The organism is Pseudomonas sp. LBUM1678, from assembly GCF_059695575.1.
This window is the reverse complement of record NZ_CP166775.1, coordinates 1,603,080-1,833,765: the sequence shown is the minus strand read 5'-3', so window position 1 is coordinate 1,833,765 and position 230,686 is coordinate 1,603,080. Positions and strand designations below refer to the sequence as shown.

Genomic DNA, 230,686 nt, shown 5'->3' with positions numbered 1-230,686 from the left:
GCTGGCAGGCCAGCTCCCACAGAGTCAAAGCAACGCCAAAAAAAAATGCCCCGATCTCTCGACCGGGGCATTTTTCGTTTAACGCACTTACACAGACAACCTCGAAGCCTTAGTGAGAAACCGCCCCACTCGCCCCCAGACCGGTCTGCGAACGAACAAACTGCGGGAAGAACAGCGCCCGCTCATTAGCGCCAGCCGCGGACTTGTCAGTGATCGAGAAGAACCAGATCCCGATAAACGCAATAGCCATCGAGAACAGCGCCGGGTACTCATACGGGAAGATAGCCTTCTCGTGATGCAGGATCTGCACCCAAATGGTTGGCCCAAGCACCATCAAACCAACCGCACTCACCAGACCCAACCAGCCACCGATCATCGCACCACGAGTGGTCAGCTTCTTCCAGTACATGGAAAGCAGCAGCACCGGGAAGTTACAGCTCGCCGCGATGGAGAACGCCAGGCCCACCATGAACGCGATGTTCTGGCTTTCGAACAGAATGCCAAGACCGATCGCCAGCACCGCCAAAGCGATGGTAGTGATTTTCGAGACACGTATCTCGTCCTTCTCGTTGGCCTTGCCTTTCTTGATCACGCTGGCATACAGGTCGTGAGACACCGCCGAAGCACCGGCAAGGGTCAAACCGGCAACCACTGCCAGAATGGTCGCGAACGCTACCGCCGAGATGAAGCCCAGGAAAATACTGCCACCCACCGCGTTGGCCAGGTGCACCGCCGCCATGTTGTTACCGCCCAACAGCGCGCCAGCCGCATCTTTAAAGGCCGGATTGGTGCTGACCAGCAGGATCGCGCCGAAGCCGATGATGAAGGTCAGGATGTAGAAGTAGCCAATGAAACCGGTTGCATACAGCACGCTCTTGCGAGCTTCCTTCGCGTCACTCACAGTGAAGAAGCGCATCAGAATGTGCGGCAGGCCTGCGGTACCAAACATCAGTGCCAGGCCGAGGGAGAACGCGGAAACCGGATCTTTCACCAGACCGCCCGGGCTCATGATTGCTTCGCCTTTGGCGTGAACCTTGATCGCCTCGGAGAAAAGCGTGTTGAAGTCAAAGTTGACGTGCTTCATCACCATCAGCGCCATGAATGAGGCACCGGACAGCAACAGCACTGCCTTGATGATCTGCACCCAAGTGGTCGCCAGCATGCCGCCGAACAGCACGTACATGCACATCAGGACGCCGACCAGGATCACCGCTACGTGGTAATCCAGACCGAACAGCAACTGGATCAGCTTGCCGGCCCCGACCATTTGCGCGATCAGGTAGAACGCCACCACCACCAGCGAACCGCAAGCGGACAGCGAGCGAATCTGGGTTTGCCCAAGGCGGTAGGACGCCACGTCGGCAAAGGTGTACTTACCCAGGTTACGCAGGCGCTCGGCGATCAGGAACAGAATGATCGGCCAGCCCACCAGGAAGCCGATCGAGTAGATCAGGCCATCGTAGCCGGAAGTGAACACCAGGGCGGAAATACCCAGGAAGGACGCCGCGGACATGTAGTCACCGGCAATCGCCAGACCATTCTGGAAACCGGTGATCTTGCCGCCGGCCGCATAGTAGTCGGCCGCCGAGTTATTTTTCTTGGAGGCCCAGTAGGTGATATACAAAGTCGCGCCGACGAAAGCCACGAACATCAGAATCGCGGCAACGTTCAGCGGTTGTTTCTGAACGGCGCCGGTCAGGGCTTCAGCCGCCCAGGCACCCGGTGCGAATGCTGCAACACTCAATAAAGCCAATAGACGCCGGATCATTGCTGAGCCTCCTTGAGAATCAGATTGTTCAGGTCGTCGAATTCGCCATTGGCGCGTCGCACGTAGATTGCAGTCAGGACAAAAGCCGAAAGAATCAGCCCGACACCAATCGGTATCCCCCAGGTAATCGAAGATTCAGGGCTGATTTTCGCCCCCAGAATATGCGGCCCGTAAGCAATCAAAAGGATGAATCCGGAGTAAAGCCCAAGCATGATCGCTGAAAGAATCCAGGCGAACTTTTCTCGCTTACTAACCAGCTCCTTGAAGCGCGGGCTGTTTTGAATCGAGAGGTAAATGCTGTCGTTCATTGTTTTTATCCTCGCAGCACAGATTAAAGTTGGAACGTTATCCACTCTATGCGGCTGCGGAACAGGTTCCAGACGACCTTAGTATTAGAACGACATGACAGAATCGCCATTTTTCAGCATCCACTAAACATTGTGGGAGCAGGGGAAAAGCAAAAGGCCCCTTGGCAAATATGCCAAGGGGCCTTTGAGGGGTGCTGACTAGAGCCGTCAGCTCAAATCATTTGATCCAGTCTGCAACGCGTTCCGGGTGTTTGGCCACCCAGTCCTTGGCAGCGGTTTCAGGCTTGGCGCCATCTTGAATCGCCAACATGACTTCGCCGATTTCGTCTTTCGACGCCCACTGGAAGTTCTTCAGGAACTTGGCCACTTCCGGTGCTTTGGTTGCCAGTTCTTTGCTACCGATGTTGTTCACAGTTTCAGCCGCGCCATAAACGCCTTTCGGGTCGTCCAGGAAGCGCAGTTTCCACTTGGCGAACATCCAGTGCGGCACCCAACCGGTTACAGCAATGGATTCGTTCTTCTTCTCGGCACGGGTCAGCTCGGCAATCATGCCGGCGCCGGAACTGGCCTTGAGTTGATAGCCGGTCAGATCGTAATCCTTGATCGCCTGTTCGGACTTGAGCATTACACCCGAACCGGCGTCGATGCCGACGATGCGCTTCTTGAAGGTGTCGTCAGTTTTCAGATCGTCAATGGTTTTGGCCTTGACGTACTCCGGCACGATCAAGCCGATTTTTGCATCCTTGAAGTTCGGACCGTAATCGACGACTTGATCCTTGTTCTTGGTCCAGTATTCGCCGTGGGTCACCGGCAGCCAGGCGGACAACATGGCGTCGAGTTTGCCGGTGGCCACACCCTGCCACATGATCCCGGTGGCGACGGCTTGCAGTTTCACGTCATAACCCAGCTTCTGCTTGATCACTTCGGCGGCCACATGCGTGGTCGCGACGCTGTCGGACCAACCGTCAACGTAACCGATGCTCAGGGTTTTGCTCTCGGCATTGGCCATAGTGGAGCCAATCGCAAGCACCAGAGCGGCACCTGCGCCTAAAAGTCGTCGCATCTTCATCGTTACTTCCCCGAAAGTGCTGCGCTCGACGGGTGCCGAGTCGCGTCAACGTATTGTTATGGTGCACAGCGCCCCCATCACGCCCACCGCAAACTCGTTCGAACATCAGCGTGATTTATCTATGAGAGCACTGATGCGTCGATAATCAACCTGACGCCAACCGGAACCTGTGCTGTCAGCGACCTCAAGGCATCGAGAAACGACATCAGAACGCCATTAATCACGACCATCTCGGATGCGCCGGCCGATCCGCCCGAACTTTGCATGTCAAAATCATGCAAGGCCCCTAGCGCGGGGCAAATGCAGGTAACATGCGCGCCTTTGCTCCCAGACGGCCTGACCATGCCCGCGACATCCCGCTTTCCTTTTCTGGCTTATCTCTTCGCGTGTCTGCTGGGGCTGTTTGCCCTTGGCGGCTTCTGGTACGGCATCGGCAAACCGGTGATTTTGCCGGACGTCGCGAGTGCGACGCACAAGCTGCAATGTGCCTCCTACACCCCGTTCGACAAGGACCAGTCACCGTACGACGTGCCGTTCAAGTTGCGCCCCGAGCGCATGGACGCTGACCTCGCGCTGCTGGCCAAAAGCTTCGATTGCATCCGCACCTATTCCATGACCGGCCTCGAGGCGGTGCCCGCTCTGGCGCGCAAGCATGGTCTGAAGTTGATGATCGGCGCCTGGGTCAATAGCAACCCGGTGGACACCGAGAAAGAAGTCGACCTGCTGATCGCCTCGGCGAACGCCAATGCGGACGTGGTGACCTCGGTGATCGTCGGCAACGAAACACTTTTGCGCAAGGAAGTGACGGGCGCGCAGCTGGCGAAGCTGATCAACAAAGTCAAAAGCCAGGTCAAGCAGCCGGTCACTTACGCGGATGTCTGGGAGTTTTGGCTCAAGCACCCGGAAATCGCCCCGGCGGTGGATTTCCTGACCATCCATTTGCTGCCGTACTGGGAAGACGATCCCTCGAACATCGACGCGGCGCTGCAGCATGTGGCTGAAGTGCGTCAGGTGTTTGGCAACAAATTCGCACCTAAAGACGTGGTGATTGGCGAAACCGGCTGGCCCAGTGAAGGCCGTCAGCGCGAAACCGCCCTGCCGAGCCGAGTCAATGAAGCCAAGTTCATCCGTGGTTTTGTCATCATGGCCGAGCAGCAAGGCTGGCATTACAACCTGATCGAGGCCTTCGACCAGCCATGGAAACGCGCCAGCGAAGGTGCGGTCGGCGGTTACTGGGGGCTGTTCGATGCCGATCGTCAGGACAAAGGCGTGCTGGCCGGCCCTGTGTCGAACGTGCCGTACTGGTCGCAGTGGCTGGCTGTTGGCGGTTTGATCTTCCTTGGTACGCTGTTCCTTGGCGGGCGTGTACGCACCACGCGTGCTGCCTTGGTGTTGCCGCTGCTCGGCGCGCTGGCAGCTTGCTCGATTGGCGCCTGGGGCGATCTGGCGCGTGTCACCACGCGTTTTGCCAGTGAATGGTTGTGGGTGGCGTTGCTGACGGGTTTGAACCTGTTGGTGCTGGCCCATGCAGCACTGACCCTGAGCGCCCGAACTGGCTGGCGTGAGCGGGCGTTCAATGCACTGGAACGTCGAGCGGGCTGGCTGGTCGCAGCGGCAGGTTTTGCGGCGGCGGTGATGATGCTGGAACTGGTGTTCGATCCACGCTATCGCAGCTTCCCGAGTGTCGCGTTCATCCTGCCGGCGCTGGTTTACCTGTGCCGTCCGGTGAACGTGCCGCGCCGTGAAATCGCCCTGCTGACCTTCATCATCGGCGCCGGCATTGCGCCGCAGCTGTATCAAGAAGGGTTGCAGAACCAGCAGGCCTGGGGTTGGGCGCTGGTGAGTGTGTTGATGGCGGCGGCGTTGTGGCGCTGTTTGCGGGTTCGCAAGGGCTGATCTTCAGCGCCCCTACCGGCCTCATCGCGAGCAGGCTCGCTCCCACAATGGATTTTCGGCGAGCACAGATCTTGTGTACGACAGAAATCAACTGTGGGAGTGAGCCTGCTCGCGATGACTGACTGTCAGGCGCTACGAGACGCCCGGACCAGACGCAAAGCGGCAATCACCACCGCAAACACCGCCAACGTCGTGTTGTACAACGCCAGCGCCGGAAACCCGAACGCCAGCGCCAGCACCGCCAGCCACCACCCGGCCCGGCCCGGCACGACAAAACCGATGATCGCGGCGGCCAATGCGGCGAAACCCAACACCTTGAAGTGAATCATCAAGCCCAGGTTCGAACGAATCTGGCATTCCCAGCGGCTCGCCTCGTCCACGCAGAGGCCAACCCACTGCGCATCCTCCATAAATCCATAACGCGCGCCATAACTGGCGGCCAGCCATAACGGCAGCAGAACGAGTAGCAGAATCACGGGAAGACGGCGGGACATGAAGCACTCCAATAAACGAAAACGGCGGCCAGCTTAATCCCCCGACAGCGGTAAGCAAACGCGCTTAACAGATAACTGGTCACGAAATAGCTGCAAAGTGTATCGTCCAGCTACTATTGATCCGAAATTAGCCTGATTGGTGCCGCAGCATGGCACTTTGGCGCAAACCCCGTGGTCATAGCCTGCGAACTTCATTCGGCACCTTCCTCTAAGGGATCTAGTCATGCTCCGTTCCTTGCGCTTCGCCGCCCTGTTTGGCGGCCTTATTTTGAGTGCGTCCGCACTGGCGGTCGATATCGACGCCGCCAGTTATGGCTACCCCTTGACCAACCCGTTCGAGGCGACCATCGCCACGACTCCGCCGGATCTGCGTCCGGAGTTGCCGCTGGACGACGACATCGATCAGCAGACACGCAGCGTGACTCTGCGCCCGGAGCGTGCATTCGAACTGCCGGACAACTTCTGGCCGGTAAAAAAGCTGACTTACCGCATTGCCACGCAGGACAAGGCAGCCCCGCTGATCTTCCTGATCGCCGGCACCGGCGCGCGTTATGACAGCAGCCACAACGAGTACCTGAAAAAGCTCTACTACAAGGCCGGCTATCACGTGGTGCAACTGTCGTCGCCCACCAGTTTCGACTTCATGAGCGCGGCGTCACGCTTTGCCACACCGGGCATTACCAAGGAAGACGCCGAAGACATGTACCGGGTGATGCAGGCCGTGCGGGCGCAAAACCCGAACGTCGACGTTACCGATTACTACCTGACCGGTTACAGCCTGGGCGCGCTGGACGCAGCATTCGTCGCGCACCTGGACGAAACCCGCCGCAGCTTCAACTTCAAGAAAGTCTTGCTGCTCAACCCGCCGGTCAACCTTTACACCTCGATCACCAACCTGGACAAGTTGGTCCAGACCGAGGTCAAGGGCATCAACAACAGCACCACTTTCTATGAACTGGTGCTCAACAAACTGACCCGCTACTTCCAGCAAAAAGGCTACATCGACCTCAACGATGCTCTGCTCTACGACTTCCAGCAGTCCAAGCAGCACCTGACCAACGAACAGATGGCCATGCTGATCGGCACCTCGTTCCGCTTCTCGGCGGCCGACATTGCCTTCACCTCGGACCTGATCAACCGTCGTGGCCTGATCACCCCGCCGAAAACCCCGATCACCGAAGGCACCAGCCTCACGCCGTACCTCAAGCGTGCGCTGCAGTGCGACTTCGACTGCTACATCACCGAACAAGTGATCCCGATGTGGCGTGCACGAACCGATGGCGGGAGCCTGCTGCAACTGATCGATCAGGCCAGCCTGTATGCCTTGAAGGATTACCTGCATGACAGCCCGAAAATCGCTGTCATGCACAACGCCGACGACGTGATCCTCGGCCCGGGTGACCTCGGCTTCCTGCGCAAGACCTTCGGCGATCGTTTGACCGTTTATCCACTGGGCGGCCATTGCGGCAACCTTAATTACCGCGTCAACAGCGACGCCATGCTGGAGTTCTTCCGTGGCTAAATACCTCCTGCTTATCGCAGCGTTACTCTGTGCAGGCGTCGCCAATGCCGACAACAGCAAAGCCAACGCACCGGTTGTTATCGACAGTGACGGCTTCAAAGAGCCGCTGAGCAAGCTCAAGTTCAACCCGGGGCTGGATCAGCGCGAGTTCGAACGCTCCACGCTCAATGCGCTGAACGTCTACGACCCGCTGGAAGAGTGGAACCGCCGGGTTTATCACTTCAACTATCGCTTCGACCAATGGGTGTTCCTGCCGGTGGTCGACGGTTATCGCTACATCACCCCGAGTTTCCTGCGCACCGGCGTCAGCAACTTCTTCAATAACATCGGCGATGTGCCGAACCTGATGAACAGCCTGCTGCAGTTCAAAGGCAAGCGTTCGATGGAAACCACCGCGCGCCTGCTGCTCAACACCACCGTCGGCATCGCCGGCCTATGGGACCCGGCCACCGCCATGGGCCTGCCACGTCAGGCCGAAGACTTCGGTCAGACTCTCGGCTTCTACGGTGTGCCGGGCGGCGCCTATTTCGTGCTGCCGATCCTTGGCCCTTCGAACATCCGCGACACCGGCGGCCTGGTGGTGGACTTCAGCGCCGAATCGGCGATCAACTTCCTGAACGTCTCGGAAGTCAGCTCCAACCATCCTGAGGTCTGGGTCCTGCGCGGCGTCGACAAGCGCTACCAGAACAGCTTCCGCTACGGTCAGCTGAACTCGCCGTTCGAGTACGAGAAAGTGCGTTACGTATATACCGAATCGCGCAAGTTGCAGATCGCCGAGTAATTCCATCGGCAACAAAAAAGGCCATTCGATGCAGATCGAATGGCCTTTTTAATGATTATTTTTCAAACACTACAAACTACTGTGGGAGCGAGCCTGCTCGCGATAAGGTCATAACATTCAACATCAATGTTACCTGTTATACCGCTATCGCGAGCAGGCTCGCTCCCACATTTTTGGATAGTGCCTGGCTCTAGCCTTTCAGCGCCTTGTAGATCTTGCTGACCAACATCACACCGGCCAGCACAACGGCACCGGCCACAATCCCCGCCACCGCATTCAGCAACGTCGGCACGATAAACCCGGCACCGCCCGCCCCCGCACTCACGCTTTCAATCCAGTGATGAACCACCGGCACGCCATGGGTCAGAATCCCGCCGCCCACCAGGAACATCGCCGCAGTCCCGATCACCGACAGGCTTTTCATCATGTACGGCGCTGCGCGCAAAATCCCGCCGCCAATGCTTTTCGCCATCTGACCGGGCTTCTGGGTCAGCCACAGGCCGAGATCATCAAGTTTGACGATGCCCGCCACCAGGCCATAGACGCCGACGGTCATGACGATGGCGATGCCGGACAGCACGATGACCTGCTGGGTCAACGGCGCATCCGCCACGGTGCCAAGGGTGATGGCGATGATTTCCGCCGACAGAATGAAGTCGGTGCGGATGGCGCCTTTGATCTTGTCTTTCTCGAACGCCACCAGATCAACCGCCGGATCGGCCACGGCCTCGACCAGTTCAGCATGTTCGGTCTGGTCTTCAGCCTTGCTGTGCAGGAATTTGTGGGCGAGTTTCTCGAAACCTTCAAAGCACAGATACGCGCCGCCGATCATCAACAACGGCGTGACCAGCCAGGGAATGAATGCACTGATGGCCAGGGCTGACGGCACCAGGATCAGCTTGTTGAGAAACGAGCCCTTGGCCACCGCCCATACGACCGGGATTTCCCGCTCGGCACGCACACCGGAAACCTGTTGGGCATTGAGCGCCAGATCGTCGCCGAGCACGCCGGCGGTCTTCTTGGCGGCCATCTTGGTCATCAACGCCACATCGTCGAGTACCGCGGCAATGTCGTCGATCAGCAACAGCAAACTGCTTCCTGCCATGAATCAGGTTTCCTTCTTGAATGAATGCCGCGCAGCATAGCGCGGCCGAGCGCCGCACGGGGCATTCTTGAGCGCCGCGCGAGCCCGGTGCTACCATGCGCAACCGCCAGAACAGGCAAGGAACCCCCTGGTTTATGAGCACTATCCGCGAGCGCAACAAAGAACTGATCCTGCGTGCCGCCAGTGAAGAATTTGCGGACAAGGGCTTCGCTGCGACCAAAACCAGTGACATCGCAGCCAAGGCGGGACTGCCCAAGCCCAACGTGTACTACTACTTCAAATCCAAGGAAAACCTCTACCGCGAGGTCCTGGAAAGCATCATCGAGCCCATCTTGCAGGCCTCGACGCCGTTCAACGCCGACGGTGTGCCCAGCGAAGTGCTGAGCGGCTACATTCGCTCGAAAATCCGCATCTCCCGCGACTTGCCCTTCGCCTCCAAAGTGTTCGCCAGCGAAATCATGCACGGCGCCCCGCACCTGAGCGCCGACCTGGTCGAACAGCTCAACGGCCAGGCCAAGCACAACATCGACTGCATCCAGACCTGGATCGACCGCGGGCAAATCGCCCCGATTGATCCTAACCACCTGATGTTCAGCATCTGGGCCGCGACCCAGACGTATGCCGACTTTGACTGGCAGATCACTGCCATCACTGGCAAGGCCAAGCTGGATGAAGAGGATTACGAAGCGGCGGCGCAGACGATAATTCGGTTGGTGCTTAAGGGGTGTGAGCCGGACAGGTAGACCGCGGTGCCCTATCGCCAGCAGGCTGGCTCCCACAGTGGATCTCTGACATTCAGACAATCCACCTGTGGGAGCCAGCCTGCTGGCGATGGGGGCAGCTCGGTTTTGGATCAAACCCAGATAGCATCCCACAGTGGATAGTCACCAAGCCGCCCGACCAACCCGGCCCGCAACGGGTTGGCCACAACATACCGGGCAACCTTTACCAAGTCCTCTTCACGACGCAGCGCTCGATCATGAAAACCTCGCTGCCAAAGACTGGCCCTACGGCCGGCAGACAGATTCACTGCCTTGGTACTCAAAGACTTGGTCCTTTGCATCAGTCCGCCCAGCGAACCCTGCTGCAATTCGATCAACCAATGAAAATGATCCGGCATGACGACCCAGGCCAGTGAGTTTGCACAACCCTGGTCCTGCGCAGCGCGAAATTGCGAGACGACTAATCTGCCCAAGGTAAAGTCCTTGAAAACAGGCTCTCGGTCGAGTGTGTTTGTTGTTAAGAGATAGATGCGGTTCTGTTCGGTACAACGGCCGATGCGCAAGCGATTTGAAGCGGGTAGATCAGGCATTCCTTTGCCCCTTGCATGATTAATTCATCTGGAAGGCTAGACCTGATATCACCCAAGGGCGGGGCAGACATTTAGCTGGATGTGTCTGGTAGTCCGTCATCGCTAGCAGGCTAGCTCCCACACTGGATCTCTGTGAACACAAAATTCGCGCTCGACAAACATCCCCTGTGGGAGCCAGCCTGCTGGCGATAGCGGTAGATCAATCACCCATTGATCAAGCACTCACCCCCGCATCCGCCCGCAACCCCACCGCCTCAATCGCACTGATCGCACACTGCTCGTCAACATCCGACAGATCCCCGCTGATCCCCACCGCCCCCAGCACGTTGCCGTCCTGATCCCGAATCAACACACCGCCCGGTGCCGGCACGACGCTGCCCTGCCCCAGGCTGTTTAACGCAGCGAAGAAGGCCGGGCGTTGTTGGGCGTCCAGTGCCAACAGGCGTGAACCCTTGCCGAGGGCGATGGCGCCCCAGGCTTTGCCGATGGCGACCTGCGGGCGCAGCAGGCTGGCGCCGTCTTCGCGTTGCAGGGTAATCAGGTGCCCGCCGGCATCCAGGACCGCGATGGTCAGTGGAGCCGCAGAGATTGCACGCCCTGCGGTAATGGCCTGATTGATCAGGTTGACTGCAACTTTCAAGGTTAAAGCGCTCATGGTGCCGTCCTCATTTTGTTATAGGGAAAGCGGAGGGACTGCGCGCTTGCGCCGCAGTCCGATGCAACAAATAGAACACAATGAGTTATTTTTTTGTATACAATAATTCTCGAAAAGCGCCACATGCGACGAAAAGCCACAGCAGCACGGGCTTCCGACGAATGAAACAGTCGCTTGAGAAAATGGATTGACCTGCGCCGTCCGCCGTGAATACACTCTGCGCAAAGCCACTTGTATACAATTACAAAACGTAAGAGGCACAAAACAATGAGCAAAATGAGAGCAATCGAAGCCGCCGTTCTGGTGATGCGCCGCGAAGGGGTTGATACCGCTTTTGGCATCCCGGGCGCCGCGATCAACCCGCTGTACAACGCCTTGCAGAAGGTCGGTGGCATCGATCACGTCCTCGCGCGCCACGTTGAAGGTGCCTCGCACATGGCCGAGGGCTACACCCGCACCAAGGCCGGCAACATCGGCGTGTGCATCGGCACTTCCGGCCCGGCCGGTACCGACATGGTCACCGGGCTCTACAGCGCCTCGGCCGACTCGATCCCGATTCTGTGCATCACCGGGCAAGCCCCCCGCGCCCGTATGCACAAGGAAGACTTCCAGGCCGTCGACATCACCACCATCGTCAAGCCAGTGACCAAGTGGGCAACCACCGTCATGGAGCCGGGCCAGGTGCCGTATGCGTTCCAGAAAGCCTTCTACGAAATGCGCTCCGGCCGCCCAGGCCCAGTGCTGATCGACCTGCCGTTCGACGTGCAGATGGCCGAAATCGAATTCGACATCGACGCCTACGAGCCACTGCCGCTGGCCAAGCCAACCGCTAACCGCGTGCAAATCGAGAAGGCCCTGGCCATGCTCGATCAGGCCGAGCGCCCGCTGCTGGTGGCCGGTGGTGGCATCATCAATGCCGACGCCAGCGAGTTGCTGGTGGAGTTTGCCGAGTTGACCGGTATTCCGGTGATCCCGACCCTGATGGGCTGGGGCACAATCCCGGACGACCACCCGCTGATGGTCGGCATGGTGGGCTTGCAGACGTCGCACCGTTACGGCAACGCCACCCTGCTGAAGTCCGACGTGGTATTGGGCGTCGGTAACCGTTGGGCCAACCGTCACACCGGTTCGATCGATGTGTACACCGAAGGCCGCAAGTTCATTCACGTCGACATCGAGCCGACTCAAATCGGCCGCGTATTCAACCCGGACCTGGGCATCGTCTCCGACGCCGCTGCCGCGCTGACCGTGTTCATCGAAGTCGCTCGCGAATGGCAAGCCGCCGGCAAGCTGAAAAACCGCAGCGCCTGGCTGCAAGACTGCCAGCAGCGCAAGGCCAGCCTGCAGCGCAAGACTCACTTCGACAATGTGCCGGTCAAGCCGCAACGGGTTTACGAAGAGATGAACCAGGTGTTCGGCAAGGACACCTGCTACGTCAGCACCATCGGTTTGTCGCAGATTGCCGGCGCGCAGTTCCTGCACGTCTACAAGCCGCGTCACTGGATCAACTGCGGTCAGGCCGGCCCTCTGGGTTGGACCATTCCGGCAGCACTGGGCGTGGTCAAGGCCGATCCGACCCGCAAGGTCGTGGCGCTGTCGGGCGACTATGATTTCCAGTTCATGATCGAAGAGTTGGCGGTGGGCGCGCAGTTCAAGCTGCCGTACATCCACGTTGTGGTAAACAATTCATACCTGGGGCTGATTCGTCAGGCTCAGCGCGGTTTCGACATGGACTACTGCGTGCAGCTGTCCTTCGATAACCTGAACGCTCCGGAACTCAACGGTTACGGTGTCGACCACGTCGCGGTCGCCGAAGGCCTCGGCTGCAAGGCGCTGCGTGTGTTCGAACCGGGTCAGATCCAGCCTGCATTGCGCAAGGCCCAGGAGCTGATCGAAGAGTTCAAGGTGCCGGTGATCGTCGAGATTATCCTGGAGCGCGTGACCAACATTTCCATGGGCACCGAGATCAACGCCGTCAACGAATTCGAAGACCTGGCGCTGGTCGGCAACGATGCGCCAACGGCGATTTCGTTGCTTGATTAACTGCTGACCGCTCTCCTTGTGGGAGCGAGCCTGCTCGCGATGAGGCCGGCACATTCAACATTGATGTTGACTGTCCCACCGCTATCGCCAGCAGGCTGGCTCCCACAGGGGATCTGCACATACTTTCGGGAGACCACCATGCCGCGTTTCGCAGCCAACCTGTCCATGCTGTTCACTGAGCAGGATTTTCTTGCCCGTTTCGAAGCGGCCGCCAAGGCCGGTTTCAGTGGTGTCGAGTACCTGTTCCCCTACGATTTCAGCTCCGCCGAGATCAAGGCCAAGCTCGACGCCAACGGCCTGACCCAAGTGCTGTTCAACCTGCCGGCCGGTGACTGGGCCAAAGGCGAACGCGGTATCGCGTGCCTGCCGGACCGGGTTGAAGAGTTCCGCGCCGGTGTCGATCTGGCGATCGCTTACGCACAAGTACTGGGCAACACCCAGGTCAACTGCCTGGCCGGTATTCGTCCACAAGGCGTCGACGATGCCACCGTGGAAAAAACCTTTGTCGCCAACCTCAAGTACGCCGCCGACAAGCTGCAAGCGGCGGGCATCAAACTGGTGATGGAAGCGATCAACACCCGCGACATCCCGGGTTTCTACCTGAACAACACGGCGCAAGCCCTGTCGATTCGCGAACAGGTCGGCAGCGCCAACCTGCTCCTGCAATACGACATCTACCACATGCAAATCATGGAGGGCGACCTGGCCCGCACTCTGCAATCGCACTTGGGTGAGATCAACCATGTGCAGCTGGCGGACAACCCAGGGCGCAACGAACCGGGCACCGGTGAAATCAACTACCGCTTCCTGTTCGAGCACCTTGACCGCATCGGTTATCAGGGTTGGGTTGGCTGTGAATACAAGCCGCTGACCACGACTGAAGCGGGACTGGGCTGGCTGAAAACCCATAACGCGATCTGATCTGACACCGCGTCATCGTTCTTCGCGGGCAAGCCTCGCTCCTACAGGGGGCCGGGTTGTCTGTAGGAGCGAGGCTTGCCCGCGAAGGCGTCCTCGCTGAAACCCCACGAATTTTGCGAACAGAGCAATAAAAAAGAGGAATTTCTCATGGCTAAAATCGGATTTATCGGCACCGGCATCATGGGCCACCCAATGGCGTTGAACCTGCAGAAAGCCGGTCACAGCCTGTTCCTGTCGGCGCACCACGACGCCGCGCCTGCCGACCTGATCGCCGGTGGCGCCGTCGCCCTGGCGAACCCGAAAGAAGTCGCCCAGGAAGCTGAAGTCATCATCATCATGGTGCCGGATACCCCACAGGTCGACGACGTGCTGTTCCGCGCCGACGGCGTTGCGGCCGGCGTGGGCAAAGGCAAAATCGTCATCGACATGAGCTCGATCTCGCCGACTGCCACCAAAGCCTTCGCGGCCAAGGTCAACGAAAAAGGCGCGCAGTACCTCGATGCACCCGTGTCTGGCGGTGAAGTCGGCGCCAAGGCCGCTACCCTGAGCATCATGGTCGGCGGCGATGCCGATGCCTTCGAACGCGTACTGCCGCTGTTCCAGGCCATGGGCAAGAACATCACCCTGGTCGGTGGTAACGGCGACGGTCAAACCGCGAAAGTGGCGAACCAGATCATCGTCGCGCTGAACATCCAGGCCGTGGCCGAAGCCCTGCTGTTCGCCGCGAAAAACGGTGCCGATCCAGCCAAGGTCCGTGAAGCGCTGATGGGCGGTTTCGCTTCGTCGAAGATCCTTGAAGTACACGGCGAGCGCATGATCAAAGGCACCTTCGACCCGGGCTTCCGCATCAGCCTGCACCAGAAGGATTTGAACCTGGCCCTGGCCGGCGCACGCGAGTTGGGCATCAATCTGCCGAACACCGCCAACACCCAGCAAGTGTTCAGCACCTGCGCGGCCATCGGCGGCAGCAACTGGGACCACTCGGCGCTGATCAAAGGCCTGGAACACATGGCGAACTTCTCGATTCGCGATAAGTAAGCCCTGCATAAAACCTGTGGGAGCTAGCCTGCTAGCGATGAAATCGACGCGGTGTGTCTGATAGACCTCGGCGCCTGAATCGCTAGCAGGCTAGCTCCCACAGGGAACCGAGTTGCCCTCCAATAACAAGAAATCCGGGAGCCCGCCATGTCGGTCAATCCGCAACAATTCCTGCGCGAGCTGTTTGCCACAGCCATCGACGCGGCCCATCCGCAACAAGTCCTCGAAGCCCATTTGCCCAAAGATCGCAGCGGTCGGGTGATCGTCATTGGCGCCGGCAAAGCCGCGGCCGCCATGGCTCAGGTCGTCGAGCGTTGCTGGCAGGGTGAAGTGTCCGGTCTGGTGGTGACGCGTTACGGTCACGGCGCCCCGTGCGAAAAAATCGAAGTCGTCGAAGCCGCTCACCCGGTGCCTGACGCGGCCGGTCAAGCCGTCGCCAAGCGTGTATTTGAACTGGTCAGCAACCTGACTGAAGACGACCGCGTGATCTTCCTGCTCTCGGGCGGTGGTTCTGCGTTGCTCGCCCTTCCGGCAAAAGGAATCACCCTGGCCGACAAGCAATCGATCAACAAAGCCCTGCTCAAATCCGGCGCCACCATCGGCGAGATGAATTGCGTGCGCAAGCACCTCTCGGCGATCAAGGGCGGCCGCCTCGGCAAAGCCTGCTGGCCGGCCACTGTTTATACCTACGCGATTTCCGATGTGCCGGGCGACCTCGCCACGGTCATCGCCTCCGGCCCCACCGTGGCCGACCCGAGCACTTCGGCTGAAGCCCTGGCGATCCTCAAGCGCTACGGCATCGACGTTCCAGCCTCGGTGCGCAACTGGCTGCAGAGCCCGGAATCGGAGACGGTCAAACCCGGCGATCCGAGCCTGGCGCGCAGCCACTTCCAGTTGATCGCCCGTCCCCAGCAATCCCTTGAAGCGGCCGCGGTGAAAGCCTGTCAGGCTGGTTTCAGCCCATTGATACTCGGTGACCTGGAAGGCGAATCCCGCGAAGTGGCCAAGGTTCATGCCGGCATCGCTCGTCAGGTCGTGCTGCACGGTCAACCGCTGGCGGCACCCTGCGTGATCCTCTCGGGCGGTGAAACCACCGTCACCGTGCGCGGCAATGGCCGTGGCGGACGCAACGCCGAATTCCTGTTGAGCCTGACCGACAGCCTCAAAGGCCTGCCCGGCGTCTACGCCCTGGCCGGTGACACCGACGGTATCGACGGCTCCGAAGACAACGCCGGCGCGATCATGACCCCGGACAGCTACGCCCGCGCCGCCGCCCTCGGTTTGAGCGCCAGCGACGAGTTGGACAACAACAATGGCTACGGTTATTTCGAGGCGCTGGACGCACTGATCGTCACCGAACCGACCCGCACCAACGTCAACGACTTCCGCGCCATCCTGATCCTCGAGAGCCCTGAAAATGACGCCTGACAAGAAGGTTAAAATCCTCGCCACCCTCGGCCCTGCCACCGACGGGATCGATGACATCCGTGAGCTGGTGCAGGCCGGGGTCAACATCTTTCGCCTGAACTTCAGCCACGGCGATCACGCCGACCACGCTCAGCGTTATCAGTGGATTCGTGAGGTCGAGCGCCAGCTGAATTACCCGCTGGGCATCCTGATGGACCTGCAAGGCCCGAAACTGCGGGTCGGCAAGTTCGCCGAAGGCAAAGTGCAACTGCATCGCGGCCAGGCCCTGCGCCTGGACCTCGACCCGACGCCGGGCGATCAACGTCGGGTCAACCTGCCCCACCCGGAAATCATCGCCGCACTGGAACCCGGCATGGACCTGCTGCTCGACGACGGCAAACTGCGCCTTCGCGTGGTCACCAAGTACGCCGACGCGATCGACACCACGGTGCTCAACGGCGGCGAACTGTCGGATCGCAAAGGGGTGAACGTGCCGCAAGCGGTGCTGGAACTGAGCCCGCTGACCGCCAAGGATCGTCGCGACTTGAGTTTCGGTCTGGAGCTGGGTGTGGACTGGGTCGCGCTGTCGTTCGTGCAGCGTCCGGAAGACATCCGCGAAGCCCGCGAACTGATCGGCGACAAAGCGTTTTTGATGGCCAAGATCGAGAAGCCATCGGCGGTGACTCAGCTGCGGGAAATCGCCGAATTGAGCGACGCGATCATGGTCGCTCGCGGTGACCTCGGCGTGGAAGTGCCGGCCGAAAGCGTGCCGCAGATCCAGAAAAACATCATCAGCCTCTGCCGCGAACTCGGCAAACCGGTGGTGGTGGCGACGCAGATGCTCGAATCGATGCGCTTCTCCCCTGCCCCGACCCGCGCCGAAGTCACTGATGTGGCCAACGCCGTGGCCGAAGGCGCCGATGCGGTGATGCTGTCGGCGGAAACCGCGTCCGGCGAGTACCCGCTGGAAGCCGTGCAGATGATGAGCAAGATCATTCGCCAGGTGGAAAACGGTCCGGATTATCAAGCACAACTGGACGTGAGCCGGCCGAAGGCTGAGGCGACCGTTTCTGATGCGATCAGCTGCGCAATCCGGCGCATCAGCAATGTGCTGCCGGTGGCGGTGCTGGTCAATTACAGCGAGTCGGGGACGTCGAGTCTGCGTGCGGCGCGGGAGCGGCCGACGGTGCCAATCCTGAACCTGACGCCGAACCTGCAGACCGCGCGCCGCTTGACCGTGGCGTGGGGCGTGCATTCGGTGGTCAATGATCGGCTGCGGCAGGTGGACGAGGTGTGCTCGACGGCGCTGGAAATTGCGCAGGCGCAAGGGATGGCCAAGCGTGGGGACACGTTATTGATCACGGCGGGTGTGCCGTTTGGGCAGCCTGGGTCGACTAACTCACTGCGTATCGAGACGTTGATCTAGAGCGCCCATACCGGCCTCATCGCCAGCAGGCTGGCTCCCACATTGGTTTTGTGTCGATCACGGAATCAAGACTGAACTGAGATTCAGTGTGGGAGCCAGCCTGCTGGCGATGAGCCGGGGTCGCGCTCGACCGACTCGCTCCCTTTGACTTTCAGAACTGCCATGCCTGCCAACCACTTCAACACCCACTGCCCCGATTGGGCGACTGCCCTGCTCAACGGTTTCAGCCAGATCTTCCTCCAGCGCCATCCGCTGTGCGGTCTGCTGTGCCTGTTGGCAATTCTTTTCACCGCGCCCACGCTGCTCGGCGGTGCACTGCTGGGCGGTGTCGCCGGATTGCTCACCGCGCAACGACGCGGTTATGCCAAAGCCGATCGTCAGGCTGGGCTGTTCAGTTACAACGGTGTCTTGCTTGGCCTGCTGCTGAGCCTGTATTTCCCCTGGTCCGCGCTGTTGCCGCCGCTGATCATCGCTGCGGGTGGACTGAGTGCGATGCTCACTCAACAGTGGCTCAAACGCGTCCGGGTCAGCCAATACCTGCCGGCCTACACCGCGCCCTTCGTGGGGCTGGGCTGGTTACTGCTGTGCTTCGCCACACCCTCGACAACTGCGCACTTGATCGAAGTCAATACGCTGAACATGCTCGCCGCCCCACTCAAAGGCCTCGGCCAGGTGATGTTCCTCGGTCATCCGCTGGCCGGTGCGATGATTGCCGTGGGTTTGCTGATCGCTGATCGCCGCGCATTTTGCTGGGCGTTGTTGGCATCTGTCGCAGGCATGGGCTGGAGCCTGCTGCATCACGACTTCTATACCGCATTGATCGGCCTCGGTGGCTATAACGCCGTACTCGCCGCCCTCGCCTTCAGCTCGCAACGCCAGAAACCTTGGCTGCCGCCGCTCGGTATTGCCTCAGCGCTGTTGCTGACGCCGGTGTTTGCCGCCATCGGTCTGCCAACGCTGACCGCGCCGTTCATCCTCGCCTGCTGGCTGATCCGCACGGTTGTTCAACTGCTCGGCAAGCGCCCTGTCGCCCTTACGCCTTGCGCTCTGGAGGAGAATCAACCTAGGCTTCGCTGATCATTGGTTCAGGCGGTATCCATGGACAGCAGCAAAAACTGGCGTGAAGAGCTTTACGTCATGGTTTTCCAGAGCGACACCAAGGCGGGGCGGCGCTTCGACGGCATTTTGCTGTTGATCATCCTCGCCAGCATCGTGATCGTGATGCTCGACAGCATCGACACGGTCCACAAGAACTACGCCAATGTGCTGGCGTACATCGAGTGGGGCTTCACGGTTATCTTCGCCATCGAATATGGCTTGCGCCTTTACTGTTCGCCCAAGCCATTGCGCTATGCGTTCAGCTTTTATGGGCTGGTGGATTTGCTGGCGATCGTGCCCGGCATCCTGGCGCTGTATTACGCCGACGCGCAGTACCTGCTGATCATCCGGATCATTCGGATGCTGCGGATTTTCCGCGTGCTCAAGCTCAGCCCGTACCTCAAGCAAGCCAACTATTTGATGTCGGCGCTGCGCGGCAGCAAGCAGAAGATCGTGGTGTTTCTGGTCAGCGTCTGCACGCTGGTGACGGTGTTCGGCACGCTGATGTACGTGATCGAAGGCCCGGAACACGGCTTCACCAGCATTCCCAAAGGCATCTACTGGGCGATCGTCACGTTGACCACGGTGGGCTTCGGCGACATCGTGCCCAAGACGCCGTTGGGCCAGGTGATTTCGTCGCTGGTGATGATCACCGGTTACTCGATCATCGCCGTGCCGACCGGGATTTTCACCGCCGAACTGGCCAACGCCATGCGCGGTGAACAGCTGCAACACGACTGCCCGGTGTGCAAGAAAAACAGCCATGAACACGGGGCGGCGTTTTGCTCGCGCTGTGGCAACGCATTGTTTAAGAAAGTGGAATAAGCAAAGTGCTTTTTAATCTTTAAAGGCCTATGCGAGCCCAGTTATAGTCGCTGGCAAATTGCCTCACTTTTTATATAAAAACTTTAGAACAAGGAATGCGCAGTGAAAAAACTCTTTGGCGCCTCACTTCTGGCCGCTGGCCTGGCACTGACCAGCGTGGCCCAGGCCGCACCGACCCTGCTCAACGTTTCCTACGACGTGATGCGAGATTTCTACAAGGACTACAACACTGCGTTCCAGAAACACTGGCAAGCCGAGCACAACGAGAACATCACATTGCAGATGTCCTTCGGCGGCTCCAGCAAACAGGCGCGTTCGGTGATCGATGGCCTGCCGGCTGACGTCATCACCATGAACATGGCAACCGACATCAATGCCCTGGCGGACAACGGCAAACTGGTCCCGGACAACTGGGTCACCCGCCTGCCGAACAACAGCGCACCATTCACCTCGGCCACCGTGTTTATCGTGCGCAAAGGCAACCCGAAAGCCTTGAAAGACTGGCCGGACCTGCTCAAGGACGGCGTGCAAGTCATCGTGCCGAACCCGAAAACTTCGGGTAATGGTCGCTACACCTACCTTTCGGCTTGGGGTTATGTGCTGAAAAACGGCGGTGACGAGAACAAGGCCAAAGACTTCGTCGGCAAGTTGTTCAAGCAAGCGCCGGTGCTGGATACCGGTGGCCGTGCAGCCACCACCACGTTCATGACCAACCAGATTGGTGACGTGCTGGTGACCTTCGAAAACGAAGCGGAAATGATTGCCCGTGAGTTTGGTCGTGACCAGTTTGAAGTGATCTACCCAAGCGTCTCCGCTGAAGCCGAGCCGCCCGTGTCGGTGGTGGACAAAACCGTCGACAAGAAAGGCACCCGCGCCGCGGCCGAGGAGTACCTGAAGTACCTGTGGTCACCGGAAGGTCAGGAAATTGCGGCGGCCAATTACCTGCGTCCGCGGGACCCGGCGGTGCTGGCCAAGTACACCGATCGTTTCCCGAAAGTGGATTTCCTGTCGGTGGAGAAGACCTTTGGCGACTGGCGGACGGTGCAGAAGACCCACTTCAATGATGGTGGGATTTTTGATCAGATTTACAGCGGTCAGTAATTCCTGAGCCCAACAAAAAGGCGACCTTCGGAGGTCGCCTTTTTTGTATGCGTTTTTTGCCACACCGCAGAACAACTGTGGGAGCGAGCCTGCTCCGGGCGGCGTTCCGACGATGGCGTCGTGTCAGCCAACATCAATGTTTCTGTTACACCGCTATCGTCGGAACGCCGCCCGGAGCCGGCTCGCTCCCACAGGGATTTCGACGCGCCGTTACATCGGCGGTGTGACGCCATCCTTGCCCGCCGAGATCGATTGCGCGGTGAGCGTCCCGTCAGCACTTTGAGTCACAAACGTCACGATCTTCACGCCCACCTTCAGCAAGCTGCGATCCCCCGGCATCAGGTTCACGATCGGCACATCCTCCGGCACCAGGATCTTCTGCTGCCCGCCCTTGTAGTTGACGGTCAACACCCGGCCATTGCTGACCACCAGATCGCCCACGCTGCCATTGGTCATGCTGCTGCCCTTAACCAGATCGAACGGCCGATGCCCGTCGCCGCTGCCCGCCAGTTCCGGTGGAAAAACGTGGACTTCCAGCGCCTTCAAGGTGCCATCGTCTTGCGGAATGGCCGCCGAGCCGATGTAGCTACCCGGTTTGATGTCTTCGATATTGGCCAGGGTAACGGCGCGGACCTTGGTGTCGCTGGCCAGGTTGATCACCACGTTTTCGCCGGTGTTGACGTGGACTTTCAATACGTCGGGGCTGACGCCAGTGATCTCGCCGCGCACGCCGATGCGCATGCCCGGCGCGTCGGCGGCCTGAGCCAGTCCCGCCGTGAACAAGCCGACCAGGGTTACAACTGAAGCGCCGCGAATAAGGTGACGAAACATCGCATTCATGGAAGTGCCTTCCGGTAAGGAAACGTGAAGAGAGAACATAAGCACGCTATCGAACAGGATGTAAGTGAATGTATCATCGGACCTCAAATATTTTGACGCTAGGTTCGTCGATGGACATCACTCAGGTCCGTCACTCATTCCGCAAAGGAATGATTGCTATCACTCCAATCCCACTTCTGCCGAATCCGATACCTCTTTAGCCTGCGCGCATTCCCATCTGTTCAGCGAGACACATTATGAACCCAGCGACTCAGGTGCCTCACGGTGCCGCGACAATGACCAAAGGCATGGTGATGCTGTTCGCCTTCTGCTGTGGCGCGATTGTGGCCAACATCTACTACGCCCAGCCGATCATCGGCCTGATCGCGCCGGACATCGGCCTGACCAGCACCATGGCCAGCCTGATCGTTTCGCTGACCCAGATCGGTTACGCGTTGGGTCTGTTCTTCCTGGTGCCGCTGGGTGATCTGCTGGAAAACCGCCGGCTGATGATCATCACTACCGTGGTGGCGATTGCCAGCCTGTTGGGCGCGGCGTTCACCGATCAGCCGAATGTATTTTTGCTGATCTCGTTGCTGGTGGGCTTCAGCTCGGTGTCGGTGCAGATCCTGATTCCGCTGGCCGCACACCTTGCGCCGGAAGAGTCACGTGGTCGGGTCGTCGGCGGGATCATGGGCGGTTTGCTGCTGGGGATTCTGTTGGCGCGGCCGGTGTCCAGCGTCGTGGCTGACCACTTCGGCTGGCGCGCGATGTTTGTGATCGCTGCGGTATTGATGGCCGCGATCAGCCTGGTGCTGGCGCTGACGATTCCAAAGCGCCAGCCTGACCACAGCGCTACTTATGGCCAGCTGCTCGGTTCTCTGTGGACGCTGATGCGCCAACAACCGGTGTTGCGTCAGCGCGCGTTTTACCAGGGCTGCATGTTTGCCACGTTCAGCCTGTTCTGGACCGCCGTGCCACTGGAACTGGCGCGCAACCATGGCCTGTCGCAAACCCAGATCGCAATCTTCGCCCTGGTCGGGGCCATCGGTGCCATCGCCGCGCCGATTGCCGGTCGACTGGCCGATGCTGGCCACACCCGCATCGCTTCGCTGCTGGCCCTGCTCTTCGCCAGCCTGAGCTTTCTGCCAGCGTTCATCCACCCGGCCTACAGCGTCATCGGCCTCGCAGTCACCGGCGTGGTGCTCGACTTCTGTGTGCAGATGAACATGGTCCTCGGCCAACGCGCGGTCTACGCCCTCGACGCCAAAAGCCGCAGCCGCTTGAACGCGTTGTACATGACCAGCATCTTCATCGGCGGCGCCTTCGGTTCCTCGGTGGCCAGTGCGGTGTATGAGCATGGCGGCTGGATGTGGATCGTGATCGTGGGCAGTGCGTTTCCGCTGTTGGCGTTGTTGCGGTTTCTGAGTGTTTCGCCGAAGGCTTCGTTGGCGGCTGCATAAAGCGTCAAAAGCTTCGCGGGCAAGTCGGATCGCCGCACCGCACGCTCCCACAGGAACCAGGCTTGCTGGTGATTGATGTGCGACTGATGTTCCGCCCTTCAAATCTTCAACATTCCCCAGCCTCTGCCTGAAAACTCCGGATTGCCTCGATGCACGCTAACCGATGTTGGCACCGGAATATTCAGCCCCTGCGTCTCCATTTGTTGCAGAAGTATCTGTGCGATTTCGACGGCTGCGTCGTACGCCTCCTCGAACGTATCCCCGGCAGTCACAGCACCCGGGATATCCGGTATTTGAATACCTGTCGCAGTTCTCTCATCTCCCCACTCGATAATGATTGGATAGTGCACAGCGGTTCCTTCAGCAAAATTCACCTTAATGGAGCGCCACTGCACCATAGAAACCGGGCAGGGTCTGTTCACGTTGTTTTTCAGGATGTGAACCCCTCGCCTCGAGTCCAGGATAGATCTCGCCTGATTCGATACGCCGAGGCCAACCCGGATTACACTCAGCCTCCAGAGCCTGAAGCGATGCTGGATGCGATTCGCGGCTGCCCCGTTCATATGTCGCCTGCCCCGGCGGCATGTTCTTTCAAGGAGTTTGCAATGACCCGACGTACCTTTCTCATTACCGGTGCCAGCAAAGGCATTGGCCGGGCAGTGGCCGAGCATCTGGACCGCGCGGGGCATCGGGTGGTCGGGATTGCCAGAACGCCTGACCTGACGTTCCCCGGGATTCTGTTTCCGCTGGATTTGAGCGACAGGGCGCTGACTCAGGAGGTGCTGGCGGATCTGGCCAAGACGTATGAATTTGACGGGCTGGTGAATAACGTCGGCCTGGTTCGCCCGCAAGTGCTGGGCGAAATCGACCTCGATGCCTTTGATGACGTGATGCGAGTCAACCTGCATTCGGCGTTGCAGGCCACTCAAGCGCTGCTGCCGAACATGCGCGCCAAGGGCTGGGGTCGGGTGGTGAATATTTCCAGTTTGACCGTCCTCGGGATCACCCAGCGCACGGCGTACGCAGCGGCCAAAGCGGCGCTGATCAGCTTCACGCGCTCCTGGGCGCTGGAACTGGCGCAAACCGGCGTGACCGTGAATGCCGTGGCGCCAGGGCCGACTGAAACCGAGCTGTTTCGCACCAACAACCCGCCGGGCAGCGAAGGTGAGGCGCGGTATCTGGCGGGTGTGCCGATGGGTCGTTTGGGGCAGCCGCATGAGATCGCGGCGGCCATTGCGTTTTTGCTATCCGAGCAGAGCGGGTTTATCACCGGGCAAACGTTGTTTGTCGACGGCGGATCTTCAATAGGCAAAGCCGCGTTCTGAAGAACACATCTCAACGCTTTTGTGGCGAGGGAGCTCGCTCCCGTTGGGTCGCGAAGCGGCCCCATGACTGGCGACAGGTTATCGATGACGACTGCTTCGCAGCCGAACGGGAGCAAGCTCCCTCGCCACAGTTGAAGCGCAATTCAATCAGAACAAGGAATTGAGATGGACCGCCTCGGTGCAATGGAAACCTTCGTCTACGTGGTGGAAACCGGCTCGTTTTCCGCCGCCGCGAGGCGCCTGAATATCGGCCAGCCCGCGGTGTCGAAAACCATTGCGCAACTGGAAGCACGTCTCGCGGTTCGACTGCTGTTGCGCTCGACTCGCGGCCTGACGCCCACCGAAGCCGGGCTGGCCTTTTTCGAGCGCGCCAAGCGCGCCATCGAAGAAGCCGATGAGGCCGACAACGCAGCACGCGGCGCCGCCAGCGGCCTCACCGGCAACTTGCGAATCTGCGCCGCCGTGACCTTCGGCCGACTGCACATCGTTCCGCACCTCGGACCGTTCCTCGATCAGAACCCGGACCTGAACATCGACCTGATGCTCGACGACCGCAACGTCAATCTGGTCGAAGAAGGCGTCGACATCGCCCTTCGCCTGGGCGCCCAAAGTGACTCCGGCCTCACCGCCCGCAAAATCGCCGAATGCCGGCGCGTGGTGCTGGGCACGCCCGCCTATTTCGAAAAACACGGCGAGCCCACCTGCCCGGTAGACCTGAGCAAACACCAGGCAATCGCCTACAGCTTGGGCGGTGGAGCCAACTGGCAGTTTCGCAACGGGACAGATGAGCAGTCAGCCATCATCAGCGGCCGACTCCGTGTCAACGCCGCCGAAGGTCTGCGTGCCGCCGTGCTCGCCCATCAAGGGCTGACACTGGCATCGGAATGGATGTTTGCGCCGGAACTGGCCAACGGTGCGGTCAGGGAAGTGATGAAGGATTGGACGTTGCCGAATCAGGACCTTTGGGCGGTATTTCCTACGGGAAGAATGGCCAGTGCGAAGGCTCGGGCGTTTGTGGAGTATGTGCAGGGGTTGTTGGCAACAGAGGCCTGACGTTTCGATTATTTCGTTTATTGCGATTTTCGAATAATTCGAATAGCCTGCCAGCTTCGATTATTCAGAATATTGGAAACCGCCATGCCGCCTGTCATCCATCCGCCGATCACCTTGCCTATGGAGCGCGAAGTCCAAGCTGCCATCGAGGGGCAGCGTGCCTTGGCGGCCTACCTTGCCACTCAATTTGACACTCAACACATCCAGATCTTCGACGAGCAGAATGAAGCGCACAGTGTCGAACTGCCTACCTCCGCACTCCGACTGCTTGTCGACATCCTGGCGGAGCTCGCAGCGGGTAACGCCGTGAAAGTCGTTCCGGTTCACGCTGAACTCACCACCCAGGAAGCGGCGGACCTGCTCAACGTCTCACGTCCGCACCTGATCAAACTGCTCGAATCCGGCGACTTGTCCTACCACAAAACCGGCAAGCACCGACGTGTGCGCTTTGCCGATTTGATGGACTATAAAAACCGGCGCGATACCGCCAGCGAGCTGGCAATGACGCTTCTCGCCGAGCAGGCACAAGCGTTAAGGACAGGATACGAGTGAGGCACTCTTCTTTTACCGCTGTATATGACGCGTGTGTGCTGTACCCCGCTCCCTTGAGGGATTTTCTGATGTGGCTCGCGCTCTCTGGGCGTTTCAGGGCGAAATGGTCTTTGGAGATACACAGCGAATGGAAACGTAATCTGCTTAAAAACCGCCCGGATCTCACCGCAGAACAACTGAATCGCACATCCGAGCTGATGGATCAGGCGTTACCCGACGCCTGTGTAACGGGTTACGAAGACCTGATTGAAGGGTTAACGCTGCCCGACATTGATGATCGACATGTACTGGCGGTCGCCATTCGTTGTAATGCCAGCGTCATCGTCACTTTCAATCAGAAAGACTTTCCCTGTGCAGCGCTGGGCTCTTTCGGTATCGAGGCTCAGCATCCTGATGAGTTCATCGGCAACCTCTTCGGCCTCGATCCGGCAGCAGTGGTCGCGGCGGCGCAGCGCCAACGACAGCAGCTGAAGATGCCGCCAATGAATGTCAGCACCTATCTTGATCTGCTGCTGCGTCAGGGCCTGGTTCAGTCGAGCAAGGCGTTGACTCACTACCAGGCCATTCTCTAAATGCCGTTCGCTTACGACCGCACAGCGTCCAACCTCTAGAGCTCATCCCCATCAAACCCAACCCTGACATTCCCCGGCAACTCGTTGCCATGCTCAAGCAACCACGCATCCAGCGTATGCCCGACATGGGTCAATACCGCCGCCCCCGGTTGCAAGTCTTCAATGCAACGCAAGGCAAGGTTCAGGTCGTTGTGATTAGGTGGCACCTGCGGTTGCGGTGGTATTGAGCAGTCGAGCACCAGCAGGTCCAGCGGTTCACGTTGCAACCGGGCCGTTGTGGCGGGCGGCAGGCCTACGGTGTCGGTCAGGTAGGCGATCCGTCGCCCTTTGCCCTCGAACAGGTAACCCAGGGTCGGTTTTGAATGTTGCAGCGGTAGCGCGGTGACGCTGAGTGTGCCGAACTGACGGGTTTCAAAGTGGCCGAACGGCTGGCTGAAATCGAGGATGCCGGGGTGTTTGTAGAGGTCGGCCAGGCCTTCCGGGTCCACCGGTCCATGCACCGGAATCACCAGGCCCTGGCCCCAGCGCAAATGCAGCAGCCCTTGGGCGTGATCGGCGTGGTAGTGGGTCTGGAAAATGCCGTGGAAACTGCGGGGCGGGAAGCGTTCGGTCAGGTCGGGCAAGCCGCTGTCGATCAGCCAGCGCTGATCGCCGCATTCGATCAGCGCGCTGCACGGGCGACGCCGGCGGCGTGCATCGTTGCGGGCCAGGTCGCAGGCCGCGCACTCGCAGCCGTAGACCGGGACCTGTCGGGCGTCACCGGTGCCCAGTAAGGTCAGGCGCATACCACGTGTCCGTCGATGCAGGCGAGCAGCTGTTCGACCGTGTGTTTCAGCGGCCCGGAGTTGTCGATCACGTACAACGCCGGATCGTGTCCGGCGAGCAGCCGTTCGCTGAAGCGGGCATTGCGTGCCAGCCGCTCGGAAATCTCGGTGACCGACTCACGCCCCCGTGCCAACAAGCGCTGACGCAGTGCGGCTTGATCGACCGTCAGCAACAGCACGAGAACGTCTGGATAGCGCAGGCGGGTTTGCGCCAGATGACCGCGCGAGCCGTTGACCAGCACGTCCTGCCCCGCCGCCAGCCAATCGTCGATTTCCCGGGGAATGCCGTACGCCAGGCCATTGGCGCGCCAGCTCAGGGCGAACCCGCCCTGGGCCTCCAGCGTTGCGAACTCATCAAGGCTCACGCCTTGGGCCGCTTCCCCCACGGCTTCCGCCGAGCGGGTGATGACGCGCCGCACGATGCGACAGCCGCGTTCGGCCAACCGCGTTCGTGCGGCATCCAGCAGGCTGTCCTTGCCCGAACCTGAAGGTCCGATGAGATAGATCAACCTGCCCGCCATCAAAACACCCTCTTCGCTTGTCGCCAGACTTGTTGGACCACCGGCAATCCGTCCTGGCTCCTGGCTTGTACCAGGTCCGCGCGCAAACCCGGTGCAATTTCGCCGCGATCGCTCAGCCCCGCCGCTCTGGCCGGGGCCAACGTGACCATGCGCACCGCATGAGGCAGATCGCAGTGGTTTTCCAGGGCCGCCAGGGCAAACGCCGCATGCAGCAGACTGGCCGGGTAGTAGTCGCTGGACAGGATATCCAGCAGCCCTTCAGCCGCCAGGTCGGCGGCGGCCACGTTACCCGAGTGGGAACCGCCGCGCACAATGTTCGGCGCGCCCATCAGCACCTTCATGCCGTTTTGCTGGCTGCCGCGCGCCGCCTCGACCGTGGTCGGGAATTCGGCGATGGTCATGCCGTAGCGCGACGACTCTTCGACATGGGCCAGGGTCGCGTCGTCATGGCTGGCCACCGACAAACCACGGGCCAGGCAATGCTCGACAATCGCCGCGCGATAACGGGTGCTGTACTCCCGGGAGTTGGCCTTCTGCAGAACGATGAATTCATCCATCTGCGTGGTCGTCAGGTGGTATTTGCCCATGTAGTACTCACGGTACTTGGCTTCCAGCACAAACTGGCGCTGACCCGGCGAGTGGTCCATCACCGACACCAGTTGCACCAGCGGATGCTCCACCAAGTCACGGAACACGCTCAACGTGTCCGGGTGGCACAGCTCGCAGCGCAGGTGCAGGCGGTGTTCGGCACGGGTCTGTCCGGCGTCGGAGGCGCTGGAAATCGCCTCAAGCATCGCCGGCAATTTCTGCATGCGATTGCCCTTGGGGTTCACGTCACCGATGGACACGGCGTCGAACACCGTGGTGATACCGGCGGCGATGATCTGGGCATCGTGGCTGAGCACCGCCGAACGCGATGGCCAGTCCACGCCGGGGCGCGGGGTCATGTGTCGTTCCAGGTTGTCAGTGTGCAACTCCACCAGGCCCGGCAACAGGTAATCGCCGTTGAGGTCCTGGGCCTGAGGCAAGCGGCTCGGGCCTTCAGCGATGTCGGCGATCAAGCCGTCGCGCAGCATCACGGTGCCGAGGAACACGCGGTCAGCGGTGACCAGGCGGGCATTGCTGAGGATCTGTTCAGCGGACATTGGCGTATTCCTCGTGGTTGGCGGCTGGGGTCATGTCGAGATGGCGATCGGCGACCGCCTCGCGGGCAGTGCGATCGTGAAAAATGCCGATCAGCGCAGCGCCTGCCGCTTTCGCTTCGTTCATCAGTTCCAGCACCACCTGGCGATTGGTGTCATCCAGGGAGGCCGTCGGTTCGTCGAGCAACATCACCGGCCACGCCACCATAAAACCGCGGGCGATGTTGACCCGTTGCTGCTCGCCACCGGAGAAGGTGCCGGGGGCCAATTGCCAAAGGCGTTGCGGAATGTTCAAACGACTGAGCAACAGTTCGGCGCGCGATTGCGCCAGGTGTTTTGACCAGCCACGGGCCAGGGCCGGCTCCATCACCACGTCCAGGCACGCCACGCGCGGGATCACCCGCAAGAACTGACTGACGTAACCCAGCGTCCGCTGGCGCACCTGAAGAATGTCCCGGGGCGCGGCGCCCACCAGCTCCAGCCAATGACCGTCGTGCTGCACGCGGATGCTGCCGCCCGCCGGCAGGTAATTGCCATACAGGGTGCGCAGCAAGGTGCTTTTACCAGCACCGGACTGGCCATGCAGCACCAGGCATTCACCACCCGCCACACTGAAATCCACCCCTTGCAGCACGTTCAGGACCACGCCGTGCTGTTGATGCAGGGTGAAGGTTTTCGAGAGGTCACGGACCTCGATCAGGGTATTCATCGCTCGAATTTCCACAGAGGGGCGGGACGTCATGGCTGCAGTACCGACGACACCAGCAGTTGCGAATATGGGTGCTGCGGGTCGTCGAGGATCTGGTCGGTCAACCCGGTTTCCACCACCCGCGAGCGCCGCATCACCATCAACCGATCCGCCAGCAACCGGGCCACGGCCAAGTCATGGGTGACGATCACCACGGCCAGGTCCAGCTCACGCACCAACCCCCGCAGCAAATCGAGCAACCGCGCCTGCACCGACACGTCGAGGCCACCGGTCGGTTCGTCCATGAACACTAGCCTGGGGCTCGACACCAGATTGCGGGCGATTTGCAGCCGCTGTTGCATGCCGCCGGAGAAGGTCCGCGGCAAGTCGTCGATGCGCAGCGGGTCGATTTCCACTTGGCTCAACCAGTCGATCCCCGCCCCGCGCAGTTGCTGGTAATTGCGTACGCCCTGGGCCATCAGGCGTTCGCCGATGTTGGCACCGGCCGAAACGCCCATGCGCAAACCGTCGCGAGGATTCTGTTCGACGAAGCCCCATTCGGTGCGCAACAACGTCCGGCGCTCGGCTTCGCTGGCGCTGTACAGGTCGATCCATTCGCCCTGTTTGTCGCGGTAGCCAATGCTGCCGCGCTGGGGCGGCAAACGACCGCTGAGCAACGAGAGCAAGGTCGATTTGCCCGAGCCGGACTCGCCGACAATCCCCAGCACCTCGCCGGGATACAGGTCGAAACTGACGCCCTGGCAACCCTTCTCCGGGCCGTACAGCAACGACAGGTCGCGCACTTGCAGCAAAGGTTCGGTGGACACGGACAGATCGTTTTTCAGCGCCTGGTTCATTGGCCCTGCTCCTGCTGGCTGACGCGCTGGGCGCAGTAATACGTGTCGGAACAGACGAAACTCTGGGTCCCGGCGTCGTCGATGATCAGCTCGTCGAGGAACGAATCACGGCTGCCGCAAATGGCGCAGCACTCCTCCCATTTCTGCACTTCGAAGGGGTGATCTTCGAAGTCGAGGCTGGTGACTTGCGTGTAGGGCGGCACCGCGTACAAGCGCTTCTCCCGACCCGCACCGAACAACATCAGCGCCGGGCTCATGTCGAGTTTCGGGTTATCGAATTTGGGAATTGGCGAGGGGTCCATCACGTAGCGCTCATCCACCATCACCGGGTACGCGTAAGCGGTGGCGATGTGGCCGAAGGTGGCGATGTCCTCGTAGAGTTTGACGTGCATCACCCCGTAATCATTGAGGGCGTGCATGGTCCGGGTCTCGGTTTCCGACGGCTCGATAAAACGCAGTGGCTCGGGGATCGGCACCTGATACACCATGATCTGATCAGCGTGCAGTGGCGTTTCCGGGATGCGGTGACGGGTCTGGATCACCGTTGCGTCCGGCGTGCTTTCGGTGGTCGCGACCCCAGCGGTGCGGGCGAAGAAGCGACGGATCGACACCGCGTTGGTGGTGTCGTCCGCGCCCTGGTCGATGACTTTGAGCACGTCATCGGCACCGAGAATCGCCGCGGTCAATTGCATGCCGCCGGTGCCCCAACCGTAAGGCAACGGCATCTCGCGCCCACCGAACGGCACCTGATAACCGGGTATCGCCACGGCCTTGAGCAAGGCGCGGCGGATCATGCGTTTGGTCTGCTCATCGAGGTAGGCGAAGTTGTACGCCGCATCGCGCTCCGGCGCCCGGCCCTTCATGGGGTTGCTCAGGTCATTCATGGCTGTGGCCCTCGGCCGGCTTGCGCAGTTTGCGGATCAGTTCCAGTTCGGCCTGGAAGTCCACGTAGTGCGGCAGTTTGAGGTGGGAAACGAAGCCTGCGGCCTCGACGTTGTCGCAGTGCATCAGCACGAATTCTTCCTGCTGTGCCGGGGACACGATCTCTTCGTTGAACTCCTCGGCCCGCAGTGCGCGGTCGACCAGCGCCATGCCCATGGCCTTGCGCTCGGCATGCCCGAAGGCCAGGCCGTAACCGCGGGTGAACTGCGCCAGCTCAGTGGCCGAACCGACGAACTGATTGACCATCTCGCACTCGGTCACTTCGATGCTGCCCAGGCAGACAGGGAAACCGAGCTCTTCCGGATCAATCCAGACCTCTACCTCACCGATGCGAATTTCCCCGGCGAACGGATGATTGCGGCCATAGCCGCGTTGGGTCGAATACCCCAGCGCCAGCAGAAAACCTTCATCGCCACGGGCCAGTGCCTGTAAACGCTGGGCACGGCTGGCGGGCAGTTCCAGCGGGTCGCGGGTGATGTCGGCGACGCTGTCGCTGTTGTCGGACTCGTTCTTGATCAAGCCTTCCTTTGCCAGCAGACCGAGGACCCGTGGGCAGGGTTCGAGGCTGGCGTCCGGGACGGTTTGCGGTCCCGGATATTCGCCTTCTGCGAGCAGCGCAAAGTCGAGCAGGCGATGGGTGTAATCGAAGGTCGGCCCCAGCAACTGCCCGCCCGGCACGTCCTTGAAGGTGGCGGACAGACGCCGGCTGAGCTGCATGTCTGAGGTGTCGATCGGCAGGCTCGGGCTGAAACGCGGCAACGTGGTGCGGTAGGCACGCAGCAGGAAAATCGCCTCGACCAGATCCCCCGCCGCTTGCTTGATCGCCAGCGCGGCCAGTTCTTCGTCGTAGAGCGAGCCTTCGCTCATCACCCGGGCCACCGCCAGCGGCAGTTGCTGACGGACCTGCTCGACGCCGAGTTCAGTGACCGAGGTGTCGCCCCGGCGCTTTTTCGCCAGCAGACGGTGGGCATTGTCGATGGCCTGTTCGCCACCTTTGACGGCTACGTACATCAGGCAAGCTCCTCTGCTGTGCGAGCGACCCGCGTGCTGCGCGGCAGGCCGATAAAGTCGTGACCGGCGGCGAAAAACAGATCCAGCCCCCGGGGAAATTCGTTGCGCTGTTCACGCTCGCGCCAGAAGCCCTCGGCCACCGGCAGACTGACCCGGTGCTCGGTCTGAATGCCGGGCCCGCGCCAGGACAGCCCTGCTCCGCCGTCGAGTCGCGGCAGCTGAACCAGCAAGGTGCAGGACTGATCGGGGTAACGGTCATTGCCATGCTCGAAGCCGCTGAGGTCGAGCAAGTCCTCGGCGCTGAGCAAGGCAAACCGCGCGGATTCCCGATGCGGGGTCAACGGGCAACCGCAGTGAAACGCCAGGTTGGCGCGAATCACCGGCGTGTCGAAAGAAGGCGCCAGCCACAGCGGCGTGTCGCCATCGAGCAAGGCCAGGCACAAGGCATAAGTGGCGGGCGCCAACCCTTCCAGACTTGGCGTGGCGTGCAAGGTCTGGATCAAACCTGGGCCGGCCAGCGCTTTGAGTGCAGCGCGAAAACCGCGCTGGGCATCCAGCACCGGGTCGGAAAACGCCGGTTGCAACAACGGTGCGCTCATCAGTTTTCTCCTCGCACGAGGGTGAAGAATTCGACTTTGGTGGCGGCGGTGTCCGCCTCTTTCTGCGCCCGCCGCTCCGCTTGGGCGTTGGCCAGCGGCGTGATCACTTGATCGAGCCAATGGCGCTGTTGCGCGCCCTGCAAATGCGCGTCGGCCAGGGCCGCCAACTCGGCGTGGGCCTTGTCGCGACCGGCCAGATAGCTGTAACCGGTCCGGCCATCGGCCAGGCGCACCACGCAACGGGTCACGCTCATTTCGCCGACATTGAACGGCGCACCGTTGCCACCCATGCGGCCACGGACCAGGGTCATGCCGATTTCAGGGGCACGGATCAGTTGGTACTCGACGTCGCGCAGCGCGGCTTCATGGGGTTGCAATTCGCTGTGACGGGCGCAGGCCAGCACGCCGATCCAGTGCTGCCGCGCAGCGTTGGGAGCAGGGTTCATCGTTGAGTTCTCCATCAGGTGACAACCTGGTACTGGAAGCGATCCGAACGGCTGGTGGACTGGGCCAGCTCCACCGGACGACCGTCGCGATCGCGGGAAAGGGTGAACACACTCAGCGCCGGCAAATGCCGGGGCATCATCAGCAACGCGGCTTCTTCGCGGCTGGGCAACCGGGCGCCGATCAGGCTCAGGGTGCGGGTCAGCGGCATGTCACGTTCGCTCAAGTACTGGCGCAGGGAACCGCCGGTGTAGTCCGCCAGCAACGGCGCATGGCTGGCGCAGTAGCGATGGCGGATCAGGCTGACCGGTTGGTGATCGAGCTTGCGCAGGGTCTGCAATTCGATCATCGGCGCCATCTCGGCCAGACCTAGGTGTTGCGCCTCTTCGCGGCTGGCGAAGCAATAACGGCGCTTGAGCAGCACCGCTTCGACGCCCAGCCCCTGGGCCGACAACGACTGGCTATAGGCACTGTCTGCGGCCATCGGATAAATCAGCGGTCGTTCCAGCACTTGCGTGCCCTTGCCCTGGCGGCGCAGCAGGCTGCCTTCGAACACCAGCTCATCGATGGCGCGGCGCAAGGTATGGCGGTTGACCCCGAAACGTTCGGCCAACTGCACCTCGGCCGGCAGGAAATCCCCGGCCTGATAATCGGCCAGCTCGCGACGCAGGATGTCGGCCAGTTCGCGGTACACCGGCTCATCTTGTCTAGACAACTGCATGCTTAAAAAAAGCGCCCACAGGCACCCCTCTGAAATTCAGATGAACTGCTTGCGCAGGCGTTGCGACAGGATGTCGATCAGGCTCACCACGACGATGATCACCAGCAGCACCGCGCACGTTTGAACAAACTGAAAGGCGCGGATGTTCTCCCACAGAATCACCCCGATCCCGCCCGCACCGACCATCCCCACCACCGTCGCCGAGCGCACGTTGGCCTCGAAGCGATACAGCGCGTACGACACCCACAGCGGCATCACTTGTGGGATCACCCCGTAGATCACTTCTTGCAGGGCGCTGGCACCGGTGGCGCGAACCCCTTCAACCGGGCCCGGATCGATGGCCTCGACCGCTTCGGCGAAGAGCTTGGCGAGCACACCGGTGGTGCTGATCCACAGCGCCAGCACCCCGGCGAACGGACCCAGGCCGACCGCCACCACAAACAACATGGCGAAGACCATTTCGTTGATCGAACGGAAGGCGTCCATCACCCGGCGCAGTGGCTGGTGGATCCACCAGGGGGTGATGTTTTCCGAGCAGAGAATGCCCAGCGGCACCGAGCAGACAATCGCCAACACCGTGCCCCAGAGGGCAATTTGTACGGTGACGATCATTTCCTTGAGGTAGGAGCGCCATTCGTGGAAGTCAGGCGGGAAGAAATCAGCGGCGAAGGTCGCCATGTTTCCCGAGTCGCGGTACAGCGCCATCGGGTTCATCTCGGCGCCGTGCCAGGCCCAGGCCAACAAGATCAGGAACAGGCCCCAGCCAGCGTACTGCGGCCAGGTGCGCTTGCCGACAGCTTCAGCGTGCAGAGTGGTCATAGGATTTCTCTAAAGAAGCAGTTCATTGAGACGCGACACATGAGTGATGCCTGGAACAAAAACCCTGTGGGAGCGAGCCTGCTCGCGATAGCGGTGTGTCAGTCGACATCATTGCTGAATGACACACCGCAATCGCGAGCAGGTCGAATCGTCGCACCGTCGCTCCCACAGTTGTCCTGCGGTGGGTCAACCGGCGTTGGCCGCGCTCTTCTTGTCGCTGGTCTTTTCGAGCAAGGTCAGGCGCTCTTGCAGCTTGGCCAGTTCGGCATCGATCTCGGCCAGGCGCTTGGTCTTGTCCGCTTCTTCAAGCTTGGTATCAGCGCTGATCGTGGTGCGCTGCTTGAACAGTTCAAGCTGACGGATCGGCAGCAACTGGTCGTCGCTGGACTTCAGGAACTTGCCCAGCTGCATGCCCTTGAGCACCGCTTTCTCGGAGTCGGTGTCGCCGTAGCTGAAGATGAAATCGCGGATCTTGGTCTTCTCGCTGTCGCTCAGGGCCTTGCTCCATACCAGCGGGTCGGCGGGGATCAGCGGCGACTTCCAGATCACCTTGAGCAGTGCGGCCTTGTCCGGTTGGGTGACTTCCAGGCGATCCCAGCTTTCAGTGTTGAAAGTCGCCACATCCAGTTGCCCCTTGGCCACGCTCAAGGCGTTGACCTCATGGCTGGAGTTGAGGGTGCGCTTGAACGCGGTGGCGGCATCGACGTGGTTCTTGGCGAACACGTAGTAGCCCGGCACCAGGTAGCCCGACGTGGAGTTCGGGTCGCCGTTGCCGAAGGTCAGGCTCTTGGCGTTCTTGAGCATGTCGTCGACGGAATTGATCGGGCTGTCCTTGCGCACGATCAGCACGCTCCAGTACCCGGCGGCACCGTTGGCGGCAGCGGTCTGGGCGAAGATCTCGCCGTTGGAACGGTCCACCGCTTCCATCGCGGCCTTGTTGCCCAGCCAGGCGACGTCGACCTTGTTGAAGCGCATGCCCTGAATCAGCCCGGCATAGTCGGAGGCGAACGTGGCATTGATTTTCAGGCCGGTTTTCTCCTGCATGTCGTCGAGAAACGGCTGCCAGATACTCTTCAGGTTCTGCGAAGACTCGGTGGACATGATGCCGAAGTTGATGGCTTTTTCTTCAGCCTGGGCGGTGCCCAGCACACAGCTGGCGAGCAGTGCTGCGCCAGCAAAGACGCGACCGATACGGTTCAACATGGAATGGATTCCTGAGGGTGCGTAATGGGGATGATGGAGGTGTTCACACGCGAGCCAGCACCAACCGGGGCGCGGGTTCGGTGCGGCGGGTCTGGTCGGAAAACATCAGGCTGGTGTCGATGTCGGCACCGTATAGATCATTGAGGAACTGACTGCTCAGATCAGCGGCGAGGCCGTCGAAATGAATTCGCCCGCCCTTGAGCGCGACGGCACGCGGGCAATAGCGCGTGGCGTAGTCGACTTGATGCAGGGTCACCACCACGGTCTTGCCGTCGCGGCGATTGATGTCGGCGAGGATCTCCATGACCTTGCGCGCCGATTCCGGGTCCAGGGAAGCGATCGGTTCATCGGCCAGAATCACTTCGGCACGCTGGGTCAGCGCCCGGGCGATTGCCACGCGCTGCTGCTGGCCGCCGGACAAGGTGGATGCGCGCTGCGCCGCCAGATCGGCCAGGCCGACACGGTCCAGGGACTCAAGGGCAAACTGCTTTTCCTGGGCATTGAACAGGTTCAAGTTGCCGCGCCAGCGCGGCATGCGGCCCAGACAACCGAGCAGCACGTTATCGAGCACGCTCAGGCGGTTGACCAGGTTGAACTGCTGGAAGATGTAGCCGATGTCGGCGCGCAGTCGGCGAACCTTGCCATTGAGCCGCCCGGACGCCTGCACTTCGCGCCCCAGCACCTTGACGCTGCCGCCGTTGTTGCGATCGCAACAGGCCAGGCCCGCGAGGTGCCGCAGCAAGGTGGACTTGCCGGAACCGGAAGCGCCGATCAGCGCGACCATCTCACCGGTTGCGATGGTGAGTTCGAGGTCGACCAGTGCGGTCTTGCGCGCAAAGGTCTTGTTCAGATGATCGACATGGATAGCTGCGTTCATGGGCTTCTCTGTCTGGTTGAACAGCCGTCCCTGGCCGCTTTTGAGTTCAACCGACTTTAGGCACGGGCTGTGTCAGCCCTATGACTTGCACAAGTCGCTGGCTTAACCATTTGATGAAGGATTTGTGAAAGGTTGAGCCGGTGGGGTTACCGCTGAACCTGTGGGAGCTGGCTTGCCGAAAAGTGTCCACCATGTCCCCGCACACCCGTCAACCATGTGTCCGGTCCGTACAAAAAGCCCCAAAGTAACCAAAGGGCTCTTGCACCTGACGTTCGGTGCCTCGCTAAGGCTCGCCATGCCCTCGCTCCGGTCCTGCTCCGTGGGCCCGCCGCCATCGGCCATCCATGGCCGGGGGCGGCTAACCCGGCATCCATGCCGGGTTGCCCACTGCGCAGAACCTCCACTCGGCCTCTCGAGGGGGCGGTGCATCAAGATCAAAAGCTGCAGGCGAGCTAACGCTCGGCCTGATGAGTGGTGAAGAGCAGGTGTACGCGCTTTTCTGTGGGAGCGAGATTGCTCGCGATGGCGGTGTGTCAGGCAAAGCAATGTTGACTGAACCGCCGCCATCGCGAGCAAGCTCGCTCCCACAGGTGTGAGGTGGCTTTGATGGCTTTGGCTTTGGCTTTGGCTTTGGCTTTGGCTTTGGCTTTGGCTTTGGCTTTGGCTTTTGATTTTGATCTTGATCTTGATCTTGATCTTGATTCAGCTTTTGATCTATCGCCCCTTCGGCAGGCCGAGCGTAGGTGTTCATCAGGGGGTTAGGCGCGTAGCGCCGTGCGGCGAAGCCGCACACATCGAGAGGAGGTCGTCGCGAAGCAGACCGTAGGCGATGCCCCCTGATGGACACCGTAGCGAGGGAACGCGGAGCCTCAGCGAGGCGCCGTACGCCGGGGCGAAGCCTTTTGCTTACTTTTCGGCGTTTGGAAAAGTGAGTCGCTGTAAGAGCGAAACCCTAAGTAGCCGTTACCGCAGAAACGGATATGTACACAAAACAATCCCGACCAACGATCAGACCGCCTTCGCGAGCAAGCTCGCTCCCACAAGGTCCAGTGGTGGTCCCAACACTTTCCCCGCACCCACAAAAAAGGCGACCCCGAAGGTCGCCTTGTTCTGTGCTGACAGTTACTCCCCGAACTGCCGCCCCAACCCACCCGGCACGCCATGAATATTGGTCTCTTCCCACGGCCCGTTCGGGCTGATCGCCCGGCTCCAGCCGTTGTTCCAGCGATAGTAAGTGCGCTGGCGGTAGAAAGTGTTGGGCTGATCATCAAGCACATAAACGCCGAGCTTGGCATCCCAATGGCTGTTGCCACCCGGTGGCGGCGCGAAGCTGGCGGAGGTGCGTGGCAGCGGCTTGGCGGGCTTGGCCGGGATACTCGGCTTGCCCGGAGTAGGCGTCGTAGACGGTGTAGGTCTTGGCTGCGACGGCGGGATCGGTGACGGGGTTGGCTGCTCAGGGGGCCGCTGGACCGCACAAGCGCTTAACCCCAGGACCAGACTGAGCAGGGTGATACGAGCGATGGCGGTCATGGGCGATATCCTGTTATTTGTCCGGGCTGTCGATAGTCAGTTTTTGTGCTGCGGTGGTGCTGCTGGCCAGGGGCTGGCTGCGACCGATCCATTCGCCGGCAGTCGGTTGGCCGGCGCGGGAGATGCGCGCAACCAGTTGGACTTCAGGAAAGTTCGACAGTTTCAACTGCGGCATCATTGCGTCGGCATCGCCCAGTTCGACGGTGGCCGGCAAGTCGGCGACGGTCAGTCGCTTGGCGGCCAGCGGTGCCGGTGGACCTGCGGTGGCGCGGGCAAAAATGAACACGCTGTCGCCGGGCTGAACCTTGGCTTTGAGCTCGGGCGCCAGATCGACGGTGACTTTAAGCTTCGCTGCCGCTTTGGCCGCGGGGGCCTGGGCGACTTTGCCGCCGCCGGCTTCGAGCTTCTCCGTGGCACGCGTAATCCCGCCTTGCAGCGCGGCACGGGAACTGTCTTCCGGCGGCAGTTGCGCCAACAGGCGATTCCAGTAGTCGATGGCGTCCTGATAACGCTGGCTTTCAAACGCCGCGATACCCAGCAGGCCGAGGCTGGTGACTTCTTTCGGATCGGCTTTTAGCGCTTCGTCAGTCAGCGCCTGAATCTTGTCCGACCACTTTTTACCATCGGCGAAGTACTGGGCCTGAGCCCATTGGCCGAGCAGTTCCGGCTGACGACCGGCCAGGTTCACCGTGCGTTCGAAGATCTTCGCCGCATCGCCTGGGCGATCCTGCGCCATGTACGTGCGACCGAGGAAGTACAAGCCTTCAGCCGAATCCGGCTGAGCCGCGACCGCACGCTCCAGGCGCTGGGTCATCTCTTCCATCGACTGCGGCGCCTGGGAGAATTCACGGGTCAGTTCGACCTTGTCGCTGGCGCCGAAATGCAGGTACAAGCCCAACCCCAGGACCGGAACCAGAATCGCCGCCAGCAAGGGCAACGGTTTGCCCAGGCGCGCCACGCGCGGTGCCTCGACGCCTTCGGTGTCGGCGAGCAACTCACGGGCAGCTTCGGCGCGACCGGTTTCCAGTTGCGCAGCGTTGAGTACGCCCTCTTCCTGCTCGGTTTGCAACTCAGCCACGCGCTCCTGATACAGCGCGACGTTCAGGGCAGTACGATCCTCTTCAAGCTGCGCGCGACGGCCACGCAAAACGGGGATCAGCAGAAAACTCAGGGCAACCAGAAGTAGCAGACCTGCAGCGAGCCAGAAATCAATCATTCTTGGTTTTATCCAACAGGTGGTCGAGGCGCTCGCGCTCCTCGGCAGAAAGCTCATCCTTGGTGTCAGTGCGTTGCACGCGACGACGGCGGACGATCACGGCGATGATCACAAAACCGCCCAGCAGCAGGCCGGCGGGGCCGAACCAGAGCAAGGCGGTCTTGGCGTTCAGAGCGGGTTTGTAGCGGACGAAATCACCGTAGCGATCAACCATGAAGTCGATGATCTGCTGATTGTCCTTGCCCTCGCCCAGCATGCGGAAAATTTCTTTGCGCAGGTCGGCGGCGATGGGTGCGTTGGAATCGGCAATGTCCTGATTCTGGCACTTGGGGCAACGCAGCTCTTTGGTCAGCTCGCGAAAACGCTCGCGATCACCTTCTTTGGCGAACTCATAAGTGTCGATGGCCGCGTGCGCCACGCCGGCCATGCTCAAACCCAATACAACAGCGGCTATCCAGCGTTTCATGGCTTGGCCTCATCCACCAGCGCCTGATACCTGGCCGCCAGTTTTTCGCGCCAGACCTGCTCGTCGATCACCCCGACGTACTTGTCGCGGATGATGCCTTTGGCGTCGATGAAGAAGGTTTCCGGCGCGCCATACACGCCGAGGTTCAGGCCCAGCGAGCCTTCCGCGTCGCTGATACCCAACTGGTAAGGGTTGTGGAATTCCACCAGCCATTTCTTCGCGTCAGCGTTGACGTCCTTGTAGTTGATGCCATAAATCGTCACGCCCTGCTGGGCCAGTTTGTTCAGTACCGGATGCTCGACCTTGCAGGCGATGCACCAGGTGGCCCAGACGTTGACCAGTGCCGGTTTACCGAGAATGTCGGCCTTGGTCAGGGTCTTGTCGCCCTCCACGGTCGGCAGGGAAAACGCCGGGAACGGCTTGCCAATCATCGCCGAAGGCAACTCGGCCGGGTCCAGGTACAACCCGCGATACAGGAAAACAGCCACCACCAGAAAAATCGCCAGTGGCAACAGCATTAACCAACGTCTCATGCAGTGGCTCCCGTCATGCCCAGTGCTTCACGCACGCGGCTTTTCACCTTGACCCGATAACGGCGATCCAGCGCCGCCAGCAAACCACCGAAACCTGTGAGCAGCCCGCCGAACCAGATCCAGCGCACGAACGGTTTGACGTGAACGCGCACAGCCCAGGCGCCATCGCCCAGCGGTTCGCCGAGTGCGACGTAAATGTCACGGGTGAAGCCGGCGTCGATCCCGGCTTCGGTCATCACCGAGTTCTGCACGGTGTAGAGGCGTTTTTCCGGGTGCAGCACGCTGACTTCCTTGCCGTCACGGATCACCCGGACGGTGCCCTTGTCGGAGGTGAAGTTCGGGCCTTCGTAGTGCTTGGCGCCTTCGAACACGAAGTGGTAACCGGCCAGGTCCATGGACTCGCCCGGCGCCAGACGCAGGTCGCGCTCGGCACTGTTCTGGCTCGACAGCACGACGCCGAGGGCGCAAATCGCGATGCCCAAGTGCGCGATCTGCATGCCCCAGTAGCTGCGGGTCAGGGTCGGCAGGCCTTTGATCAGGCCTTTGTGGCGAGTCTTGTCGAAGATGTCACGCACACCGGCCAACAGCACCCACGCGGCGAGCATGAACGTGGCGATCACCGCCCAGTTGAAATCACCGTAAGCGACGCCGGCCACCACGGCCAACGCGGCACTGCCAAGCAACACCGGAGCCAGCATGTTGAATAGCCATTTGACCGGGGTGTCTTTCCAGCGCACCAGCATACCGACCGCCATCACCACCATCAGCAACGCCATCAACGGAATGAACAGCGCGTTGAAGTACGGCGGGCCGACCGACAGCTTGGCGCCGGTCATCGCATCGAGAATCAGCGGGTACAAGGTGCCGAGCAGGATCATCGACGCCGCCACCACCAGCACCAGGTTATTACCCAACAGCAGGGTTTCCCGGGACCACAGGTTGAAGCCCACGTGGCTCTTCACTACCGGAGCGCGCAAGGCAAACAGCGTCAGCGAACCGCCGACCACGAACAGCAGGAAGATCAGGATGAACACGCCGCGCTCAGGGTCGGAGGCAAAGGCGTGGACCGAGGTCAGCACGCCGGAGCGCACGAGGAAGGTTCCAAGCAGGCTCAACGAGAACGCGGCGATGGCCAGCAACACGGTCCAGCTCTTGAACACGCCACGTTTTTCCGTGACTGCCAACGAGTGAATCAGCGCCGTACCCACCAGCCAAGGCATGAAGGATGCGTTTTCCACCGGGTCCCAGAACCACCAACCGCCCCAGCCGAGTTCGTAGTAGGCCCACCACGAGCCGAGCGTGATGCCGATCCCGAGGAAGGCCCAGGCGACGATGGTCCACGGACGCGACCAGCGCGCCCACGCCGCATCAAGACGACCGCCCATCAGCGCCGCAATGGCGAAGGCGAAAGCCACCGAGAAACCGACGTAACCCATGTACAGCATTGGCGGGTGAACGATCAGGCCGATGTCTTGCAGGAGCGGATTGAGGTCCGCGCCATCGCTGGGCACTTGCGGCAGGATGCGCTTGAACGGGTTAGAGGTGAGGATCAGGAACAGCAGGAAACCGGTGCTGATCATGCCCATCACCGCCAGCACGCGGGCCAGCATCACTTGCGGCAGCTGCCGGGAGAACACCGACACTGCAAAGGTCCAGCCGCCGAGGATCAAAGCCCAGAGCAGCAATGAACCTTCGTGAGCGCCCCATACCGCGCTGAACTTGTAGTACCAGGGCAAGGCGCTGTTGGAGTTGCTGGCCACGTAGGCGACGGAGAAGTCGTCGGCCATGAACGCGTAGGTCAGGCAGCCGAAGGCGAACAGCAAAAAGGTGAACTGGCCCCACGCGGCAGGCTGCGCGAGGCTCATCCACAAACGGTCACCGCGCCAGGCACCGAGCAACGGCACGATGGCCTGAACCAGCGCGAAACACAGCGCCAGAATCATGGCCAGGTGGCCGAGTTCAGGAATAAACAGTCCGGATGTCATCGATCAACCCTCCTTCGCGGGCGTTGGAGCAGATTGACCGCTGTCTTTCAAAGCCTTGGTCACTTCCGGCGGCATGTACTTCTCATCGTGCTTGGCCAGCACTTCGTCGGCCACCACCACGCCGTCGGCGTTGAGTTTGCCCAGCGCCACGATGCCCTGCCCTTCGCGGAACAGGTCCGGCAGGATGCCGCGATAACTGATGGTCACGGATTTGCTGAAGTCGGTGACGATGAATTTCACGTCCAGAGAGTCGCCGGAACGTTGCAGCGAACCTTTCTCGACCATGCCGCCGGCGCGGATGCGCGTGTCTTGCGGGGCTTCGCCGTTGGCGATCTGGGTCGGGGTGTAAAACAGATTGATGTTCTGCTGCAGGGCGCTCAGGGCCAGGCCGACGGCTGCGCCGACACCCACCAGGATCGCGAGAATGATGATAAGACGCTTTTTGCGCAGCGGATTCACTTGCCGTTCTCCCGGCGCAAACGACGCGCCTCTTGTTGCAGATACCGCTTGCGGGCCAGGATCGGCGCCGCCACGTTGAGGGCCAGCACCGCCAGGCAGATGCCATAGGCTGACCAGACATACAGGGCGTGATGGCCCATGGCGAGGAAGTCGCCGAATGAAGCAAAACTCATCGAACGGCCTCCAGACTGTTCTGCACTTCTGCTTTCACCCAGCTCGCCCGGGCTTCGCGCTTGAGCACTTCAAGGCGCATGCGCAGCAACAGCACCGCGCCGAAGAAACAGTAGAAACCCAGCACCGTCAGCAGCAGAGGCAGCCACATCTCGGCGGGCATCGCCGGTTTTTCGGTGAGGGTGAAGGTCGCGCCCTGGTGCAGGGTGTTCCACCACTCCACCGAGTATTTGATGATCGGGATGTTGATCACGCCGACAATCGCCAGGACCGCACAGGCCTTGGCCGCACTGTCACGATTGCTGATCGCGTTGCCCAGCGCAATGAGACCGAAGTACAGAAACAGCAGAATAAGCATGGACGTAAGTCGCGCATCCCAGACCCACCACGAGCCCCAGGTCGGTTTGCCCCAGATCGCGCCGGTGACCAGTGCCACGGCGGTCATCCAGGCACCGATGGGCGCCGCGCATTGCAGGGCGACGTCGGCCAGTTTCATTTTCCAGACCAGCCCGACGATGCCGCACACCGCCAGCATGACGTAGACGGACTGCGCCAGCATGGCGGCGGGAACGTGGATATAGATGATGCGAAAGCTGTTGCCTTGCTGGTAGTCGGGCGGCGCGAAGGCCAGGCCCCAAACGACACCGACGCCGATCAGCAGCAACGCGGCAATGCTCAGCCACGGCAGCAGTTTGCCACTGATGCCGTAAAACCATTTGGGCGAGCCGAGCTTATGAAACCAGGTCCAGTTCATTACTGTTTCCATCACGGTTGCTCTTCGCTTTGAAGAGCCAAGGGTCTTTACTGATCAAATTTTGACCAGACCTCATTATTCGCCGACGCTGATCTTCAGGCCAGCAGCTATTGCAAACGGTGTCAGGGTTATCGCCAGGGCGGTCAGGCTACCAAGCCACAAGAGATAACCGGTCGCCGGCATGCCCTGCAACGCCGCCTGCAAGGCGCCACTGCCGAGAATCAACACCGGGATGTACAGCGGAAGGATCAGCAGCGCCAGCAACAGGCCGCCACGCTTCAATCCCACCGTCAGGGCTGCGCCCACCGCACCGAGCAGGCTCAGCACCGGTGTACCCAGCAACAAAGAAAGCAGCAACACCGGCAGACAGGCGGTTGGCAAACCGAGCATCAACGCCAGCAGTGGAGCGAGCAAAACCAGTGCCAGGCCAGAGAAGGCCCAGTGTGCCAGTACCTTGGCCAAAACCAGAAGAGGCAGGGGGTGCGACGAAAGGACCCACTGTTCAAGCGATCCGTCTTCGAAATCACTGCGGAAAAGCCCGTCCAGCGAGAGCAAGACCGATAAAAGGGCCGCGACCCAGACCAGTCCCGGAGACAAGGTTTGCAACAATTGAGACTCGGGTCCGACCGCCAACGGGAACAGCGAAACCACGATCGCGAAGAATACGAGCGGATTCGCCAGTTCAGCAGGACGGCGGAACAGCAGACGGGCCTCACGGGCGACCAACAGGCCGAAAACACTCATACGGCCCACTTCCCCAGATCGATGTCGCGATAGCCGGCTGGCATCCGGCTCAGCGTGTGGTGAGTGGTCAGCACCACCATGCCACCCCGCTCGCAGTGGGCGGCCAGGTGTTCTTCGAGTTGCGCCACGCCTTGCTTGTCGAGCGCGGTGAACGGCTCATCGAGGATCCACAGTGGCGGGCTGTCCAGGTACAAGCGCGCCAACGCCACGCGGCGCTTCTGCCCGGCGGACAACGTGTGACAGGGAACATCCTCGAAACCGCGCAGTCCGACATCGGCCAGCGCTTGCCAGATCGCCTCGTGGGAGGCTGGTTGATGCAGGGCGCAGAGCCAGCTCAGGTTCTCTTCCGGCGTCAGCAGATCCTTGATGCCGGCGGCGTGACCGATCCACAGCAGGTTGCGCGCCAGTTCAAGGCGCTGATCGTTCAGCGGCTGGCCATTGAGCAGCACTTGACCGGCGGTCGGCTGCATCAGGCCGGATAACAGACGCAGCAGGCTGGTTTTGCCACTGCCGTTGGGGCCGCTGATTTGCACCATTTCGCCACTGGCCAGTCTCAATTCGAGATTTTCGAAGAGCAGCCGAAGGTCTCGCTCACAAGCGAGGGCAACGGTTTGCAGGACAGGACTGGTCAAGAGATCACGGGCCTTTTGCGGTTCAAGTCGGCGGCGGTGCGGCCGCTAAAGAGGTGCAGCATAGATGCATTGGCAGCTTGTTCTAGAGAGCTGCGTCAAACAAATGCAATGTTTTCGCCACTCCCCGAAAGACGGGCGGCATTATACATGCCATGCCCTACTCTAAAGAGTGCATTTTCCTCAGGTTGTGACCGCGTATGACAGGCAAAATGAACATCCTCCCGCTACCGCAGACCACCCCCGCGACTTCGCGGCCATTGGTGGTGAGTGGCGATCTGCTCAAGCTGCTGACGCCGATGGAGGGCCTGATCACACCTGGCCAGACCGCCAAGGCTGAAGTGCTGTCGCTCAAGCAGGCGGATCAGAGCTTTCAACTGTTGCTCAAAGTCACCCTCGAGAGCGGTCGCCAGACCACAGTCCAGGCCACCAGCAACCAGCCACTGCCCCAAGGCACCACCCTGGCGATCACTCAACCGTCCGCGAGCAACCTGGCGATCACGGTGCAGCAGGCCATCGCTGCCAGCGTCGCCACCCTCACCCGCATCGACACCGCACAATTGCCGGTCGGGACGCTGTTGCAGGGCAAAGTGCTGACCTCGCAGGTCTTACCGCAGGTGCCGGGACAGCCGACGGTGTTTCGCTCGATGGTCAGCCTGCTAAACACCGCGTTGAGCGGCAGCACCCTGAGCATCGAGAGCCCGACGCCGCTGCGTATAGGCACCTTGTTGAGTGCCTTGGTGCAGGACACGCAAACGTTGAAGTTCGTGCCGCTGAGCAATCGTCAGGAGCAGTTGGCGGTCACCCAGCAACTGGTCAGTCAGCAGAGCCGCCAAGGCTCGCTGGATGGCTTGATCAAAGTCCTGCAAAACCTGCCGCCGTCGAATCAGACGTCCAGCGACCTGCGTGTAGCCGTGGAAAAACTGCTGGCCGGTCTGCCGGACGTTCAGCAACTGAGTACGCCCAAAGGTCTCGCTCAGGCACTGGCCAATAGCGGCCTGTTCCTCGAGGCGAAACTGCTCACCGGGCAGAACCCGACACTGGCGCCCGACATGAAAGGCGATCTGCTGAAGCTGATCGCGCAACTGACGCAAGGGTTGCCGGCCAACACCAATATCAACGCGATCATTGCGGCCAACACGCTGGTCCAGTCCATGCCGAGCTTTGTGCGCAGCGCCCTCGGCATGCTCGGCCAGGTCAGCGCCAAACCGCTGCCCACCAGTTTCCCGCTCCCCGAACGGCTGCTGCAAAGCCAGGACGGTGAAAACGATCTGGAGCATTTGCTACGTCTGGCCGCGGCGGCCGTTTCGCGGCTGCAAAGTCATCAATTGTCGAGCCTTGAGCAAACCGGCGTCACTGACGATGGACGGCTGCTCAGCACCTGGCAGCTGGAAATCCCGATGCGCAACTTGCAGGACATCGTGCCGTTGCAAGTCAAATTCCAGCGCGAAGAAGCGCCGGAGAAGGAACAACCACACGAACGCCGGGACGAACGTGAGCCGAAACAGCAACTATGGCGTGTGGACCTGGCGTTCGACATGGAACCGCTGGGCCCGTTACAGATTCAGGCGCAGCTGATCAAGGGCAGCCTGTCCAGCCAGCTCTGGGCCGAACGGCCGTACACCGCCAGCGTGATCGAAAGCAACCTGGCTGCGCTGCGCCAGCGCCTGCTGGATTCCGGGCTGAACGTCGGCGATCTGGATTGCCACCTCGGCACGCCACCGCAAGGCCCTCAAACCCGCCTCAAACAACGCTGGGTCGACGAAACCGCATGAGAAACCCCAACACCCCACGCCAGGCCATCGCTCTCAAATACGACGGCAGCCACGCCCCTACCCTCACGGCCAAAGGTGACGAAGAACTGGCCGAAGCCATTCTGAAAATTGCCCGTGATTATGAAGTGCCGATCTATGAAAACGCCGAGCTGGTGAAGCTGCTGGCGCGGATGGAACTGGGGGACAGTATTCCGGAGGAGTTGTACCGCACGATTGCCGAGATTATTGCGTTTGCGTGGAATCTGAAGGGCAAGTTTCCGGCGGGGCATGATCCGGATGCGGTGATGGTGGAGAAGGACATCACTGAGCGCGGGGATGACTACTGAGACTTCGAGGACGCCATCGCGAGCAGGCTCGCTCCCACAGTGGGTTGGCGGCACTCACATAGCTTGTGTTCGAGCCCGTCACCTGTGGGAGCGAGCTTGCTCGCGATGAGGGCAGTACTTTCAATATCTTTGGTGACTGACACACCGCCATCGCGAGCAGGCTCGCTCCCACAGGGTTCGGCGGCGTTCACATAGCTTGTGTTCGAGCCCGTCAACTGTGGGAGCGAGCCTGCTCGCGAAAGCAATCTCGGCCGAGTCGCAAAAATCAGTTCCGGTGAAGCTTGCGCATCAGCTCCGCTTCAGCCTGGGTCAACCCGCAAGACTGAGTCAGCTCATCAACGGTAGCCCCCATCCCGACCAGGCGGGCCGCCTGGGCAAACGACAGGCTCGACGGATCGCGCTGTTCCAGCTGAGCCAGTTTGTCCGGCAAGGGGCCGACGACTGCGCGCAGTTCGTGCAGGTCTTCACCCATGCGCACGTTGCCGCTCTGATAGTCATCGACGCGCTTGGCCAGGTCCTTGATGCGCTGATCGCGCAGCGCATCGCCCTGAGCCTGTTGCGCGGCGATTTGCCGTTGAGCGCGAATGTACGCCAGGAACATTGCCAGCGTGCCTGCCCAGAAGAGGAACAGGACAATGACCGCTACCTCAAGAATCAATCAGATGTTCTCCAGGTCCGACCATTCTTCTTCGCTCATCATCTTGTCCAGTTCGACCAGAATCAGCAGTTCGTTGTTCTTGTTGCACACGCCTTGAATGAACTTGGCGGACTCTTCGTTACCGACGTTTGGCGCGGTTTCGATTTCCGACTGACGCAGGTAAACCACTTCGGCCACGCTGTCGACCATGATCCCGACCACTTGCTTGTCGGCTTCGATGATGACGATACGGGTGTTGTCGCTGATCTCGGCATTCATCAGGCCGAAGCGCTGACGGGTGTCGATCACGGTGACCACGTTACCGCGCAGGTTGATGATGCCCAGCACGTAGCTCGGGGCACCCGGAACCGGAGCGATTTCGGTGTAACGCAGGACTTCCTGAACGCGCATCACGTTGATGCCGTAGGTTTCATTGTCCAGTTTGAAGGTTACCCATTGCAGGATCGGATCTTCGGAACCTTTTGCATTCGTCGCTTGACTACTCATACCCTGACCCCTCGAAAAACCGCTTCTGGCGGCGTGTGTTCTGTGTGGCGGCATTCAACAATGCCGTCGCATGATTGTTATGTCGGCTGTTACGTCGATTTGTGTAGCGGCTTGCTGCCGCCCATGTGCTTTGCCCCGCCGCTGGCGATCAACTCGGCCAATGCGGAGACGTCCAGCAATGCACACATGTGCTCAATCACCGTGCCGGCGAGCCATGGCCGCTGACCTCGATGACTTCTCCATTTGATTTCGTTCGGGTCCAGGCGCAACGAGCGGCTGACCTGATGCACCGCCAGCCCCCACTCGTAGCCCTGAACCGAAATAACGTATTGCAGGCCCTGACGGAAATCGTCGCGGTAGCGGTCGGGCATGACCCAGCGCGCGGTATCCAGGACTTTCAGGTTGCCGGCCTGACTCGGCAGGATCCCGAGGAACCATTCCGGCTGACCGAACAGCGGCGTCAACTCGTGACCGGCCAGGGAATAAATCGAGCCCAGGCACACTAGCGGCACTGCCAGGGTCAACCCGGCGACATCAAACAGCAGGCATTCGAACGGCTCCGCAGCCCACGCCGGGCGACCGTCGGTTTCCACTGGCGGTGGTGTGTTGCTCGGTGGCAGATGGACTTCGACCAGCGGCGGCACCAGGGTTTGCAGCAGCGGTGCGAGGGTCGATACGGGCGCCAGAATCGGCGCCGGCGCTTCTTCGATCACCACCGGTGCTTTTGCGACCGGAGCAACCACTGGCGCTACGACAGGCGCGGCAGCGACAACCGGCTTCTGCGCATCTCGGGCCTGCTCTTCGAGCACAGCAGCCTGGAACTCGTCCAGCGCCGCCTCAACCTCTACAGCTTCGACAACCTCAATGACTTCAGCCACCGCTTCGACTTCCAGCGGCAACTCTTCAGTCGCCTCCATCAGCAAGCTGTCCAGATAAGACTGGAGCGCCAGTTGCGGACGCGAGGTGATTTTTACCGGCCGATTCATCTCAGGCCACCTGCGGGACAAGTTGTGCCGCCAGCAACTGCTTGAGCAGTGCGCGATACGCCAGAACGCCACGGCTCTTGCCGTCGAATTGCGAAGGCGTCAGCCCTGCCCGGCTCGCATCCCGCAGGCGCGTGTCGATCGGGATGTAGCCTTGCCAGATTTCTTCCGGGTATTTGTCGCGCAGCACGCGAAGGGTCCCGAGAGACGCCTGGGTACGGCGGTCGAACAGGGTCGGAATGATGGTGAACGGCAACGCCACTTTGCGTGAGCGGTTGATCATCGCCAAGGTGTTGACCATGCGTTCCAGGCCTTTGACGGCCAGGTGTTCGGTCTGCACCGGGATCACCAACTGCTGGGCCGCCGCCAAGGCATTGACCATCAGCACGCCGAGCAACGGCGGGCTGTCGATCACGGCGTAATCGAAGTCCTGCCACAGTTGCGCCAGGCTCTTGGCGATCACCAGGCCCAGGCCACTCTGGCCCGGCGACTGACGTTCAAGCGTGGCCAGAGCGGTACTCGACGGCAACAGCGAAATGCGTTCATCACTGGTCGGCAGCAGCAATTGACCGGGCAAGCCTTGCGGCACAGTGCCCTTGTGCAGGAACAGGTCGTAGCTGCTGTGTTCCAGGCTATCGGGGTCGTAGCCGAAGTAGCTGGTCATGGAGCCGTGCGGATCGAGATCGACCACGACCACGCGCTTGCCCGCCTCGGCCAGTAAACCGGCTAAAGCGATAGAGGAAGTGGTTTTACCAACACCACCCTTTTGATTGGCAACGGCCCAGACTCTCATTCGGATTGTTCCTCCCAGCCGACATGATCGACCGAGAAATAGCTCAACGTGTTAATGCAGGCGACGGAGAATTGACGGTGCTCTCTCGTCCCGGCGACTTGACCGGGGTCGGTGCAGTTTGTGTGCCAGCACGCTTCAACGCGGCGTCCGGTTGCGCATGGGCGGTTCCGGTACCGGTGAGGCTGCGGCGTACATCGAGATTGCGTGACACCACCAGCACTACGCGACGATTACGTGCCCGGCCCTCGGCAGTGGCGTTGTTGGCCACCGGCTGGAATTCGCCGTAACCCACCGACGCCAGACGGCCAGGGTTCACACCCTGCATCGCCAGCATGCGCACGATGCTCGCCGAACGGGCCGAGGACAGCTCCCAGTTGGTCGGGTATTGCGCGGTACGGATCGGTTGATCGTCGGTAAAGCCTTCGACGTGAACCGGGTTGTCGAACGGTTTCAGAATGCCGGCAACCTTGTCGATGATGCTGAACGCCATGTCGCTGGGCATGGCGTCGCCGCTGCCGAACAACAGGCTGGAGTTGAGTTCGATCTCGACCCACAACTCGTTGCCGCGCACGGTCATCTGATTGGATTTGATCAAGTCGCCGAACGCTGCGCTGATGTCATCGGCGATACTTTTCAGCGGATCGCTGGAACCGGCGACACCGGCGTCGACCTGCTCGCTGTCCTTGACCAGCGGCTTGGCCGGGGTCACGGTCTGCGGCCGCTCTTCACCAATCGGAATCGGCTTGAGCGAGCGATCGGCATCCGTAAAGACCCCGATCAACGCTTGCGAGATGACCTTGTACTTGCCCTCGTTGATCGAAGAGATCGAGTACATGACCACGAAGAATGCGAACAGCAACGTGATGAAGTCGGCGTAGGAAACGAGCCAGCGTTCGTGATTGACGTGTTCTTCAGGTTGCCTGCGACGAGCCATCTTCCATGTCTCCCATCAATCCATGAAGCCCTGAAGCTTCAACTCAATAGAGCGAGGGTTTTCACCTTCGGCGATCGACAGGATCCCTTCCAGCAACATTTCGCGATAACGCGACTGGCGCAAGGCCACGGACTTCAGCTTGGCTGCAATCGGCAGCAACACCAGGTTGGCACTTGCCACGCCATAGATAGTCGCGACGAAGGCGACGGCGATGCCGCTGCCCAGTTGCGTCGGATCGGCCAGGTTACCCATGACATGGATCAGGCCCATCACCGCACCGATGATGCCGATGGTTGGCGCATAGCCGCCCATGCTTTCAAAGACTTTGGCCGCTTCAATGTCGCGAGCTTCCTGGGTGTAGAAATCCACTTCCAGAATGCTGCGAATCGCTTCCGGCTCGGCGCCGTCCACCAGCAGTTGCAGGCCCTTGCGCGAGTAGCTGTCAGGTTCGGCATCGGCCACCCCTTCCAGACCGAGCAAACCTTCCTTGCGGGCGGTCAGGCTCCAGTTGACGACGCGGTCGATGCCGCCGGCCAGGTCAACGCGAGGCGGAAACAGAATCCAGCCGATGATTTGCATGGCACGCTTGAAAGCGCTCATCGGCGATTGCAGCAACGCCGCGCCAATGGTCCCACCGAGGACGATCAGTGCCGCCGGGCCGTTGGCCAATGCGCCGAGGTGACCGCCTTCAAGGTAGTTGCCGCCAATGATGGCGACAAACGCCATGATGATCCCGATCAGGCTTAAAACATCCATCAGATACACGCCTCGACCAAGTGCCTGCCAATATCGTCCAGACCGTAGATCGCGTCGGCGAGGTCGGCTTTGACGATGGCCATCGGCATGCCGTAGATCACGCAGCTGGCTTCATCCTGAGCCCAGATCGCACTGCCGCCCTGCTTGAGCAGGCGCGCGCCTTCACGACCGTCGGCGCCCATGCCGGTCAGTACGACCGCCAGAACTTTGTCGCCGTAGGACTTGGCTGCCGAACCGAAGGTGATGTCCACGCACGGTTTGTAGTTCAGACGTTCGTCACCCGGCAGGATTTTCACCGCGCCACGGCCGTCGATCATCATTTGCTTGCCACCCGGCGCCAGCAGCGCCAGGCCCGGACGCAGGATGTCGCCATCCTCGGCTTCCTTGACGCTGATGCGGCAGAGCTTGTCCAGACGTTCGGCGAACGCCTTGGTGAAGGCGGCCGGCATGTGCTGGATCAACACGATCGGAGCCGGGAAGTTGGCCGGCAACTGGGTCAACACCCGCTGCAGGGCAACCGGACCGCCCGTGGACGTACCGATGGCCACCAGTTTGTAGGCTTTGCGTTTTGGCGCGGGCGACGACGGACCGGACGATGCAGGAGCGTGAGTACGCGCCGGAATCGGTGCCGCTGCCGGACGCGCAGGCGTGCTGCTGCCGTAACTGCTGACGCTCGAAGGCGCAGGCATCGGGGCTGGCGCGGCGACCGGGGCCGGTGCGCTGTAGGTGTTGGCGCGACGGTTACTGCGCGAGATGCTGAGAATCTTCTCGCACAGCAGTTGTTTGACCTTCTCCGGGTTGCGGGAGATGTCTTCGAAATTCTTCGGCAGGAAATCCACCGCTCCGGCGTCCAGCGCATCGAGGGTTACCCGGGCACCTTCATGGGTCAGCGAGGAGAACATCAATACCGGGGTCGGGCAGCGCTGCATGATATGCCGCACAGCCGTGATGCCATCCATCATCGGCATCTCGTAGTCCATGGTGATCACGTCTGGCTTGAGGGCCAGCGCCTGATCGATCGCCTCTTTTCCGTTGGTCGCCGTACCGACGACCTGGATATTCGGATCCGCTGAAAGAATTTCCGAGACGCGGCGGCGGAAAAACCCCGAATCGTCCACCACCAGGACTTTGACTGCCATAAACACTCCGTTAGACGGAGCGAGGCTCTGTCGCCCCGCTCCACCAGAATCAAATACGCCGTGCGGCGTAACGCTTGAGCATGCTCGGAACATCGAGAATCAGCGCAATGCGACCGTCACCGGTGATGGTGGCGCCCGACATGCCCGGGGTTCCCTGGAGCATTTTGCCCAATGGCTTGATGACCACTTCTTCCTGGCCCACCAGTTGATCGACGACGAAGCCGATCCGCTGAGTGCCCACCGAAAGGATCACCACATGGCCCTCGCGCTGCTCTTCGTGAGCGGCGGAGCTGACCAGCCAGCGCTTGAGGTAGAACAATGGCAGTGCCTTGTCCCGCACGATCACCACTTCCTGGCCGTCCACCACGTTGGTGCGCGACAGGTCGAGGTGGAAGATCTCGTTGACGTTCACCAGCGGGAACGCGAACGCCTGGTTGCCGAGCATGACCATCAGCGTCGGCATGATCGCCAGGGTCAACGGGACCTTGATGACGATCTTCGAGCCTTTGCCCTTGGTCGAGTAGATATTGATGGTGCCGTTGAGCTGGGCGATCTTGGTTTTCACCACGTCCATGCCCACGCCACGACCCGACACGTCGGAGATCTCGGTCTTGGTCGAGAAACCCGGGGCGAAGATCAGGTTGAAGCAATCGGACTCGCTGAGGCGGTCCGCTGCATCCTTGTCCATCAAGCCTTTCTTCACGGCAATGCCGCGCAGAACATCAGCGTCCATGCCTTTGCCGTCATCGGAGATGGACAGCAGGATGTGGTCGCCTTCCTGTTCGGCGGACAAAATCACTTTGCCGCTGCGTGGTTTGCCCATCGCTTCGCGTTCGGCCGGCTCTTCGATACCGTGGTCGACCGAGTTGCGCACCAAGTGGACCAGCGGGTCGGCCAGGGCCTCGACGAGGTTCTTGTCGAGGTCGGTTTCTTCGCCGACCAGCTCCAGGTTGATCTCTTTCTTGAGCTGGCGAGCCAGGTCGCGAACCAGACGCGGGAAGCGCCCGAAGACTTTCTTGATCGGTTGCATCCGGGTCTTCATGACCGCGGTTTGCAGATCAGCCGTGACCACATCGAGGTTCGACACGGCCTTGGACATGGCTTCGTCGCCGCTGTTGAGGCCCAGACGGACCAAGCGGTTACGCACCAGTACCAGTTCGCCGACCATGTTCATGATTTCGTCGAGACGCGCGGTATCAACCCGCACGGTGGTCTCGGCTTCACTGGCCGGTTTTTCCGGTGGCGGAGCAGACGGTGCGCGGGCCGGAGCCGGCGCTGCAGCGGCAGCTGGTTTCGGCGCTTCGGCTTTAGGCTCGGGTGCTTTGGCAACCGGTTTCGGCGCAGCCGCCTTGGCGGCTGGAGCAGCCACCGCAGTGCCTGTGCCGACTTCGGTGAACTTGCCTTTGCCATGCAATTCGTCGAGCAGCGATTCGAACTCGTGATCGGAGATCAGATCACCGCCGGCCGCTTTAGCGGTTGGCGTAGCCGGGGCCGGGACGGCGGCAATGGCCGACTCCAGCGCATCCACCGCAAAGTTGCCCTTGCCGTGCAGCTGATCGAGCAGTGCTTCGAATTCGTCGTCGGTGATGTCGGAGCTGTCGCCTGCCGCTTTCGGGGCAGCCGGTGGAGCGGGCGCTGCCACAGCGTCGACGGCGAACTGGCCTTTACCGTGCAGTTGATCGAGCAACGACTCGAACTCGGCATCGGTGATTTCGTCGCTGGCCGCCGAATCAGCGCCAGCCACTGGAGCAACGGCCGGTGCTTCGGCTTGAGCCTTGACGGCGTTCAGCGAGTCCAGCAATTGTTCGAATTCGTTATCGGTAATGTCGCCCGACTCTTCAGCGGCAGGTGCTTCGACCACTTCAGCAACCGGTGCGGCTTCATCAGCCGTTTGCGGCTCGGCCAGACGGGCCAGTGCCGCGAGCAATTCAGGCGTGGCAGCCGTGATCGGGCTGCGTTCGCGCACTTCGGTGAACATGCCGTTCACCGCGTCCAGCGCTTCGAGAACCACGTCCATCAGTTCCGAGTCGACGCGACGTTCACCCTTGCGCAGGATGTCGAAGACGTTCTCGGCGATGTGACAGCACTCCACCAACTCGTTGAGCTGGAGGAAGCCGGCGCCCCCTTTTACAGTGTGAAAACCGCGAAAAATTGCATTGAGCAAATCCGCATCATCCGGTCGGCTTTCAAGCTCGACCAGCTGTTCGGACAGTTGCTCTAGAATCTCGCCGGCCTCAACCAGGAAATCCTGAAGGATCTCTTCATCGGCGCCGAAGCTCATTAAGGGGGTGCTCCTGAGGTCTAAAAACCTAAAAAACCTAAAATGCTAAAACTCTAAAATCCTAGGCTGGATAACAAATCGTCCACATCGTCCTGACCGGACACAACGTCTTCTCTTTTATCGGCATGAATCTGCGGACCTTCACCCTGAGAGAGATGTTTTTGCGGATCTTTTTCAGCGAGCATCGCATCACGGTCATGTTCGATACCCGCAAAGCGGTCTACCTGACTGGCCATGAGTACAAGTTTGAGCAAGTTGCTTTCAACTTCGGTGACCAGTTGGGTCACGCGCTTGATCACCTGACCGGTGAGGTCCTGGTAATCCTGGGCCAGCAGAATGTCATTGAGGTTGCTCGACACCGTGCGATTGTCTTCGCTGCTGCGCGTCAGGAAACCGTCGACGCGCCGGGCCAGTTCACGGAACTCTTCAGCCCCGACTTCGCGGCGCATGAACCGACCCCAATCCGTGCTCAACGCCTGGGCTTCTTCGCTCAGGCTGTTGACCAGCGGCGTGGCGTTCTCCACCAGGTCCATGGTGCGGTTGGCGGCGGCCTCGGTCAGCTTGACCACATACCCCAGACGCTCGGTGGCGTCCGTGATCTGGGACACTTCCTCGGCTTGCGGCATGTTCGGGTCAATCTGGAAATTGACGATCGCGCTATGCAGCTCACGAGTGAGCTTGCCCACTTCCTGATACAGGCCGCGGTCACGGGTCTGATTGAGCTCATGGATAAGTTGCACAGCGTCGCCGAACCTGCCTTTTTCAAGGCTTTCGACCAGTTCGACCGCGTGTTTTTTCAGGGTCGATTCAAAATCGCCCAGTGAAGATTCTTTATGCTCCATAGCTCCCCCGTGGCGCAGTGGATCAACCGATGCGTTCGAAAATCTTCTCGATTTTTTCTTTCAACGCCTGGGCCGTGAAGGGTTTGACCACATAGCCGTTAACACCGGCCTGGGCCGCTTCTATGATCTGCTCGCGCTTGGCTTCGGCAGTCACCATCAACACCGGCAGATGCTTGAGTTTTTCATCGGCGCGCACATGGCGCAGCAGATCGATACCGGTCATGCCAGGCATGTTCCAGTCCGTTACCAGAAAGTCGATGCTCCCGCTGTTGAGAACCGGAATGGCGGTAGTGCCATCGTCGGCCTCGACCGTGTTGGTGAACCCAAGGTCACGCAACAGGTTTTTTATGATCCGCCGCATCGTTGAGAAGTCATCAACGATGAGGATTTTCATGTTCTTGTCCAATTCGACCTCCAAGCAGTCTTAAACGCGCCCAGCACCTGGACGCGCCATTTCAATCAATCCGGCAATGCATTCGATGACTGTCTGGAGCACAACAGATCGCGACCGGTGCAGTTCAACACCACACCGGCCTCGTTCGCAGTGTCCCCACACTGCCTTCAGCGCGCTCGCCACTCCCCCAAACGCCCCCGCAAACGGGCCGCGCACTGGCTGTGTAACTGGCTGACCCGCGATTCGCTGACACCCAGGACCTCACCGATTTCCTTGAGGTTCAGCTCTTCGTCGTAGTACAGCGCCAACACCAGTCGCTCACGCTCCGGCAAATTGGCAATCGCGTCCGCCAGCGCTGCCTGGAAGCGTTCATCTTCCAGATCGCGTGACGGCTCGAGATGAGCACTCGCGCCATCCTCGTGCAGCCCTTCGTGTTCGCCGTCCTGCAACAGATCGTCGAAACTGAATAACCGGCTGCCCAGGGTGTCGTTCAAAATCCCGTAATAATCGTCGAGACTCAATTGGAGTTCGGCCGCAACCTCATGATCTTTAGCGTCACGACCGGTTTTAGCTTCAATCGAGCGAATTGCGTCGCTGACCATACGGGTATTGCGGTGAACCGAACGTGGCGCCCAGTCCCCCTTGCGTACTTCATCGAGCATCGCGCCGCGGATTCGAATGCCCGCGTACGTCTCGAAACTCGCGCCTTTGCTGGCGTCATATTTGGTCGATACTTCAAGCAGGCCGATCATCCCGGCCTGGATCAGGTCTTCAACCTGAACACTGGCCGGCAGACGGGCCAGCAAGTGGTAAGCAATGCGTTTGACCAGTGGCGCGTAACGCTCGATCAGCTCGTACTGCGCGTCACGTGCCGACTTCTTGTAGAGGTTGTAGCCACTGGCTGTCATAGGACGGGTCCTGCGGTCTGTTGCACGAGGCGCTCGACGAAAAACTCCAGGTGCCCACGCGGGTTGGCAGGCAATGGCCAGGTGTCGACCTTCTGCGCGATCGCCTTGAACGCCAGGGCGCACTTGGAACGCGGGAACGCTTCGTAGACTGCACGCTGCTTCTGCACGGCCTTGCGCACGCTTTCGTCGTATGGCACCGCGCCGACGTATTGTAAGGCGACGTCGAGGAAGCGGTCCGTGACCTTGGTCAACTTGGCGAAAAGGTTGCGACCTTCCTGCGGGCTCTGGGCCATGTTGGCCAGGACGCGGAAGCGGTTCATGCCGTAATCGCGGTTCAGCAGTTTGATCAGCGCGTAGGCATCCGTGATCGAGGTCGGTTCGTCGCACACCACCAGCAAGACTTCTTGCGCTGCGCGAACGAAACTGACTACCGAGTCACCAATACCCGCAGCGGTGTCGATCACCAATACGTCAAGGTTGTCGCCGATATCGCTGAAAGCCTGGATCAGGCCGGCGTGTTGAGCCGGGCTCAGATGAACCATGCTCTGCGTGCCGGACGCGGCCGGGACGATGCGAATACCGCCGGGGCCCTGCAACAGAACGTCGCGCAGCTCACAGCGGCCTTCGATCACGTCGGCCAGGGTACGTTTGGGTGTCAGCCCCAACAGGACGTCGACGTTCGCCAGCCCCAGATCGGCGTCCAGCAGCATGACGCGCCGGCCGAGTTCAGCTAGAGCCAGGGACAAGTTCACTGACACGTTAGTCTTCCCGACGCCACCTTTGCCGCCGGTCACCGCGATCACCTGTACGGGATGCATGCTGCCCATGTTATTTCTTTACCTTGTCTTGCATAGACGGAGGCCACATTACTGGCTGCGCGTTCATAAACTGAACAATGCATGGCAGACCATCGATGTAGGTACAAAAACTGTTCATTAGTACCTCAGCCAACCTGCTTGGTCGGGCTGTGGTAAATATCAGCGAACATGTCAGCCATGGCTTCTTCGCTGGGTTCTTCTTGCATTTGCACGCTTACGGCACGACTGACCAACTGATGACGACGCGGCAGATGCAAATCATCCGGAATCCGCGGGCCATCGGTCAGGTAGGCCACCGGCAATTCATGACTGATCGCCAGGCTTAATACCTCACCCAGGCTTGCCGTTTCATCCAGTTTAGTCAGGATGCAGCCAGCGAGCCCGCAGCGCTTGTAACTGTGATAAGCGGCTGTTAGAACCTGTTTCTGGCTGGTGGTTGCCAAGACCAGATAATTTTTTGACTTGATGCCACGTCCGGCCAGGCTTTCGAGCTGCATGCGCAGTGCCGGATCGCTGGCCTGAAGACCCGCGGTATCAATCAGCACCACGCGTTTGCGCAGCAAGGGATCCAGCGCCTGCACCAGCGATTGCCCCGGATCGACGTGCGTTACCGACACGTTGAGGATCCGGCCCAGGGTCTTGAGTTGCTCCTGGGCACCAATACGGTAGCTGTCCATGCTCACCAGCGCGATGTTTTGCGCGCCATACTTTAGAACGTAGCGGGCCGCGAGCTTGGCCAGGGTGGTGGTCTTGCCCATACCGGCAGGGCCGACCATGGCAATCACGCCGCCCTCTTCCAGCGGCTCGACTTCCGGAGTGGCGATCATCCGCGCCAGGTGCGCCAGCAACATGCGCCACGCCTGACGGGGTTCTTCAATGTCGGTAATCATCGCCAGCAAGTCGCGGGACAACGGGCCGGACAGGCCGATGCGTTGCAGGCGACGCCAGAGGTTGGCCTGGGCCGGACGGCTGCCTTGCAGCTGATTCCAGGCCAGCGAACCGAGTTGCACTTCCATCAGTTCGCGCAGGCTGTTGAGTTCGAAACGCATCGAGTCGAACGCACGTGGGTCCACGCCGCCAGCGGCAGGTGCCGGGGTTGGAGCGGAGCGACGAGGTTCAGCGTAGGTCGGCTCGATCAGCGGTTCGGCGGCGGTCAATGGCAGGCCGGCGAACAACTGGCGATTGGTGGTCTTGTCGCCTTCGGTTTCGCCTTCGCCACGCAAGCTCAATTCGGCCTGGGCGGTGACGATCCGCGACTGGGTCTTGCGCAGCTCATCCTCGAGTTCCATGTTCGGAACACGCGGGGCCAGCGCCGACAATTTGTAATCCAGGGCAGCCGTCAGCTCGACACCACCGGCGATCCGGCGATTGCCAATGATGGCGGCATCAGCGCCCAGCTCATCACGAACCAGTTTCATGGCCTGACGCATATCGGCGGCGAAAAAACGCTTAACTTGCATAAACCACTACCTCAGCCGTTGGGCCCTACTGTCGCAACGATGGTCACTTGCTTGTTGTCAGGAATTTCCTGGTAAGCCAACACATGCAAACCCGGGACTGCCAGTCGGCCGAATCGCGAAAGCATCGCGCGAACCGGACCGGCCACCAGCAGTATCACCGGTTGACCTTGCATTTCCTGACGCTGCGCCGCATCGATCAACGAGCGTTGCAGTTTCTCAGCCATGCTTGGCTCCAGCAGAACGCCCTCTTCCGAGCCTTGTCCTGCCTTCTGAAGACTATTGAGCAATATCTGTTCCAACCTTGGCTCCAGAGTGATAACTGGTAGCTCGGAGTCAGTCCCTACAATGCTTTGGACGATTGCGCGGGATACGCCGACGCGCACCGCGGCCACCAGAGCGGCAGTATCTTGACTCTTGGCGGCATTGTTGGCGATGGCCTCGGCGATGCTGCGAATGTCCCGCACTGGCACCTGTTCAGCCAACAAAGCCTGCAACACCTTGAGCAGTTGCGACAGTGACACCACGCCCGGCACCAGCTCTTCAGCCAGCTTCGGTGAGCTTTTGGCCAGCAATTGCATGAGTTGCTGGACTTCTTCGTGACCGATCAGTTCGCTGGAGTGTTTGTACAGAATCTGGTTCAAGTGGGTGGCCACGACTGTACTGGCATCGACCACGGTGTAACCCAGCGATTGCGCCTGGGCACGCTGGCTGATTTCGATCCAGACCGCCTCCAGGCCAAAAGCCGGATCTTTGGCGGTTATGCCGTTGAGCGTACCGTAGACCTGCCCCGGGTTGATCGCCAGTTCGCGATCCGGGTAAATCTCGGCTTCAGCCAGGATCACGCCCATCAACGTGAGGCGATAGGCACTCGGCGCCAGGTCGAGGTTGTCACGGATATGCACAGTCGGCATCAGGAAGCCCAGGTCCTGAGAAAGCTTCTTGCGCACGCCCTTGATCCGCGCCAGCAACTGACCGCCCTGGTTGCGATCCACCAGCGGAATCAGGCGATAGCCGACTTCCAGGCCAATCATGTCGATTGGCGTCACGTCATCCCAGCCAAGCTCCTTGGTTTCCATGGCACGGGCCGGCGATGGCAGCAGCTCTTGCTGACGCTTGACCTCTTGCAGGGCCTGAACCTTGACCACGTTCTGCTTCTTCCAGAACAGGTACGCACCACCGGCCGCCAACGCGGCCATGCTCAGAAAGGAGAAGTGCGGCATGCCGGGCACCAGGCCCATCACCGCCATCAAACCTGCCGCCACGGCCAACGCTTTTGGCGAGGCGAACATCTGGCGATTGATCTGCTTGCCCATGTCTTCCGAACCGGAAGCACGGGTCACCATGATCGCCGCCGCTGTCGATAACAGCAGTGATGGCAATTGCGCCACCAAACCGTCACCGATGGTCAGCAAGGCGTATACCCTGCCGGCGTCGCCGAAGGTCATGCCGTGCTGGAAGATACCGACCGCCATGCCGCCGATCAGGTTGATGAACAGGATCAGCAGACCGGCAATGGCGTCACCGCGCACGAATTTGCTGGCGCCGTCCATGGAACCGTAGAACTCGGCTTCCTGGGCCACTTCCATCCGGCGCAGTTTGGCCTGGTTCTGGTCGATCAGGCCGGCGTTCAAATCGGCGTCGATCGCCATTTGTTTGCCAGGCATCGCATCGAGGGTGAAACGCGCGCTCACCTCGGAAATCCGCCCGGCACCCTTGGTCACCACGACGAAGTTGATGATCATCAAAATCGCGAAGACCACGATACCGACCACGTAGTTACCGCCGATCACCACCTCACCGAAGGCCTGGATCACCTTGCCGGCTGAGGCGTGCCCGTCCTGACCGTGGAGCATCACCACCCGCGTGGAGGCCACGTTCAACGCAAGCCGCAGTAGCGTCGCCACCAATAGAATGGTCGGAAACACCGCGAAATCCAGCGGTCGCAAGGCATAGACGCAGACCAGCAACACCACGATCGACAAGGCAATGTTGAAGGTGAAGAACACGTCCAGCAGGAACGGTGGGATCGGCAACATCATCATTGCCAGCATGACCAGCAGCAACAACGGCACACCCAGATTGCCCCGACTCAAGTCGGCAACGTTTGTGCGGGCAGTGTTGAGTAACTGAGAGCGATCCACCGGTTTTCCCCGTTCCTTAAAGCAAACTTTTGACGCCCAAAGCAGGCGCAGGGCGGCTACTGCAAGAAACCTTCCAACTTTTGCAGAGGTTTGGGATAGAGGTGTGTCAGGGGGGGTGTGTATTGCCTGGTCTGACGCCATCACGAGCAAGGTCGGCTCCACGAGGGGACCGTGACCGGACTCCGGTATTGTGGCCGTCGCCTATCAACGTGGGAGCCGAGATTGCTTGCGATGAGGTCGTTATCTTCGACGCGGACGCCAGAGACAAAAGGACCCGTTGAATCATGACGCCGTCAGAATCAGCTCAGGTGCAATATCGTCGAAACTGAGATTTTTACCGATCATGTACTTTGTTCCTCGGCGCACAATCTGGTCTTCCACTTCCACCAGAGCCTCTTGTGCATACCCTAGGGACGCTACAACACCCAGCGAATGCTCTTCTTTTCCGCCGCTCGACGGATGAGAGTGATTTGGAACGTTATGCCCCAGTATCAAATAGAGCTCCCACCCAAACCAAATAACCGGCAAATCACTTATCTGAATCTGTCGCTTAGCCCGCAGCCGAAAATCGCTACGTGCCGTTATCTCAAACTGCCCATCGACAACCTTGAACACAGGCTTGTGGTATCGCACCCATAAAGCTCCCTCGCCCCAGACATGATCATAGTAATCAGGGTGAGAAAAGACGTTGAACAAAGCCTCTGTGCTATGGATATTGCCTGCGGAACCATCAAAATAATTGTGTCTATTGTGATAGGCCAAACCATTCAGCATGGGCCGGATGGCGTTTTCCGAATCGTTGAGATAACCGGGAATAAATGTATCCGCTGCGTGCACAAAGTGCGTGAAGTCAAACGGTAGCCTGAAAGTGATCGTGTAGCTGATCATATGGCCAACTTCTTCGTAATGCTCCTTCAGGACGCCAGACTTATACTCCAACTCCATTCCTTGGAGCTTCCGATATTCATAATCTTCCTCTGCCATAACGATTGCCCCTGAGCTTCGTATAAATGCCTGCCAGTTTGTTACTGAGGAGGCCATAACACGAACATTGAACGGGAGGATTCCCGAACTCATGACATCGTTTAAGTGGAAACCTGTCTACTGTCAGAACTAACAGGTACGGCGGGTTTTCGGACAAACGGAAGATCAAAGATCCAAGCCTACGGCAGCTCCCGCTCTCGCAGGCTTTGTACCGTTATCAAGAATCGCGCCGCAAATCCGGCGGAATCGGCAAATCATCCTTAAGCGGATCCGGGCGCTTGGCCTTGCCCGCGCGGTACTGGCGGATCTGGTAGACGTAGGCCAATACCTGAGCGACCGCCAGATACAACCCACCGGGGATTTCCTGCTCCAGTTCCGTGGAGTAATAGATCGAACGCGCCAGAGCCGGCGATTCGAGCAGCAGCACATTGTTGGCCACGGCGATTTCACGAATCTTAAAGGCCAGGAAGTCACTGCCCTTGGCCAGCAACACGGGCGCGCTGCCTTTATCGGGATCGTACTTGAGGGCGACGGCATAGTGAGTCGGGTTGGTAATGACCACGTCGGCCTCGGGGATGGCCGCCATCATTCGGCGCTGGGACATCTCGCGCTGCAACTGGCGAATGCGCTGCTTGACCTCCGGCCGCCCTTCCTGATCCTTGTGCTCGTCGCGCACTTCCTGCTTGGTCATCAGCAGTTTCTTGTGGCTTTCCCATAGCTGTACCGGCACGTCGACGGCGGCGATGATGATCAGCCCGCAAGCCATCCACAAGGTACTCCAGCCCACCACTTGCAGGCTGTGAATGATCGCCATGTCCAGCGGCTCATGAGCGATGCGCAGCAGGTCATCGATGTCCGAGGACAACACCGCCAGCGCCACGAACAGCACGATGAAAAACTTCGCCAAGGCCTTGAGCAGTTCGACCAGTGCCTTGGTCGAGAACATCCGCTTGAGCCCCGCGCCGGGGTTCATGCGACTGAATTTCGGCGCCATCGAGCTTGCTGCGAACAGCCAGCCGCCGAGAGAAATCGGGCCGATCACCGCGGCCAGCAGCAAGGTGATCATCACTGGCTGGATCGACAGCAGGGCGATCTGCCCCGAATGCAGGAGAAAGATGCCCATGTTGCGCTGATCCAGAATCACTTCCCGCGAGAGCGTGAAGTTCATCCGCATCAACTCCATCAGGTCCTGCGCCAACGCCCCGCCGAAAATCAGCAGCGCACCGGCACCGGCAAGCATGATCGCCAGGGTGCTGAGCTCCTTGGAGCGCGCCACCTCGCCCTTGTCCCGGGAGTCCTTTTTACGTTTATCCGTGGGGTCTTCTGTTTTGTCCTGACCGCTTTCGCTCTCAGCCATGACTCAGCGCGCCCGTGCCAGTTCGCGTAAAAACTGCAGGGCCTCGGAGGCCAGCGGTTGATACTGATTGAGGATGTCCGCCAGACCGACCCAGAAGATGAACAGCCCAAGCACCAGGGTCAGCGGGAAGCCGATGGAAAAGATGTTCAACTGCGGCGCGGCCCGGGTCATCACACCGAACGCAATGTTGACCACCAGCAGCGCCGTGACTGCCGGCAGTACCAGCAACAACGCAGCACCGAGAACCCAGCCAAGCTTGCCGGCCATCTCCCAGTAATGATTGACCATCAAGCCACTGCCGACCGGCATGGTGGTAAAGCTTTCCGTGAGGACTTCGAAGACCACCAGATGACCGTTCATGGACAGGAACAACAGCGTCACCAGCATGGTGAAGAACTGCCCGATCACCGCCACCGAGACACCGTTGGTAGGGTCGACCATCGACGCGAAACCCATGCCCATCTGAATGGAGACGATCTGCCCCGCCACCACGAACGCCTGGAAGAACAACTGCAAGGAAAAACCCAGCACCGCACCGATGAGAATCTGCTCGGCAATCAGCAGCAGCGCACTCAAATCCAGCGCATTGATCGGCGGCATCGGCGGCAGGCCCGGCGCAATCACCAGGGTGATCGCCAGGGCGAAGTACAGGCGCACGCGCGTGGGCACCAAGGACGTTCCGAACACCGGCATGACCATCAGCAATGCGCCGATGCGAAACAGCGGCAACATGAACGTCGCGACCCAGGTACTGATCTGGGTATCGGTCAGTTGCAGCAGCGACTGCATGGTTTAGCCGATGACCTGAGGAATGCTGCCGTACAGCTGCAGGATGTATTCCATGAACGTCTGCACCATCCACGGGCCGGCGACGATCAGCGTCACCAGCATGACCAGCAGGCGCGGCAGGAAGCTCAGGGTCTGTTCGTTGATCTGCGTGGCGGCCTGGAACATCGCCACTAGCAGACCCACCAGCAGACTCGGAATCACCAGCACGGCGACCATCATGGTGGTCAGCCACAGCGCTTCGCGGAAGATGTCTACCGCTACTTCCGGCGTCATGGCGACACACCGCCGAAGCTGCTCGCCAGGGTGCCGATGATCAACGCCCAGCCATCCACCAGTACGAACAGCATGATCTTGAACGGCAGGGAAATGATCAGCGGCGAGAGCATCATCATCCCCATGGCCATCAGCACACTGGCCACGACCAGGTCGATGATCAGGAACGGAATGAAGATCATGAAGCCGATCTGGAACGCGGTTTTAAGCTCCGACGTCACGAAGGCCGGCACCAGAATGGTCAGCGGAGCCTGATCCGGCGAGGCAATGTCGGTGCGCTTGGAAAGGCGCATGAACAGCTCGAGATCGCTGCTGCGCGTTTGCGCCAGCATGAAGTCCTTGATCGGCACCTGGGCCTTGGCCACGGCATCCTGAGCGGTGAGTTTCTCCGCAAGATACGGCTGCAAGGCGTCCTGATTCACCCGGTCAAACACTGGCGCCATGATGAACAGCGTCAGGAACAGCGCCATGCCAGTGAGGATCTGGTTCGACGGCGTCTGCTGCAGGCCCAGGGCCTGGCGCAGGATCGAGAAGACGATGATGATCCGGGTGAAGCTGGTCATCAGCATGACGAACGCCGGGATGAAACTCAGCGCGGTCATGATCAGCAGGATTTGCAGGCTGACCGAGTATTCCTGAGCGCCGGCGGCGTTGGTGCCCAGGGTAATCGCCGGGATCGACAACGGATCGGCGGCGAACACCAGCGGCGCGGCCAGCATCAGGGCCAGCGTCAAGACGATGCGTAACGCACCCATTACTTCTTATCCTTCTGATCCTTGCCGAGTATCTTCAACAGATGCTGGGCAAACTCCGGAGTCGCTTTATCGGCAGTGGTCGGCACTTCAATCGGCTCTTTAAGCACATGCAGCGCAGTGATCGTGCCGGGACTCAGACCCAGCAGGATCTGCTCGTTGCCGACCTGCACCAGCATCAAACGGTCGCGAGGGCCCAAGGCACGGGAACCGACAATCTCGATCACCTGCCCTTTGCCGGCGGGTCCGGCCTGCTGGACCCGGCGCAACAGCCAGGCGAGGAAGAAGATCAACCCCAACACCAGCAGCAAGCCGAACACCAACTGCGTCAATTGCCCGGCCACACCGCTACCGACCGCCGGCGCAGCAGCGGCCGTTGCCGCCGTGACCACAGGTTCGGCTGCCAGAACACTGAACGGCAACGCAAGCAGAAGTCCCAGAACCTTTTTCACTTAGCGCAGCTTCTTGATACGTTCGCTTGGGCTGATCACGTCGGTCAGGCGGATGCCGAACTTCTCGTTGACCACGACCACTTCACCGTGGGCGATCAGGGTACCGTTGACCAGCACATCCAGCGGCTCACCGGCCAGGCGATCCAGCTCGATCACCGAACCCTGGTTGAGTTGCAGCAGGTTACGGATGTTGATGTCGGTGCTGCCCACTTCCATGGAAATCGACACCGGGATGTCGAGGATCACGTCGAGGTTCGGACCGTCGAGAGTGACCGGATCGTGGTTCTTCGGCACGCTGCCGAACTCTTCCATCGGCAGACGGTTGGACGGCGAGCTGGCGGCGTCGGCAGCCAGCAAGGCATCGATATCGTCCTGGCCGGCATCACCGGTTTCTTCCAGGGCGGCAGCCCATTCGTCAGCCAGTGCCTGGTCGTCCTGGGCGTTCATATCGTCGTTCATCATTTGTCCTCGGCGGGCAACTGCTCAATCAAGAGCAGCCAATTAATAGGGGGTTGGAGCGCCGATCAGCGGCGCTCGATCGGCTCGATAACCTGCAACGCGAGGTTGCCTTTGTGCGAGCCCATCTTGACCTTGAAGGCCGGCACGCCGTTGGCGCGCATGATCATTTCTTCCGGCATCTCGACCGGGATCACGTCCCCCGGCTGCATGTGCAGGATGTCGCGCAAGCGCAACTGGCGACGGGCAACCGTGGCACCGATCGGCACGTCGACATCGAGCACGTCCTGGCGCAGGGCGTTGACCCAACGCTCGTCCTGATCGTCCAGGTCCGACTGGAAGCCGGCGTCGAGCATTTCGCGCACCGGCTCGATCATCGAGTACGGCATGGTCACGTGCAGGTCGCCGCCACCGCCATCGAGTTCGATATGGAAGGTGGACACGACAACCGCTTCGCTCGGGCCGACGATGTTGGCCATGGCCGGGTTCACTTCCGAGTTGATGTACTCGAAGTTCACTTCCATGATCGCCTGCCAGGCTTCCTTCAAATCGACGAAGGCCTGCTCCAGCACCATGCGCACGACGCGCAGTTCGGTAGGGGTGAATTCACGCCCCTCGATCTTGGCGTGACGGCCGTCGCCGCCGAAGAAGTTGTCCACCAGCTTGAACACCAGTTTGGCGTCGAGGATGAACAGCGCGGTGCCGCGCAACGGCTTGATCTTGACCAGGTTGAGGCTGGTCGGCACGTACAACGAGTGCACGTATTCGCCGAACTTCATCACCTGCACACCACCGACGGCAACGTCCGCCGAGCGGCGCAGCATGTTGAACATGCTGATGCGGGTGTAGCGGGCGAAACGCTCGTTGATCATCTCCAGGGTCGGCATGCGTCCGCGGACGATGCGATCCTGGCTGGTCAGGTCGTAGCTTTTGACGCTGCCGGGTTCAGCAGCGTTATCGGTCTGTACCAGACCATCGTCGACGCCATGCAACAGCGCATCGATCTCATCCTGGGACAGCAGGTCCTGCACGGCCATGTCGTGTTCCTACTGCAGTACGAAATTAGTAAAAAGCAGCTGTTCGATAACCACTTTGCCGAGTTCTTTCTGCGCCACTTCCTGGACGCTGGCCGTGGCCTTCTGACGCAACATCTCCTGGCCGACCGGGGTCGCAAGCGTGGCAAAATCCTGGCCGGAGAACAGCATGACCAGGTTATTGCGGATGACCGGCATGTGCACTTTGAGCGCCTCCAGATCAGCCTGATTGCGACCTTGCATGGTGATGCTCACCTGCATGTAGCGCTGGCGACCGCTCACGTTGTAGTTGGCCACGAAGGCCGGGGCCATGGGCTCAAAAATCGCTGGCTGCTTGCCGACCACTGCGGATTCCGCGGCGGCAGGCTTGCTCTGGGCGCTGTGCATGAAGAACCAGGTTGCCCCCACGGACATGCCGATCGCCAGCAGCAGGGCCACCACGATCACAATGATCAGCTTGATCTTGCCTTTGGTTGCGGGGTCTTTTACTACTGCGTCGCTCTTCGCCATGCCAATAATCCGTCACTATTCGGGTTTTCACAGTCGCACGGCAAGGCAAGAGCAAGTGTTATGCCAGAAGTGTAGGGAGGGGTTTAGTCGGAGCGCTACAAACCAATGTGGGAGTGAGCCTGCTCGCGATGAGGGCGTAGCATTCAACATCTGTGTTGACTGTTACGCCGCTTTCGAGAGCAGGCTCGCTCCTACAGGGGGGTGTTGTGTTTAATCAGGCGTAGTAGTCGACGGCGCTGGAGCCGATCACGCTGGTCGCGTTGGCTGCCACTTCGGCGACGGTTGGCGCGACCTCTTCATCCATGGCATCCAGACGACCACCATTAGCGCTGGTCCGACCGTCCTGCCCCTGCTGAGCCTGATCCTGGCCCTGACCTTGGCCCTGCCAGCCACGAGACTGGTCGGACACGTTGACGTCGACCTGGCCCATGCCCTGCTGCGTGAACATGTCACGCAGACGATGTATCTGGCTGTCCAGCGCTTCGCGAACGCTTGGATGGGCGCTCATGAAGGTGACCTGGGTCTGCTGGTCCGGAACCATGTTCACGCGGATATCGAGACGCCCCAGCTCAGCCGGTTGCAACTGGATGTCGGCCGCCTTGAGGTTGGCGCTGGAGAGGTACATCACGCGGTTAACCACTTCCTCGGTCCAGCCACTCTGATGCATGGCGATCGGCTGGTTCACCGGCAAGGCATTGGCGGTTTTCGGGGTGGCCGCCTGGGTCAGTGCTGCCAGACGGTTGGCGAAGTCATCGACACGGGTATCACTGCTGGCGGACGTCAAATCCTTGAGGCCGCCATCGATCAGACCGCTGAAGGCTTTCTCGCCGCCCTGGCTGGTGCTGTCCTTGTCGGCTTGCACGTCGAGCATGCTGGCCATACCGGCGGCAAAGTTCTGCGCCGTCGTCAGCTCACCGTCAGCCTGGTTTTGGGCAGACGTGGCTTTTGGCTGGGACTGGCTGCTGGCAGATACGTGACCGCTCTGCTCCATGGCCATGCGCACGGCTGGCAGTGCGTCGAGCGGATCAGCTTCGGGGTCGAAATCGCTATCGGTGGTGGCCGCCGCTTGCGCGGTCGCGGCCACGACGACGGCGGCGGTAACCGGTGCTTCAACCTGTGGCGCTGCACTCGCGACAACCGGCGCAGTGGTTTGCACCACCGGCACGGTCACCAACGGCTGCACTGCCTGCATCAACGCAGGATCAAGGGCCGGGTCGAGACTCGGATCACCAGGCGCCACATCGGCCACCGGCGTTTCGGCGGTCTCGGGCTTATCGTCGGCGCTGGCAGTGGCGTCGTCAGCCGGCGCCGGTTTATCGGCGGGCAAGGAATTGCCGCTATCGGCAACCGCCGGTTCCGCGGCGGCAGGCTTTTCACTGCTGACATCCGGTTTGTCGGAGCTTTGCGGGGCATTGTCAGTAGCAGATTTAGCCGGTTTATCACCGACCACAGAAGGCTTGTTCTGGGCTTGATTGGCGTAAACATCAGCGAAGCTGGACGCCTTGTCCCCTGGCTCAGAGCCCAGCGCCGGGGTATTGGCGGGGGCGACTTGAGTCTTGGCCGTCGCGGCGACCTGAAGAAGCGAATTGGGGGTAACGGGCATAAAACGGTCTCCGCTGCACTGGAATCGTAGGTACAGTTGAGTGAGATGACTGCAAAGGTCGAGCCAGGTTGGCTCGACAGCTGCTAAAAGCGCCGGACGGTCGCTTTATTCAGTCGAAGAGCGCTGTCGTTCCGCTTCATACAGCGGTCGGACAATGGCAAATTCACCGTCGATTTCGCCAACAAGCGCTTCAATACCCGCAAGGCTTTTTTTCTTGGCGCGCTGCTCCAGCTCATTGCAAAGCTCAGCCAGGCGAATGGCGCCCATATTGCTGCTGCTGCCCTTGAAGCTATGGGCAGCGTTCATCAACTCGTCGCAATCTTCAGCCTTGCGCAGCAGAAGCAATCGCTCTTCGGAGTCGGCGATGAAGGTATCCAGCAACGTTGGATACTCATCCTCCATGACTTCCTGCAACGCGCTCAGCACGTCGCGGTCCAGATGTGTGTCCACTTGCTCACTCCTTGATCAAGAATGGGGGAATTATGCCAGAGCCTCCCAGAAAAACTCCACGCGAGCACTTCGACCATCGTCAGACCAGCTCGCGCTACGGCTCAACTGACGGATCAGACTGACGCCGCGTCCCGACAGACGGCCACCCTCGACGGGACGCTCCATCACCCGCGCCACATCAAAGCCCTTGCCACTGTCTTCGACCCGCACAGTCAGGCTGCCGCCCTTGCCGGTCGGCACGACCTGCAAATGCACCCGGACATAGCCGTCTTGCAAGGCCTCCAGCCGCTCACTGCGCGCTTGATAATAGCGTGCAAACCCCGAAGCATCACGTTTGAGGCTGGAATCCAGACCGAGCACGCCGTGCTCAAGGGCATTGGAATAAAGCTCTGCCAGCACGCTGTAGAGCGCGCCACTCTGAGCCCGCAGGCCGTGGACCTCAAGCAGCAATTGCAAAAGGTACGGCAGCGGATTGAAACGTTTGAGGGTCGCGGCACGAAATTCGAAACTTACCGACCAGTCCAGCGGACAGGACTGTCCGCTGTCGGAGTACACCGGCGCCGGCGGGATCAATTGCGCAGCCTCCAGCAGACTGACCTCGACCATGCTCACGTCATCGCGGGCTTCGCCACGGAAATCCCGTAGCGCCTGCTCGATTTCCTCGAACAGTGCGTCTGGCTGGCGATTGGCCGCAAACACCCGCTGCAACCGCTCCACGCCAAACAACTGCTCGTTGGCATCGCAGGTGTCGATGACCCCGTCGGACAGCAGGAATACCCGATCGCCGACGGCCATCGGAAACACTTCGGTGCGGTCATTGAAGGTTTGCGGGCTCAGCACACCCAGCGGCAAGTGCCGCGCCGGCAGCGGCGTACGTTCTCCGCTGGCGATGTTGTGCAAGTAACCATCCGGCATTCCGCCGTTCCAGACTTCCACCGACCGCCGCTGAAAGCTCAGGCACAGCAAGGTGGCGCAGCAGAACATGTCCACCGGCAGGATGCGTTTGAGCTTGGCATTCATCTCACGCAAGGTTTCCGCCAGCCCGTAGCCCTTGGCGGTCATGCCGTAGAAGACTTCCGCCAGGGGCATGGCGCCCACCGCGGCCGGCAAGCCATGACCGGTGAAATCCCCCAGCAGCACGTGCATGTCGCCAGCCGGGGTGAACGCCGCCAGCAACAGGTCGCCGTTGAACAGCGCATAAGGGGATTGCAGGTAGCGGATGTTCGGCGCACTCAGGCAGCCCGAATGCGCGACCTTGTCGAATACGGCCTTGGCCACCCGCTGCTCGTTGAGCAAGTAATCATGATGCCGGGCGATCAGGTCACGCTGCTGCAGCACCGTGGCCTGCAACCGGCGCAAGCGGTCCATGGCCTTGATCTTGGCGGCGAGAATTACCTGGTTGTAGGGCTTTGCCAGAAAATCGTCGCCACCGGCCTCCAGGCATCGGGCCAAGGCTTCGCTTTCGGTCAGCGAGGTCAGGAAGATGATCGGCACCAGGGTTTCCCCGGCCAACGCCTTGATCTGGCGTGCCGCCTCGAAACCGTCCATCACCGGCATCATGGCGTCCATCAGCACCAGGTGCGGCCGTTGCTCGCGAAACGCCTCGACCGCTTCGGCACCGTTAGCGGCTGTCAGCACCTGGTGACCCTGGCGACGGACGATGCTCGACAGCAGCATTCGATCGGCCGCGCTGTCTTCGGCGATGAGGATCGTCAGCGGTTCGACCGGCTGCATGGCGGTCATGCAACGTCGAAGATTTGTTCGAAGTTGGAGATGGCGAGTATCTTGCGCACATCGGCGTTGGCGTTGGTCAACGTGATTTCGGCATTCTCGCCGCCGGCGTGATCACGCAACAGCAGGAGCATGCCGAGCGCGGAACTGTCGAGGTAGGTGGCATCCTTCAAATCCACCTCGAACGAGTCCGGTTTTGGCTCAAGGTTTTCGTAGGATTCACGAAACTCCTGATGCTTGGCGAAATCGAATCGTCCCTTGATCGATATCGTCAGTTTTTGCCCATCCTGGGAGATTTCTGTAACGACTGACATTTTTAACGGCTTCCTTGTCATGGGGGAACGTACGTGTACAAGGTTTAGCACTTGGCGGAGATGGGGGCAAGGCGGGGAAAGTTGTACAGCCTGTGAAATCGCCTTCGCGGGCAAGTCGACTGACTCAATACGGATCATGCCGCGGCAATCGCTGGGACAACTCATCCAGCAGTTTCTGCTCGCGCTTGTCTTCCAGCTTCCGCGCCTCGTCCATGTAGCGCTGTACAAGTTTTCGCAGTCCTTCAACCCGGGCAAACGCCTGCTGCCAGGACTCGCGCGCCTTGTTCAGGTTGTTCTGGTGCCAGTTCAGGCTCTGACGCTGCTGATCGATGGCCGTGCCCAGTTGCGCAAGGAAGCCCTGATAGCCGAGCAACCACTGCCCGGAAACGCCCGAGCTGCCGCGCACAATCCATTGTTCCTGGTATTCGAGGCGGAAGTTTTCGAGGTCGGCGAGTTTGCTTTCCGCCACACGAACCTGACCCTGAAAGTGCCCGAGGCGCATGACCGCGGTTTTTTCGGCCTTTTCGGCCATTTCCACCACGGGTGCCAGGCGTGCCGCGCGGCTCTGGGCCATGGCCGGTTAGCCGCCCGCTGCCGGGGCGAAGATGGTGGCGAGATGGTGTTCACTGGCGCCCATGCCGATGTTGTCGTTCAAACCCTGACGCAGATAAGTGGTCATGGCCGGTTGCAGGGAAATCGCGATGTCGGTTTCTCGATCACCGCCCGGCACGTAGGCACCCACGCTGATCAAGTCGCGGCTCTGCTGATAACGCGACCAGTACTGCTTGAACATCTGCGCGCGCGCCATGTGCTCGGGGCTGACCACCGACGGCATGACCCGGCTGATGGAGGCTTCGATGTCGATGGCCGGGTAATGACCTTCTTCGGCCAGGCGCCGGGACAGCACGATGTGCCCGTCGAGCACGCCTCGCGCCGAGTCGGCGATCGGGTCCTGCTGGTCATCGCCTTCGGACAATACGGTGTAGAACGCGGTGATCGAACCGCCGCCCTTCTCGGCGTTACCGGCCCGCTCCACCAGTTTCGGCAACTTGGCGAACACCGACGGCGGATACCCCTTGGTCGCCGGCGGTTCGCCGATGGCCAGGGCGATTTCCCGCTGGGCCTGGGCGAAACGGGTCAGCGAATCCATCAGCAACAGGACATTCTTGCCCTTGTCGCGGAAATATTCGGCGATGCGCGTGCAGTACATGGCGGCGCGCAGACGCATCAGCGGCGCATCGTCCGCAGGCGAGGCGACGACCACGGAACGCTTGAGCCCTTCTTCACCGAGGATGTGCTCGATGAATTCTTTGACTTCACGACCCCGCTCCCCGATCAGCCCGACGACGATAATGTCGGCCTCGGTAAAGCGGGTCATCATGCCCAGCAGCACGGATTTACCGACGCCGGTACCGGCGAACAGCCCGAGCCGCTGGCCGCGACCGACCGTCAACAAACCGTTGATGGTGCGGATGCCCACGTCCAGCGGCTCGCTGATTGGTTCGCGCTTGAGCGGGTTGATGGTCGGGCCGTCCATTGGCACCCAGTCTTCGGCTTTCATGCCGCCCTTGCCGTCCAGCGCACGGCCGGCGCCGTCGAGCACCCGCCCGAGCATGCTCATGCCCATCGGCAAGCGGCCAGTGTCTGCCATAGGAACTACGCGGGCACCGGGCGCAATGCCGGCGACGCTGCCGACCGGCATCAGGAACACCTTGCTGCCGGAGAAGCCCATGACTTCGGCTTCGACCTGCACCGGGTGATAACTGTCGTCGTTAATGACCATGCAGCGGCTGCCCATGGCGGCGCGCAATCCTTCGGCTTCGAGGGTCAGGCCGACCATCCGCAGCAGGCGGCCTTCGAGGATCGGCGCCCCAGCCAGCGTGGTGACTTCGGCATAGCTACCGAGGCGCTTGGCGAAGCTGGTGCGATCAAGGCGCATCGGGTGCGTCCAGGGCCGGCTCGACCGCGGGCTTCTCGTCGACCGGCAGTTCCAGGCTCAAATCCGGCGCGGCCGGGTGCAAAGCCTGGTCATGCAACTGATCGAACAGCTTGGCCATGACCTGGGCAACGCGGGTTTCTACGGTGGCGTCGATGCGACTGTGTTCGGTCTCGACCCGGCAACCGCCGGGCAGCAGGGACTCGTCTTCGACGATGCGCCAGGTTTCTTCATGGCGCTCGCGCAGGGCTTTGACCTGTTCGAAATCCTGCGGATTGATGTACAGCCGCACATTGCCCACGCCCAACGGCAAAAGCTTGAGGGCTTCGCGCATGACGTGTTCGATTTGCGTCGAGTCGATGGCCAGCTCGCGCTGAATCACCTGTTTGGTGATGTGCTGCACGAGGTCGACCAGGGACTTTTCGATCTGGGTGTCCTGCTCGGCGATGGGCTCGAACAGGTTGGCCATCAGCTGTTCCAGGCCAGCGACCTTCGGCGCCAGAACGGCCTCGGCTTCCTGTCGGACCTTGAGCGTGGTGCTGTGGAAACCTTCTTTCTCGCCGATGGCGAAGCCTTCGTTGTAAGCCTCCTGACGGATGCTTTCGAGTTCTTCGAGGGTCAGTGGCTGGACTTCATCCAGCGGCACTTCTTCCATTTCCGGCGGTTCGGGCTCCGGCTCCGGCTCGGGTTCCGGTACAAAAGGATCGAAGCTGGGCAACGCCCAGACGTCGAAGCCGGCGACTGCCTTGCCTCGGATCAGGTCGGTCTGGGACTCATCATGTTTGGACGACATAGTGACCTTAGATCATCTCTTCGCCGCCCTTCCCGCCGAGAACGATTTCTCCGGCTTCGGCCATACGGCGGGCAATGGTGAGGATTTCTTTCTGCGCGGTTTCCACGTCGCTGACACGCACCGGGCCTTTGGCCTCGAGGTCGTCGCGCAACAGTTCGGCCGCTCGTTTGGACATGTTCTTGAAGATCTTTTCCTTGACGCCTTCGTCCGAACCCTTGAGGGCCAGTACCAGCACGTCGGAGGACACTTCGCGCAGCAACGCCTGGATTCCGCGGTCGTCGACATCGGACAGGTTGTTGAACACGAACATGAGGTCTTCGATCTGACCGGACAGGTCTTCGTCGACTTCGCGAATCGAGTCCATCAACTGACCTTCGATCGAGCTGTCGAGGAAGTTCATGATATCGGCCGCACGCTTGATACCACCCAGGGTGGTGCGCGAGGCATTCGAGTTGCCGGAGAACTGCTTCTCGAGAATCTGGTTGAGTTCTTTCAGGGCCGCCGGCTGCACGGTGTTCAGCGAGGAGACCCGCAGAATAATGTCCAGACGCACTTTGTGGTCGAAGTTGCCGAGCACTTCACCGGCCTGATCCGGGTCGAGGTACGCCACCACGATCGCCTGGATCTGCGGGTGCTCGTAACGGATCACGTCGGCGACGGCGCGCGGTTCCATCCACTTCAGGCTGTCGAGGCCGCTGGTGTTGCCGCCCAGCAGGATGCGATCGATCAGGCCGTTGGCCTTGTCTTCGCCCAGTGCCTGGGTGAGCATTTTACGCACGTAGTCATCGGAGCCGACGCCCAGGCTGGTCTGGTCGCCGACGATGTCGACGAACTCGCTCATGACCTGCTCGACCTGCTCGCGGTGCACATTGCCCATCTGGGCCATCGCCACACCCACACGCTGGACCTCTTTAGGCCCCATGTGGCGCAACACCTGGGCAGCATCGGTCGAACCCAGGGACAGCAGCAGAATCGCGGCTTTGTCGACCTTTGTCAGTTTGGCGGCAACGGCTCGGTTATCACTCATCTGCGTTAATCCACTCTTTCACGACCTGGGCCACGCGACCCGGATCTTCTGCCACCAGACTCTTGATTGCATTCAACTGTGCGTCATAGCCTTCGCTCGGGCTCGGCAGCAGGATGCTTTGCGGGCCACCGAGGCTGACGCGGTCGTTGGCCAGTTCGCCGTCCAGGCCGCCCATGCCACCGAGTTCCACGTCGCTGCCGATGCCGGCCAGCTGCTTGCCTTTGCCGCCACCGGTGATGTTGTTGAGCACCGGACGCAGCACACCGAACACCAGCACCAGGATGAACAAGACACCCAGCACTTGCTTGACGATGTCCCAGAACCACGGCTGGGAATAGAACGGAATATCAGCAATCACTTCACCGCGCTCGGCGGAGAACGGCATGTTGATCACGCTGACGCTGTCACCACGGCTGGCGTCGAAACCGACGGCGTCCTGCACCAGGCGAGTGAAGCGCGCCAATTCATCGGCGCTCCACGGCGCACGAGTGGTTTCGCCGTTGGCTGCGTTAACCTTGACTTGATCGTCCACCACTACCGACACCGACAGGCGATTCAAACGGCCCTGCTGTTGCTTGGTGTGGCTGATGGAACGGTCGAGTTCGAAGTTTTTGGTGGATTGTTGACGCTTGTCCGCCGGGTATGGCGCCAGCATCGGCTGACCGGTGGCCGGGTCCATGATTTGCTGACCGTTGGCATCGATCAACGGCTGGCCTGGCTGAACCATGCCGGCCGCCGCGGTGCTGCCACCGGTGGTTTGCGGCGCGGAGGCTGGCGATGGCGGCTGGTTGCTCAAGGCACCCGGCACACCTTGCGGGCCATTGCTGGCGGTGCGTTGCTCGTTGACCGACTGCTCGCTGCGCAACGCCGGTTGATCCGGGTTGAACTGCTCGGAGGTCGACTCGACGGCACTGAAGTCCACGTCAGCCGACACTTCGGCTTTATAGCGGTCGTTGCCCAGCACCGGTTGCAGGATGTTGTGTACGCGCTGGGTCAGCATGGTTTCCATGCGACGGCTGTAATCGAATTGCTTGCCGGCCATGGTCAGTTCGGAATTTTCCGCCTGATCCGACAGCAGGTTGCCCTTCTGGTCGACCACGGTGATCTGGGATTTGCTGAGCTCGGGAACGCTGGTCGCGACCAGGTTGATGATCGCCACCACCTGACCCGGTTCCAGCGAGCGGCCGGAATACAGTTCAACCAGAACCGAAGCGCTTGGCTTGCGTTCGTCACGCACGAACACCGAACTTTTCGGAATCGCCAGGTGCACGCGGGCACCCTTGACGTTGTTCAGGCTGGAAATGGTGCGAGCCAGTTCGCCTTCGAGGCCGCGACGATAACGGGTCGCTTCCATGAACTGACTGGTCCCCAGGCCCTGGTCCTTGTCGAGGATTTCAAAACCGATGTTGCCATCACTGGGAGTGACACCAGCGCCCGCCAGCTTTAGCCGCGCACGGGACAGATCATCGGCCTTGACCAGCAAGGCACCGGAGTTGGGTTCCACGTTGTAGGGAATATCGGCGGCGGCCAGGGTTTCCATGACCTGCTTGGCGTCCATACCGGCAAGGCTGCCGTACAGAGGCCGGTAGTCAGGCTGCTGAGACCACAGCACCACGGCAAAACCAATCGCCACGCTCGCAGCCAGGCCGACCAACAGGCCTACCTGACGCAACATGGTCATCTCGGAGAGGTTTTCCAGGAAGGACAATCCGAACAGCGGCGGTTTGCCGTCTATCGGAGTGGCCTTGGCCGGAACATTATCGGCGACTGCTTCTGCCATGACTCAATTCGTCCTTAAACCGGCATCTGCATGATGTCTTGGTATGCCTGAACCAGCTTGTTGCGCACTTGGGTCAACGCCTGAAAAGACACGCTGGCCTTCTGCGAGGAAATCATTACATCCGTCAGGTCGACACCACTTTTGCCAATCTCGAAGGCACTGGCCAACTGACTGGACGCCTGCTGAGTGTCGTTCACTTTATTGACGGCCTGACCGAGCATGTCGGAAAAGCTGCTGCCACCCAGTTCAGGGACTGCGGCAGTCGATTTAGGCGCAGACATGGCATCCATTTGCATGGAACGCATGTCCAGCATCAACCGATTAAATTCAATACCTTGGCTCATGGTCTACTCTCGTTGGCGACCCGCAATTTTTTGACACTCACTCGGCGGGTAGTGAGGTGTTAGCAACAAGGGTGCCAGCTCCGTGGCCACTCTGAACAAAAGCCCTTCCTTAGCCCTCATTCCAATCTTTCAAGCTGTAACGCAACCTGTAGCAGCTGCCGAGCAGCGCGAGGCTGCGTTCAGCTGCGAAGCAGTCGTGAAATCAGTCAACGCGGATTTTCTGTAAGACCGAGCGTTCAAACTTTACGACTGCTACGCAGCCGGACGCAGGCTTCGCCAGCTGCTACAAAAATCGAATCAAGTGGCGAACAGGTAGGCCTCCACATCCATTCCGGCGTCGCGCATCTGCGCCAGCTTGTAGCGCAAGGTGCGCGGGCTGATACCCAATCGCTCGGCGGCTTCTTTGCGACGGCCGCGTTCGGTGCGCAAGGTGTCGATGATCATCTGGAATTCACGGCGGCGCAGGTCATCACCCAAAGCGCCGGCCGATTCAGCCTCGACCTCCACGGCACGCGCCGGCGCCAAGGCCGGCAGCGGCGCACAGGCCACCGGCCCGGACAGGCAGAAATCCTGAGGCTGGATCAAACCACCCTGCTGCAAAATCAAGGCGCGCTGGATCGCGTTGTCCAGCTCACGCACGTTGCCCGGCCATGGATAACCGATCAGGCACGCCTGCGCCTCGGGCGACAGCTTCGCCGCGGCATGTTTCATTTTATTGACGTGTTTGGCCAACAGGCGCTCGGCCAGCGGCAGGATGTCGGCGGTGCGCTCGCGCAACGGACGCCAGGCCAGCGGAAACACCGACAACCGGTAGAAGAGGTCTTCACGAAACCGCCCCGCCGCCACTTCACCGGACAGATCACGGTTGGTGGTCGCCACGACCCGAATGTCCAGGGTGATCGGCTTGCGCGCGCCGACCCGTTCAACTTCGCGCTCCTGCAACACACGCAGCAACTTGGCCTGAAGCCCAAGAGGCATTTCAGAAATTTCGTCGAGCAGGATGGTTCCGCCATCGGCCTGCTCGAACTTGCCGGCCTGCGCCGCGATGGCGCCGGTGAACGAACCTTTTTCGTGACCGAACAAGGTGGCTTCGAGCATGTTGTCGGGGATCGCCGCGCAGTTGATCGCAATGAACGGCTGACTGGCGCGATGGGAGTGCTGATGGATGTAGCGCGCCAGGACTTCCTTACCGGTACCGGACTCGCCGGAGATCAACACCGTCGAATCGCTGCGCGCGACCCGCGCGGCCAGTTCCAGCAATTGCACGCTGGCCGGCTCGAAGGCGATCGGCCCTTCGCTCTCGGTCGCCCCGAGCGCGCCCAGTGCGTGCCGCGCCACCAAATCGAGCAAGGCTTTAGGCTCGAACGGCTTGACCAGGTAATCCGCCGCGCCCTGGCGCATCGCATCGACGGCCCGCTCGACGGCGCCGTGTGCAGTCATCAGCAACACCGGCAATTGCGGCTGGCGCGCCCGCAGCAAAGCGAGCAGTTGATGGCCGTCCATGCCCGGCATGTTGACGTCGCTGATCACCAAGCTGAACGCCTCATTGCCGACCGTCGCGAGCGCTTCTTCCGCCGAACCGACCGCGGTGTAATCGTGCCCCGCGAGCAGCAGCGTATCGGCCAGTGCTTCGCGTAGCGCGCGGTCGTCCTCGACCAGCAGAACCTTGATTGCCATGTCCTTCACACCGCTCCCTGAGCGTTGGGCTGTTCACCGGAAAAAAGCGGCAGGATGACCTGCGCACACGTGCCGCGACCCGGCCGCGAGCGCAGCTGCAATTCTCCCTGATGCGCACGGGCCACTGCCTTGACCACGGTCAGGCCCAGGCCGGTCCCGGTGGTTTTAGTGGTGAAAAACGGCTCGCCCAGGCGGGCGAGCACTTTGCTGTCGATGCCGCTGCCGCTGTCACTGACACACACGTGCAGGTTGTTTTCACGGGCGTAGAAATGCACCTTCAATCGGACATCGCCAGCACTGGCCTGAATCGCGTTCTCGATCAGATTGAGAATCGCGCCGACCAGGGTGTCACGGTTGCACAGTAATTCGCCGGCATGACTGTCGCACTGCCAGCGAATCGGCAGGTCCTGAACATGGGTCAGCGCCGCCGATTGCAGCGACTGCATCAGCTGCTTGGGCGTGACACGGTCAGTCAACGGCAGCTCGCCGCGAGCGAACACCAACATGTCGCGGACCTGATGTTCCAGCTCATGCAAACGCTCTTTCAGGCGCCCGGCGAAACGCTGTTGCGTGGCGACCGGCAATTCCTGCTCAGTCAAATGACTGGCGTAGAGCAAGGCAGCGGACAGCGGTGTACGAATTTGATGGGCCAACGAAGCGACCATACGACCGAGGGACGACAGGCGTTCGTGACGAGCCAGTTGATCTTGCAGATGACGGGTTTCAGTCAGGTCATTGAGCAACACCAACTGCCCAGGCTCGGCATCGAGCGAGCGAGTGGCTATCGACAGACGCCGACCGTCCTTGAGGGAGATTTCGTGACCGTCGTCTTCCCTGGGTGCAAAGCAGCGGGCAATGACATGGCGCCAGAGTTCGCCTTCGAGGGGCAGACCGAGCAACTCGCAGGCCGCCGGGTTGGCTTCGCGCACGATGCCTTGGGCATCGATGACGATGACGCCGCCAGGCAACAGATCAAGGAGGTTTTGCAGACGGTTGGCCAGGCGTTCTTTTTCCGCCAGCTCTTGCATGCGCTGAGCACTGACCACCGCCAGCTCGCCCTTGAGCTCGGTGACCCGGGCTTCAAGCATGCTGTAGGAATCGGTCAACTGGCTCGACATCTGGTTGAACAGCGAGAACGCCTGCTCAAGGCCAAGCCGGCTTGCCTGCTCTACGGACGACGGTTGCCCCGAACCATCAGGGACAGGAGACATCTGGGCGGCTGGGGGCATCGTGCTCTCTCGCTTGGCTGACCGTCAGTTAAACGGAACGTTGCGAGGGATGTAGCAATACCCGTGCCTAAAAAGATTCTTCATGGCTTGACGGGAAAGACGCTCTTGATCTTCATGAAAAAGAACTCGCTATCCCGGTGCAATCACCCGCCAGCCCACCACTGGCGTCGGTGCTCGAAGTTGGAACGCTTCCTGCTAGCCCCCCTTGGATAAGTAAGGAACAACATTTCATTGACGGTTGTGTGCCGAGGCATTTTTACGTGCTGTTGTTCAATGTGCTGCACCACGCCGAAGTCGATTTCCGCCCCCTCTTCAATTTGGTGTGAACATGACAAATACCCCCTCAGCCCAAGGTGCTTACCTGGCTTCTGAAACCCTGCCCGTCAACACACACGGCAACGCAGACCCGTTCGTCAAGGAGTGCGAAGTGCTGGTCGCGCAGCAGCCAGCTTTCGAAGACGGCGAGCCGCCAGTCGGCGTGGTCATCCACGCGTACCACCCCGAAGTGCTGCGAGACATTTTGGTCCGCTTGATTGACCTGCATGAGCGCCTGCACCTCTACGTAACCTGCGTGTCCGGGCGTGACGACACGGTACGCGCCCAGCTGGCCGCCAGCGGGCTGAGTTATTCGCTGTATCGGGTGCCCAACCACGGGAGGGATATTCTGCCATTCCTGCAGGTACTGCCGTTTTTACGTGCCGATAACATTCACGCACTGGTCAAGCTGCATACCCAGCGCCCGGACGCGGCGAACGCCTCGGCCAATGACCTTTTCGATGACCTGCTAAACCCCGTACGCTTCCGCCAATCGGTAGAACACCTTGCCGATCCGGCGCGCAATCCACTGCTCGGCACCGAGAAATACTGGCTGCCGGTCACCAGAAACCTTGATGAAAGCACCCGCACACACCTGATCACCCTGTCCGAGCGTGCTGGATTTGACCCTCGAATCATCGCCGATGCGCATTTTTTTGCCGGCACAATGTTTTTTGTGCGCACCGAAGCGCTGGCTCCCCTGGAACGGATGAACCTGACAGGCAAAGATTTCGAAACAGAACGCGACCAGCTTGAAGGCACTCTGGCACACGCCCTGGAACGCTTTTTTGGCGTGCTGGCGAATGCCGGCCAACAGCAGCGCAATATTGACCTGTATCAGCGCTGGCTGGACACCCGGCAACTGGCTGCCGCCGAGTTCGAGAGTTTGCCGGCACGACTGGCGAGCTGGCCGCGACAGCCGGACGTGTTGTTGGTGTTGACCGATACCACCGGTGACATTGCGTCGCTGCGCTCCAGCCTGGAAAGCATCGATCGCCAGCTCTATGGGGCGGCGGCCATCGTGGTGTTGTCCAATGTCGAACCGGTCGGGGTGACGCCGGCCGATAACCTGGTCTGGTTACCGCTGGCCGAATCCTGGCCCAGCCAGCTCAACGAGCTGCTGCAGGGTATCGAGGTCGACTGGTGGTACCTGCTGCGGGGCGGCGACCAACTCGATCCCCACGCGCTGCTGTTGCTCGCCGAAGGCATTGCCCTGAACCCCGGCATCAGCGCTTGTTACAGCGATGAAGACTCGCTGACCGCAACCGGCTGCCAGGACCCGGTATTCAAACCGGACCTGAACCTGGACCTGTTGCGCAGTTATCCGTATGTCGGACGAGCCCTGGCCTTCAGTCGCGAGGCCGCGCTGGATGCCAATGGCTTCGATCCCGCCTTCCCCGAACTGGCGCCCCATGACCTGCTTTATCGGCTGATTGAAGCTCATGGACTGGGCACCGTCGGGCACTTCTCCGATGTGCTGGTACACCAGGCCATAAACTTCGGCCAGTGGCTCGGCGAACCCCAGGTCATCGCGCACGCCGCGGCCATCGTCGAGGCGCACTTGCAGCGCCTGGGCGTGGCTCATGAACTGCGCGCGGGACCTTTGCCGATGATCAACCGCGTGGTTTACCAACACGCCGGGGAGCCGTTGGTGTCCATCCTTATTCCCACAAAGGACTGCCTGCCGATGCTGCTCCGCTGCATCGAAAGCATCATGGAGAAAACTCGCTATACGAATTACGAACTGATCATCATCGACAACAACAGTGAAACCGCCGAAGCCAGGGACTGGTTCGGGGGTATGGAGTGCTTGAACGACGCCAAGGTGCGCATCCTGCGTTACCCGCACCCTTTCAACTATTCGGCAATCAACAATTTTGCCGCGAGCCAGGCCCGCGGCGATTACCTGGTACTGCTCAACAATGACACCGCAGTCATTGACGGGGACTGGCTTGGCGCATTGCTCCATCACGCCCGGCGGCCGGAAGTAGGGGTAGTCGGTGCCAAATTGTTATTCCCGGACGGGACTATCCAGCATGCAGGCGTGGTACTCGGCTTGCGCGGCGTCGCAGACCACCCGTTCTTCGGCGACCCAATGCAGTCCAACGGCTACCTTCACCGTTTGCAGGTTGACCAGAATTACAGCGCGGTGACCGCCGCCTGCCTGATGATAAGCACCGAGCTGTACCGTCAGGTAGGCGGAATGGACGAGACCAGCCTGGAGGTATGCTTCAACGACGTAGATCTGTGCCTGAAAGTCGGCCAGGCCGGGCGACTGATCGTCTGGACGCCTTATGCGGTGCTCATGCACGAATCCAACGTGAGCCAGAACAAGGTCGACACGACCCGGCTGGAAGCCAAGCGCGAACGCTTCAAGCGCGAACAATCGGTGATGTACCAGCGTTGGCTGCCGCAGCTCGCCAACGACTCGGCCTACAACCGCAACCTGACCCTGGAAGGTAGCGGCTTCGCCGCCGAATCGCGCAGCGAGGCCGGCTGGCAGCCGTTCGCCAGTCGCGGGGTGCCTTACGCACTTTGTTACCCTGGCGACTCTTCCGGCTGCGGACATTATCGGGTCCGCCAGCCTTTCGCTGCCATGAAAGCCGCGCGACTGGTCGAGGGCGCGGTGAGCGATTGGGCGCTTCAACCGGTAGAGTTGGAGCGCCTGACGCCGGACACGATCATTTTCCAGCGGCAATACACGACGCCCCAGCTGGAATTCATGCAGAACACCAAGGCATTTTCCAAAGCCTTCAGGGTTTACGAGCTGGATGACTACATTCTCGACATGCCCACCGGCAACTCAAGCCGCGATCTGCCTCCCAAAGATATTGCCAGGCGCTTGAAGAAAGCCGTGGGTCTGTGCGATCGGCTGGTGGTGTCGACGCAGCCGCTGGCCAATGCACTGAAAGGTTTCAACGCCGACATTCGCGTGGTAGAAAACCGCCTGCCGAGCCAGTGGTGGAGCGGCCTGAACAGCCATCGCCAACAAGGCCGCAAGCCTCGGGTGGGCTGGGCAGGCGGCTCGGGCCACGGCGATGACTTGCAACTCATTGCCGAAGTGGTTCGTGAACTGGCAGGGGAAGTGGAATGGGTGTTTATGGGCATGTGCCCGCCGGAACTGCGTCCCTATGTCCACGAGTTCCATGGGGGTGTGAATATCGAGAAATACCCGGCACGCCTGGCCGGCTTGAACCTGGACCTGGCTTTGGCACCGCTGAAAGACACTATTTTCAACGCCTGCAAAAGCAATTTGCGGCTACTTGAATACGGCGCCTGTGGCTTCCCGGTGATCTGCTCGGACATCCTCTGTTATCGCGGTGACTTCCCGGTGACGAGGGTCAGGAACAAGCCGAAAGACTGGATTGCCGCTATTCGCGAACATCTCGCCGAACCCGTCGCCAACGCCAACGCCGGAGATGCCCTGCGCAGCGTGGTACTCGATAACTGGATGCTCAGGGACGAACACCTGTTGGCATGGCGAAACGCCTGGCTGACGGATTGAACAAGAGGCCAGCGTTCCGCGCTGGCCTTTTTTTTTGGATCTTCACCGAAATCGGGAAACACAGAAACAAGAACGCCGATTTGATTGATGATGTTCGCGCGAGCAAACACACATCTAACAAACCGGCGTTCCTGCTTCCTGGATTTCGTGAAGAACCTGAAAAAAACCGCCCATCAATGAAGGATCTGAAAACAGGCGTCAATCATCCGCCTGTTCGTCTCCATCGCGACGGCTCATGCCGTACTTGCGCATTTTTTCCACCAGCGTCGTGCGACGAATTCGCAGGCGTTCGGCGGCGCGCGCGACGATGCCATTGGCATCATCCAGCGCCTGCTGAATGAGGCCTTGTTCCAGACCACCGAGGTAGTCTTTCAGGTCCAGGCCTTCCGGCGGCAGCAGCGCATTGGCGGTGAAGTCCGGGGTATGGCCGTTGATGGCCACCCGCTCTTCCAGATCGCTGCGCAGGCTGTCGACCAGTTGCTCGTCTTCGTCATCGACGTAGCGGAATTTCTTCGGCAACTCGACCACGCCGATCACCCCGTACGGATGCATGATCGCCATGCGCTCCACCAGGTTGGCGAGTTCGCGGACGTTGCCCGGCCAGCCGTGGCGGCACAGCGACATGATCGCCGCCGAGTTGAAGCGGATCGAACCGCGCTTCTCGTGCTCCATGCGCGAGATCAACTCGTTCATCAGCAACGGGATGTCCTCGACACGTTCGCGCAGCGGCGCCATCTCGATCGGGAACACGTTCAGGCGGTAGTACAAGTCTTCGCGGAAGGTGCCGATCTCGATCATGCTTTCGAGATTCTTGTGAGTCGCCGCAATGATGCGCACATCGACGCTTTGGGTCTTGTTGCTGCCCACGCGCTCGAAGGTGCGCTCTTGCAACACGCGCAGCAGCTTGACCTGCATCGGCAGCGGCATGTCGCCGATTTCGTCGAGGAACAGGGTGCCGCCGTTGGCCAATTCGAAACGCCCGGCGCGGCTGGTGATAGCCCCGGTGAAGGCGCCCTTCTCATGACCAAACAGTTCACTTTCCAGCAACTCGGCCGGGATCGCCCCGCAGTTGACCGGAACGAACGGCGCGTCGCGACGCTTGGAGTGATAGTGCAGGTTGCGCGCGACCACTTCCTTGCCGGTACCCGACTCACCAAGGATCAGTACGCTGGCGTCGGTATCGGCCACTTGCTGCATCATCTGACGGACGTGTTGAATCGCCCGGCTGGTGCCGACAAGACTGCGGAAAAGGTTGGGTTCGCGATGTCGACCGCGCTCGCGGGCCTGGTCATACATCTCGCGATAGACCTGGGCACGGTGCAGCGAATCGAGCAACTTGCTGTAGCTGGGCGGCATTTCAAGGGTCGAAAGCACTCGGCGACGCTGGTCTTCAGGCAAGTCAACGGAAGAATTATCACCCATTAACAAAACCGGAAGGAACTCATCCCAGGTTGCGAGTGTCTTTAACAAGCCCGGAAGTGCGCCAGGAGCATTGACTGTCCCGATCAGGACACAGATCACTTCACGACTTGATGACAAAGAGCCGACAGCCTGCTGCCAGTCATGGCTACCGCAGGGTAAATTTTCTTCACCGAGAAAATTTAAAATCACCGCCAAGTCGCGGCGGCGGACGCTATCGTCATCAATCAGCAGAATTTTGGTTTCACGCCACATGCAATAGCAACTTCCCTAGTCAACTCAATGCCCAAAAGATGGGGCAAGCTAGACGCTTGCAGACACGTTATGCCTGTAGACGCCTGAAATCTGGAACCAGCCACTAGTTAAGTCAAAAAACCGTGCACAGTCAAATTTATGGCGCACTATGTTTGGATTAACCGGGGATTAATTAACCAAACAGATGGTAAACCTTTGCCGCGTTCTGTGCTTGGTGGATCTGCGACATCTCGTCGACTATCGCTTGCCTCTCCCCCATCGCCGCCTCTAGAAGCCGCTTATACACACCCAGCAACTCCTCAAGATTGTCGCGCAACGCGGCCTCGTCCACCGACGCTTCACTCAAGACGTCTTCCATGCAGGAACGACACGCCAGGTCTAACTCACCGATGGCCTCCCAATTGCGCTCGGCCAATGCACCGACCAGGGCTTCGCGGGTGTGTTCGATTCGCTGCAATACAAGACTCATGGTGATCTCCTTAAAACTGCGGACTCGTCGGCTCGGCGATGCCATCCCAGCCGTCTTTGACGGTGCGAAGCAAATCGGAGACTTCATCGAGAATGACCGGGTCGGTCTTGATGTTGGCCTCTGCCAGACGCTGCATCATGTAGATGTAGAGATTGTCCAGCCGCTCGACTTCGTCAGCCTTGTTCTCAAGGTCCAGGCCCTCACGAAGGCCGCCAATGATGCCAATGGCCTTGCTGATCAGGACGCCTTTACCCGGAATGTCGTTACGCTCCATGGCCCCTTTGGCCTGAGCGATACGATCCAGCCCACCCTCCATCAGCATCTGCACCAAACGGTACGGGCTGGCTTCGGAGACTTGAGCTTGCGCTCCAACTTTCTGATATTGCCGAAGGGCCAACATCGGATTCATGTTCTTACCTCATCACAACTCTAGGGCTCGCCTAACCAATATATCGTCTACGAGTCAAAAAACTTTAAAGCAGAAGACAAAAACCCGGCGCGTTTAAAACGCAGCCGGGTTTTTTTGTGCCATGAATTTAACGATCAGGCTTTGGCTTGAGCATTCATGGTGTCGAAGAACGAAGTAATGTTGCTCGCTGTCGCCTTCATCTGCCCGACCAAAAGGTCCATCGCATTGTACTTGGCGGTCAGCGTTGCCGTCATCGTGGTAATACGCAAGTCGAGTGCTACCTGCTGAGTACTCAGGTCGTTTTTCTGCTTGCTCAGGCTCGTATTGCGCTGGTCCAGAAGGCCGCCGGTTTGCGCGTACGGAGCGATTGCCGTCTTCATGCGGGCCAACAGACCGTTCGTGCTGGTAGTGCCGGTGAACAACGTTTGCACCTGACTGCCCAGCGACTTGTCTTTCATCGCCGTGCCGAACTTGGCGGAGTCAAAGTTCAGCGTGCCGGCCTTCTGATCGGTGGTAATACCCAACTGCGCCAGCACCGATAACTGCCCGCCAGGGCCAGGGGTGGTCAGCTCTTTACGAATATCGGCAATCAGCGTGCGCGGTAGCGAGTCACCGGTCATTGCCGCAGCGACAGTCAGCTTGCCATCTTTGTCGGCAGTGGCCTGAGTCAGCGAATTAACAGTCTTTACCAGCGTGTTGTAGGCGTCGACGAACGACTGGATCGAAGTCTGCAAACCTGTCGTGTTGGTCGCCACAGTCACCGTCGAAGTGCCCGCCGCTACCAGGGTCATGCTCAGACCGCTCACCGCAGAATTCACGGTGTTGGTTTTGCTGGTCACCGCCAGGCCATCGATTGTCAGGCTCGCATCAAGGGCCAACGCACCAATGGTACCGGCACTGGCCGGATCAGGCAGAGTCTGCCCCGGGTTTGCAGGATCGGGGATAGTCCCCATCAACTGCGTGCCGTCGATGTTCAGCCCCGCAATACCGCTGACGACCAGGTCCGAGCCCTTGCCGGTCGTGGTCGACCCGATCACCAGGCGCGAGCCAGTGCTGTCGGAGACGATGTTGGCCGAGATACCCTGGGCACTCAGCGTGGTGTTGATCGCGTCACGCGTCGATTGCAACGTTGCACCGGCAGGTATAGCAACGTTGTAGTCAGTGCCATTTTGACTGATTTTCAACGTACCAGTCGGAATGGCACTGGTCGCACCGCCTGCGAAAGAAGCACTGGCAACTTTGGAGCCGGTAGCCAGGTTGTTGACTTTAATGTTGTAAGTGCCATTGACGGCAGTATTGTCAGAGGTCGTGGTCAAGACTGTCGTTGCCGACGAAGTCGCGGCAAAACCACTGAACGCCGGGCTGGTGGCGCTGCTCAGCTTGTCCATGGCGGACTGATAGGCAGCCAGGGCACTTTTGAGCGTGCCGACACCGGAAATCTTCGACGTATTGAGGGTGGTCTGGGTTTTGATCTGGTTCTGCTTGGCCGAACTGTCGGCGGCAACCAATGCGTTAACGATCGCACTGATGTCCAGGTTGGAGCCAAGGCCCGTACCCGGTGTAATTGGACTTGCCATGTATATCTCCCTTTATGTCTGCCGCCGGTCTTTTGACCGGTCACGCCGTCACATCAACGCACAAACACGATTCATGCCAGCTGTCAGGCTTTGGCATCAAACAGAACATTGCTCGCAGTGGTCAGACTTTCCGCCAGCTTCAAGGCTTCTTCGGAAGGAATCTGTCGCACCACTTCACCGGATTCCGTGGCAATCACTTTTACAACCACTTTTCCGGACGCCTCATCAATCGAGAACTCCAGATTCCGCTTGATCGACTGGACGAACTTCTCGATCTCCCGCACAGCCAGCTTCAGCTTGTTCGGATCCGAGTCTTTACTATCAGCCACCGCCTGAACGTTATCGCTTGCGCTGCGGGGTACGCCTGCCGGTTGAGCAGCCGCCGTGTTTGCCGGATGGGCAGCCGAGTAAGACAAGTTCAGCTTCACGCTCATGTCCATATCCATCACTCCTGAAGCTAAAAAGCGAGAGAGCACGACAAGCGCACTCCCCCGCTAAAACTCGACCGAATTACTGAAGCAGCTTCAGTACAGCGGAAGGCAACTGGTTGGCTTGAGCCAGAACAGCGGTGGAAGCTTGTTGCAGAGTTTGCTGTTTGGTCAGGTTGGCAGTTTCAGCAGCGAAGTCAGTGTCTTGTACGCGACCCAGTGCAGCGGTGGCGTTTTCGTTGACGTTCTGCAGGTTGGAGATGGTGCTGGTCAGACGGTTTTGCGAAGCACCGAGGTTGGCGCGAACGGCGTTGACTGTGTCCAGAGCTCGGTCGATCGCGGTGATTGCACCGTCGATGGCCGAGAACGCTGCAGCACTGGTAGCACCGGTCAGAACGGTAGTACCCGAACCTACGGACAGGCTGGAAGCGGCGAAGCTGCTGCTCAGGGTCAGGGTGATCTGGTTAGCAGTACCGGTGTTGGAACCCACTTGCAGAGTCATGGTGCCGGCAGAGCCGTCCATCAGGTTCTTGCCGTTCAGGTTGGTGCTCTGGGCAATACGAGTCAGCTCGTCGGACAGCTGGACGAACTCGGCGTTGGTTGCAGTACGGTCAGCAGTGATGTTGGTACCGTTGCGTGCCTGTACAGCCAGTTCACGCATACGCTGCAGAATGTTGGTGGTCTCTTGCAGAGCGCCTTCAGCGGTCTGAGCCATCGAGATACCGTCGTTGGCGTTTTTGATGGCTACGGTCTGACCACGGATCTGGGCGGTCATACGAGTAGCGATCTGCAGGCCGGCGGCGTCGTCTTTAGCGCTGTTGATTTTCAGGCCGGAAGACAAGCGAGTCATGGAGGTCGACAGAGCATCCGAAGCACGGCCCAGGTTCTTTTGAACGTTCAGGGAGGCAACGTTAGTGTTTACGCCTAATGGCATGGTGAATTCCTCGTTGGTTGGGTACTGGCTTCCGGCCCTGGCAACCGCCGGGTATGGCCTAGAGAACCTTCGTAATAGTTATCGTCGCGAATGCAGGTTGCTTGAGGGCTTTTTAAAAAAAATTTGCCATCACACTGCCACCCCTACGAAAACAAAGGCTTGCAAGACACCCACGAGAGAAAAAATGACGTCAGAGAATTGCCGGCGAGCCTGAATCGCATCAGCCGGCAGTTACTGGCTAGAGGTGAGACTGACCTGCTTCCAGCAACTCGACCAATTCATACTCCATCGAATCAGCCAGTCCCAGCCAGTCCTGCGCTTCCTGAGCCGCGAACATCGACATGAGCAATTGAGCCCACTGCTGCTGGATCGCCTGAGGCATTCGGCTGAACAGCTCTTGCGACTTTTCGAAGACATCGACCATGTTCAGTGCCGCCTCCACATCGCGCCCGAGACGGAACAGCCCCGCGCACTGGCGGCAATCGTTGATGCATTGTGCGACCCCGTTCACTGCACGAACTCCTGATTGAACGTCGTACCGACAATCATTGCGCCCGCCCGACTGCTGTTGAAAAATCGCACCTGCGGGTGCCCGGCGATGTAGCGCTCGAGTTCGCACAGGTAACTGCGAAAATTCAACTGCGTGCTGACCCGCTGACCATTGCCGTCGAGCACCCAGTGCCTGGCCTGGCTGACGCCCGGCCCCAGATCGCCATCGCCCCAACCGGCATGGGTCTTGTTCATGGGAAACGCAAAGTCGGCGCCGAACAGCGTGATGCGGTCTGCGCCCATTTTTACCGCCAGGTCTACCGCCGGATGAATCACGCTGCCGCCGACGTACAGTTCAGCCTTGGACAGCTGCTGACGCAGGGCGGCATAGACCGGGCTGGCGGAATACCCGACGTAACGGGCACCCTGCCAGGCCGCCAGTACCTGCGGATCGCTCAGGGGCAGGTAAACCAGAGGGATGTCGCTTGTATCCTCGGGCGGCAGGTGCCTGAAGCCGATACGCTGGTCGATGCTGACCACGAAGTCCGGCGCGATGCCATGCTCGCGCAAGGGGCGATACGCGGTATCGACGCTGATGAACAAGGGCCGCGCCTCCTGCTCGCGCACGGCCCGAAGCGCCTCGAAATGTTGCTCGAGGCTGGGCCCCGTGGCGATGACATACACTTCCCGCCCCGGGCAGGTCGCGAACAGTTCAGCGACATCGGCATCCCGGCTGACCAATTCTAAACTCTCGGCCAGCCGCTGGATGATTTCCGGGGACTGTGGATCGAACTCGCGATTATTGAACGCCAGGTGCACTTCGCTGATCAGCCGATCGCGAATCTTGGCGTTGAAATCGTCGGCCAGCAGCATCTCGGAGGGCAAGGCGAAAAACGGCATGTAGATGTCCAGCGATTCGCCGGCATACCTCAACTCGATCCGCGGGTCGCTGAGCCAGTCTTGCTGATCGAGCAGCTGCAGCGTCAACTTGAAAATCGCACCGTTGAGGATATGCACGAACACACGCTGATGGTCGGCGCTTTCCAGCAACACGGAGGGCAAGTCACCCAACCCCGTGCCGTAGACATGCACCACCGGGCTCTCCGGGGGCAGACTGGCAGCCTGCAGGCGGGCTTCACGCGTGCGGTCATGGCGACTGGTGAGCTGAATGCCAGCGATGCTCAGCGTAGAGCCCAAACCTTCCACCAGTTTCGCCTGCTCTTCCACGCTGGCTTCGGTCATCAACCGCGCAAACAGCGCCGGCCAGCGTCGCTCTATCACCTGAGCATTGTGGTCAAAGCTGTCGCTCATATCGCCTCGCTCGCCATACAAAAAAAATAGCGCTCAAGATTACACCTTGAGCGCTATTTTTTATCCCACAAAGTTCAACTCAAGAGCGATAGATAATCGCCGACCCCCAGGACAAGCCAACGCCGAAACCACTCAGCGCAACGCGCTTCCAGTCGGAGTCCAGCACGTGCTTTTCCAGCAGCAACGGAATGCTCGACGACACGGTGTTGCCGGTCTCGACCATGTCCTTGATGAACTTCTCCGGTTCACCTTCGAAGCGGCGCGCCACGGCGTCGACAATCGCAGCGCTGCCCTGGTGAATACAGAAGGCATCGATATCGTCAGCGGTCAGCTGCGAGTCGGCCAGCAGTTCATGCAAGTGCGCCGGGACTTTGAGCAGCGCGAAGTTGAACACCTGACGACCGTTCATGTAGAACACGCCGTCGGTGACTTTCAGGTGCGGTGCACCGGAACCGTCGGTGCCGAACTTGGCTTTGCCCAGCTGCCAAGGCGCGTTTTCACCCATCCAGGTTGCGGTGGCGGCGTCGCCGAAGAGCATGGTGGTGTTGCGATCTTCCGGGTCGACGATCTTCGAATACGGGTCGGCGGTGATCAGCAAGCCATTCTTCAGGCCGGCGGCTTCCATGAAGCCCTTGATCGCGTAGATGCCATAGACGTAGCCGGAGCAGCCCAGGGAAATATCGAACGCAGCCACAGTGGTCGGCAAGCCGAGTTTGTCCTGAACGATGGCTGCGGTGTGGGGCAGGCCTTCTTCGTCACCGTTCTGGGTAACGACAATCAGTACGTCGATGGATTCGCGTTTCAGATCAGGATTGTTGGCAAACAGCGCGTTGGCTGCTTCGACACACAGGTCCGAAGTTTCCTGCCCGGCGTCTTTGCGGGGCAGGAAGGCCGAACCGATTTTCCCCAGGATGAACTCTTCATCCTTTTCGAACTTTGCACCTTGTGCGTAATTGTCCACGCCGGCTACAGGAACGTAGCTCGCAATGCTTTTTATGCCAATCATTACGGCTTCCCAATAATAAACAGCCCAATACCACCGCTCGTATCGATTCGAGGGGCGCCGACAAACAGAGAAAAACGTCGCCCCATCGAGGCGACAGCGGGAAGAATAAAAGGCTATCACTGGGCCAAACAGAGACCAGGCGCCACCTTCCCGATTAATACAATACAGTGAAGATGCGCGTTATGACTCGCAGGTCACGCTATTTTGCCGAAACAGACCGACAACGCGTTATTCGACCAACGACCAGTCCAGCGGGGTTCCACGCTTGATGGCGTGGCAGGCGCGGCGGCCCAGAAGACTTTCAGCGTGTTTGGGCGCCAGCCCAAGGCCAGGACGGATGGCACGCAGATTGACGGCGGTAAACGGCTCGCCGGCCGCCATGTCTTGCGTGACATACAGCGAGCGTCGGTACACCAAGGACTTGCACTCCACTTCGGTGACGCCGTAATGCACCTGACCCATGGCTTGCCAGGCACGCTCGGTTTCGATCACCAGGCTTTCGAGTTCGGCCGGCTCCAGGGAGAAACTGGCGTCGACACCACCGGCCGAACGGTCGAGGGTGAAGTGTTTTTCCACTACCGTCGCTCCCAGCGCTACCGCCGCCACAGACACGCCGACACCCATGGAGTGATCGGACAGCCCGACTTCGCAGCCAAACAATTCACGCAAATGTGGAATCGTGCGCACGTTGCTGTTCGCCGGGGTCGCCGGGTAGGTGCTGGTGCACTTGAGCAGCACCAGGTCCTTGCACCCCGCCTCACGGGCAGCGCGCACGGTTTCATCGAGCTCGGCGATGCTGGCCATGCCGGTGGAGATGATCAACGGCTTGCCGGTAGCGGCGACCCGGCGAATCAGCGGCAGGTCGGTGTTTTCGAAACTGGCGATCTTGTACGCCGGCACGTCCAGGCTTTCGAGGAAGTCGACGGCGCTGTCATCGAACGGCGTGGAAAACGCCAGCATGCCCAGTTCTTTGGCCCGGGCGAAAATGGGTGCGTGCCATTCCCACGGCGTATGCGCTTTCTCGTACAAGGCGTACAACGACGATCCGGCCCATAGACTGTTGGGGTCCTTGATGAAGAACTCGCCTTCGGACAGGTCAAGGGTCATGGTGTCCGCGGTGTAGGTTTGCAGCTTCAATGCATGCGCGCCGGCCTTGGCTGCGGCTTCGACGATTTGCAGCGCCATGTCCAGCGACTGGTTATGGTTGCCACTCATCTCGGCAATGATGAACGGTGGCGCATCGGCCCCGATGGAGCGGTTGCCGATCTTGAAGCTAGTCATTCTGATGATCCTTTAATACGCGCGTGAACGCGCAAGCACTCTGAGTGAAACCGGCTTCGCGAAATACCTTCTGCGACGGCTGGTTGGCCGGCAACACCTGGGCGGTGATGGCGGTCAGTTGCGGCCAGTGGGTCGTGACAAATGCCTCGCCGCGGGCCAGCAGCGCCCTGCCCCAGCCCAGGCCGATGCGATCTTCGAACAGATAAATCGAGACTTCAGCTGTAAAGCCGCGCAAGTCATAACGCAGCACACCCACAGGACCGTCATCGGCTTCGGCGATCAACAGCAAGCGCTGCGCATTATTCAAACTGGCGGTCAGCCAGTTTTGATGCGATGGCCATTCAATTACCCCGGTCTCCAGCGACCAGCGCCGCACCGCCTCGGCATTGCGTCCATCGAACAGAAGCTGCGCATCGTCTGCGGTCGCGGAGCGGATCTGCAACACCGCACCGGCCAAGGCGGCCGCCACTCGCTGCGCACCGCGGCCATCGACCAGTTGCCGCGAATGTTCGGCCAGGCTCTGGCGTAGCCCCTGATTACCCGCGACAAAACCGATGGCCTGGCGCAGTTGCTCGACGCTCACCTGCTCACGCGCGCCCAGAAAAACATGAGCGCCTGAAGTCGCCATGACCTCGCCGTTGGCCTGCTGGTTATTCGAGACCGCAATGCAAATCGTCGGCAATCCCATGGCCGCCCGCTCCCAACTGGTGCCGCCACCGGCGCCGACAAACAGGTCGGCCTCGGTCATCAGCCGGTAGAAGTCGCTGACATAACTGTGCAAACGCCAGTTCGGGCGATTCGCTGCCATGGCCTGCATCGTGTCCCAGGCCGGGTTATCGGCACCGGCAACAAAATCGACTTCCAGCGCATCGAAATCCGCCATCGCCAACATGGCGTGATGCGTCTGCATCGCCGCATCAAAGCCGCCGAAATTCACCAGCACCCGTTTGGCGTGAGGCTTGATCGAGATCGCCGGGCAGCGGAATTCATCACGCAACATGGCAAAACGAGGGCCGAGCAAGGTTAGGCAATCGGATTTGAGCAGCGAGGCGTAGGCCTGCGGCGTGCCGGACAAGTTTTGATTGAGCAACAAATCGACGCTGTATTGGCGAGTAGCAAGGTCATCCACCGCAGCGATCCGTGGCGCCCAGCGCCGGGCCGCGGTCTGCCAGTGATGGTCGAGGCCATAGTGGTCGACGATGATCCAGTCGAACGCCGGATGATTTTCCAACGCGTACGCGAGCGCGTCGATGTCCGATTGCCACGGCAGCATGGATTCGATGGCTTGCTGCGGGTCTTCATCGGGATAACGCTCCGGCAACGCGAAGGTTTCAAAACCTTCGGCCGCCAGCGCGTCCAATCGATGCCCCGGCAGCAGCCGACAGGCAAAGGCCACGTGCGAGCCCTGCTTGCGCAAGGTTCTGGCCAGGGGCAACAAGCGAGCGATATGTCCGCTGCCAATGGTCGGCGACGCGTCGGAACGAATCAGCACCCTCATTGCAGCTCACCACCGGCCTTCAGCGCGGCGTACAGGTATTCAGCGCGCTTCCAGTCTTCGAGGGTGTCGATGTCCTGCACCAGATGCCGCGGCAGAATCACCGGCAGGCTCGCCGGGGAAAACAGCACATCGCCGCGCAACCAGGCCTCGCTTCGCCCCCAGTAGAACTGACCGGCGTCTTGGAAGGCTTCGGCCAGATCCTGCGAGCGAGTGTTGCGAAATTCCGGGTACAACGATGTCAGTGCGCCCTGCTCGTCAAGGGTCAAGGCACGCTGCACAGGAAAGCCAAAACCGGCCACGGAAAACGCGAATGATTTATCCGGGTGCTGCTCCAGCACTTCAAATCCCTGACGCAGAAACCGCTCCTGCAACAGCGGCGCGGTGGCGTAGAGGCAGCAGGCATAGTCGAACGCCGCAAGCTCATTCAAGGCATGCACCATCACCGCAGCGGTGCCGGTGAAATCGTCGGCCAATGACGCCGGGCGCATGAACGGCACTTGAGCGCCGTGCGCCCGCGCGACCTCGGCGATTTCTTCATCGTCGGTGCTGACGACTACCTGATCGAACAGCGCCGAATCCAGCGCCGTACGGATCGAGCGGACGATCATCGGGACGCCGTGGAACGGCTTGAGGTTCTTGCGCGGGATACGCTTGCTGCCGCCCCGAGCCGGAATAATGGCGATGCAACTCAACAGTCACTACTCCTCTAGAACCAGCCGCCGCAGTTGCTCGACCACATAGTCCTGCTGTTCGTCGCTCAGCAAAGGAAACAGCGGAAGGCTGATCGCCTCGGCGTAATAACCCTCGGCTTGCGGAAAATCACCTTCGGCAAAACCCAGGTCACGATAGTACGGCTGCAAGTGCACCGGAATATAGTGCAGGTTCACACCGACACCGGCCGCTCGCAAGCCTTCGAACACTTGTCGATGGCTGAGATTGATGCGATCAGTCTGCAACCGCACCACGTACAAATGCCATGCCGACTCGGCCTCGGGCTGCGCATTGGGCAAGGTCAGCGGCAAATAGGCCAACAACCGGTCATAACGCGTCGCCAGTTCACGACGGCGTTCGATGAAGCCGTCAAGCTTGTTCAGCTGCGACAACCCGAGGGCCGCTTGCAGGTCGGTGATCCGGTAATTGAAACCCAGCTCGACTTGCTGGTAGTACCAGGGACCGTGGCTCGGCTCGGTCATCTGCTGCGGATCGCGGGTCATGCCGTGGCTGCGCAAGCGCTGCAAGCGCTCGGCCAGGTCCGCACGATTGGTCAGGACCATGCCGCCTTCGGCGCTGGTGATGATCTTCACCGGATGAAAACTGAACACCGTCATTGCCGCGAATTCGCCGCACCCCACTGGACGCCCGGCATAAGATGCACCCACCGCGTGGGAGGCGTCTTCGATCACCGTGAAGCCATAACGCTCGGCCAGTCCGGCGATCTTGCGCATGTCGCAGCTTTGGCCTGAGAACGCCACGGCCACCAACACCTTGGGCAGCATCCCGTCACGTTCGGCGACTTCAAGTTTCGATTCCAGTGCATAGGCATCGAGGTTCCAGGTCAGCGGATCGATGTCGACGAAATCCACCTCGGCGCCACAGTAGCGACCGCAATTGGCAGAGGCCAGAAAGGTGTTCGGCGTGGTCCACAAGCGATCGCCCGCCCCGAGCCCCGCCGCCAGGCAAGCGATGTGCAGCGCAGCAGTGGCATTGCACACCGCCACCGCGAAATCGGCCTGGCAGCGCTCGGCCATGGCCTGTTCAAAACGCTCGATGGTCGGCCCTTGAGTCAGCCAGTCAGACTGCAACACAGCAACCACCGCATCGATGTCTGCCTGATCGAGACTTTGCCGACCGTATGGAATCATGCCGGCAACTCTGCGTGCAGGTCGGCGATCTGGCCCACCGACAGGAAGTGCGGGTTGGTGTCGGAGCGGTACTCAAAGTCCTCACCCACAGGCCGGCCCTGCTGGCCTGTGTTGTCGACGGCAAAATCCACGTCGACGCTGGTGAAACGAATCGACGGCTGAATGGTGTAGTGATCGGCGAACTCCAGGGTCATGCGCGCATCATCCAGTGGCACCATCAACTCGTGCAGTTTTTCGCCCGGGCGGATGCCAACGCTCTTGTGCGGCAAGTGTTCAGCCATGCCCAACGCCAGATCGACGATGCGGATCGATGGAATCTTCGGCACAAACACTTCACCACCGTGCATGCGGGCGAAGCTGTCGAGTACGAACTGCACACCGTGATCGAGGGTGATCCAGAAGCGCGTCATGCGCTCATCGGTGATCGGCAACTCCGTTGCGCCTTCGCTGATCAGCTTGCTGAAGAACGGCACGACAGAGCCGCGCGACCCCGCCACGTTGCCATAGCGGACCACAGCAAATCGAGTTTGCTGTTCGCCGGCAATGTTGTTGGCGGCCACGAACAGTTTGTCCGACAGCAGCTTGGTCGCGCCGTACAGGTTGATCGGGCTGGCAGCCTTGTCGGTAGACAGCGCGACGACTTTCTTCACGCCGTTATCGATGGCCGCGGCAATGATGTTTTCCGCGCCATTGACGTTGGTGCGGATGCATTCGGTCGGGTTGTATTCCGCCGCCGGCACTTGCTTCAGGGCAGCGGCGTGCACCACGTAATCGATACCGCGCATGGCCTGACGCAAACGCTCGCCATCACGTACATCGCCGAGGAAGTAGCGCATGCACGGCGCATTGAACGTCTGCTGCATCTCGTACTGCTTGAGCTCGTCGCGCGAGAACACCACCACCCGTTTAGGCTGGTATTGCTCCAGCAGGCGGCGAATGAAATTGCGACCGAAGGAACCGGTGCCGCCCGAGATGAAAATCGATTTACCGTTGAACATGCCGCGAATCCTTTTACCTGTGCACCAGACTTAAGCCAACAACCGCGCCCAGTCCACGCTGGATGCGTTGCCAAGGGTGAAACCCTTGCCGGTCAAGGCGAGGTTCTTGTTGTATGCCAGATCATGCCCGAACGGCCCCGTCCACTTTTCACGCAAAGCCTGGAGGGCCTGCGGCGCGTCGGGCAAGATGCCTGGGTGAATGACCTGTACTTGCGGCGTCCACACCACCAGATAACCCGCCTGGCCAGCCTTGAGGCACAGGTCGACATCAGCGAAAGCGTCGGAGAACACGTCTTCGTCCAGGCCGCCGACGTCATCGAACAACGCTTTGCGGATCATCAGGCACACAGCGGAAACGGCCGAGTAGTTTTGCTCCAGCACCAGACGATTCAGGTAGCCCTTGGCATCCTTCGGCTCGCCGACAAAAGCCGAACCGACACCGTCGTTCATGCCCAGGATCAGCCCGGCCTGGGTCACGTTGCCGTCGCGGTCCTGCAACTTGGCACCGACCACGCCGACTTCCGGGCGCTGGGCCTGGTTGAGCAGGGATTCGAGCCAGTTCGGGTTGACCACTTCACTGTCGGCCGCCAGCAGCACCAGGTATTCACCTTCGGCCTGCAGACTGGCTGTGTTGTACAACGCCGACGCGCTCAGACGTTCCTGGGCGCGCAGGACACGGACCCGGTCGCCCGGCTGCCCGAGACCGTCCAGCCATTGCAGGAGGTCGGGGGACTGGCTCGCGTTATCGGCGATCAATACTTCGTAGCGGGTATAGCGGGTGCGTTGCACGATGCCGGTCAGGCAGCGTTGCAATTGCGCCAGGTTGTCCTGGCTCGGAACGATGATCGACACCAGCGGACGCTCAGGGTGACGGTAGTCGATACGGTAGGTGCCCGGTTCTTCCGAGCTGACTTGCGCCTTGTAGCCTCGGGTCGCGAGGTGACGGATCAATGCCTGGCGTTCGTGGGCATTGTCTTCGAGCACCGGCGCACGAGCGATCAGCAAAGGTTCGTCCAGATGCGCCAGCCAGGCCAGGCCTCCGTCCTCGATGATGCGCAGCAGCAGGTCGAATTCCAGCGCCTTGCTGAAATCAGCCTGATAGCCACCAGCGGCCAGCAGTACATCCTTGCGGATCAGCCAGTGCCGCGCCATCAGCGCGGGCAGGCTTTGCAACAGGTCAAGGTTGAAGCCGGGACGGAACACATCCGCCAGCGCACCATAGGCGTTGCGCTGGATTTCGTCCGACGCCACTGCACGACACTCCGGTGCGGCAAGCAGTTCCAGACCGGCGCGCAACAGGCCGCCAGCGGTGAACTCATCACCCGCTTCGGCCAGCAGCAACCAGTCGCACGGAGATTGACGAGCGACCTGATTGAGCTTGTCGACATAGTTGACCGGTGTCACACGAACGAAGTGCAGCGTGTTGTGCTCGGTCGTCGCGGCCAGCGGTTCGCCCGTGGTAAACACCACGATCTTGAAGGCGTGGCTGTGACCTTCCAGCAAGCTGTCGAGGGTGATCTGCAGCTTTGCCGTGTCGTTTTCGAGGTCCAGCACCAGAATGCCGAATTGTGGGCCACCATTGTGTTCAGCCAGGTAACGCTTAGTAGCGGCAACTTCGTCATCGCCCGGTGCACGCGCCGCCAGCCACTTGAGCAAGCGACCGGAGCGCATGGCAACGAACGCCTCGTCATTGCCTTGGGTCGATACAGCGTCCAGGCGCTCGGCCCAGGCGGACATGTCCCGCGCTTCGTCGGCTTCGCCCAGCAGCTCCAGCTGATGCGCCAGACGCTTGACCACCTGACGATTGAAAGGACTGGCTTCATACGCGTGCCACAGCCGATCGACAACGCTTTCGGCGGTGTCGTTGTTGCGTGGCCGCATCATGTTTTCCTGATCAGCCCATATACCTTCAAGTCCCTGCAGCTGGACCCGTCCAGCCGGCATGGCGTGCAGCAGAAACTCGATCTGGCTCAACAGATCGAAGAACGGCTGATTGTAGTAAGGCAACTCAACGTACTGATTAACGCCGAAGGTACGATTCGGCCCCTTCTGCGCATTGGTCCAGCGCGACTCGATAATCGGTTCGGCGGTCAGCGAGCGCCCGGTGCGCAGGCAGTCGCCCATGGCCTCGAAACTGTCCAGAGCCAACTGTTTGCCCTGCGCCGGATCGAGACCGGTTCGCGCGCTCGGCAACATCGACAGCAACTCGGCGAACGCCTCGCGCTCCGCCACCGATTTGGCATCGCTGGCGGTCAGGGTGCTGAAGACCTCGGTTTTGTGCTCGGAGGACAAGTAATTGACCTCACGCACCACGTAAGGGATCGGCAACATTCGCGCCTTGGACGTGGCCAGCATGTAGTACGCATGGCCGATTTCCTGCCATTCGAAGGTGGTGTCGTCCGGCATGACCGCGTACCAGTCGCGCAACAAATCGACGCGGTGAACCGCATAGAACGGCGGAATGTACTGCTGCATGAAGTCGATGACCCGATCCTGAGCGCGCTCGGACGAATAGTCTTCACAGACCTTCTTGTCACGACGGTAGTAGCTCACGCTGCTCGCCAGCGTCAGGTACATCAGGCAGTAGCCGTGGCACATGCCGTAATCGGGGTTCGACTCCAGGAACGAAACCGAAGCCTCGATCGCGTCATGCACGATGAAGTCATCGTCGGCGGCAAACACCATGTACGGCGTGGTGACCTGCTGCACGCCATAGTCGAGCTTGGCCCGCAGGCCCTGATAGCCGAACTGCGGCACATGCTGGTAGTCGACGGTCGGGAACACGCCGTCAATGCCATCGGTGACGTGGGTCGAGGAGTCCAGCAGCAGAATCCTGCAAGGCAAGGCGCTGTAAAACTTGACTGCCCGGCGCACAAAGGCCGGACGGTTATGGGTGACCAGCACCACCGTCAACAACTCGTTCAGTGGTAATCCGCTTTCAGAACCGTACTTGCCTTGCATTTTCTTCCCCACAACCGGCGTATCGCCCGATGAACTCAACAATGATGTCGTTGCTTAACGAACGCGACGCAGGTAGCCGTCCGGCGCCACGGTGATCAGCAGCTTGTTCTGCAGCTGACGGTCGATTTCGAAGTCGGCGTTTTCTTCCAGGTATTTCCACACGGCGGTCTTCGGGTTGTCGCCCGGGCCCCATGGACGATCCGGGAAGAAGTCGGCCGGCATGTCTTCAACCACGGTGTCCATCACCACGCAGTAGCTGTCGACCGACACCAGTGGCGCGTACAGGCGCAGTTCTTCCAGTACGTGGTCGTGGGTGTGGTTGGAATCCAGTACCAGAATGACTTTCTTGCCTTCGGCAGCAGCGCGCACTTGCTCGGCGATGCCGGCGTCAATGCTCGAACCTTCGATCATTTTGATGCGCTTGCTCATCGGGTGGCTTTCGATGGCTTCGCGGTTGTGCGGGCGAATGTCGAGATCGATGCCCAGCACTTCACCGTGGCCTTGCAGCTCCAGCAACGAGGCGTAATAGATAATCGAGCCACCGTGGGCGATGCCGCATTCGATCACCAGGTCGGGTTTGACCTGCCAGATGATTTCCTGCATCGCCATCATGTCTTGCGGCAACTGAATGATCGGACGGCCCATCCACGAGAAGTGGTAGCTGTACTTGTGCTTCGCCGACTGGTTAAAGAAATCCTGGGCCAGACCGGTGAGTTTCTGGTCGTCGCCCTGAGCTGCGATTTCTGCCTGGCATTCGGCTTCGAAGGCTGTATTGATGGTGTTGTCGGTCATTTTTCTAATCTCAATAGTCACTGGAACGAAGCGCTGTCGACGGCGTGATAGACGTAGCGTCCATCGGTCATCCGCTTGATTTCTTCGAGGTAGTTGGAGTTCATCACAAACAGGTTGGCGCCTTCGGGCAACGCATCCATGGCCTCTTGCGGCGAGGACACCCGCACGCCGCTCAGGGGCAGATATCGACCCTGTTTGGCCGGGTTGATATCCACCACGCGATCCACCGCCACACCGGCCCGTTGCAGAAACAGCGAATAGATCACGCCTTTGGACGACGCGCCCCAGATCGCCGAACCTTGTTCAGGGGCGGCTTGAATAATCTGCACCGCGCGCTCGAGGCTGCTGGTGAAACCTTGCGGCAACTCAAGGCGTGGCACCGGTTGTTGCGGGGTCAGGCGCAAGGTCGCGAGGTCCGCCACGATGTACAGGTATTGGCCACCGAACAGGTGACCGGCCTCATGCACCGTGCCGAACATCCGGCGCAGGTCATCGAGGCGGAAGTAATTGACGTGCTCGTAGAACAGATCGAACCAGGCACGGTGCTCCAGGATCCAGTCGAAGCACGGCACTTCGATGTAGATCTGCCCGCCCTGATTGGCGTCGGCCATTTCGGCGAGGAAACTCACCGGGTCCTGAATGTGTTCCAGCACATGGCGCAGCACAATGGCATCCGCCGCCAGGCCCAGACCACGCGTGAACGGCGCCTTGATCACATCGGCGTTGCTGCCTTCGTAGGCCGGGTCGATGCCGGTGATGGCGTAACCCAGGCTTTTCAGCAGCTCCAGAAAGTAGCCTTTGCCGCAGCCGACTTCGATCAGTTCCTGACCCTTGAAGTGGCGGGCAATGATGCCTTCGACATCGCTCAAGTGCTTCTGGAACTGGCCCGAGTGCGCCTGTTCGTTCTGGTAGTCAGCGTCGTAGCTGAGCTTGTCGGCATCGAAGGCCTGGTTGAAGATCAACCCGCTCTTTTCGTCCTGCACCAACAGCATGTCGGCGCTGGCCGACGCCCGGGCCGACTCGGGGTCGGCAAAGGTACGGTTCTGCAACACCGGCAGGTCGGCGACCCGATACAACTCATGCCTCATGCTCTGCTCCCAGTAGCTGTTGCAAACGGTCCGCCACGCCCCAGAACGCCATCGGTTCGTGGGTCGGGTATGGGTAGTGACCGAGGTTCAAACGGATCGCTGCGCCACGTTCGCGCAGTCGCTGCTCGACCAGCGCCCGGACCGAAACCGGCTGGCCGCTGGAGCAATTGATCACGCCGTCGAAATCACGGTGCTGCACGATGGCGGCGAGGTAGCCGGCGGCCGTGTCGATGGCCAGGTAATCGCGCAACTGTTCGCCGGCCGACATGTTGAAACTGTCGTCACCGGCATCGATGGCCCGGTCCAGCGCCGCGAGCAAACTGTTGGGGTTTTGCCCCTCGCCGTGCAGATAAAACAGCCGAGCCCATTGCAGGGTGAACGGTTGAACCCGCTGCAGGTTTTCGAGGAACAGGCGCAGGGTATTTTTTGCCAACCCATAAGGGTTACTCGGCAGCGGTGCGGTCTGCTCGCTGAGCGGCCCGCTCTGCAGGCCGTATTCGAAACAGGTGCCGGTGACCAGCACTTGTGAGACGCCCGCCTCGACCGCGCTCTTGATGAACCGGTAGTCGGCCATCAGGTTGTGCTCGAAGTGAAACAGCGCCTGATAGTTCGGCAACCCTGGCCAGGCCAAATGCGCCAAGGCATCAATGCCATCGGTCAGCGCGGCGATGTTCACATCGTCGGCGTGAATATCCGCCGCGATGAACTCCACGGCATTGATCCACGGCATGTTCGCAGCGGTCTCGGCGTTGCGTGCCACGGCGCGGATTTCGCAGCCACGGGCGAGCAAGGCCTCGACCAGATGCCTGCCAACGAACCCGGTCGCCCCGGTGACCAGAATCTTCACAGGACGGTCAACTCAGGCACGGCGATGACAAAGCGCCCGTTCCACTCGCGCACCTGGGCCAGTTGCTGACTGACTTCGTGCAACAGGTTCCACGGCAGCACCAGCACGTAATCGGGTTTTTCCAGATCGATCTGCGCCGGCGAAACAATCGGAATGCGACTGCCCGGCAGGTACTTGCCCTGCTTATGCGGATTGGCGTCGGCGACCCAGGCCAACAGATCCGGTTTGACGCCTGCGTAGTTGAGCAAGGTGTTGCCCTTGGCCGCGGCGCCGTAACCGACCACGCGCTTGCCGTCGGCTTTCGCCTGCAACAGGAAACGCAGCAGTTCGTGCTTGATGCGTTCGGCGGCGGGCGCGAGGGTCGCGTAGTACTCGGGGGTTTTCACCCCGGCGGCGAGTTCGGCTTGCAGTTGCTGTTGAACCGCTGGCCGGACTTCGCGGCGCACGCCGTCGGCACGCTGGACGAAGACTCGCAGCGATCCGCCGTGAGTCGACAACTGACTGACGTCGAACACTTCCAGACCGTTGCGCTCGCACAGCGTTTGCACAGCGGTCAGCGACAGATAGGAATAGTGCTCGTGATACAGCGTGTCGAACTGCTGCCCGGCCATCAGGGTCAGCAATTGCGGAAACTCGAACGTCGCCACGCCGGTCGGCTTGAGCAACGTCGCGAAACCGCCGAGGAAATCATTGATGTCCGGTACATGGGCCAGCACGTTATTGGCCGCCATCAGGTCGGCGGACCAACCGTCGGCGATCAACTGCGAAGCCGTGTCGCGGCCGAAGAACAGCTCGCGGATTTCCAGGCCTTTTTCCCGAGCTGCTTGCGCGGTGCTGCGGGTCGGCTCGACGCCCAGGCAAGGGATGCCGCGCCCGGCCACGTACTGCAACAGGTAACCGTCGTTGGCCGCGATTTCCACCACGCGGCTGTCGGCGGTCAGGCCGAAGCGCTCAACCATCTCGGCCACATACTTTTCGGCATGGGCCAGCCAGGTGCTGGAGAACGAACTGAAATACGCATACTCGGCGTCGAACAGGCTGTCGGCGCTGGTGTAATCCTCCGTCTGCACCAGCCAGCACTGCTGACACACCGCAACCTTCAGCGGCACCCATTGTTCGGCTTGTTCCAGCTGATCGGCGCGCACATAAGCGTTGGACGGCGGCGAGGTGCCGAGATCGATCAGCGGCAAGGCCAGAGAAGTCCCGCAACCACGGCAGTTCATACGCGTACTCCAGCGAAGTGTTCATCGAGCAAGGGATGGCTGGAATCCCTGGCCGACAGATTATTGACGGGCAACGGCCAGGCAATCGCCAGCCGTGGATCATTCACACTCAAACCACCTTCGTGTGCAGGCGTGTAATCCGCGCTGTGCAGGTAGAGCAATTCGGCGTCGTCGGTCAGGGTCTGGAAGCCATGGGCGAAGCCGGCCGGGATCAGCAGGCTGCGACCGTCGCCGGCGCGCAAGTGTTCGGCGTGCCAGTGCAAGAAGGTCTCGGAGTCGGGGCGCAAATCCACCGCCACGTCCCAGACTTCACCGCGCAGGCAGGTGATCAACTTGGCTTCCGGCGCACTGGCGTTCTGATAATGCAGACCGCGCACACTGCCGCGTTCGCGGGTGCAGGAATGGTTGATCTGACGGATATGAAACGCTTGGCCGAAGGCGCTGAGGCTGCCTTCACAGAACAGCCGCGCAAAGTGCCCGCGCTCATCTTCGAAGCGTTTGTGCTGCACGCTGAACAGTCCGGCGAGCGGTAATGCTTTCAACAGAAACTCGCTCACAGCGCGCCTCGGTACAGGTTCAACTGGCTCAGGGTGATGGCGCGCATGTCGTCGCCGTTTTGCCACGCCAGGTGCCAGTCGAGGGTCTGGGTCAGGCACTGCTGCAAAGACCAGCGCGGTTGCCAGGCCAACAGTTGACGGGCGCGGCTGCTGTCCAGACGCAACAGACCGGCCTCATGCAAATCACTCGGCTCGATACGCAGGCCGCGTGCTTGCGGCCAGCGGCTGGCAAGCAGTTCGACCACTTCGCCGACGCTGCACATGTCCGCTTCGCTCGGGCCGAAGTTCCACGCACCGGCAAATTCGGGACCTTTTTCGTAGAGCCCGGCGGCCAGTTGCAGGTAACCGGCCAGCGGCTCCAGCGCGTGCTGCCACGGGCGCACGGCTTGCGGGTAGCGCAGGGTCACGGGTTCGTCGGCGGACCAGGCTTTAAGCACGTCTGGAATCAACCGTTCTGGTGCAAAATCCCCCCCGCCCAACACGTTGCCGGCACGCGCCGTGGCCAAAGCCAAGCCGTGTTCGGCATACTTTTCAGCCGGGAAGAACGAAGCAGCGTAAGACTGCGCCAACAACTCACAACAGGCTTTGCTGCTGCTATACGGATCGTGTCCACCAAGGGCTTCGTTTTCACGGTACGGCCACAGCCATTCCTGGTTGGCGTAGACCTTGTCGGTGGTCACCAGCACGCAGGCGCGCACGCCGCCGACCTGGCGGATCGCTTCGAGCAGATTGAGGGTGCCCATGACGTTGCTGGAGTAAGTCCCCAACGGGTCGCGATAACCTTCGCGCACCAGCGGCTGGGCCGCCAAGTGCAGGACGATTTCCGGCTGGGACTCGGCAATCAGCTCCAGCAATGCCCCGAGGTCACGCAGATCGCCGCGCTGATCGTTGATGCCTTCGCGCACCCGCGCCAGCTCGAACAGGCTCGGCTCGGTCGACGGGTCCAGCGAAAAACCGCTGACCTCGGCACCCAGGCTTTGCAGCCACAACGTCAGCCAGCTGCCTTTGAAGCCGGTATGGCCGGTCAGCAGAACCCGCTTGCCGCGCCAGAACTCCGGGCTCAGTCCCATTGTTTCCATGGGGCCTCCCCGCTCAGCCACAGTTGCTCAAGGTGGTTTTTGTCGCGCAGGGTGTCCATCGGATGCCAGAAACCGTCGTGCTGGAAGGCTTGCAGTTGTTGTTCGCTGGCCAACGCGGCCAGCGGCTCGGCTTCCCATGAGGTCTGATCGTCGGCGATGTACGGCAGCACTTTTGGCGACAGCACGAAGAAACCGCCATTGATCCAGCCGCCGTCACCGCGCGGTTTTTCAATGAAGCCTTTGACGCTGTCACCGTCGCGCTCCAGGGCGCCGTAACGGCCCGGTGGCTGCACGGCGGTGACGGTCGCGAGTTTGCCGTGGGTCAGGTGGAAGTCCACCAACGCGCCAATGTTGAGGTCCGAGACGCCGTCGCCATAGGTGAAGCAGAACGCTTCTTCGCCTTCCAGGTAACGGGCGGCGCGACGCAGGCGGCCACCGGTCATGGTGTCTTCGCCGGTGTCGATCAGGGTCACGCGCCACGGTTCGCTGTAGTTCTGGTGAACATCCATGCGGTTGTTGCACATGTCGAAGGTGACGTCGGAAGTGTGCAGGAAGTAGTTGGCGAAGAAATCCTTGATCGCATAGCCCTTGTAACCAAGGCAAATCACGAAGTCGTGAATTCCATGAGCGGAATATTGCTTCATGATGTGCCAGAGAATTGGCTTGCCACCGATCTCGATCATTGGCTTGGGCTTGAGGTGCGACTCTTCGCTGATCCGCGTGCCCAGGCCACCCGCCAGAATAACTGCCTTCATCTTTTCCCCTCTTGTTCGTCACAGGGCCGGCCCAAGCCTGACAAGGCTTTGCGGCGATCTGGATAAATCGCATGAGGCGGCACCCATCAGCTTCTGGCTGCTTCGCACATGCTAGATTTATGGCGATTTTCAGGGGACTTGCAGGAAACGCGCCAGCTCGAATGGCGGCGCTGTGGTCGCCGCTACCGTTGGGCAGCGACGACCACTGGTGCGTACATCAATCGGCCAGCCAGCCGTTCTCCCAGTAGCGCACGTTATCGCCGCGCAGCATGAAATCGCGCAGCACGGCTTCGCGCAATTCATCGCCCATGCGGTAACTGGCATCCGGGTCCGCCAGGTGCATGCGGATGGCTTGCAACCACTCATCGGTGGAGTTGCTGATCACCCGCGTGCAGGGCAGATACCCCCGGTAAGCCTCGGTATCGGTACAGACGACCGGGTAGCCGCACGCGCCGTATTCCAGTAAACGCAGATTGCTCTTGCAGTCGTTGAAGATATGGAACTCCAGAGGTGCCAGCGCCAGGTCGAGGTTCAGACTCGCCAGCTTCGCCGGGTAGATGCTCAGGTCGATCACCCCATGGAATTCATACACGTAAGGCAGCAACTCGTCGGGGCACATTCCGAAAAATACCCAATCGACCTCGTTGGCCAGTTCGCGAACCACATCGGCAATGATCGCCAGGTCACCTGAATGACTGGTACCGCCACCCCAGCCAACCCGTGGTTTCTTCGAGGTCCGGCGCTGACTGCGCAGATCACTCCAAAGATGTGTGGCGAGCATATTCGGCACGACGCGAATGTCGTGATGCATGGACGACAACGCGTCGGCCAGTGGTTGAGTAGAAACCACTACCCGATCGCACAACCCGATGCCCCGACGAACCAGACGCTCCATCTCGACGTTATCCGGCATATTGCGAACATGCAGGTTTTTCTTCGAAGCCTTGATGACATAGTCATCCAGCTCGAAAATCAGTCGGGCTTTGGTGTAGGGCTTGAAGGCGGCGATATCGTTGATAGGTCCTTCGCTGTAGCGCCCCTGCAAAATGATGACGTCCGGCGACTCACGCTCGATTTCGATGACCGAAGGCAGGTCATAGTAAATCCGCCCGGTCGCCCGACCCGCTTTCTCCAACTCGACCAGCGGCTGGATTGCGCGATAGTGTCCGACCGCAGAGGAGTTGATTGGCAGGGCCATGACCTTAGGCACTTGCCGAGCGGAAAACGGGCTCCATCCGGTGCGCAAGCCTGGATCCAGACCGAAACTGGCGCCCCCCGGCGTATTCAACATCAGGTTAGGGTTGTAGGCCGGGTCGCGGGCAATGATGGGCAACCAGTGTCGGTAAAACGTCTGCTGCTCCCGCGTCCGAAGCGCCAGTCCGGCCTCGTCCACTTCGGTCGCAGGCGCTGTTCCGAGGGCCAGTTGCGCATACGGTGTCCACACCACCAGATAGCCGCTTTGACGGATTCGCAGACACAGGTCCACCTCGTTGAGGGTCAAGGCAAAGTCTTGCGCTTGCAGCCCCCCGACACTGTCGAACAGCGCTTTGCGCACTATCAGGCAATTGGCACCGACCGCGCTCATATCCTGAACCACCTGCAAGCGGTGCATATAGCCGGCCGAATTCAGCGGGTCGCCGAAAAACGGTGAGCCGGCCGGGCCTTGCAGGCCCAGAATCAGGCCGGCATGCACCACCAGACCGTCAGGATTGAACAGCTTGGCCCCGACCACACCGACCTCCGGACGCTGCGCATGATTGAGCAGTTCATCCAGCCAGTCGCCACGTGTGATCACCGCATACGGGTCGAGCAGCAGCAGGTATTCACCACGGGCCTGCTGCGCTGCGAAGTTGCGCGTCGCCGCGACATTGCCTTGCTGCGCAAACGCTCTCACCCGCAACCGGTCGCTGTCCAGCTGCGCCATGCCGTTCAGCCATTCGAGGGTCTCCGGTGATTCGCTGCCATTGTCGATCAACACCAACTCGTATTCGCTGTAAGCGGTTTTCTCGAGGAGCGTTTCAACACAACGCTGCACGGCGGCCAATTGGTCCTTGCAAACAATAAGGATCGACACCAATGGCCGCGCTGCATGCACGTAATCGACACGATTGAGCAAGGTGTAGCTGCCCTGGCGAATCTCATGCTCAACGCCCAATCGCTGAAGATGCGCTTGCACCACCTGCGGGTTAAGTTCAATGACTTCCGGCAGTGCCAGCCACTGCGCCAGGCCGAGCGTCGACTCCAGCAGCACCTCGGCAATATGTTCGACGACCTCGATACCGTCGTTTTCGACCATGCGCCACAGCACATCGTGAGGCGCCAGTTCGCCGTAGCTCGCATTGAAGCCGCCGAGGGCGAGGAAGCGCTCGCGCTGAAACGCCAGCGACCGCCCAACGTAGGGATAACTGCGCATCAGGTCCAGGTTGAAATCCGGCTTGAAGACCGGGTCTTCCGACTCACCGTCCCGCAATCCGCCTTCATCACCGTACAGACACAAGGCACTCGGCGAGACACTGATGCGCTCGGCCAACAGCAACAGCGCCGGCTCTACCAGACGATCGCCGGCACGCAGTACATAGAACCAGTCAACGCCGTCAAGTTGTGCCAGTAACCCGTTGATCTGCTCATACCCGTCGCCCTGCAACGGCAGATTGAATACCCGCTCGTCGAGTTGCGCTTCGGTACAGGCGCTGGATAACACCAGGGTCAGGTCCGGCGCATAGAGTTGTCCGGCAAGGCTCTGTAGCGTGAGATCCAGACCGGCCCGGCTGACCTGGTCATCAATGATGATCGGGACGATTTTCGGTTGCCTCGACCAACCGGCCAGAGTGTCCGGCAACAAGCGCCGCTGAGTTTCGTTGAGCGTGCGACACGACAGCCAATGAGCGTAAAGCTGTGAAAAACTCTCGCTGGCGATGCCCACCCGATGTTCCTGGCTGGACTGGTTTGCGCCCAGGGTTCGAGCCAGGGGCAACTCATCCCAGACGCGCGGTTCTTCTTTGCTGCGGCTCAGTGGCAGGCAACGCACCCATCCGCCCGCAGGCGCGCCTTCGCCACCGCGAACCTTGAGCATCTGCACCAGCCAGTGCTTTTCCACCTCGGCCGCGTCTTTCATCGGTTGCTGGCGACTCAATCGCTGCGGATGCAGCCGCTCGACACTCAACACGTAGTTGAGCTGCGCCATGTTGCCCCGCCGCATCAGGCAGATGAACAAGGCCAAATCGAGTGATGCAACAAAGCAATGGCCCGGTTGCGTCAGGGCGGGCATCAGCTCCTGGACATCCTCGCGGCGGAACAGCGCATTACTGAACCCACCGAGGAAGTTGACCGGGAAATTCTCGAAAATCGCCAGCAGGTCATCACCCTTGAAGATGCCGCAAACAGGCGACAGCGTGCTGTTCTCCAACCGCGACGGCAACGGGTGATCGTCTGCGTCCCAGAACGTGCGCTGAGCCAGCACCAGATTGATATCGGCATTCTCAGCAAGCACCTGCGCCTGGCGCTCGATGCAGGCAGGCGACAACTGATCGTCATCGCACAGAAATTTGATGAACTCGCCTTTTGCTTCGTCCAGACACGCCAGCAGATTGCTGACAAAACCCAATGTCTGCGGATTGCGCACATATCGCACTCGCAGCGCTGCATCGCCCGTCAGCGACTCGACAACCTGCCGGATCTCATCGCCGCGACTGTCGTCGCACACAATAATTTCAAAGTTGGCGTATTGCTGCTTCAGGGCGCTTTGCAGGGCACGGGCGAAAAAGCGTGGATTGAAGGCGGGAATGACGAGGCTGACTAACGGGACTGGATTCACGGCGGGACTCTCAAGCGGCGGACGCTCACCCGGCCGGGTGAGCCTTTGGAACCGCTGAAAAAAGGCGATTGGTATTCGGCAACTGACGGCCGGGCGCTTGCGCGCCCGACGCCTTTAGATCTTGTTGAACAGACCCAACTGAGTGATTTTGCTGAATGCCAACTGCGAGGCCTGCAACATGGTTTGCTGCAAGGTCAGGCGCGTCATCACTTCGGCCGGATCGGAATCGCGGATGGACGATTGGGTTGTTTTGTTGGCCAGACTCAGGCTTTGGTTGATCTGGGCCTGGGTATCCAGCGCCGCACCGCGTCCGCCCACCGAACTCAAGGCGCTGGACAACTGATCGTTGCCACTGGCCAGATTGGCGATGCCCGAGGCCACGGCCGCCTGCTGCTTCTGCATCAGGATCGGATCACCGTTGGTTGGCGTGTTCAATGCGCTCTTCAACTGGCTCACGGTATCCAGGATGTTCTGGGTTTCATGAGTATTGACGGCAATATTGAATTGATCGTTCGGCCCCGGCGCCGGTGCGCCGGTCATGGTGAAACTGACACCCGATGCAGTGGCAACGTTACCGACCATGGTCCCGGTGGACACCGGTTGGCTGCCGGCGGTCAACGGTGCCGCGTACAGCTCGAAAGCCGTGGCGCTGGTGAACTTCAGCACAGCCGAACCCGTAGGGAAACTGGCGTGGTAATTCGCCGGGTTGGTGATAGCGCTCGAGGTGACCTGCGCGGTCGTCGGGTTGCCCGGACTGCGAGTCGCGGTGAAGGTATCGGGCTTGGCGGCCAGGGTGAAGCTATGCCCAGGCAGCACGGTCGCGGCGTTATCACCGGGTTGCAGGTTGATGTTGAGGTTCAGTTCGACCCCGCGGAACGTCACGCCTTGGGTCTTGGCGCCTGTCGGGTCAAAAACACCACCCTGACTGGCTTCGGCGGTGACATCGTTACCGCCCGAGTCAAGGATTTGCAGCTGGGTGCCGCTGACGAAATTCACGGTGTACGGCTCGCCGCTGCGGAATTTGCTGTTGTAGGTGACGTTCGAGGACACCTGACCGTTGGACAGGGTCACGCGGCCATCATCCACCGCCGGCGCGGTCATGGTGACCTGGCTGCGGCTGGTATTGATCGCCTGCTGGAACACATCCCAACCGGTGCTGTTAGTGGCCATCGACATGGTATCGCCGATGGGCAGATCGAGGGTCACCTGGTCGCCGTTGTAGCTGTAGGTGCCGTCGGGGTTACGCGAGAACGGTGCAGTATCGCCCTTGGAACCGGAGAAAATGTAAGTGCCATTTTCGTCCTTGGAGTTCATCAGGCTCAGCAGTTGCTCTTCGATCTGGCCCAGCTCCGACGCGTTGGCCTGACGGTCGGCATCGGTGTAACCGCTGTTACCGACACCAATGGCCAACTCCCGGGCACGCTGCAGCACGTTATTGATGCTGGTCATCACCGATTCGGTCTGGCCCAGGGTCGCCTTGATCGTGTTGGTGTTGGCGTTGTACTGATCGAGCATCGAAGCCTGCTGACCCAGTTGCAGCAGACGCGAGGCACCAACCGGATCATCGGCGGCGGTGTTGACGCGGACCAGACTGCTGGCCTCTTCACTGCTCTTGACCGCGTTGGCGAAGTTCTTTTGATAGTTTGCAGCCGAGGACTCGTAAAACTGGCCGGTGGAAATGCGCATGGGCTACGACTCCTTAAAGACTGTTGATCAGTGTGCTGAAGATTTCCTGCGCAGCCTTGATAATCTGCGAAGAGGCGGTGTAGTACTGCTGATACTTGACGAGGTTGCCGGTTTCTTCGTCGAGGTCGACCCCCGACAACGAATCACGAGCACCTTTGGCGTTGGCCAGGATGGCGGAGGTCGCAGCCGTGTCGAGCTTGCCCTGGGCAGCCTTGGCGCCCACACCTTCGACCAGTTTGCCGTAGGCGTCGGTCAGGGAAATGCCCTTGCTGGCGGTCCCTGTGTCCACGACTTGCTTGGTCTGCAGGCCCGCCAGTGCGGTACCGTTACGGTTGTCCAGGGTGCCCGCCTGGGCGAGCGAGATGTTGATCGCCGACCCCGTGCCCGGCGAGCCCGCGATGGTCATGTCGAACGCTACGGAACGCTGCACCGCAGGCGGCCCCGGGTCCATGATCGGCGCGCCGGTGGCATCGACCAGCGGAACATTCAGGCTCATGGTGTTGTTCTGGTTCGGCACAATGTTGCCGCCGCCAAGCACGTTGCCCTTGGCATCGAGCAGTTGATAGGTCTGGGTCGAACCACCGGAAGCACCGAACACCACTTTGACCGGCGTCGAGGTCTTCAGCCCGTCCTGCATGATCTTGGTGGTCGCCGCATCATAGACATCGAACTGCGTCGTCAGGGTCGGTTGACCGCTGGACGAAATGCTCAACGTGCCGCTGCCGCCCGGCGCAATGGCTGCGCTCAACGGCGCGGCAATGGCCAGACGCTTGGAGTCGGTCATCTCGGTCTTGATGTTCGTCGCCGCGTTGCGGGTCGGGGTGATCTTGAAGGTGTCGCCAGCGGCTGCAGGGCCACCGGTCAGCTTCATGGAAAAACCATCGATCACTGGCGGCGGCGTGGTCAGGGTGCTGAAGGCGCCCATGGACTGGCCGTCCGGCAGACGCTGCACGGTATAGTTGGTGCCGCTGGTGAAGGTGACCTTGTAATCGTTGATGGTCAGCTTACCGCTGTCCTCGATGCTCACATCGAAGTTGCCCGAGCCGGCGCTGTTGCCGACCGTGGCGATGCTGCGCTGAGCCATCTGCGCGGCACTGTTGATGCTGTTGAACAGGTTCGAGCCGAACTCGCCGTTCTTGTCGATGCCCTGGGCCTGGATGGTGTTCATCTGATCGGCGACGACAAGGGCCACACGCCCCAGTTCGTTCATGGCCGGGTCCAGCACGGTGTCGCGATAACGGAGCAGACCGCCCATTTCACCACCGGTCATCACCGAGGTGATGTCAACGGTGCTGCCGTTGCGATCGAGCTGGATGCCCATGCGCGAAGGATCTTTTTGGCTCGGCACCACTGACAGGGTACTTGTGGTGCCACCTATGACCAGCGGCTGGCCGCTGCCCAGGTAAACGTCGAGGTTACCGTCGCGCTCGATGACCTGCGCACCGGTGAAGGTGGAGAGCTGACGCACGGTTTCGTTACGCGCGTCGAGCAGCTCGTTCGGCATGCCGCCGGACTTGGAAACTTCGGAAATCTTCTGGTTCAACTGCGCCACGGTGGCGGCCAGTTTGTTGACCTGATCGGCCATGTTCGTCAGGTTGCCGTTGATGCTCGCGTTCTGCTGGGTCAACTGGCTGGCTACTGAGTTGAAACGGTTGCTCAAGGCCTGGGCATCGCTGAGCAGCAATTGACGCGATGCGTCGTCACCCGGCTTGGCGTTGACGTTCTGCACCGAGGCGAAGAACTTGGTCAAGGCGCCATCGAGGCCGGTGCCGCTGTCCGACAGCAAGGCATCGAGCGGGCTGATCTGCCCGGCGTACGCGGCCGCATCGCTGTTGAGCGAGGTGGTGGTCTGCAATTGCGCATCGAGGTAGCTGTTGTAGACGCGGCGTACATCGGCCAGGGTCGTACCGGTGCCAATGTAGACGCTGCCGAACTGATTCGAGGCTTTGGTACTCTGCACGGTTTGCTGGCGTGAGTAACCGGCGGTGTCGGCGTTGGCAATGTTATTGCCGGTAGTCATCAACGAGGATTGGCCAGCGGCCAGACCCGACATCCCGATATTGAGCAAACTCATGGTTCAGACCTTATGCCTTGTGCCTATAAAGGCGTAGTGGAAGCGCCCGCCGCAGCGTAGTTTTGGTAACTCGTCATCTGCTTGGCTATCTGCGAAATCTTGCTTGCGTAGGCCGGGTCTGTTGCATACCCGGCTTTCTGCAGCTCGCGTACAAACTGTTCTGGGTTATCGGCAGACTTCAGAACATCTTGATAGCGATTGTTGGATTGCAGCAAAGTCACCAGGTCATGGAAGCTGTCTTTATACGAGTCGTAGGAACGGAACTCGGCCGTCTCCTTGACCATCTCGCCATTCCTGAATTCGCTGGTGATCGCGCGCGCCGATTCACCCTTCCAGTTGCTGCTGGCCTTGATGCCAAACAGGTTGTGGCTGCTGCTGCCATCCTGGGCACGCATGACCGATTTGCCCCAACCGGTTTCCAGGGCGGCCTGGGCCACCAGGTAACGCGGATCGACGCCAATACGGTCGGCAGCTTCCTTGGCCATCGGCAGCATGGTGTTGACGAATTCGTCGGCGGAGCTGAAGGCTTTCTTCGGCGGTGCCAGTGGAATCTGAGCCATGGCGCGGCCGTAAACCTGCAGGCGTCCGCTGGATTTGTTATCGGTTGGCGAAGGCAGCCAGTCACCATTGAACAGCGGCCCGGCACCGGTCACTACCGGCGTCGCGGCGCGTTCAGGCAGCAAGGTTTTGTTCGGCGTCGCTGCGGCGGCAGTCGTTGCCGAAGGCACCAGACCGGCGAGCAAGCGATCAGCCAGTTTCGGGGGCAAGGCCAGACGGCGCTGATTGATCAGCTCCATGTCATTGTGATGGGTGCCCTCGCCTGTCGGCGCTTTTACCGAACGTGAGGCCCACAACGGACGCTGACCATTGAGCCGCGACAGCGGACCGTCGGTGGCCACGGTGCCCGCGGCAATCGGCGTCGGCACCGCGGCTTTCGCCGCTTCCTGCTTGGCGGCGGACAAGGCCGCAGCCTCGCCCGGCGCCAACGGTTTGTTCTTCGACATCTGGCGCATCAGCACGTCTGCCAGACCAATACCGCCGCCTTCGCGGGACATGGAAACGGCCAACTGCTGGTCGTACATTTCCTGGTATTGCTTGGCCGCCGGGGTGTTGAGCGGGTTGTCCTTGCCCAGCGCTTCGGTGGCCGAGCGCATGGACTTGAGCATTTCACCGAGGAACAGCGACTCGAATTCCTGCGCAACCTTGCGCATGTTGGCGTCACTGTCCTTGTCGCCGACCTTGAGCTGGTTCAAACGATTCAAGTCCGAATAGGACCCCGAATCGTTGCTGCTGACACCCAGACCGCCCTTGCGCATATCCATGGTCGCCGTCCTCAGATCACAATCAGGTCGGCTTGCAACGCGCCGGCCTGTTTCAATGCTTCGAGGATCGCCATCAAGTCACCCGGCGCCGCGCCGACCTGGTTCACCGCACGCACGATTTCGTCGAGGGTGGTGCCCGGGCCGAACTTGAACATCGGCTTGGCTTCTTGCTGAGCGTTGACCCGCGAGCGCGGCACGACGGCGGTCTGGCCATTGGACAGAGGGCCGGGCTGACTGACGATCGGGTCTTCGGTGATGGTCACTGTCAGGCTGCCGTGAGTCACGGCTGCCGGCGAAACCTTGACGTTCTGGCCGATCACGATGGTGCCGGTACGCGAGTTGATGATGACTTTCGCCACCGCCTGACCCGGGTCGACTTCAAGGTTCTCGAGGATCGACAAATAGTCGACGCGCTGGCTTGGATCGAGTGGCGCACTGACCCGAATCGAACCGCCGTCGATGGCCTGGGCAACGCCAGGACCGAGCATGTCGTTGATCTTGTCGACGATGCGCTTGGCGGTGGTGAAGTCCGAACGGTTGAGGTTCAGGGTCAGGCTGTTGCCCTGGTTGAAACCGCTCGGCACCGAACGCTCCACCGATGCACCACCGGGGATACGACCGGCCGACGGAACGTTGACGGTGATCTTCGAACCGTCGCGACCTTCAGCATCAAAACCGCCGACCACCAGGTTGCCCTGGGCGATCGCGTAGACGTTGCCGTCGATACCCTTGAGTGGCGTCAGCAGCAAGGTGCCGCCACGCAGGCTCTTGGAGTTACCGATCGAAGCAACAGTGATGTCGACCTGTTGACCTGGCTTGGCGAACGCCGGCAGATCGGCACTGATCGACACGGCGGCGACGTTCTTCAGCTGCACGTTGCCCGAACCCGGCGGCACCTTGATGCCGAACTGCGAGAGCATGTTGTTGAAGGTCTGCAGGGTGAACGGGGTTTGCGTCGTCTGGTCGCCGGTGCCGTTAAGCCCGACCACCAGGCCGTAGCCGATCAATTGGTTGGAACGCACGCCGGAAATACTGGCGATATCCTTCAGCCGTTCGGCTTGCGCGTTGAACGCAGCGGACAGCATCAGGGCGGCCACCATCAGGTGTTTAAGATTCAACGTAGCCACCTAGAAAGGGAACAGCGGGCTGAGGAAGAAACGGTCGAACCAGCCTGGCTGACTCGCATCGGCAAACGCACCGGTGCCCGAGTAGGTGATGCGTGCATCGGCGACGCGGGTCGACGACACGGTGTTGTCGGTGGCGATGTCATCGGAGCGCACCATGCCGGCAATCCGCACCAGCTCATCACCGGTGTTGAGGGTCAGCCACTTCTCGCCACGCACGGCGATGATGCCGTTGGGCAGCACGTCAGCGACGGTCACGGTGATCGAGCCGGTCAGGCTGTTGCTCTGCCCGGACTTGCTGTCGCCCTTGGTCGCGCGGTCACCTTCGTAACCTACGTCCAGGCTCAGGCTGCCGCTGCCCACCGGATCGTTGGTGCTCAGACCGCCGCCAAAAAACGAGCTCAGGCCGATGTCGGTCTTGCTGTTCTTGCCGATTTGCGAGTTGGCGTTTTTGCTGGCCTGGGTGCGCTCGTTCAGGGTGATGGTGATGATGTCACCAACCCGGAACGCCTTGCGGTCGCTGTACAGGTTCTGTTCAAAACCGGCCTGGTAGATCGAGCCGTTATTGGCGGCAGCCGGCAACGGCGTGCGCGGCAACACCGGGGCGTAGTAAGGGTCATTGGGCTTGGGCGGCGGAGCGACGCAGCCCGCGAGCACGACGACCCCACTCAGTGCCAGAACAGATACAAAGCGATTCATGACCCTACCTCACGGTGTTGCAGGCGACCTCATGGTCGCCTCATAGACTGATTACAGATTCTGCGTTACGAACGAGAGCATCTGGTCGGCGGTAGAGATCACCTTGGAGTTCATCTCGTAGGCGCGCTGAGTGGTGATCATGTTGACCATCTCTTCAACGGTGCTGACGTTGGACGTTTCCAGGGTGTTCTGCAGCGTGGTACCGAAACCGTTCAGGCCCGGCGTGCCGATTTGCGGCGCGCCGCTGGCAGCGGTTTCCAGGAACAGGTTGTTACCCACGGCTTGCAGACCGGCCGGGTTGATGAAGTCGGCGGTTTGCAGGTTGCCGATCACCTGGTTGGCCGGGTTACCCGGAACGGTGATGGACACAGTGCCGTCGCGACCGACCGTGAAGGTCTGCGCGTCGTTGGGAATGACGATGGCCGGTTCCAGGGCGAAGCCGCTGGCGTTGACGATCTGACCGTTGGAGTCGAGGTGGAACGTACCGTCGCGGGTATAAGACGTGGTGCCGTCCGGTTGCAGGATCTGGAAGAAACCGCGACCGTCGACGGCCAGGTCGAGTGGCTGCTCGGTGGTTTGCAGGCTGCCGGCGGTGAAGTTTTTCTGGGTGCCGACGATGCGCACACCGGTACCCACTTGCAGACCCGACGGCAGTTCGCTGTCCTGGGTCGACTGGGCGCCTGGCTGGCGTTTGATCTGATAGAGCAAGTCCTGGAACTCGGCGCGGTCACGTTTGAAACCCGTGGTCGACACGTTGGCCAGGTTGTTGGAAATGGTCGTCAGGTTAGTGTCCTGGGCGGACAGACCTGTTTTGGCAACCCATAGAGCCGGAAGCATTCGATTCTCCTCGTGCGCCTGTTTTACGGCGCGACGTTCTGATAATTAGCTGATCTGCAAGACCCGAGCCATGGCCTGGTCATCGTCTTTAGCGGTGTTCATCATCTTGATGTGCAGCTCGAACTGCTTCGACAAGGCCAACACCGAGGTCATCTCTTCCACGGCGTTGACGTTGCTCGACTCGAGGAACCCGGACACCAGCTTGACGCCCGCATCGGCTTGCGCCGGCTTGCCGTCCTTGGTGTGGATCGAACCGTCCAGGCCTTTGGTCATGTTCTTCAGGTCAGGGTTGACCAGTTTGATGCGGTCGACTTCAGCCATCACGCGCGGGCCTTCGCCCATCGCACGGATGCTGATGGTGCCGTCTTCGCCCACTTCGATTTGCTGCTCGGGCGGCACGGCGATCGGTCCGCCATTGCCCATCACCGGCATACCGTTGCCGGCCCGCAGCACGCCCAGGGCGTCCACGTTCAGGCTGCCGGTGCGCACGTAGCTTTCAGCGCCATCGGGGGTTTGCACGGCGATCCAGCCATTGCCTTGCACCGCGACGTCGAGGTCGCGACCGGTTTGAACCAGCGAACCGGGAGAGAAGTCGGTGGCCGGACGCTCGGTCATGGCAAACGCACGCGCCGGAAAGCTGTCACCAAACACCGGCATCGAACGGGCCTGTTCCAGGTCCTTCTGAAAACCGTTGGTGGAGATGTTTGCCAGGTTGTTGGCATGAGCCTTCTGCGCCAGTGCATTCTGGCTGGCGCCGGTCATTGCCACATAAAGGTACTTATCCACACTCTTTCCTCTGCATGCCGGACGTTTGCCGCCCACCGCTGTACTGCTGAGCGATAAGCAATTTGCAGACCAACTTTCTTTTGACGGCGCGAGGCCCGGCAAACAAAGGACTTGAGGGGTTTTGCGGGGATTGAGGGGTTTTGCGGGGATTGAGGGAAATGTATCGAAGACGAAAAACCGGCGGTGTTATGCCGCTAACGGCAAGTGTCGACCTCTTGCGCTCAACGAAACCCTTGTAGCAGCTGTCGAGCACCGCGAGGCAGCGTTCGGCGGCGCAGCCGTCGTAAAACCAGACATCGCGGTGTATCAGGAAAACCTTGCATGCCGGGTTTACGACGGCTTCGCCGCCGAACGCTGCCTCGCTGTGCTCGACAGCTGCTACGGGGACCTAGGTATTGCCGGGTTCTTTGCCGACTTCGTACTCACGCAATTTATTGGCAATGGTCGTATGGGAAACCCCCAGGCGCTTGCCCAGCTGCCGACTGCTCGGATGTTCGGAATACAAACGCTCAAGCACCGCTTTCTCAAAGCGCCCGACAATCGCATCCAGCCCGCCCTCAAGGGAGAAGTCGCCAAGCGGCTGACGCACGCCGTAATCCGGCAAGCGAATGTGCTCGGCCTTCACGGTCCCGCCCTCGCACAGGGAAACCGCCTGGAACAGCACGTTCTCCAACTGCCGGACATTGCCCGGCCAGTGGTAATGACTCAGCCGCTCCATCGCCGCCGGCGCCAGTTTCGGCAGCGGGCAACCGATCTGCCGGCTGGCCTGATCGAGGAAGTGTTCCACTAGCGGCGTCAAACCGTCGAGGCATTCACGCAGCGGCGGGATGTGTAGCGAAAGCACGTTCAAGCGGTGATACAAATCCTGGCGAAACTCACCGCGCGCGCACAACTCGGACAAGTCCACTTGCGTCGCGCAGATCACTCGCACATCCAGATAAACCTCTTCATCACTGCCTACACGGCGGAAGCAACCGTCCTGCAGGAAGCGCAGCAATTTCACCTGCAAGCGCGGGCTCATTTCCCCGACGCCATCGAGAAACAGCGTACCGCCCGCCGTCAGCTCCAGCAGCCCGAGCTTGCCTTCGGCCCGCGCCCCTTCGAAAGCACCGGGTCCGTAACCGAACAACTCGGTCTCAGCCATCGATTCCGGCAGCCCGGCGCAGTTCAGTGCCATCAACGGTGATTGACCGCGAGGGCTCGCCAGGTGGCAGGCACGCGCCAACAACTCTTTGCCGGTGCCGGTTTCGCCTTCTATCAATAGCGGCGCATCCAGCGGCGCCATGCGTCGGGCTTCGCGCACCACCGCGGCCATGACCTTGGAGCTCTGGAAGATGCTGTCGAACCCGCGCAGTTCCTGCTTGCGCACGTTATAGATACGCTCACCCACCCGATCAGCCCGGTGCAACGTCAAAACCGCGCCCGCCATCGCTTCGCTGTCGTCATGCTCTGATTGCAGCGGCGCGATGTCGGCGAGAAACACGTCGCCCTTGACCTTGACCCGCAAACCGTTGATCCGCGACTTGTTGGCGCGCACCAGCTCCGGCAAGTCGAAATCCTCGGCATACCGCGACAGCGGGATGCCCGGCACCTCATCCACCCGCACGCCCAACAACTGCGCTGCCGCACGGTTGGCCGCGACGATGGAGCCGCCCATGTCGATCGACAGCACCGGAAACTCCAAGGCGCCGAGCAAGGCATTGAGCTCCATGTGCCGACGCTCGCTGGGCATCAGCCCTACACGCTTGACGCCAAACACCCCGGCAATCGATTCGAATTTCGGACGCAACGCCTGGAATTGAATGTTGATCAGGTTCGGGCAATGCAGGTAGATCGCGTTGCCATGCTCACCGCCGACCTCGCCGCGAGCAACGTTGATCCCGTACTCGACCAGCAAGTTGAGAATGTCGCGCAGGATGCCGATGCGGTTCTGGCAGTGGACTTTGATACGCATATAAAAGGCCTGAAAAACGGTGAATGAGGTTTTGATGCCGGACGCATAACCTGTGGGGGCGGCGGTGCGGCGATCCGACTTGCTCGCGAAAGCGGTCTTTCTGGTACATCAATGTCGGATGTGCCGACGCTTTCGCGAGCAAGCCCGCTCCCACAGGGTTCTGTGCAGTGCCCTCGGCCCTGTTTATTTGCTGAGCCGCTCAGATAGTCGTCAAGATTATGTGACACCTGTGCGCCGTTTCAAACCCGCAAATCTCAATAGCTGCGCCATAGGCGCCAAACCGTAACGAATACTTTACGAAAAACGAAGATTTTTCCTACGCATACCAGCGCTCACCTGCTGCAACACCGCACGCCTTGGGGTATTTCTAAGTCCATAGCAGCACATAACAAGAACGAAATCCCCTAGCAGGAGAGCAGCATGAAGCAGACGCAATACGTGGCTCGCGAGCCCGATGCGCAAGGTTTTATCGACTACCCCGCTGAAGAACACGCGGTGTGGAACACGCTGATTACTCGTCAACTGAAAGTGATCGAGGGGCGTGCGTGCCAGGAATACCTGGACGGTATCGAAAAACTCGGTCTGCCCCACGACCGCATTCCTCAACTCGGCGAGATCAACAAAGTCCTCGGTGAAACCACTGGCTGGCAAGTCGCCCGCGTCCCGGCGCTGATCCCCTTCCAGACCTTTTTCGAATTGCTCGCCAACAAGCAGTTTCCGGTGGCGACGTTTATTCGTACCCGCGAAGAGCTGGATTACCTGCAAGAGCCGGACATTTTCCACGAGATCTTTGGCCACTGCCCGCTGCTGACCAACCCTTGGTTCGCTGAATTTACCCACACCTACGGCAAACTTGGCCTACAAGCCACCAAGGAAGAGCGCGTGTACCTGGCGCGTCTGTACTGGATGACCATCGAGTTTGGCCTGGTCGATACGCCAGAAGGCCTGCGCATCTACGGCGGCGGCATTCTCTCCTCGCCGAAAGAAACTGTTTACTGCCTGTCGGACGAGCCTGAGCATCAGGCATTCGATCCGCTGGAATGCATGCGCACGCCGTATCGCATCGACATCCTGCAACCGCTGTACTTTGTCTTGCCGAACCTCAAGCGTCTGTTTGATGTGGCTCATGAAGACATCATGAGCATGGTCAAGCAAGGCATGCAGCTGGGCTTGCACGCCCCAAAGTTTCCGCCAAAAAAAGCCGCGTGATCCGCAGCTTTTAGAATCAAGTGAGCCTGTCAGAAACCGACGCTTTGGTTTAGCGTGGAGTACTGACGGCCGATTTCCAATAATTCGATTTCAGGAATCATCATGTCCACATTGAACCAAGCCCATTGCGAAGCCTGCCAGGCCGGCGCTCCTCAGGTCAGCGACGAAGAACTGCCGGTACTGATCAAGCAGATCCCGGACTGGAACATTGAAGTACGCGACAGCGTGATGCAGCTGGAAAAAGTTTTCCTGTTCAAGAACTTCAAGCACGCGCTGGCATTCACCAACGCGGTCGGCGAAATCTCCGAGGCCGAAGGTCACCACCCTGGCCTGCTGACCGAGTGGGGCAAAGTCACCGTGACCTGGTGGAGCCACTCCATCAAGGGTCTGCACCGCAACGATTTCATCATGGCCGCACGCACTGACGACGTGGCCAAGGACGCCGAGGGCCGCAAATAATGCATTTCGACGCCATAGGTCGAGTACCCGGCGACCCGATTCTCGGCCTGATGGAGGCCTATGCGCAGGACCCTAACCCGCGCAAATTCGACCTTGGCGTGGGCGTCTATAAAGATGCCCAGGGCCTGACGCCGATTCCCCAGTCCGTGAAGCTCGCCGAGCAGCGCCTGGTGGATCGCCAGACCACCAAGACCTACATCGGCGGCCACGGCGAACCGGCGTTCGGCAAGGCGATCAATGAGCTGGTGCTGGGCGTCGATTCCCCGCTGATCGCTGAAAAACGGGCTGGCGCCACCCAAACCCCGGGCGGCACCGGCGCACTGCGCTTGAGCGCCGACTTTATCGCTCAATGCCTGCAGGGCCGTGGCGTGTGGTTGAGCAACCCGACCTGGCCGATCCACGAAAGCATTTTCGCGGCCGCCGGGGTCAAGGTCAGCCACTACCCCTACGTCGGCAGCGATAACCGCCTCGACGTCGAAGCCATGCTGGCAGTGCTCAAAGAAGCGCCGAAGGGCGATGTCGTTTTGCTGCACGCCTGCTGCCACAACCCGACCGGTTTCGATCTGTCCCATGACGACTGGCGCCGCGTGCTGGACGTGGTGCGCAGTCGCGATCTGGTGCCGCTGATCGACTTCGCCTACCAGGGTTTCGGCGATGGCCTGGAACAGGATGCGTGGTCGACGCGGCTGTTCGCTGCCGAGTTGCCGGAAGTGCTGATTACCAGTTCCTGCTCGAAGAACTTCGGCCTGTACCGTGATCGCACCGGTGCGCTGATTGTCTGTGCGAAAACCGCTGAAAAGTTAGTGGATATCCGCAGCCAACTGGCCAACATCGCCCGCAACCTGTGGTCGACGCCACCGGATCACGGTGCTGCCGTGGTAGCGACGATTCTTGGCGATCCAGAGCTCAAAAGCCTCTGGGCCGACGAGGTAGAGGCCATGCGTTTGCGTATTGCCCAGCTGCGCAGCGGTCTAGTGGAAGCGCTTGAACCCCATGGTTTGCGTGAACGCTTCGCTCACATTGGTGTGCAACGCGGGATGTTTTCCTACACCGGTTTGACGCCGGATCAGGTTAAACAGCTGCGCGATCACCATAGCGTTTACATGGTGGGCACCGGCCGGGCGAACGTGGCCGGGATCGACGCGACACGCCTGGATCTGCTGGCCGAGGCCATCGCCGAAGTCTGCAAGTAACCTCAAACACTGCAATTCTCCCTGTGGGAGTGAGCCAGCTCGCGAAGCGGAGTGTCAGTCGACATCTACATTGACTGAACCACCGCTATCGCGAGCAGGCTCACTCCCACATTTGTTTTTGTGTTGGCCCTTCCAACGAGCCAATCGATGAAGTCCCGCCCGGCCGCGTCAGACCCTTCTCAATAAATCTAAAACCATTAAACGCGATCAGCCACGGCTGTTTATCGACACGCCGTGATACGTCCCAAGGGCTACAAAACCTTGCGCCGTTGCCTACGGCTGCGCCAGAATTCGCCGGCTTGTGCGCCTGGTGCTTGCTGGGTAATTTGATTGCGTCACTGATTCCAGTGATCGAGCTTAGCGGCTCGGCTTGTCATCTACGGTTGCACATGTCGAATCCAGTCAGGCACTCGCCTGCACTTGATGGTGGCTGTGCGCATGGCACCTTCGGGTGCACCGGGTTTTAGGTGACTACCGGTCCGCTAACTTGCGCACAGCTGCCACCCTTTGCTTAGCGGCGAGAGGGTCGCAGCCTCACCAGAGGTTAGTCACCCATGTTCAAGGTCACGCCAAACCCGCCAGTCACCGAACCGGCCTCCATCACCGATCCAGCATCCCCCTACGAATGCCCTGGCTCGAAAAAATTCAACGAAGCCGCCGAGCGCGCCCTCGACTACCACCTGGGTCCACCAACCTCACAAATCATGGCGGCGCCCTACCGCCCCAATCGCCTCTACATGGCCAACCCGAAGTCCGGCAACGAATCCCTACTGGTCGACGCCAGCGAAACCCTCGGCTCAGCCAACGTCATGCTCAACGACTTCGCCGCCCTGCTCGAAGGCACCCACCGCAAAACGCTGCTAGGGATCGCCCAGATTGTCATGCTGGGAGAATTGGCGGTTAATCAGGTGCTGGATAACCTGGTGCCGACTGAGTAATACCCGCGGGCTCAAGCAATTTCCATAGTCTGCAAATAATCATTAGGCACAACACACATCCTGTGGGAGCAAGCTCGCTCCCACAGTGTTTTGTGTCGCTCTCTCCATGACCTGTCTAGACAACGCCATCCGTCGAAACAAATGGATATAAAAGTCTTTTTGTCATTTCTCCTGCTGTATCCTGCCCAAGCTTTTTAAAAGCGCGGATCTACCAGATCTATCAACAGACTTTGCGAGGAGCGCGAAACATGCACGAGATCCCTAATCTCCCCTTCCCAAGCCTGCACGAAACTGAGCAGACAACCACGCAACAAGCCGGTGCCCAACAGCCCGAGCCGAAAGAAGCCACTGAACGCCGCCAGGCCGACAGCGAAGACTGAAACACCTGCAATGCCAGACCGTGTGGAAAGCGCTAACATGCGCTTTCCACACCGCCTGAACCCCGAGTTCCACACCATGACTGATGACTTCTCTGAAACCCAGGCCAGCGTCCTGATCGGCACCGCCGAGAGGATGATCGAGATCTGGAATCGCCTGTCCCCCGAGAAACAAGCCGCATTGCTCGCCCGTTTCGGCACTGAAGAAAACGCCCTGGCCGCCCTGGTCACGACGCAATTGGTTGCCCCGCAAAAACCTGAATAACCCGCCCGGCAAATAGTTTTACTTTTCCACGCCCCGCGGCCGCTCGCGCCGCTATCATAAGCAGCCTATCTATCCCGCTTTCCCGTGGACCTTTACCCATGTCTGAAAACCAGCGCCCCCTGGCGGTCACGCTGCAAGTCGTTTCCATCGTTCTCTTTACCTTTATCGGCTACCTGAACATCGGCATTCCACTCGCCGTATTGCCCGGCTACGTCCACAGCGACCTCGGATTCGGCGCCGTGATCGCCGGGCTGGTGATCAGCGTGCAATACCTGGCCACCCTGCTCAGCCGGCCATACGCCGGGAAAATCATCGACAACAAGGGCAGCAAACTCGCCGTCATGTACGGCCTCGCCGGCTGCGGTTTGAGCGGCGTGTTCATGCTGATTTCAGCCTGGACCCAGAGCCTGCCGATGCTGAGCCTGATCAGCCTGTTGATCGGCCGCCTGGTGCTCGGCAGCGCGGAAAGCCTGGTGGGCTCCGGCTCGATTGGCTGGGGCATCGGCCGCGTCGGCGCCGCGAACACCGCTAAAGTCATCTCATGGAACGGCATCGCCAGTTATGGCGCATTGGCGGTCGGTGCGCCGTTGGGCGTGCTGCTGGTCAGTCAATTGGGCTTGTGGAGCATGGGCGTGAGCATCGTGCTGCTGGCCGTCCTCGGCCTGGCGCTGGCCTGGCCGAAAACCGCCGCGCCGATTGTGATCGGTGAACGGCTGCCGTTCATGCATGTGCTGGGACGGGTGCTGCCACATGGTTGCGGCCTGGCCTTGGGCTCGATCGGCTTCGGCACCATCGCCACTTTCATCACGTTGTATTACGCCACGCAACACTGGGACAACGCGGTGCTGTGCCTGAGCCTGTTCGGCGCCAGCTTCATCGGCGCGCGACTTCTGTTCGGCAACCTGATCAACCGCCTCGGCGGCTTCCGCGTGGCGATTGCCTGCCTGTCGGTGGAAACCCTGGGGTTGTTGCTGCTGTGGCTGGCGCCCGACGCACACTGGGCATTGGCTGGCGCAGCTTTGAGCGGTTTCGGTTTCTCGCTGGTGTTTCCGGCGCTGGGCGTGGAAGCCGTCAACCTGGTGCCCGCTTCCAGTCGTGGCGCGGCGGTCGGGGCCTATTCGCTGTTCATCGATTTGTCGCTGGGGATTACCGGGCCAGTGGCCGGTGCGATTGCCGCCGGGTTTGGTTTTGCTTCGATCTTTCTGTTCGCCGCGATTGCCGCGTTGAGTGGTTTGGCGCTGAGCGTTTATTTGTACCGGCAGGCGCCCAAGCACCTTAATGAAAAGTACCGTGAAGAACGCGACGCGCGCTAGAAATCGATCTTGCCGCGTCCAGCCTTGATGCTGCCGCGCTTGGTCTTGGACTCCAGCCGACGCTTCTTCGAACCGAGGGTCGGCTTGGTCGGGCGGCGTTTCTTCTCGACCTTGGTGGCGCTGAGAATCAACTCGGTCAGCCGCTCCAGCGCATCGGCGCGATTGGCTTCCTGCGTGCGGTATTGCTGGGCCTTGATGATCAGCACCCCTTCGCTGGTGATGCGACTGTCACGCAGCGCCAGCAACCGCTCCTTGTAGAACTCGGGCAAGGACGAGGCCGGAATGTCGAAGCGCAAGTGCACGGCGCTGGAGACCTTATTGACGTTCTGCCCACCGGCGCCTTGCGCACGAATGGCCGTCAACTCGATCTCGGCATCCGGCAGATGCACATTGTTGGAAATCACCAGCATGGAAAAGCGTCCGATATCAGGACCGCCAGAATACCCTGTAGGAGCGAGGCTTGCCCGCGAAGAAGATGCCGCGGTTCATCCGGCAAACCGCGTCATCGTTCTTCGCGGGCGAGCCTCGCTCCTACAGAGTCCTGCAGCGCGCACAAAAAACCCGGCACATTGGCCGGGTTTGTTGTTTCTGCAGACTGCGCTTACTTCGCGCTTGCCGCCTGCAACGCATGCTGAGCACTGCGCTTGTTCTTGATGCCGTAGCACACCCACATGAACGCAACCCACACCGGAATCGCATACACCGAGATCTGGATGCCCGGGATCAACAGCATCACGCCGAGGATGAACACCACGAACGCCAGGCAGATGTAGTTCCCGTACGGGTACCACAGGGCCTTGAACAATGGTGTCTGTTTGGTCTTGTCCATGTGCTGGCGGAACTTGAAGTGCGAGAAGCTGATCATCGCCCAGTTGATCACCAGGGTGGCAACCACCAGCGACATCAGCAGTTCCAGCGCGTTTTGCGGGATCAGGTAGTTCAGCAACACCGCGATCAACGTCACCGCCGCCGAAGCAAGGATCGAGCGCACCGGCACACCGCGCTTGTCGATCTTGGCCAAGGCTTTCGGCGCATCGCCCTGCTCGGCCATGCCCAGCAACATGCGGCTGTTGCAGTAAGTGCCGCTGTTGTACACCGACAGTGCCGCGGTCAAGACCACGAAGTTGAGGATGTGCGCGGCGGTGTCGCTGCCAAGCATCGAGAACACTTGTACGAACGGGCTGCCGCTGTAGGAGTCACCCGACGCGTTCAGGGTCGCCAACAGACTGTCCCACGGCGTCAGCGACAGCAGAATGACCAGTGCACCGATGTAGAAAATCAGGATCCGGTAGATCACCTGGTTGATGGCTTTCGGGATCACGGTTTTCGGCTTGTCGGCTTCGGCTGCGGTGAAACCGAGCATTTCCAGGCCGCCGAAGGAGAACATGATGATCGCCATGGCCATCACCAGACCGCTGACGCCATTCGGGAAGAAGCCGCCGTGGGCCCACAGGTTGGTCACCGAGGCTTGCGGGCCGCCATGACCGCTGACCAGCAGGTAGCTGCCGAGCGCGATCATGCCGACGATCGCCACGACCTTGATGATCGCGAACCAGAACTCGGCCTCACCAAAGACTTTGACGTTGGCCAGGTTAATCAGGTTGATCAGGACGAAGAACCCGGCGGCCGAGACCCAGGTCGGAATGTGGGGCGCCCAGTAGTGGATGTATTTGCCGACCGCGGTCAGCTCCGACATGCCCACCAGAATGTACAGAATCCAGCAGTTCCAGCCCGACAGAAAACCGGCAAAACCACCCCAGTATTTGTGGGCGAAGTGGCTGAAGGAACCGGCCACCGGCTCCTCGACAATCATTTCGCCGAGCTGGCGCATGATCATGAAAGCAATGAAGCCGCAGATGGCGTAGCCGAGGATCATCGACGGGCCGGCAGATTTCAGTACGCCGGCCGAGCCCAGGAACAGCCCGGTACCGATCGCGCCACCGAGGGCGATCAGTTGAATATGGCGATTTTTCAGGCCGCGTTTCAGCTCGCCTGAATGCGAGTTTTGTCCACTCATGAAAAGGGTCTCACGCAAGGTTTGATGATGTTCGTTAGACGTAGCTGCTCGGTTGCGATTTCAAGCAGCGCCGATCAAACCCCAGAGAAGGCAAAAGGAGTTCAGCGTTTTTACAACGGTCATGCGTCACCTGTTTGTTTTTATCTGTGACGAAATCGAACCCGACACGCTTGTGGCGCGGCGGAGTGAACAAGGCGGATAGCCTTGAGGTTTGCGCAGATGCGCAGGAGGTCACAGTTAAAACGCGGCGCATTGTACACCTGTAACCCCCTGCTGCCAGACACCGCTGGATCAGCGCGTCATTTGCCGGGATTGCCTGTGTCCGCCCCGAGGGTCTCGGGCGGCTGCAAAAATAGGGTCAGACCTTTGCGGGTCGTTGACGGAGACGACGGAAAAATCGCCCCTTGGGGAGAAGTGGAACTGGGTCACGGCGTTCATTGCGCCTCCTTCTTGTTATGCACCTGCACGACAGGCATGGGGCGCATCTCACCCTTCCGGCGCCGCTGAAACAAGCGGGCCAGAGCCTTGCAGAATCGCTGACCCGCCTATTTTCGGCAGGTTTTCCTTACACCCCTTCCGCAAGCGTCAATCCAAGGGCTTTAAGGCGCGATTCCGTCAGCTTTTCTTTACAAGCTGTAACGCATATTTTCCAAATCAGATCATTCCGTAGGACGACTGCAAATTGACGGTAGGAAGCTTCCTAAGGAAAAGGTCAAGTTAGTTTTTTGTTTTTTATCGATAAAAGCCTCGCTAAAAAACAGAATAAAAAGTTCAATTAAATCTAATTTGATTATTTTTTTGCAATTTAAAAATCTCTGGACTAGGTTTTCAGCGACTTGCCGAGACGCATCGACCGGCAAGTTGGCGGGTTATTCAATGACTGAAAAACACGCCGCTGCACTTACCGAAAAAGTCATCTAGGAGATTCACAATGCAAGCACTTGAAAAAGACTTGGAAACTGAACTGCAACTGGACGATTGGTTTGAAGCACCGACCCATGAAGCCGCCGTTGAAATGATGCAAGCCGATGCGGTCGTTCCGTTCGGCACGGCGATGTGGCCGTTGTAAGACACCTCGGCAGGCATGATCCGGCCGGTTGTGCCTGCCACTTTTTCTCGGTTTGTCAGGGAGGACTACATGGATAAGCAACGCGCCATTTCGCATTTCCTTTACTACCTCGAACACCACCCTGCCCTTGCCGGCATCAACCCGGCGAAGGTTTTGCTCGGCCACACGGCTGATTACGAGGCACTGACCGGCGCCATCGCCGAACAGGCCGGTGACAGTCTGTCCTTCCATTTCAGCGCCATGCGCCTGGACCTCGAACCGACCGAAAGGCTGGCCCAGGCGATTGCCGACAGCGATCTGTACATTTTCTTCTACGACTCTTCCACCTTGCCCAATCCTCGCCCCGACGGCCCGGAGTTTGTCCGCGCGCTGCAAGGCGTGATGGCCGAGAACTGGAAGAAGTCGCTGCTGTTCAAGGATTACGGCGATTACTTCTACGACACTTTCAGTGTTACCCCGCAGCGGATTGCTGGGCTGAACAGCCACTTGATCCAGCGCATGTCTCACGCCACCACGTTAAGTTTCAAAGATGATCACGGCTCGTGGTTCGAAACGCCGATGCATAGCATCAAGAAGTGGACCGACATCAACGGTGTCGGCAACTTTGACCTGGCGCCCGGTGAAATTGCGACGCACAGCGAAGCGATAAACGGCCAGGTGAAGTTCATGGGGACTTTCCTCAGCACCATTCCATTTGCCCGCAAGTACGGGGTGCTGGATTCGCCGCTGGAGTTGTGGATCGAGAACTCGACCATCCGCAAGATCGCCACGGATGTGCCGGGGTTGGAACATGACTTCAACAAGTACCTGGAGGCCAATCCGTCGAATCGGCGCATTGAGGAGTTGGGGATTGGCACCAACGAAGGCGTGAAAGCGTTGTATGCGCGCAATGCCGGGTTTGAGGAGCGCCATTGCGGGCTGCATTTGGGGTTGGGTGGTGGGGCCAAGGGCAGCCATCATCTGGACCTGATCTTCTCCAGTGGCGTGTTGGCGCTGGATGATGAGCCTGTGTTTGATGGGCGGTTTGTGTTTTAGCCACAAAGTTGGCGATGCCGCTACTGACCTCATCGCGAGCAGGCTCGCTCCCACAGTGGACCGAGTTCTCAGGAAAGAATGCGATCTAATGTGGGAGCGAGCCTGCTCGCGATGAGGCCAGTAGCAGCACCCCATCATTTAAGGACAGACCAAAAAAAAAAACGCCAACCCGAAGGTTGGCGTTTTTTATGCGGCGCTTACCGATTACTCAGGCTTGCGACGACCAAAGCCCGGACGCTGGCCCGAACCGGCTGGCGCGCCGCGACGCTTGCCCGATGGCGCGTCCTTGTTAACCAGAACGATGCCTGGGCGTTTCTTCGCCGGTGCCTTGGCCGGGCGCTTGGTGTCGGAAGGACGGTCTGCCACTGGCGTACCGCGACCCGACTCACCACGAGACTCGCCACGACCGGCTGGAGCACCGCGATCGCTACGACCGCCGCTTGGCGCACCGCGGCCTTCGCCGCGCTCGGTGCGACCGTTGGCCGGACGCGGCGTGCGTGGACCGCGCTCGCCGTCAGCACGAGGTGCTGCAGGTTTGCGGGCTGGACGCTCGCCTTCGATATGCGGTTCACGAGTATCACGTGGAGTAGCAGCGGTCTGGTTGCCGATGGCTGGACGCAACGAACGCACGCGCTCGGTCTTGCCCATCGGACGCGACGATTTACGCTGCATGCGGTCGAGCTTGTCTTTGCTCTTGGCGTTCATCTGCGGCATGGCCACAGGCGTCAGGCCGACTTCAGCACTCAGAATGTCGACTTCGTACTGGCTCATTTCGCGCCAGCGACCCATCGGCAAGTCGGAGTTAAGGAACACCGGACCAAAACGCACGCGCTTCAGACGGCTGACCACCAGGCCCTGGGATTCCCACAGACGACGAACTTCGCGGTTGCGACCTTCCATCACCACGCAGTGGTACCAGTGGTTGAAACCTTCGCCACCTGGGGCTTGCTTGATGTCGGTGAACTTGGCCGGGCCGTCTTCGAGGACGACGCCTGCTTTCAGACGTTCGATCATCTCGTCATCGACTTCACCACGCACACGAACCGCGTATTCACGGTCCATCTCGTAGGACGGGTGCATCAGGCGGTTGGCCAGCTCACCGTCGGTGGTGAACATCAGCAGGCCGGTGGTGTTGATGTCCAGACGACCGATGTTGATCCAGCGACCTTCTTTCGGGCGCGGCATCTTGTCGAAAACAGTCGGACGGCCTTCCGGATCAAGGCGCGTGCAGATTTCGCCGTCCGGCTTGTTGTACATGATCACGCGGCGGACCGACTCGGCGGCCTCTTCGCGCTTGATCACCTTGCCATCAATGGTGATGGCGTCGTGCATGTCGACGCGCTGCCCGAGGGTGGCGTCTTTGCCGTTGACCTTGATGCGGCCGTGGCTGATCCAGGCTTCCACGTCACGGCGCGAGCCGACGCCGATACGGGCGAGGACTTTCTGCAGTTTTTCGCCTGCTGGGCCGATTTCCTGGTCGTCTTTCTGGTCGTTGATACTCATCTGGGCACCTCCCGGTGTGGTCTGTTCAGGCGGCCCTGAATTGAGCGTCCTGAAGCGATGTAAAACCTGTACTTGGCGAGGGGATCGCCGAAGGGTCGCGAATCATACGCTCATGGGAGCGTTTGCGCATCCAGAGACTAGCTGATGATTGCCTGCTTATTTGCTTTTACGCCGAACGGCACCGCCGAGTTTGATCAACCGCAGCGAGGATTCGGCGAGAACGGAGCGCTTGTCAGTCTTGTCGAGTTTCTTCCAGGCCTTGATCTCACGCTTGCTGCGACCGCAGCCGAGGCAGATGTCGTCGGTGAATTTGCAAACGCTGATGCACGGGTCTTTGGTTGAGCTCATCAAATACTCCAGTCAACACAAAACCCCTGTGGGAGCTAGCCTGCTAGCGATGAGGGAGTTTCAGTCGACATCATTGTTGCCTGACACTCCCTCATCGCTAGCAGGCTAGCTCCCACAGGGGGGCCTTCTTTGCCTACGGGATTTGGGTCAGTCGTCGAATTCGCGGCGTTCGGCCTCGATCGCTTCGGCGAGGGCCCGGGCTTCGGCTTCTTCGTCGCTCAATTCGGGCTCGGGCTTGTGTTGTTCAAGAGCGGCGACAGCGGCGAGGAGTTTCTCGCGTGCCTCGGCAACACCGAGCACGTCGTCTTCAAGCTCTTCTTCCGGCTCTTCTTCGACTGTGGCTTCGGGCTCAACGTGAAGTTCAACTTCGATGCCGGGTTCCGGCTGATCCAGCACCTCTTCGGATTCCACCACAGCACTATCGCGCAAGATGTCATCAAAGTCGGTCTTGATCCCCTCCTCCATGGTGTCCAGTTCCAGCAACAGCGTATGGAAACTGGTTTCTTCCTTGGGCTCTTCCGGCTCGGCGCTGGCGTCCGCCAGTTCTTGCAGGCTGGCCGGAACCGGTGCGTCGTCGAAGTCGAGTACCGGGTCAGGCTCCATCTCTCGCAGTTCTGCCAGGGGTGGCAAATCGTCGAGGTTCTTCAGGTTGAAGTGATCGAGAAACGCTTTGGTGGTGGCGAACATCGCCGGTTTGCCGGGCACATCGCGGTAACCGACGATGCGGATCCACTCGCGCTCCAGCAAGGTTTTGACGATGTGCGTGTTGACCGCCACACCTCGCACGTCTTCGATCTCGCCCCGGGTGATCGGCTGGCGATAGGCGATCAGGGCCATGGTTTCGAGCATGGCGCGGGAGTACCGCTGCGGACGTTCTTCCCACAAACGGCCTACCCACGGCGAGAACTTTTCGCGGATCTGCAAGCGATACCCGGAGGCCACTTCCTTCAGTTCGAAGGCGCGACCGTCGCAGGACTTGGCGAGAATCGTCAGGGCTTTCTTGAAGACTGGCGGCTCCGGCCGCTCGCCCTCTTCGAAGAGTTCGAACAGGCGTTCAAGCGATTGCGGTTTTCCCGAGGCCAACAGAAAAGCTTCAAGCAGTGGCGCCAGCTCGCGGGGTTCAGTCAGGTTCATGATTCAACTCGTTATTCGGCTCGGGCTCGCACGTGGATCGCCGCGAACGGCTCATTCTGCACCAGCTCGACCAAAGATTCCTTGACCAGTTCGAGGATCGCCATAAAGGTCACCACCACCCCCAGACGTCCCTCTTCAGCGGTGAACAGCTCGACAAAGGGCACGAAACCGCCGCCCTTGAGCCGTTCCAGCACATCGCTCATGCGTTCCCGGGTGGACAGCGCCTCACGGCTGACCTGGTGGCTTTCGAACATGTCGCCACGGCGCAAGACTTCGGCCATGGACATCAGCAACTCTTCCAGGCTCACGTCCGGCAACAGCTTGCGCGCCCTGGCTTCCGGGGCGTCGAGCTTGGGCACCACCACGTCGCGGCCTACGCGGCTCAGGCCATCGATGCCTTCAGCCGCGGCCTTGAAGCGTTCGTACTCCTGCAAGCGACGGATCAGTTCGGCGCGCGGGTCGTCTTCTTCGTCTTCGATGGTCTCGGCACGCGGCAGCAGCATCCGCGATTTGATCTCGGCCAGCATCGCGGCCATCACCAGGTACTCGGCGGCCAGCTCCAGGCGCACCGACTGCATCAACTCGACATAACCCATGTACTGGCGAGTGATTTCCGCCACGGGGATGTCGAGGATGTTGATGTTCTGTTTACGGATCAGGTACAGCAGCAAGTCGAGGGGGCCTTCGAAGGCTTCGAGAAAAACCTCGAGCGCATCGGGCGGGATGTACAGGTCCAGCGGCATTTCCATGACCGCCTGGCCATAGACCATGGCGAAGGGCAGCTCTTGCTGGGCTCCGGCCTGACTGTCGACAACGGGTTCTACTGCAGACATCTACGCCTCGGCCATGAACGGCGCAGGGTCGCCGCAACCAACGCGGATCACTTCCGGTTCGCCGTCGGCGAGGTTAATCACGGTGGACGCCTTGATCCCGCCGAAACCGCCGTCGATGATCAGGTCGACCTGATGCTCAAGCAACTGGCGCATTTCGTAAGGATCGCTCATCGGGTCGGTGTCGCCGGGCATGATCAGGGTCACGCTCATCAATGGCTCGCCGAGTTCTTCCAGCAGCGCCAGGGCAATCGGATGGCTCGGCACTCGCAGCCCGATAGTGCGTTTTTTCGGGTGCAACAACAGCCGCGGGACTTCGCGGGTGGCGTTGAGAATGAAGGTGTAAGGCCCCGGCAAGTGCGCTTTGAGCAGGCGGAAGGTGCCGGTGTCGATCTTGGCGAACAGCCCCAGTTGCGAGAGGTCGCTGCAAATCAGGGCGAAGTTATGCTTGTCATCCAGTCCGCGCAAACGGCGTACGCGTTCCACGGCAACCTTGTCGCCGATCTGGCAACCAATGGCGTAGGACGAGTCTGTGGGATAAATCACCACCCCGCCTTTGCGGATGATCTCGACAGCCTGTTTGATCAGGCGCGCTTGCGGGTTTTCCGGATGAATCTGGAAAAATTGACTCACATTCTCTACCTGTTCAGACGACGGCAATAATTGGGTCATGTTTGAATCGACACCACAGTGGTGGCAGATCCTCCGGAAGCGGGCGGTATTCGCCGATCTCGGACCAGCCTCCAGGGCCATGAAAATCACTGCCGGCGCTGACCAGCAGACCGAATTCGCGGGCAAGAATCGCCAGGCTGCCCACTTGCTCGGCGGGCTGATGGCCATTGACCACTTCAATGGCGTGGCCCCCGGCTTGAATATAGTCAGAAATCAGGCGGCGACGCTTGCTGCGAGTGAAATCGTAGTGCCACGGATGTGCCAGGCTGACCCAGGCCTTCGCGGCGCGAAGGGTTTCGACCGTGTCTTCCAGGGTCGGCCAGTGCTGTTTGACGTCGCCCAGCTTGCCGGCGCCCAGCCATTTACGGAACGCTTCGGCGCGATCCTTTACGAAACCTTCACGCACCATCCAGTCGGCGAAGTGCGGACGGGCCGGCGCATTGCCGCTGTCGCCCAGCTCCTGCTGGATCGCCCGGGCACCTTCGAGCGCTCCCGGCATGCCTTTCAACGCCAGCTTGCGGCTTATTTCTTCGGACCGTAACCAGCGGCCATCGTGCAATTTGGCGATTGCCTCGACCAACGGTGCAGCATTGACATCAAATCCGTAGCCGAGCACATGAATGGTCGCGCCGCCCCAGGTGCAGGACAATTCGACGCCATTGACCAGTTGCATCCCGAGTGCCGTCGCGGCACTGCGGGCTTCATCGAGGCCCTCGAGGGTGTCGTGATCGGTCAAGGCCAGGACTCGCACGCCTTTCTCGAACGCACGCGCAACCAGAACTGCAGGCGCGAGAGCGCCATCGGAGGCGGTGCTATGGCAGTGCAAATCGACATTCACGGGGATGTGTTACCTCAAATCAGCTGGCGCTATCGCGCGCCCATATGTTTGTTATTATGCCGCCACATCCTGCTTCTGGCTGCCACTGTGAAACAATTCATCGATTTCATCCCGCTCCTGCTGTTTTTCATCGTTTTCAAAATTGATCCACGGGTCGTCGACATCGGCGGTCATCAACTGACTGTAGGCGGTATTTACAGCGCCACCGCGATGCTGATCATCAGTTCCCTGGTGGTTTACGGCGCGCTGTTCATCAAGCAGCGCAAGCTGGAGAAGAGCCAGTGGCTGACCCTCATCGCCTGCCTGGTCTTCGGTAGCCTGACCCTGGCGTTCCACAGCGAGACCTTCCTGAAGTGGAAAGCGCCGGTGGTCAACTGGCTGTTCGCCCTCGCGTTCATTGGCAGCCACTTCATCGGTGATCAACTGCTGATCAAGCGCATCATGGGCCACGCATTGACCCTGCCGGATCAGGTCTGGACGCGCCTGAACATCGCCTGGATCGGCTTTTTCCTGTTTTGCGGTGCCGCCAACCTGTTCGTCGCGTTCACGTTCCAGAGTTACTGGGTCGACTTCAAAGTCTTCGGCAGCCTGGGCATGACGCTGCTGTTCCTGGTCGCCCAGGGCATTTACCTGTCCCGCCACCTGCACGACGCCGATACCACCACGCCAAAAACCGAGGACTGACATGCTTTACGCAATCATTGCCACAGACGTCGCCAACTCCCTGGAAGCCCGCCTGGCCGCACGGCCTGCCCACCTTGAGCGCCTGCAAGTGCTCAAGGGCGAAGGCCGTATCGTGTTGGCCGGCCCGCACCCGGCGGTCGACAGCAATGATCCGGGCGCGGCGGGTTTCACCGGCAGCCTGATCGTCGCCGAGTTCGATTCCCTGAGCGCCGCCCAGGCCTGGGCCGATGCCGATCCGTACATCGCCGCAGGTGTCTACGCCAACGTTTCGGTCAAGCCGTTCAAGCAAGTACTGCCGTAAAACTCCTTTGCGCGGTGAACCTTGTCGGTTCATCACGCTCTCAACGCTCATTATTCTCGTTCAGCGGCCGACAACCTGCCCAATACTCGTATTGGAATCAGGAGTGGCGATGCGCAAAGGTCCGTTGTGTCTGATGTTGGTGACGTTGTCGATGGTGGCCCCTGCCCACGGTGAAGAAAGTGCCGAGGGCGGCAGTTCGACGCCGCTGTCGCTGAGCGCCGGCAGCCAGATCACCGAGTTGCAGCAACGCTTGAAGGCAAGTGAGCTGCAAAGAGAAGAACTGAGCAAACAACTGCAAAATACCGATAGCGAACGCGAAAGCGCTCAGCTGAGCCGGTTGCGCCAAGAGAATCAGCGCCTCAAGCTGCAACTCAAGGAAGCCCAGGCCAGCAACCCGCTGCCACGCTTGCTGACTGATCAGCAGCAATGGTTCGTCATCGGTGGCGGAGTTGCGCTATTGGCCCTCCTCTGCGGTATCTTCGCCAGTGGTGCCACCAGAAAACGTCGGCAATGGCTAAATTGAGTGAGTGATGAGCGAGCTGTTATTAATTGATGATGACCAGGAGCTGTGCGAGCTCCTGAGCAGTTGGCTGAGCCAGGAAGGCTTTCAGGTCCGTGCCTGTCACGACGGCCAGAGTGCTCGCCGTGCGCTGGCCGAAACCTCCCCCGCCGCCGTGGTGCTGGACGTGATGCTGCCGGACGGCAGCGGTCTGGAACTGCTCAAGCAATTGCGCAGTGACCATCCGGACCTGCCGGTGCTGATGCTTTCTGCGCGTGGCGAACCGCTGGACCGCATCCTCGGCCTGGAACTCGGCGCCGACGACTACCTGGCCAAGCCGTGCGACCCACGGGAACTGACAGCCCGTCTGCGCGCCGTATTGCGCCGCAGTCATCCGGCGGCGGTGTCCAGTCAGCTTGAACTGGGCGACCTGTGCTTCAGCCCGGTGCGCGGCGTGGTCAGTATCGACGAACAGGAATTCACCCTCACCGTCTCCGAAAGCCGTCTGCTTGAAGCCCTGCTCAAGCAACCCGGCGAGCCGCTGGACAAACAGGAACTGGCGCAAATCGCCCTCGGCCGCAAGCTGACCCTGTACGACCGCAGCCTGGACATGCACGTCAGCAACCTGCGCAAAAAAATCGGCCCGCACCCCGACGGCCGCCCGCGTATCGTTGCCCTGCGTAGCCGCGGTTACTACTACAGCCTCTGAAACCAAACACGATCCCTCGTAGCAGCTGTCGAGCCCTGGCGAGGCTGCGTTCGGCGGCGAAGCAGTCGTAAAACCTGAGTACGCGGGTTACCTGGAAAACCGCATCGCCTGATTACGACGGCTTCGCCGCCGAACGCAGCCTCGCCGGGGCTCGACAGCTGCTACAGGTCCGGTGTTTTGACGGCTGCATTTGTCAGGTTGGCCAGAACGCCTCTTTACCCAAGCTTTACGCTTCGCTGACCGCCGCTGACCTTGATCTCCGTAATCTGAACTCATCCGGAACGTACCGGGAACGAGACAAGGAGATTCACCATGCGCAAGACTCTTATCGCTCTGATGTTCGCTGCCGCCCTGCCGACCGTTGCCATGGCCATGCCTGAAGGTGCCGGCCCGATGGGAGGCCCGATGGACGGCTCGCGCCACGGCGGTCAGATGCACGGCATGCACGGTAAAGGCCCGTACAGCCAGCTGGACCTGAGCCGCGAACAGCGCGAGCAAATCCGCAAAATCATGGGCGAGCAGATGCACGAGCGTAAGCAAGTGGTCGAGAAGTACCTGGAGAAACTCTCGCCGGCCGACCAGAAAGCCATGAAAGACGAAATGGCCGCCAACCACAAAAAAGCTGAAGCCGATGTGCGTGGCCTGCTGAAACCGGATCAACAGAAGAAATTCGACGAGATCCAGAAGAAGAAGGCTGAGCGCCGCGCCGAATGGGCCGAGTTCAAGGCGTGGAAAGCGCAACAACCGCAAAAAGCGCAATAATGCGTTAACCCCGGACCCGACGGCTAACCCCGTCGGGTTTTTTGCCACTGAATTCAATACATTGGATTTGTGTTTGTTCGAGGATTTTCTGTGCGCTCATTGTTCTGGCGTATCCTGGCCAGCTTCTGGCTGGCCATCGCTCTGGTTGCAGGGCTGTCCATTCTGTTGGGGCACATGCTCAACCAGGACGCGTGGATTCTCAGTCGCCACCCGGGCCTCAACACTCTGGCCGAACAGTGGACGCAAACCTACGAAGCCCAGGGCGAGGAAGCGGCCCAGGACATTCTGGAGCAGCGTAAGCGCCAGTATCACATCGACGTTCAGGTGCTCAACGAAAGCGGCGACCCGGTGGTACGCGGCACCTTCCCCCGGCGTGCGGCGGCCTTCGAAGCTCGGCAGAACAACGATGACCGCCGCCTGCCGTGGCGGCGTCTGACCGATGAATACACCAGCGCAAAAACCGGCGACACCTATCTGCTGATCTACCGTATTCCGCACCCGGAACTGGACTCCTGGCACCGTGAAAGCCTGCTCTGGCCGTTGAGCGCGCTGGGCATTGCGCTGGTGGTGCTGACCCTGTTCAGCCTGTTCGTGACCTTGTCCATCACCCGACCGCTGAACCGCTTGCGCGGCGCGGTGCATGACCTTGGGCAAACCACCTATCAGCAGAACAGCCTGGTGAAACTGGCCAACCGTCGCGACGAATTTGGTGTGTTGGCCAACGATTTCAACCGCATGGGCGCGCGTCTGCAAAGTCTGATCGGCAGCCAGCGGCAATTGCTGCGCGACGTGTCCCATGAACTGCGCTCACCGCTGGCCCGGTTGCGCATTGCCTTGGCACTGGCCGAACGTGCCACTCCCGAAGAACGGGAAAAACTCGCGCCACGCTTGACCCGTGAATGCGATCGACTGGAAGCCTTGATCAGCGAAATCCTGGTATTGGCGCGGGTCGATGCCGACAACGCCAGCGCTGAAGACGTGGATCTGAATGCGTTGCTCAATACGCTGCAAAAAGATGCGCAATTGGGTTCACCGGAGCAGACCGTCCACCTCGACGCAGAACCGCAGCTGAACCTCAAAGGCTGGCCGACGATGATCGAGCGTGCCGTCGACAATCTGCTGCGCAATGCGCAGCGGTTCAACCCGCAGGGGCAGTCGATTGAAATGCAGGCGGTGCGTCAGGGTGAGCGGATTGTGGTCAGCGTCAGGGACCATGGGCCCGGTGTCGACGCCGAGCATTTGACTCAGTTGGGTGAGCCGTTCTATCGGGCGCCAGGGCAGACGGCTGCGGGGCATGGCTTGGGACTGGCCATTGCGCGGCGCGCGGCAGAACGGCATGGCGGGAGCCTGGTGTTAGCCAATCACCCGCAGGGCGGGTTCATCGCCAGCCTGGAATTACCGCTGGTACCGGGCGCCGTCGTCCAGCCTTAAAAGCTTCGCGGGCAAGCCTCGCTCCTACAGGTTTTATGCCGATCAGGTGGCACGACGCATAACCCTGTAGGAGCGAGGCTTGCCCGCGAAGCATTTGATCTTAAGGTTTGGAGGGCCAGGCGCTGACGAATTCGGCCAGGTCAACCTTCTCCGCCACGCGCGGTTCTTTCTGCGGCGTGCCCAGGTAAAGAAACGCAATCACCTCCTCCCCTTCCGCCAACCCCAACCCCTTGGCCACATGCGCCGAATAGGCCAGTTCACCGGTGCGCCACACCGCGCCAATGCCTTGCGCGTAAGCGGCCAGCAGAATCCCGTGAGCCGCACACCCCGCCGCCAGCAATTGCTCGGATTTCGGGTATTTGACGTGGTCCTGCAACCGCGCGATCACCACAACCACCAGCGGCGCGCGCAGTGGACCGTTACGCGCCTTGTCCAGCGCTGCTTCCGACACTTCGCTGTCTTGCAGCTTCGCCGCTTCGGCCAGCAACTCGCCCATTTGCTCGCGTGCTGCACCTTCGACTGTCAGGAAGCGCCAAGGCTGCAAGTGGCCGTGGTCCGGCGCACGCATTGCGGCAGAAAACAGCACTTCGCGCTGCGCTGCGGTGGGGGCCGGTTCGAGCAGTCGTGGAACGGAAACACGGTTGAGCAAAGCGTCGAGAGCCTGCATCGGCCACCTCCTGGAAAATTTGTCCGGCTATTCTAGCTGCAAGTGCCACAGGTATGCCGGTTTACATGCCCTGCCCCGCAGGTAGAATGGCGCCCTTCCTACTTTCAGCCAGAGCGGACTTCATGGCGTTGCCGACTTTACGGACTATTGGTTTCATCATCGGCCTCTTCCTGATCACGCTGGCCATCGCCATGGTCGTGCCCATGGCCACGCTGGTGATTTTCGAGCGCACGGGCGATCTGCCGTCGTTCCTCTGGGCGAGCATGATCACCTTTGTCGCCGGCCTCGCGCTGGTCATCCCCGGTCGCCCGGAACACGTTCACCTGCGTCCGCGGGACATGTACCTGCTGACCGTCAGCAGCTGGCTGGTGGTGTGCATTTTCGCCGCGCTGCCGTTTCTGCTGACCCAGCACATCAGCTACACCGACTCGTTCTTCGAAAGCATGTCCGGCATCACCGCCACCGGGGCGACGGTGCTCACCGGCCTGGACACCATGTCCCCCGGCATCCTGATGTGGCGTTCATTGCTGCACTGGATCGGCGGTATTGGCTTTATCGGCATGGCGGTAGCGATTCTGCCACTGCTGCGCATCGGTGGCATGCGGCTGTTTCAGACCGAGTCGTCGGACCGTTCTGAAAAAGTCATGCCCCGTTCGCACATGGTGGCGCGTTTGATCGTTGCGGCCTACGTCGGCATCACCATTTTCGGCAGCCTGGCATTCTGGTGGGCCGGGATGAGCCTGTTCGATGCAATCAACCACGCGATGTCGGCGATCTCCACCGGTGGTTTTTCAACGTCCGACCAGTCTCTGGCCAAGTGGCCGGAGCCTGCAGTGCATTGGGTGGCGATCGTCATCATGATTCTTGGTGCCCTGCCGTTCACCCTGTATGTAGCGACCTTGCGCGGTAACCGCAGGGCCCTTATCAAGGATCAGCAGGTTCAAGGTTTGCTCGGCATGTTGCTGGTGACCTGGCTGGTGCTCGGCACTTGGTACTGGTGGACCACCCAGCTGCATTGGCTCGATGCGTTGCGGCATGTGGCGCTGAACGTGACGTCGGTGGTGACAACCACCGGTTTTGCGCTAGGGGACTACAGCCTGTGGGGAAATTTCTCGCTGATGCTGTTCTTCTACCTGGGGTTTGTCGGGGGGTGTTCGGGTTCGACGGCTGGCGGGATCAAGATTTTCCGGTTCCAGGTTGCCTATATCCTGCTCAAGGCCAACCTTAACCAATTGATTCACCCGCGTGCAGTGATCAAGCAGAAGTACAACGGCCACCGTCTCGACGAAGAGATCGTGCGCTCGATCCTGACCTTTTCGTTCTTCTTCGCCATCACCATCTGCGTGATTGCGTTGTTGTTGTCGCTGCTTGGCGTGGACTGGATGACCGCCCTGACTGGCGCCGCCAGCACCGTGTCCGGCGTCGGTCCGGGGTTGGGCGAGACCATCGGCCCGGCGGGCAACTTCGCTACCCTGCCGGACGCCGCCAAGTGGATTCTCTCGTTCGGCATGCTGTTGGGCCGACTGGAGATCATTACGGTGTTTGTTCTGTGTATTCCTGCTTTCTGGCGGCACTGACAACTGCAGGCGTTTCTATCAACCGCGCCCGGTACTCGCCGGGCGTCGAGTCGAACCAGCGCCTGAAGGCGCGGAAGAAGTTGCTCGGATCAGCGAAGCCCAACAGGTAGGCAATCTCCAGCAAGGTCATGCTGGGCTGCGCCAGGTATTGCTCGGCCAGCTCACGTCGCGTGTCGTCCAGCAACGTTTGAAAACTCGTGCCTTCTTCCTGCAAGCGTCGCTGTAAGGTGCGCTGCGACAAGTGCAGCGTCTGCGCCACCGTATCGCGCTTGGGTTCGCCTTGGGGCAGCAAACGGCACAGCACCTGCCGCGCCTTGTGGGTCACGCGGCTCTCGGAAAACCGCGCCAGGTATTCGCCGGCAAACCGGTCATGCAACAGCGCCATCGCCTCGTTGGCCGTCGGCAGCGGCGCCTCCATGTCGGCGCGCTCGAAGATCAGGGCGTCATAAGGCGCGTTGAACACCAACGGCGCATGGAAGGCGTGTTTATAGGGTTCGAGATCGGCGGGCTGATCGCCCTGAATCAGCACTTTGCGCGGTTGCAGGGTGCGACCGGTCAACCAGCCGCACAGCGCCAGCGCACAGGCCAGCGACGCTTCAGCACTTTGTCGGGTCGGCGGCAAGTGATCGCCATGCACCGTCAGAATCAGTGCATAACCTTCATCCAGCAGTCGGAAACTCAGGTCAGCACTTTCGGCAATGATCCGCTGATAACGCACCAGTCGTTGAAAGCCTTCGGCCAGGGTCTGGCTGGACATCAGGGCGTAGCCAGCCACATGGAAGGAGGCCGGTCGCACCACCTTGCCCATGTTCAGGCCGATCGCCGGGTTGCCGGACAGCTCGACCGCTTGCTGCCACAGTCGTGTCATGGAATCTTGCGGAAAGCGCGCATCCGGATCGTCCAGTGACGCGTAGTCGAGCCCCAGCTGCTTGAACAGAACCCGGCAATCCAGGCCGTCCATCTCCAGTGCCTTGACAATCCCCATCGCCCAGCTTGCAGAAGTCGTTCGTTCGCTCATGGCGTCTACTTACTAATTGTGAGCCGTCTACCGCGGCAAATTTGCGAAGGATACTAAAGTGGCGCCTATTGTCACTGGCTGATGCCAATGATCACTCTAGACTCAAATAAGCTACCCGCCGAACATCTTGCAATCAGAACAACAAGCACAGAGATCGCAGTCGTGGAAAACATCAGACGTTTCAACAGTTTCGCTGAGTTTTACCCGTATTACCTCAGTGAACACAGCAACAGCACCTGTCGACGATTGCATTTTGTCGGTACCAGCCTGGTCATCTTCATCCTGGCGCTGACCATCGGCAAAGGCGCCTGGTTGATGTTGTTGGCCTTGCCGCTGGCGGGTTACAGCTTCGCCTGGATCGGGCATTTTTTCTTTGAGAAGAACCGCCCCGCCACGTTTCAGCATCCTCTTTATAGCCTGCTCGGCGACTTTGTCATGTACCGCGACATGATTCTGGGTCGCGTGCCGTTCTAGGCTCCATTGCCACCAAAACGTCCGGCGTAGCCAATGCGATATTGGATCCAGGTCCGACATTCAAGACGTCCCTTTCGATTAGAACAAGAGGATAGCTGATGAACGCCAATGCACGATTCACCCACATGCAGGATGGCACGCAGGAAGACTGGGCGATCATCGCCGCTGACTTCAGTGCCTACGCCCGACAGTTGCCGTCACGGATTGTGGCGCACCTGAAATTGCTGGAGGGTGATTTTGGCGGCTTCCCGGTGGATCGTCTGACCCACTCGTTGCAAACCGCCAGCCGTGCCTGGCGCGATGGCCGTGATGAAGAATACGTGGTCTGCGCGCTGCTACACGACATCGGCGACACGCTGGGTTCCTACAACCACCCGGACATTGCCGCGGCGATCCTCAAGCCATTCGTCAGCGCCGAGAATCTGTGGATGGTGGAGAAGCACGGGATATTCCAGGGGTATTACTTCTTCCATCACCTTGGGATGGATCGGCATTTGCGCGAGCAATTCAGCGGACATCCGCAGTATCAGGCGACCATCGAGTTCTGTGCTAAATACGATGCGGCGGCGTTTGATCCGGCTTACGAGACGTTACCGTTGAGCTTCTTTGAGCCGATGATGGAGCGGTTGTTTGCGCATCCGAAGAACTCGATCTACATGGCGGCGATGGAAGAACATTCGCCAGCCTGACAGATCCGCAGTGTCTGGGCGGGCCTCTTCGCGGGCAAGTCGGATCGCCGCACCGCTCGCTCCTACAGATTTCGCAGTGTTTGTAGGAGCGAGGCTTGCCCGCGAAGGCGTCGGACCTGCCTACGCCGGCTCTGCGATTTTAATGGCCTTCAACTCAGCCTCCCTCGCCTGGGCATCCGCCAACCGGTACAACTCGATCGACCCGTCCCAATGCTCGATCAACGCCGTGCACGACTCCACCCAATCCCCGCAATTGAGGTAATCCACCCCGCCGACCTTGCGAATCTCGGCATGGTGAATGTGCCCGCACACCACCCCATGCAACTCGCGTTTGACGCACTCATGGGCGATGGCTTCTTCAAAATCGCTGATGAAGCTGACCGCTGTTTTCACCTTGTGCTTGAGGTAGGCCGATAACGACCAGTAGCCGTAGCCATAACGCGCGCGCCAGTGATTCAGCCAGCGGTTGAGGGTCAGGGTGAATTCGTAGGCCGAGTCGCCGAGAAAGGCCAGCCAGCGGTGATACCGGGTAATCACGTCGAACTGGTCGCCGTGGATCACCAGCAGATGGCGGCCATCGGCGGTCACGTGCACCGCTTCGTCCACCAGCTGGATGTTGCCCAGGATCAGTTTCGAATAGCGCCGCAGGAATTCGTCGTGGTTGCCGGTGACGTAGATCACCTCGGTGCCGCGCTTGCTCATGGTCAGCAGGCGGCGAATCACGTTGGTGTGCGCCTGAGGCCAGTACATGCCGCTGCGCAGTTTCCAGCCGTCGATGATGTCGCCCACCAGGTAGACCTTGTCCGCGTGGTAGCCCTTGAGGAACTGCGACAGATGTTCTGCCTGGCAGTCCCGGGTGCCCAAATGCACATCGGAAATCCACAAGGTCCGCACACGTTGCTTACGGCTGGGTTTGGCGAGCTCGGCGCTGGTCATGGACAACCCTCTGGGCAAGTTTTGGCAAGCTTGCGCCGATCCGGTTAATTGCCCATGACAACCGCGAGTCAATCCTGTGACAACGCCCGGCCGGTGTAGACTGGCCGCATCTAGACCTGGAGACCTGCGATGAGACCGATCCTCACGCTTCGCCAATACACCAAAGACCTGATCGTCCACAGCCACGACCACGCGCAATTGGTGTTCGGGCTTTCGGGTGCGCTGGACTTCGAGGTCGGCGGGCAAGGCAGTCAGGTGATTCAGCAGAGTTTTGTGGTGGTGCCGTCGGGTTTCCATCATGCGTGCGGCAGCAGCAATGGCAGCCGTTGCCTGGTGCTGGATGTGCCGAGCGATCAATGGGTTTCGCAGTCCCTTGGCGATCACGCCGACGCCAGCCGCCGGTTGCTCGACAACGCCGGTCGCTTGCCGCTGGATGCCGGACAAAGCCAATTGGTCAGTTGGCTGGCGGGCAGTCAGGTCAGTGACCCGTTGATTGCCCAGCAAGGCGCAGTGCTGTTATTGGCCAGCCTCAATAACGCCAAGCCTGAGGTGATCGGTGGTCGGCGCCTGCCGTATGCGGCGCTGAATGCGCACATCGATCAGTACGCGGCTTATCCGCTGCAAGTCGCCGATCTGGCACGTGTCGCCGGGCTGTCCAGCGCCCGCTTGCATGCGCGGTTTGTCGCTGAATGCGGGCAGACGCCGATGGATTACATCCGCAGTCGGCGGCTGCATATGGCGGTGGGACTGCTGCGCGATTCACCCTTGCCGATCGGCGAGATTGCCAGTCGGGTCGGTTACAGTTCTCAGAGTGCATTTGCGGCGGCGGTATTGCGCGAGTTTGGGGTGACTCCGGGCAAACTGCGGCGCGAGGCTGGCGACAAAAGTCGATAGTCTGCCGACAGACTCGCTAGGGGTTACGCGGTCAAATGTGTAGCAGCTGGCGAAGCCTGCGTTCGGCTGCGAAGCAGTCGTAATATCAGGCGGCGCGGTCTTTCAGATGCACCGTGCGTGCCGTTTCACGACTGCTTCGCAGCCGAACGCAGGCTTCGCCAGCTGCTACAGGGCTGCGGTGTCTGTCGTCCCGGGTCTACTCAGTTATCAAGGAATGCAATGACTCCCCGTACCGCCCTTGGCGCACTGCATATCGGCGCACTGATGTTTGGCCTGACCGGTGTGTTCGGCAAACTGGCTGCCGCCTCGCCTGCCGTCATCGTGTTTGGTCGGGCTGCATTTGCCGTCCTCGCCTTGGCGGTGTTCGCGCGGTTCGCCAGCAACACGCGCTGGCAGAAACTCGAAGCGGAGGACTGGCGCCGTCTGGTGCTCAGCGGTTTGCTGCTGGCCGGGCATTGGGTGAGTTTTTTCATTGCGGTGAAAGTGGCCGGTGTGGCGATCGCGACCTTGGGTTTCGCCAGCTTCCCGGCGTTTACCGTGATCCTCGAAGGGCTGATATTCCGTGAGCGGATCCGCGCCAATGAAATTCTGTTGGTGGTGCTGGTGAGTGTCGGGCTGGTGCTGGTCACGCCTGAGTTCGATCTGGCGAGTGGTGCCACCACGGGCCTGCTCTGGGCGGTCGGTTCAGGTTTGCTGTTCGCTCTGCTGTCGCTGACCAACCGCGCCAGCTCAGGAAGAATCCCGCCGGTGCAGGCTGCGCTGTGTCAGAACGTGGTGGTCGCGCTATGCCTGCTGCCGGCAGCGGCGCCACAGTTGAGCGAAGTCCGCGCCATCGACTGGCTGTGGATCGGTTTGCTCGGGGTGTTCTGCACTGGCGTCGCTCACAGCTTGTTCGTAGCCAGCCTGGCGGTGATCAAGGCGCGCACGGCCGCCGTGGTGTTCGCCCTGGAGCCGGTGTACGGCATCACCATGGCCTGGCTGTTGTTCGATGAAAATCCGACGCTGCGCATGCTGATTGGCGGCGCATTGATCATCGTCGCAATCGTTGTCTCCAGCAGACTGTCCGGCTCAAGCAAAAAGACCGTGGCAGCCGAAGCGGCGTCTCACTGAGTGCGGTCGTTATGGCCGAGGTCGCGGTCAGGGTCGATCTGATCGCGGACCCGCTGCTTGAGCACCTTGGCCTCCGGGAAACCGCCGTCGGCCTTGCGTTCCCAGATCTGCACATCGTCACAGAAAATATGGAAAACCCCACCAGTGCCGGGCACCAGCGACACTTTGCCCAAGTCGTCGCCAAAGGTGCTGAGCAGTTCCTGGGCCAGCCAGGCCGCACGCAACAGCCACTGGCATTGCGTGCAATAGGTGATGATGATTTCCGGTTTACGCGTGGTCATGACGGGCAATACTCCTGAGCCTGAGGGCGCCGCTATAGTAGAGGCTCAGCGGATTCCGGCCAACAGGCTCCGGGCTGTCTGCTTGAGCGGCTCGTCGCCTTCCTTCAGCAACTCGTTGAGCAGTTCGATGGCGCTGTCCACGTCGCCGTCATCGATACAGGTCTGGGCTTGTTCCAGTTTATCGGCGCTGGTCGGGTCGGCCGGCTGCGGATTTAACGGCTCAAGTTTCAGTAACGGGCTGCCATCGCCGAATTCGTCGAGAAAATCGTCGTCCAGTGCCTGTGAGTCCGGTTCGGCGACCCACTCAAGCTCTGGCTCATCCAGCGTCGGCTCGTCAGGCATCTCGAACACATCGGGCAACACGTGCAGATTCGAGGTGAACGCGGGCTCTACAACCTTGGGTGATTCGTCTGAAGATTTAGCGCTGTCGAAAGGGCTGACCAGGTCCCAGCTGGAATCCATGGACAGGTCATCCAGGTTCAACTGGAACTCGTCGGCAGGTGCCGCTTCTTGCACGGGGGTGATGACGGGTGCGACTGCCATCGGTGCCGCATTGCTCAGTTTCGGGTGGCGGGCACGGATGTCCTGAAGCTTATCTACGTCGAACCCACCGTCGCGCAGACTCTGTTCCTGTGCGTCATAAGCGGGTACGTCGCCCTGTTTACCCAGGACTTCCAGCAGTTGCACGGCCAGGTCCGTGCGCTGGGGTTCCTTGACCAACGCTTCTCGCAACAAACCGACCGCTTCGGAAAAGCGGCCATAGGCGAGGTAAATACCGACCCCTTCCAGCACATCGCCTGTTGGCGTTTCTTCACGATGTTCGGGAGCGGGTTTCACCATGGGCTGTTGCACCGACGGTTGCGCCGGACGCTCAAGCATCGGCTCATGTCGCACAGGTACAACGGGCGAAGACTCGGGCAATGCCTGAGGCCGCTGGCGTTGACGTCGAACAAACAGCCCCAGCAGCACCAAGGCGATCAGCGCCAGCAAGCCGATGATCAGCGGCCAATGGCTTGGCTCGGGTTCTTCAACGACGACGGGGGCAGGCGCTACCGCGACCGGCGTAATCGGCGGCGCCTGTTTCACCTCCGCCAGTCGGGTTTGCAGTTCGATCACCTGTTTTTTCTGGCCAGCGATCTGCTCGTCCTGTGCCTGAAGCTTCGCATTCAGCTCATCGATGGTTTTTTGCAGCTGCTGGTTTTGCAGCACGCTGGCGGCCAGTTGTTCGGCAACGGGATCGGGCACAGGCGCAGCAGGCTGAACGACGGCAGGCGCTGGCGCGGGTTTCTTCGCCGCGGGTGCCGGTGCAGTGGCCGGTTTGACACTCGGGAATGGAGAGTTTTGTGGGCTGGCGGCCGGTTCGTCGTCGGCCGGCACAATCCCCGGTGAACCCGGTGGATCGATCAGCACCGTGTACTCGCGCAGCAAGCGCCCATTGGGCTGATTGAGCTGCACCAGGAAATTCAGGAAGGGTTCGTTGACCGGTTTGTTGGAGGTCACCCGGATCAGGCTGCGGTTGCCCCGCAGGACCGGCGTGAACTTCAGGTCGTTGAGGAAGAACACCCGATCGACGCCGGCGCGGGTGAATTCTTCCGCCGTCGCCAGGCTGACCGAGAGCTCGCCCTCCTCCAGCCCACCGACATCCACCAGGGCGATGTCGGCACGCAACGGCTGATTCAACGCGGAATGAAGGGTAATCTCGCCCAATCCCAGCGCAGGGGCCAATGCCGAGTAAGTGACAGCGCCACCGACCAGTATCAGCCTGGCGCAACACCGCAATACAACGTGCCAACTCTCGAGCATGAGCATCCCTTAGATAACCAGAACCAACTTGTACGCGTTCGCACATCCGGTACGAACACGATATTGCCTAGTAGTTCTTTATAGTCTGCCCAACGGGGTATCTCAAAAAGCTGACGCGCGGTTATGCCTCAAGATTTTTCCAGGTTGGCCAGAATGTGCCCGTGGACACGCATGCAGATCTTTAAATCCGCCTCGTCGACGCCGTCGAACAGTTCGCGGCGCAGTTGATGGGCAATGGTTTCAATTTGTTCGATCAGAGGACGGGCCGGGGCACAGAGGACGATTTTTTTCGCCCGGCGGTCTTCCAGCACCGATTGGCGCTGGACCAGACCCTGGGTTTCCAGGCTGTCGAGCAACCGCGCCAGGGTCGGCCCTTCGACGCCGACGCTTTGCGCCAGTTCACGCTGGGTCGGTGCTTCTTCGAAGCGCGCCAGGTGCAGCAGCACCAGCCAGCGCGCCTGGGACAGACCCAGGCCAGCCAGACGGCGATCCAGTTCGGCACGCCAGCCGCGCGACATCTGGGCCAGTTGCATGCCAAAACGGTGTTGATCGGTTAACGGCATAAAACACTCATGATTAGACTGAAATAGAGAAAAACTAATTATTAGTCAGCTAAGCATGGCGTTTGGCTTGAGGCAAGGCTCGGTCTGTAGTGAATCGTTACATCACTGTAACAAGTCATTTAAACCTCAAATTCGGATTGCAGTGCCGCTCGAACGCAGTACAAGACACCTTCCGGCACTCGCCCGGCAAACAGCGCGGCAATCTCCGACACCGGCGGCAACTCGCCTTCGCCATCCAGAAAGGCATCCTGGACCTCGCCCATCAATTCTTCAGGCAGGTCCAGCGCTTGCTCCAGCGACAACTGCTGCTTGCCGATCGCTTCGGCGAGCATGGTGTAGACATTCTTTTCCGAGCATTGCAGCTGACCGGCGATCTGCAGCGGCGTCATGCCGGCGCGAGCCAGAGTTATCAGCTCGTGACGCACATCGGCGACAACTTTCGGCGCCTCCACCTGACCGCCCAGCACTTCGAGGAAGGCCTCGCCATAACGTTCGAGCTTGCGCGCGCCGACGCCGCTGACCGTGGCCATCTCGGCCAGCGAGGTCGGCTGGCTGCGGAGCATTTCCAGCAGTGTCGAGTCGGGGAAGATGACGTACGGCGGCACCCCGTGTTCTTCAGCGAGTTTGCGACGCAAGGCGCGCAAGGCTTCCCACTGTTCGCGTTCCTCGCCACGAACCAGCTGGCTCGCCTGGCTCTTGCTGCTTTTGGCGGTGGTTTGCGGCTTGAGGTCACGACGCAGTTCCAGGGTCACTTCGCCCTTGAGCAGCGGTCGGCACGTGTCGCTCAGGCGCAGGCCGCCGTAGCCTTCGAGGTCAATGTCGGCCAGACCACGGGCCACCAGCTGTCGGAACAGGGAGCGCCATTCGCTCTCGCCCATTGCCTTGCCTACGCCATACACCGACAGGTGTTGATGGCCGAAGCTGCGGACCTTTTCGTTGTCCTTGCCCAGCAAAACGTCCACCAGATGCCCGACGCCATAACGCTGGCCGGTGCGATAAATCGCCGAGAGCGCCTGACGGGCCGGCTCGGTGGCGTCCCAGGTCTGCACGCCATCGACGCAGTTGTCGCAATGGCCGCACGGCTCGGGCATGTCTTCGTCGAAGTAGGCCAGCAGGGTTTGCCGACGGCAGCGGGTTTCTTCGCAGAGCGAGAGCATGGCGTCGAGCTTGTGCTGCTCCAGACGCTTGTGGCGCTCGTCACCTTCGGAGTTTTGCAGCATCTGCTTGAGCATCACCACGTCTTGCAGGCCGTAAGCCATCCAGGCATCTGCCGGCAGGCCATCACGGCCGCCGCGACCGGTTTCCTGGTAGTACGCCTCAAGGGATTTCGGCAAATCGAGGTGAGCGACAAAGCGCACGTTGGGCTTGTCGATGCCCATGCCGAACGCCACGGTGGCGACCATGATCAGGCCTTCTTCGTTGAGGAAGCGCTTCTGGTGATGGGCCCGTGTGTCGTTGGGCAGACCGGCGTGGTACGGCAGCGCCGGGAAGCCTTGCTCGCTCAAGAACACCGCGACTTCGTCGACTTTCTTGCGCGACAGGCAATAGACAATGCCGGCATCACTGCGTCGTTCGGCAAGGAACGCCAGCAACTGCTTGCGCGGCTGCTCCTTGGGCACGATGCGGTAGAAAATGTTCGGACGGTCAAAACTCGACAGGAAGCGCTCGGCGTCCTGCAAATGCAAACGATCGACGATTTCTTCGCGGGTGCGCTTGTCGGCCGTGGCCGTCAGGGCAATGCGCGGGACGTTGGGGAACAGCTCCGCCAACTGGCCCAGTTGCAGGTATTCGCGACGGAAGTCATGACCCCATTGGGACACGCAATGCGCTTCGTCGATGGCGAACAGGGCGATTTCAAGGCTTTGCAGGAAGGCCAGCATCCGCGGCTGGACCAGACGCTCGGGCGCCAGATACAGCATTTTCACTTCGCCGCGTTTGATCCGTGCCGCCAGATCTCGCTGCTGCTCGGCGCTCAGCGTGGAGTTCAATGCAGCGGCAGCGACGCCGAGCTCTTCGAGGGTCGCGACCTGATCGTCCATCAGTGCGATCAGCGGCGACACCACCACCGCCAGGCCTTCGCGCAGCAGCGCCGGGACCTGGAAGCACAAGGATTTGCCGCCACCGGTAGGCATCAGCACCAGGGCGTCGCCGCCACTGGCCACGCGCTCAATGATTGCACCCTGGCGGCCACGGAAACTGTCGTAGCCGAAGATGTCCTTGAGGACGCGTTGAGCCTGTTCGAGCATAAAAACTCCAAAAATCACCAAAACATCCCTGCAAGGCTGGTTCAGAACCACGCAGGCTGCACTGACAAATCGTAAGTGCGCATTGCATGACGCTTCACATTCCAGCCATGACGCCAGCAGGGCATCACAAAACGCGCGAGTATACCCGACGCCTGCCCGGCAAAGGGTGCCGCTGAGAAGACACACGAACGTCAATGCACCGCAAACCTGTGGGAGCGAGCCTGCTCGCGATGGCGGCGTGTCAGGCAATAAATGTATTGGATGTACCGGCCTCATCGCGAGCAGGCTCGCTCCCACAGGGATTGCGGTGTTTGTGAGGTCTCAGGGTGCAAATATCCCGCGCGGCTGGCCTGACCGCTCAAGAAGGCCTAGAATTCCCGCATCTGTTTAATTCCCCAAGGTAGCCCTTTAATGTCCTTCGCTGAGCAACTAACCCGCCTGCAAGTCTTCCTCGACGCCGACGAACTGCATGACGAGGCGCTGGACTACGTGGCCGCCCACGGCTACCTCACTGCGCTTTCGATCTGTTCCGAAGAGGTTCCGGATCGTGAATGGATCGACGCCCTCTTCGCTGAAGAGCCGCATTACGCCGACGACACCGAGCGTGAAGCGATCGAATCCACCCTGCTGGCCCTCAAGGCTCACATCGCTCGCCAATTGGCTGCCGATGAAGAATTCGAGCTGCCGTGCGACCTGGACTTGGGCGAGGAGCCGGACGATTCCGACTTGCGCGGCTGGTGCATCGGTTTCATGGAAGGCGTGTTCCTGCGCGAAGCGGCCTGGTTCGAAACCGCCGAAGACGAAGTCAGCGAAATGCTGCTGCCGATCATGGTCGGTTCGGGTCTGTTCGACGAACAGCCTGAGTTCGAAGACATCGCCAAAGACGCCAACCTGATGGACGACATGATCGTGCAGATCCCGGAAGCCCTGACCGCGCTGTACCTGCTGTGCCAGGCGCCAGACGAAAAACCGGCGATCCTCAAGCCACGTCACCACTAAGGTTTTGCCTATGGACAACCCCATAGGCAACCGCTCCCTGATGTTGCGTTACGTGCTGCTGGCCGTCGGCTGGCTGAGCGTAGCGCTGGGGGTGATCGGGATTTTCCTGCCGATATTGCCCACCACACCTTTCCTGCTGTTGGCGGCCGCCTGTTTCGCCCGTCGTTCGCCACGCTTTTATCAGTGGCTGGTGGGACATCCGCGGCTTGGCCCGTGGATTCGCGACTACCTCGACGGCAACGGCATCCCGCTCAAGGGCAAGGTCTACGCGATCGGCCTGATGTGGGTCAGCATCCTGTTCTCCTGCTACCTGGTGCCCCTGATGTGGGCGCGGGGATTCATGCTGACCAGCGCGGTGCTGGTGACGATCTACATCCTCAGACAGAAAACCCTGCGCAAGTCCTGAAAACACCCCGATCCCTGTAGCAGCTGGCGAAGCCTGCGTTCGGCTGCGCAGCAGTCGTGAAATGAGGCAACACGGTCTTGCAAACAAATCCGGGATTCAGGGTTTACGACTGCTGCGCAGCCGAACGCAGGCTTCGCCAGCTGCTACAGGTCCGTGTGCCAACCCGACGATTTTGTCCTGCCTCGCTGAAAACACCGCCTAGACTTCAGTCATCTGCACCCGAGCAGCCAGACATGTCCCGTCGCCGGCGTAGTCCAGGAGGGTCAACGCTCCGACTTCGGCTCGGCGGATGGCTGCTGCTGGCCAGTTTTCTGCTGACGGGGCTGGGCAGTGTCTGGGCCAACTGGGACTTTGCGCAGATCCTGCAAATTGCCGAAAAGCGCTACGGCCCGCTCGGCCCCGCCCAAGGAAGAATCGAGGCCTGGAGTCAAATGCTCAAGAGCGAACTCAACCAACCCGAGCGCGAGCAACTGAACGCGGTCAATCGCTTCTTCAATCAACAGCTGAATTTTCAGGACGACACACGCATCTGGCGTCAGACCGATTACTGGGCCACGCCGGAAGAATCCTTGATCAAGGGCGCCGCCGACTGCGAAGACTACGCCCTGGCGAAATATTTCAGCCTGCGCCAACTCGGGATTCCCAGCGAGAAACTGCGCATCACCTACGTCAAAGCCCTGACTCAGAACCAGGCGCACATGGTGCTGACCTTCTACAGCAGCCCCACGGCCGAGCCGCTGGTGCTCGACAACCTGATCGGCGAAATCCGCCCCGCCTCCCAACGCAAAGACCTGCTGCCGGTGTACGCCTTCAATGCCGAAGGCCTGTACTTGCCGGGCGCCAATGGTGGCAAACGCAGCAGCGACTCGAAAAAACTGTCGCGTTGGCAGGACGTGTTGAAAAAGATGCAAGTCGAAGGGTTCGCCGTGGGCGAAGGCTAACCGCCATCGCAAGGAGCGTTTTATGTCACTGCGCAAACAGTTGTTTTTCGCCATTTGCCTATTCTTGCTGGTGGCCTTCAGCGGCAGTTTTTTTGTCAGCCTGGAAAGCTCTCGCGAACAGATGCTCGGCCAGTTACGCTCCCACGCTCAGGACGCCGCCACGGCGCTGGGCCTGTCGCTGACCGCGCAAATCGGCGACCCGGCGATGACCGAATTGATGGTCAGCTCGATTTTCGACAGCGGCTATTTCCGCAGCATCCGCGTCGTCAATATCGTTGATGCAAAGGTGTTGGTGGAGCGCAGCGCACCGGCGCAGATCGAAGGCGTGCCCGGCTGGTTTGTGAGTCTGGTCGACCTGCGTCCGGAAGGTGGCGACGCGCTGATCATGCGCGGCTGGGAACAGGTGGCGCGGGTCGAAGTGCTGAGCAATCCGCAGTTCGCCCTGGCCAAACTCTGGGACAGCACCCTTGGCAGCCTGATCTGGCTGTTGATCTGCGGATTGCTCAGCGCGGTGTTCGGTGGATGGTTATTACGCCGGCAATTGCGCCCGCTCGACAAAATGGTCAGGCAAGCCGAAGCCATCAGCAAACGCGAGTTCCTCAGCCTGCCAAAACTGCCACGCACACCGGAACTGAGGCGCGTGGTGCTGGCCATGAATCAGATGGTCGAAAAGCTCAAGGCGCTGTTCACCGAAGAGGCCACGCGCAGCGAAAAACTGCGCGCCGAATCCTATCAGGACAGCCTCACGGGCCTGGCCAATCGACGCTTGCTGGATGAACAACTGGCCGACCATTTGTTGGTCTCCGAGCAAAGCAGCGACGGCCATCTGATGATGTTGCGGATCAACGACCTGATCGGCCTCAACCAACGCCTGGGCGGTCAGCGCACCGATAGGCTGATCAGCGCCGTCGGCGAGTTGCTCAAGCGTCTGACGCAGCTGCCGGAACGGCGCACCTGGCTGGCGGCACGCAACCGTGGTGGTGAATTCAGCCTGCTGACACCGGGACTGGACAGTACCGAAGCCGCCCGCCTGGCCTCGGAAATCAGCGCCACCCTGGAAAATCTGCGCCTGACTGGCGCCAGCGATTGCATGCCGGTGGCGCACTTGGGCGTGGTCGCCTATCAGCCCGGCGAACCGGCCAGCAACGTCCTGCTGCGCCTCGATCAAGCGCTGGCCCAGGCTCAACAACATCCCGAGCGGCCGTGGGTGCATCTGGCGCGTTCCGATACCGCGACGAGCCACTCCCAACACGATTGGCGCAGCTGGATCGACGACGCGTTGACCGAGGGCAAAATGCAGCTGTATTTCCAACCCGTCGTGCAATGCGCCGACACCAGCCAAGTGCTGCACCACAAAGTCCTCGCGCGCCTGCTCGACCCGCAGGGCGAGGCCATTGCCGCCGGGCACTTCCTGCCGTGGATCGAGCGTCTCGGCTGGTCGGCACGGTTCGACCTGGCGATGCTCGAAGCCACCCTCGACTACCTCATCGTCAACCGCTGGCCCCTGGCGTTAAGCCTGTCCGGCAGCAGCCTGCGCGACCCGGTGCAACTGCGACAAATCATCGACATGCTTGAATCACTGCCCGAACTGGCCCATCTGCTGATACTGGAAATCGACGAACGCCAACTGCCACCCCCCGATGAATTACAACGCCTGAGCCACAGCCTGCTCGACACCGGTTACCGCATCGGTTTGCAGCACTTCGGCGGCAGCTTCAGCCAGATCGGCAACCTGACGCAGCTAGGTTTGGCGTACCTGAAAATCGATGGGGCGTACATCCGGCACATTGATGAGCAAAGTGACAAGCGGCTGTTTATTGATGCGATCTACCGGGCGACGAACAGCATTGATTTGCCGTTGATTGCGGAAATGGTCGAGACCAAAGGGGAATTGGAGGTGATCCGGGAGCTGGGGTTGTTTGGGGTGATGGGGCGGTTGATTGGGCCGCCGGAGCCGATGTAAGGGGTTTGACGGTGGTTTGAAAGTTGGCATGACCTGTCTGATGTGTCAGCCCGAAAGATCGCAGGTTTCCGACAATCTTTTGATGTTAAACGGCGATGTTTAAAAGACATCTCCAGACACTCACTCAGGCTACACATCCTTGCGCCGTTGCCTACGACTGCGCCAGAATCCGCCGGCTTGTGCGCCTTGACTCCTCGCTCTATCGTTTCCGTGTCGTTGCAAATGCAGCGATCGGGTTTAGCAGCTCGGTAAATATCAAGGCACGCAATGTCCCCTCTTGATCAGTCGGCTTTTTTGCCTCCTGATTGGCGTTTTGGTGACTGTGCGTGGGGCACTTCGGTGCGCCGGGTTCCTTGATCCCTGGTCTGCTAACCCGCGTACGGTCGCCACCCTTATTTTCGTTTAGCAGCGATGCGTGGAGGCCTCATTGATCAAGGAGTTTCACCATGTTCAAGATCACACCCAACCCACCCGAAACCGACGACGTTTCCCCTTACGAAACCACCGACTCCAAAAAGCTCAACGAAGCCGCCGACCGCGCCCTCGACTACTACCTAAAACCGGTCATTCCCAAAGACACCCCGCGCAAGCCCAGCACCATCTACTCCATTGCCCCCGACACCAATGACGAAACGCTATTGGTCAACGCCTGTGAAACCCTGGCGTCCGCGAGTGTGATGTTGAGTAATTTTGCGGGGTTGATGGAGGGGTCGCATCGCAACACGGTGCTGGGGATTCAGCAGGTGGTAATGCTGGGGGAGTTGGCGGTGAATAGGATGCTGGATAATTTCGTTCCGCAGGGCTAGCGAGGCTCCTACGGCGAATGCATTCCTGTGGCGAGGGAGCTTTTCGGAACGCCGCATCGTCCCGCTCGGCTGCGCAGCAGTCGTCATCCAGCACAGACGGTTTCCCTGAAAAACTGCGGTGTATGGTTTTGGGGCTGCTTCGCAGCCCAGCGGGAGCAAGCTCCCTCGCCACAACAGCCTGTCAGGCTGCGAGTTTTGTGGGGGGTTTTCGGGCCTCTTCGCGCGAATGTGAGAGCGAGACCATTTGTCTGAAAACCGCCTCAACCTGTTATTTCTGACAGTAGCCATTCCTTCCACTCCCGTGTGTGATGGCCCTGTGTCCCGAGAGGACTAGAAGCTTATCTCACCCAGGAGTGAATGATGGACATCCAGTCTGACGCGTTCAACGATCTGTTTGTGCTGTATCCCCTGATCATTCAGGGCTGGATAACTCCGGTAAAACCTGCCGGAATTGCGCACGGCGGCATCCCCAAGGCGCTTTACGATGGCCAACCGCAAGGCCTTGAATGCCTGGCTGATCCGTGGACCGAGTTGCAGATGCGCTCCTGGCACATGGCGGTCGATGATCGGGTGGATGTGTATGTCAACGACGACCCCATCCCTGTGACCGGCAAGACCATTGCGCCGGGAGAAGAAACACTGCGCGTGCGCCTGTACGTGCCGCACGGACAGCTGATTCATGGCGTCAATCGCCTGTATTACAAGGTCACTCGCCCCAGTGGAAATTCCGAAGTATCCCGGGATTTGTTGGTGCTTTACCACCTGCGCACCCCGGCGAACCTCGATCTGGTGATCCCGCCCGACGTGATCGCGAACGGCATCGATGCCGCGCGGGCGGCGCTAGGCGTGGAGTTCGGGTTCACCTGGTCTAACCGGCGCCCATACGACCGCATTCGCTTTCAGCTCGGCGATGAGACGATTTCATGGGACGTGCCCGATGCACCGGCACCGGTTATTCAAAAACTGTTCACAGACACCTTTCAGAAAGTGGGCGACGACCCGAACACACCGGCCGACTTTGTCGTGTCCGATCAGTTGGGTAACTCCGCCCAGTCGCCAATCAAGTATCTGGATATTCATCTCGCCGTCGCTGTGATAGTGCCGACGCTCACCAACGTGCTGGACGCCACCGGCAATGAAGTTCCAGAGGCTGGAACCACAACCAGCACCACTTTGAAACTGGTGGGCGCTGCGAGTAAAGGGCTGCAAGTCGAAATATATGACGGCAGTGGTGCAAGCGCGGTGCCCAAGGGGACGGCGACTGCCCATGCAACCACTGGCGTTTGGGAGCGACCCATCACCGTAGCGGCGGGGGCACGCCGTTTGTACGCCAAATCGCTTTATCACAGCGGCAATGTCTATTCGAATGTACGCACCTTGACCATTGAGACGGGGCTCATAGTAGATCCATCGCCACTTATTCTTGATGGTCTCAACTATTTGATCGCAGGTTCGGGGTTGAACTGGATCAAGACAGGAAATGACCCCGAGCGCACCGCTGGACGTAAAGACGTTTCAGGTGGAGTTCCCCCTTACCAATATCTGTCGTCATCAACGTCTATCGCGTCGGTCGACCAAATGGGTTGGGTGAGAAGTGAAGGCAATGGAACGGCAACGATTACCGTCACCGACCATATCGGAACTTCAACAACATTTGACGTGAACGTTACGAATGTGAAAACCATCCTGGTCAACCAGCAGAACCTCTATCACGAGCAAGGGGTGGCCTGGATAAACAGCGTCGGTGGAACAAGGATACTTTCAGGGCCTGGATGGCAAGCGTTTCATGCTGCCGTACTCCTCAAGTACTCGCCGGTGGCCGGGACGCCTAATCTTTTCTTGCACACAGGGGAGCCGAACGGCGTCAATGTCTACCACATTGCAATCATCCCAAATTCCTCTATTCCTGATAGATGGGTTTACCAGTCATTTGCTGCGAACGGACAACGTCCGACCATTTGTATTCGTTGACGAAAGATCGGTATCCACTATGTCGGAACAGCGCATGGGCAAAGGTAACGCATTTATTTATCTGTCCTTGTCTCTACTCCGATACCTGAGTGAGAAATAAACAGCGATGTTTAAAAGACATCTCCAGACACTCTCTCAGGCTACACATCCTTGCGCCGTTGCCTACGACTGCGCCAGAATCCGCCGGCTTGTGCGCCTAAGGGCCGGGGCCTATTGTTTCCCGGTCGCTGACAAATCAGCGATCGGGTTTAGCGACCCGAACCTTTGTAGGCGCAACAGCGCTCCACACTCTCTTGCAGATAGTTCTTGCCTGCGATTGATGTCATGGCGGCTGTGCGCGGGAGACCTTCGGGTCTGCCGGGCGCCTACACCCGGTTCGCTAACCTGCGTGCAGCCGCCACCCTTACTTGTTTAGCGACAGGTCTTGGTGGCTCCATTTATTGTAGGAGTTTCACCATGTTCAAGATCACACCCAACCCACCCGAAAACCGACGACGTTTCCCCCTACGAAACCACCGATTCCAAAAAACTCAACGAAGCCGCCGACCGCGCGCTCGACTACTACCTCAAACCGGTCATTCCCAAAGACACGCCGCGTAAACCGAGCACGATTTATTCCATTGCTCCCGACACCAACGACAAGACGCTGCTGGTCAATGCCTGTGAAACCCTGGCGTCGGCGAGTGTGATGTTGAGTGATTTCGCGGGGTTGATGGAGGGTTCGCATCGCAACACGGTGCTGGGGATTCAGCAGGTGGTGATGCTGGGGGAGTTGGCGGTGAATCGGATGCTGGATAATTTTGTTCCGCAAGCCTAGCGAAGAACCTGCTGCAGACGATTGCCTGTGGCGAGGGGATTTATCCCCGTTCGGCTGCGAAGCGGCCGCTCTTCCGGCATAGGCGGTCTACCTGAAAAACGGCGGTGAATGGTTTTGGGGCTGCTTCGCAGCCCAGCGGGAGCAAGCTCCCTCGCCACAACAGCATGTCAGGCTGCGAGTTTTGTGGTGGTCTCTCGGGCCTCTTCGCGAGCAGGCTCGCTCCTACAGTTGATCTAAGTGGTTCGCCTGTTTTGTGTTCACTGAAGATCAAAGTGTGGGAGCGGGCTTGCTCCGGGCGGCGATCCGACTAAAGCGATCTCACAGGCAACAAAAAACCCGCCATTCCTTTCACAGGAATGGCGGGTTTTGTCGTTTCAGCCTTCAGATCACACGGTATCCACCTTCAACGAATGGTCATTCAACATGCCGTTGATGATGGTCGCCGTGTCATGCCCGCCCGCCACTACCCCGCCCGCTCCCGGCGTGACGCCGTAGTGGCTGGCCAGGTTGACGCCGGCCAGGTCGATGGTCTGGTTCGGTGCCGCGCCGGCCATGGCGCTGACGTCGATGCTCGTCAGCACCGAGGCGCCGCTGCCGATGACTTTGAAGTGCAGGTAGTCATCCAGCGATGCGGCGGTGTTGTTTTCGCCTTGCAGCAGTTGCGACAGATCCAGCTTGTCGGTGCCAGGGGTGAAGTCGGTGACGAGGTCGTGGCCGCTGTTGCCTTTGAGCCACTGGAAGGTGTCGGCCCCTGCCCCGCCGGTGAGGGTGTTGTTGCCCAGGCCGCCGATCAGGAAGTCGTCACCGCCGCCGCCCTTGAGGATGTCGTCGCCCAACCCGCCGGTGATGACGTTGCTCAAGTTATCGCCCGTGAGCGAGTCGTTGAAGTTGGAGCCGGTGAGGTTTTCGATGGCGGTCAGGGTGTCGGTGCCAGCGCCGCCGGTGTTTTGCGCGGTGGCCACGCTCAGGTCGACCGTAACCCCGGCGGTGGCGTGGGCGTAACTCACGGTGTCGGTGCCGGTGCCGCCGTCGAGCACGTCGTTGCCGGTGCCGCTGAACAGCAAGTCATTGCCGGCGCCGCCGTGCAGCTCGTTGTTGCCGTTACCGGCGGTGAGCACGTCGTTGCCGTCGCCGGCATTGAGGACGTTGTTGCCGGTGCCCGCCACCAACACATCGTCGCCAGCGGTGCCGGTGAGGGTGTGGCCTTCCTGATAGCTGATGGTCACCGCCGCGCCGTCGCTGCCGCCATGGTTGTCATTGGCGGTGTAGGTGCCGTGGGCATCCGGGGCGATGTCGTGGCCCCCGGAGTAGTTAAGGGTCATGGTCAGCTGGTAGTACTCCGCGTTGTTCACGCCGCTGCCGCTGGTGTTGGTGATGTTGGTGACATGGATCTGGTAGGTCCCGTCCGCTGCCGCGGTGAGGGTTTGCCCGTCCGCGAGCGGGATCCACGCGCCACCGTTGAGCGAGTACTCCATGGCGATGTGACCACCCGCCAGATTGTGGTCCAGGTTGAGGGTTTCGCCCTGTTTGAGGTTGACGGTAATCCGGTCCTCATCGTTGGCGTTGCCGGTAGTTACCCCGCCCAAATAACCACTGACCACCAGCACCGCCGTCATGGTTGCCGCGTTCGCCGTAAAGGCGCTGCGCACATTTGCCAGGACCTGGTTAGCGTTGTTGTTGCCGGTTGAGGAGAAGCTGATCGCCCCGGTGCCGGTGAAGTCCGCGCCTTTTGAAATCCAGCCGGTGTTGAAGGTGGTAGGAGAAGCCGTCATCGGATCGCCGTTGGCATCGGTGTCGTTGGCCAGCAGCAACTCGCCCGGCACCACGACGCTGCCCGAGAGCACGTTGGTGATGATGTGGTCATCGACCGCCACCGGCGCCGCGTTCGGAATCACTTTGACCGTCAGCGTGGAACTGGCCAGGTCGCCATCGTTGTCGCTGGCGGTGAAGCCGATGTTTTCGGTGATCACCACCGACGTGGTTTTTTGCGAGGTGTAGGTGTACTCGCCGGTGTCGAGGTTCACCACCAGGGTGCCGCCATTGTTGGTGGCGATGCTGATGGAGTTGTTCACCGTGTTGAACGTGCCGTGGTTGGCGCCGCCGCTGAAGTTCAGCGCGCCCTGATTGCTGTTGCCTTTCGGGTCGTAGGTGTACGTGGTGCCGTCGACCACGAGGGTTTTGATGAAGCCGCCATCGGCGCCGAACGTACCGCCCTCCAGCAAGGTGCCCGTGACCGGCGCGCCGACCACTGTGCCCGAGAGCACCGAGTTGAGTTGAGTAAGATCGGTCACTACCACCGCATTGGTGTTGGTGTGCGTACTGCCGTCATAGGCCAGCGGGTCGAGGTAGGCGTTACTCACGCCACTGCCCAGGCCGATCGCGTAGTTCTTGATGCTGTTGGCGTCGAGGAAGGCTTTGAGCGCGGCTTCGTCTGCGCTACCGATGTCGCCTTCGTTGGGTTTGCCGTCGGAGAAGAAGTAGCCGACGTTCTGCGCCCCGGTCAGCTTGCCCGAGGTGTTGAACGCGGTTTGCATCGTCGCGACAGCCGCGTCGTAGTTGGTGCCACCGCCGGCAGTCAGGCCGGAGATGATCGACTTGGCGGTCGCTACATCAACCCAGATCGATGTCTTGTCGGTGGCGTTGCTGCTGAAGGTGACAATCTGCACTTTCACGTCGCCAAGGTCGTCGTATTTGTCGAGCAAGGCACTGATCGCCTGCTTGGCCAGCGCCAACCGCGACAGCCCGGGTACGCCGGAGGGGTCGACCATACTGCCGGAGACGTCGATCACCAATAGCAAGTTGGAATCGATCTCGACCGCGGCCACCGAACGATCGGAAGCGACCGCTTTGGGCACGTCATCGACGATGTTCACCACGATGGTGCTGGTGGTGCTGTTACCCGAGGCATCCGTGGCTTTGTAGGTGAAGCTTTCGCTCAGGGTGTTGGCCCCGTCGTTGGTATTCGGCGACGTTTTCGGTGCCGAGGTCAGGGTGTAGGTGTAGGTGCCGTTGGGGTTAAGCAGCATTTGCCCGTACGCCCCGGTGGCGCTGCCGACCAGGGTGTAGGTGATGGCGCCACTCGCGCCGGTGACGGAACCAACGAGGGTGCCAGTCGCCGTTTCACCGGTGTTGCCCGGATCGCTGCCGGTGACGGTGCCGGCCGCCAGGTCCAGACCATCTTTGCTCAGGTCCAGCGCTTTCTCGTAGACGGTCACGTCGGTATCGGTGACCGCTTTGATGCAGCTGTTCGACACGTCGATGGTAATGGTGGTGGTGCTTTCATCGCCGTCGGCATCGCGCACGGTGTAGGTGAACGTGTCTGTGGCGCCCGCACCGCTCACGGCGTTTGGATTGCTGTGATAAACCGCGTTGCCGTTGGCATCCAGGGTCAAGTAGCCGTAGGTGCCGTTGATGTTTGTGCCCAGGCCGCCGATGGCCGAGGACGACGTGTCCGAGCCCGCGCGCACGCCGACCACCGCACCACCGGGTGCCGCGCCGTCGGCGCCTTTGATGTCGTTGTCCAGCACGTTGCCGCTGACGGTGCCGCCTTCGGTCACGCTCGCCGTGTCCGCTTTGGCGGTCGGCAAATCATCGACGATGTTGACGTTGATCTGACCCGTCGCGGTGCTGCCGTCGGTGTCCGTCGCCACCACGGTGAAGTTTTCGGTGATGCCGTTGGCGCCGTTGGCGTTCGGATGGGTTTCATTGTCCGCCAGGGTGTAGCTGTAGCTGACCACGCCGGTCGCCGGGTTGTAACCGGTGATAGTCAGCGTGCTGCCGAGCGGTGTGACCACCGATTGCGGGAAGCCTGCGGCCACGCCACCGGTGACCAGCGCAATGCCGCCCACGGTCAGGGTTTGCAGACCATCCAGCGCGGTCACGGTGAAGGTGCCGCTTTGGGTCAGGGCTGGCGCGTTCGGAGTGGTGCCGTCGCTGAGGTTTTTCTCGTAGACGGTCAATTCGCCGCCGTACACATTGAGGCCGTTGAGGGTGACCGGGTCGTTGTTGTTGTGGACGTTCAGCACCAGGTTGGCGCTGCTGGTATCGCCGTCGGCATCGGTAATGGTGTAGGTAAACGTTTCGGTGCCGTTGCCGCCGCCGTGCAGGTTTTTGAAGTCCGCATCGTTAGTGTTCAGCGTGTAGGTGTACGTGCCGTTGGCGTTGAGCACCAGGGTGCCGTAAGTCCCGGCGAATGTGCCTGGGGTGACCGGCCCGGCGTTCGGCCCGGTGGCGACGTGGTCCGCACCCTGAACGTCGTTGCTCAGGACGTTGCCATTGAGCGTCAGCACGGCCTCCGACCCCGTGCCGGTGTTGCTGTCGTTGACGGCTTTTGGCACGTCATCGACGATCTTCACCACGATAGTGCTGGTGGTGCTGTTGCCCAGGGAATCGGTAGCCTGGTAGGTGAAGCTTTCGGTCAGCGAATTCGCACCGTCGTTGGCATGCGGCGTGGTGGTCGCCGGCGACGTCAGGGTGTAGGTGTACGTGCCGTTCGGGTTGAGCTGGAGCTGGCCATAATTGCCCGTAGCGCTGCCGACCAGGGTGTAAGTGATCGCGCCGGTCGCACCGGTCACCGAGCCGACCAGCGTGCCCTTGGCGGTTTCGCCGGTGCTGGTAGGGTCGCTGCCGATGACCGTACCGGCCGCCAGGTCTTGCCCGTCCTTGGTCAGATCGAGGGCCTTTTCGTAGACGGTCACGTCGACATCGGTGGACGCGACGATGCTGCTGTTGGACACGTCGATGGTGACGGTGGTGGTGCTTTCGTCACCATCGGCATCGCGCACGGTGTAGGTGAACACGTCGGTCGCGCCGGGGCCGTTCACCGCGTTCGGATTGCTGTGGTAGGTCGCGTTGCCGTTGGCATCCAGCGTCAGGTAACCGTAGGTGCCGTTGATGTTCGTGCCCAGACCACCGATGGCCGAGGTCGAGGTGTCGCTGCCTGCGCGCACGCCAATCACGGCGCCGCTGAGGGCCGGGCCGTCGGCACCGCCGATGTCGTTATCCAGCACGTTGCCCGAGACGGTCGCGCCTTCCGCGACCGAAGCGTGGTCCGGGTTGGCGGTGGGCAGGTCATCGACAATGTTGACGTTGATCTGGCCCGACGCGGTGCTGCCGTCGGTGTCCGTCGCCACCACATTGAAATTCTCGGTGAGGCTGTTGGCACCGTTGGCGGTTGGATGGGTTTCGTTGTCCGCCAGGGTGTAGCTGTAGCTGATCACGCCGGTGGCCGGGTTGTAGCCGGTGATGGTCAGCGTGCTGCCCAACGGGGTGACGATCGATTGCGGGAAGCCTGCGGCCACACCACCGGTCACCACATTGATTCCGCCCACGGTCAGGGTTTGCAGGCCGTCGAGGGCTGTCACGGTGAAGGTGCCACTTTGGGTCAGGGCTGGCGTGTTCGGGCTGGTGCCGTCGCTGAGGTTTTTCTCGTAGACGGTCAGTTCACCGCCGGCGACGTCGAGGCCGTTGAGGGTCACCGGGTCGTCGTTGTTGTGGATGTTCAGCACCAGGTTGGCGGTGCTGGTATCGCCGTCGGCATCGGTGAGGGTGTAGGTGAAGGTTTCGGTGCCGCTGCCATTGCCGTGCAACGCTTTGAAATCAGCGTCGCTGGTGTTCAGGGTGTAGGTGTACGTGCCATTGGCGTTCAGCACCAGGGTGCCGTAAGTCCCGACGAACGTGCCGGGGGTGATCGGGCCGGCATTCTCGCCGACGGTCACGCGGTCGGCGCCTTGCGAATCATTGGGCAGCACGTTGCCATTGAGGGTCAGCAGGGTTTCCGAGGCGGTGCCGGCGTTGCTGTCATCGACCGCTTGGGGCAGGTCGTCGACGATGTTGACGTCGAGATTGCCGTTGGCGGTGGTGCCGTTGTCGTCCACCACAGTCACGGCGAATTGCTCGGAGATGCCATTGGCGCCATTCGCCGTCGGATGCGCTTCGTTATCGGCCAGGGTGTAGCTGTAACTGACCACGCCGGTTGCGCTGTTGAACCCGGTGATGGTCAGCGTGCTGCCCAGCGGCGTGACGACCGATTGCGGGAAACCAGCGGACACGCCGCCGACCACCACATTGATACCGCCAACGCTCAGGGTTTGGACACCATCGAGTGCGGTGATGGTGAAGGTGCCGCTTTGGGTCAGCGCCGGTGCATCGGGACTGCTGCCGTCGCTGAGGTTTTTCTCGTAGACAACGAGTTCGCCGCCCTCGACGTTGAGGCCGCCAATCGTGACCGGGTCATCGTTGTTGTGGATCTCCAGCACCAGGTTGGCGGTGCTGGTATCGCCATCGGCATCCGTCAGGGTGTAGGTGAAGGTCTCGGAGCCGCTGCCACCACCGTGCAGTGCTTTGAAATCGGCATCACTGGTGTTCAGCGTGTAGGTGTAAGTGCCGTTGGGATTGAGCACCAGGGTGCCGTAAGTCCCGGTGAACGTGCCGCCGATGATCGGCCCGCTGTTGGGGCCGGTGGGAATGCGGTCAGCCCCCTGCGAGTCGTTGGGCAGCACGTTGCCGGTCAGGGTCAGCAGGGTTTCCGAAGCGGTGCTGGCGTTGCTGTCATCGACCGCTTTGGGCACGTCATCGGTGATGTTGACGTCCAGGGTGCCGGTGGCGGTATCGCCATTGGAATCACCGGCAACCACGGTGAACTGTTCGCTGAGGTTATTGACCCCGTCGCCCGCCGAATGGGTGTCGTTGCCAACCAGGGTGTAGCTGTAACTCACCACGCCAGTGGCCGGGTTGTAACCGGTGATCGTCAGGGTGTTGCCCAGTTGCGTGGTGATCGACTGCGGGAAGCCGGCGGCCACCCCGCCGGTGATCACGTTGATCCCGCCGATGCTCAGACTGGTCAGCCCGTCGGGCGCCGACACGGTGAAGGTGCCGTTCTGGATCAACGCACCCGGATTGCTGGCAGATCCGTCGGCGAGGTTGGCTTCGTTGAGGGTCAGCTCGCCCCCCGCTACCGACAGGCCCGCGAGGGTGACCGGGTTGTTCGGCAAGACGCCTGTACCTCCTGAACCGGCACCGTTGTCGCCGTTATCGCCGTTATCGCCGTTATCGCCGTTATCGCCGTTGTTGCCGTTGTTGCCGTTGTCCGGGTCACCGGCCAGACGTTCCAGCGGAAATTCGGGAATGCCGCCGAAACCCGCGGTGGGAAAGCCAATGGTGGGATCGACCCGCCCGCCCACTTCTTCGAGCATGACAAAACTGTGGCCACCGCCCGCTGCACCACCGGGTGCGCCGGTCGAGGTGGGGCCGGCCGCCGTGGCTTCAGCCGTTTGAGTCGGGTCGTCACCGGCAGCGATTGCTTTTTGCAGTTGCTCGACATCGGTCAGTTGCGCCTGAGTCGGCGTCACCGCTTCAGCGGTATCCACATGGGGCGCCTGATGCGCCAGTAGTTGGGAGGTCATTTGCAGGCTGCTGCCACGCCCGAGGGTCAGTTCCTGGCCATTTTGCAAACGCACGGCCACCGCGCCTTCGGCTCCGGTGATCAATTGGTCGCCGGCGAACAATCGATCGCCCTCGACCAGCGCACGTCGGGTGCCACCGCTCGTTTCCGCGAACACCTGACCAATGACTTTACTGACGATACCGATGAGCGTTGCCATGTGCATTTCCTCCGCTGCCAACCGCTGTCGGCACCCTGTTTGTGCGAAGAACGTGCTCATGGTTGAAGCAGGTTTGCCTGGCGGATCGTCTTCGGGGCGCTTTTACCTGAGTAAGCCGCTGCCCCGGCGATCTTCTCGCCAAGCGTGTCGCTCGCAGGGGACGTGGCCGATTTTGATAAAACCCGATTGCAATCAATAACCTCGGGGCCCCAATTGCCGACAAATCACCCTGCGAGCGATGCGTAACGATTTTGAACCTATACAGCGACAAAAATCTGTCACCTCAAAACCGTTCCGCTTCCCTCCCCTCCAGCACTTCTTCGCCCTATGTCGATAAGTGGATGGAACTTTCCTCAAACCCTGGAATGCTCCCAAGAGCTCCTAAATCAAGGGTTTTCAGAGTGAACAATGTGCTGGATTTTGAAGAGCGCATAAGTTTTTTTTGGAATAAGCGATATGAAAAAAATTTCTTAGCTACGCTCTAGAATGTTCTTAGCTTCGTTGTTACAAGCATGAAACGGTTTTGCCTATAATTGCCGTCAAATAATTGGCGACTTATAAAGAACCATCAGGAATCAGGGAGATGTACCCATGCGCGTTTTAACCCCCCTTTGCAGCGCAGTTCTGCTGGCGATGGCCTGCACATCCCAGGCGCATGCCATGTCGGTGACCGAGGCTATCCAGAGCACCATCGCCACTCACCCGGAACTGGCGTCGCGGGTGGACAGCCGTCTCTCGGCCGATGAGCAAGTGAAAGTCGCCAAAGGGGGCTTTTATCCATCGGTGGACCTGAACGCCGCCTACGGGCGTGGGTACAGCGATAACACCAACACACGGGCGTTCGGCAATCACCACACCGAAATCCTCACTTACACCCAGTCGGAGCTGCGCCTGCGGCAGATGCTCTTCGACGGTTTCAACACCGCGAACGAAGTCGAACGCACCAAAGGCGTGGTCAACTCCCGGGCTTATTACGCGCAAGGCACCGCTCAGGATCTGGCATTGCGCACCATCGAGGTCTACCTCGAAGTGCTCAAGCGCCGCGAACTGGTGACCCTGGCCACGAACAACTTGCAGGCTCACTTGCGGGTCAACGACCAGATCGGCCTGCGCACCCAGCGTGGCGTCGGCAGCAACGCCGACTCCGACCAATCCGGCGCGCGCCGGGCACTGGCGCAAAACAACCTCGATACCGCCGAGGTCGATCTGGCGGATGCCGAGTCGAATTTCGCCGCCGTTGTGGGGCGCCTGCCCGATGAACTCGAAACGCCGCCGTCGATCCGCGGCGAACTGCCCGCCAGCCTGCCGGAAGCCCAGCAAAGCATGGTGGAAAACAACCCGTACCTGAAATCCGCCCAGGCTGACGTGCAATCGGCCGAGAGCCAGTACGAAGTTGCCAAGTCGCCGTTCTACCCGCGTTTCGACGCCGAAGCGGCGGTGGGCGCGAACAACAACGTGCAAGGCGATGAGGGCCACGACAACGAATGGCGAGTGGGTGTGGTGATGAACTACAACCTGTTCCGCGGCGGCAGCGACAAGGCTCGCCTGCAGTCCGATGCGCACCAGATCAACCAGGCGATGGACATCCGCAACAACGCCCTGCGCCAACTCAACGAGAACATCCACCTGGCCTGGAACGCCATGGTCAATGCCAAGAAACAAACCCCGACCGCCCGCGAATACGCGGATACCAGCCGACGCGTGCGCGTGGCGTATCAGGACCAGTTCGGCCTCGGCCAACGTACCCTGCTCGACTTGCTCGACAGTGAAAACGAGCTCTACAACGCCAATCGCCGCTACACCGAAGTGCGCTACACCGAGGAATATTCGATGTACCGCGTGCTGGCGAACATGGGCCAGTTGCTGAGCAAACAACGGGTGGTATTACCCGCCGATGCGATCGCCTCCGCCGAAGTGAAAAACGAAGCCCGTTTGCCTGAACTGAAGTAGGCCTGTGGAGAGATCAATTTGACCAGCATGGAACCCGGCAACACCGGTGTCGATCCGCGCCTGAGCTTCGATGACCCGCTTCTGGACGGTCTGTTGATCCTCTGCAAACTCCACGGTGCGACGGTCAGTCGCGCCAGCCTGAGTGCCGGGCTGCCACTGAACAAGCAGCGCTTGAGCCTGGACCTGCTGCCGCGCGCAGCCGCCCGGGCCAGCTTGCAGGCGCGCGTATTGCGCCGCGAACTGGCGGACATTTCTGCGCTCAACCTGCCCGTGATGCTGATCCTCAACAACGGCCGCACCGCCATCCTGCGACGCTTCGGCGAGGACGGTCGGCTGCTGATTCTGCCCAGCGAAGCGGACGGCGGTGAACAATGGGTCAGCCGGGAAGAGCTGGCCGAGAATTACAGTGGCCAAGCCTTGTTCGCCCGGCCACGCCATGAACTCGAAGACTTGCGCTCACCGCTGGTGCCGCGTGTGGAGGCCTGGTTTCGCGACACCTTGAAGCTGTCGAAATGGCTGTACAGCGATGCGATTCTGGCGAGTTTCCTGATCAACCTGCTGGGGTTGATGGTGCCGTTGTTCGTGATGCAAACCTACGACCGGGTGGTGCCGAACCAGGCCACGTCGACCTTGTGGGTACTGTCGATCGGCTTACTGATCGGCACCGGTTTCGAACTGGTGCTGCGGGTCGTGCGCGCGCACTTGCTGGACACCGCCGGGAAGAAGACCGATGTGATCCTTTCCGCGACCTTGTTCGAGCGCATCACCGGCATGTCAATGAAGGCGCGGCCGGCGACCATCGGTGGTTTCGCCCAGAGCATCCATGACTTCCAGGGCCTGCGCGAATTCCTCACGGCCGTCACGCTGACCAGCCTGATCGATTTGCCCTTTGCCGTGCTGATGCTGGTGGTGATCGGCCTGCTCGGCGGCTGGCTGGTGGTGATTCCGCTGCTGGCTTTTCCGATCACGATCATTTTCGCGATGGTGATCCAGGTGCGCCTGCGCGACACCGTGCAGAAAAGCTTGAGCCTCGGCGCCGAACGCCAGGCGTTGCTGATCGAAACCCTCGGAGGGCTGGAAACTCTCAAGGCCTGCAGCGCCGAAAGCGAGCGCCAGCACAAATGGGAAAGCACCCACGGCGCCCTCACCCGCCTCGACAGCCATGCGCGCAACCTCTCGGCGCTGGCCACCAACGGCACGCTGTTCATCCAGCAATTCTCCGGTATGGCGACCATCGTCGCCGGGGTCTACAGCATCATCGCCGGTAACCTCAGCGTCGGCGCGCTGGTGGCGACTTACATGCTCGGCAGCCGCGTGCTCGCGCCATTGGGACAAATCGCCGGTTTGATCACCCGCTACCAGCAAGCGCAACTGACCATGAAAAGCACCGATGCGCTAATGTCCTTGCCGCAAGAGCGCGACGCCAACCAGCGGCCGCTGGAGCGCACGCAACTGCAAGGTGCACTGGACGTCAGCGGTGTGACCTTCCATTACAACGGCCAGAACGCCCCGGCCCTGGCCAACGTCAGTTTCAGCGTCAAACCCGGCGAGCGGATCGGCATCATCGGTCGCAGCGGTTCGGGCAAAAGCACCCTGGCGCGATTGGTGATGGGGTTCTATGCGCCGGAAGAAGGTCAACTGCTGCTCGATGGGCTGGACCTGCGGCAACTCGATGTCGCCGACCTGCGCCAGCAAATCGGTTACGTCGCCCATGACCTGCCGCTGCTCGCTGGCAGCCTGCGCGACAACCTGACCCTTGGCGCCCGTTACATCAGCGATTCACGGATGCTCGAAGTCGCCGAATTGACCGGCGTCACCGAGCTGGCGCGTCAGCATCCGCAAGGGTTTGACCGGCCGGTGGGCGAGCGCGGGCAGTTGCTGTCCGGCGGTCAGCGCCAGGCAGTGCTGCTGGCCCGGGCCTTGTTGCTGGATCCGCCGATCATGCTGCTCGACGAACCCACCAGCGCCATGGACAACAGCAGCGAAGACGTTTTGCGGCAGAAACTTCACAGCTGGGTACAGGGCAAGACCTTGCTGCTGGTGACCCACCGCACCTCAATGCTCAGCCTGGTGGATCGGCTGCTGGTGCTGGACAACGGGCGGATCGTTGCCGACGGTCCGAAAGAAGCGGTCATCGATGCACTGCGCAAGGGCCGTGTCGGCTCTGCGGCTGTCTAGGAGCTACCCATGGCCCGTTCATCTTCCGACACGCCACAAGACCGGGGCTACTTCGGCAGTTTCGGCAAAACCGCAGAAAGCGAGTTCATGCCGGAAACCGCCGGCGCCTCGCTGCAGGATTCGCCCCGGTGGTCGCGAATTACCGTGTGGCTGGCCGCGGCGTTGCTCATTACAGCGCTGGTCTGGGCCAAGTTTGCGGTGCTGCAAGAAGTCACCATGGGCGAAGGCAAGGCGATCCCGTCGAGCAAGGTCCAGGTGATCCAGAACCTTGAGGGCGGCATCGTCACTGAGATCTTCGTGCGCGAAGGACAAATGGTGAACAAGGGCGACACCTTGCTGCGCCTGGATGACACGCGGTTTCTGTCGAACAAGGGCGAGAGCGAAGCGGATCGTTATGCGTTGACCGCGCAGGTCGAACGTCTGTCGGCCGAAGCGGAAGGCCGGCCGTTCAAGCTGTCGCCTGAAGTGATCGCCAAGGCCCCGCAAGTGGCCGAGGATGAGCGCTCGCTGTACGAACAACGCCAGCGCCGCCTGGCCAGTGAGCAACGGACGTTGACCGAACAACTTCGGCAAAAGACCCAGGAACTGGCGGAATTCCGCTCCAAACAGGGGCAATTCAGTTCGAGCCTGGCGTTGCTGCAACAAGAGATGAACATGTCTGCGCCGCTAGTGGGCACGGGGGCGGTTTCACCGGTGGAAATCCTGCGGCTCAAACGTAGCGCAGTGGAAATTCGCGGCTCGCTGAACGCCACGACCCTGGCGATTCCCCGGGCGGAATCGGCGATCAACGAGATCAAAAGCAAGATTGATGAATCGGAACAATCCTTCCGCTCGGACGCGGCGAAAGAGCTGAATGAAAAACGTACCGACCTGTCGAAAATCACAGCGTCGAGCATCGCCATTGATGACCGCGTGACCCGCACCACCGTGGTGTCGCCGGTACACGGGATTATCAAGGTGCTGAAGGTCAACACCATCGGCGGCGTGGTTCAACCCGGCAGCGACATGGTGGAAATCGTGCCCATTGAAGACAACCTGCTGATCGAAGCCAAAGTGCGGCCGCAGGACGTTGCGTTTCTGCATCCGGGGCAGAAAGCGATGGTGAAATTCAGCGCGTACGACTACACGATTTATGGCGGGTTGACTGCCAAGCTGGAGTTGATTGGTGCGGACACGATTACCGATGACAAGGGCAACAGTTTTTATTTGATTCAGGTGAGGACCGACAAGAATCACTTGGGTGGGGATGTGAAGCCGTTGCTGATTATTCCGGGGATGGTGGCGACCGTCGATATCATCACTGGCGAGAAGAGCGTTCTGGATTACCTGCTGAAACCGGTGTTGAAAGCCCGGACCGAGGCGATGCGGGAACGATAAATTCGGCCGGAATCTTCATTGACTGTGCAATGGCTATCGCTAGCAGGCTAGCTCCCACAGGGAACTTGGAGTGAACACATGTTTGTATTCACAACTGATCAAATGTGGGAGCTAGCCTGCTAGCGATGGGGCCAGTACTGACAATACTTATCTGTCGCCATGATTGCGCTGGAAGGTCTCCTCCCCCATCGCCGCAATCTGCCCCTCGATCAACGCCTCGAACGGTTTCAACAACGGCTCGAACGTCGTCGGCGCTTCCAGCGTCTGTAGTGCCTGAACAATCGCCTCCACCGTCGATAACGCCCCCGGTCCCGGGGCTTTGCGCAGTCGATATCGAGACACGCCGCCATCCACCAATGTCACCCTCGGCAACGCCGCCAGCAACGGATTGAGGTGCAGCATCTTGCGCGCCTTGCGCCAGGTGCCGTCCGGGACGACCAGCAACAGCGGCTCGTCATTCGCGGTGTACGCCTGCAACGGTTGCGCATCGTCGGCAGGAAACAACAACCGCGCCTGATACCCCGGCGGGCTCAACAGCGCCTGTAAATCCTCGAACACCTCACCGACAATCAACTCGGCATTCTTCAAGCCCAACGCGGCCAGTCGCGCCGTGTTCAGCGCATGGTTCACTTCGCTCGGATGCTGCAACAGCAACACCCGGGTGCGGCTGTCGAGGCTCGGGATCAACGGGCACAGGCAATGAGTTTGTGGGCGCAGGCAGCGCGAGCACTGGATTCTGGACATGTTCTCAGGCCTGGTTCAGTTGTGCTTTAAGCAAATCGCGGAAAGTCTGGATCAGAGGCTCACGACTGCGGCCACGGCGCACGATCATCGAGAACGGCGCCTGATACCCGAAGGTCGCCGGCAACAACACCCGCAAATCGCCCTTGTCCGCCCAAGCCTGAGCGTAGTGCTCCGGCAGGTAACCGATGTAGGCGCCGGACAGCACCAGAATCAGCTGGGCCTCCATACTTTCCACGGTGGCGGCGCTGTGCTTGAAACCGTGCCGGGCCAGTTCGGCCTGGCTCCAGTAACCACGGCCCACCATGCGCTGCTGGGTGATGACTTGCTCGGGGATGCGCCGTTCGTTGAACAACGGATGACGACTGCTGCAATACAACCAGTGTTGTTCGCGGTAGAGCGGCATGTAGACCAGACCGCTCATGCGCGTGGAAAACGCACCGATGGCCAGGTCGAGGCGGTTGTCCTGTACGCCGAGTTGCAATTCATAGGGGCTCATGACCGACAAGTGCAAATGCACGGCCGGGTGTTCCTGGCTGTAGGCGCCGATGGCTTCGGCGAACGGCAAGGCCTTGTCGCTGACGGTGGAGTCGATCACCCCCAGGTTGAGCGTGCCGCGCAGTTCGCCCTTCAACGCCGCCGCGTATTGCTCGAAGCCTTCGAGCTCGCCAAGCAGGCGCAGGGTTTCCTGATGGAACAGTTCGCCCTTGCTGGTCAGGCTGAAACCACCGCGACCGCGATGGCAGAGCACCAGGCCAAGGGCGGCTTCGAGCTGGCTCATGTAGGTGCTGATGGCCGAGGTCGAGAGGTTGAGCTCTTGCTGGGCGTTGGCGAACCCCTGATGGCGGACCACGCTGACGAATATGCGCAGGAGTTTCAGGTCGGGTAAAGCGTTGGCCATGGGGGGCTCCAGCAGAAAACTTCAAACATTCAAATCGTGTAGCAGCTGTCGAGCACCGTTCGGCTTTGTAGCAGCTGTCGAGCACCGCGAGGCAGCGTTCGACTGCGCAGCAGTCGTAAAGTCATGCGATGCAATTCTTCAGGAGAACCGTGGGTTCAGGTTTCACGCCTGCTTCGCAGCCGAACGCTGCCTCGCGGTGCTCGACAGCTGCTACAGATTCGAGCGCAGGCTCGGCAGCTTGCTACATGAGCACTGTGAGTCTATCGCCGTCATCTGCATTAGTTTAGAAAAATCTGAACTAAGTATTTGCCCGTAGCGATTCTTCCCGGCCACTACATTTCGCAGAATCGGCCCCCAACGGTGCCCGTACCTCCCCGGAGCGGCGCAACCGACATAAATAAAACAACGACGATGAGGCCCTACCCGTGGACAAGATTCTTCACCAACCACTGGGCGGCAATGAAATGCCGCGCTTCGGCGGCATCGCCACCATGATGCGACTCCCCCATTTGCCTACCGCTGCCGGCCTGGATGCTGCTTTCGTCGGCGTTCCGCTGGACATCGGCACCTCGCTGCGCCCCGGCACCCGTTTCGGACCTCGCGAAATCCGCGCTGAATCGGTGATGATCCGCCCGTACAACATGGCCACCGGCGCTGCACCGTTCGACTCGCTGTCGGTTGCCGACATCGGCGACGTGGCGATCAACACGTTCAACCTGCTGGACGCCGTACGGATCATCGAAGAATCCTACGACGCCATCCTCGAACACAACGTGATCCCGCTGACCCTGGGCGGCGACCACACCATCACCCTGCCGATCCTGCGTGCAATTCATAAGAAGCACGGCAAGGTCGGCCTGGTGCACATCGACGCTCACGCCGATGTGAACGATCACATGTTCGGCGAGAAAGTCGCCCACGGCACCACCTTCCGTCGCGCCGCCGAAGAAGGCCTGATTGACTGCGATCGCGTGGTGCAAATCGGCTTGCGCGCTCAGGGTTACACCTCCGAAGACTTCAACTGGAGCCGTAAACAAGGCTTCCGTGTGGTTCAGGCCGAAGAGTGCTGGCACAAATCCCTGGCCCCGCTGATGGCCGAAGTCCGCGAGAAAGTCGGCGGCGGTCCGGTGTACCTGACGTTTGACATCGACGGCATCGACCCCGCATGGGCGCCAGGCACCGGCACCCCGGAAATCGGTGGTCTGACGACCATTCAGGCAATTGAGATCATTCGCGGCTGCCAAGGCCTCGACCTGATCGGCTGCGATCTGGTAGAAGTCTCGCCCGCTTACGACACCACCGGCAACACCTCGCTGCTGGCCGCCAACTTGCTGTACGAAATGCTCTGCGTACTGCCTGGCGTGGCCCACCGCTGAGGATCGGTCATGAACGAACGCGATCAGGTTTTGAAAGCGGCCGCCGATCTGGTGTCCGCCTTCGCCCGTAACGATCGCGAAGCCTACTTCGGCGCGTTCAGCGCCGATGCCAGCTTCGTGTTCTACACCCTCGAGCAGCCCCTGCTGTCGCGCGATGCCTATCAGGCGTTGTGGGACACCTGGCGTGCCGAGGATGGCTTCGAGGTGCTTGCGTGCACTTCAAGCAACGCCTTCGTCAGCCTGCAAGGTGACGTGGCGATTTTCATCCATGACGTGGCCACCGAGCTGCGCATGCAAGGGGAGCAACACTTCAGCCAGGAGCGCGAGACGATTGTGTTTCGCCGACAACAACAAGGCCTATGGCTGGCCTGCCACGAACATTTGTCCGCGATGCCGGAAGGGCTGCCACCCCCTTAGCCAAACAGGTGACGCTCACACACGATGAGCGCGCCTTTATGATCGGAGCTGATCATGAATAACAACAACAAAGACCAAAGCCTTACGCAGATTGAAACCCACGGGGTCGAACAGATCCCGGACAACGAACGCACCGCTGGTCCGACGGATTTGTTCCGGATGATCTTCGGCGGTTCCAACACCTTTGCCACCGCCGTGCTCGGCAGCTTCCCGGTACTGTTCGGCCTGTCTTTTCAGGCGGGCGTCTGGGCGATTGTGCTCGGTGTGCTGCTGGGCTCGCTGATCCTCGCGCCAATGGGCCTGTTCGGCCCGATCAATGGCACCAACAACGCCGTGTCTTCCGGTGCGCACTTCGGTGTGCACGGGCGGATCGTCGGTTCGTTCCTGTCGCTGTTGACCGCCATCGCCTTCTTCTCGCTCTCGGTGTGGAGTTCGGGTGATGCGCTGATCGGTGGCGCCAAACGCCTGATCGGTCTGCCGGAAACCGACCTGACCCTGGGCCTGGCCTACGGTCTGTTCGCGATTCTGGTGCTGACAGTGTGCATCTATGGCTTCCGCTTCCTGCTGTGGGTCAACAAGATCGCCGTGTGGAGCGCCAGCCTGCTGTTCCTGCTGGGCATCTTCGCGTTCGCCGGGCCTTTCGATGTGAACTACGCCGGCACCGTGAGCATGGGGCAACCGGGTTTCTGGGCAGCCTTCATCGGCGCTGCACTGGTGGCGATGAGCAACCCGATTTCCTTCGGTGCGTTCCTCGGTGACTGGTCGCGCTATATCCCGCGTGCCACTTCCAAGCGCCGGATCATGGCCGCCGTGGTGATCTCGCAGATCGCCACGTTCATCCCGTTCCTGTTCGGCCTCGCCACCGCCACCATCGTAGCGATCAAGGCACCGGACTACATCGCGGCCAACAACTACGTCGGCGGTCTGCTGGCAGTCTCGCCGAGCTGGTTCTTCCTGCCGGTGTGCCTGATCGCGGTGATCGGCGGCATGTCCACCGGCACCACCTCGCTCTATGGCACCGGGCTGGACATGTCCAGCGTGTTCCCTCGTGTGCTGTCGCGGGTCAAGGCAACGCTGTTGATCGGGGTGATGTCGATTGCCTTCATCTTCATCGGGCGCTTTGCGGCGAACCTGGTGCAGAGCGTGTCGACCTTCGCCGTACTGATCATCACCTGCACCACCCCGTGGATGGTGATCATGATCATCGGTCTGCTGGTGCGTCGCGGCTTCTATTGCCCGGATGACCTGCAAGTGTTCACCCGCGGCGAGAAAGGTGGCCGCTACTGGTTCACCCACGGCTGGAACTGGCGTGGGCTAGGTGCCTGGATCCCGAGTGCACTGGTCGGTTTGTGCTTTGTGAACCTGCCAGGGCAGTTTGTGGGTGTGCTGGGCGATCTGGCCGGCGACATCGACATCAGCCTGCCGGTCACCCTCGGCCTGGCCTCGCTGGTGTACCTGACATTGCTGAGCCTGTTCCCGGAACCGGCTGCTGTGTTCGGGCCGAATGATGCACGCAACAAGGGCACCAACACCGTCGCAAAGCCTGAACTCCGTCAGCCCGCCTGACACAGATCCACCTGTGGGAGCGGGCTTGCTCGCGAAGACGGCGGCACATCCTACATCGATGTGACTGAAAGACCGCATTCGCGAGCAAGCCCGCTCCCACAGAGAGCAACCCCACTGAACATCTTTGTTTCACCATAAAAAAGACAATCGGAGACCCGCCATCATGGCTTTGGATTTATTCGTCGTTCTCATATACGCCGCCGCGATGCTGGTACTCGGCTACTTCGGCATGCGCAAGGCCAAGACCCATGAAGACTATTTGGTCGCCGGTCGCAACCTCGGCCCGGGTCTCTATATGGGCACCATGGCCGCTACCGTCCTGGGTGGTGCGTCCACTGTCGGCACCGTGCGTCTGGGCTACGTCCATGGCATTTCCGGTTTCTGGCTCTGCGCCGCACTGGGTTGCGGGATCGTGGCGCTGAACCTGTTCCTCGCCAAACCGCTGCTGAAACTGAAGGTATTCACTGTTACCCAGGTGTTGGAAAAGCGCTATAACCCAATGGCTCGTACGGCGAGCGCGACCATCATGCTGGCCTATGCACTGATGATCGGCGTGACGTCGATCCTGGCGATCGGCACCGTTCTGGAAGTGCTGTTCGGCCTGCCGTTCTGGGTCTCGATACTGCTCGGCGGTGGGGTGGTGGTGATTTACTCGACCATCGGTGGCATGTGGTCCCTGACCCTGACCGACATCGTCCAGTTCGGTATCCAGACCGTGGGCCTGATGTTCCTGTTGTTGCCGATCTGCCTGTACCGTGTCGGTGGCTGGGATCAACTGGTTGCCCAATTGCCCGCCGCCAGCTTCAGCTTCACCAGCATCGGCTGGGACACCATCATCACCTACTTCATGATCTACTTTTTTGGCATCCTGATCGGTCAAGACATCTGGCAACGGGTGTTCACCGCACGCAGCGAGAAAGTCGCCAAGTACGCGGGCACGTCTGCCGGAATCTACTGCATTGTCTACGGGCTGGTGTGTGCGCTGATCGGCATGGCTGCTCATGTGCTGATTCCGGACCTGGACAACGTCAACAATGCCTTTGCCGCCATCGTCAAAGTGTCCCTGCCGGACGGTATCCGCGGCCTGGTAATCGCTGCAGCACTGGCGGCCATGATGTCCACCGCCAGCGCCGGCCTGCTCGCCGCATCCACCACACTCAGCGAAGACCTGCTGCCGAAGCTGCGTGGCGGCAAGCAATCGAATGTGAATGTTAACCGTCTGTTCACCCTGCTCACTGGCATCGTCGTGCTGGGCATCGCACTCGTAGTCAATGATGTGATCAGCGCACTGACCCTGGCCTACAACCTGTTGGTGGGCGGCATGCTGATCCCGTTGATGGGCGCTATCTACTGGAAACGCGCCACTACGGCCGGCGCGATCACCAGTATGGCGCTGGGCTTCGTCACCGCGCTGGTGTTCATGTTCAAGGACGGTATGGACGCCAACACCCCGATCTACTACAGCCTCGGCGTGGGTCTGGTGAGTTTCGTGGTGGTCAGCTTGCTGTCACGTCGTCCGACATCGGTAGCGAGCGCCATCTAAGCTTCTATAACGACTTGATGCTTTCTTCGACGGGTGTGGCGTCGGTTGCCACACCCGTTTTTTTTCGTCTGAAGGAAACTGCTTATGAAGATCGTCAGCCGCGATCAGTGGTTCGAGGTCAAACAGCTCAGTGACGGCATTCGGCTGATTCACGAGCCTTACATCCGGCCCTTCTATCGCTGCAACCTCTGGCACATTCAGGGTCGCGACAGGGACTTGCTGCTGGACAGCGGCTCCGGGCTGGTGAGCCTGCGCGAGCAACTGCCGTGGATCACCGAGCGGCCGCTGGTGGCGGTGGCCAGTCATTGCCATTTCGACCACATCGCCGGGCATCACGAATTTCCGGAACGGCTGGTGCATCCGGCCGAGGCCGACATCCTGGCGGCACCTGACGGCGAAAACGATTTGAGCCGGGCGTTTGTCGGTGACGACATGTTCGAGGCGCACCCGGACTGCCCGCTGTGCTACGCCGAATACCGGGTCAAAGCCGCACCGGCCACGGGGATGATTGAAGAAGGCGACGTGCTGGATCTGGGCAACCGCGTGCTGCACGTGCTGCACACGCCGGGGCATTCACCGGGTGGCATCAGCTTGTATGAAGCCGCGACCGAGACCCTGTTCAGCGGCGACATCATCTACGACGGTCCGCTGATCGAAGACGCCTACCACTCCAATCTCGACGACTACGCCCGCAGCCTGCAACGCTTGCGCGCGCTGCCGATCCGCACGGTACACGGCGGGCATTTCGGCAGTTTTTCCGGGGAACATTTGCGCACCATGATTGACGAGTGGCAGCGCTCACACGCCTGAAGCCTGCTGTACTCATGGACAGGGACAACAACAATAACGCCCTCGAAGAACAACCATGAAAAGAGCTGCCGTTCGTGCCGCCGTGCATCGTTTCATCAGCCGCCTGCTGGAGGGTCAGGTTGACTTCGACGACAACGCCAGCCTGGCGCAGTTGGGATTGGATAAACAGGATATCGAAGAGCTGATCTTCCATTTGGAGGATGAGCTGGGGTTGACGGCGTTTACGGCGGAGGAAGACCGGATGCTCAAGGAAGCCAGGACGGCGAATGACTTGAGTCGGTTTTTGATGGAGATTGGGCGGGATTGATTACGAATGCCAAACGCGCGCTCAAGGTAGACAGTGGACGTGTGGCGAGGGAGCTTGCTCCCGTTCGGCTGCGCAGCAGTCGCCAATCCTGCCGTGTACCAACTGACAATTCAGGGCTACCAAGGGGCGCTGCGCGCCCCAGCGGGAGCAAGCTCCCTCGCCACAGATGATTTGCCAGGATTGAGCCCGTGAGCCTCAGACTTACCGCCGGCGCTGCTGGCGTCGACGCTGTTCGTCGTCAGTGCGAATAGGCACAGGTTGCAGAGGCGGTTCAATCAAACCGAGTGCAACACCCAGATCGTGCAGCCAGTTTTGGATTTTCTCTTTCATGGTGCCCCCTTCAGGGTAGTGCCGAGCGACCGGAATTCTGTGGCCCCTTCGCACTGATAATAGTCCGAAGTCCTACGCATTGCTCGCCCAAATCCGCAATGATCTGTTACTGAATTGATCAAAATACCTGACCGATAGTTCAAGCGATCGCCAAGGCCTGAATCGACGCCGACGGATAGACCGCCTGTTGCTGCTCAATCCACGCGTTCAGGTTGGCCCCGACCATGCCCTTGCGCCACATCAGCCAGGTCGTCGCGCGGGCGAACGGTTCCGCCAACGGGTGCACCGCCACGCTTTCGCGGCCCGGCAGGCTGGCAAGCATCGACTCCGACATCAGCGCTACGCCCGAGCCGGCAATCACACACGCCAGCATGCCCGGATAGGATTCGATCTCCATCGCCCGGCCCATGGCCGCGTGATCATGGGCGAACCAGGCTTCCAGGCGCATCCGGTACGAACAGCCCTGACGAAAGGTAAACACCGACCGTCCTTCCACATCCAGGGCGTTGCGTATCGGCGGGTGATCGGCCTCGCTGATCAGCACCAGCCGCTCGTCGCATAACGGCACACCGTCCAGACCGGCCAGCTCCAGCGGGCCGTCCACCAGCGCCGCATCGAGACGACCGGTGAGCAAGCCTTCAAGCAATTCGCCACTGGGCCCGGACTGCACTTGCAGGTTCACCGCCGGGTAAGTGCGGTGATAACGCGCCAACAATCCCGGCAGATGAATCGCCGCCGTGCTGTACATGGTGCCCAGCACGAAGTCCCCTGCTGGTTGCCCGCCCTGCACCGCTGCCTGGGCTTCATCGTGCAGATTGAACAGCTTGGCGGTGTAGTCCAGCAGGACTTTTCCCGCAGGCGACAACTGCAAACGCTGACGCTCACGGACGAAGAGTTCTACGCCGAGCTGTTCTTCAAGTTGTTTAAGCCGCGTCGACAGGTTCGAGGGCACCCGATGCAAACGTTCGGCAGCTCGGGTGATCGAGCCTTCCTGCGCCACGGCCTGGAAGATTCGCAATTGGCTGAATTCCACGATCTTCTCCAAATCAGAACAAGTTACTCACTATTATTCATTTTTAAAGAAAGTCAATCAGTCTTAGCCTGATGGTCATTGATCCATTGCCGGAACCCAGACCATGCCTCCGCTGATTCGCTTACTCGCCAGTTTTATTGCCCTGATGATGGCCATGGGCATCGGGCGCTTCGCCCTCACGCCGCAAATGCCGCACTTGCTCAGTGAAGGTCAGGTCGACCTGACCGCCGCCGGTCTGATTGCCGCCGCCAACTACCTCGGCTACTTCGTCGGTGCCGTGGACGCCATGTTCTCTCGCCGTCCCGAACAGGTCCGGCGGCGACTACTGGGTGGTTTGTGGCTGTGCGTGCTGCTGACACTGGCGTCGTTCTGGGCCAACGGGTTCTGGTCGCACCTGGCCCTGCGATTCGGTACCGGCGTGGCCAGCGCCTGGGTGCTGGTGATGATTACGGCGTTGAGCCAGCCACTGGCAGCCGCCGCCGGTCGCCCGCGCCTTGGCGCTCTGGTATTTGCCGGACCGGGTTTGGGAATTTTTCTGACAGGGTTGTTGGCCTTGGGCTCGCACCTGCTGGGGCAGACGTCTGCAACCTTGTGGCTGGTCTATGCCGGTGTCGCACTGGTGATGCTGTTGGGCATTCTGCCGTTTTTGCCGCAACCGACCGCGACTGTCGTTGTGGCACAGAGTGCAGTCACATCCAGCCATCAAGGCATTGGACGTTTAGGGGTGATCTACGGGTTGTACGGTTTGGGCTACATCATCCCCGCCACGTTCCTCTCGCAAATGGCCAGCGCACAGTTTCATGGCCAATGGCAGGCCGACCTGTTCTGGCCGTGCTTCGGCCTGGCGTCGGCCATCGGGGTGGTGCTGGTCAGTCTGCGTCGACCCCATCCGAATGGCACTCGCCACTGGCTGATTGCGACCTTATGGCTCCAGGCGGCCGGCGTCTTCGCCTGCCTGTTGGGCAGCGGGCCAGGTCTGGCGCTGGGGGTGATTCTTTGCGGCACGCCGTTCCTGGCCTGCATGCAACTGGTGATGCAACGTTCTCGGGAACTGGCGCCCCACGCCACCCAACGCAACGCCGGGCTGCTGACGGCGTGCTTCGCTGTGGGTCAACTCGCCGGACCGTTGCTGGCAGCGATGAGCAGCCATTTCAGCGGTGGTTTGCAGCCAGCGCTGGTGGTCGCCGGCAGCGGCTTGCTTGTGGCCGGCGGTTTGTTGTTGCGTCCGGTCAATGCTGCCCAAGGGCTCTGCGCAAACGACGGCGGACCCACTGTTCAGCGCTGACAAACGTGATGCCCAGCAGCACCAGCACCGCACCAATGACGAAGTTCATGCTCAATTCTTCACCCAGCAGCACCACGCCGAACGTGACACCAAACAGCGGCGTCATGAACGAAAACACCGCCAGGTTCGCGGCCAGGTAACGGCGCAACAGCCAGAACCACGTCAGGTAACTGAAGAACGACACGACCAATCCCTGGAACAGCACACTCGCCACCGCCACGGTGGTCAAGCTGACATGGGTCACCTGGCCGCTGAGGATAGCGATCAGCAGCAGCCCGACGAAGCCGACGATCAGTTGATAAAACAGGGTCAGCGTGACGGGGGCTTCGGACAGTCGCGAGGCGCGCACCACCACCGTGGTCGCGCCCCAGGATGCGCCGGCCAACACGCCCAACGCATCGCCCATCAACATGCGGTGATCGAGGTTGTCCCAGGACACGCCGCCGGCAAACGCGATGGCGATCCCGACGAAGGCGAGGAAAATCCCCAGCCACTGCACGGGTCTCAAACGTTCACTCGGCAGCAGCCAGTGCACGCCCAACGCGGTAAAAATCGGTGCGGTGTAAAGGAACACCGACATGTGTGCGGCCGTGGTCAGTTGCAAGCCTTCGGAAATGAAGAAGAACTCCAGGCCAAACAGCGCACCGGCCAGCAAGCCGCCACGCCAGGTGCTACTGACCTGGTCCCAGCCGCCCTTCCAGCAGATCAACAATCCTACGAGTAATGCGGAAATACCCGACCGCCCCGCCGCTTGCATGACCGGCGCGATATCGGGCGCCGCCCATTTGATCATCACCTGCTGCACACCCCAGATCAGGCACAACCCGATCATCACTTGCAGGGCAAACCCATCGGCGCTACGCCGGGGGGCGCTCACCGGAAGACCTCGACAACACACAACATGGCAATAACTCGGCAGTAAAAAAGCAAAGCCCCGGCGCAGGTCGTAATGCTGTTCACTTAAGCGCGGGCACTCATTTGTGGCGAGGGGATTTATCCCCGTTCGGCTGCGAAGCAGTCGTAAATCCAGACAACTCGGTCTGTCTGAACGGGCGCAGGGGGCCGCTTCGCAGCCCAACGGGGATAAATCCCCTCGCCACAGGTTCTCGCTCGACTGATGCTTGTCTTAAGTGAACAGCATTACGGCGCAGGTCGGGGCCTTTTTCGTCACAGTCCAACCCGATGTAAGCTCGTTACAAAGGGCCAGCGCGAAGTCAGCTTAGTTCAATGCGATCCGCATGAATGACGATCTGGCCATTCTTGTACAGCGCACCGATAGCCTTCTTGAAGTTGCCTTTGCTGACACCAAACATGCTGGTGATCACCGTCGGGTCGCTCTTGTCGCTGACCGGCAGGGTGCCGTTGTTGTCACGCAACTTGGCGAGGATCTTCGAGTTAAGACTGGTGGCCGCTTCTTCGCCTACCGGTTGCAGGCTCAGGCTGATCTTGCCGTCGGCACGGACTTCTTTGATAAAGCCCTTCTCTTCCTTGCCGGCGCGCATGAACTTGAAGATTTCGTTCTTGTGGATCAGGCCCCAGTGCTTGTTGTTGATGATTGCCTTGAAGCCCATGTCGGTCGCTTCGGCCACCAGCAAATCAACTTCCTGGCCTGGGGTGTAGTTGGCCGTGGTTTTGTCGAGGTAGCGGTCCAGGCGCGCCGTCGCGGTGATGCGGCGGGTGTGTTTGTCGAGGTAGACGTGCACCACGACGTACTCGCCTGCCGTCATCTGGCGCTTTTCTTCGGAGTACGGCAGCAGCAGATCCTTCGGCAGACCCCAATCCAGGAAGACACCGATGCTGTTGACTTCAACGACTTTCAAACTGGCGAATTCACCGACCTGAACTTTCGGCGTTTCCGTAGTTGCGATGAGTTTGTCATCGCTGTCCAGATAAACAAAAACGTTGAGCCAATCTTCATCTTCGCTGGGAATATCTTTGGGAATATAACGATTAGGCAGGAGGATTTCGCCGTCCGCGCCACCGTCAAGATATAAACCGAAGTTAGTGTGTTTAACCACTTGCAAACTGTTGTAGCGCCCGACTAAAGCCATTTCCAATACCCTCATTGCGTGGGCGGCATTCTACCCGTTTTTGCGAGCGGCGTTTCTATGGCCGGCCCGGTGACACCAGAAATTCTTCTCAAGGCCTTCATTTTCCTTGGCTCCGTCTCAGGCCTTTGGCCGCTCGTCAGGCCGAACGGGTGAATGCCACCCCTGCCAGACCATCAGGACCCCTGACGTTTCTACCGTCGTTCTTAGTTAAAACAGCAGCTTAGGGGCGTATTTCTAATATTAACTTGTGAGTAATTGTGCCCCTACGATGTGTATTTTGAGGGGATATTTGCCAAGCAATTGTCAAGTATTTCCTGTACGATGCCTGGCCAAGTTAATTTTCTACAGGTTAATGGCCGCCATGCGTGTAAAAGCATCCAACAGCAAAGCAAAGCCAGCTCCAGCCGTTGAAACCAGCGAATCGATCAACAACCAGATTGCTGCGTTCCTCAAGTCCGGCGGCGAGATCCAGCAAATTGCCAAAGGCGTCAGCGGCCAGACGTTCGGCCCGTCCAAGCAGATCACTTTGGGCAAGAAGTAACACTCCCCCAAAGATCCGCCGCATCACCTGGTCCGTAAGCGCTTTGAGCTTCGAAGCGCTTGGACTGGAACCTTCCCGCAACACCCCGCCAAACCCACCCATATTTCAAAAATCGACGAACGGCCTTCAATGCCGAGCATTCGCCGGTATGCTTGCACACGTCTAGATCAAGCGTTTCAGTAGGTTTCGTTCCTGCTCCCCGCTGTCATGGAGTGACGCATGCTCAAACCCTCCTGTTTATTGCTCGGCAGTCTGCTGTCGTGTTCGGTCGCCAACGCGCAAATCTTTCAGCGTGAATTGGGCGACTTCGATCTCAAACTCGGCACCACCCCCAGCCGCAGCATGGCCCAGGGGCTGGTCAAGCCTTCCAGCACCGGCTCGTTCCACGGTGGTCTCGACCTGAGCCACGACAGCGGTTTTTACGTGGGCCAGTGGGCGCCGAGCATGGGGTTATCGCAGGGAGCCAAACTCGAAGTCGACTCCTACATGGGCTTTAAACAGCCTTTCGATAATACCCTCGGGTACGAAGTCGGCCTGATCCGTTACAGCTATCCGAAAGTAGACACCCTCGACAGCCAGGAGCTTTTCGGTGGCCTGACCTTTCTCGGCAGCCGTTTCGGCGCTGCGTTCAGCAACGACCCGGACAAACAGAACAGCACCGTATTCGCCGACCTGGGCGGAAATCAGCCGTTCGGTATCGGGATCAGCATGAAATACACCACCCACCAGCTCAACACGCCGGCGTCCGTCGACGGTGGGTATATCGGCAGTTTCACCGATTGGTCCGTGCAACTTTCCCGGCCGTTCATGGGCGTTGACCTCGACCTGATTTACAGCGACTCAAGCCTCAGCGGCAGCGACTGCTCGGCCTATTCCGGGCACAACACCCAATGCGATGGGCTGGTCACCCTCAAGGCCGAGCGCGCCTTCTATTGATCGGCTGAACTGCCGGGCACATTCTGCGTTCACATAAGAATCCACTAAAGAAGCCAGACCTTCGCAAGGACTCGCCCATGTCGCGCTGGTTGAAGTATCTCGCCGTCATCATCACGCTCAGTCTCGCCCTTGGCGCCTGTAGCCGCGTGGGCCTGGCCTACCGCAACCTCGACGTGATCATTCCGTGGACGCTCAGCGACTACCTGGACATGAACGGCGAACAGAAAGGCTGGTTCAACGAGCGCCTCAAGGAACACTTGAGTTGGCACTGCACTACGCAATTGCCGGGCTATCTCGACTGGCTGGACCGCTTGCAGACCATGGTCGAGACCAATCAGGTCACCGAAGCCGCGCTGCAAACTCGCACTCAGGAAGCTAAAGCCGCCATCGCCCAGACCGCCCGGGAAATCACGCCTTCGGCGATCGAGTTGTTACAGGGACTGGATGACAAGCAAGTCGCGGAAATGAACGACGCCTTCGCCAAGGATCAACGCAAACGCCAGGAGGATTACGTTAAACCGTCTCTTGACCAGCAGATCAAGCAGCGCGCCGAGCGCATGGAAAAGCGCTTGAATGACTGGTTGGGTCCGCTCAGCCCGACCCAGCAACAACGGGTGGTGGCCTGGTCGAACGCCTTGGGTGACCAGAACACGCAATGGATCGCCAACCGTGTCCATTGGCAGAAGCAGTTCAGTGCGGCGGTTTCGCAGCGCCAGAGTCCGGAATTCCCACAGCGCATCGAGACGCTTCTGGTGAATCGTGAGAGTTTATGGACGCCGGCGTACCGTCAGGCCTACGCCAACACCGAAGCGCAGGCCCGAGGATTGATGGTGGATTTGATGGCCGAGAGCACGCCGGCTCAGCGCCAGCGGCTGTTGAAAAAGATCGAAGGGGTGCGCAAGGATTTCAACGATTTGAAATGCCTGAAAGCCGCCAAACAAGGCTAAACACAATACAAATCAAAATGTGGGAGTGAGCCTGCTCGCGATTGCGGAGTGTCAGACAACGACGATGTCGACTGACACTCCGCAATCGCGAGCAGGTCGAATCGTCGCACCGTCACTCCCACATTAGTTATCGGTGCTCTTCAGGCAATCTGCGCCTTCGACGCCACCTCATCAAACGTCACCTCGTCCAGCGCATCTTCCTGCTCATCCAATACCTGGCGCGGATGGTCATTACCCGGAATGCTGCTGTCGATCAGGCTCAACAGACTCGAACCACGCGCCGTCAAAATGTAATTGGAGCCGGTGCCGCCCTGCTCTTCGGGCCGAGGCTCGATATATCCGCGCTCCAGCAGTAATTTTTCGTACTCGCCGGCCACCGCTTTCAGGTGATCCAGATTTTCAGTCTCTTCGCCTTCCGACGCTTTCTCCGCCGCGTACTGCTCGGCATACGGTCGCGGCGTAAAACTGGCCTCACCGTGTTGCACTTCGTGCAGCAAGCGTTCAATCAAATCCCAGTTGTAAGTTGTCATCCTGATTCAACCTCCAAAGCCTGTGAGTAAGATGGCCTTCTTAAGTTGTGACCGGCACCGTGCGCAGCCGTTCAGCCGAGTTTTTTTCGGCTACTGACCGACGGCATGTCGAATTGGGCGTAGGTCAAACGACTAGGCTGTGTAAGTCGCCTCCCTGCATTGCGAAGGAGAACAACTGATGAACGTTCAGAATCATCCCGTCGTGTCCCGCGAAGAATGGCTCGCCGCCCGTAAACAACACCTGGCCCACGAAAAAGCCTTCACCAAAGAACGAGACAAACTCAGCGCCGAACGCCGCGCCCTGCCTTGGGTGAAAATCGACAAGGACTACCACTTCCAAGGCGCCGACGGCGAACTGAAACTCGCCGACCTGTTCGGCGGCCGCAGCCAATTGGTCATCTACCACTTCATGTTCGCCGCCGGATGGGACGAAGGCTGCCCCGGCTGCTCGTTCCTGTCCGACCACATCGACGGCGCCAACCAGCACCTGGCCCACCATGACGTCGCCGTGGTGGCGGTTTCCCACGCACCGTTCGCCGAATTCCAGGCCTTCAAACGGCGCATGGGCTGGAAATTCGACTGGGTGTCGTCAGAAGGCTGCGATTTCAACTACGACTTCGGCGTCACCGCCCGAGCCGAAGACGTCGCTGCCGGCAAAGCCACCTACAACTACGAAAAATCCGACGGCGCCGAGGAAGAACTCCCTGGCCTTAGCGTGTTTTATCGCAACGAGACCGGCGAAATCTTCCACACCTATTCCACCTATGCTCGAGGCCTCGACATGTTGGTCGGGGCTTATAACTACCTCGACCTCATGCCAAAGGGGCGCAATGAAGAGCAGATCATGGAATGGGTGCAGCATCACGACAAATACGAAGACAAGACGTCGTCCAGCTGCTGCCACGGGGGATAGAGCGCGCTAAAACACATAACAACTTTCAGGCCGCAGGGTCTCGAAACGCCACGACCGGATCAAGCCATCGGCCGTGGTGTACACCGAGTAGCTGCAATCGAACAGCCAGTTGAAGTAGTAGCGATTACCGTCGCCCTCAACCACTCGCTCATAGCGGTGTTCGTGATTGTTCGGGGACCACAACATGACCTGACAGCGAACATCGCACGGGCCATTTTCGATGTTGGGCATGGGCTGCCCGACCAGGTTGTTTGCGCTATCGATCCATGCTGAACGAGAGGGTCCGCAAGCGGATAGCGACAGGGCTATCACTATCACAGCTAATTTTTGTGAATGAAAACGGGCGACCAATGGGTCGCCCGTTTCATGGGGACATTCTGCGTCAAGCCTGTCTTTTTAGTCATACTTGAAAGCAATTGCCAACTTGGCAGGCACAACTTTCAGTGTAATGGTGCAACCACTCCAGACGGGCAAACCGGCTGTCTTTCCACTCTCCTTGTATATTTTTCTCAGTTCAACCATGCTTTTCAGCAACCCCACATCTACATGACCGCTCTTTGGACTGAACCAGTCTTTCTTCCCGTGTTCATCAATGTAATCAAATAGCAATTGACAGTGATCATCCTCTGGAGAAATCTCGGCTTCAACTATAACTTCAACCGCCGAAGGCGGAGCGGTACCTAAGAGTATTTCTCCAATCTGCAGATAGATCTCGTCTTCACTCATCCGTCATACCCCTCCGGGCGCATTTACAAATGTTTGCCGAACTTCTCGTCCATTGCCAATTTTATAGGCTACAACAAAATGGTCAGGCCGAACACCAGGCCCCGAATACACGGGCTGAATCTGGCCTTTAACGGCTTTACCTTCATCGACAGCCTTGACCCAGGTGTTTTCCATTTTTTTCCAGACTCCTTTGTTCAAGTTGCCGTCCATGGGAACCAGGTTAATTTTTTCGCCTGGTCCATCCAGGATGCTGGCAATCAGATGCCCCCTTCATCCGCATCCAGACCGCACTTGCCAGCTTTGCACTGCTGATAGGTATTCCGATCTCTGGCGATGGCAGACAAATCGGCTTCGACAAATTCCACACACCCCTGACTATCGGTGTGAAACTCTTTGTTTCCGTCGACCTTATAGATGGTATTTGGCTCATAAAAGGGGACACATAAAAGGGGACAGATTTATTTTCCGGCCACACAGCAAAATAAATAAATCTGTCCCCTTTTCATTCACAGCAAAATAAATAAATCTGTCTTCTTTTCATTCTAGTCAAACAAATAAATCCGCCCCCCTTTTCTTTATAATGCTGATTGATTAATCCATCCAATCAACGTCAAAATCGGCTAGTTGGGCGTGAAGCCCTGCCTCGTGTTCAAACCAATAATCGAATCCTTCACCATCACTTTTTTTCAAGTACAGATAATACCCGCCGGTATCGCCGTAACGATCGTCATCAACAAGCACCTTCCAGCCAGAATATTCGCCATCAACAACAACACCCTCTCGAATTACAGCCATATCTATATCCTATTCCGTGTAAGGCACATGATTGTTACGGAGTAAAGGGGACAGATTTATTTTCCGGCCTCACAACCAAATAAAATAAATCCGTCCCCTTTTCTACAAGTTCTTCGAACTGCACGCGACCAACAAGAGCATGCTCGTTGATGCATGAGCGCCCTCTTCGACTAATGCGATGGCCTCCAGCAATCGGTCACAATTCTGCGGAATCTGCGCGATTGCACCTAGGACGCTGCAGACGTACAGGGTATAGCGCTGCGCATCGTCCTGCTCAGAAAACACCTCGGCCATAGCATGAAAACTTGTCGTGCATTGAGGTAGGTTCCCCCGGCGACGTGATAAAACTTAAGTTCCATGGGCATCCTTAAAATTTGGGGCCCCCTCAGGTTCCGTCCCCTGTTTGCGTTGCTCGTTTTTCTTATGGCAGTTTAAATGTAACTACTGACTCTTCCGACTCGGGCAATCCCAGAAAATACCTCCACTGCTCTAGAACAATTCGCCACTCCTCTAGAGTAAATTTTCCCTCAGGCTGCCCATTCCAATCGTCGTTGATGCGGATGTCGACTTGTACACCTGAGGCGTCCATGGTCAGCACAACATCGTTCCCGCCAGTTTCGACAGTCTGTTCCGAGCCGTTTTCGACAGATGCAATATAAGCAAGTAATTCATCGCATCGCTTTTGGGTCTGCGCAATAGCGTCAAGCACAGAGCATATATAGAGCTCATAGCGCGGGGCACTTTTTCCCGAAGAAACCGTCGCACCCCGGCAAAACAAATGCCCTAAAACAGCGTCATATCCCGCGTAAATATGGCAAAACTTCAGTTCCATTTCTCTCTCCTGCTTTAAGGTTTGTAGAGCGGGAAAACGGTTGCTCTTGGGGACGTGTACGCGGTTACTTTAACACCGGAAGGCGTCCAAGAAGTCCATCGTCTCCCACTTACTGTTTTCCTAGGACTATTCCAAGCGCCATCGATTTCATCTATCAATTGTGCTTTAGTCCACGAGGCAGGGAACATCGTATTTGTCGAATTGTTAGTCGTTTTGGTCAACCACTGACCTGGGTTTTTTCGGTCCGGCACCTGAACAGTGGCCTTATCAATAAAAGGGGACAGATTTATTTTCCGGCCTCACAGCCAAATAAAATAAATTTGTCACCTTTTCTATTTCAGCCAAATAAAATAAATCTGTCACCTTTTCTATTTTCTAAAAAAAAACTCTGTCCCCTTCACGATTCGTCTGCCCTATTCCGACACGACGAACGGTCCTTTAGCAGTCTTGCCGTTATATCAGCCCCCTTTAAAGTCATCGACAGTATTACCTTTCTCCCTCAGAAGTGACAGCACGAAAGGTTCATCTGCTTTTAGTAAAAAATCAATAGCATCAGTAATTTTCCAGCGATGCATGGCAGGATTATCTATTATCGAAACAAGATGTTCTTTTATAAGTGGCACGTACTCAAAAAATTGTTCTCGACTAACAAAGTCAAAAACACTGGCGATCTCAAAGGGCATGTGACCAGATAGCTTTATTATCTTGGACAGCGGAGCGTAGATTTGAGCTCTCGCCTCTTGTTCTCGACCACTATCAGCCGAGTTTGAATAATACCTAATAATAGTCATTAGCAACTGATGGTAGGTGTCATCATAATCACGCAACCTGTGAGGGTAGGAGTCTTCGATGCTCTTGTAATTATCCATGCACTGTTCCAACGCAAGAAGACCTAAATGTTCGCCCCAACTGGTCAGCAACTTGGCAGCTAAAAAGCGTTCCGTGTCGTCATTCGTATTTGACAACAAGTCCCTTACGGCATTGATCCTTCCCGTAGGAACATCTTCCAAATCAAGGTCTCCGGCATCAACGGCATAGTTAGCATGATCCGGCACGCTATTCAACAGGTCGTAGATTTTACGCTCCATCATCAACCTCGATTAGCTGGAGTAATATATGTGGACAGTCATGATCACCTTCCATAACTAGCAGAAGAGCAAGAGGGGACGATTTATTTTCTAGTGTTAGCCAAAACAAATAAATCCGTCCCCTTTTCTTTTTTCCAGACTCCTTTGTTCAAGTTGCCGTCCATGGGAACCAGGTTAATTTTTTCGCCTGGTCGGAGCAAAAGGGGACAGATTTATTTTCCCAGTTTTTCCTGGCCCCCGCCAATGCCAGATAAGGCGCAGGGCCAAGCTATCCAACTCGACAAACTGAAAAGAACGTCCATTTTTTGTTTCCAAATTCTCAGGAAGCCCATTGCGTTTTATCAGGGAAGCTTCCATTTTTCCAAAGGCGGGCCAACTTCATACCAGCTCTTTGCGACCATGCCCCGTTAACATCCAGAGGACATTCTCTCAACACGCGAATAGCTTCACCATTTTTCTCTAGCTGTATCAACCCAACTTCCAAATTCCGGCCGAACGTGTACACAACATACTCTTCAGTTTCTGCCACCTTATCCATCTCTATATAAAATGCCATACAACCCTTCTTAGTTACCTAATGGACTTGGGTATCTAATCTGAATAAAAGGGGACAGATTTATTTTCCGGCCACACAGCAAAATAAATAAATCTGTCCCCTTTTCACTCAGTCCCCTTTTCACTCAAAGAACGAGACAAACTCAGCGCCGAACGCCGCGCCCTGCCTTGGGTGAAAATCGACAAGGACTACCACTTCCAAGGCGCCGACGGCGAACTGAAACTCGCCGACCTGTTCGGCGGCCGCAGCCAATTGGTCATCTACCACTTCATGTTCGCCGCCGGATGGGACGAAGGCTGCCCCGGCTGCTCGTTCCTGTCCGACCACATCGACGGCGCCAACCAGCACCTGGCCCACCATGACGTCGCCGTGGTGGCGGTTTCCCACGCACCGTTTGCCGAATTCCAGGCCTTCAAACGGCGCATGGGCTGGAAATTCGACAGGGTGTCGTCAGAAGGCTGCGATTTCAACTACGACTTCGGCGTCACCGCCCGAGCCGAAGACGTCGCTGCCGGCAAAGCCACCTACAACTACGAAAAATCCGACGGCGCCGAAGAAGAACTCCCCGGCCTCAGTGTGTTTTATCGCAACGAGGCCGGCGACATCTTTCACACCTATTCCACTTATGCCCGAGGCCTCGACATGTTGGTCGGGGCCTATAACTACCTCGACCTCATGCCCAAGGGGCGCAATGAAGAGCAGATCATGGAATGGGTGAAGCATCACGACAAATACGAAGACAAGACGTCGTCCAGCTGCTGCCATGGGGGATAGGGCGCGCTAAAACACATAACAACTTTCAGGCCGCTGGGTCTCGAACCGCCACGACCGGATCACGCCATCGGCCGTGGTGTACACCGAATAATTGCAATCGAACAGCCAGTTGAAGTAGTAGCGATGCCCGTCGCCCTCGACCACTTGCTGATAGCGGTGTTCGTGATTGTTCGGGGACCACAACATGAGCCGACAGCGAACATCGCAAGGGGTGTTTTCGAGGTCGGGTATTGGTTGTCCTACCAAGCGGTTGGCGCTGTCGATCCACACTGAGCGAGAAGGTCCGCAGGCTGATAGTGACAGGGCTAGCACCATCAATAATAATTTTGGAAACATGTCCGATCCTTGGGCATAAAGGGTTTTCTGGTCTTAGCCAAACAAATAAACCCGTCACCTTTTCTTCGTTTCCTTCGATACATCCACACATCAATAGACGTTATTGTAGTCATACATATATTCTTCATATTCTTCAAGAGCCCAAATATGACCATCTAGCCGATCAACCATTAGAACTCCTCCAGCTTTTTTCTCTGCATTGCTGACAGGTATCAAACTAAAAGACCAAAACATTGGTGGGTTCAGCGTTTGATCTCTGCTACTGACTTCCTGACCATGATTTCCCGCATGATTTCTTGCTACCTCGCAAGCAACCTCAAACGAGATGGAGCCATTTCGATACCCCACAGGGATACTAAAACACGGGATGTTTTCTTGCCGCAGAGCAGACACAATCGATATAAGTTTTAACCGACTAATATTCACAAACAAAAAACCATGAAAGAGTTTTCCATCTTCGCAAGAAAAACCCTTATCAAACAAATGCACAATTTGAAGCTTAGAAGCTTTGACCGGGCGACACAAATACAAATCACATTGCTTCACCATATGATCTACTCCCTATGTTCGGACCAGATAATAAATCCGCAGCCTTTTATTACTTAGTCATTTTTTTGGTCAGCGGCAAAAACTCGTCGTATTAGAAACATATGGATCGATTCCAGCCTGTACCAACTGTTTTTGTAAAGCAAACAACATATTCATAGCGGATTCGTTACTCAGCGAAGCTTCTTGGACCTCCTGCTCTGATATCTCATCTTCGCGCATAACTATCTGATGTGAACCGGCATCGTAACGTACAAAAAATCGGTCATCGAGAGTCCATATTTCCATATCGTCAAGCTTAAGTATTAGCCTATTCATAAGTTGCCTTTTATCGGAGATACTAGAAACAGCATAGTCGCCTGGCTGCAACAACGATTAAAAAGCGACTAGCCAGACAACATAAATCCGTCCCCCCTTTTACATCGGATACGGTTAGTGCCCCGGCGCTCAGGATTCTTGCCGTCGGCGACCGCTTTATTGGTACTGGAGACGATCGCCCGGCCAAGTCAGTGTTGCTGGTGACTTCAACTTGAAATACTCAACGCGTTCTTGTCGGCGGTGGCGGTTCTCGCAATCACACTGCAACGCGAATCATCGTTATTTCTTGAGAACTACTGTTCATGCAGATCACCCACGCCAGCAAAGATCCCCGGCCAATTGCGATTTCGATTTTCGAAGAATATTCAACACTTTCAGAATCAAGTTTCAGGCATTGGACCAGGGCTTTAAACCAAGATATCGAATATTGCAAGTGCGGACCTAACGACGAACTATCTAACTGCAACCCACCTTCATCATCAAAAATTTTCAACCCAAGAAACAACTTAACCTCCCCATCGACCTCGACGAAGCCCAACTGATCGTTATTGTAGTCCCCCCCATATCTACCTGGAATCAATACAGCGCCATGTCTTTGCAATAAGGACTCAAATAACCGACTTCGAATTATCGCTTGCTCCGACTGATTATTCATCATAAAGACCCCAAGACAATTAGTGACTCATTTCAGGAAACTGTAAATTGGATTGTAATTACCCAAGGAGTTAACCGGAAGCCACTCTATCGGTATGTAAGGCGTTTCAACTCGTACTTCATAGCCATGGCGCCAGGCAATTTTTGCGTAAATTACACCAAATGTAGAAATCAGACCTTCGGAAAATCCACTTTCAATATCGAGCCTTTTCTTTATCGAAACTGGTGAGGTCAACTCTATCAAGGCGGACTCCATCCCCGATTGATCTCCGCTCGCAAGCGCCATAAAGAAATCATTATCCTGCATAAATATTTTTTTCGGCCCTTTTGGCGGTTTGGCATTCATCTGCAAGCACCGCTCGGCCACTTGAGAAAAATCTCCTTTGACTGCCAGGATTATTTGGTAGGCTAAAAAATCTGCAGTCGTCGTCGACTGAATTCTTTTTTCATCGATAATTTCAGCACAGTTACAAAACCAATCGATGAGCGAGGTATTATCGGAGACGAGCGCCCTCATGAAATCAAGTGTTTTTGGAAGCAAATTCATCTTATCGCTTTGGAGCATGAACTGGTATTTATGCAGGCATTCAGAAACATAAAACCAATTTTTCATATCCTCAAGATTGGCGCTTTCAAACCACGCAAGTATTCCTTTTGCGAAAGCGTGCGACGAAAGTCTCCCCGCACATGCAACAGGATTACCTAGACTCTTTTCAATATAGGTCGTTAACTCTTCCACATCAAATCCACCATCCAGATGGGATTTTGTGTGCTCCAATCTATCTTTAGCCCTAGCCTTCCCAGGGCCATAGCTTTCAAATAAATTCACCCCCTGCCACCTCACTTCAATTTCGCCATTATTAATTGACCTGTACTACGATCCACACCCACAAGCCCCTTGATCAAGCTGCCATTTTTGGTAGCGTTATCAATTGCTTTAAAAGCATCAGAATTCTTGTCTAGTTTATTCAGCACTTTTTCGATCCAGGCGTCTGACATCTGTACGATATCATCCGCCCCTTTGCTTAATGACACACCACCATTTATTTGCTTCGAGTCCAAAACGACTACCGATTTACCGTCGGCACTGAGATACACATGATCAAATCCGTTATTACTACCATATTTTCCACCCTCTAAAGCCTGCAATCCTTGACGTCGAGCCACCGACTCAACCAATTCTTCGGTGAGAGCACCAGAGCGGTCAACACCCAAAGTGATTTGCGCTGCTAGCGTTTTTTCAGTCGCTGTCAAATCGGTAATAGCATAGCTGCCCGTATTGAGTTTCGTTGCGCTGACATAGCCTCCCACTGTTGGCTCGATCGCCGCCAGTTCAGTGATCGCAGAAACCCCGGAATTAATAGGCTGAGGCTTAGGCGCCCCTCCCCCGCCGGAATCCATCCCGCCGTTGGCAGCATCCAGGTTTTTCGTAGTCTTGATTTCCAGCTCGGCAACTCGCTCGCCAAGTTCAGCACCGTCCTTGACGAGCATTTTACTCAAGGTTTTGCTAGATACCTCAATCCCTACTTTTGCCAGGGTCAGTCCTGCTTTAGCCGCCCCACCGACACCGGTCACCACGCTCCCAACGGTGTAGATCAACAGGCCTAGATCACGACCCAACTGGACCGCTTGAGCATTCCCACCGGTTTCAAGCGCCAACTTCATCCGGTCAATGCTGGCCAATAGGCTATCCGTCGCCGCATCACCTAACTTGGCGCGTACAGCCGGATCATTGACTGCTGAAGCGAGTCCCTGCAAACCATCGATGGGATGAGCCAAGAATTGCGCCAAGCCTTCAATATCTTGCAGGCCACCCTCAGATAGACCCTGCCTGACGCCGACAGCCGTGAGTACATCCTGCTTGGCCGAGGTACCTGCCCACTTGGCATAGACTTGCAATTGAGTTAACAGTCCCTCGCTCTTAGCCTCTTCCAACTCCTTTTGCATCTGTACAATTTGCTGCGTCGCCAACCAGTTGTTATCGACGTTCGCCGTGGCCGCGTTGTTCGCAGTAGCAGCACCGTTCGGATTGCTCATGGCGGCAATGCCGGTCACCAGGCTGGTGATGATGTTTCGCTTTGCTTCGCGCTCCACAGCGGTTTCGTTCGGATCAGCATCAGCGAACAGCCCCGCCAGCACGCTGGCGGCAGAACCACCCAAGGCGCCAGCCGAGCAGCTCTGGCTACTGGCCGCCGCGCCGGCACAACCGAGAATCGCATGGAGTGCCGCGTGTTCAGGGCTGCCTTCCTTCAAACCTTTTTTCACCAGTTCGCCGATGTATGCCGAGCCTTGCTGCTGTACGTAGTTGACCACCATGTTTTGCGCGAACTGGGCACCGCTACCGGCCACATTGCCGCTGATACCCGCGACCAGAGCTGTAGCAATTTGCCGATAAGTGCCTCCCGCGCCCCAGTTTTCTTCGACTTCCCTGATCTGCTGCTTGAGCGCCTGATAATTATTGAGGTGTTTGAGTGAATCGGCCTCAGACAATCCCGAAGTATTAAAAAGCGCCTTTTCCTTCTCGGCCTGCTTCTTCAACTGGTCGACTTCTCGCGCTTTACTCTCGATGAGCTGCGAAACGTTCTGCACAAACTTGCCGACAATCTCAAAATCCACACCGATTTCTTCTGCATCGAAGATCGGTTTGAGTTTGTTACTGCCATCACGCTCGCTGGAGACATCGGTATTGATCGCGGCAATTGCCTGCTCGGCCGTCTGACCGGTCAACTCCTGTTGCTTGACGGTATTGGTGATGGTGACCGCTGCGCTGCTGATCCCGCTGTGGGTGGTGCTGCTGGAGTTGCCGCTGGCGAACAGAACGATTGGCGTTGTCGCGCTCACGCCATCCTTGCTGGCAACGACGGGGCCACCTCGGTTGGCCGTGGCGCTGGCATTACCGTTTGCATCACGGCCCATGTCGCCTCCATAACCACCACTAAGGTTGATGCTGCTGGCGTCGTACTCAGCCTTGTTTTTGACATCGGAGCTGGTCAGTGTCCCGGTGCTCAGGGTGTTCTTGCCGTCGGCCACCGCTTTGTCGGTACTGGCGATTATCGCCCCGACCAGATCGGTATTCCCGGTGACTTCAACCTGGAAGCCGCCATCGCCAGCCTTGATCCCCGATTGTTCGCTGACGCTGGCGTAATCGCTTTGCATGTGTTGCTGGGCGACACCACCGCTGATACTGCTGTTGCCGACGCAGAACGGTGGAATGCACAGGCTAACCCCTACGTTGGCGCTCGACTGTTTCGATTCGTATGTGCTGGTGTCCTGCAAACTCTCGATGTTGAGGTCGCCGCCCACCTTGACCTTGACCGTTTCACCGCTGACAACCCCGCCTTTGATATTGGTATCGCCACCACTTTGCAGGCTCAGCGTATGGCCGGACTTGATCGATGAATTGGTCTGGGTGACGTCATCGCCATCAGCGCTGCCGCGCCCTTTGTTAGCGGCGAGTTCAAAAGTGATGCCATTGCTTTCACCAAAACCGAAACCGATGCCGGCGCTCCAACCACTGTTACTGTTGGTGCTTTCCTGGTGCGCCGTGTTCTGCGCGGACAGCACGTTGATCTCACCATCGGCTTTGAGGGAGACATCGCCACCGCCTTCGATCCGGCTGCCGACCACATTGATGTCGCTGTCGGCACCGGTTCCAGTGGAGACGATGTTGATGTTGCCTCCGGCAATGACCCCGCTGCCTACAACGTTACGACCGCTCTGACTGCTGTTCATGTTGCTTTGGGTATTGCTGAGGTTGACGCTGACCTTCACTCCGGCCTTAGGGTCCTGAACCATTGATTTACCGGCGTCCATCGCCTGATCAGCACTCATCGCCGCATTCACCGCAGCCAACGCGACCATCCGGTCGTCACTGGTTTTCTGTGCCGCGTCGCCCATTTGCTGAATGCCACGCAAGGCATCGAGCAGAGGGATACTCACGGAGCCACCAACGGCCGTTCGGCTGGTGCTGGCCGTTTTGGTCGACTCCATCGTGTCGAAACCGGCCTCGATATCTACATGCTTGGCGGTAATGCTGATATCACCCTGTGGCGCGACCAATTGACTGGCCGTCTGGGTGTAGTGATCACCTGCCGTCAGGCTGATGTTGCCGCCCAACGATGCGATCTGGCTGCCCGATTGGCGGGTGGCGGTATATTCATCAGCTTCCTTCTGCTTGACGATTCCCGTCGCACCCTGCCACCAGGAGCCGATTTCCCCGACTTTCTTGCTGCCGGAAGAAGAGCTAGCGCTTTCGGTATTTTCTGCGCTGGTGATTTCCAGATCACGAGCGGCATTGATAGTGATGTTCTTGTCAGCGACCAGCGTACTGCCCTCAATGACAGTGTCACGACCACTCTTGATTTGAATGCTGCCGCCACTGATATCAGTGCCGATGCTTTGGGTTGAGGTGGATTGCCCCTCTTGCGATTTTTGCGACGAGGACAGCAAGCCCGTGAACGTTGCGCTGGTCTTGCTGGAGCTTTTCGATTGAGTGGAGGTTTGAGTTTCCTCGCCCGCACCAATCAGCACATCGTTACCCGCGGTGAGTTTCACCGCTTCTTCGGCACGCAACGCAGCAGCCGTCAGCGAGATGTCGTTGTCGGCTTTCAGTTCGATGTTTTTTCCGACCAGCTCAGTGCTGTTCAGGCGGGTCTGCGTGACTTCCGAACTGCTGGACTTGCTGGAAGACCAACCTTTTTTGGATGAGGCGCTGGCCTCACTCGCATAGTCTTCGGCGGCATCAAGATTGATATCCCGGCCAGCGGTGGCGAGCAACGTTCCGTCGCTGCTCAGCTTGGCGCCGGTGGCGTTGAAATCCTGTCCGGCCGAGATGACCAGTTTGTTCGTAGCCGAGACACTTGAGCTGACAGATACATCCGCTTCGCTCTCAGTCATCGTCGACTTTTTCTTGCCGAATGAACCCTTCTTGGTTTTCGAATAGTAGGAGTAGTCGACGTTGTCTGCTGTCTCCATGTTCACGTCATCGCCGGCGTACAGATAGGCTTCATCCCCCGCACTCACCCGGCTGGCAATCAGGTCCAGATCCTTGCCCGCGCTGAGGGTGATGTTGCCCCCTGCATTTACGGTCGTAGACACCTGACTGACATGATCTTCCTGACTGACAAATTTCTTGTTCGCGCCGTAGGCATGCTGTTCATCCGCCGCAGAAGCCAGTGTCAAATCACCGACCGCGCTCATGTTCACATCGCGCTTGGCGTCGATCTGGCTGGCTATAACGGTAAGGTCGCGCCCGGCATTGACTTTCAGGCTCTGCCCCACATCCACTTCTGAGCCGTATTGGGTAACGGTTTCATTGCGATGCAGTCCCCGCTCGCTGCTGACAACCTGTTCAGCGGAGACAAGGTTGACGTCACGACCGGCGTTGATCGTGGTGTCGGCGCCGCTTTTCAGCACGCCACCGGTGTTGTTGATATCGCGACCGGCATTGAGGGTCAGGGCATTGGCGGCTTCGATACGGGCGGCGCTGTTGACGAAATCCTTGCGCTCGTTGATGTTGCCCGTGCCACTTTCATGGGTGGTGACGCTACGCTCGTTGATGACATCGCCGCGGGTGGCGGTGAGGGTGACGTCACGGCCCGCGATGATGCCGCCGGCCTTGTTGACGAGGTTGTTCCCCGCCAGCAGGTCGAGGCGATTGCCGGCCTCCACCAGGCCGCTAGTGACCAGGTCGTTGCCGGCGGTGGCGGACAGGTTGTTCGAGGCGCGCAATGTCCCGGCGTTGTTCAAGTCCTGACCGGCGATCAGGGTCACATCGCGGCCCTGGATCAGGGCACCGTTGGCGGCGAGGCGGTTGTTGGCGTTGGCCAGGTACAGCACCGGTACCAGCACTTGCTCGCCGTTCACCACGGCGTTTTCCATCCAGACAATATCGTGGGTCAGGGCCACGACTTGCTCAGAAGTAAGGGAGACGCCTAATGCAAGGTTGAGCTCGTTTTTGCTGGCGATGGCGTTGTTCATCAGGTACTTGAACAGCGCCTCATCGGAGGTCTGACCATCGATAAAGCGCTGACCGGTACGCGCCACGACCGCTTGCTGTATCAAGCGCTGTTCATAGAGGCCATCACCCAATCGCTTGGCGCTGTTGTCCGGGTCGTAACCGAGGTTGGACAGCAGGTAATCCGAGCTCATGAATTGCTTGAGGTCGGTGAGTACCGGGTTGGTTTCGATCAAGTATTTGTGCGGCTTGGACTGGCTGCTGGCCGGCAAACCTTGCACGCGATTGACCGTCAATGCCGTTGCACGTCCCGGTAGTGCGGCATTGGTCGAGTCGGCAAGCGGTGTGCTGACATCTATTGCGCTGGCCCCTGCAAACACGTTGGGTGCTTGACGATCAACCGGGTTCAGGTCAGCGGTGGTCGCTGAAACCTGAGCGTTGCCGGCCAGTTGAATATCCCGAGCCTTGGCATCAGGCAATGGTTGCTGACGCTGGATCGGGCTGACGGTGGCACCGCTCATCGTCCAGCTCTGCGGACCGCTGGCCACCGGGGTGCTGCTGTCTTGCCCGCTCAAGCGGAACAAGCCGTTCTGGCCCGTGGGCAGGCTGAAACCGGGAAGCGCCAACGGGTTGACTTGTTGCTGCGCCAGGTTGGGCGGGAGTTGCGCGTTGATGTAGATCGGCGTCGAGTAAGCGCTGCCTGCTCCGGTGTCGGCTTTGCTACGACCCGCCGCGACATAGGCGTAGTACGGACGCACCACGCTATTATTGATGTTCTGTGAGGCGTTGAGGGTTACGTTCCCGCCAGCCTGGATGATTGCATCCAGAGACTCACCATTGATGACGCGAGTGTTGGCGGGCAGTGTTTCTCCCATCCATTTCAGAAAATTACTCATGTCCTGTTCGACCGTGGCCGAAGGAGTCGGGTTGTTTCGTTGGGTGAAGATGTCAGCCATTCTGATGGCCGAGGCTGTTTCATTGACCCAGCTCACGTACCTTCGAGTGGACAGGATTTCCTGCTCTTGCAGACCTTTGTTGTTGATCGTCGAAGCCGTGATCGCCAAATCACCAGAGGCCGTAACGTTGCTGCTGATGTTGTTCACTTCTCCTGCGTTAATTGTCAGGTCCGCGCCGCTGTTGATCGAGGCAGCTTCAGAATGAAGCGTGACCTTCAAACGATCGGTTTCTGCAATTTCCCAAAGACCGTTTATGCGGCCACCGCCACGACTGTCACATCCATACGAGATCAGTGCGCACGGCAGAGAGGTGATAGTGGCGGCACTTTTCTCATGTTCCGTGTACTGCAAGACATCCATGACGTTGTTAACCGTCGTGGCTGCAATCGTCAGATCGCCCGTGCTATCAATCCCTGCGGACCTGTTGTCCAGCAGATCAGCCTTGGTCCCGTTTTTGTCCCGTGCAATGAGCGTGCTGCCCAGGCTGTAGACCTGTCCGTAGCTGTTAGTGAAGCTGGGGCTCAGGAGCTGCATGTCGCCGCCGCTGAAGATCAGCCCACGATTGTTGACTAACGTGCCAGTAGTGACCGTCAGCTTTTGAGCACCGGCCAGCGTTCCGAAGTTATTGATCCCGCCTGAGTTGACCGTCAGGTTGGCTGCAGATGTCAGCCGCCCGCCATTATCCAGTTGCCCACTGACATTGAGCGTGGTGTCGCCACCGCCGGCAATGCTCGACGTAGCGCTATTGAGGCTCACTTGCGCGGCGTTCAAACCAAGGGCTCCTTGGCTGCTGAGACGCCCGCCGCCCCAGTACGCACCGCTCAATCCAACATTCAGGCTCCCATCACTGGCAATCAGGCCTTCGTTGAACCAATTGACGCCGGTCCCGACGAGGCTGTCGGAAGCCAGCAACTGGCCGCTTGCGGTCTGGGTGAAGTTGTTGACGTTGACGGTCAGGCGCCCGGCCTGGATGACATTGCTGTTACTCCAGGTGTCGGCGTTAAGCGTCAAACCGCCACGAGTAACGATGGTGCCACCGGCACCAGTAACGTTCGCGGTGGAAATGTCGAAGGTGCCGCTGCCCACGTGCAGCAGGCTGCCGCCACCGTTGAGGAAACTGCCCACCGCCATGCCCAGATCGGTGTTGGCGCTTTCGAGAATGCCATTGCGGTTGTCGAACTGGCCGCCAATCTGGAAGCTGGTTTTACCGCCGGTGCCCAGGGCGCGCAGTTGACCGGTCTGGTTGTCGAGGCTGGCGACCTTGATCGCCAGGGTGCTGTCGCTCTCGATGATGCCCAGGCGGTTGTTCAGGGCGCCGGTGAGGTTGAGGTCGATTTGTTGACCGGCGATTTGCCCGCCGTTGTCGCCGCCGTTGTCAAAATTGCTGCCCGTGACATTGATCTTGCCTTTGGCATACAGACCGCCGTTGCGGTTGTCGAAGTTGCCGGTGGCGATAACCGCGTCACCGCTTTGCGCAGAAAGGCGCCCGCCATAGTTGTCGATCCCCAGGGCGGTCAGGTTCAGGCGTTGGGCCTGGGTGATGCCGCCCTGACGATTGTTATTCAGGTCATAGCCGTTTTTCAGCACGCCGGTCAGGTGAGCGGTGAACGCGGCTTGCAGGCTGGAGAGTACGCCACCCCGGTTATCGAGATTGCCGGCAGTGATGTTCAGGTCACCGGCCTTGGCGACGATCCGGCCGCTTTGGTTGTCGATATCGCCGTCCGTCTTGAGGCTCAGCGCGCTGCCACTTTGCAGGGTGCCCTTGGCGTTGGCGAGGCTGGCGGCCTGGATTTTCAGGTCGCCATTCTGGCTGTAGATCAGGCCGTCGGCGCTGTTCTGAACGGCGCCCGGCGTGGTGATGGTCAGCAAGTTGTTGGCCGCGACGGTGCCGCGATTGCGGTTGTCCAGGCCACCGGTGAGCAGCGTCATCAAGCCTTGGCTGGCGAGTTGGCCGCCCTGGTTATTGATCTGGGTGGTGCGCTGGATCAGCAGCGAGCCGCCGCTGGCCAGTTTGCCATTGGTGTTGGTCAGGGCACCGAGCAGATCCACGGTGACCGCGGCGTTGCCGGCCAGATTGCCACCGGTGTTATCCAGCGTGCTGCCGGTGAAACTCAGGGCCTGTTCTGCGTTGACGGTGCCGCTGGCGTTGCCCAGGGTCATGGCCTGCATGGCCAGGGTTGCGCCACTGGAAATCAAACCGCCTTGGGCGTTGTTCAACAGACCACTGAGGGTCAGGGTCTGGGCACCGGCACTGGAGAGGATGCCAGTGCTGCTGTTATCCAGGTTCGCCGCGTTGACACTCAGGTTCCCCAGGCTGACCAGCGCGCCGTTTGCGCTGTTGAGCAGGTCACCGCTGACCGTGACGGCCATGTCACCGGGAACGTTTATGCCGGTGTCGACATGACCACTCGACAGCGTGCCTTTGTTGCGGTTATCCAGGCTGTTGCTGGTCAGGCTCAGGCCTTTCCAGCCGGAGATCAGGCCGCCCTGGTTGTTCACGGTATCGGCGTTTACCGTCAGCAGGTTTTTGCTGATCAGTCGGCCGCTGCCGTTATCCAGCGCACGGGTTTTCAGGTCGATACTCTGGCTGCTGGAAATTTCGCCGCTGCGGTTATTCAGGTCACGCAGGTGCTGGATGCTCAGGGCACCGGTCGTGGTGATCAGCCCGCCACCGCTGTTGTTCAGGTCACCGGTGGCTGCGCCAAAATCGATGGCAATCGCGCTGCCCAGCAACGAACCGTTCTGGTTGTTGATACCGCTGCTGTTGATGGTCAGACCGGTGGTGCCGTTGATCAGCCCCAGGTCCTGGTTTTTCAATTGTCCGTCGAGGTTCAGGTCGAGACTGGCGAGACTGGTCAAGGTGCCGCCGCTGTTGTCCAGGCTGGCCGCTTTGACGTCGAGCGCTGCGGCGGCAATCATGCCTTTGATGCTGGTCAGCGCCTGCTCGATGCGCAGGGTCAGGCTTTGATTGCTCAGCACCTTGCCGGTGCTGTTGTCCAGGCTGCGCGCTGTCAGTGTGAAGGCCTGGGCGCTGGAGATTTCACCGTCGCCGGTGTTGTTGACGTCCGCCAGGTTCTTGAGCATCAGCAAGGGCGCGCTGATCAACCCGTTTTGATTGTTCAACTGGCCGTGGTTCAGGTCCAGTTCGAGGGACGTGTTGCTGAACAACTGCCCGCCTTGCTGATCCAGACCGGTGACACTGGCGGTCAGCGCACCGGAACTGGCGATACGACCGTTGTCCTGGTTGGTCAGTTGTGTGGCTGTGAGGCCAAGGCTGGCACCGCTGTTCAAGCGTCCATCGTGGCTGTTATCGAGCGACCCGGTGTTGACGACGACTGCGCCTTTGCCGCTGATGCTGCCCTTGTTGCGGTTGTCGAGGCTGGCGCTTTTAAGCGTGAGGCCGGCGTCCGTCACAATCTCGCCGCCCTGGTTGAGCACCACGCCTGTGGTGGTCAGCGTCAACGGCCCAGCCGCGGACACACTGCCGAGGGTATTGGTCAGGCTGGAGGCCGTGACACCCAACGATCCTTCGGCACTCAGCACACCCTGGCTGTTGTTCAGATCACCCGTGAGATCGACCTTCAGGTTTTTCTGGCTCAACAGAGTGCCGCCGCTGTTGTCCAGTTCGCGGCCGGTCAATGTCAGGTCAGTCTTGCCGGACAGCAAGCCTTTGGCGCGGTTGATTACCTGATCCACCGTCAAGGACAGCGCACCTTCGGCGAACACCTGGCCGCCATCGCTGTTGTTCAGACTGTTACCGATCACGGTGACGTGTGACTTGCTCGACAACTCACCACCGCGGTTGTCGATGGACCCGACGTTCAATTGCAGCGCATTGTTCGCGCCGACGAGACCGCCGTTACGGTTGTCGAGTTGTGTGCCCGTCAACGTCAGGCCACCGGTAGCGATCAGTTGACCGCCCTGGTTGGTGACGGTCGCGACATTGACCGTGACATCGGTTTTACCGGCGGTCTGGCCACGAGTGTTGTCCAGGTTGTCGGCGCTGATGTGCACATCACCGTCGGCGATCAGCGTGCCGTCCTGATTGACGAGCTGACCGGTTACCGTCAACCCAAGGGTGCCGCGACTGCTGATCAGCCCGCCGCTGTTGTCCAGGCGCGCGCTGTGTACGTCCACGGTCTGGGCAGACATCAAGCCTTTGACGCTGGCAAGCAGTTGATCGATGCGCAGGGTCAGGCCCTGGTTGCTGATCAACTTGCCGTTGCTGTTGTCCAGGTTGCGAGCGGTCAGTGTGAAGGCCTGGGCGCTGGAGATTTCACCGCCTTGGTTGTTGACGTCCTGGAGGTTTTTCAGCATCAGCAACGGCGCGTTGATCAGGCCGTTCTGGTTGTTCAGTTGCCCGTTATTCAAGTCCAGGCTCAGGGAGCTTTTGCTGAACAGTTGACCGCCCTGTTGATCGAAACCGGTGACACTGGCGGTCAACGCCTTTTCGCTGGCGATCCGGCTGCCAACACCATTGCTGACCTGAGTCGCGGTCAGGTCGAGGGTGTCGCCGCTGATCAAGCGACCGCCCTGGGTGTTATCGAACGCGCCGGTTGTTACGGTGGTCGCGCTTTTGCTGCTGAGCAGACCGTTCTGGGTATTGTTCAGGCTCTGGCTTTTCAGGGTCAGGCCGCTGTCGGTGGTGACGGAACCACCCTGGTTGATCAAGGCGCCGGTCGTGGTCACTGCCAACGTGCCGGCGCTCGACAGGCTACCGCGGGTGTTGTCGAGACTGGCGGCATTGACCGTCAATGTGCCTTCGCTGCTGATCAACCCATCGATAGAGCTCAAGGCGTTGTCGAGACGGATATCCAGCCCAGACTGCGCGACGAGGCTACCGCCGTTGTTGTCCAGGCTCTGGCCCGCAACTTTGGTGATGCCCTTCCCGAACAGCAGCCCCTTGGTCTGGTTGATGATCTGCGCCACTTTCAGGCCCAGTTCGGTCCCGGCCAGAATCTTGCCGTTGTCGCTGTTATTCAGGCGCAGGCCCTGCAGACTCACATCAACGGCGCTGGAGATTTCACCGCCACGGTTGTCCATTTCATCGACATTGAGTTTCAGCGCTTTTGTCGCGCCTACCAGACCGCCGTTGCGGTTATCGAGGCCCTTGCCGTTGAGCGTCAGCATCCCTTGGGCGACCAGTTCACCGCCCTGGTTGGTGAACTGCGCAACGTTTGCCGTCAGATCGGTTTTGCTGGAGATGCGGCCGCTGCTGTTGTCGACGCTGACCGCGTCCAGACGCACCGGACCTGCAGCACTGAGCAAGCCACCGCGGTTGTCCAAATGAGTGCCGTTGAAGTTGATAGCCGCCTGACTGTTGAGCAGGCCTTGCTGGCGATTATCGAGTTGCCCGACTGTCAGTTGCAGGTCGTTGCCGGCGCGCACTTTGCCGGTGCGGTTGTCCAGAGCATCGCTGCGCAGGGTAAAACGATCCTTGCCGGTCAGGCTGCCATTACGGTTGTCGAGGCTGCCGGTTTGCAGGTCGAGCGCACCTTTGGCGCTCAGATCACCGTTCTGGTTGTCGAACAAACCCGTGATGCGCGCGGTCAGGCTGCCATCGCTGACCAGGCCGCCGCCATGACTATTGTCCAGGCTGGCCGCGTAGATACTCACGCTCTGCCCCGAACCCAGTACACCATTGCGGTTATTCAAGGCACCGATCAGGCCGATGTTCAGCGCAACGTCACCCGTCACCTGACCGTCACTGTTGTCCAGCGTTGTGGCAGAAACGCTGGTATTGCCCGCGCTTGAGACTTCGCCATTGTTGTTGTTCAAGTGCCCAAGGGTGGCGGTGAGGTTGCCGTTGCTGGTGATCACACCTTGGGTGTTGAGAACCTGAGTACCGCTCAAAGACACCGCGCCGCTGCCCTGCACTCGGCCATTGTTCCGGTTGTCCAGGGTGCCGGCGTAGATGTTGGTAGCTTGTTGAGCGCTAAGCGTGCCGCCCTGGTTACTCAATGTCTGTGCGGTATTGATCGACAGGTTGCGGCTGGCAACCACGCTTTTGCCGGTGTTGTTGAGGTTTTGTGCGATCAGACTTACATCGCCATTGGCGTTGCGACTGTTATCGGCATTGACCCCTGCCTCGATGATGCCGTTGTTGGTCAACTGGCCTCCGGCGCTCAGGACAATGCCGTCCCGGGCCGCGAGGGTTTGCTGGTTGGTCAGGTCGCCTTGGGTTTGCACGTTGGCGGAACTGCCGGCATAGACCGGTCCCTGGGCGTCGAGGCTGGCGGCTTTGACGTTCACCGCGCCGGCGGCAGCGGTCTGCGCCAGGCTCAGATGGCCATTGGCGTCGATCTGGATATCACCGCCACTGGCCGCCAGGTTGCCGGCCAGTTTCACCCCGACCCCAGCCTCGGTACCGACCAGTTTGATCGCCCCGGCGTACATCCCGCCCAGCGCCGACGAGTCGATGGCCAGTTGTGGTTTGGCGCTGCCGTCATCGGCTCGCGCGGTGGCGTTGAGGCTCTGTGCATTGACGTCGTTGCGACCGGCCACAATCGTCAGGTTCTTCGCCTGAATCTCGGCGTTGATCTTCGCGCTGCGGGTGATGATTTCGAAGCTGTCGACGTTGTTGGCGTTGAGCCCGGCGCCGTCGATGGAGACGCTGCCTTGATCGACCTGATAGCGATCCACACGCCCGTTGTCGAGCACCGGTTTGCCGGTGGTCAACGTCACACGCGGCGTGTTGATGAAACCGCAGCCGTTGCAGCTGATGCCGTACGGGTTGGCGACGATCACCCGCGCCGACTGCCCCGCCACTTCCGTGTAACCACGCAACTGGCTCGGGCTGCCGCCGACCACTTCGTTGAGGATGGTTTGCGCGGCGACCCTGTTGGTGAGGTTGGGGTTTCCGACGATGATGCCGCCCAATTGCGTCGCACCGGTCTGGTTGGCGACGTTATTGAGGATGACGCCTTGGGTGCCGACGTTGTAATCGTGGAACTGGTTATGCGACAGGCCGGTGCCATTGGGCGTGGCGATATTGACGATCGGCACGCCATTGCCCGCCTGACCGAGACTGGTGCCCGGCGAGGCCACGACGATCCCTTCCGCCTGCGCCCACATCGGTTGCCAGAACATTACGTTGGCCAACAGGAACGCCACTCCCCGCTTGGGCATGCCCCAGAAGTGCTCGCGGGTTTTCACGGCGGCAGAAGGTTGGCGAGCGAGAAAGGCGTACTGGCGAACGTCCATGTGGTAGGTCTCGATGCAACGAAGTTAGAGGAAGAAATCCATGCGGAAATAGATCGGCGCTTCGCGCTCGGTCAGGGTGTCCGGACGTTCGAGGGAATGAGCAAAGGTCACGCTGGCGGCGAGGTGCTGACCGCGAGCAAACACCTCCACCGAGTTGCTGGACAGGCGCCCGTGCTGATCGCCGTTGTAGCGATCGCCACGGATCACACCCTGGTCGTAACCGAGGCTGGTGCCGTATTCGGCGAACACCGGGCGCAGCCATTCCAGCGATATCGGACGGCTCCAGCGCAGGTCGTTGCGCCAGTAACCGCCGCTGTCACCGGACAAGGATTGATCCTTGTAGCCACGGATCGACGACTGCCCGCCGAGGCTGGTGCGCTGCGGGCTGAACAGCACGTCTTCACTGCGCTGGCCGGTCATCAGGCTGCTGAAACTGAACGACTCGCCCCACAGCTTGAACGGTTGCAGGTAGCTCGCGGTGGCGGTGTATTTGCGGTAGCGCGCATCCGGTTCGCCGGGCCCCGGGTGACCGTTGCCCTGGGCATCGAACGCGCCGATGCCTTGCTGCATGCCGAGGTCAAGGTTGACGAAGGCACTGCCGACTCGCCGACCGTGGTTGATGCCGAACTGCGCTTCGCTGATGCGGTTGCTGCTCAGTTTGAGTTTGCTGTCTTCGATGAAGTTATTGGTGCGCAGGTACGAGAGGCCGGTGCTGAGGGAGGTCTTGCTCACGGCATCGCGATGGATCACCCGCTCGGCGCGCAACTGATGGTTTTCGCTGTCGCCGGTCTGCTTGAAGTTGAAGCCGTTGGCTTGCGCCTGCGAGCGGTACTCACTCTGGCTGTAGGTGTAATTGAAGTTCCACCAGCCCAACGGCAAGTTGTAATTGAGCAGCGCGTTATTGGAGGTGTGCTGATGATCGGTCATCGCATCGTGACCGCCGCGCAGATTCAACTGATCCGCCAAACCCAGCGGACTGTCCCAGTCAAACGTGGTGCCCCACTGCTGCTCGCCAGTACTGCGCTGGCCATCGTTGCTGCGGGACAACCCGGCACGCCACGGCTTTTGCGGCGAGTTCTTGACCAGCACTTCGCTGCCGCCGACGTTCTTGCCCGGCGCCAATTCCATCTGCGCCTGATTCGATGGCAAACGGTTGAGCTGATCGACCAGTTGCTCGATTTCCCGCAGATTGACCAGCTCGCCAGTCTTGCCGGGAAAAGCCATGCCCAACTCACGATCCGACAGCTTGCTGCCCTCCGCGCCCTTCAAGCCTTCGAGCTTGCCTTCGACCACCAGCACCTTCAAATGCCCACCGGACAAATCCTGCTGCGGCAAATAGGCACGGCTGGTGACCAGGCCTTTTTCGATGTAGTGATCGGTGATGACTTTTAGCAGTTCATTGAGCTGCGTGACGCCCAGGCATTGGCCGATGTAAGGCTTGAGCAGCCGGTTTTTCTCACTCTCGGAGAGGCTGTCGGCGCCTTTGAGTTCGATGTCTTTGATGGGGAAGCAACGGGCGTCCGCAGGCGCTGTCGGTGCGGCGGGTTTGACTTCCTTGCCGGGTAATTCCTTGAGCTCTTCGAGACGCCGACGCTGCTCTTCGAGCAGGCGATCCTGGCGTTCACGGATGAGGTCGGTTTCCCCAGGGGTAGGGGCAGCGTAAGCAAGATTTAGCGGAGAAAGGCACAGCAAAGCCAGGCACAACCTCGCCGCGAGGGCGGCTGGGTACATGATCGATCCCTCGAACTGAAGACTAGTAGCACAATAGTGGCGCGATACTAATGTGCCATCATTCTGACGTCAATTCATGGATCCAAGCGAGTTGCAAAGGCGACGAACGGTAATTCAGCCCTACTAAAGGATGATGAGTGAACTTTCATAACCCAGCGGCCTCAACCGATTAACCGCCCGACACGGAACCGAGGCTCACGATGAAAACCCTGCTCAAATATGCCCTCGCCGCCACCCTCACCAGCGCCCTCCCCGCCTGGGCCTGCACCCCCGAGGAAGCCACCGCCAAGCGCGAACAACTGGCCAAGGAAGTGACCAGGCTCACGGAACAGAATCCGGCCAAGGCCAAAGAGATCAATGCCGAGTTGCAGAAGATGGATCTGGGCACCGCCAGCGCGGATTTGCCCGACAAATGCCAGTTGATTGATCAGCGGTTGAAAGAGCTGAAGACGGCGGATAAAAAAGCCGAGAGTTGAAAACAGGGATTGCAGTCTCCGGTCATTCCTACCCAAGAATGACGGTTCCTCCGGCGCTGCCAAAAGCGCCGATCTTTCGTTCTGGAATTTGCACTAGTGCATTTAGTTATTTGCACAAACGCATAAACCACCTAAGGTTACCTCGAGCCCGGATCGGAGCCGGCCATCCAGCATGGCAAACCGCACACGCCGATCGCTCAGTTACACCGCTACAGACCCACTAGCTGGACGCTAGTTTTCACTCATGGAGGATTGAAAAATGTTAACCACTGAAGCAACGCAATTCACCGGCGAGACACTACCAAGGTGCCTGACCGGTCATCTGCTCAACCCGCAACTGTCCGATGTCAAATCAGCTGCACCACTCAGTGCACTGGCTGCTGCCAGCCTGAACTTCACGATGCAGAAACAAACCCAGACCAACTGGTGTTGGGCAGCCGTTTCCGCCTCGGTCGGCAACTATTACGGCACCGGGGCCTGGACCCAATGTGGCGTGGCCACCGCTGCGCTGGACCGCAATTGCTGCAATCAACCGGGGCCGTGCAACGTGTATGGCTATCTGGATTCAGCCCTGACGATTACTCGCAGTTTCAACGGCATGAACCAGGGTTCGCTGCAGATGACGGCCATCCAGAACCAGATCAACATGGGCAGACCGATCGGTTTGCGTTGTGCCTGGTACGGTGGCGGTGCGCACTTCCTGACGATCTATGGCACCAACGGTAATTACGTGCTGGTTGCGGACTCGATCTACGGCTACTCAACCCGCGCGTTGAACTCGTTCCCCGGTTCTTACAACGGCGGCGGCAGCTGGACCAACACTTACTTCACCGTTAAAAACTAGGAGGGCGACATCATGCAACTGACTTATCCAAAGGCGCCTTCCAACGGCGTGCAGACATTGCGTCCGGCGCTTCAAGCCGCCCTGCAAACCCAAGGCTTCGGCGTCAATCGCCAGTTTGCCGCCGCCACGCCCGGCAAGATCAGCGTCAGCGAGGCTTACCGTGGTTACTCGCTCAGCCTCGAGGACGTGAGCCAGGGCAAAGGCCTGAAAGACGCCAAGGTCGGCGATTGGCATTACCTGGTGTTTTCCGATGGCGTGACGATTGCCGATGCGCAACTGGCTGATGTCCGTGGCCATGTCGAGTTCTCTTCGCTAAACCACGGGGCCATGGCGGCCGCTACGGTCGGTGCGTTGAAACTGGCGGAACAGTCGCCGCAACTGCAGGGTAAAACCGTTGAACTGCGGGTGTTGTTTGTTTCGGCATTGCACTTGGTGGCGATCTGGCTGCATGCAGATGATAGCGACGTGCTGATCCCGATTGAGCCGACCCCCAGGGAACTGGCGGTCACTCAGTTGTACAGCGAAACCGCGCTGCTCGCCCTGCTCAAACCGAAGGCTGATCAAGCCAAGCAACGCTTTGATGCGGACACCCGTGGACTGTTGGGGAGCTGACAAACGCTGGACGTAAAAAAACCCGGACATTGTCCGGGTTTTTTATTGGATCGCTATGGCTAATACCCGTCAGTCAGGCGTGACGCTGATCTGTGGCGAGGGAGCTTGCTCCCGCTGGACTGCGCAGCAGTCCCGTCTTTTCAGGGCCGCTTCGCGACCCAGCGGGAGCAAGCTCCCTCGCCACAGGTTTTGTGCTCGCCGCACCTTAACTGACTGACAGCGCTTTATTCAGCAGCCGGCGCTTCCGGCTTGCGGCGCTTGAGCGGCGCCATGCCGTCCTTGCTGACCAGCGACAGGGCGTCGGTTTTCGGGCGGTTGGCGATTTTGCGTTTGGTCGGAGCCTTGGCGCCGGTTTTCTTTTTCTCGCCCTTGGCGTCAACTTTTTTCTTCTTCACACCAACGGCTTTGCCCGAGGCCTTGACCTTTTTCGGTCCGCCGTAGGTGCCTTTGACTTCCTTGATGGTGCGGCGCTCGAAGCTCTGCTTGAGGTAGCGTTCGACGCTCGACATCAGGTTCCAGTCGCCGTGGCAGATCAGCGAGATGGCCAGGCCATCGTTGCCGGCACGGCCGGTACGACCAATACGGTGAACGTATTCGTCGCCGCTGCGCGGCATGTCGAAGTTGATCACCAGGTCCAGACCTTCCACGTCGAGGCCGCGAGCGGCAACGTCGGTGGCGACGAGGATTTTCACGCCACCCTGCTTCAGGCGATCGATCGCCAGTTTGCGGTCTTTCTGGTCTTTGTCGCCGTGCAGCACGAACGCTTTGTATTCCTGCGCCACAAGACGGCCGTAAATGCGGTCGGCCATGGCCCGGGTGTTGGTGAACACGATGGCCTTCTGATAGGTCTCGTTGGCCAGGAGCCAGTTCACGATCTGTTCTTTGTGCTGATTGTGGTCAGCGGTGATGATCTGCTGACGGGTGGTCGCATTCAGATCGCTGACGTTGTTCAGCTGCAAGTGTTCCGGGTTGTTCAGAACCTTGGCGACCATCTCGCGCAAGCCCGAACCACCGGTGGTGGCCGAGAACAGCATGGTCTGTTGGCGGTTGGTGCACTCTTCCACCAGACGCTGGACGTCTTCGGCAAAACCCATGTCGAGCATGCGGTCGGCTTCGTCGAGGACCAGCACTTCGACTTCTTTGAGGTCGAGGTTGCCGGCGTTCAGTTGCTCGATCATCCGGCCCGGCGTACCGATCAGGATGTCCGGCACCTTGCGCAGCATGGCGGCCTGGACCTTGAAGTCTTCACCGCCGGTGATCAGGCCGGACTTGATGAACGTGAACTGCGCAAAGCGCTCGACTTCCTTGATGGTCTGCTGGGCCAGTTCGCGGGTTGGCAGCAGGATCAGGGTCTTGATGCTGACGCGGACTTTAGCCGGGCCGATCAAACGGTTGAGGATCGGCAAAACGAATGCAGCGGTTTTGCCGCTGCCGGTTTGCGCTGTCACCCGCAGGTCACGCCCTTGGAGCGCCAGCGGAATAGCCGCTGCTTGCACAGGCGTTGGCTCGACAAATTTAAGCTCGGCCACGGCTTTGAGCAGGCGTTCGTGCAGGGCGAATTGGGAAAACACGGGTGCTACCTCGAAGAAATACAAAAAAACAGCTGCATAGGGTAACGGTTTCGAGCGCCGAGGCCGAGTTTCTTTATGCAAACGGCGGTAAACAGTGGCTTTTTTGTTGCCTGATTTGTCTCAAAACGTCATGCAAAGCGTCTTAGATGCTCTAATCGCCCCGTCGCGTCCTACAGAAGAACCGTTTTCGCCCATGGATATCAAACAGCTCTGGCTCAACGCCCAAGACCTCTGGGGTGCCCTCGATCAGCACCCGCTCCTGCATTCCACCCTGGCGCTGATCCTGCTGCTGCTAGTGGCGCTGGTCCTCGGACGAGTGGCGCGTTACCTCATTATTCACGCGACCAAAATGCTTGGCCGCCAACCGGCCTTGCACTGGATCAACGACTTTCGGCATAACAAGGTCTTCCATCGCCTGGCGCAAATGACGCCGTCGCTGGTGATCCAGTTCGGCCTGCACCTGGTGCCGGAGCTGAGCAAGACCAGCCTGATTTTCCTCGGCAACGTCGCGCTCGCGTTCACCATTCTGTTCCTGGTGCTTTCGGTCAGCGCTTTGCTCAGCGCGCTGCTGGACATCTACGCACGCACCGAACACGCCCGCACCCGCTCGATCAAAGGCTACGTGCAGCTGGCGAAAATGGTCTTGTACGTGTTTGGCGCGATCATCATTGTCGCCACACTGATCGACCGCTCGCCGCTGTTGCTGCTGTCGGGCCTGGGTGCGATGTCGGCGGTGATTCTGTTGGTTTACAAGGACACGTTGCTGTCGTTCGTTGCCAGCGTGCAGCTGACCAGTAATGACATGCTGCGGGTTGGCGACTGGATCGAGATGCCGCAAGTGGGTGCCGATGGTGACGTGGTCGACATCACCCTGCACACGGTGAAGGTGCAAAACTTCGACAAGACCATCGTTTCGATACCGACCTGGCGCCTGATGTCCGAGTCGTTCAAGAACTGGCGCGGCATGCAGCAGTCCGGCGGAAGACGGATCAAGCGTAGCCTGTTCATCGATGCCAGCGGCGTGCGATTCATTCGTGATGACGAAGAGCAGAAGTTGAGCCAGGTGCATCTGCTGACCGATTACATCAGCCGCAAACAGGCCGAACTCAAGGCCTGGAACGAGGCTCAGGGCAACGTCGCGGCGATGTCGGCCAACCGGCGGCGGATGACTAATATCGGGACGTTCCGGGCCTATGCGCTGGCGTATCTGAAGAGTCACCCCGAGGTCCAGCCGAACATGACCTGCATGGTCCGCCAGATGCAAACCACCGCGCAGGGCATTCCGCTGGAAATCTACTGCTTCACCCGCACCACGGCGTGGGCGGATTACGAGCGGATTCAGGGGGATATTTTCGATTACTTGCTGGCGGTGCTGCCGGAGTTTGGGTTGAGCCTGTATCAGCAGCCGAGTGGCGGGGATTTAAGGGCCGGGCTATTGCCGGCAATGTTGGGCGCGAGCCACATTCCAGAACCCGAAAAACACATCATGTAACACCACTTTCCCCTGTAGGAGCGAGGCTTGCCCGCGAAGAGGGAGTGTCAGTCGACATCATTGCTTTATGACACACCGCCTTCGCGGGCAAGCCTCGCTCCTACAGGGTTTAGTGTGCGATTGCAGTTTTGCGTACACCCAACCGACTGATCCACACCGCCATCAGAATCACCGATCCGCCAAAGAACAACCGCCCCAGCTCCTCATGCTGATTCCAGATCAACAGATTGATCAGCAACCCCACCGGCACATGCAGGTTGTTCATCACCGCCAGCGTCCCGCCATTCACCAGGCAGGCGCCCTTGTTCCACCAATACAACCCCAACGCAGTCGAGACCAGGCCGAGGAACACCAGCACGCCCCATTGCAACGGCGCTTCCGGCAGAAAATTCTGTTTGCCGAACATCAGGAACGCCGGCAATGCCACCGCCAGTGCTCCCAGATAGAAGTAGCCAAATCGTCGGTAATGCGGAAGATCACTCGGATGGCGAGCCACCAGATGCTTATAAAGTACCTGCCCGGCGGCATAGGTGAAGTTGGCCAGTTGCAGCAGCAGGAAACCCATGAAGAAATCCGGGTTGATCCGGTCGTAGCGAATCACCGCCGCGCCCATCACCGCCACCAATGCTGCGACCAATGCCCATGGATTGAAGCGCCGGTTCAGCGCGTCTTCGATCAGGGTCACGTGCAGCGGTGTGAGGATGGTGAACAGCAACACCTCCGGCACGGTCAGTACCCGAAAGCTCAGGTACAGACAAACGTAGGTCACGCCGAACTGCAACGCGCCGATCAGCAGCATGCCGCGCATGAACGCCGGCTCGACCGAACGCCAGCGAGTCAGCGGAATAAACACCAACCCAGCTAGCAGCACACGCACCAGCACCGCGAAGTAACTGTCGACATGACCGGCCAGGTATTCGCCGATCAGGCTGAAGGAAAACGCCTGGATCAGCGTGACAAAAAGTAGATAGCCCATGCTCGCCTCGTTTCGAATGGCGGCGACGATAGCGGTTTTTGCCTGTTATCGCGAGAACACACAGATCCCTGTGGGAGCGAGCCTGCTCGCGATGGAGTGTCAGTCGACACCACGTTGCCTGACACTCCATCGCGAGCAGGCTCGCTCCCACAGTGGACTTGCGGTGCGCCTACCAAATCCCAGGCAAAAAAAAGCCCGATCTCGCTAAAGCGTTCAATCGGGCAACAGCACTCAGGAGCAACAAGTGCAAAGGGAGGTTCGATGCGCGTAAAGCCTTGAAGGGGTTGCGCCAGGCCACTTGAACATCAAGGGATTATCTGGCGATTAAAGCGTCAAGCCACTTGGGAAAGCCTGGCGTTGGCCTGGTTCAAGCCTTTCTCCTGGAAGTCACCGCCCAGGTTCATGCCTTCGGCGTGAATAAAGGTCACGTCGTGGATCCCGATGAAACCCATCACCTGACGCAGGTACGGTTCCTGGTGATCGGCCGTGCTGCCGGCGTAGATCCCGCCGCGAGCGGTCAGCACGTAGGCACGCTTGCCGCTGAGCAAACCTTGCGGGCCGGTGGCGGTGTACTTGAAGGTCACGCCCGCACGCAGCACGTGGTCGAGCCAGGCTTTAAGAGTGCTCGGGATGGCGAAGTTGTACATCGGCGCAGCCATGACCAAGACATCGGCAGCCAGCAGTTCATCGGTCAATTGGTTGGAGCGTTCCAGGGATATCTGTTCGATGTCGCTGCGCTGTTCGGCAGGTTTCATCCAGCCGCCCAGCAGATTGATGTCCAGGTGCGGCACCGGGTTGACGGCAAGGTCACGCACGGTGATCTGGTCGTTCGGGTGCGCGGCTTTCCACTGACTGATGAAGGTCTGGGTCAACTGGCGGGAAACCGAGTCTTGCTGACGGGCGCTGCTTTCGATGATCAGAACGCGTGACATGGGATGTAGGCTCCATCTGAGAATGCTGTAAGGCGATGGAGTGAAGGTTAAACAGAGTCAAATCGATGAAAAAGCGCAAATAACTGCTATAACCCATCAATAAATTCGTTTATAAACTGAGCGAACTCTGCACCTGTAGGAGCGAGGCTTGCCCGCGAAGGGGCCGTGTCATTCAACATCTATGTCGACTGGCACACCGCCTTCGCGGGCAAGCCTCGCTCCTACAGGGCTTTATGTCATTTGGGGGTACAGGTCAGGTTGATTCGCATCTTGATAATGGTGCGGGTGAATTTGGCGGTGGCATTTTTGTGTTTGCCGGCGGCCACTTCGATAGAGCGGGTGCGCGGCGCTTCCGGGCCATTGTTGAAAACCACCTTACAGATCGCATCGGTGTCGCCGTAGTTGTTGACCTGAATGGAGGCTATGTCGTTATCCGTGTCGTAGGCGTTGTAATCGATGCGCAAGCCATTCAGCTGCTTTGTGACATCAATCGGATAAGCAAACGCCGTCAACGGCAACATCGCCAGCAACACGCAACAGAATTTTTTCATTCAGCAGTCTCCAATAAGGACTGCCAGCTTAGGACAAGAGGAGCTATTCATGAAAGCGCCCCGTGTGACCCTTGATCAATGGCGAACCTTACAAGCCGTGGTCGACCACGGCGGTTTCGCCCAGGCCGCCGAAGCGCTGCACCGCTCGCAATCGTCGGTGAGCTACACCGTCGCGCGTATGCAGGACCAACTCGGCGTGCCGCTGTTGCGCATCGACGGCCGCAAAGCGGTGCTGACCGAAGCCGGCGGCGTGTTGTTGCGCCGCTCGCGGCAACTGGTGAAGCAGGCCAGCCAACTCGAAGACCTGGCCCACCACATGGAGCAAGGCTGGGAAGCGGAGGTGCGGCTGGTGGTCGATGCGGCTTACCCAAGCGCCCGTCTCGTCCGCGCGTTGACTGCATTCATGCCGCAGAGCCGTGGCTGCCGGGTGCGTCTGCGCGAAGAAGTGTTGTCGGGTGTGGAGGAAGTCCTGCTTGAAGGCGTGGCCGACCTGGCGATCACCGGTTTCAGTATTCCGGGCTATCTGGGTGCGGAGTTGAGTGACGTCGAATTCGTCGCCGTTGCCCACCCTGAACACCCGCTGCATCGCCTGAACCGCGAACTGAACTTCCAGGATCTGGAAACTCAGATGCAGGTGGTGATCCGCGACTCCGGTCGCCAGCAACCACGAGACGTCGGCTGGCTCGGCGCCGAACAGCGCTGGACCGTCGGCAGCCTGGCCACTGCGGCGACTTTCGTCAGCAGCGGCCTGGGTTTCGCCTGGCTGCCCCGGCACATGATTGAACGCGAACTCAGGGAAGGCACGCTCAAGCTGCTACCGTTGGACCAGGGTGGCAGCCGCAACCCGAGTTTCTATCTGTATTCGAACAAGGACAAACCCCTGGGCCCGGCGACGCAAATCCTGATCGAACTGCTGCGCACCTTCGACACCGCGCCGCTGGATGCGCCATTCGCCGCCCCTGAACAAGCCTGACATGGAGTATCCGCATGGCCTATTTCGAACATGAAGGTTGCAACCTGCACTATGAGGAATACGGCCACGGCACGCCGTTGCTGCTGGTTCACGGGCTGGGTTCCAGCACTCTGGACTGGGAAAAACAGATCCCGACGCTGTCCGCCGGATACCGCGTGATCGTTCCGGATGTGCGCGGTCACGGTCGCTCCGACAAACCCCGGGAGCGTTACAGCATTGCCGGGTTCAGCGCTGACCTGGTCGCGCTGATGGAACACCTGAACCTCGGCCCGACGCATTACGTGGGCTTGTCCATGGGCGGCATGATCGGTTTTCAGCTAGCGGTGGATCAGCCGCAGATGCTCAAAAGCCTGTGCATCGTTAACAGCGCGCCCGAGGTCAAACTGCGCAGCCGCGACGATTATTGGCAGTGGTTCAAGCGCTGGAGCCTGATGCGTGCCCTCAGTCTGGGCACCATCGGCAAGGCCCTGGGCGCCAAGCTGTTCCCCAACCCCGAACAAGCTGATTTGCGCCAAAAGATGGCCGAGCGCTGGGCAAAAAACGACAAACGTGCTTATCTCGCCAGCTTCGATGCCATCGTTGGCTGGGGGGTTCAGGAACGACTTTCGAAGGTCGCCTGTCCAACCCTCATCGTCAGCGCCGACCGCGATTACACGCCGGTCTCGCTGAAGGAAACCTACGTAAAACTGCTACCCGATGCGCGGCTGGTGGTGATCGCCGATTCGCGCCACGCCACCCCGCTGGATCAACCCGAACGCTTCAACCAAACCCTGCTCGAGTTTCTCACCGCAGTCGACACCACCTCACTCAGGATCACTGACCCATGCTGAAAAAAATCGCCCTCGTCGCCGGCTCCGTTCTGTTTGCCGCCAACCTGATGGCCGCAACGCCCGTCGCCAAAGCGCCGCACGTGTTGCTGGAAACCACCAACGGTCAGATCGAAATTGAACTGGACCCGGTCAAGGCGCCGATCAGTACCAAGAATTTCCTTGAGTACGTCAACAGCGGCTTCTACAACAACACGATTTTCCACCGTGTGATTCCTGGGTTCATGGTCCAGGGCGGTGGTTTCACGCAACAAATGCAGCAAAAAGAAACCAAGGCTGCGATCAAGAACGAATCCAAGAACGGCTTGCATAACGTGCGTGGCACGCTGTCCATGGCCCGGACCTCCAATCCTGATTCGGCCACCAGCCAGTTCTTCATCAACGTCAAAGACAACGACTTCCTCGACCAGGGCGATGGCTATGCCGTGTTCGGTAAAGTCGTCAAAGGCATGGACGTGGTAGACGTCATCGTCAACTCCCAGACCACCACCAAAAGCGGCATGAAAGACGTGCCGGCCGACCCTGTGTTCATCAAGTCAGCCAAAGTGATCGACTAATCTGCACAGGAGTGCTTGAGCGGCTGCCGGTATCCGGCGCCGCTCATATCGTTTAAAGGAGAGCCCGCGCGCGGGCGGAGAACTGATGCTTTATCGCCGTTTTGAACAACTGATCGACGTCTTCCGTGACGCCCCGACGGCGGCTCCGCCCGACCGTGTTTTCCCCTTCTATACCTATTACCTGAAGCAGGTCTGGCCGAGTTTCGCTGCCCTGCTGACTGTCGGCCTGTTCGGCGCGCTGATCGAAGTCGCGCTGTTCAGCTACCTGAGCCGCATCATCGACCTGGCCCAGGGCACGCCGAACGTCAATTTCTTCAAGGAACACGGCGTCGAATTGGCCTGGATGGCCGTGGTGGCGCTGATCCTGCGCCCGGTGTTTGTGGGCTTGCATGACCTGCTGGTGCACCAGACCCTGAGCCCCAGCATGACCAGCATGATCCGCTGGCAGAACCACAGTTACGTGCTCAAACAGAGCTTGAATTTCTTCCAGAACGACTTCGCCGGGCGCATCGCCCAGCGCATCATGCAGACCGGCAACTCGTTGCGCGATTCGGCCGTGCAAGCGGTGGACGCGCTGTGGCACGTGCTGATCTACGCGATCAGTTCCCTGGTGCTGTTCGCCGAAGCCGACTGGCGCCTGATGATCCCGCTGCTGAGCTGGATCGCCGCGTACATCGGTGCGCTCTGCTACTTCGTGCCACGGGTCAAGGAGCGCTCGGTGGTGTCCTCGGATGCCCGCTCCAAACTCATGGGTCGCATTGTCGACGGCTACACCAACATCACCACGCTGAAGCTGTTCGCCCACACTAATTTCGAACAGCAATACGCCAAGGAAGCCATCGAAGAACAGACGGTGAAAGCCCAACTGGCCGGCCGCGTGGTCACCAGCATGGACGTGGTCATTACCAGCATGAACGGCTTGCTGATCGTCACCACCACCGGCCTGGCCCTGTGGCTGTGGACGCAGTCACTCATCAGCGTGGGCGCGATTGCTCTGGCTACAGGCTTGGTGATCCGCATCGTCAACATGTCCGGCTGGATCATGTGGGTGGTCACCGGCATCTTCGAAAACATCGGCATGGTCCAGGATGGTTTGCAGACCATTTCGCAACCGGTCAGCGTCACTGATCGCGATCAGGCCAAACCCCTGACCGTGGCCCGTGGCGAAGTGCGCTTCGAGCACGTGGATTTTCACTACGGCAAGAAGAGCGGGATCATTGGCGACCTCAACCTGACGATCAAGCCCGGTGAAAAAATCGGCTTGATCGGGCCGTCCGGCGCCGGCAAATCGACCCTGGTCAACCTGCTGCTGCGCCTCTATGACGTGCAGGGCGGGAGAATCCTCATCGATGGGCAGAACATCGCCGAAGTCGGCCAGGAAAGCTTGCGCGAGCGCATCGGCATGATCACCCAGGACACCTCGCTGCTGCACCGCTCGATCCGTGAGAATTTGCTTTACGGCAGGCCCGACGCCACCGATGCCGAGCTATGGGAAGCGGTGCACAAGGCCCGCGCCGATGAGTTCATTCCGTTGCTGTCGGACGCTGAAGGCCGTACCGGTTTCGATGCGCATGTGGGTGAACGCGGGGTGAAACTCTCCGGCGGCCAGCGTCAGCGGATTGCGATTGCTCGCGTACTGCTCAAAGACGCACCGATCCTGATCATGGACGAGGCGACCTCGGCACTGGACTCGGAAGTCGAGGCGGCGATTCAGGAAAGTCTCGAAACCCTGATGCAGGGCAAAACCGTGATCGCCATCGCCCACCGACTTTCGACCATCGCCCGGATGGATCGGCTGGTGGTGCTGGAAAAAGGCAAGATCGCCGAAACCGGCACCCACGCCGAACTGCTGGCCCATGGTGGGTTGTATGCGCGGCTGTGGCAGCACCAGACGGGTGGGTTTGTCGGTATCGACTGAATTTATCAGCCGCCGAGGCCCTTGTAGCAGCTGGCGCAGCCTGCGTCCGGCTGCGCAGCAGTCGTTAATCCAGCAGATGCGTTTTACCTGAAACACCGCACCGTATGATTCTACGACTGCTGCGCAGCCGGACGCAGGCTGCGCCAGCTGCTACATAGACTTCCTTCATCATCTAAAAACCACCACAGCCTGCTAACCACAGGCCCTGGCGGTTTTTTTGTGGCCGCTGGAAATCCGCAAAAACCCTGCTGTACTCAGCCAAGGTTCTAGAGATGAGCCTGCCGTAAGCCTGCAGGATGCATCACGGGATACGGTCTCGATAGGTCGATTAAAAAGGACGCTCTCATGTCTCTGTTCAAACGTTCAGCCACTGAGTTGCTAGGTACGTTCTGGCTGGTGCTGGGAGGTTGCGGCAGTGCGGTGCTCGCCGCGTCTTCTCCCCTTGGGATCGGGGTGTTGGGTGTGTCCATCGCGTTTGGTCTCACCGTGTTGACCATGGCGTTCGCCATTGGCCATATTTCCGGTTGTCACCTCAACCCTGCCGTCTCTGTCGGCCTGTGCGTCGGCGGCCGGTTTCCGGCCCGGGAATTGCCCGCGTACATCTTCGCCCAGGTGATTGGCGGCATTATCGCCGCCGCGTTGATCTACTACATCGCCAGCGGCAAAGAAGGCTTCGATCTCTCCGCCGGCCTGGCCTCCAACGGCTACGGCGAACACTCCCCCGGCAAATACTCAATGGCCGCAGGCTTTGTCTGCGAACTGGTGATGACCGCGATGTTCGTGCTGATCATCCTCGGCGCCACCGACAAACGCGCGCCTGCCGGGCTGGCACCGATTGCCATCGGCCTGGCGTTGACGCTGATTCACTTGATCTCCATTCCCGTCACCAACACTTCGGTCAACCCGGCCCGTAGCACCGGTCCGGCATTGATAGTCGGTGGCTGGGCCATCGCGCAGTTGTGGATGTTCTGGGTGGCACCGCTACTTGGCGCGGTGATTGGCGGTGTGACTTATCGCTGGCTGGGCAAGGAAGGCACTTGATGCCACGAGCGAGGATCATGCTTGCCGATAAGGCAACGCGGTCCTCGCTTCTTCGGCATAGGCCAGCACACCAAGACGCTCCTGTTGCAGGAAGTCTTTGACCGCCGCTTTCAGTCCGGGATGACGCAGGTAATGCCAGGAATGTGTGATCACCGGTTCGAATCCGCGAATCAGCTTGTGTTCACCTTGGGCGCCGGCATCAAAACGCTGGAAGCCATGGGCAATCGCATAGTCCATGCCCTGGTAGAAACAGGTCTCGAAATGCAGACGGTCAAACTCCGCCAGGCAGCCCCAGTAACGCCCATAAAAACTGTCACCGCCCACCAGGCTGAAGGCCATGGCCACGGGTCGAGAACCTTGCTTGGCCAGCACCACGCGAATCGATTCGGGCATGCGCTCGGCCAGCAGACTGAAAAATTCCCGCGTCAGGTACGGCGCTTGCCGACGCACCGCGTAGGTATTGGCGTAACAGGCATAGACGAAATCCCACTGCGCCTGATCCAGTTCCCTGCCTTCCAGCCATTCGAACTCAATGCCCTGCCCCGCCACTTGCTCGCGCTCTTTGCGCATCTGCTTGCGTTTGCGCGAACTGAGAACGTCGAGGAAGTCCTGAAAATCCCGATAACCGCGATTCTGCCAGTGGTACTGACAGCCAATCCGCTGCAACCAGCCGGGTTGTTCGGCTAATGCGGCGTCGGTGAAAGGGTCCGTGAAGTTGATGTGAGCGCTGGAGAGTTCCTCGATCTCAAGGTAACCCGGCAGGCTCTTCAGTAGCTCGAAACCGTCCTCGACACTCCGCGCCAGTAACCGCGGCCCGCTGACCGGGCTGAACGGCACGGCGGTCAACAGCTTGGGGTAATAATCGATGCCGGCACGCTCACAGGCATCGGCCCAGGCGTGATCGAACACATACTCGCCGTAGGAATGCCACTTGCGGTAACTGGGCAGCGCGGCGATCAGGCGCCCCTCTTCGATGTGCAACAGGTGCTCGGGTTGCCAGCCGGAATGGGGGCCGAGACTGCCGCTGTCTTCCAGTGAGCTTAAGAAGGCATGGCGCAGGAACGGCTGATTGTCCGGCACCAGGGCATCCCACGTGTGCGGACCAATATCGGACAGGCTTTCCAGACGTTGCAGCGGCATCGACACCCTCTCTACTTCTTCGCGTAACAGCCCGGCGAGTATCGCCTATCGCCCGCTATTGCACATCCGTCAAAACCGCCGACAGGGCTCTGGATCAAAAGTTCAGACAGTCTTTGTATCGTCATCGCAACGCCATCACTTTGCCACTGCTCTGTCATAAACGATCGCGATACTGGCGCCAGTTTTTAGAGCGTCGGGTTCTACCCGGCCACTGTTTCCGTCCATCAATGGTCGGTTGTGTCCCGGATGGCTCAGTCATCCCCTTACATCTTCGGAGATTGATATGCGTCTTGCTTCCACGAAAACTGCGGCGGCCCTGTGTGGCGGTCTGCTGCTGGCCATGAGTGTTCCGGCCAGCGCCGCAGTCGACGCCAAACTGCTCGACATGCTTAAGGCAAACGGCTCGATTACCAACGCGCAATACGGCGAACTGCAAGCCGAGCTGGCCAGGGATCAGAAAGACCAGCAAATCGCCCGTCAGGCTCAGCAAGAGACCAACGAGCAGATCGCGGCAACCGCGAAGAAAACCAATGAACTGAGCACCTTCGACCAGAAACTGGCCTGGGCTGCCAAGACCCAATTCAAGGGTGACGTGCGTTTCCGTCAGGAGACGGTCAAGAACGATGGCGTTTCCAACAACCGCGACCAGGATCGTCAGCGCGTTCGTGCCCGCCTGGGTGCCTACACCGAGATCAACCCGCAAGTCGACACCGGCATCCGTATCGCCACCGGTAACAACGACGACGCGCGTTCCACCAACCAGAGCCTGGACAACTACTTCGACAAGAAGTCGATCTGGCTGGATCAGGGTTACGTCGACTACCACCCTACTGCCATCAAGAACCTGCACTTCGTTGGCGGCAAGATGCCACAGCAATGGGTGAGCATGGGCGACATCATCTGGGATAGCGACATCAGCCCTGAAGGCCTGGCACTTACCTACAAATACCCGCTGGGCGCGAGTACCGAGCTGTTCGGTAGCGCCGGCCACTACACCCTCAAGGACAACGTCGACGGCGACGGCGTGCAGTTCAAGCACGACTTGCGTCTGTACGCCGGTCAGTTGGGCGCGCGCTTCGCTCTCACCGACAACCTGAAACTGACCTTGGGTGGCAGCGTCTACGGCTACGACAACGACGACGACATCACCGCAGGCGGCACCAGCATTCCATCCGTGCTGGCCACCAACGGCAACACCCCGAACGAACAGTTCAAATTGTACGAAGGCTTTGGTCAGATCGACATCACCGGCCTGCCACTGCCGCTCTCGCTGTACGGCCAGTACGTCAACAACAAAGATGCCAGCAACGACCAGGATTCTGCCTGGCTGGCCGGTATAAAGACCAAGTTCTACGGCTTCGCCGTGGACTACAACTATCGCGACGTACAGCGTAACGCCGTGGTCGGCGCCTTCACCGACTCCGACTTCGCCAACGGTTTCACCGGTTCACGCGGCAGCAAGTTGAAAGTGAGCTACGAGCTGGACAAGAACTTCGCCCTGGGCGCGACGTACTTCATGGCTAACTCTGACTACACCAACGCCAACCTCAAGGATTCGGACATCAACACCCTGCAACTGGACGCCGAAGCCAAGTTCTAAGCAGTACCGTTCCACGCCTCGGGTCATGGATGCCTGAGGCGCTTTACAGTCTGGCGTGGATGGATCGATCCCCATCATCCGTTCGATGCATCCACGCCGGCCTGCTTCTCTTCCCCACGCTGACTCCACGACGCTACGGAATGTCCTTGCGACGCTCCGCAGCAAGACGCTCAGCGAGTGCATCAACCTCCGGCACTGCTTCCTCCGGCAAGTCGCGCAACGTCGCCTGCATCAGACGCATCTGACGAATGAACCGCCGGCAATTGGGGCAGAACATTAAATGATGCCGCACCATCAACTTCTCCCGAAAGCTCAACTGGCCATCGAGGTAGTCACTGGAACGTGCCACTTGTTCCTTACAGGTCAGCATTCACCGGTTTCCTCAAAGTGTTCTACGG

211 protein-coding genes and 4 pseudogenes (1 of these 215 running past the window's edge) are annotated in these 230,686 nt (G+C 59.6%); 73 read left to right on the top strand and 142 right to left on the bottom strand.

The features are described from left to right. Positions 1-109: 109 nt before the first annotated feature. From ACA070_RS08300 to ACA070_RS08290, 3 genes are all read right to left on the bottom strand, one after another. Positions 110-1,768 carry a cation acetate symporter gene (locus tag ACA070_RS08300; RefSeq protein WP_497450746.1) on the bottom strand — a complete coding sequence of 553 codons (1,659 nt, stop codon included), beginning with the start codon at positions 1,766-1,768 and terminating at the stop codon, positions 110-112. Beyond that, a complete protein-coding gene (locus ACA070_RS08295; RefSeq protein WP_131061562.1) occupies positions 1,765-2,076 on the bottom strand; it encodes a DUF485 domain-containing protein in 312 nt (103 codons plus the stop codon). The genes ACA070_RS08300 and ACA070_RS08295 overlap by 4 nt, the downstream gene beginning before the upstream one ends. Before the next feature lie 217 nt (positions 2,077-2,293). Next, positions 2,294-3,145: a glycine betaine ABC transporter substrate-binding protein gene (locus tag ACA070_RS08290; RefSeq protein WP_497450745.1), complete on the bottom strand. Its 852-nt coding sequence runs from the start codon at positions 3,143-3,145 to the stop codon at positions 2,294-2,296. 300 nt (positions 3,146-3,445) lie between these two features. On the opposite strand from ACA070_RS08290, the gene ACA070_RS08285 reads away from it, so the two are divergent. Then, on the top strand, positions 3,446-5,041 hold the full coding sequence (locus ACA070_RS08285; protein WP_497450744.1) for a glycoside hydrolase family 17 protein: 1,596 nt from the start codon (positions 3,446-3,448) through the stop codon (positions 5,039-5,041). A gap of 125 nt (positions 5,042-5,166) precedes the next feature. Here the strand turns inward: ACA070_RS08285 and ACA070_RS08280 are convergent, their stop codons facing one another. Then, complete coding sequence (locus ACA070_RS08280; RefSeq protein ID WP_497450743.1) at positions 5,167-5,535, bottom strand: hypothetical protein; 369 nt, start codon at positions 5,533-5,535, stop codon at positions 5,167-5,169. A 223-nt stretch (positions 5,536-5,758) separates the two neighbouring features. On the opposite strand from ACA070_RS08280, the gene ACA070_RS08275 reads away from it, so the two are divergent. Together ACA070_RS08275 and ACA070_RS08270 are read left to right on the top strand one after the other, a co-directional pair. Then, positions 5,759-7,057, top strand: coding sequence for a serine/threonine protein kinase (locus ACA070_RS08275; RefSeq protein WP_497450742.1), 1,299 nt, complete (start codon positions 5,759-5,761; stop codon positions 7,055-7,057). Next, positions 7,050-7,838 carry an MlaA family lipoprotein gene (locus tag ACA070_RS08270; RefSeq protein ID WP_461984985.1) on the top strand — a complete coding sequence of 263 codons (789 nt, stop codon included), beginning with the start codon at positions 7,050-7,052 and terminating at the stop codon, positions 7,836-7,838. The genes ACA070_RS08275 and ACA070_RS08270 overlap by 8 nt, the downstream gene beginning before the upstream one ends. Before the next feature lie 190 nt (positions 7,839-8,028). On the opposite strand, the gene ACA070_RS08265 is transcribed toward ACA070_RS08270, so the two are convergent. Continuing rightward, the gene (locus ACA070_RS08265; RefSeq protein ID WP_497450741.1) at positions 8,029-8,943 is read right to left on the bottom strand and encodes a DUF808 domain-containing protein; all 915 of its coding nucleotides are present in this window, start codon (positions 8,941-8,943) and stop codon (positions 8,029-8,031) included. Between the two features lie 134 nt (positions 8,944-9,077). Between ACA070_RS08265 and ACA070_RS08260 the strand changes: the two genes are divergently transcribed. Beyond that, on the top strand, positions 9,078-9,686 hold the full coding sequence (locus tag ACA070_RS08260; protein WP_414906045.1) for a TetR/AcrR family transcriptional regulator: 609 nt from the start codon (positions 9,078-9,080) through the stop codon (positions 9,684-9,686). Positions 9,687-9,796: 110 nt separating this feature from the next. Here ACA070_RS08260 and ACA070_RS08255 read toward each other — a convergent pair whose 3' ends face one another. Both ACA070_RS08255 and ACA070_RS08250 read right to left on the bottom strand, forming a co-directional pair. Next, positions 9,797-10,255 (bottom strand): REP-associated tyrosine transposase, encoded by a 459-nt coding sequence (locus tag ACA070_RS08255; protein ID WP_497450740.1) that lies wholly within the window; start codon positions 10,253-10,255, stop codon positions 9,797-9,799. A 214-nt stretch (positions 10,256-10,469) separates the two neighbouring features. Next, on the bottom strand, positions 10,470-10,910 hold the full coding sequence (locus tag ACA070_RS08250) for a GlcG/HbpS family heme-binding protein (protein ID WP_497450739.1): 441 nt from the start codon (positions 10,908-10,910) through the stop codon (positions 10,470-10,472). Positions 10,911-11,177: 267 nt separating this feature from the next. Here ACA070_RS08250 and gcl point away from each other — a divergent pair, with 267 nt between their 5' ends. The 8 genes from gcl (at position 11,178) to ACA070_RS08210 (ending at position 20,769) form a co-directional block, all read left to right on the top strand. Then, positions 11,178-12,953: a glyoxylate carboligase gene (gcl, locus tag ACA070_RS08245; protein WP_462026215.1), complete on the top strand. Its 1,776-nt coding sequence runs from the start codon at positions 11,178-11,180 to the stop codon at positions 12,951-12,953. A 138-nt stretch (positions 12,954-13,091) separates the two neighbouring features. Beyond that, the gene (gene hyi, locus ACA070_RS08240; RefSeq protein ID WP_497450738.1) at positions 13,092-13,874 is read left to right on the top strand and encodes a hydroxypyruvate isomerase; all 783 of its coding nucleotides are present in this window, start codon (positions 13,092-13,094) and stop codon (positions 13,872-13,874) included. 147 nt (positions 13,875-14,021) lie between these two features. Next, positions 14,022-14,912 (top strand): 2-hydroxy-3-oxopropionate reductase, encoded by an 891-nt coding sequence (locus ACA070_RS08235; RefSeq protein WP_497450737.1) that lies wholly within the window; start codon positions 14,022-14,024, stop codon positions 14,910-14,912. Positions 14,913-15,059: 147 nt separating this feature from the next. Beyond that, entirely contained in the window at positions 15,060-16,340 is a 1,281-nt protein-coding gene (locus tag ACA070_RS08230) for a glycerate kinase type-2 family protein (RefSeq protein ID WP_497450736.1), read from the top strand. Further along, on the top strand, positions 16,330-17,745 hold the full coding sequence (pyk, locus tag ACA070_RS08225; protein WP_497309254.1) for a pyruvate kinase: 1,416 nt from the start codon (positions 16,330-16,332) through the stop codon (positions 17,743-17,745). The genes ACA070_RS08230 and pyk overlap by 11 nt, the downstream gene beginning before the upstream one ends. A gap of 162 nt (positions 17,746-17,907) precedes the next feature. After that, complete coding sequence (locus tag ACA070_RS08220; protein ID WP_497450735.1) at positions 17,908-18,822, top strand: urea transporter; 915 nt, start codon at positions 17,908-17,910, stop codon at positions 18,820-18,822. A gap of 21 nt (positions 18,823-18,843) precedes the next feature. After that, positions 18,844-19,668 carry an ion transporter gene (locus ACA070_RS08215; protein ID WP_497450734.1) on the top strand — a complete coding sequence of 275 codons (825 nt, stop codon included), beginning with the start codon at positions 18,844-18,846 and terminating at the stop codon, positions 19,666-19,668. Between the two features lie 102 nt (positions 19,669-19,770). Then, positions 19,771-20,769, top strand: coding sequence for a sulfate ABC transporter substrate-binding protein (locus tag ACA070_RS08210; RefSeq protein ID WP_285434809.1), 999 nt, complete (start codon positions 19,771-19,773; stop codon positions 20,767-20,769). Positions 20,770-20,979: 210 nt separating this feature from the next. On the opposite strand, the gene ACA070_RS08205 is transcribed toward ACA070_RS08210, so the two are convergent. Further along, on the bottom strand, positions 20,980-21,609 hold the full coding sequence (locus ACA070_RS08205) for a hypothetical protein (protein WP_497450733.1): 630 nt from the start codon (positions 21,607-21,609) through the stop codon (positions 20,980-20,982). 236 nt (positions 21,610-21,845) lie between these two features. Here ACA070_RS08205 and ACA070_RS08200 point away from each other — a divergent pair, with 236 nt between their 5' ends. After that, complete coding sequence (locus ACA070_RS08200; RefSeq protein WP_497450732.1) at positions 21,846-23,051, top strand: MFS transporter; 1,206 nt, start codon at positions 21,846-21,848, stop codon at positions 23,049-23,051. A 101-nt stretch (positions 23,052-23,152) separates the two neighbouring features. On the opposite strand, the pseudogene ACA070_RS08195 reads toward ACA070_RS08200, so the two are convergent. Further along, positions 23,153-23,401, bottom strand: a pseudogene (locus tag ACA070_RS08195) (type II toxin-antitoxin system HicB family antitoxin); the annotation flags it as partial. A 255-nt stretch (positions 23,402-23,656) separates the two neighbouring features. Between ACA070_RS08195 and ACA070_RS08190 the strand changes: the two are divergent. The 4 genes from ACA070_RS08190 to ACA070_RS08175 all read left to right on the top strand — a co-directional run bounded on the left by ACA070_RS08190 (position 23,657) and on the right by ACA070_RS08175 (position 26,553). Continuing rightward, positions 23,657-24,376 (top strand): SDR family oxidoreductase, encoded by a 720-nt coding sequence (locus ACA070_RS08190; RefSeq protein ID WP_497450731.1) that lies wholly within the window; start codon positions 23,657-23,659, stop codon positions 24,374-24,376. Positions 24,377-24,541: 165 nt separating this feature from the next. Beyond that, a complete protein-coding gene (locus tag ACA070_RS08185; RefSeq protein ID WP_497450730.1) occupies positions 24,542-25,429 on the top strand; it encodes a LysR family transcriptional regulator in 888 nt (295 codons plus the stop codon). 84 nt (positions 25,430-25,513) lie between these two features. Further along, positions 25,514-25,981, top strand: a complete 468-nt coding sequence (locus ACA070_RS08180; RefSeq protein WP_497450729.1) for a helix-turn-helix domain-containing protein — start codon at positions 25,514-25,516, stop codon at positions 25,979-25,981. After that, positions 25,978-26,553, top strand: a complete 576-nt coding sequence (locus tag ACA070_RS08175) for a VapC50 family PIN domain-containing toxin (protein ID WP_497450728.1) — start codon at positions 25,978-25,980, stop codon at positions 26,551-26,553. The genes ACA070_RS08180 and ACA070_RS08175 overlap by 4 nt, the downstream gene beginning before the upstream one ends. Before the next feature lie 35 nt (positions 26,554-26,588). Here ACA070_RS08175 and phnP read toward each other — a convergent pair whose 3' ends face one another. The 13 genes from phnP to phnC form a co-directional block, all read right to left on the bottom strand. Beyond that, complete coding sequence (gene phnP, locus ACA070_RS08170) at positions 26,589-27,338, bottom strand: phosphonate metabolism protein PhnP (RefSeq protein WP_497450727.1); 750 nt, start codon at positions 27,336-27,338, stop codon at positions 26,589-26,591. Further along, positions 27,329-27,898 (bottom strand): phosphonate metabolism protein/1,5-bisphosphokinase (PRPP-forming) PhnN, encoded by a 570-nt coding sequence (phnN, locus tag ACA070_RS08165; RefSeq protein ID WP_497450726.1) that lies wholly within the window; start codon positions 27,896-27,898, stop codon positions 27,329-27,331. Before phnN ends, phnP begins: the two co-directional genes overlap by 10 nt. Beyond that, a complete protein-coding gene (locus ACA070_RS08160) occupies positions 27,898-29,043 on the bottom strand; it encodes an alpha-D-ribose 1-methylphosphonate 5-triphosphate diphosphatase (protein ID WP_497450725.1) in 1,146 nt (381 codons plus the stop codon). Before ACA070_RS08160 ends, phnN begins: the two co-directional genes overlap by 1 nt. Further along, positions 29,033-29,749, bottom strand: coding sequence for a phosphonate C-P lyase system protein PhnL (gene phnL, locus ACA070_RS08155; protein WP_497450724.1), 717 nt, complete (start codon positions 29,747-29,749; stop codon positions 29,033-29,035). The genes ACA070_RS08160 and phnL overlap by 11 nt, the downstream gene beginning before the upstream one ends. A gap of 29 nt (positions 29,750-29,778) precedes the next feature. Next, the gene (phnK, locus tag ACA070_RS08150) at positions 29,779-30,585 is read right to left on the bottom strand and encodes a phosphonate C-P lyase system protein PhnK (protein ID WP_497450723.1); all 807 of its coding nucleotides are present in this window, start codon (positions 30,583-30,585) and stop codon (positions 29,779-29,781) included. Then, a complete protein-coding gene (locus tag ACA070_RS08145; RefSeq protein WP_497451924.1) occupies positions 30,582-31,448 on the bottom strand; it encodes an alpha-D-ribose 1-methylphosphonate 5-phosphate C-P-lyase PhnJ in 867 nt (288 codons plus the stop codon). Before ACA070_RS08145 ends, phnK begins: the two co-directional genes overlap by 4 nt. Positions 31,449-31,461: 13 nt before the next feature. Continuing rightward, on the bottom strand, positions 31,462-32,538 hold the full coding sequence (locus ACA070_RS08140) for a carbon-phosphorus lyase complex subunit (protein ID WP_497450722.1): 1,077 nt from the start codon (positions 32,536-32,538) through the stop codon (positions 31,462-31,464). Next, positions 32,538-33,137, bottom strand: coding sequence for a phosphonate C-P lyase system protein PhnH (gene phnH / locus ACA070_RS08135; protein WP_497450721.1), 600 nt, complete (start codon positions 33,135-33,137; stop codon positions 32,538-32,540). Before phnH ends, ACA070_RS08140 begins: the two co-directional genes overlap by 1 nt. Continuing rightward, positions 33,137-33,583, bottom strand: coding sequence for a phosphonate C-P lyase system protein PhnG (gene phnG / locus ACA070_RS08130; RefSeq protein ID WP_497450720.1), 447 nt, complete (start codon positions 33,581-33,583; stop codon positions 33,137-33,139). Before phnG ends, phnH begins: the two co-directional genes overlap by 1 nt. 14 nt (positions 33,584-33,597) lie before the next feature. Beyond that, positions 33,598-34,302: a phosphonate metabolism transcriptional regulator PhnF gene (gene phnF, locus ACA070_RS08125; RefSeq protein ID WP_497450719.1), complete on the bottom strand. Its 705-nt coding sequence runs from the start codon at positions 34,300-34,302 to the stop codon at positions 33,598-33,600. Between the two features lie 36 nt (positions 34,303-34,338). Continuing rightward, a complete protein-coding gene (gene phnE, locus ACA070_RS08120; RefSeq protein ID WP_497450718.1) occupies positions 34,339-35,121 on the bottom strand; it encodes a phosphonate ABC transporter, permease protein PhnE in 783 nt (260 codons plus the stop codon). Positions 35,122-35,307: 186 nt separating this feature from the next. Beyond that, positions 35,308-36,324 (bottom strand): phosphonate ABC transporter substrate-binding protein, encoded by a 1,017-nt coding sequence (phnD, locus tag ACA070_RS08115; RefSeq protein WP_497450717.1) that lies wholly within the window; start codon positions 36,322-36,324, stop codon positions 35,308-35,310. A gap of 43 nt (positions 36,325-36,367) precedes the next feature. Next, positions 36,368-37,201 (bottom strand): phosphonate ABC transporter ATP-binding protein, encoded by an 834-nt coding sequence (phnC, locus tag ACA070_RS08110; protein WP_462026193.1) that lies wholly within the window; start codon positions 37,199-37,201, stop codon positions 36,368-36,370. A 606-nt stretch (positions 37,202-37,807) separates the two neighbouring features. Between phnC and ACA070_RS08105 the strand changes: the two genes are divergently transcribed. Continuing rightward, positions 37,808-37,963, top strand: a complete 156-nt coding sequence (locus ACA070_RS08105; RefSeq protein WP_497450716.1) for a hypothetical protein — start codon at positions 37,808-37,810, stop codon at positions 37,961-37,963. A 360-nt stretch (positions 37,964-38,323) separates the two neighbouring features. Here ACA070_RS08105 and ACA070_RS08100 read toward each other — a convergent pair whose 3' ends face one another. The 10 genes from ACA070_RS08100 to ccmA all read right to left on the bottom strand — a co-directional run bounded on the left by ACA070_RS08100 (position 38,324) and on the right by ccmA (position 45,691). Further along, positions 38,324-38,731, bottom strand: coding sequence for a hypothetical protein (locus tag ACA070_RS08100; protein ID WP_497450715.1), 408 nt, complete (start codon positions 38,729-38,731; stop codon positions 38,324-38,326). 13 nt (positions 38,732-38,744) lie between these two features. Next, positions 38,745-39,947, bottom strand: coding sequence for a c-type cytochrome biogenesis protein CcmI (gene ccmI / locus ACA070_RS08095; protein ID WP_497450714.1), 1,203 nt, complete (start codon positions 39,945-39,947; stop codon positions 38,745-38,747). After that, positions 39,940-40,413 carry a cytochrome c-type biogenesis protein gene (locus ACA070_RS08090; RefSeq protein ID WP_109628611.1) on the bottom strand — a complete coding sequence of 158 codons (474 nt, stop codon included), beginning with the start codon at positions 40,411-40,413 and terminating at the stop codon, positions 39,940-39,942. Before ACA070_RS08090 ends, ccmI begins: the two co-directional genes overlap by 8 nt. Next, the gene (locus tag ACA070_RS08085) at positions 40,410-40,946 is read right to left on the bottom strand and encodes a DsbE family thiol:disulfide interchange protein (RefSeq protein ID WP_462026189.1); all 537 of its coding nucleotides are present in this window, start codon (positions 40,944-40,946) and stop codon (positions 40,410-40,412) included. The genes ACA070_RS08090 and ACA070_RS08085 overlap by 4 nt, the downstream gene beginning before the upstream one ends. Beyond that, positions 40,943-42,931, bottom strand: a complete 1,989-nt coding sequence (locus ACA070_RS08080; protein WP_497450713.1) for a heme lyase CcmF/NrfE family subunit — start codon at positions 42,929-42,931, stop codon at positions 40,943-40,945. Before ACA070_RS08080 ends, ACA070_RS08085 begins: the two co-directional genes overlap by 4 nt. Before the next feature lie 3 nt (positions 42,932-42,934). Beyond that, positions 42,935-43,390 carry a cytochrome c maturation protein CcmE gene (ccmE, locus tag ACA070_RS08075; protein WP_283183583.1) on the bottom strand — a complete coding sequence of 152 codons (456 nt, stop codon included), beginning with the start codon at positions 43,388-43,390 and terminating at the stop codon, positions 42,935-42,937. Next, positions 43,387-43,563, bottom strand: coding sequence for a heme exporter protein CcmD (gene ccmD, locus ACA070_RS08070; protein WP_008145547.1), 177 nt, complete (start codon positions 43,561-43,563; stop codon positions 43,387-43,389). Before ccmD ends, ccmE begins: the two co-directional genes overlap by 4 nt. Beyond that, the gene (locus ACA070_RS08065; RefSeq protein ID WP_497450712.1) at positions 43,560-44,315 is read right to left on the bottom strand and encodes a heme ABC transporter permease; all 756 of its coding nucleotides are present in this window, start codon (positions 44,313-44,315) and stop codon (positions 43,560-43,562) included. Before ACA070_RS08065 ends, ccmD begins: the two co-directional genes overlap by 4 nt. Before the next feature lie 75 nt (positions 44,316-44,390). Next, positions 44,391-45,059 carry a heme exporter protein CcmB gene (gene ccmB / locus ACA070_RS08060; protein WP_090188533.1) on the bottom strand — a complete coding sequence of 223 codons (669 nt, stop codon included), beginning with the start codon at positions 45,057-45,059 and terminating at the stop codon, positions 44,391-44,393. Beyond that, the gene (gene ccmA, locus ACA070_RS08055; protein WP_497450711.1) at positions 45,056-45,691 is read right to left on the bottom strand and encodes a cytochrome c biogenesis heme-transporting ATPase CcmA; all 636 of its coding nucleotides are present in this window, start codon (positions 45,689-45,691) and stop codon (positions 45,056-45,058) included. Before ccmA ends, ccmB begins: the two co-directional genes overlap by 4 nt. Positions 45,692-45,888: 197 nt before the next feature. Here ccmA and fliK point away from each other — a divergent pair, with 197 nt between their 5' ends. Together fliK and ACA070_RS08045 are read left to right on the top strand one after the other, a co-directional pair. Then, a complete protein-coding gene (gene fliK, locus ACA070_RS08050) occupies positions 45,889-47,463 on the top strand; it encodes a flagellar hook-length control protein FliK (protein ID WP_497450710.1) in 1,575 nt (524 codons plus the stop codon). Continuing rightward, a complete protein-coding gene (locus tag ACA070_RS08045; RefSeq protein ID WP_497450709.1) occupies positions 47,460-47,789 on the top strand; it encodes an EscU/YscU/HrcU family type III secretion system export apparatus switch protein in 330 nt (109 codons plus the stop codon). Before fliK ends, ACA070_RS08045 begins: the two co-directional genes overlap by 4 nt. Positions 47,790-48,054: 265 nt before the next feature. Here the strand turns inward: ACA070_RS08045 and ACA070_RS08040 are convergent, their stop codons facing one another. The 35 genes from ACA070_RS08040 to ACA070_RS07870 form a co-directional block, all read right to left on the bottom strand. Continuing rightward, the gene (locus ACA070_RS08040; protein ID WP_109628604.1) at positions 48,055-48,447 is read right to left on the bottom strand and encodes a DUF2802 domain-containing protein; all 393 of its coding nucleotides are present in this window, start codon (positions 48,445-48,447) and stop codon (positions 48,055-48,057) included. Next, a complete protein-coding gene (locus tag ACA070_RS08035) occupies positions 48,448-48,933 on the bottom strand; it encodes a chemotaxis protein CheW (protein ID WP_010456928.1) in 486 nt (161 codons plus the stop codon). It abuts the gene before it with no gap. Between the two features lie 89 nt (positions 48,934-49,022). Next, entirely contained in the window at positions 49,023-49,919 is an 897-nt protein-coding gene (locus ACA070_RS08030) for a CheW domain-containing protein (RefSeq protein ID WP_497450708.1), read from the bottom strand. A gap of 1 nt (position 49,920) precedes the next feature. Then, positions 49,921-50,709 carry a ParA family protein gene (locus tag ACA070_RS08025; RefSeq protein ID WP_497450707.1) on the bottom strand — a complete coding sequence of 263 codons (789 nt, stop codon included), beginning with the start codon at positions 50,707-50,709 and terminating at the stop codon, positions 49,921-49,923. Positions 50,710-50,752: 43 nt separating this feature from the next. Next, complete coding sequence (gene motD, locus ACA070_RS08020) at positions 50,753-51,643, bottom strand: flagellar motor protein MotD (protein WP_497450706.1); 891 nt, start codon at positions 51,641-51,643, stop codon at positions 50,753-50,755. Positions 51,644-51,658: 15 nt separating this feature from the next. Continuing rightward, complete coding sequence (locus ACA070_RS08015; protein WP_438662303.1) at positions 51,659-52,399, bottom strand: flagellar motor protein; 741 nt, start codon at positions 52,397-52,399, stop codon at positions 51,659-51,661. Next, entirely contained in the window at positions 52,399-53,538 is a 1,140-nt protein-coding gene (locus ACA070_RS08010) for a protein-glutamate methylesterase/protein-glutamine glutaminase (RefSeq protein ID WP_497450705.1), read from the bottom strand. The genes ACA070_RS08015 and ACA070_RS08010 overlap by 1 nt, the downstream gene beginning before the upstream one ends. 49 nt (positions 53,539-53,587) lie before the next feature. Beyond that, positions 53,588-55,819, bottom strand: a complete 2,232-nt coding sequence (locus tag ACA070_RS08005; protein WP_497450704.1) for a chemotaxis protein CheA — start codon at positions 55,817-55,819, stop codon at positions 53,588-53,590. 53 nt (positions 55,820-55,872) lie between these two features. Continuing rightward, the gene (locus tag ACA070_RS08000) at positions 55,873-56,661 is read right to left on the bottom strand and encodes a protein phosphatase CheZ (RefSeq protein ID WP_403099478.1); all 789 of its coding nucleotides are present in this window, start codon (positions 56,659-56,661) and stop codon (positions 55,873-55,875) included. Positions 56,662-56,683: 22 nt separating this feature from the next. Then, positions 56,684-57,055, bottom strand: a complete 372-nt coding sequence (locus ACA070_RS07995; RefSeq protein WP_003183998.1) for a chemotaxis response regulator CheY — start codon at positions 57,053-57,055, stop codon at positions 56,684-56,686. Between the two features lie 167 nt (positions 57,056-57,222). Continuing rightward, positions 57,223-57,963: an RNA polymerase sigma factor FliA gene (fliA, locus tag ACA070_RS07990; RefSeq protein ID WP_007894214.1), complete on the bottom strand. Its 741-nt coding sequence runs from the start codon at positions 57,961-57,963 to the stop codon at positions 57,223-57,225. Beyond that, positions 57,960-58,790, bottom strand: a complete 831-nt coding sequence (gene fleN / locus ACA070_RS07985; RefSeq protein WP_003222917.1) for a flagellar synthesis regulator FleN — start codon at positions 58,788-58,790, stop codon at positions 57,960-57,962. The genes fliA and fleN overlap by 4 nt, the downstream gene beginning before the upstream one ends. Before the next feature lie 116 nt (positions 58,791-58,906). Further along, the gene (flhF, locus tag ACA070_RS07980; RefSeq protein WP_497450703.1) at positions 58,907-60,241 is read right to left on the bottom strand and encodes a flagellar biosynthesis GTPase FlhF; all 1,335 of its coding nucleotides are present in this window, start codon (positions 60,239-60,241) and stop codon (positions 58,907-58,909) included. An 11-nt stretch (positions 60,242-60,252) separates the two neighbouring features. Continuing rightward, positions 60,253-62,382 carry a flagellar biosynthesis protein FlhA gene (flhA, locus tag ACA070_RS07975; RefSeq protein WP_083375990.1) on the bottom strand — a complete coding sequence of 710 codons (2,130 nt, stop codon included), beginning with the start codon at positions 62,380-62,382 and terminating at the stop codon, positions 60,253-60,255. Positions 62,383-62,664: 282 nt separating this feature from the next. Further along, on the bottom strand, positions 62,665-63,366 hold the full coding sequence (locus ACA070_RS07970; protein WP_497450702.1) for a hypothetical protein: 702 nt from the start codon (positions 63,364-63,366) through the stop codon (positions 62,665-62,667). Between the two features lie 217 nt (positions 63,367-63,583). Next, the gene (gene flhB / locus ACA070_RS07965; protein WP_497450701.1) at positions 63,584-64,723 is read right to left on the bottom strand and encodes a flagellar biosynthesis protein FlhB; all 1,140 of its coding nucleotides are present in this window, start codon (positions 64,721-64,723) and stop codon (positions 63,584-63,586) included. Between the two features lie 3 nt (positions 64,724-64,726). Then, a complete protein-coding gene (fliR, locus tag ACA070_RS07960; RefSeq protein WP_497450700.1) occupies positions 64,727-65,512 on the bottom strand; it encodes a flagellar biosynthetic protein FliR in 786 nt (261 codons plus the stop codon). Between the two features lie 3 nt (positions 65,513-65,515). After that, positions 65,516-65,785: a flagellar biosynthesis protein FliQ gene (fliQ, locus tag ACA070_RS07955; protein ID WP_219095676.1), complete on the bottom strand. Its 270-nt coding sequence runs from the start codon at positions 65,783-65,785 to the stop codon at positions 65,516-65,518. Beyond that, entirely contained in the window at positions 65,782-66,540 is a 759-nt protein-coding gene (gene fliP, locus ACA070_RS07950) for a flagellar type III secretion system pore protein FliP (protein ID WP_497450699.1), read from the bottom strand. The genes fliQ and fliP overlap by 4 nt, the downstream gene beginning before the upstream one ends. Beyond that, on the bottom strand, positions 66,540-66,989 hold the full coding sequence (gene fliO, locus ACA070_RS07945; RefSeq protein WP_497450698.1) for a flagellar biosynthetic protein FliO: 450 nt from the start codon (positions 66,987-66,989) through the stop codon (positions 66,540-66,542). The genes fliP and fliO overlap by 1 nt, the downstream gene beginning before the upstream one ends. Further along, complete coding sequence (fliN, locus tag ACA070_RS07940; RefSeq protein ID WP_109628591.1) at positions 66,990-67,448, bottom strand: flagellar motor switch protein FliN; 459 nt, start codon at positions 67,446-67,448, stop codon at positions 66,990-66,992. It lies immediately after the preceding gene. Between the two features lie 65 nt (positions 67,449-67,513). Then, complete coding sequence (gene fliM / locus ACA070_RS07935) at positions 67,514-68,482, bottom strand: flagellar motor switch protein FliM (RefSeq protein ID WP_010456950.1); 969 nt, start codon at positions 68,480-68,482, stop codon at positions 67,514-67,516. A gap of 9 nt (positions 68,483-68,491) precedes the next feature. Further along, the gene (gene fliL, locus ACA070_RS07930) at positions 68,492-68,989 is read right to left on the bottom strand and encodes a flagellar basal body-associated protein FliL (RefSeq protein WP_461957801.1); all 498 of its coding nucleotides are present in this window, start codon (positions 68,987-68,989) and stop codon (positions 68,492-68,494) included. A 214-nt stretch (positions 68,990-69,203) separates the two neighbouring features. Next, positions 69,204-70,592 (bottom strand): flagellar hook-length control protein FliK, encoded by a 1,389-nt coding sequence (locus tag ACA070_RS07925; protein WP_497450697.1) that lies wholly within the window; start codon positions 70,590-70,592, stop codon positions 69,204-69,206. A 105-nt stretch (positions 70,593-70,697) separates the two neighbouring features. Further along, on the bottom strand, positions 70,698-70,994 hold the full coding sequence (locus ACA070_RS07920) for an Hpt domain-containing protein (protein ID WP_497451923.1): 297 nt from the start codon (positions 70,992-70,994) through the stop codon (positions 70,698-70,700). Positions 70,995-71,072: 78 nt separating this feature from the next. Further along, positions 71,073-72,776: an ATP-binding SpoIIE family protein phosphatase gene (locus ACA070_RS07915; RefSeq protein WP_497451922.1), complete on the bottom strand. Its 1,704-nt coding sequence runs from the start codon at positions 72,774-72,776 to the stop codon at positions 71,073-71,075. 5 nt (positions 72,777-72,781) lie between these two features. After that, positions 72,782-73,087, bottom strand: a complete 306-nt coding sequence (locus ACA070_RS07910) for an STAS domain-containing protein (RefSeq protein WP_497450696.1) — start codon at positions 73,085-73,087, stop codon at positions 72,782-72,784. 124 nt (positions 73,088-73,211) lie between these two features. Continuing rightward, complete coding sequence (fliJ, locus tag ACA070_RS07905; protein ID WP_109628585.1) at positions 73,212-73,661, bottom strand: flagellar export protein FliJ; 450 nt, start codon at positions 73,659-73,661, stop codon at positions 73,212-73,214. A 6-nt stretch (positions 73,662-73,667) separates the two neighbouring features. After that, a complete protein-coding gene (gene fliI, locus ACA070_RS07900) occupies positions 73,668-75,026 on the bottom strand; it encodes a flagellar protein export ATPase FliI (protein WP_497334550.1) in 1,359 nt (452 codons plus the stop codon). Next, on the bottom strand, positions 75,016-75,816 hold the full coding sequence (fliH, locus tag ACA070_RS07895; RefSeq protein ID WP_497450695.1) for a flagellar assembly protein FliH: 801 nt from the start codon (positions 75,814-75,816) through the stop codon (positions 75,016-75,018). The genes fliI and fliH overlap by 11 nt, the downstream gene beginning before the upstream one ends. 7 nt (positions 75,817-75,823) lie before the next feature. Continuing rightward, positions 75,824-76,843, bottom strand: coding sequence for a flagellar motor switch protein FliG (fliG, locus tag ACA070_RS07890; protein ID WP_007894195.1), 1,020 nt, complete (start codon positions 76,841-76,843; stop codon positions 75,824-75,826). Next, positions 76,836-78,623 (bottom strand): flagellar basal-body MS-ring/collar protein FliF, encoded by a 1,788-nt coding sequence (gene fliF, locus ACA070_RS07885; RefSeq protein ID WP_497450694.1) that lies wholly within the window; start codon positions 78,621-78,623, stop codon positions 76,836-76,838. Before fliF ends, fliG begins: the two co-directional genes overlap by 8 nt. Positions 78,624-78,637: 14 nt before the next feature. Next, positions 78,638-78,967: a flagellar hook-basal body complex protein FliE gene (gene fliE, locus ACA070_RS07880; RefSeq protein ID WP_010456962.1), complete on the bottom strand. Its 330-nt coding sequence runs from the start codon at positions 78,965-78,967 to the stop codon at positions 78,638-78,640. 297 nt (positions 78,968-79,264) lie between these two features. After that, on the bottom strand, positions 79,265-80,644 hold the full coding sequence (locus ACA070_RS07875) for a sigma-54-dependent transcriptional regulator (protein WP_497450693.1): 1,380 nt from the start codon (positions 80,642-80,644) through the stop codon (positions 79,265-79,267). A 5-nt stretch (positions 80,645-80,649) separates the two neighbouring features. Beyond that, positions 80,650-81,873 (bottom strand): sensor histidine kinase, encoded by a 1,224-nt coding sequence (locus tag ACA070_RS07870; RefSeq protein WP_497450692.1) that lies wholly within the window; start codon positions 81,871-81,873, stop codon positions 80,650-80,652. Between the two features lie 328 nt (positions 81,874-82,201). Between ACA070_RS07870 and ACA070_RS07865 the strand changes: the two genes are divergently transcribed. Then, positions 82,202-85,693, top strand: a complete 3,492-nt coding sequence (locus ACA070_RS07865) for a glycosyltransferase (RefSeq protein WP_497450691.1) — start codon at positions 82,202-82,204, stop codon at positions 85,691-85,693. A gap of 198 nt (positions 85,694-85,891) precedes the next feature. On the opposite strand, the gene ACA070_RS07860 is transcribed toward ACA070_RS07865, so the two are convergent. The 31 genes from ACA070_RS07860 to ACA070_RS07710 all read right to left on the bottom strand — a co-directional run bounded on the left by ACA070_RS07860 (position 85,892) and on the right by ACA070_RS07710 (position 123,227). After that, complete coding sequence (locus tag ACA070_RS07860; protein ID WP_131061623.1) at positions 85,892-87,367, bottom strand: sigma-54 dependent transcriptional regulator; 1,476 nt, start codon at positions 87,365-87,367, stop codon at positions 85,892-85,894. 172 nt (positions 87,368-87,539) lie between these two features. After that, positions 87,540-87,836 (bottom strand): flagellar protein FliT, encoded by a 297-nt coding sequence (fliT, locus tag ACA070_RS07855; protein WP_497450690.1) that lies wholly within the window; start codon positions 87,834-87,836, stop codon positions 87,540-87,542. 10 nt (positions 87,837-87,846) lie between these two features. Beyond that, complete coding sequence (gene fliS / locus ACA070_RS07850; RefSeq protein WP_497450689.1) at positions 87,847-88,245, bottom strand: flagellar export chaperone FliS; 399 nt, start codon at positions 88,243-88,245, stop codon at positions 87,847-87,849. A gap of 134 nt (positions 88,246-88,379) precedes the next feature. Further along, positions 88,380-89,822 carry a flagellar filament capping protein FliD gene (gene fliD / locus ACA070_RS07845; RefSeq protein ID WP_497450688.1) on the bottom strand — a complete coding sequence of 481 codons (1,443 nt, stop codon included), beginning with the start codon at positions 89,820-89,822 and terminating at the stop codon, positions 88,380-88,382. Between the two features lie 83 nt (positions 89,823-89,905). Continuing rightward, the gene (locus ACA070_RS07840; protein WP_497450687.1) at positions 89,906-90,262 is read right to left on the bottom strand and encodes a flagellar protein FlaG; all 357 of its coding nucleotides are present in this window, start codon (positions 90,260-90,262) and stop codon (positions 89,906-89,908) included. 70 nt (positions 90,263-90,332) lie between these two features. Further along, a complete protein-coding gene (locus ACA070_RS07835; protein WP_497450686.1) occupies positions 90,333-91,184 on the bottom strand; it encodes a flagellin domain-containing protein in 852 nt (283 codons plus the stop codon). Between the two features lie 238 nt (positions 91,185-91,422). Then, a complete protein-coding gene (locus tag ACA070_RS07830) occupies positions 91,423-91,695 on the bottom strand; it encodes a hypothetical protein (protein WP_497450685.1) in 273 nt (90 codons plus the stop codon). Then, positions 91,692-92,984, bottom strand: coding sequence for a motility associated factor glycosyltransferase family protein (locus ACA070_RS07825; RefSeq protein ID WP_497450684.1), 1,293 nt, complete (start codon positions 92,982-92,984; stop codon positions 91,692-91,694). Before ACA070_RS07825 ends, ACA070_RS07830 begins: the two co-directional genes overlap by 4 nt. Before the next feature lie 79 nt (positions 92,985-93,063). Next, the gene (locus ACA070_RS07820) at positions 93,064-93,990 is read right to left on the bottom strand and encodes a ketoacyl-ACP synthase III (protein ID WP_497450683.1); all 927 of its coding nucleotides are present in this window, start codon (positions 93,988-93,990) and stop codon (positions 93,064-93,066) included. 228 nt (positions 93,991-94,218) lie between these two features. Next, complete coding sequence (gene pseI, locus ACA070_RS07815; protein ID WP_497450682.1) at positions 94,219-95,271, bottom strand: pseudaminic acid synthase; 1,053 nt, start codon at positions 95,269-95,271, stop codon at positions 94,219-94,221. Continuing rightward, positions 95,264-96,769: a UDP-2,4-diacetamido-2,4,6-trideoxy-beta-L-altropyranose hydrolase gene (gene pseG / locus ACA070_RS07810; protein WP_497450681.1), complete on the bottom strand. Its 1,506-nt coding sequence runs from the start codon at positions 96,767-96,769 to the stop codon at positions 95,264-95,266. Before pseG ends, pseI begins: the two co-directional genes overlap by 8 nt. Beyond that, positions 96,766-97,461 (bottom strand): pseudaminic acid cytidylyltransferase, encoded by a 696-nt coding sequence (pseF, locus tag ACA070_RS07805; RefSeq protein WP_497450680.1) that lies wholly within the window; start codon positions 97,459-97,461, stop codon positions 96,766-96,768. The genes pseG and pseF overlap by 4 nt, the downstream gene beginning before the upstream one ends. A gap of 6 nt (positions 97,462-97,467) precedes the next feature. Further along, positions 97,468-98,631 carry a UDP-4-amino-4,6-dideoxy-N-acetyl-beta-L-altrosamine transaminase gene (pseC, locus tag ACA070_RS07800; protein WP_497450679.1) on the bottom strand — a complete coding sequence of 388 codons (1,164 nt, stop codon included), beginning with the start codon at positions 98,629-98,631 and terminating at the stop codon, positions 97,468-97,470. Beyond that, the gene (pseB, locus tag ACA070_RS07795) at positions 98,628-99,629 is read right to left on the bottom strand and encodes a UDP-N-acetylglucosamine 4,6-dehydratase (inverting) (RefSeq protein ID WP_497450678.1); all 1,002 of its coding nucleotides are present in this window, start codon (positions 99,627-99,629) and stop codon (positions 98,628-98,630) included. Before pseB ends, pseC begins: the two co-directional genes overlap by 4 nt. 30 nt (positions 99,630-99,659) lie before the next feature. Next, positions 99,660-102,590, bottom strand: a complete 2,931-nt coding sequence (locus ACA070_RS07790) for a TIGR00180 family glycosyltransferase (RefSeq protein WP_497450677.1) — start codon at positions 102,588-102,590, stop codon at positions 99,660-99,662. 54 nt (positions 102,591-102,644) lie between these two features. After that, complete coding sequence (locus tag ACA070_RS07785) at positions 102,645-103,382, bottom strand: cephalosporin hydroxylase family protein (protein ID WP_497450676.1); 738 nt, start codon at positions 103,380-103,382, stop codon at positions 102,645-102,647. A 17-nt stretch (positions 103,383-103,399) separates the two neighbouring features. Continuing rightward, entirely contained in the window at positions 103,400-104,470 is a 1,071-nt protein-coding gene (locus ACA070_RS07780; protein ID WP_497450675.1) for a class I SAM-dependent methyltransferase, read from the bottom strand. Then, positions 104,460-105,317: an NAD-dependent epimerase/dehydratase family protein gene (locus ACA070_RS07775; protein WP_497450674.1), complete on the bottom strand. Its 858-nt coding sequence runs from the start codon at positions 105,315-105,317 to the stop codon at positions 104,460-104,462. Before ACA070_RS07775 ends, ACA070_RS07780 begins: the two co-directional genes overlap by 11 nt. Then, the gene (locus tag ACA070_RS07770) at positions 105,314-106,540 is read right to left on the bottom strand and encodes a methyltransferase domain-containing protein (protein ID WP_497450673.1); all 1,227 of its coding nucleotides are present in this window, start codon (positions 106,538-106,540) and stop codon (positions 105,314-105,316) included. The genes ACA070_RS07775 and ACA070_RS07770 overlap by 4 nt, the downstream gene beginning before the upstream one ends. After that, positions 106,537-107,097: a dTDP-4-dehydrorhamnose 3,5-epimerase family protein gene (locus tag ACA070_RS07765; protein WP_497450672.1), complete on the bottom strand. Its 561-nt coding sequence runs from the start codon at positions 107,095-107,097 to the stop codon at positions 106,537-106,539. Before ACA070_RS07765 ends, ACA070_RS07770 begins: the two co-directional genes overlap by 4 nt. Continuing rightward, a complete protein-coding gene (gene rfbG / locus ACA070_RS07760; protein ID WP_497450671.1) occupies positions 107,094-108,176 on the bottom strand; it encodes a CDP-glucose 4,6-dehydratase in 1,083 nt (360 codons plus the stop codon). Before rfbG ends, ACA070_RS07765 begins: the two co-directional genes overlap by 4 nt. Beyond that, positions 108,158-108,931 (bottom strand): glucose-1-phosphate cytidylyltransferase, encoded by a 774-nt coding sequence (gene rfbF, locus ACA070_RS07755; RefSeq protein WP_461957774.1) that lies wholly within the window; start codon positions 108,929-108,931, stop codon positions 108,158-108,160. The genes rfbG and rfbF overlap by 19 nt, the downstream gene beginning before the upstream one ends. Before the next feature lie 217 nt (positions 108,932-109,148). Next, complete coding sequence (locus tag ACA070_RS07750) at positions 109,149-112,745, bottom strand: glycosyltransferase (RefSeq protein WP_497450670.1); 3,597 nt, start codon at positions 112,743-112,745, stop codon at positions 109,149-109,151. Positions 112,746-112,859: 114 nt separating this feature from the next. Further along, positions 112,860-114,431 carry a flagellar hook-associated protein 3 gene (locus ACA070_RS07745; RefSeq protein WP_497450669.1) on the bottom strand — a complete coding sequence of 524 codons (1,572 nt, stop codon included), beginning with the start codon at positions 114,429-114,431 and terminating at the stop codon, positions 112,860-112,862. A gap of 13 nt (positions 114,432-114,444) precedes the next feature. After that, positions 114,445-116,505 (bottom strand): flagellar hook-associated protein FlgK, encoded by a 2,061-nt coding sequence (gene flgK, locus ACA070_RS07740; RefSeq protein ID WP_497450668.1) that lies wholly within the window; start codon positions 116,503-116,505, stop codon positions 114,445-114,447. A gap of 23 nt (positions 116,506-116,528) precedes the next feature. Next, complete coding sequence (flgJ, locus tag ACA070_RS07735) at positions 116,529-117,827, bottom strand: flagellar assembly peptidoglycan hydrolase FlgJ (RefSeq protein WP_497450667.1); 1,299 nt, start codon at positions 117,825-117,827, stop codon at positions 116,529-116,531. 11 nt (positions 117,828-117,838) lie between these two features. Next, positions 117,839-118,927, bottom strand: coding sequence for a flagellar basal body P-ring protein FlgI (locus ACA070_RS07730; protein ID WP_219097715.1), 1,089 nt, complete (start codon positions 118,925-118,927; stop codon positions 117,839-117,841). A gap of 27 nt (positions 118,928-118,954) precedes the next feature. Then, a complete protein-coding gene (gene flgH, locus ACA070_RS07725; protein ID WP_461980225.1) occupies positions 118,955-119,650 on the bottom strand; it encodes a flagellar basal body L-ring protein FlgH in 696 nt (231 codons plus the stop codon). Positions 119,651-119,701: 51 nt separating this feature from the next. Beyond that, the gene (gene flgG / locus ACA070_RS07720) at positions 119,702-120,487 is read right to left on the bottom strand and encodes a flagellar basal-body rod protein FlgG (RefSeq protein ID WP_219097700.1); all 786 of its coding nucleotides are present in this window, start codon (positions 120,485-120,487) and stop codon (positions 119,702-119,704) included. Between the two features lie 45 nt (positions 120,488-120,532). Then, entirely contained in the window at positions 120,533-121,273 is a 741-nt protein-coding gene (locus ACA070_RS07715) for a flagellar basal body rod protein FlgF (protein ID WP_461957767.1), read from the bottom strand. 388 nt (positions 121,274-121,661) lie between these two features. Further along, positions 121,662-123,227: a sigma-54-dependent transcriptional regulator gene (locus ACA070_RS07710; RefSeq protein ID WP_497297999.1), complete on the bottom strand. Its 1,566-nt coding sequence runs from the start codon at positions 123,225-123,227 to the stop codon at positions 121,662-121,664. A 420-nt stretch (positions 123,228-123,647) separates the two neighbouring features. Between ACA070_RS07710 and phhA the strand changes: the two genes are divergently transcribed. From phhA to ACA070_RS07675, 7 genes are all read left to right on the top strand, one after another. After that, complete coding sequence (gene phhA / locus ACA070_RS07705) at positions 123,648-124,436, top strand: phenylalanine 4-monooxygenase (RefSeq protein WP_131061638.1); 789 nt, start codon at positions 123,648-123,650, stop codon at positions 124,434-124,436. A 102-nt stretch (positions 124,437-124,538) separates the two neighbouring features. Then, positions 124,539-124,895, top strand: a complete 357-nt coding sequence (locus ACA070_RS07700; protein WP_123509107.1) for a 4a-hydroxytetrahydrobiopterin dehydratase — start codon at positions 124,539-124,541, stop codon at positions 124,893-124,895. Next, positions 124,895-126,088 carry an amino acid aminotransferase gene (locus ACA070_RS07695; RefSeq protein ID WP_497450666.1) on the top strand — a complete coding sequence of 398 codons (1,194 nt, stop codon included), beginning with the start codon at positions 124,895-124,897 and terminating at the stop codon, positions 126,086-126,088. The genes ACA070_RS07700 and ACA070_RS07695 overlap by 1 nt, the downstream gene beginning before the upstream one ends. A gap of 554 nt (positions 126,089-126,642) precedes the next feature. Continuing rightward, positions 126,643-127,026 carry a DUF6124 family protein gene (locus tag ACA070_RS07690; protein ID WP_497450665.1) on the top strand — a complete coding sequence of 128 codons (384 nt, stop codon included), beginning with the start codon at positions 126,643-126,645 and terminating at the stop codon, positions 127,024-127,026. A 248-nt stretch (positions 127,027-127,274) separates the two neighbouring features. Then, positions 127,275-127,406: a hypothetical protein gene (locus ACA070_RS07685; RefSeq protein ID WP_010461912.1), complete on the top strand. Its 132-nt coding sequence runs from the start codon at positions 127,275-127,277 to the stop codon at positions 127,404-127,406. Positions 127,407-127,482: 76 nt separating this feature from the next. Beyond that, the gene (locus tag ACA070_RS07680; RefSeq protein ID WP_497451921.1) at positions 127,483-127,668 is read left to right on the top strand and encodes a hypothetical protein; all 186 of its coding nucleotides are present in this window, start codon (positions 127,483-127,485) and stop codon (positions 127,666-127,668) included. A 98-nt stretch (positions 127,669-127,766) separates the two neighbouring features. Continuing rightward, the gene (locus ACA070_RS07675) at positions 127,767-128,981 is read left to right on the top strand and encodes an MFS transporter (protein ID WP_497450664.1); all 1,215 of its coding nucleotides are present in this window, start codon (positions 127,767-127,769) and stop codon (positions 128,979-128,981) included. Here the strand turns inward: ACA070_RS07675 and arfB are convergent. Then, positions 128,978-129,391 carry an alternative ribosome rescue aminoacyl-tRNA hydrolase ArfB gene (gene arfB / locus ACA070_RS07670; RefSeq protein ID WP_123364512.1) on the bottom strand — a complete coding sequence of 138 codons (414 nt, stop codon included), beginning with the start codon at positions 129,389-129,391 and terminating at the stop codon, positions 128,978-128,980. The two genes, ACA070_RS07675 and arfB, sit on opposite strands and share 4 nt — an antisense overlap. 191 nt (positions 129,392-129,582) lie before the next feature. Continuing rightward, positions 129,583-130,998: an amino acid permease gene (locus tag ACA070_RS07665; RefSeq protein ID WP_497450663.1), complete on the bottom strand. Its 1,416-nt coding sequence runs from the start codon at positions 130,996-130,998 to the stop codon at positions 129,583-129,585. Positions 130,999-131,929: 931 nt separating this feature from the next. On the opposite strand from ACA070_RS07665, the gene ACA070_RS07660 reads away from it, so the two are divergent. Together ACA070_RS07660 and ACA070_RS07655 are read left to right on the top strand one after the other, a co-directional pair. Beyond that, positions 131,930-132,067, top strand: coding sequence for a hypothetical protein (locus tag ACA070_RS07660; RefSeq protein WP_010461921.1), 138 nt, complete (start codon positions 131,930-131,932; stop codon positions 132,065-132,067). A gap of 69 nt (positions 132,068-132,136) precedes the next feature. Next, a complete protein-coding gene (locus ACA070_RS07655) occupies positions 132,137-133,102 on the top strand; it encodes a leucyl aminopeptidase (protein WP_497450662.1) in 966 nt (321 codons plus the stop codon). 204 nt (positions 133,103-133,306) lie between these two features. Here ACA070_RS07655 and rluB read toward each other — a convergent pair whose 3' ends face one another. The 6 genes from rluB to ACA070_RS07625 form a co-directional block, all read right to left on the bottom strand. Continuing rightward, on the bottom strand, positions 133,307-134,605 hold the full coding sequence (gene rluB, locus ACA070_RS07650; protein ID WP_497450661.1) for a 23S rRNA pseudouridine(2605) synthase RluB: 1,299 nt from the start codon (positions 134,603-134,605) through the stop codon (positions 133,307-133,309). A 156-nt stretch (positions 134,606-134,761) separates the two neighbouring features. Further along, the gene (locus ACA070_RS07645) at positions 134,762-134,953 is read right to left on the bottom strand and encodes a DUF1289 domain-containing protein (protein ID WP_497450660.1); all 192 of its coding nucleotides are present in this window, start codon (positions 134,951-134,953) and stop codon (positions 134,762-134,764) included. A 147-nt stretch (positions 134,954-135,100) separates the two neighbouring features. Continuing rightward, positions 135,101-136,087: an SMC-Scp complex subunit ScpB gene (gene scpB / locus ACA070_RS07640; protein ID WP_497450659.1), complete on the bottom strand. Its 987-nt coding sequence runs from the start codon at positions 136,085-136,087 to the stop codon at positions 135,101-135,103. 11 nt (positions 136,088-136,098) lie between these two features. Further along, positions 136,099-136,920, bottom strand: a complete 822-nt coding sequence (locus ACA070_RS07635; protein ID WP_017337140.1) for a segregation and condensation protein A — start codon at positions 136,918-136,920, stop codon at positions 136,099-136,101. Then, entirely contained in the window at positions 136,921-137,550 is a 630-nt protein-coding gene (locus ACA070_RS07630; protein WP_461988484.1) for an L-threonylcarbamoyladenylate synthase, read from the bottom strand. Between the two features lie 13 nt (positions 137,551-137,563). Continuing rightward, entirely contained in the window at positions 137,564-138,427 is an 864-nt protein-coding gene (locus ACA070_RS07625; protein ID WP_497450658.1) for a PHP domain-containing protein, read from the bottom strand. Positions 138,428-138,514: 87 nt separating this feature from the next. On the opposite strand from ACA070_RS07625, the gene ACA070_RS07620 reads away from it, so the two are divergent. The 6 genes from ACA070_RS07620 (at position 138,515) to ACA070_RS07595 (ending at position 142,813) form a co-directional block, all read left to right on the top strand. Then, a complete protein-coding gene (locus ACA070_RS07620) occupies positions 138,515-139,111 on the top strand; it encodes a septation protein A (RefSeq protein ID WP_462026127.1) in 597 nt (198 codons plus the stop codon). A 1-nt stretch (position 139,112) separates the two neighbouring features. Next, positions 139,113-139,412, top strand: a complete 300-nt coding sequence (locus ACA070_RS07615; protein ID WP_008156126.1) for a YciI family protein — start codon at positions 139,113-139,115, stop codon at positions 139,410-139,412. Positions 139,413-139,521: 109 nt separating this feature from the next. Then, positions 139,522-139,935 carry an SH3 domain-containing protein gene (locus ACA070_RS07610; protein ID WP_497450657.1) on the top strand — a complete coding sequence of 138 codons (414 nt, stop codon included), beginning with the start codon at positions 139,522-139,524 and terminating at the stop codon, positions 139,933-139,935. Between the two features lie 7 nt (positions 139,936-139,942). Further along, positions 139,943-140,620 carry a response regulator transcription factor gene (locus ACA070_RS07605; RefSeq protein ID WP_027922300.1) on the top strand — a complete coding sequence of 226 codons (678 nt, stop codon included), beginning with the start codon at positions 139,943-139,945 and terminating at the stop codon, positions 140,618-140,620. A gap of 312 nt (positions 140,621-140,932) precedes the next feature. Then, positions 140,933-141,382 (top strand): Spy/CpxP family protein refolding chaperone, encoded by a 450-nt coding sequence (locus tag ACA070_RS07600; RefSeq protein ID WP_131062526.1) that lies wholly within the window; start codon positions 140,933-140,935, stop codon positions 141,380-141,382. A 90-nt stretch (positions 141,383-141,472) separates the two neighbouring features. Then, positions 141,473-142,813, top strand: a complete 1,341-nt coding sequence (locus tag ACA070_RS07595) for a sensor histidine kinase (protein ID WP_497450656.1) — start codon at positions 141,473-141,475, stop codon at positions 142,811-142,813. Between the two features lie 100 nt (positions 142,814-142,913). Here the strand turns inward: ACA070_RS07595 and ACA070_RS07590 are convergent, their stop codons facing one another. Continuing rightward, complete coding sequence (locus tag ACA070_RS07590) at positions 142,914-143,480, bottom strand: NAD(P)H nitroreductase (RefSeq protein ID WP_461957750.1); 567 nt, start codon at positions 143,478-143,480, stop codon at positions 142,914-142,916. A gap of 122 nt (positions 143,481-143,602) precedes the next feature. Here ACA070_RS07590 and ACA070_RS07585 point away from each other — a divergent pair, with 122 nt between their 5' ends. Beyond that, positions 143,603-145,057: a TrkH family potassium uptake protein gene (locus ACA070_RS07585; protein ID WP_497450655.1), complete on the top strand. Its 1,455-nt coding sequence runs from the start codon at positions 143,603-143,605 to the stop codon at positions 145,055-145,057. Here ACA070_RS07585 and ACA070_RS07580 read toward each other — a convergent pair. After that, on the bottom strand, positions 145,014-146,075 hold the full coding sequence (locus tag ACA070_RS07580) for an AraC family transcriptional regulator (protein ID WP_497450654.1): 1,062 nt from the start codon (positions 146,073-146,075) through the stop codon (positions 145,014-145,016). The two genes, ACA070_RS07585 and ACA070_RS07580, sit on opposite strands and share 44 nt — an antisense overlap. 162 nt (positions 146,076-146,237) lie before the next feature. Here ACA070_RS07580 and ACA070_RS07575 point away from each other — a divergent pair, with 162 nt between their 5' ends. Both ACA070_RS07575 and ACA070_RS07570 read left to right on the top strand, forming a co-directional pair. Then, positions 146,238-146,549 carry an Mpo1-like protein gene (locus ACA070_RS07575; RefSeq protein ID WP_131062531.1) on the top strand — a complete coding sequence of 104 codons (312 nt, stop codon included), beginning with the start codon at positions 146,238-146,240 and terminating at the stop codon, positions 146,547-146,549. A 98-nt stretch (positions 146,550-146,647) separates the two neighbouring features. Then, positions 146,648-147,238, top strand: coding sequence for an HD domain-containing protein (locus ACA070_RS07570; protein WP_497450653.1), 591 nt, complete (start codon positions 146,648-146,650; stop codon positions 147,236-147,238). Between the two features lie 120 nt (positions 147,239-147,358). Here ACA070_RS07570 and ACA070_RS07565 read toward each other — a convergent pair whose 3' ends face one another. Further along, positions 147,359-148,174 (bottom strand): UDP-2,3-diacylglucosamine diphosphatase, encoded by an 816-nt coding sequence (locus tag ACA070_RS07565; RefSeq protein WP_461957746.1) that lies wholly within the window; start codon positions 148,172-148,174, stop codon positions 147,359-147,361. A 129-nt stretch (positions 148,175-148,303) separates the two neighbouring features. On the opposite strand from ACA070_RS07565, the gene ACA070_RS07560 reads away from it, so the two are divergent. Then, positions 148,304-149,068, top strand: a complete 765-nt coding sequence (locus tag ACA070_RS07560; protein WP_497450652.1) for a helix-turn-helix transcriptional regulator — start codon at positions 148,304-148,306, stop codon at positions 149,066-149,068. A 219-nt stretch (positions 149,069-149,287) separates the two neighbouring features. Next, positions 149,288-150,178 carry a DMT family transporter gene (locus tag ACA070_RS07555; protein WP_497450651.1) on the top strand — a complete coding sequence of 297 codons (891 nt, stop codon included), beginning with the start codon at positions 149,288-149,290 and terminating at the stop codon, positions 150,176-150,178. On the opposite strand, the gene ACA070_RS07550 is transcribed toward ACA070_RS07555, so the two are convergent. From ACA070_RS07550 to recQ, 4 genes are all read right to left on the bottom strand, one after another. Beyond that, positions 150,172-150,459 (bottom strand): Rdx family protein, encoded by a 288-nt coding sequence (locus ACA070_RS07550; RefSeq protein ID WP_461957743.1) that lies wholly within the window; start codon positions 150,457-150,459, stop codon positions 150,172-150,174. The two genes, ACA070_RS07555 and ACA070_RS07550, sit on opposite strands and share 7 nt — an antisense overlap. Before the next feature lie 45 nt (positions 150,460-150,504). Beyond that, entirely contained in the window at positions 150,505-152,262 is a 1,758-nt protein-coding gene (locus tag ACA070_RS07545) for a motility hub landmark protein FimV (protein ID WP_497450650.1), read from the bottom strand. A gap of 128 nt (positions 152,263-152,390) precedes the next feature. Continuing rightward, entirely contained in the window at positions 152,391-152,825 is a 435-nt protein-coding gene (locus ACA070_RS07540; RefSeq protein WP_462026117.1) for a MarR family transcriptional regulator, read from the bottom strand. Positions 152,826-152,944: 119 nt separating this feature from the next. Then, complete coding sequence (gene recQ / locus ACA070_RS07535; RefSeq protein WP_007895006.1) at positions 152,945-155,071, bottom strand: DNA helicase RecQ; 2,127 nt, start codon at positions 155,069-155,071, stop codon at positions 152,945-152,947. 411 nt (positions 155,072-155,482) lie between these two features. Between recQ and ACA070_RS07530 the strand changes: the two genes are divergently transcribed. From ACA070_RS07530 to ACA070_RS07500, 7 genes and pseudogenes are all read left to right on the top strand, one after another. Next, positions 155,483-156,070: a UPF0149 family protein gene (locus tag ACA070_RS07530; protein ID WP_497437953.1), complete on the top strand. Its 588-nt coding sequence runs from the start codon at positions 155,483-155,485 to the stop codon at positions 156,068-156,070. 10 nt (positions 156,071-156,080) lie between these two features. After that, a complete protein-coding gene (locus ACA070_RS07525; protein WP_497450649.1) occupies positions 156,081-156,476 on the top strand; it encodes a YbaN family protein in 396 nt (131 codons plus the stop codon). Between the two features lie 233 nt (positions 156,477-156,709). Further along, positions 156,710-157,417 carry a cysteine protease LapG gene (lapG, locus tag ACA070_RS07520; protein ID WP_497450648.1) on the top strand — a complete coding sequence of 236 codons (708 nt, stop codon included), beginning with the start codon at positions 156,710-156,712 and terminating at the stop codon, positions 157,415-157,417. A 22-nt stretch (positions 157,418-157,439) separates the two neighbouring features. After that, on the top strand, positions 157,440-159,380 hold the full coding sequence (gene lapD, locus ACA070_RS07515; RefSeq protein ID WP_497450647.1) for a cyclic di-GMP receptor LapD: 1,941 nt from the start codon (positions 157,440-157,442) through the stop codon (positions 159,378-159,380). 446 nt (positions 159,381-159,826) lie between these two features. After that, positions 159,827-160,186 carry a DUF6124 family protein gene (locus ACA070_RS07510; protein ID WP_497450646.1) on the top strand — a complete coding sequence of 120 codons (360 nt, stop codon included), beginning with the start codon at positions 159,827-159,829 and terminating at the stop codon, positions 160,184-160,186. A gap of 360 nt (positions 160,187-160,546) precedes the next feature. Next, complete coding sequence (locus ACA070_RS07505; protein WP_497450645.1) at positions 160,547-162,157, top strand: immunoglobulin-like domain-containing protein; 1,611 nt, start codon at positions 160,547-160,549, stop codon at positions 162,155-162,157. A 456-nt stretch (positions 162,158-162,613) separates the two neighbouring features. Beyond that, a pseudogene (locus tag ACA070_RS07500) lies at positions 162,614-162,974 on the top strand (DUF6124 family protein). Between the two features lie 386 nt (positions 162,975-163,360). Here the strand turns inward: ACA070_RS07500 and ACA070_RS07495 are convergent. Next, entirely contained in the window at positions 163,361-170,575 is a 7,215-nt protein-coding gene (locus ACA070_RS07495) for a retention module-containing protein (protein ID WP_497450644.1), read from the bottom strand. A 591-nt stretch (positions 170,576-171,166) separates the two neighbouring features. On the opposite strand from ACA070_RS07495, the gene ACA070_RS07490 reads away from it, so the two are divergent. Genes ACA070_RS07490 through ACA070_RS07480 form a run of 3 tightly spaced genes read left to right on the top strand, consistent with a single transcriptional unit; the run spans position 171,167 to position 176,080 of the window. Next, the gene (locus tag ACA070_RS07490; RefSeq protein WP_497450643.1) at positions 171,167-172,525 is read left to right on the top strand and encodes a TolC family outer membrane protein; all 1,359 of its coding nucleotides are present in this window, start codon (positions 171,167-171,169) and stop codon (positions 172,523-172,525) included. Between the two features lie 18 nt (positions 172,526-172,543). After that, on the top strand, positions 172,544-174,703 hold the full coding sequence (locus ACA070_RS07485; RefSeq protein ID WP_497450642.1) for a type I secretion system permease/ATPase: 2,160 nt from the start codon (positions 172,544-172,546) through the stop codon (positions 174,701-174,703). A 9-nt stretch (positions 174,704-174,712) separates the two neighbouring features. Further along, positions 174,713-176,080 carry an HlyD family type I secretion periplasmic adaptor subunit gene (locus ACA070_RS07480; RefSeq protein ID WP_010462001.1) on the top strand — a complete coding sequence of 456 codons (1,368 nt, stop codon included), beginning with the start codon at positions 174,713-174,715 and terminating at the stop codon, positions 176,078-176,080. A gap of 147 nt (positions 176,081-176,227) precedes the next feature. Here the strand turns inward: ACA070_RS07480 and ACA070_RS07475 are convergent, their stop codons facing one another. Together ACA070_RS07475 and ACA070_RS07470 are read right to left on the bottom strand one after the other, a co-directional pair. Beyond that, a complete protein-coding gene (locus tag ACA070_RS07475) occupies positions 176,228-176,824 on the bottom strand; it encodes a tRNA-uridine aminocarboxypropyltransferase (RefSeq protein ID WP_497450641.1) in 597 nt (198 codons plus the stop codon). Between the two features lie 4 nt (positions 176,825-176,828). Then, a complete protein-coding gene (locus ACA070_RS07470; protein ID WP_218432376.1) occupies positions 176,829-177,722 on the bottom strand; it encodes a LysR family transcriptional regulator in 894 nt (297 codons plus the stop codon). Positions 177,723-178,147: 425 nt separating this feature from the next. Between ACA070_RS07470 and speB the strand changes: the two genes are divergently transcribed. The 6 genes from speB (at position 178,148) to ACA070_RS07440 (ending at position 183,741) form a co-directional block, all read left to right on the top strand. After that, a complete protein-coding gene (gene speB, locus ACA070_RS07465) occupies positions 178,148-179,098 on the top strand; it encodes an agmatinase (RefSeq protein WP_010462004.1) in 951 nt (316 codons plus the stop codon). Between the two features lie 9 nt (positions 179,099-179,107). After that, positions 179,108-179,515: a YybH family protein gene (locus ACA070_RS07460; RefSeq protein ID WP_200667912.1), complete on the top strand. Its 408-nt coding sequence runs from the start codon at positions 179,108-179,110 to the stop codon at positions 179,513-179,515. A gap of 54 nt (positions 179,516-179,569) precedes the next feature. Then, positions 179,570-181,081: a purine-cytosine permease family protein gene (locus ACA070_RS07455; RefSeq protein ID WP_497450640.1), complete on the top strand. Its 1,512-nt coding sequence runs from the start codon at positions 179,570-179,572 to the stop codon at positions 181,079-181,081. 163 nt (positions 181,082-181,244) lie between these two features. Then, a complete protein-coding gene (locus tag ACA070_RS07450; protein WP_497450639.1) occupies positions 181,245-182,624 on the top strand; it encodes a sodium:solute symporter family protein in 1,380 nt (459 codons plus the stop codon). A gap of 84 nt (positions 182,625-182,708) precedes the next feature. Next, entirely contained in the window at positions 182,709-183,434 is a 726-nt protein-coding gene (locus tag ACA070_RS07445; RefSeq protein ID WP_497450638.1) for an MBL fold metallo-hydrolase, read from the top strand. Between the two features lie 55 nt (positions 183,435-183,489). After that, the gene (locus ACA070_RS07440; protein WP_497450637.1) at positions 183,490-183,741 is read left to right on the top strand and encodes an acyl carrier protein; all 252 of its coding nucleotides are present in this window, start codon (positions 183,490-183,492) and stop codon (positions 183,739-183,741) included. Positions 183,742-183,942: 201 nt separating this feature from the next. Here ACA070_RS07440 and ACA070_RS07435 read toward each other — a convergent pair whose 3' ends face one another. Then, on the bottom strand, positions 183,943-184,071 hold the full coding sequence (locus ACA070_RS07435; RefSeq protein ID WP_007914492.1) for a PA1414 family protein: 129 nt from the start codon (positions 184,069-184,071) through the stop codon (positions 183,943-183,945). A gap of 139 nt (positions 184,072-184,210) precedes the next feature. Beyond that, on the bottom strand, positions 184,211-185,104 hold the full coding sequence (gene ptrR, locus ACA070_RS07430) for a putrescine utilization regulator PtrR (RefSeq protein ID WP_497450636.1): 894 nt from the start codon (positions 185,102-185,104) through the stop codon (positions 184,211-184,213). Positions 185,105-185,207: 103 nt separating this feature from the next. On the opposite strand from ptrR, the gene ACA070_RS07425 reads away from it, so the two are divergent. Further along, on the top strand, positions 185,208-186,389 hold the full coding sequence (locus tag ACA070_RS07425; RefSeq protein ID WP_497450635.1) for an MFS transporter: 1,182 nt from the start codon (positions 185,208-185,210) through the stop codon (positions 186,387-186,389). On the opposite strand, the gene ACA070_RS07420 is transcribed toward ACA070_RS07425, so the two are convergent. Both ACA070_RS07420 and ACA070_RS07415 read right to left on the bottom strand, forming a co-directional pair. Continuing rightward, positions 186,334-187,266, bottom strand: coding sequence for a DMT family transporter (locus ACA070_RS07420; protein WP_497450634.1), 933 nt, complete (start codon positions 187,264-187,266; stop codon positions 186,334-186,336). The genes ACA070_RS07425 and ACA070_RS07420 overlap by 56 nt on opposite strands. A gap of 337 nt (positions 187,267-187,603) precedes the next feature. Next, positions 187,604-188,440 (bottom strand): CvfB family protein, encoded by an 837-nt coding sequence (locus ACA070_RS07415; protein ID WP_461980169.1) that lies wholly within the window; start codon positions 188,438-188,440, stop codon positions 187,604-187,606. Between the two features lie 352 nt (positions 188,441-188,792). On the opposite strand from ACA070_RS07415, the gene ACA070_RS07410 reads away from it, so the two are divergent. From ACA070_RS07410 to ACA070_RS07400, 3 genes are all read left to right on the top strand, one after another. Continuing rightward, positions 188,793-188,981, top strand: coding sequence for a PFL_1563 family small protein (locus ACA070_RS07410; RefSeq protein WP_017337097.1), 189 nt, complete (start codon positions 188,793-188,795; stop codon positions 188,979-188,981). Between the two features lie 219 nt (positions 188,982-189,200). Further along, positions 189,201-189,917 (top strand): TorF family putative porin, encoded by a 717-nt coding sequence (locus ACA070_RS07405; RefSeq protein ID WP_497394871.1) that lies wholly within the window; start codon positions 189,201-189,203, stop codon positions 189,915-189,917. Between the two features lie 77 nt (positions 189,918-189,994). Continuing rightward, complete coding sequence (locus ACA070_RS07400) at positions 189,995-190,864, top strand: DUF6279 family lipoprotein (RefSeq protein ID WP_497450633.1); 870 nt, start codon at positions 189,995-189,997, stop codon at positions 190,862-190,864. 140 nt (positions 190,865-191,004) lie between these two features. Here ACA070_RS07400 and ACA070_RS07395 read toward each other — a convergent pair whose 3' ends face one another. Beyond that, the gene (locus ACA070_RS07395) at positions 191,005-191,394 is read right to left on the bottom strand and encodes a transcriptional regulator (RefSeq protein WP_462026083.1); all 390 of its coding nucleotides are present in this window, start codon (positions 191,392-191,394) and stop codon (positions 191,005-191,007) included. 178 nt (positions 191,395-191,572) lie between these two features. Between ACA070_RS07395 and ACA070_RS07390 the strand changes: the two genes are divergently transcribed. Then, positions 191,573-192,307 (top strand): DUF899 domain-containing protein, encoded by a 735-nt coding sequence (locus ACA070_RS07390; RefSeq protein WP_497450632.1) that lies wholly within the window; start codon positions 191,573-191,575, stop codon positions 192,305-192,307. Positions 192,308-192,313: 6 nt separating this feature from the next. Here ACA070_RS07390 and ACA070_RS07385 read toward each other — a convergent pair whose 3' ends face one another. The 8 genes from ACA070_RS07385 to ACA070_RS07350 form a co-directional block, all read right to left on the bottom strand. Continuing rightward, positions 192,314-192,538, bottom strand: coding sequence for a hypothetical protein (locus ACA070_RS07385; RefSeq protein ID WP_497450631.1), 225 nt, complete (start codon positions 192,536-192,538; stop codon positions 192,314-192,316). 165 nt (positions 192,539-192,703) lie between these two features. Further along, positions 192,704-193,033, bottom strand: coding sequence for a hypothetical protein (locus ACA070_RS07380; protein WP_497450630.1), 330 nt, complete (start codon positions 193,031-193,033; stop codon positions 192,704-192,706). A gap of 3 nt (positions 193,034-193,036) precedes the next feature. Beyond that, the gene (locus tag ACA070_RS07375; RefSeq protein WP_497450629.1) at positions 193,037-193,243 is read right to left on the bottom strand and encodes a DNA/RNA non-specific endonuclease; all 207 of its coding nucleotides are present in this window, start codon (positions 193,241-193,243) and stop codon (positions 193,037-193,039) included. A 381-nt stretch (positions 193,244-193,624) separates the two neighbouring features. Beyond that, entirely contained in the window at positions 193,625-193,828 is a 204-nt protein-coding gene (locus tag ACA070_RS07370) for a hypothetical protein (protein WP_497450628.1), read from the bottom strand. Positions 193,829-194,249: 421 nt separating this feature from the next. Continuing rightward, positions 194,250-194,660 (bottom strand): hypothetical protein, encoded by a 411-nt coding sequence (locus tag ACA070_RS07365; protein WP_497450627.1) that lies wholly within the window; start codon positions 194,658-194,660, stop codon positions 194,250-194,252. A 14-nt stretch (positions 194,661-194,674) separates the two neighbouring features. Further along, positions 194,675-194,911, bottom strand: a complete 237-nt coding sequence (locus tag ACA070_RS07360) for an EndoU domain-containing protein (RefSeq protein WP_497450626.1) — start codon at positions 194,909-194,911, stop codon at positions 194,675-194,677. A 207-nt stretch (positions 194,912-195,118) separates the two neighbouring features. Next, the gene (locus ACA070_RS07355; RefSeq protein WP_497450625.1) at positions 195,119-195,748 is read right to left on the bottom strand and encodes a hypothetical protein; all 630 of its coding nucleotides are present in this window, start codon (positions 195,746-195,748) and stop codon (positions 195,119-195,121) included. A gap of 319 nt (positions 195,749-196,067) precedes the next feature. Then, the gene (locus ACA070_RS07350; protein ID WP_497450624.1) at positions 196,068-196,304 is read right to left on the bottom strand and encodes a hypothetical protein; all 237 of its coding nucleotides are present in this window, start codon (positions 196,302-196,304) and stop codon (positions 196,068-196,070) included. 126 nt (positions 196,305-196,430) lie between these two features. Between ACA070_RS07350 and ACA070_RS07345 the strand changes: the two are divergent. Then, positions 196,431-197,078: pseudogene (locus ACA070_RS07345) on the top strand (DUF899 domain-containing protein); the annotation flags it as partial. 6 nt (positions 197,079-197,084) lie between these two features. Here ACA070_RS07345 and ACA070_RS07340 read toward each other — a convergent pair. The 6 genes from ACA070_RS07340 to ACA070_RS07315 form a co-directional block, all read right to left on the bottom strand. Continuing rightward, positions 197,085-197,264, bottom strand: a complete 180-nt coding sequence (locus ACA070_RS07340) for a hypothetical protein (protein WP_497450623.1) — start codon at positions 197,262-197,264, stop codon at positions 197,085-197,087. Positions 197,265-197,504: 240 nt separating this feature from the next. Next, complete coding sequence (locus tag ACA070_RS07335; RefSeq protein WP_497450622.1) at positions 197,505-197,963, bottom strand: hypothetical protein; 459 nt, start codon at positions 197,961-197,963, stop codon at positions 197,505-197,507. A gap of 571 nt (positions 197,964-198,534) precedes the next feature. Then, entirely contained in the window at positions 198,535-198,936 is a 402-nt protein-coding gene (locus ACA070_RS07330) for a hypothetical protein (protein WP_497450621.1), read from the bottom strand. 24 nt (positions 198,937-198,960) lie between these two features. Beyond that, on the bottom strand, positions 198,961-199,761 hold the full coding sequence (locus tag ACA070_RS07325) for an immunity 49 family protein (protein ID WP_497450620.1): 801 nt from the start codon (positions 199,759-199,761) through the stop codon (positions 198,961-198,963). 11 nt (positions 199,762-199,772) lie between these two features. After that, positions 199,773-213,047: a hemagglutinin repeat-containing protein gene (locus ACA070_RS07320; RefSeq protein WP_497450619.1), complete on the bottom strand. Its 13,275-nt coding sequence runs from the start codon at positions 213,045-213,047 to the stop codon at positions 199,773-199,775. Positions 213,048-213,071: 24 nt separating this feature from the next. Further along, positions 213,072-214,778, bottom strand: coding sequence for a ShlB/FhaC/HecB family hemolysin secretion/activation protein (locus ACA070_RS07315; RefSeq protein ID WP_497450618.1), 1,707 nt, complete (start codon positions 214,776-214,778; stop codon positions 213,072-213,074). Between the two features lie 200 nt (positions 214,779-214,978). On the opposite strand from ACA070_RS07315, the gene ACA070_RS07310 reads away from it, so the two are divergent. From ACA070_RS07310 to ACA070_RS07300, 3 genes are all read left to right on the top strand, one after another. Further along, a complete protein-coding gene (locus ACA070_RS07310; protein WP_497450617.1) occupies positions 214,979-215,254 on the top strand; it encodes a hypothetical protein in 276 nt (91 codons plus the stop codon). A gap of 259 nt (positions 215,255-215,513) precedes the next feature. Continuing rightward, positions 215,514-216,098: a papain-like cysteine protease family protein gene (locus tag ACA070_RS07305; protein ID WP_497450616.1), complete on the top strand. Its 585-nt coding sequence runs from the start codon at positions 215,514-215,516 to the stop codon at positions 216,096-216,098. A gap of 12 nt (positions 216,099-216,110) precedes the next feature. Then, the gene (locus ACA070_RS07300; RefSeq protein ID WP_497394836.1) at positions 216,111-216,710 is read left to right on the top strand and encodes a hypothetical protein; all 600 of its coding nucleotides are present in this window, start codon (positions 216,111-216,113) and stop codon (positions 216,708-216,710) included. A gap of 224 nt (positions 216,711-216,934) precedes the next feature. Here the strand turns inward: ACA070_RS07300 and ACA070_RS07295 are convergent, their stop codons facing one another. Continuing rightward, positions 216,935-218,281, bottom strand: a complete 1,347-nt coding sequence (locus ACA070_RS07295; RefSeq protein WP_497450615.1) for a DEAD/DEAH box helicase — start codon at positions 218,279-218,281, stop codon at positions 216,935-216,937. A gap of 193 nt (positions 218,282-218,474) precedes the next feature. Between ACA070_RS07295 and ACA070_RS07290 the strand changes: the two genes are divergently transcribed. Then, positions 218,475-219,773, top strand: a complete 1,299-nt coding sequence (locus ACA070_RS07290; RefSeq protein ID WP_497450614.1) for a mechanosensitive ion channel family protein — start codon at positions 218,475-218,477, stop codon at positions 219,771-219,773. Between the two features lie 109 nt (positions 219,774-219,882). Here ACA070_RS07290 and ACA070_RS07285 read toward each other — a convergent pair whose 3' ends face one another. The 3 genes from ACA070_RS07285 to ACA070_RS07275 all read right to left on the bottom strand — a co-directional run bounded on the left by ACA070_RS07285 (position 219,883) and on the right by ACA070_RS07275 (position 222,232). Then, positions 219,883-220,749: a carboxylate/amino acid/amine transporter gene (locus tag ACA070_RS07285; protein WP_497450613.1), complete on the bottom strand. Its 867-nt coding sequence runs from the start codon at positions 220,747-220,749 to the stop codon at positions 219,883-219,885. Between the two features lie 332 nt (positions 220,750-221,081). Then, on the bottom strand, positions 221,082-221,681 hold the full coding sequence (locus ACA070_RS07280) for an FMN-dependent NADH-azoreductase (RefSeq protein WP_497450612.1): 600 nt from the start codon (positions 221,679-221,681) through the stop codon (positions 221,082-221,084). 236 nt (positions 221,682-221,917) lie between these two features. Further along, a complete protein-coding gene (locus ACA070_RS07275; RefSeq protein WP_497450611.1) occupies positions 221,918-222,232 on the bottom strand; it encodes a 3-phosphoglycerate kinase in 315 nt (104 codons plus the stop codon). Between the two features lie 49 nt (positions 222,233-222,281). On the opposite strand from ACA070_RS07275, the gene ACA070_RS07270 reads away from it, so the two are divergent. The 5 genes and pseudogenes from ACA070_RS07270 (at position 222,282) to aqpZ (ending at position 227,548) form a co-directional block, all read left to right on the top strand. Then, positions 222,282-223,205 carry a PA3225 family LysR-type transcriptional regulator gene (locus ACA070_RS07270; RefSeq protein WP_131060451.1) on the top strand — a complete coding sequence of 308 codons (924 nt, stop codon included), beginning with the start codon at positions 222,282-222,284 and terminating at the stop codon, positions 223,203-223,205. A 14-nt stretch (positions 223,206-223,219) separates the two neighbouring features. Then, a pseudogene (locus ACA070_RS07265) lies at positions 223,220-224,025 on the top strand (alpha/beta fold hydrolase). Between the two features lie 3 nt (positions 224,026-224,028). Beyond that, positions 224,029-224,589 (top strand): peptidylprolyl isomerase, encoded by a 561-nt coding sequence (locus ACA070_RS07260; protein WP_497450610.1) that lies wholly within the window; start codon positions 224,029-224,031, stop codon positions 224,587-224,589. 85 nt (positions 224,590-224,674) lie between these two features. Further along, positions 224,675-226,507 (top strand): ABC transporter ATP-binding protein, encoded by a 1,833-nt coding sequence (locus tag ACA070_RS07255; protein WP_497450609.1) that lies wholly within the window; start codon positions 224,675-224,677, stop codon positions 226,505-226,507. Between the two features lie 345 nt (positions 226,508-226,852). Continuing rightward, the gene (aqpZ, locus tag ACA070_RS07250) at positions 226,853-227,548 is read left to right on the top strand and encodes an aquaporin Z (protein ID WP_497450608.1); all 696 of its coding nucleotides are present in this window, start codon (positions 226,853-226,855) and stop codon (positions 227,546-227,548) included. A 15-nt stretch (positions 227,549-227,563) separates the two neighbouring features. On the opposite strand, the gene ACA070_RS07245 is transcribed toward aqpZ, so the two are convergent. Beyond that, positions 227,564-228,688 (bottom strand): GNAT family N-acetyltransferase, encoded by a 1,125-nt coding sequence (locus ACA070_RS07245; RefSeq protein ID WP_497450607.1) that lies wholly within the window; start codon positions 228,686-228,688, stop codon positions 227,564-227,566. A gap of 283 nt (positions 228,689-228,971) precedes the next feature. On the opposite strand from ACA070_RS07245, the gene ACA070_RS07240 reads away from it, so the two are divergent. Then, positions 228,972-230,288: a putative porin gene (locus ACA070_RS07240; protein WP_497450606.1), complete on the top strand. Its 1,317-nt coding sequence runs from the start codon at positions 228,972-228,974 to the stop codon at positions 230,286-230,288. 133 nt (positions 230,289-230,421) lie between these two features. On the opposite strand, the gene ACA070_RS07235 is transcribed toward ACA070_RS07240, so the two are convergent. Together ACA070_RS07235 and ACA070_RS07230 are read right to left on the bottom strand one after the other, a co-directional pair. Next, on the bottom strand, positions 230,422-230,658 hold the full coding sequence (locus ACA070_RS07235; protein WP_497450605.1) for an anti-sigma factor family protein: 237 nt from the start codon (positions 230,656-230,658) through the stop codon (positions 230,422-230,424). Continuing rightward, a protein-coding gene (locus ACA070_RS07230; protein WP_497450604.1) for an RNA polymerase sigma factor crosses the window boundary here: on the bottom strand, positions 230,652-230,686 show its final stretch. It continues 577 nt past the right edge of the window; only the last 35 of its 612 coding nucleotides appear in the window; its start codon lies off the right edge, out of view; the stop codon is at positions 230,652-230,654. Before ACA070_RS07230 ends, ACA070_RS07235 begins: the two co-directional genes overlap by 7 nt.

What these genes read in the sequence shown, in the direction of transcription:
- ACA070_RS08140 (WP_497450722.1), bottom strand. Translation starts at nt 32,538, where the DNA reads ATGTACGTAGCCGTCAAAGGTGGCGAACAGGCCATCGACAATGCCCAC.
- fleN (WP_003222917.1), bottom strand. Translation starts at nt 58,790, where the DNA reads ATGGGCAGCATGCATCCCGTACAGGTGATCGCGGTGACCGGCGGCAAA.
- phnL (WP_497450724.1), bottom strand. Translation starts at nt 29,749, where the DNA reads ATGAATACCCTGATCGAGGTCCGTGACCTCTCGAAAACCTTCACCCTG.
- ACA070_RS07510 (WP_497450646.1), top strand. Translation starts at nt 159,827, where the DNA reads ATGTTCAAGATCACACCCAACCCACCCGAAACCGACGACGTTTCCCCT.
- ACA070_RS07495 (WP_497450644.1), bottom strand. Translation starts at nt 170,575, where the DNA reads ATGGCAACGCTCATCGGTATCGTCAGTAAAGTCATTGGTCAGGTGTTC.
- ACA070_RS07550 (WP_461957743.1), bottom strand. Translation starts at nt 150,459, where the DNA reads ATGACCACGCGTAAACCGGAAATCATCATCACCTATTGCACGCAATGC.
- ACA070_RS07860 (WP_131061623.1), bottom strand. Translation starts at nt 87,367, where the DNA reads ATGTGGCGTGAAACCAAAATTCTGCTGATTGATGACGATAGCGTCCGC.
- ACA070_RS07655 (WP_497450662.1), top strand. Translation starts at nt 132,137, where the DNA reads ATGGATAAGCAACGCGCCATTTCGCATTTCCTTTACTACCTCGAACAC.
- ACA070_RS07235 (WP_497450605.1), bottom strand. Translation starts at nt 230,658, where the DNA reads ATGCTGACCTGTAAGGAACAAGTGGCACGTTCCAGTGACTACCTCGAT.
- rfbF (WP_461957774.1), bottom strand. Translation starts at nt 108,931, where the DNA reads ATGAAGGCAGTTATTCTGGCGGGTGGCCTGGGCACGCGGATCAGCGAA.
- phhA (WP_131061638.1), top strand. Translation starts at nt 123,648, where the DNA reads ATGAAGCAGACGCAATACGTGGCTCGCGAGCCCGATGCGCAAGGTTTT.
- ACA070_RS07450 (WP_497450639.1), top strand. Translation starts at nt 181,245, where the DNA reads ATGGCTTTGGATTTATTCGTCGTTCTCATATACGCCGCCGCGATGCTG.
- pseB (WP_497450678.1), bottom strand. Translation starts at nt 99,629, where the DNA reads ATGTTCAACGGTAAATCGATTTTCATCTCGGGCGGCACCGGTTCCTTC.
- ACA070_RS08015 (WP_438662303.1), bottom strand. Translation starts at nt 52,399, where the DNA reads ATGGATGTTTTAAGCCTGATCGGGATCATCATGGCGTTTGTCGCCATC.
- ACA070_RS08260 (WP_414906045.1), top strand. Translation starts at nt 9,078, where the DNA reads ATGAGCACTATCCGCGAGCGCAACAAAGAACTGATCCTGCGTGCCGCC.
- phnP (WP_497450727.1), bottom strand. Translation starts at nt 27,338, where the DNA reads ATGCGCCTGACCTTACTGGGCACCGGTGACGCCCGACAGGTCCCGGTC.
- flgG (WP_219097700.1), bottom strand. Translation starts at nt 120,487, where the DNA reads ATGCTTCCGGCTCTATGGGTTGCCAAAACAGGTCTGTCCGCCCAGGAC.
- ACA070_RS08200 (WP_497450732.1), top strand. Translation starts at nt 21,846, where the DNA reads ATGAACCCAGCGACTCAGGTGCCTCACGGTGCCGCGACAATGACCAAA.
- fliK (WP_497450710.1), top strand. Translation starts at nt 45,889, where the DNA reads ATGACAGGCAAAATGAACATCCTCCCGCTACCGCAGACCACCCCCGCG.
- phnE (WP_497450718.1), bottom strand. Translation starts at nt 35,121, where the DNA reads ATGACCACTCTGCACGCTGAAGCTGTCGGCAAGCGCACCTGGCCGCAG.
- ACA070_RS07490 (WP_497450643.1), top strand. Translation starts at nt 171,167, where the DNA reads ATGCGCGTTTTAACCCCCCTTTGCAGCGCAGTTCTGCTGGCGATGGCC.
- fliH (WP_497450695.1), bottom strand. Translation starts at nt 75,816, where the DNA reads ATGTCGTCCAAACATGATGAGTCCCAGACCGACCTGATCCGAGGCAAG.
- flhB (WP_497450701.1), bottom strand. Translation starts at nt 64,723, where the DNA reads ATGGCTGAGAGCGAAAGCGGTCAGGACAAAACAGAAGACCCCACGGAT.
- phnG (WP_497450720.1), bottom strand. Translation starts at nt 33,583, where the DNA reads ATGAACCCTGCTCCCAACGCTGCGCGGCAGCACTGGATCGGCGTGCTG.
- ACA070_RS07915 (WP_497451922.1), bottom strand. Translation starts at nt 72,776, where the DNA reads ATGCAGCCGGTCGAACCGCTGACGATCCTCATCGCCGAAGACAGCGCG.
- ACA070_RS07475 (WP_497450641.1), bottom strand. Translation starts at nt 176,824, where the DNA reads ATGTCCAGAATCCAGTGCTCGCGCTGCCTGCGCCCACAAACTCATTGC.
- ACA070_RS07245 (WP_497450607.1), bottom strand. Translation starts at nt 228,688, where the DNA reads ATGCCGCTGCAACGTCTGGAAAGCCTGTCCGATATTGGTCCGCACACG.
- ACA070_RS07380 (WP_497450630.1), bottom strand. Translation starts at nt 193,033, where the DNA reads ATGAGTGAAGACGAGATCTATCTGCAGATTGGAGAAATACTCTTAGGT.
- rluB (WP_497450661.1), bottom strand. Translation starts at nt 134,605, where the DNA reads ATGAGTATCAACGACCAGAAAGACGACCAGGAAATCGGCCCAGCAGGC.
- ACA070_RS07585 (WP_497450655.1), top strand. Translation starts at nt 143,603, where the DNA reads ATGGCGTTGCCGACTTTACGGACTATTGGTTTCATCATCGGCCTCTTC.
- ccmB (WP_090188533.1), bottom strand. Translation starts at nt 45,059, where the DNA reads ATGAGTGTTTTCGGCCTGTTGGTCGCCCGTGAGGCCCGTCTGCTGTTC.
- lapD (WP_497450647.1), top strand. Translation starts at nt 157,440, where the DNA reads ATGTCACTGCGCAAACAGTTGTTTTTCGCCATTTGCCTATTCTTGCTG.
- ACA070_RS07300 (WP_497394836.1), top strand. Translation starts at nt 216,111, where the DNA reads ATGCAACTGACTTATCCAAAGGCGCCTTCCAACGGCGTGCAGACATTG.
- ACA070_RS07365 (WP_497450627.1), bottom strand. Translation starts at nt 194,660, where the DNA reads ATGGAACTGAAGTTTTGCCATATTTACGCGGGATATGACGCTGTTTTA.
- ACA070_RS07275 (WP_497450611.1), bottom strand. Translation starts at nt 222,232, where the DNA reads ATGAAAAAATTCTGTTGCGTGTTGCTGGCGATGTTGCCGTTGACGGCG.
- ACA070_RS07700 (WP_123509107.1), top strand. Translation starts at nt 124,539, where the DNA reads ATGTCCACATTGAACCAAGCCCATTGCGAAGCCTGCCAGGCCGGCGCT.
- ACA070_RS08065 (WP_497450712.1), bottom strand. Translation starts at nt 44,315, where the DNA reads ATGAACTGGACCTGGTTTCATAAGCTCGGCTCGCCCAAATGGTTTTAC.
- ACA070_RS08215 (WP_497450734.1), top strand. Translation starts at nt 18,844, where the DNA reads ATGGACAGCAGCAAAAACTGGCGTGAAGAGCTTTACGTCATGGTTTTC.
- ACA070_RS07920 (WP_497451923.1), bottom strand. Translation starts at nt 70,994, where the DNA reads ATGGAGGATGAGTATCCAACGTTGCTGGATACCTTCATCGCCGACTCC.
- ACA070_RS08255 (WP_497450740.1), bottom strand. Translation starts at nt 10,255, where the DNA reads ATGCCTGATCTACCCGCTTCAAATCGCTTGCGCATCGGCCGTTGTACC.
- ACA070_RS07610 (WP_497450657.1), top strand. Translation starts at nt 139,522, where the DNA reads ATGCGCAAAGGTCCGTTGTGTCTGATGTTGGTGACGTTGTCGATGGTG.
- ACA070_RS07730 (WP_219097715.1), bottom strand. Translation starts at nt 118,927, where the DNA reads ATGGTGGCCGCCCTGATGCTGTCCGCTGCGTTCAACGCGCAAGCCGAA.
- ACA070_RS07995 (WP_003183998.1), bottom strand. Translation starts at nt 57,055, where the DNA reads ATGAAAATCCTCATCGTTGATGACTTCTCAACGATGCGGCGGATCATA.
- ACA070_RS07290 (WP_497450614.1), top strand. Translation starts at nt 218,475, where the DNA reads ATGGATATCAAACAGCTCTGGCTCAACGCCCAAGACCTCTGGGGTGCC.
- ACA070_RS07685 (WP_010461912.1), top strand. Translation starts at nt 127,275, where the DNA reads ATGCACGAGATCCCTAATCTCCCCTTCCCAAGCCTGCACGAAACTGAG.
- ACA070_RS08045 (WP_497450709.1), top strand. Translation starts at nt 47,460, where the DNA reads ATGAGAAACCCCAACACCCCACGCCAGGCCATCGCTCTCAAATACGAC.
- ACA070_RS07435 (WP_007914492.1), bottom strand. Translation starts at nt 184,071, where the DNA reads ATGAAAGAGAAAATCCAAAACTGGCTGCACGATCTGGGTGTTGCACTC.
- aqpZ (WP_497450608.1), top strand. Translation starts at nt 226,853, where the DNA reads ATGTCTCTGTTCAAACGTTCAGCCACTGAGTTGCTAGGTACGTTCTGG.
- ACA070_RS08190 (WP_497450731.1), top strand. Translation starts at nt 23,657, where the DNA reads ATGACCCGACGTACCTTTCTCATTACCGGTGCCAGCAAAGGCATTGGC.
- ACA070_RS07865 (WP_497450691.1), top strand. Translation starts at nt 82,202, where the DNA reads ATGACAAATACCCCCTCAGCCCAAGGTGCTTACCTGGCTTCTGAAACC.
- ACA070_RS07395 (WP_462026083.1), bottom strand. Translation starts at nt 191,394, where the DNA reads ATGACAACTTACAACTGGGATTTGATTGAACGCTTGCTGCACGAAGTG.
- fliF (WP_497450694.1), bottom strand. Translation starts at nt 78,623, where the DNA reads ATGGCAGAAGCAGTCGCCGATAATGTTCCGGCCAAGGCCACTCCGATA.
- ACA070_RS07770 (WP_497450673.1), bottom strand. Translation starts at nt 106,540, where the DNA reads ATGAACTGCCGTGGTTGCGGGACTTCTCTGGCCTTGCCGCTGATCGAT.
- ACA070_RS07470 (WP_218432376.1), bottom strand. Translation starts at nt 177,722, where the DNA reads ATGGCCAACGCTTTACCCGACCTGAAACTCCTGCGCATATTCGTCAGC.
- ACA070_RS07540 (WP_462026117.1), bottom strand. Translation starts at nt 152,825, where the DNA reads ATGCCGTTAACCGATCAACACCGTTTTGGCATGCAACTGGCCCAGATG.
- ACA070_RS07410 (WP_017337097.1), top strand. Translation starts at nt 188,793, where the DNA reads ATGGCCGCCATGCGTGTAAAAGCATCCAACAGCAAAGCAAAGCCAGCT.
- ACA070_RS07565 (WP_461957746.1), bottom strand. Translation starts at nt 148,174, where the DNA reads ATGACCAGCGCCGAGCTCGCCAAACCCAGCCGTAAGCAACGTGTGCGG.
- ACA070_RS07600 (WP_131062526.1), top strand. Translation starts at nt 140,933, where the DNA reads ATGCGCAAGACTCTTATCGCTCTGATGTTCGCTGCCGCCCTGCCGACC.
- fliR (WP_497450700.1), bottom strand. Translation starts at nt 65,512, where the DNA reads ATGCAGTCGCTGCTGCAACTGACCGATACCCAGATCAGTACCTGGGTC.
- ACA070_RS07570 (WP_497450653.1), top strand. Translation starts at nt 146,648, where the DNA reads ATGAACGCCAATGCACGATTCACCCACATGCAGGATGGCACGCAGGAA.
- flgJ (WP_497450667.1), bottom strand. Translation starts at nt 117,827, where the DNA reads ATGGATATGCGCAAGGGCGGTCTGGGTGTCAGCAGCAACGATTCGGGG.
- flgH (WP_461980225.1), bottom strand. Translation starts at nt 119,650, where the DNA reads ATGAATCGCTTTGTATCTGTTCTGGCACTGAGTGGGGTCGTCGTGCTC.
- ACA070_RS07335 (WP_497450622.1), bottom strand. Translation starts at nt 197,963, where the DNA reads ATGGTGAAGCAATGTGATTTGTATTTGTGTCGCCCGGTCAAAGCTTCT.
- ACA070_RS08160 (WP_497450725.1), bottom strand. Translation starts at nt 29,043, where the DNA reads ATGTCCGCTGAACAGATCCTCAGCAATGCCCGCCTGGTCACCGCTGAC.
- ACA070_RS08090 (WP_109628611.1), bottom strand. Translation starts at nt 40,413, where the DNA reads ATGAAACGCTGGATAGCCGCTGTTGTATTGGGTTTGAGCATGGCCGGC.
- fliE (WP_010456962.1), bottom strand. Translation starts at nt 78,967, where the DNA reads ATGAGCCAAGGTATTGAATTTAATCGGTTGATGCTGGACATGCGTTCC.
- ACA070_RS07635 (WP_017337140.1), bottom strand. Translation starts at nt 136,920, where the DNA reads ATGTCTGCAGTAGAACCCGTTGTCGACAGTCAGGCCGGAGCCCAGCAA.
- phnC (WP_462026193.1), bottom strand. Translation starts at nt 37,201, where the DNA reads ATGAACGCAGCTATCCATGTCGATCATCTGAACAAGACCTTTGCGCGC.
- ACA070_RS08000 (WP_403099478.1), bottom strand. Translation starts at nt 56,661, where the DNA reads ATGGAGCATAAAGAATCTTCACTGGGCGATTTTGAATCGACCCTGAAA.
- ACA070_RS07425 (WP_497450635.1), top strand. Translation starts at nt 185,208, where the DNA reads ATGCCTCCGCTGATTCGCTTACTCGCCAGTTTTATTGCCCTGATGATG.
- ACA070_RS07405 (WP_497394871.1), top strand. Translation starts at nt 189,201, where the DNA reads ATGCTCAAACCCTCCTGTTTATTGCTCGGCAGTCTGCTGTCGTGTTCG.
- ACA070_RS08275 (WP_497450742.1), top strand. Translation starts at nt 5,759, where the DNA reads ATGCTCCGTTCCTTGCGCTTCGCCGCCCTGTTTGGCGGCCTTATTTTG.
- flgK (WP_497450668.1), bottom strand. Translation starts at nt 116,505, where the DNA reads ATGAGTTTGCTCAATATCGGGATGTCGGGTCTGGCCGCTGGCCAATCC.
- ACA070_RS07605 (WP_027922300.1), top strand. Translation starts at nt 139,943, where the DNA reads ATGAGCGAGCTGTTATTAATTGATGATGACCAGGAGCTGTGCGAGCTC.
- fliT (WP_497450690.1), bottom strand. Translation starts at nt 87,836, where the DNA reads ATGAGTCTTGTATTGCAGCGAATCGAACACACCCGCGAAGCCCTGGTC.
- ACA070_RS08295 (WP_131061562.1), bottom strand. Translation starts at nt 2,076, where the DNA reads ATGAACGACAGCATTTACCTCTCGATTCAAAACAGCCCGCGCTTCAAG.
- fliQ (WP_219095676.1), bottom strand. Translation starts at nt 65,785, where the DNA reads ATGACGCCGGAAGTAGCGGTAGACATCTTCCGCGAAGCGCTGTGGCTG.
- gcl (WP_462026215.1), top strand. Translation starts at nt 11,178, where the DNA reads ATGAGCAAAATGAGAGCAATCGAAGCCGCCGTTCTGGTGATGCGCCGC.
- ACA070_RS08010 (WP_497450705.1), bottom strand. Translation starts at nt 53,538, where the DNA reads ATGGCAGTCAAAGTCCTGGTGGTGGACGATTCGGGGTTTTTCCGCCGC.
- fliP (WP_497450699.1), bottom strand. Translation starts at nt 66,540, where the DNA reads ATGGGTGCGTTACGCATCGTCTTGACGCTGGCCCTGATGCTGGCCGCG.
- ACA070_RS07690 (WP_497450665.1), top strand. Translation starts at nt 126,643, where the DNA reads ATGTTCAAGGTCACGCCAAACCCGCCAGTCACCGAACCGGCCTCCATC.
- lapG (WP_497450648.1), top strand. Translation starts at nt 156,710, where the DNA reads ATGTCCCGTCGCCGGCGTAGTCCAGGAGGGTCAACGCTCCGACTTCGG.
- ACA070_RS08185 (WP_497450730.1), top strand. Translation starts at nt 24,542, where the DNA reads ATGGACCGCCTCGGTGCAATGGAAACCTTCGTCTACGTGGTGGAAACC.
- ACA070_RS07355 (WP_497450625.1), bottom strand. Translation starts at nt 195,748, where the DNA reads ATGGAGCGTAAAATCTACGACCTGTTGAATAGCGTGCCGGATCATGCT.
- ACA070_RS07390 (WP_497450632.1), top strand. Translation starts at nt 191,573, where the DNA reads ATGAACGTTCAGAATCATCCCGTCGTGTCCCGCGAAGAATGGCTCGCC.
- ACA070_RS07710 (WP_497297999.1), bottom strand. Translation starts at nt 123,227, where the DNA reads ATGCGTATCAAAGTCCACTGCCAGAACCGCATCGGCATCCTGCGCGAC.
- ACA070_RS07285 (WP_497450613.1), bottom strand. Translation starts at nt 220,749, where the DNA reads ATGGGCTATCTACTTTTTGTCACGCTGATCCAGGCGTTTTCCTTCAGC.
- fliS (WP_497450689.1), bottom strand. Translation starts at nt 88,245, where the DNA reads ATGAATCCGATGTTGGCCCTTCGGCAATATCAGAAAGTTGGAGCGCAA.
- ACA070_RS07505 (WP_497450645.1), top strand. Translation starts at nt 160,547, where the DNA reads ATGGACATCCAGTCTGACGCGTTCAACGATCTGTTTGTGCTGTATCCC.
- ACA070_RS07545 (WP_497450650.1), bottom strand. Translation starts at nt 152,262, where the DNA reads ATGCTCGAGAGTTGGCACGTTGTATTGCGGTGTTGCGCCAGGCTGATA.
- hyi (WP_497450738.1), top strand. Translation starts at nt 13,092, where the DNA reads ATGCCGCGTTTCGCAGCCAACCTGTCCATGCTGTTCACTGAGCAGGAT.
- pyk (WP_497309254.1), top strand. Translation starts at nt 16,330, where the DNA reads ATGACGCCTGACAAGAAGGTTAAAATCCTCGCCACCCTCGGCCCTGCC.
- ACA070_RS07875 (WP_497450693.1), bottom strand. Translation starts at nt 80,644, where the DNA reads ATGGCAATCAAGGTTCTGCTGGTCGAGGACGACCGCGCGCTACGCGAA.
- phnN (WP_497450726.1), bottom strand. Translation starts at nt 27,898, where the DNA reads ATGGCGGGCAGGTTGATCTATCTCATCGGACCTTCAGGTTCGGGCAAG.
- phnK (WP_497450723.1), bottom strand. Translation starts at nt 30,585, where the DNA reads ATGAACCAGGCGCTGAAAAACGATCTGTCCGTGTCCACCGAACCTTTG.
- fliA (WP_007894214.1), bottom strand. Translation starts at nt 57,963, where the DNA reads ATGACAGCCAGTGGCTACAACCTCTACAAGAAGTCGGCACGTGACGCG.
- pseC (WP_497450679.1), bottom strand. Translation starts at nt 98,631, where the DNA reads ATGATTCCATACGGTCGGCAAAGTCTCGATCAGGCAGACATCGATGCG.
- ACA070_RS07560 (WP_497450652.1), top strand. Translation starts at nt 148,304, where the DNA reads ATGAGACCGATCCTCACGCTTCGCCAATACACCAAAGACCTGATCGTC.
- fliN (WP_109628591.1), bottom strand. Translation starts at nt 67,448, where the DNA reads ATGAACGACGATATGAACGCCCAGGACGACCAGGCACTGGCTGACGAA.
- ACA070_RS07825 (WP_497450684.1), bottom strand. Translation starts at nt 92,984, where the DNA reads ATGAGCGACAGCTTTGACCACAATGCTCAGGTGATAGAGCGACGCTGG.
- ACA070_RS07330 (WP_497450621.1), bottom strand. Translation starts at nt 198,936, where the DNA reads ATGATGAATAATCAGTCGGAGCAAGCGATAATTCGAAGTCGGTTATTT.
- ACA070_RS07970 (WP_497450702.1), bottom strand. Translation starts at nt 63,366, where the DNA reads ATGGCAGAGGAAGATTATGAATATCGGAAGCTCCAAGGAATGGAGTTG.
- ACA070_RS08280 (WP_497450743.1), bottom strand. Translation starts at nt 5,535, where the DNA reads ATGTCCCGCCGTCTTCCCGTGATTCTGCTACTCGTTCTGCTGCCGTTA.
- ACA070_RS07615 (WP_008156126.1), top strand. Translation starts at nt 139,113, where the DNA reads ATGCTTTACGCAATCATTGCCACAGACGTCGCCAACTCCCTGGAAGCC.
- ACA070_RS07460 (WP_200667912.1), top strand. Translation starts at nt 179,108, where the DNA reads ATGAACGAACGCGATCAGGTTTTGAAAGCGGCCGCCGATCTGGTGTCC.
- phnH (WP_497450721.1), bottom strand. Translation starts at nt 33,137, where the DNA reads ATGAGCGCACCGTTGTTGCAACCGGCGTTTTCCGACCCGGTGCTGGAT.
- ACA070_RS07260 (WP_497450610.1), top strand. Translation starts at nt 224,029, where the DNA reads ATGCTGAAAAAAATCGCCCTCGTCGCCGGCTCCGTTCTGTTTGCCGCC.
- ACA070_RS07580 (WP_497450654.1), bottom strand. Translation starts at nt 146,075, where the DNA reads ATGAGCGAACGAACGACTTCTGCAAGCTGGGCGATGGGGATTGTCAAG.
- ACA070_RS07310 (WP_497450617.1), top strand. Translation starts at nt 214,979, where the DNA reads ATGAAAACCCTGCTCAAATATGCCCTCGCCGCCACCCTCACCAGCGCC.
- ACA070_RS07320 (WP_497450619.1), bottom strand. Translation starts at nt 213,047, where the DNA reads ATGGACGTTCGCCAGTACGCCTTTCTCGCTCGCCAACCTTCTGCCGCC.
- ccmI (WP_497450714.1), bottom strand. Translation starts at nt 39,947, where the DNA reads ATGATTGATTTCTGGCTCGCTGCAGGTCTGCTACTTCTGGTTGCCCTG.
- ACA070_RS08085 (WP_462026189.1), bottom strand. Translation starts at nt 40,946, where the DNA reads ATGAGACGTTGGTTAATGCTGTTGCCACTGGCGATTTTTCTGGTGGTG.
- ACA070_RS07590 (WP_461957750.1), bottom strand. Translation starts at nt 143,480, where the DNA reads ATGCAGGCTCTCGACGCTTTGCTCAACCGTGTTTCCGTTCCACGACTG.
- ACA070_RS08030 (WP_497450708.1), bottom strand. Translation starts at nt 49,919, where the DNA reads ATGAATCGGCCGGTAAAAATCACCTCGCGTCCGCAACTGGCGCTCCAG.
- flhF (WP_497450703.1), bottom strand. Translation starts at nt 60,241, where the DNA reads ATGCAAGTTAAGCGTTTTTTCGCCGCCGATATGCGTCAGGCCATGAAA.
- ACA070_RS08285 (WP_497450744.1), top strand. Translation starts at nt 3,446, where the DNA reads ATGCAGGTAACATGCGCGCCTTTGCTCCCAGACGGCCTGACCATGCCC.
- ACA070_RS07680 (WP_497451921.1), top strand. Translation starts at nt 127,483, where the DNA reads ATGACTGATGACTTCTCTGAAACCCAGGCCAGCGTCCTGATCGGCACC.
- ACA070_RS08180 (WP_497450729.1), top strand. Translation starts at nt 25,514, where the DNA reads ATGCCGCCTGTCATCCATCCGCCGATCACCTTGCCTATGGAGCGCGAA.
- ACA070_RS07305 (WP_497450616.1), top strand. Translation starts at nt 215,514, where the DNA reads ATGTTAACCACTGAAGCAACGCAATTCACCGGCGAGACACTACCAAGG.
- ACA070_RS07745 (WP_497450669.1), bottom strand. Translation starts at nt 114,431, where the DNA reads ATGCGCATTTCCACCGGCCAGTTTTACGAGTCCTCGGCTGCAAACTAT.
- ACA070_RS08265 (WP_497450741.1), bottom strand. Translation starts at nt 8,943, where the DNA reads ATGGCAGGAAGCAGTTTGCTGTTGCTGATCGACGACATTGCCGCGGTA.
- ACA070_RS07840 (WP_497450687.1), bottom strand. Translation starts at nt 90,262, where the DNA reads ATGGACATGAGCGTGAAGCTGAACTTGTCTTACTCGGCTGCCCATCCG.
- ccmD (WP_008145547.1), bottom strand. Translation starts at nt 43,563, where the DNA reads ATGAGTTTTGCTTCATTCGGCGACTTCCTCGCCATGGGCCATCACGCC.
- fliG (WP_007894195.1), bottom strand. Translation starts at nt 76,843, where the DNA reads ATGAGTGATAACCGAGCCGTTGCCGCCAAACTGACAAAGGTCGACAAA.
- ACA070_RS07270 (WP_131060451.1), top strand. Translation starts at nt 222,282, where the DNA reads ATGAAAGCGCCCCGTGTGACCCTTGATCAATGGCGAACCTTACAAGCC.
- ACA070_RS07255 (WP_497450609.1), top strand. Translation starts at nt 224,675, where the DNA reads ATGCTTTATCGCCGTTTTGAACAACTGATCGACGTCTTCCGTGACGCC.
- ACA070_RS07280 (WP_497450612.1), bottom strand. Translation starts at nt 221,681, where the DNA reads ATGTCACGCGTTCTGATCATCGAAAGCAGCGCCCGTCAGCAAGACTCG.
- fliD (WP_497450688.1), bottom strand. Translation starts at nt 89,822, where the DNA reads ATGGCAAGTCCAATTACACCGGGTACGGGCCTTGGCTCCAACCTGGAC.
- ACA070_RS07340 (WP_497450623.1), bottom strand. Translation starts at nt 197,264, where the DNA reads ATGTTGTGGTCCCCGAACAATCACGAACACCGCTATCAGCAAGTGGTC.
- ACA070_RS08025 (WP_497450707.1), bottom strand. Translation starts at nt 50,709, where the DNA reads ATGAGAGTCTGGGCCGTTGCCAATCAAAAGGGTGGTGTTGGTAAAACC.
- ACA070_RS07375 (WP_497450629.1), bottom strand. Translation starts at nt 193,243, where the DNA reads ATGGACGGCAACTTGAACAAAGGAGTCTGGAAAAAAATGGAAAACACC.
- ACA070_RS08230 (WP_497450736.1), top strand. Translation starts at nt 15,060, where the DNA reads ATGTCGGTCAATCCGCAACAATTCCTGCGCGAGCTGTTTGCCACAGCC.
- ACA070_RS08300 (WP_497450746.1), bottom strand. Translation starts at nt 1,768, where the DNA reads ATGATCCGGCGTCTATTGGCTTTATTGAGTGTTGCAGCATTCGCACCG.
- ACA070_RS07400 (WP_497450633.1), top strand. Translation starts at nt 189,995, where the DNA reads ATGTCGCGCTGGTTGAAGTATCTCGCCGTCATCATCACGCTCAGTCTC.
- phnD (WP_497450717.1), bottom strand. Translation starts at nt 36,324, where the DNA reads ATGTTGAACCGTATCGGTCGCGTCTTTGCTGGCGCAGCACTGCTCGCC.
- fliM (WP_010456950.1), bottom strand. Translation starts at nt 68,482, where the DNA reads ATGGCCGTGCAGGACCTGCTGTCCCAGGATGAGATCGATGCGCTGTTG.
- rfbG (WP_497450671.1), bottom strand. Translation starts at nt 108,176, where the DNA reads ATGGAAACAATGGGACTGAGCCCGGAGTTCTGGCGCGGCAAGCGGGTT.
- ACA070_RS08290 (WP_497450745.1), bottom strand. Translation starts at nt 3,145, where the DNA reads ATGAAGATGCGACGACTTTTAGGCGCAGGTGCCGCTCTGGTGCTTGCG.
- ACA070_RS07785 (WP_497450676.1), bottom strand. Translation starts at nt 103,382, where the DNA reads ATGACCGACAACACCATCAATACAGCCTTCGAAGCCGAATGCCAGGCA.
- ACA070_RS07555 (WP_497450651.1), top strand. Translation starts at nt 149,288, where the DNA reads ATGACTCCCCGTACCGCCCTTGGCGCACTGCATATCGGCGCACTGATG.
- ACA070_RS07315 (WP_497450618.1), bottom strand. Translation starts at nt 214,778, where the DNA reads ATGTACCCAGCCGCCCTCGCGGCGAGGTTGTGCCTGGCTTTGCTGTGC.
- ACA070_RS07370 (WP_497450628.1), bottom strand. Translation starts at nt 193,828, where the DNA reads ATGGCTGTAATTCGAGAGGGTGTTGTTGTTGATGGCGAATATTCTGGC.
- fliL (WP_461957801.1), bottom strand. Translation starts at nt 68,989, where the DNA reads ATGGCGAAGAGCGACGCAGTAGTAAAAGACCCCGCAACCAAAGGCAAG.
- ACA070_RS07385 (WP_497450631.1), bottom strand. Translation starts at nt 192,538, where the DNA reads ATGCCCAACATCGAAAATGGCCCGTGCGATGTTCGCTGTCAGGTCATG.
- ACA070_RS08205 (WP_497450733.1), bottom strand. Translation starts at nt 21,609, where the DNA reads ATGAATGCGATGTTTCGTCACCTTATTCGCGGCGCTTCAGTTGTAACC.
- ACA070_RS07870 (WP_497450692.1), bottom strand. Translation starts at nt 81,873, where the DNA reads ATGCCCCCAGCCGCCCAGATGTCTCCTGTCCCTGATGGTTCGGGGCAA.
- ACA070_RS08100 (WP_497450715.1), bottom strand. Translation starts at nt 38,731, where the DNA reads ATGACCGCCATCGCTCGTATCACCCTGCTCAGTCTGGTCCTGGGGTTA.
- ACA070_RS07240 (WP_497450606.1), top strand. Translation starts at nt 228,972, where the DNA reads ATGCGTCTTGCTTCCACGAAAACTGCGGCGGCCCTGTGTGGCGGTCTG.
- ACA070_RS08005 (WP_497450704.1), bottom strand. Translation starts at nt 55,819, where the DNA reads ATGAGCTTCGGCGCCGATGAAGAGATCCTTCAGGATTTCCTGGTTGAG.
- ACA070_RS07665 (WP_497450663.1), bottom strand. Translation starts at nt 130,998, where the DNA reads ATGAGTGGACAAAACTCGCATTCAGGCGAGCTGAAACGCGGCCTGAAA.
- ACA070_RS07455 (WP_497450640.1), top strand. Translation starts at nt 179,570, where the DNA reads ATGAATAACAACAACAAAGACCAAAGCCTTACGCAGATTGAAACCCAC.
- phnF (WP_497450719.1), bottom strand. Translation starts at nt 34,302, where the DNA reads ATGCAGTTGTCTAGACAAGATGAGCCGGTGTACCGCGAACTGGCCGAC.
- ACA070_RS07675 (WP_497450664.1), top strand. Translation starts at nt 127,767, where the DNA reads ATGTCTGAAAACCAGCGCCCCCTGGCGGTCACGCTGCAAGTCGTTTCC.
- ACA070_RS07645 (WP_497450660.1), bottom strand. Translation starts at nt 134,953, where the DNA reads ATGAGCTCAACCAAAGACCCGTGCATCAGCGTTTGCAAATTCACCGAC.
- ACA070_RS07445 (WP_497450638.1), top strand. Translation starts at nt 182,709, where the DNA reads ATGAAGATCGTCAGCCGCGATCAGTGGTTCGAGGTCAAACAGCTCAGT.
- pseG (WP_497450681.1), bottom strand. Translation starts at nt 96,769, where the DNA reads ATGAGGGTGCTGATTCGTTCCGACGCGTCGCCGACCATTGGCAGCGGA.
- ACA070_RS07480 (WP_010462001.1), top strand. Translation starts at nt 174,713, where the DNA reads ATGGCCCGTTCATCTTCCGACACGCCACAAGACCGGGGCTACTTCGGC.
- ACA070_RS07525 (WP_497450649.1), top strand. Translation starts at nt 156,081, where the DNA reads ATGGACAACCCCATAGGCAACCGCTCCCTGATGTTGCGTTACGTGCTG.
- ACA070_RS07440 (WP_497450637.1), top strand. Translation starts at nt 183,490, where the DNA reads ATGAAAAGAGCTGCCGTTCGTGCCGCCGTGCATCGTTTCATCAGCCGC.
- arfB (WP_123364512.1), bottom strand. Translation starts at nt 129,391, where the DNA reads ATGCTGGTGATTTCCAACAATGTGCATCTGCCGGATGCCGAGATCGAG.
- fliJ (WP_109628585.1), bottom strand. Translation starts at nt 73,661, where the DNA reads ATGGCCCAGAGCCGCGCGGCACGCCTGGCACCCGTGGTGGAAATGGCC.
- ACA070_RS08105 (WP_497450716.1), top strand. Translation starts at nt 37,808, where the DNA reads ATGGCTTTGGCTTTGGCTTTGGCTTTGGCTTTGGCTTTGGCTTTGGCT.
- ACA070_RS07660 (WP_010461921.1), top strand. Translation starts at nt 131,930, where the DNA reads ATGCAAGCACTTGAAAAAGACTTGGAAACTGAACTGCAACTGGACGAT.
- ACA070_RS08035 (WP_010456928.1), bottom strand. Translation starts at nt 48,933, where the DNA reads ATGAGTAGTCAAGCGACGAATGCAAAAGGTTCCGAAGATCCGATCCTG.
- recQ (WP_007895006.1), bottom strand. Translation starts at nt 155,071, where the DNA reads ATGCTCGAACAGGCTCAACGCGTCCTCAAGGACATCTTCGGCTACGAC.
- ACA070_RS07835 (WP_497450686.1), bottom strand. Translation starts at nt 91,184, where the DNA reads ATGCCATTAGGCGTAAACACTAACGTTGCCTCCCTGAACGTTCAAAAG.
- ACA070_RS07530 (WP_497437953.1), top strand. Translation starts at nt 155,483, where the DNA reads ATGTCCTTCGCTGAGCAACTAACCCGCCTGCAAGTCTTCCTCGACGCC.
- pseI (WP_497450682.1), bottom strand. Translation starts at nt 95,271, where the DNA reads ATGACTAGCTTCAAGATCGGCAACCGCTCCATCGGGGCCGATGCGCCA.
- ACA070_RS07695 (WP_497450666.1), top strand. Translation starts at nt 124,895, where the DNA reads ATGCATTTCGACGCCATAGGTCGAGTACCCGGCGACCCGATTCTCGGC.
- ACA070_RS08235 (WP_497450737.1), top strand. Translation starts at nt 14,022, where the DNA reads ATGGCTAAAATCGGATTTATCGGCACCGGCATCATGGGCCACCCAATG.
- ACA070_RS07925 (WP_497450697.1), bottom strand. Translation starts at nt 70,592, where the DNA reads ATGCCCGTTACCCCCAATTCGCTTCTTCAGGTCGCCGCGACGGCCAAG.
- ACA070_RS07415 (WP_461980169.1), bottom strand. Translation starts at nt 188,440, where the DNA reads ATGGCTTTAGTCGGGCGCTACAACAGTTTGCAAGTGGTTAAACACACT.
- fliI (WP_497334550.1), bottom strand. Translation starts at nt 75,026, where the DNA reads ATGCGCCTTGATCGCACCAGCTTCGCCAAGCGCCTCGGTAGCTATGCC.
- motD (WP_497450706.1), bottom strand. Translation starts at nt 51,643, where the DNA reads ATGGCTCGTCGCAGGCAACCTGAAGAACACGTCAATCACGAACGCTGG.
- ACA070_RS08145 (WP_497451924.1), bottom strand. Translation starts at nt 31,448, where the DNA reads ATGAAGGGCCGGGCGCCGGAGCGCGATGCGGCGTACAACTTCGCCTAC.
- ACA070_RS07820 (WP_497450683.1), bottom strand. Translation starts at nt 93,990, where the DNA reads ATGATTGGCATAAAAAGCATTGCGAGCTACGTTCCTGTAGCCGGCGTG.
- ACA070_RS07350 (WP_497450624.1), bottom strand. Translation starts at nt 196,304, where the DNA reads ATGGCATTTTATATAGAGATGGATAAGGTGGCAGAAACTGAAGAGTAT.
- ACA070_RS08080 (WP_497450713.1), bottom strand. Translation starts at nt 42,931, where the DNA reads ATGACATCCGGACTGTTTATTCCTGAACTCGGCCACCTGGCCATGATT.
- ACA070_RS07780 (WP_497450675.1), bottom strand. Translation starts at nt 104,470, where the DNA reads ATGAGGCATGAGTTGTATCGGGTCGCCGACCTGCCGGTGTTGCAGAAC.
- ACA070_RS08220 (WP_497450735.1), top strand. Translation starts at nt 17,908, where the DNA reads ATGCCTGCCAACCACTTCAACACCCACTGCCCCGATTGGGCGACTGCC.
- scpB (WP_497450659.1), bottom strand. Translation starts at nt 136,087, where the DNA reads ATGAACCTGACTGAACCCCGCGAGCTGGCGCCACTGCTTGAAGCTTTT.
- ACA070_RS07790 (WP_497450677.1), bottom strand. Translation starts at nt 102,590, where the DNA reads ATGCAAGGCAAGTACGGTTCTGAAAGCGGATTACCACTGAACGAGTTG.
- ACA070_RS07910 (WP_497450696.1), bottom strand. Translation starts at nt 73,087, where the DNA reads ATGTCAGTCGTTACAGAAATCTCCCAGGATGGGCAAAAACTGACGATA.
- ACA070_RS08250 (WP_497450739.1), bottom strand. Translation starts at nt 10,910, where the DNA reads ATGAGCGCTTTAACCTTGAAAGTTGCAGTCAACCTGATCAATCAGGCC.